The organism is Mesorhizobium zhangyense, from assembly GCF_011045115.1.
Lineage (GTDB): Bacteria > Pseudomonadota > Alphaproteobacteria > Rhizobiales > Rhizobiaceae > Mesorhizobium_M > Mesorhizobium_M zhangyense.
On sequence record NZ_JAAKZG010000005.1, the window covers coordinates 1 to 223,239 of the forward strand.

General features: G+C 62.7%; 219 protein-coding genes, 2 tRNA genes and 2 pseudogenes (1 of these 223 only partly in view). 141 read left to right on the top strand and 82 right to left on the bottom strand.

The features are described 5' to 3' along the window. From G6N74_RS12760 to G6N74_RS12790, 7 genes are all read right to left on the bottom strand, one after another. Window positions 1-618: calcium-binding protein (locus G6N74_RS12760; RefSeq protein ID WP_376767709.1), on the bottom strand; the 618-nt coding region annotated here is incomplete at its 3' end. Between the two features lie 231 nt (window positions 619-849). Continuing rightward, window positions 850-2,472, bottom strand: a complete 1,623-nt coding sequence (locus G6N74_RS12765; RefSeq protein WP_165117882.1) for an ABC-F family ATP-binding cassette domain-containing protein — start codon at window positions 2,470-2,472, stop codon at window positions 850-852. Between the two features lie 90 nt (window positions 2,473-2,562). Further along, window positions 2,563-2,958 (bottom strand): 30S ribosomal protein S16, encoded by a 396-nt coding sequence (gene rpsP / locus G6N74_RS12770; protein ID WP_165117884.1) that lies wholly within the window; start codon window positions 2,956-2,958, stop codon window positions 2,563-2,565. Between the two features lie 28 nt (window positions 2,959-2,986). Beyond that, entirely contained in the window at window positions 2,987-3,328 is a 342-nt protein-coding gene (locus tag G6N74_RS12775) for a chorismate mutase (RefSeq protein ID WP_165117887.1), read from the bottom strand. Between the two features lie 8 nt (window positions 3,329-3,336). Continuing rightward, window positions 3,337-4,929 carry a signal recognition particle protein gene (gene ffh, locus G6N74_RS12780; protein ID WP_165117889.1) on the bottom strand — a complete coding sequence of 531 codons (1,593 nt, stop codon included), beginning with the start codon at window positions 4,927-4,929 and terminating at the stop codon, window positions 3,337-3,339. A gap of 266 nt (window positions 4,930-5,195) precedes the next feature. Further along, window positions 5,196-5,654, bottom strand: coding sequence for a GNAT family N-acetyltransferase (locus tag G6N74_RS12785; RefSeq protein ID WP_165117892.1), 459 nt, complete (start codon window positions 5,652-5,654; stop codon window positions 5,196-5,198). Then, window positions 5,651-6,610, bottom strand: coding sequence for a CPBP family intramembrane glutamic endopeptidase (locus tag G6N74_RS12790; RefSeq protein ID WP_165117894.1), 960 nt, complete (start codon window positions 6,608-6,610; stop codon window positions 5,651-5,653). Before G6N74_RS12790 ends, G6N74_RS12785 begins: the two co-directional genes overlap by 4 nt. Window positions 6,611-6,757: 147 nt before the next feature. Here G6N74_RS12790 and G6N74_RS12795 point away from each other — a divergent pair, with 147 nt between their 5' ends. Next, window positions 6,758-8,515, top strand: coding sequence for a putative bifunctional diguanylate cyclase/phosphodiesterase (locus G6N74_RS12795; RefSeq protein WP_246245753.1), 1,758 nt, complete (start codon window positions 6,758-6,760; stop codon window positions 8,513-8,515). A 68-nt stretch (window positions 8,516-8,583) separates the two neighbouring features. On the opposite strand, the gene G6N74_RS12800 is transcribed toward G6N74_RS12795, so the two are convergent. Both G6N74_RS12800 and G6N74_RS12805 read right to left on the bottom strand, forming a co-directional pair. Continuing rightward, window positions 8,584-9,255, bottom strand: a complete 672-nt coding sequence (locus G6N74_RS12800) for a DUF1236 domain-containing protein (protein WP_165117896.1) — start codon at window positions 9,253-9,255, stop codon at window positions 8,584-8,586. Window positions 9,256-9,289: 34 nt separating this feature from the next. Further along, window positions 9,290-10,600 carry a flavin monoamine oxidase family protein gene (locus G6N74_RS12805; protein WP_165117898.1) on the bottom strand — a complete coding sequence of 437 codons (1,311 nt, stop codon included), beginning with the start codon at window positions 10,598-10,600 and terminating at the stop codon, window positions 9,290-9,292. Window positions 10,601-10,793: 193 nt separating this feature from the next. Here G6N74_RS12805 and G6N74_RS12810 point away from each other — a divergent pair, with 193 nt between their 5' ends. Next, the gene (locus G6N74_RS12810) at window positions 10,794-11,612 is read left to right on the top strand and encodes a lytic murein transglycosylase (RefSeq protein WP_165117900.1); all 819 of its coding nucleotides are present in this window, start codon (window positions 10,794-10,796) and stop codon (window positions 11,610-11,612) included. Between the two features lie 75 nt (window positions 11,613-11,687). Here G6N74_RS12810 and G6N74_RS12815 read toward each other — a convergent pair whose 3' ends face one another. Both G6N74_RS12815 and G6N74_RS12820 read right to left on the bottom strand, forming a co-directional pair. Continuing rightward, window positions 11,688-12,185: a hypothetical protein gene (locus tag G6N74_RS12815; RefSeq protein WP_246245754.1), complete on the bottom strand. Its 498-nt coding sequence runs from the start codon at window positions 12,183-12,185 to the stop codon at window positions 11,688-11,690. 41 nt (window positions 12,186-12,226) lie between these two features. Next, a complete protein-coding gene (locus G6N74_RS12820) occupies window positions 12,227-13,450 on the bottom strand; it encodes an argininosuccinate synthase (protein ID WP_165117904.1) in 1,224 nt (407 codons plus the stop codon). Window positions 13,451-13,619: 169 nt separating this feature from the next. Here G6N74_RS12820 and G6N74_RS12825 point away from each other — a divergent pair, with 169 nt between their 5' ends. Continuing rightward, a complete protein-coding gene (locus tag G6N74_RS12825) occupies window positions 13,620-14,261 on the top strand; it encodes a LysE family translocator (RefSeq protein WP_165117906.1) in 642 nt (213 codons plus the stop codon). On the opposite strand, the gene G6N74_RS12830 is transcribed toward G6N74_RS12825, so the two are convergent. The 5 genes from G6N74_RS12830 to G6N74_RS12850 all read right to left on the bottom strand — a co-directional run bounded on the left by G6N74_RS12830 (window position 14,242) and on the right by G6N74_RS12850 (window position 17,804). Next, window positions 14,242-14,742 (bottom strand): hypothetical protein, encoded by a 501-nt coding sequence (locus G6N74_RS12830; protein WP_165117908.1) that lies wholly within the window; start codon window positions 14,740-14,742, stop codon window positions 14,242-14,244. The genes G6N74_RS12825 and G6N74_RS12830 overlap by 20 nt on opposite strands. Beyond that, window positions 14,739-15,146, bottom strand: coding sequence for a hypothetical protein (locus G6N74_RS12835; RefSeq protein ID WP_165117910.1), 408 nt, complete (start codon window positions 15,144-15,146; stop codon window positions 14,739-14,741). The genes G6N74_RS12830 and G6N74_RS12835 overlap by 4 nt, the downstream gene beginning before the upstream one ends. Window positions 15,147-15,175: 29 nt before the next feature. Continuing rightward, entirely contained in the window at window positions 15,176-16,408 is a 1,233-nt protein-coding gene (gene rlmN, locus G6N74_RS12840) for a dual-specificity RNA methyltransferase RlmN (protein WP_165118843.1), read from the bottom strand. Between the two features lie 249 nt (window positions 16,409-16,657). After that, on the bottom strand, window positions 16,658-17,188 hold the full coding sequence (locus G6N74_RS12845) for an invasion associated locus B family protein (protein ID WP_376767710.1): 531 nt from the start codon (window positions 17,186-17,188) through the stop codon (window positions 16,658-16,660). A 262-nt stretch (window positions 17,189-17,450) separates the two neighbouring features. Beyond that, window positions 17,451-17,804, bottom strand: coding sequence for a YkvA family protein (locus tag G6N74_RS12850; RefSeq protein WP_091915914.1), 354 nt, complete (start codon window positions 17,802-17,804; stop codon window positions 17,451-17,453). A 191-nt stretch (window positions 17,805-17,995) separates the two neighbouring features. Between G6N74_RS12850 and G6N74_RS12855 the strand changes: the two genes are divergently transcribed. Further along, the gene (locus G6N74_RS12855; protein ID WP_165117914.1) at window positions 17,996-18,511 is read left to right on the top strand and encodes a low molecular weight protein-tyrosine-phosphatase; all 516 of its coding nucleotides are present in this window, start codon (window positions 17,996-17,998) and stop codon (window positions 18,509-18,511) included. Here G6N74_RS12855 and thpR read toward each other — a convergent pair. Together thpR and G6N74_RS12865 are read right to left on the bottom strand one after the other, a co-directional pair. Then, complete coding sequence (thpR, locus tag G6N74_RS12860) at window positions 18,418-19,011, bottom strand: RNA 2',3'-cyclic phosphodiesterase (RefSeq protein ID WP_165117916.1); 594 nt, start codon at window positions 19,009-19,011, stop codon at window positions 18,418-18,420. The genes G6N74_RS12855 and thpR overlap by 94 nt on opposite strands. A gap of 111 nt (window positions 19,012-19,122) precedes the next feature. Further along, window positions 19,123-19,767, bottom strand: a complete 645-nt coding sequence (locus G6N74_RS12865) for an arylesterase (RefSeq protein ID WP_165117918.1) — start codon at window positions 19,765-19,767, stop codon at window positions 19,123-19,125. A 64-nt stretch (window positions 19,768-19,831) separates the two neighbouring features. Here G6N74_RS12865 and G6N74_RS12870 point away from each other — a divergent pair, with 64 nt between their 5' ends. From G6N74_RS12870 to G6N74_RS12885, 4 genes are all read left to right on the top strand, one after another. Then, window positions 19,832-20,533 carry an ABC transporter ATP-binding protein gene (locus G6N74_RS12870; RefSeq protein ID WP_165117920.1) on the top strand — a complete coding sequence of 234 codons (702 nt, stop codon included), beginning with the start codon at window positions 19,832-19,834 and terminating at the stop codon, window positions 20,531-20,533. A gap of 240 nt (window positions 20,534-20,773) precedes the next feature. Beyond that, window positions 20,774-23,323: an ABC transporter permease gene (locus tag G6N74_RS12875; RefSeq protein ID WP_165117922.1), complete on the top strand. Its 2,550-nt coding sequence runs from the start codon at window positions 20,774-20,776 to the stop codon at window positions 23,321-23,323. A 230-nt stretch (window positions 23,324-23,553) separates the two neighbouring features. Further along, window positions 23,554-24,333, top strand: coding sequence for a Bax inhibitor-1/YccA family protein (locus G6N74_RS12880; RefSeq protein ID WP_165117924.1), 780 nt, complete (start codon window positions 23,554-23,556; stop codon window positions 24,331-24,333). 111 nt (window positions 24,334-24,444) lie between these two features. After that, the gene (locus G6N74_RS12885; protein WP_165117926.1) at window positions 24,445-25,014 is read left to right on the top strand and encodes a GNAT family N-acetyltransferase; all 570 of its coding nucleotides are present in this window, start codon (window positions 24,445-24,447) and stop codon (window positions 25,012-25,014) included. Between the two features lie 5 nt (window positions 25,015-25,019). Here the strand turns inward: G6N74_RS12885 and G6N74_RS12890 are convergent, their stop codons facing one another. Together G6N74_RS12890 and G6N74_RS12895 are read right to left on the bottom strand one after the other, a co-directional pair. Then, window positions 25,020-25,406, bottom strand: coding sequence for a DUF2794 domain-containing protein (locus tag G6N74_RS12890; protein WP_119814261.1), 387 nt, complete (start codon window positions 25,404-25,406; stop codon window positions 25,020-25,022). A gap of 460 nt (window positions 25,407-25,866) precedes the next feature. Continuing rightward, window positions 25,867-26,631: a DUF1223 domain-containing protein gene (locus tag G6N74_RS12895; RefSeq protein ID WP_165117928.1), complete on the bottom strand. Its 765-nt coding sequence runs from the start codon at window positions 26,629-26,631 to the stop codon at window positions 25,867-25,869. A 192-nt stretch (window positions 26,632-26,823) separates the two neighbouring features. Here G6N74_RS12895 and G6N74_RS12900 point away from each other — a divergent pair, with 192 nt between their 5' ends. Beyond that, entirely contained in the window at window positions 26,824-27,501 is a 678-nt protein-coding gene (locus G6N74_RS12900) for a ceramidase domain-containing protein (RefSeq protein ID WP_165117930.1), read from the top strand. A gap of 28 nt (window positions 27,502-27,529) precedes the next feature. Then, window positions 27,530-28,447 (top strand): TolB family protein, encoded by a 918-nt coding sequence (locus G6N74_RS12905; protein WP_312857871.1) that lies wholly within the window; start codon window positions 27,530-27,532, stop codon window positions 28,445-28,447. Window positions 28,448-28,774: 327 nt separating this feature from the next. On the opposite strand, the gene acnA is transcribed toward G6N74_RS12905, so the two are convergent. Further along, window positions 28,775-31,465, bottom strand: a complete 2,691-nt coding sequence (acnA, locus tag G6N74_RS12910) for an aconitate hydratase AcnA (RefSeq protein ID WP_165117932.1) — start codon at window positions 31,463-31,465, stop codon at window positions 28,775-28,777. A gap of 286 nt (window positions 31,466-31,751) precedes the next feature. Here acnA and ccmA point away from each other — a divergent pair, with 286 nt between their 5' ends. The 6 genes from ccmA (at window position 31,752) to G6N74_RS12945 (ending at window position 36,433) form a co-directional block, all read left to right on the top strand. Then, window positions 31,752-32,366: a heme ABC exporter ATP-binding protein CcmA gene (gene ccmA, locus G6N74_RS12915; RefSeq protein ID WP_165117934.1), complete on the top strand. Its 615-nt coding sequence runs from the start codon at window positions 31,752-31,754 to the stop codon at window positions 32,364-32,366. Window positions 32,367-32,612: 246 nt separating this feature from the next. Then, on the top strand, window positions 32,613-33,278 hold the full coding sequence (gene ccmB / locus G6N74_RS12925; protein ID WP_165117938.1) for a heme exporter protein CcmB: 666 nt from the start codon (window positions 32,613-32,615) through the stop codon (window positions 33,276-33,278). Window positions 33,279-33,431: 153 nt separating this feature from the next. After that, window positions 33,432-33,602 carry a heme exporter protein CcmD gene (gene ccmD, locus G6N74_RS12930; protein ID WP_165117940.1) on the top strand — a complete coding sequence of 57 codons (171 nt, stop codon included), beginning with the start codon at window positions 33,432-33,434 and terminating at the stop codon, window positions 33,600-33,602. Further along, complete coding sequence (locus tag G6N74_RS12935) at window positions 33,599-34,180, top strand: DsbE family thiol:disulfide interchange protein (protein ID WP_205826674.1); 582 nt, start codon at window positions 33,599-33,601, stop codon at window positions 34,178-34,180. The genes ccmD and G6N74_RS12935 overlap by 4 nt, the downstream gene beginning before the upstream one ends. Window positions 34,181-34,498: 318 nt before the next feature. Further along, window positions 34,499-35,383, top strand: a complete 885-nt coding sequence (locus tag G6N74_RS12940) for a bile acid:sodium symporter family protein (protein WP_165117942.1) — start codon at window positions 34,499-34,501, stop codon at window positions 35,381-35,383. Window positions 35,384-35,392: 9 nt separating this feature from the next. Then, entirely contained in the window at window positions 35,393-36,433 is a 1,041-nt protein-coding gene (locus G6N74_RS12945; RefSeq protein WP_165117944.1) for a DUF2332 domain-containing protein, read from the top strand. A 67-nt stretch (window positions 36,434-36,500) separates the two neighbouring features. Here G6N74_RS12945 and G6N74_RS12950 read toward each other — a convergent pair whose 3' ends face one another. The 9 genes and pseudogenes from G6N74_RS12950 to G6N74_RS12990 all read right to left on the bottom strand — a co-directional run. After that, entirely contained in the window at window positions 36,501-36,665 is a 165-nt protein-coding gene (locus tag G6N74_RS12950) for a YjiS-like domain-containing protein (RefSeq protein WP_165117946.1), read from the bottom strand. A 177-nt stretch (window positions 36,666-36,842) separates the two neighbouring features. Next, entirely contained in the window at window positions 36,843-37,382 is a 540-nt protein-coding gene (locus G6N74_RS12955) for an NADPH-dependent FMN reductase (RefSeq protein WP_246245755.1), read from the bottom strand. Window positions 37,383-37,398: 16 nt separating this feature from the next. After that, window positions 37,399-38,013 (bottom strand): pyridoxamine 5'-phosphate oxidase family protein, encoded by a 615-nt coding sequence (locus G6N74_RS12960; RefSeq protein WP_165117950.1) that lies wholly within the window; start codon window positions 38,011-38,013, stop codon window positions 37,399-37,401. A gap of 26 nt (window positions 38,014-38,039) precedes the next feature. After that, window positions 38,040-38,687 (bottom strand): septation protein A, encoded by a 648-nt coding sequence (locus tag G6N74_RS12965; protein WP_165117953.1) that lies wholly within the window; start codon window positions 38,685-38,687, stop codon window positions 38,040-38,042. 60 nt (window positions 38,688-38,747) lie between these two features. Further along, window positions 38,748-40,724, bottom strand: coding sequence for a signal recognition particle-docking protein FtsY (gene ftsY, locus G6N74_RS12970; RefSeq protein ID WP_205826675.1), 1,977 nt, complete (start codon window positions 40,722-40,724; stop codon window positions 38,748-38,750). Between the two features lie 10 nt (window positions 40,725-40,734). Next, window positions 40,735-42,018, bottom strand: a complete 1,284-nt coding sequence (gene mtaB, locus G6N74_RS12975; protein WP_165117955.1) for a tRNA (N(6)-L-threonylcarbamoyladenosine(37)-C(2))-methylthiotransferase MtaB — start codon at window positions 42,016-42,018, stop codon at window positions 40,735-40,737. Beyond that, window positions 42,018-42,902, bottom strand: a complete 885-nt coding sequence (gene dapF, locus G6N74_RS12980; protein WP_165117957.1) for a diaminopimelate epimerase — start codon at window positions 42,900-42,902, stop codon at window positions 42,018-42,020. The genes mtaB and dapF overlap by 1 nt, the downstream gene beginning before the upstream one ends. A gap of 93 nt (window positions 42,903-42,995) precedes the next feature. After that, window positions 42,996-43,514, bottom strand: a complete 519-nt coding sequence (locus tag G6N74_RS12985; protein WP_091908676.1) for a Dps family protein — start codon at window positions 43,512-43,514, stop codon at window positions 42,996-42,998. A gap of 423 nt (window positions 43,515-43,937) precedes the next feature. Next, window positions 43,938-44,942 (bottom strand): annotated as a pseudogene (locus tag G6N74_RS12990) (MBL fold metallo-hydrolase); the annotation flags it as partial. A gap of 161 nt (window positions 44,943-45,103) precedes the next feature. On the opposite strand from G6N74_RS12990, the gene G6N74_RS12995 reads away from it, so the two are divergent. The 15 genes from G6N74_RS12995 (at window position 45,104) to G6N74_RS13065 (ending at window position 59,847) form a co-directional block, all read left to right on the top strand. After that, window positions 45,104-45,547: a VOC family protein gene (locus tag G6N74_RS12995; RefSeq protein WP_165117961.1), complete on the top strand. Its 444-nt coding sequence runs from the start codon at window positions 45,104-45,106 to the stop codon at window positions 45,545-45,547. Window positions 45,548-45,693: 146 nt separating this feature from the next. Beyond that, complete coding sequence (locus tag G6N74_RS13000) at window positions 45,694-46,239, top strand: protease inhibitor Inh/omp19 family protein (RefSeq protein WP_165117963.1); 546 nt, start codon at window positions 45,694-45,696, stop codon at window positions 46,237-46,239. 105 nt (window positions 46,240-46,344) lie between these two features. Beyond that, window positions 46,345-47,553 carry a cell division protein ZapE gene (gene zapE / locus G6N74_RS13005; protein WP_165117965.1) on the top strand — a complete coding sequence of 403 codons (1,209 nt, stop codon included), beginning with the start codon at window positions 46,345-46,347 and terminating at the stop codon, window positions 47,551-47,553. Window positions 47,554-47,767: 214 nt separating this feature from the next. Continuing rightward, entirely contained in the window at window positions 47,768-48,736 is a 969-nt protein-coding gene (gene mdh, locus G6N74_RS13010; protein WP_165117968.1) for a malate dehydrogenase, read from the top strand. Between the two features lie 10 nt (window positions 48,737-48,746). Further along, the gene (sucC, locus tag G6N74_RS13015) at window positions 48,747-49,940 is read left to right on the top strand and encodes an ADP-forming succinate--CoA ligase subunit beta (protein WP_165117970.1); all 1,194 of its coding nucleotides are present in this window, start codon (window positions 48,747-48,749) and stop codon (window positions 49,938-49,940) included. 4 nt (window positions 49,941-49,944) lie between these two features. Continuing rightward, a complete protein-coding gene (locus G6N74_RS13020) occupies window positions 49,945-50,316 on the top strand; it encodes a cupin domain-containing protein (protein WP_165117972.1) in 372 nt (123 codons plus the stop codon). 8 nt (window positions 50,317-50,324) lie between these two features. Next, window positions 50,325-51,227 (top strand): succinate--CoA ligase subunit alpha, encoded by a 903-nt coding sequence (sucD, locus tag G6N74_RS13025; RefSeq protein WP_091908696.1) that lies wholly within the window; start codon window positions 50,325-50,327, stop codon window positions 51,225-51,227. Between the two features lie 10 nt (window positions 51,228-51,237). Then, window positions 51,238-51,993, top strand: coding sequence for a hypothetical protein (locus tag G6N74_RS13030; RefSeq protein ID WP_165117974.1), 756 nt, complete (start codon window positions 51,238-51,240; stop codon window positions 51,991-51,993). A 38-nt stretch (window positions 51,994-52,031) separates the two neighbouring features. Then, on the top strand, window positions 52,032-55,022 hold the full coding sequence (locus G6N74_RS13035) for a 2-oxoglutarate dehydrogenase E1 component (protein ID WP_165117976.1): 2,991 nt from the start codon (window positions 52,032-52,034) through the stop codon (window positions 55,020-55,022). A 31-nt stretch (window positions 55,023-55,053) separates the two neighbouring features. Further along, window positions 55,054-56,343, top strand: coding sequence for a 2-oxoglutarate dehydrogenase complex dihydrolipoyllysine-residue succinyltransferase (odhB, locus tag G6N74_RS13040; RefSeq protein ID WP_165117978.1), 1,290 nt, complete (start codon window positions 55,054-55,056; stop codon window positions 56,341-56,343). Between the two features lie 94 nt (window positions 56,344-56,437). Beyond that, window positions 56,438-56,866: a VOC family protein gene (locus tag G6N74_RS13045; protein ID WP_165117980.1), complete on the top strand. Its 429-nt coding sequence runs from the start codon at window positions 56,438-56,440 to the stop codon at window positions 56,864-56,866. Window positions 56,867-56,901: 35 nt separating this feature from the next. Further along, complete coding sequence (locus tag G6N74_RS13050; RefSeq protein ID WP_165118847.1) at window positions 56,902-57,387, top strand: hypothetical protein; 486 nt, start codon at window positions 56,902-56,904, stop codon at window positions 57,385-57,387. Then, window positions 57,384-58,139 (top strand): SDR family oxidoreductase, encoded by a 756-nt coding sequence (locus G6N74_RS13055; protein WP_165117982.1) that lies wholly within the window; start codon window positions 57,384-57,386, stop codon window positions 58,137-58,139. Before G6N74_RS13050 ends, G6N74_RS13055 begins: the two co-directional genes overlap by 4 nt. Before the next feature lie 26 nt (window positions 58,140-58,165). Then, a complete protein-coding gene (gene lpdA, locus G6N74_RS13060; RefSeq protein WP_165117984.1) occupies window positions 58,166-59,569 on the top strand; it encodes a dihydrolipoyl dehydrogenase in 1,404 nt (467 codons plus the stop codon). Continuing rightward, window positions 59,569-59,847, top strand: a complete 279-nt coding sequence (locus G6N74_RS13065) for a hypothetical protein (RefSeq protein ID WP_165117986.1) — start codon at window positions 59,569-59,571, stop codon at window positions 59,845-59,847. Before lpdA ends, G6N74_RS13065 begins: the two co-directional genes overlap by 1 nt. Window positions 59,848-59,916: 69 nt before the next feature. Here G6N74_RS13065 and G6N74_RS30510 read toward each other — a convergent pair whose 3' ends face one another. Continuing rightward, window positions 59,917-60,366: a hypothetical protein gene (locus tag G6N74_RS30510; protein ID WP_205826676.1), complete on the bottom strand. Its 450-nt coding sequence runs from the start codon at window positions 60,364-60,366 to the stop codon at window positions 59,917-59,919. 170 nt (window positions 60,367-60,536) lie between these two features. On the opposite strand from G6N74_RS30510, the gene G6N74_RS13075 reads away from it, so the two are divergent. Continuing rightward, window positions 60,537-61,010, top strand: coding sequence for a DUF2867 domain-containing protein (locus G6N74_RS13075; RefSeq protein WP_165117988.1), 474 nt, complete (start codon window positions 60,537-60,539; stop codon window positions 61,008-61,010). Window positions 61,011-61,030: 20 nt separating this feature from the next. Here G6N74_RS13075 and G6N74_RS13080 read toward each other — a convergent pair whose 3' ends face one another. Together G6N74_RS13080 and G6N74_RS13085 are read right to left on the bottom strand one after the other, a co-directional pair. Beyond that, window positions 61,031-62,101 carry a TraB/GumN family protein gene (locus G6N74_RS13080; protein ID WP_165117990.1) on the bottom strand — a complete coding sequence of 357 codons (1,071 nt, stop codon included), beginning with the start codon at window positions 62,099-62,101 and terminating at the stop codon, window positions 61,031-61,033. A gap of 67 nt (window positions 62,102-62,168) precedes the next feature. Further along, window positions 62,169-63,110 carry a tyrosine recombinase XerC gene (locus tag G6N74_RS13085; RefSeq protein WP_165117992.1) on the bottom strand — a complete coding sequence of 314 codons (942 nt, stop codon included), beginning with the start codon at window positions 63,108-63,110 and terminating at the stop codon, window positions 62,169-62,171. Between the two features lie 119 nt (window positions 63,111-63,229). Here G6N74_RS13085 and rimM point away from each other — a divergent pair, with 119 nt between their 5' ends. The 12 genes from rimM to G6N74_RS13145 all read left to right on the top strand — a co-directional run bounded on the left by rimM (window position 63,230) and on the right by G6N74_RS13145 (window position 74,008). After that, window positions 63,230-63,844, top strand: coding sequence for a ribosome maturation factor RimM (rimM, locus tag G6N74_RS13090; protein WP_165117994.1), 615 nt, complete (start codon window positions 63,230-63,232; stop codon window positions 63,842-63,844). After that, window positions 63,841-64,569, top strand: coding sequence for a tRNA (guanosine(37)-N1)-methyltransferase TrmD (gene trmD, locus G6N74_RS13095; RefSeq protein ID WP_165117996.1), 729 nt, complete (start codon window positions 63,841-63,843; stop codon window positions 64,567-64,569). Before rimM ends, trmD begins: the two co-directional genes overlap by 4 nt. A gap of 192 nt (window positions 64,570-64,761) precedes the next feature. Beyond that, window positions 64,762-65,316, top strand: coding sequence for a 50S ribosomal protein L19 (rplS, locus tag G6N74_RS13100; protein WP_091908728.1), 555 nt, complete (start codon window positions 64,762-64,764; stop codon window positions 65,314-65,316). Between the two features lie 150 nt (window positions 65,317-65,466). Continuing rightward, on the top strand, window positions 65,467-65,883 hold the full coding sequence (locus G6N74_RS13105; protein WP_165117998.1) for an organic hydroperoxide resistance protein: 417 nt from the start codon (window positions 65,467-65,469) through the stop codon (window positions 65,881-65,883). After that, window positions 65,880-66,374, top strand: coding sequence for a MarR family winged helix-turn-helix transcriptional regulator (locus G6N74_RS13110; protein ID WP_165118000.1), 495 nt, complete (start codon window positions 65,880-65,882; stop codon window positions 66,372-66,374). Before G6N74_RS13105 ends, G6N74_RS13110 begins: the two co-directional genes overlap by 4 nt. Window positions 66,375-66,564: 190 nt before the next feature. After that, window positions 66,565-67,362 carry a transporter substrate-binding domain-containing protein gene (locus tag G6N74_RS13115; RefSeq protein ID WP_165118002.1) on the top strand — a complete coding sequence of 266 codons (798 nt, stop codon included), beginning with the start codon at window positions 66,565-66,567 and terminating at the stop codon, window positions 67,360-67,362. A gap of 226 nt (window positions 67,363-67,588) precedes the next feature. Then, a complete protein-coding gene (locus G6N74_RS13120; RefSeq protein WP_165118004.1) occupies window positions 67,589-68,398 on the top strand; it encodes an amino acid ABC transporter permease in 810 nt (269 codons plus the stop codon). Then, window positions 68,395-69,030, top strand: coding sequence for a class I SAM-dependent DNA methyltransferase (locus G6N74_RS13125; RefSeq protein ID WP_165118006.1), 636 nt, complete (start codon window positions 68,395-68,397; stop codon window positions 69,028-69,030). Before G6N74_RS13120 ends, G6N74_RS13125 begins: the two co-directional genes overlap by 4 nt. Window positions 69,031-69,096: 66 nt before the next feature. Further along, window positions 69,097-69,639 carry an MgtC/SapB family protein gene (locus G6N74_RS13130; RefSeq protein WP_165118008.1) on the top strand — a complete coding sequence of 181 codons (543 nt, stop codon included), beginning with the start codon at window positions 69,097-69,099 and terminating at the stop codon, window positions 69,637-69,639. Between the two features lie 311 nt (window positions 69,640-69,950). After that, complete coding sequence (gene leuC, locus G6N74_RS13135) at window positions 69,951-71,363, top strand: 3-isopropylmalate dehydratase large subunit (RefSeq protein ID WP_165118010.1); 1,413 nt, start codon at window positions 69,951-69,953, stop codon at window positions 71,361-71,363. A 241-nt stretch (window positions 71,364-71,604) separates the two neighbouring features. After that, window positions 71,605-72,702, top strand: coding sequence for a GGDEF domain-containing protein (locus G6N74_RS13140; RefSeq protein ID WP_246245764.1), 1,098 nt, complete (start codon window positions 71,605-71,607; stop codon window positions 72,700-72,702). 109 nt (window positions 72,703-72,811) lie between these two features. Further along, window positions 72,812-74,008, top strand: coding sequence for a GGDEF domain-containing protein (locus G6N74_RS13145; RefSeq protein ID WP_165118014.1), 1,197 nt, complete (start codon window positions 72,812-72,814; stop codon window positions 74,006-74,008). A gap of 24 nt (window positions 74,009-74,032) precedes the next feature. Here the strand turns inward: G6N74_RS13145 and G6N74_RS13150 are convergent, their stop codons facing one another. After that, on the bottom strand, window positions 74,033-74,398 hold the full coding sequence (locus G6N74_RS13150; RefSeq protein WP_165118016.1) for a hypothetical protein: 366 nt from the start codon (window positions 74,396-74,398) through the stop codon (window positions 74,033-74,035). 225 nt (window positions 74,399-74,623) lie between these two features. On the opposite strand from G6N74_RS13150, the gene G6N74_RS13155 reads away from it, so the two are divergent. The 9 genes from G6N74_RS13155 (at window position 74,624) to msrA (ending at window position 81,778) form a co-directional block, all read left to right on the top strand. After that, the gene (locus G6N74_RS13155; RefSeq protein WP_165118018.1) at window positions 74,624-74,992 is read left to right on the top strand and encodes a hypothetical protein; all 369 of its coding nucleotides are present in this window, start codon (window positions 74,624-74,626) and stop codon (window positions 74,990-74,992) included. A 296-nt stretch (window positions 74,993-75,288) separates the two neighbouring features. Continuing rightward, window positions 75,289-75,693, top strand: a complete 405-nt coding sequence (gene sdhC, locus G6N74_RS13160; protein WP_165118020.1) for a succinate dehydrogenase, cytochrome b556 subunit — start codon at window positions 75,289-75,291, stop codon at window positions 75,691-75,693. A 2-nt stretch (window positions 75,694-75,695) separates the two neighbouring features. After that, a complete protein-coding gene (sdhD, locus tag G6N74_RS13165; RefSeq protein ID WP_165118022.1) occupies window positions 75,696-76,079 on the top strand; it encodes a succinate dehydrogenase, hydrophobic membrane anchor protein in 384 nt (127 codons plus the stop codon). A 2-nt stretch (window positions 76,080-76,081) separates the two neighbouring features. Then, complete coding sequence (gene sdhA / locus G6N74_RS13170) at window positions 76,082-77,929, top strand: succinate dehydrogenase flavoprotein subunit (protein ID WP_165118024.1); 1,848 nt, start codon at window positions 76,082-76,084, stop codon at window positions 77,927-77,929. A gap of 4 nt (window positions 77,930-77,933) precedes the next feature. Continuing rightward, the gene (locus G6N74_RS13175) at window positions 77,934-78,758 is read left to right on the top strand and encodes a glycosyltransferase family 25 protein (protein WP_165118026.1); all 825 of its coding nucleotides are present in this window, start codon (window positions 77,934-77,936) and stop codon (window positions 78,756-78,758) included. Between the two features lie 3 nt (window positions 78,759-78,761). Next, window positions 78,762-79,541, top strand: coding sequence for a succinate dehydrogenase iron-sulfur subunit (locus G6N74_RS13180; protein ID WP_091908766.1), 780 nt, complete (start codon window positions 78,762-78,764; stop codon window positions 79,539-79,541). Window positions 79,542-79,549: 8 nt separating this feature from the next. Then, window positions 79,550-80,362, top strand: coding sequence for a nucleotidyltransferase domain-containing protein (locus G6N74_RS13185; protein ID WP_165118028.1), 813 nt, complete (start codon window positions 79,550-79,552; stop codon window positions 80,360-80,362). Window positions 80,363-80,406: 44 nt separating this feature from the next. Then, complete coding sequence (locus G6N74_RS13190) at window positions 80,407-81,042, top strand: YceH family protein (RefSeq protein WP_165118030.1); 636 nt, start codon at window positions 80,407-80,409, stop codon at window positions 81,040-81,042. A gap of 121 nt (window positions 81,043-81,163) precedes the next feature. Further along, window positions 81,164-81,778 (top strand): peptide-methionine (S)-S-oxide reductase MsrA, encoded by a 615-nt coding sequence (gene msrA, locus G6N74_RS13195; protein ID WP_165118032.1) that lies wholly within the window; start codon window positions 81,164-81,166, stop codon window positions 81,776-81,778. 65 nt (window positions 81,779-81,843) lie between these two features. Here the strand turns inward: msrA and G6N74_RS13200 are convergent, their stop codons facing one another. Further along, window positions 81,844-82,269 (bottom strand): OsmC family protein, encoded by a 426-nt coding sequence (locus tag G6N74_RS13200; RefSeq protein WP_165118034.1) that lies wholly within the window; start codon window positions 82,267-82,269, stop codon window positions 81,844-81,846. Between the two features lie 193 nt (window positions 82,270-82,462). On the opposite strand from G6N74_RS13200, the gene G6N74_RS13205 reads away from it, so the two are divergent. The 3 genes from G6N74_RS13205 (at window position 82,463) to G6N74_RS13215 (ending at window position 83,661) form a co-directional block, all read left to right on the top strand. Further along, window positions 82,463-82,684, top strand: coding sequence for a hypothetical protein (locus G6N74_RS13205; RefSeq protein ID WP_165118036.1), 222 nt, complete (start codon window positions 82,463-82,465; stop codon window positions 82,682-82,684). 3 nt (window positions 82,685-82,687) lie between these two features. Beyond that, complete coding sequence (locus G6N74_RS13210) at window positions 82,688-83,044, top strand: YciI family protein (protein WP_165118038.1); 357 nt, start codon at window positions 82,688-82,690, stop codon at window positions 83,042-83,044. An 89-nt stretch (window positions 83,045-83,133) separates the two neighbouring features. After that, the gene (locus G6N74_RS13215) at window positions 83,134-83,661 is read left to right on the top strand and encodes a hypothetical protein (protein ID WP_165118040.1); all 528 of its coding nucleotides are present in this window, start codon (window positions 83,134-83,136) and stop codon (window positions 83,659-83,661) included. A 59-nt stretch (window positions 83,662-83,720) separates the two neighbouring features. Here G6N74_RS13215 and G6N74_RS13220 read toward each other — a convergent pair whose 3' ends face one another. Then, complete coding sequence (locus G6N74_RS13220; RefSeq protein ID WP_165118042.1) at window positions 83,721-84,968, bottom strand: ubiquinone biosynthesis hydroxylase; 1,248 nt, start codon at window positions 84,966-84,968, stop codon at window positions 83,721-83,723. Between the two features lie 97 nt (window positions 84,969-85,065). Between G6N74_RS13220 and G6N74_RS13225 the strand changes: the two genes are divergently transcribed. The 7 genes from G6N74_RS13225 (at window position 85,066) to G6N74_RS13255 (ending at window position 93,791) form a co-directional block, all read left to right on the top strand. Continuing rightward, window positions 85,066-85,929 (top strand): acyl-CoA thioesterase, encoded by an 864-nt coding sequence (locus G6N74_RS13225; protein ID WP_165118044.1) that lies wholly within the window; start codon window positions 85,066-85,068, stop codon window positions 85,927-85,929. Window positions 85,930-86,162: 233 nt separating this feature from the next. Beyond that, window positions 86,163-86,501 carry a P-II family nitrogen regulator gene (locus G6N74_RS13230; protein WP_091908789.1) on the top strand — a complete coding sequence of 113 codons (339 nt, stop codon included), beginning with the start codon at window positions 86,163-86,165 and terminating at the stop codon, window positions 86,499-86,501. Between the two features lie 31 nt (window positions 86,502-86,532). Next, window positions 86,533-87,918, top strand: coding sequence for an ammonium transporter (locus G6N74_RS13235; RefSeq protein ID WP_165118046.1), 1,386 nt, complete (start codon window positions 86,533-86,535; stop codon window positions 87,916-87,918). A gap of 280 nt (window positions 87,919-88,198) precedes the next feature. Then, on the top strand, window positions 88,199-89,101 hold the full coding sequence (locus tag G6N74_RS13240; RefSeq protein WP_165118048.1) for a BUD32 family EKC/KEOPS complex subunit: 903 nt from the start codon (window positions 88,199-88,201) through the stop codon (window positions 89,099-89,101). A 136-nt stretch (window positions 89,102-89,237) separates the two neighbouring features. Beyond that, window positions 89,238-91,877 (top strand): DNA translocase FtsK, encoded by a 2,640-nt coding sequence (locus tag G6N74_RS13245; RefSeq protein WP_165118050.1) that lies wholly within the window; start codon window positions 89,238-89,240, stop codon window positions 91,875-91,877. Between the two features lie 284 nt (window positions 91,878-92,161). Beyond that, on the top strand, window positions 92,162-92,851 hold the full coding sequence (locus G6N74_RS13250) for an outer membrane lipoprotein carrier protein LolA (RefSeq protein WP_376767711.1): 690 nt from the start codon (window positions 92,162-92,164) through the stop codon (window positions 92,849-92,851). A 133-nt stretch (window positions 92,852-92,984) separates the two neighbouring features. After that, window positions 92,985-93,791, top strand: coding sequence for an exodeoxyribonuclease III (locus G6N74_RS13255; protein WP_165118052.1), 807 nt, complete (start codon window positions 92,985-92,987; stop codon window positions 93,789-93,791). Window positions 93,792-93,803: 12 nt separating this feature from the next. On the opposite strand, the gene G6N74_RS13260 is transcribed toward G6N74_RS13255, so the two are convergent. Then, window positions 93,804-94,259, bottom strand: coding sequence for a cyclic nucleotide-binding domain-containing protein (locus G6N74_RS13260; protein WP_165118054.1), 456 nt, complete (start codon window positions 94,257-94,259; stop codon window positions 93,804-93,806). A gap of 64 nt (window positions 94,260-94,323) precedes the next feature. Then, on the bottom strand, window positions 94,324-95,007 hold the full coding sequence (locus tag G6N74_RS13265) for a response regulator transcription factor (protein ID WP_091908808.1): 684 nt from the start codon (window positions 95,005-95,007) through the stop codon (window positions 94,324-94,326). An 86-nt stretch (window positions 95,008-95,093) separates the two neighbouring features. Between G6N74_RS13265 and G6N74_RS13270 the strand changes: the two genes are divergently transcribed. After that, a complete protein-coding gene (locus tag G6N74_RS13270; RefSeq protein ID WP_312857872.1) occupies window positions 95,094-95,687 on the top strand; it encodes a L,D-transpeptidase family protein in 594 nt (197 codons plus the stop codon). Between the two features lie 76 nt (window positions 95,688-95,763). Here the strand turns inward: G6N74_RS13270 and G6N74_RS13275 are convergent, their stop codons facing one another. After that, window positions 95,764-96,006 carry a YjiS-like domain-containing protein gene (locus tag G6N74_RS13275; RefSeq protein WP_165118058.1) on the bottom strand — a complete coding sequence of 81 codons (243 nt, stop codon included), beginning with the start codon at window positions 96,004-96,006 and terminating at the stop codon, window positions 95,764-95,766. Window positions 96,007-96,125: 119 nt separating this feature from the next. Between G6N74_RS13275 and gcvA the strand changes: the two genes are divergently transcribed. Next, window positions 96,126-97,073: a transcriptional regulator GcvA gene (gene gcvA, locus G6N74_RS13280; protein WP_165118060.1), complete on the top strand. Its 948-nt coding sequence runs from the start codon at window positions 96,126-96,128 to the stop codon at window positions 97,071-97,073. A gap of 33 nt (window positions 97,074-97,106) precedes the next feature. Here the strand turns inward: gcvA and G6N74_RS13285 are convergent, their stop codons facing one another. The 5 genes from G6N74_RS13285 to tsaD are packed head-to-tail and all read right to left on the bottom strand — an operon-like array spanning window position 97,107 to window position 100,605. Then, window positions 97,107-97,796, bottom strand: coding sequence for a class I SAM-dependent methyltransferase (locus tag G6N74_RS13285; RefSeq protein WP_165118062.1), 690 nt, complete (start codon window positions 97,794-97,796; stop codon window positions 97,107-97,109). Beyond that, window positions 97,751-98,176: an EVE domain-containing protein gene (locus G6N74_RS13290; RefSeq protein WP_165118064.1), complete on the bottom strand. Its 426-nt coding sequence runs from the start codon at window positions 98,174-98,176 to the stop codon at window positions 97,751-97,753. Before G6N74_RS13290 ends, G6N74_RS13285 begins: the two co-directional genes overlap by 46 nt. Before the next feature lie 49 nt (window positions 98,177-98,225). Further along, window positions 98,226-98,522, bottom strand: a complete 297-nt coding sequence (locus G6N74_RS13295; RefSeq protein ID WP_165118066.1) for a YciI-like protein — start codon at window positions 98,520-98,522, stop codon at window positions 98,226-98,228. Between the two features lie 17 nt (window positions 98,523-98,539). Further along, complete coding sequence (locus G6N74_RS13300) at window positions 98,540-99,523, bottom strand: NAD(P)H-dependent glycerol-3-phosphate dehydrogenase (RefSeq protein WP_165118068.1); 984 nt, start codon at window positions 99,521-99,523, stop codon at window positions 98,540-98,542. Continuing rightward, complete coding sequence (gene tsaD, locus G6N74_RS13305) at window positions 99,520-100,605, bottom strand: tRNA (adenosine(37)-N6)-threonylcarbamoyltransferase complex transferase subunit TsaD (RefSeq protein ID WP_312857879.1); 1,086 nt, start codon at window positions 100,603-100,605, stop codon at window positions 99,520-99,522. The genes G6N74_RS13300 and tsaD overlap by 4 nt, the downstream gene beginning before the upstream one ends. Window positions 100,606-100,704: 99 nt before the next feature. Here tsaD and hemC point away from each other — a divergent pair, with 99 nt between their 5' ends. The 6 genes from hemC (at window position 100,705) to G6N74_RS13335 (ending at window position 106,943) form a co-directional block, all read left to right on the top strand. After that, the gene (gene hemC / locus G6N74_RS13310) at window positions 100,705-101,634 is read left to right on the top strand and encodes a hydroxymethylbilane synthase (RefSeq protein WP_165118070.1); all 930 of its coding nucleotides are present in this window, start codon (window positions 100,705-100,707) and stop codon (window positions 101,632-101,634) included. Continuing rightward, on the top strand, window positions 101,635-102,357 hold the full coding sequence (locus tag G6N74_RS13315) for a uroporphyrinogen-III synthase (RefSeq protein WP_165118072.1): 723 nt from the start codon (window positions 101,635-101,637) through the stop codon (window positions 102,355-102,357). 110 nt (window positions 102,358-102,467) lie between these two features. After that, window positions 102,468-103,898 carry a COG4223 family protein gene (locus tag G6N74_RS13320; RefSeq protein ID WP_165118074.1) on the top strand — a complete coding sequence of 477 codons (1,431 nt, stop codon included), beginning with the start codon at window positions 102,468-102,470 and terminating at the stop codon, window positions 103,896-103,898. A gap of 16 nt (window positions 103,899-103,914) precedes the next feature. Beyond that, entirely contained in the window at window positions 103,915-105,567 is a 1,653-nt protein-coding gene (locus G6N74_RS13325; RefSeq protein ID WP_165118076.1) for a heme biosynthesis protein HemY, read from the top strand. Between the two features lie 161 nt (window positions 105,568-105,728). After that, window positions 105,729-106,214: a tellurite resistance TerB family protein gene (locus tag G6N74_RS13330; RefSeq protein ID WP_165118850.1), complete on the top strand. Its 486-nt coding sequence runs from the start codon at window positions 105,729-105,731 to the stop codon at window positions 106,212-106,214. Window positions 106,215-106,232: 18 nt separating this feature from the next. Then, a complete protein-coding gene (locus tag G6N74_RS13335; RefSeq protein ID WP_165118078.1) occupies window positions 106,233-106,943 on the top strand; it encodes a glutamine amidotransferase in 711 nt (236 codons plus the stop codon). A 9-nt stretch (window positions 106,944-106,952) separates the two neighbouring features. Here the strand turns inward: G6N74_RS13335 and G6N74_RS13340 are convergent, their stop codons facing one another. From G6N74_RS13340 to G6N74_RS31160, 3 genes are all read right to left on the bottom strand, one after another. After that, on the bottom strand, window positions 106,953-108,194 hold the full coding sequence (locus tag G6N74_RS13340; RefSeq protein ID WP_165118080.1) for an MFS transporter: 1,242 nt from the start codon (window positions 108,192-108,194) through the stop codon (window positions 106,953-106,955). A gap of 150 nt (window positions 108,195-108,344) precedes the next feature. Further along, window positions 108,345-108,506 (bottom strand): hypothetical protein, encoded by a 162-nt coding sequence (locus G6N74_RS13345; protein WP_165118082.1) that lies wholly within the window; start codon window positions 108,504-108,506, stop codon window positions 108,345-108,347. Window position 108,507: 1 nt separating this feature from the next. After that, window positions 108,508-108,642, bottom strand: a complete 135-nt coding sequence (locus G6N74_RS31160; protein ID WP_281353975.1) for a hypothetical protein — start codon at window positions 108,640-108,642, stop codon at window positions 108,508-108,510. 422 nt (window positions 108,643-109,064) lie between these two features. On the opposite strand from G6N74_RS31160, the gene G6N74_RS13350 reads away from it, so the two are divergent. Next, complete coding sequence (locus G6N74_RS13350) at window positions 109,065-110,357, top strand: NCS2 family permease (RefSeq protein WP_165118084.1); 1,293 nt, start codon at window positions 109,065-109,067, stop codon at window positions 110,355-110,357. Window positions 110,358-110,408: 51 nt separating this feature from the next. Here G6N74_RS13350 and G6N74_RS13355 read toward each other — a convergent pair whose 3' ends face one another. From G6N74_RS13355 to coxB, 5 genes are all read right to left on the bottom strand, one after another. After that, complete coding sequence (locus tag G6N74_RS13355; protein ID WP_165118086.1) at window positions 110,409-110,804, bottom strand: cytochrome C oxidase subunit IV family protein; 396 nt, start codon at window positions 110,802-110,804, stop codon at window positions 110,409-110,411. A gap of 9 nt (window positions 110,805-110,813) precedes the next feature. Then, complete coding sequence (locus tag G6N74_RS13360; RefSeq protein ID WP_165118088.1) at window positions 110,814-111,536, bottom strand: heme-copper oxidase subunit III family protein; 723 nt, start codon at window positions 111,534-111,536, stop codon at window positions 110,814-110,816. Between the two features lie 4 nt (window positions 111,537-111,540). Beyond that, the gene (locus tag G6N74_RS13365; protein ID WP_165118090.1) at window positions 111,541-112,251 is read right to left on the bottom strand and encodes a cytochrome c oxidase subunit 3; all 711 of its coding nucleotides are present in this window, start codon (window positions 112,249-112,251) and stop codon (window positions 111,541-111,543) included. After that, a complete protein-coding gene (gene ctaD, locus G6N74_RS13370) occupies window positions 112,248-114,023 on the bottom strand; it encodes a cytochrome c oxidase subunit I (protein WP_165118092.1) in 1,776 nt (591 codons plus the stop codon). Before ctaD ends, G6N74_RS13365 begins: the two co-directional genes overlap by 4 nt. A gap of 82 nt (window positions 114,024-114,105) precedes the next feature. Beyond that, window positions 114,106-114,933 (bottom strand): cytochrome c oxidase subunit II, encoded by an 828-nt coding sequence (gene coxB, locus G6N74_RS13375; protein ID WP_165118094.1) that lies wholly within the window; start codon window positions 114,931-114,933, stop codon window positions 114,106-114,108. Window positions 114,934-115,451: 518 nt separating this feature from the next. On the opposite strand from coxB, the gene G6N74_RS13380 reads away from it, so the two are divergent. The 3 genes and pseudogenes from G6N74_RS13380 (at window position 115,452) to G6N74_RS13390 (ending at window position 118,386) form a co-directional block, all read left to right on the top strand. Continuing rightward, entirely contained in the window at window positions 115,452-115,955 is a 504-nt protein-coding gene (locus G6N74_RS13380) for a hypothetical protein (RefSeq protein ID WP_165118096.1), read from the top strand. 24 nt (window positions 115,956-115,979) lie between these two features. Continuing rightward, window positions 115,980-117,044 (top strand): M15 family metallopeptidase domain-containing protein, encoded by a 1,065-nt coding sequence (locus tag G6N74_RS13385; protein WP_165118098.1) that lies wholly within the window; start codon window positions 115,980-115,982, stop codon window positions 117,042-117,044. A gap of 324 nt (window positions 117,045-117,368) precedes the next feature. Beyond that, a pseudogene (locus G6N74_RS13390) lies at window positions 117,369-118,386 on the top strand (purine-nucleoside phosphorylase). A 125-nt stretch (window positions 118,387-118,511) separates the two neighbouring features. Here G6N74_RS13390 and G6N74_RS13395 read toward each other — a convergent pair. Continuing rightward, window positions 118,512-118,587: transfer RNA gene (locus tag G6N74_RS13395), tRNA-Ala, on the bottom strand. 149 nt (window positions 118,588-118,736) lie between these two features. On the opposite strand from G6N74_RS13395, the gene G6N74_RS13400 reads away from it, so the two are divergent. The 3 genes from G6N74_RS13400 to G6N74_RS13410 are packed head-to-tail and all read left to right on the top strand — an operon-like array spanning window position 118,737 to window position 120,007. After that, window positions 118,737-119,030, top strand: a complete 294-nt coding sequence (locus tag G6N74_RS13400) for a YggT family protein (RefSeq protein WP_165118100.1) — start codon at window positions 118,737-118,739, stop codon at window positions 119,028-119,030. 6 nt (window positions 119,031-119,036) lie between these two features. After that, entirely contained in the window at window positions 119,037-119,363 is a 327-nt protein-coding gene (locus G6N74_RS13405; RefSeq protein ID WP_165118102.1) for a DUF167 family protein, read from the top strand. 32 nt (window positions 119,364-119,395) lie between these two features. After that, window positions 119,396-120,007 carry a hypothetical protein gene (locus tag G6N74_RS13410; RefSeq protein WP_165118104.1) on the top strand — a complete coding sequence of 204 codons (612 nt, stop codon included), beginning with the start codon at window positions 119,396-119,398 and terminating at the stop codon, window positions 120,005-120,007. A gap of 94 nt (window positions 120,008-120,101) precedes the next feature. Here the strand turns inward: G6N74_RS13410 and ppa are convergent, their stop codons facing one another. The 5 genes from ppa to G6N74_RS13435 all read right to left on the bottom strand — a co-directional run bounded on the left by ppa (window position 120,102) and on the right by G6N74_RS13435 (window position 123,540). Further along, window positions 120,102-120,638, bottom strand: coding sequence for an inorganic diphosphatase (gene ppa, locus G6N74_RS13415; RefSeq protein WP_091908882.1), 537 nt, complete (start codon window positions 120,636-120,638; stop codon window positions 120,102-120,104). 100 nt (window positions 120,639-120,738) lie between these two features. Further along, the gene (locus G6N74_RS13420) at window positions 120,739-121,245 is read right to left on the bottom strand and encodes a GNAT family N-acetyltransferase (protein WP_165118106.1); all 507 of its coding nucleotides are present in this window, start codon (window positions 121,243-121,245) and stop codon (window positions 120,739-120,741) included. Between the two features lie 89 nt (window positions 121,246-121,334). Next, window positions 121,335-121,979 carry a TPM domain-containing protein gene (locus G6N74_RS13425; protein WP_165118108.1) on the bottom strand — a complete coding sequence of 215 codons (645 nt, stop codon included), beginning with the start codon at window positions 121,977-121,979 and terminating at the stop codon, window positions 121,335-121,337. Beyond that, window positions 121,980-122,816, bottom strand: coding sequence for a TPM domain-containing protein (locus G6N74_RS13430; RefSeq protein ID WP_165118851.1), 837 nt, complete (start codon window positions 122,814-122,816; stop codon window positions 121,980-121,982). Window positions 122,817-122,916: 100 nt separating this feature from the next. Next, window positions 122,917-123,540 (bottom strand): LemA family protein, encoded by a 624-nt coding sequence (locus tag G6N74_RS13435; RefSeq protein ID WP_165118110.1) that lies wholly within the window; start codon window positions 123,538-123,540, stop codon window positions 122,917-122,919. 165 nt (window positions 123,541-123,705) lie between these two features. On the opposite strand from G6N74_RS13435, the gene G6N74_RS13440 reads away from it, so the two are divergent. From G6N74_RS13440 to G6N74_RS13460, 5 genes are read left to right on the top strand one after another with little or no spacing between them, the layout of a single operon-like run. Beyond that, window positions 123,706-123,960, top strand: coding sequence for a hypothetical protein (locus G6N74_RS13440; RefSeq protein WP_165118112.1), 255 nt, complete (start codon window positions 123,706-123,708; stop codon window positions 123,958-123,960). Between the two features lie 4 nt (window positions 123,961-123,964). After that, window positions 123,965-124,849 carry a pyridoxal kinase PdxY gene (gene pdxY / locus G6N74_RS13445; RefSeq protein ID WP_165118114.1) on the top strand — a complete coding sequence of 295 codons (885 nt, stop codon included), beginning with the start codon at window positions 123,965-123,967 and terminating at the stop codon, window positions 124,847-124,849. Further along, window positions 124,846-125,622 (top strand): DUF429 domain-containing protein, encoded by a 777-nt coding sequence (locus tag G6N74_RS13450; RefSeq protein WP_165118116.1) that lies wholly within the window; start codon window positions 124,846-124,848, stop codon window positions 125,620-125,622. Before pdxY ends, G6N74_RS13450 begins: the two co-directional genes overlap by 4 nt. A 50-nt stretch (window positions 125,623-125,672) precedes the next feature. After that, entirely contained in the window at window positions 125,673-126,317 is a 645-nt protein-coding gene (locus G6N74_RS13455) for a carbonic anhydrase (protein ID WP_165118118.1), read from the top strand. 42 nt (window positions 126,318-126,359) lie between these two features. Then, on the top strand, window positions 126,360-126,773 hold the full coding sequence (locus tag G6N74_RS13460) for a nuclear transport factor 2 family protein (protein WP_165118120.1): 414 nt from the start codon (window positions 126,360-126,362) through the stop codon (window positions 126,771-126,773). Between the two features lie 3 nt (window positions 126,774-126,776). Here G6N74_RS13460 and G6N74_RS13465 read toward each other — a convergent pair whose 3' ends face one another. Together G6N74_RS13465 and G6N74_RS13470 are read right to left on the bottom strand one after the other, a co-directional pair. After that, the gene (locus G6N74_RS13465; RefSeq protein WP_165118122.1) at window positions 126,777-128,009 is read right to left on the bottom strand and encodes a multidrug effflux MFS transporter; all 1,233 of its coding nucleotides are present in this window, start codon (window positions 128,007-128,009) and stop codon (window positions 126,777-126,779) included. Further along, a complete protein-coding gene (locus G6N74_RS13470; protein ID WP_165118124.1) occupies window positions 128,006-128,482 on the bottom strand; it encodes a MarR family winged helix-turn-helix transcriptional regulator in 477 nt (158 codons plus the stop codon). The genes G6N74_RS13465 and G6N74_RS13470 overlap by 4 nt, the downstream gene beginning before the upstream one ends. A 148-nt stretch (window positions 128,483-128,630) precedes the next feature. Between G6N74_RS13470 and G6N74_RS13475 the strand changes: the two genes are divergently transcribed. Both G6N74_RS13475 and G6N74_RS13480 read left to right on the top strand, forming a co-directional pair. Then, window positions 128,631-130,688: a M3 family metallopeptidase gene (locus G6N74_RS13475; RefSeq protein ID WP_165118126.1), complete on the top strand. Its 2,058-nt coding sequence runs from the start codon at window positions 128,631-128,633 to the stop codon at window positions 130,686-130,688. A 123-nt stretch (window positions 130,689-130,811) separates the two neighbouring features. Continuing rightward, window positions 130,812-132,395: an alkaline phosphatase D family protein gene (locus G6N74_RS13480; protein WP_165118128.1), complete on the top strand. Its 1,584-nt coding sequence runs from the start codon at window positions 130,812-130,814 to the stop codon at window positions 132,393-132,395. Between the two features lie 55 nt (window positions 132,396-132,450). On the opposite strand, the gene G6N74_RS13485 is transcribed toward G6N74_RS13480, so the two are convergent. Next, a complete protein-coding gene (locus tag G6N74_RS13485) occupies window positions 132,451-134,166 on the bottom strand; it encodes an adenylate/guanylate cyclase domain-containing protein (RefSeq protein WP_165118130.1) in 1,716 nt (571 codons plus the stop codon). 246 nt (window positions 134,167-134,412) lie between these two features. On the opposite strand from G6N74_RS13485, the gene typA reads away from it, so the two are divergent. Together typA and G6N74_RS13495 are read left to right on the top strand one after the other, a co-directional pair. Beyond that, window positions 134,413-136,242, top strand: a complete 1,830-nt coding sequence (gene typA, locus G6N74_RS13490) for a translational GTPase TypA (protein WP_165118132.1) — start codon at window positions 134,413-134,415, stop codon at window positions 136,240-136,242. Between the two features lie 277 nt (window positions 136,243-136,519). Continuing rightward, window positions 136,520-137,131, top strand: coding sequence for a LysE family translocator (locus G6N74_RS13495; RefSeq protein WP_165118134.1), 612 nt, complete (start codon window positions 136,520-136,522; stop codon window positions 137,129-137,131). A 9-nt stretch (window positions 137,132-137,140) separates the two neighbouring features. Here the strand turns inward: G6N74_RS13495 and G6N74_RS13500 are convergent, their stop codons facing one another. Continuing rightward, complete coding sequence (locus G6N74_RS13500; protein WP_091908933.1) at window positions 137,141-137,467, bottom strand: YciI family protein; 327 nt, start codon at window positions 137,465-137,467, stop codon at window positions 137,141-137,143. Between the two features lie 129 nt (window positions 137,468-137,596). After that, on the bottom strand, window positions 137,597-138,028 hold the full coding sequence (locus G6N74_RS13505) for a hypothetical protein (protein ID WP_165118136.1): 432 nt from the start codon (window positions 138,026-138,028) through the stop codon (window positions 137,597-137,599). A 205-nt stretch (window positions 138,029-138,233) separates the two neighbouring features. Here G6N74_RS13505 and G6N74_RS13510 point away from each other — a divergent pair, with 205 nt between their 5' ends. Beyond that, a complete protein-coding gene (locus G6N74_RS13510; protein WP_205826678.1) occupies window positions 138,234-143,039 on the top strand; it encodes an NAD-glutamate dehydrogenase in 4,806 nt (1,601 codons plus the stop codon). Between the two features lie 252 nt (window positions 143,040-143,291). Here G6N74_RS13510 and G6N74_RS13515 read toward each other — a convergent pair whose 3' ends face one another. The 3 genes from G6N74_RS13515 to G6N74_RS13525 form a co-directional block, all read right to left on the bottom strand. Beyond that, window positions 143,292-143,474 carry a hypothetical protein gene (locus G6N74_RS13515; RefSeq protein WP_165118140.1) on the bottom strand — a complete coding sequence of 61 codons (183 nt, stop codon included), beginning with the start codon at window positions 143,472-143,474 and terminating at the stop codon, window positions 143,292-143,294. Further along, window positions 143,471-143,779 (bottom strand): hypothetical protein, encoded by a 309-nt coding sequence (locus tag G6N74_RS13520; RefSeq protein ID WP_165118141.1) that lies wholly within the window; start codon window positions 143,777-143,779, stop codon window positions 143,471-143,473. The genes G6N74_RS13515 and G6N74_RS13520 overlap by 4 nt, the downstream gene beginning before the upstream one ends. A 210-nt stretch (window positions 143,780-143,989) precedes the next feature. Continuing rightward, on the bottom strand, window positions 143,990-144,424 hold the full coding sequence (locus tag G6N74_RS13525) for an SRPBCC family protein (protein WP_165118143.1): 435 nt from the start codon (window positions 144,422-144,424) through the stop codon (window positions 143,990-143,992). A gap of 116 nt (window positions 144,425-144,540) precedes the next feature. Between G6N74_RS13525 and G6N74_RS13530 the strand changes: the two genes are divergently transcribed. Next, the gene (locus G6N74_RS13530; RefSeq protein ID WP_165118145.1) at window positions 144,541-145,614 is read left to right on the top strand and encodes an adenylate/guanylate cyclase domain-containing protein; all 1,074 of its coding nucleotides are present in this window, start codon (window positions 144,541-144,543) and stop codon (window positions 145,612-145,614) included. Between the two features lie 120 nt (window positions 145,615-145,734). Next, window positions 145,735-147,111, top strand: coding sequence for an MFS transporter (locus G6N74_RS13535; RefSeq protein WP_165118147.1), 1,377 nt, complete (start codon window positions 145,735-145,737; stop codon window positions 147,109-147,111). A 156-nt stretch (window positions 147,112-147,267) separates the two neighbouring features. Here the strand turns inward: G6N74_RS13535 and purH are convergent, their stop codons facing one another. The 4 genes from purH to htpX all read right to left on the bottom strand — a co-directional run bounded on the left by purH (window position 147,268) and on the right by htpX (window position 153,222). Continuing rightward, window positions 147,268-148,884, bottom strand: coding sequence for a bifunctional phosphoribosylaminoimidazolecarboxamide formyltransferase/IMP cyclohydrolase (gene purH, locus G6N74_RS13540; protein WP_165118149.1), 1,617 nt, complete (start codon window positions 148,882-148,884; stop codon window positions 147,268-147,270). A 103-nt stretch (window positions 148,885-148,987) separates the two neighbouring features. Next, entirely contained in the window at window positions 148,988-150,712 is a 1,725-nt protein-coding gene (locus G6N74_RS13545; protein ID WP_165118151.1) for a heparinase II/III family protein, read from the bottom strand. Between the two features lie 105 nt (window positions 150,713-150,817). Then, entirely contained in the window at window positions 150,818-152,218 is a 1,401-nt protein-coding gene (locus G6N74_RS13550; RefSeq protein WP_165118153.1) for an RsmB/NOP family class I SAM-dependent RNA methyltransferase, read from the bottom strand. Next, window positions 152,209-153,222 (bottom strand): zinc metalloprotease HtpX, encoded by a 1,014-nt coding sequence (gene htpX / locus G6N74_RS13555; RefSeq protein WP_165118155.1) that lies wholly within the window; start codon window positions 153,220-153,222, stop codon window positions 152,209-152,211. Before htpX ends, G6N74_RS13550 begins: the two co-directional genes overlap by 10 nt. A 110-nt stretch (window positions 153,223-153,332) precedes the next feature. Between htpX and G6N74_RS13560 the strand changes: the two genes are divergently transcribed. The 3 genes from G6N74_RS13560 (at window position 153,333) to G6N74_RS13570 (ending at window position 156,365) form a co-directional block, all read left to right on the top strand. Next, window positions 153,333-153,551 (top strand): DUF1674 domain-containing protein, encoded by a 219-nt coding sequence (locus G6N74_RS13560; RefSeq protein ID WP_165118157.1) that lies wholly within the window; start codon window positions 153,333-153,335, stop codon window positions 153,549-153,551. 280 nt (window positions 153,552-153,831) lie between these two features. Beyond that, a complete protein-coding gene (locus G6N74_RS13565; RefSeq protein ID WP_165118159.1) occupies window positions 153,832-154,701 on the top strand; it encodes a transglutaminase-like domain-containing protein in 870 nt (289 codons plus the stop codon). 290 nt (window positions 154,702-154,991) lie between these two features. Beyond that, window positions 154,992-156,365 (top strand): TadE/TadG family type IV pilus assembly protein, encoded by a 1,374-nt coding sequence (locus G6N74_RS13570; protein WP_165118161.1) that lies wholly within the window; start codon window positions 154,992-154,994, stop codon window positions 156,363-156,365. Window positions 156,366-156,698: 333 nt separating this feature from the next. On the opposite strand, the gene acs is transcribed toward G6N74_RS13570, so the two are convergent. Continuing rightward, complete coding sequence (gene acs, locus G6N74_RS13575; RefSeq protein WP_165118163.1) at window positions 156,699-158,654, bottom strand: acetate--CoA ligase; 1,956 nt, start codon at window positions 158,652-158,654, stop codon at window positions 156,699-156,701. Window positions 158,655-158,954: 300 nt separating this feature from the next. On the opposite strand from acs, the gene G6N74_RS13580 reads away from it, so the two are divergent. Continuing rightward, the gene (locus G6N74_RS13580; RefSeq protein ID WP_165118165.1) at window positions 158,955-159,227 is read left to right on the top strand and encodes an usg protein; all 273 of its coding nucleotides are present in this window, start codon (window positions 158,955-158,957) and stop codon (window positions 159,225-159,227) included. 36 nt (window positions 159,228-159,263) lie between these two features. Here G6N74_RS13580 and G6N74_RS13585 read toward each other — a convergent pair whose 3' ends face one another. Continuing rightward, window positions 159,264-160,313: an aldo/keto reductase gene (locus tag G6N74_RS13585; RefSeq protein WP_165118167.1), complete on the bottom strand. Its 1,050-nt coding sequence runs from the start codon at window positions 160,311-160,313 to the stop codon at window positions 159,264-159,266. A gap of 91 nt (window positions 160,314-160,404) precedes the next feature. Next, window positions 160,405-161,067 carry a YggS family pyridoxal phosphate-dependent enzyme gene (locus G6N74_RS13590; RefSeq protein WP_165118169.1) on the bottom strand — a complete coding sequence of 221 codons (663 nt, stop codon included), beginning with the start codon at window positions 161,065-161,067 and terminating at the stop codon, window positions 160,405-160,407. Between the two features lie 144 nt (window positions 161,068-161,211). Between G6N74_RS13590 and leuS the strand changes: the two genes are divergently transcribed. From leuS to G6N74_RS13605, 3 genes are read left to right on the top strand one after another with little or no spacing between them, the layout of a single operon-like run. Continuing rightward, window positions 161,212-163,833 (top strand): leucine--tRNA ligase, encoded by a 2,622-nt coding sequence (leuS, locus tag G6N74_RS13595; RefSeq protein WP_165118171.1) that lies wholly within the window; start codon window positions 161,212-161,214, stop codon window positions 163,831-163,833. Beyond that, entirely contained in the window at window positions 163,820-164,386 is a 567-nt protein-coding gene (locus G6N74_RS13600; RefSeq protein WP_165118173.1) for a hypothetical protein, read from the top strand. The genes leuS and G6N74_RS13600 overlap by 14 nt, the downstream gene beginning before the upstream one ends. A 50-nt stretch (window positions 164,387-164,436) precedes the next feature. Beyond that, window positions 164,437-165,573: an AAA family ATPase gene (locus G6N74_RS13605; protein WP_165118175.1), complete on the top strand. Its 1,137-nt coding sequence runs from the start codon at window positions 164,437-164,439 to the stop codon at window positions 165,571-165,573. 58 nt (window positions 165,574-165,631) lie between these two features. Here the strand turns inward: G6N74_RS13605 and fsa are convergent, their stop codons facing one another. Then, window positions 165,632-166,288: a fructose-6-phosphate aldolase gene (gene fsa, locus G6N74_RS13610; RefSeq protein WP_165118177.1), complete on the bottom strand. Its 657-nt coding sequence runs from the start codon at window positions 166,286-166,288 to the stop codon at window positions 165,632-165,634. Between the two features lie 93 nt (window positions 166,289-166,381). Between fsa and G6N74_RS13615 the strand changes: the two genes are divergently transcribed. The 15 genes from G6N74_RS13615 (at window position 166,382) to G6N74_RS13685 (ending at window position 184,090) form a co-directional block, all read left to right on the top strand. Further along, window positions 166,382-168,565 carry a primosomal protein N' gene (locus tag G6N74_RS13615; protein ID WP_165118179.1) on the top strand — a complete coding sequence of 728 codons (2,184 nt, stop codon included), beginning with the start codon at window positions 166,382-166,384 and terminating at the stop codon, window positions 168,563-168,565. Between the two features lie 31 nt (window positions 168,566-168,596). Then, entirely contained in the window at window positions 168,597-169,292 is a 696-nt protein-coding gene (locus G6N74_RS13620) for an aspartate/glutamate racemase family protein (RefSeq protein ID WP_165118181.1), read from the top strand. A gap of 97 nt (window positions 169,293-169,389) precedes the next feature. Then, window positions 169,390-169,785 (top strand): AGROH133_08824 family phage infection protein, encoded by a 396-nt coding sequence (locus G6N74_RS13625; protein ID WP_165118182.1) that lies wholly within the window; start codon window positions 169,390-169,392, stop codon window positions 169,783-169,785. 237 nt (window positions 169,786-170,022) lie between these two features. After that, window positions 170,023-170,583, top strand: coding sequence for a F0F1 ATP synthase subunit delta (locus G6N74_RS13630; RefSeq protein WP_165118184.1), 561 nt, complete (start codon window positions 170,023-170,025; stop codon window positions 170,581-170,583). Further along, entirely contained in the window at window positions 170,583-172,112 is a 1,530-nt protein-coding gene (gene atpA / locus G6N74_RS13635) for a F0F1 ATP synthase subunit alpha (protein ID WP_165118186.1), read from the top strand. The genes G6N74_RS13630 and atpA overlap by 1 nt, the downstream gene beginning before the upstream one ends. 16 nt (window positions 172,113-172,128) lie before the next feature. Then, the gene (locus G6N74_RS13640) at window positions 172,129-173,010 is read left to right on the top strand and encodes a F0F1 ATP synthase subunit gamma (RefSeq protein WP_165118188.1); all 882 of its coding nucleotides are present in this window, start codon (window positions 172,129-172,131) and stop codon (window positions 173,008-173,010) included. A 78-nt stretch (window positions 173,011-173,088) separates the two neighbouring features. Further along, window positions 173,089-174,735, top strand: coding sequence for a F0F1 ATP synthase subunit beta (gene atpD / locus G6N74_RS13645; protein WP_165118190.1), 1,647 nt, complete (start codon window positions 173,089-173,091; stop codon window positions 174,733-174,735). Window positions 174,736-174,988: 253 nt separating this feature from the next. After that, complete coding sequence (locus G6N74_RS13650) at window positions 174,989-175,387, top strand: F0F1 ATP synthase subunit epsilon (RefSeq protein ID WP_165118192.1); 399 nt, start codon at window positions 174,989-174,991, stop codon at window positions 175,385-175,387. 217 nt (window positions 175,388-175,604) lie between these two features. Continuing rightward, window positions 175,605-175,787: a hypothetical protein gene (locus tag G6N74_RS13655; protein WP_165118194.1), complete on the top strand. Its 183-nt coding sequence runs from the start codon at window positions 175,605-175,607 to the stop codon at window positions 175,785-175,787. An 11-nt stretch (window positions 175,788-175,798) separates the two neighbouring features. Next, window positions 175,799-175,888: a K(+)-transporting ATPase subunit F gene (gene kdpF / locus G6N74_RS13660; protein ID WP_165118196.1), complete on the top strand. Its 90-nt coding sequence runs from the start codon at window positions 175,799-175,801 to the stop codon at window positions 175,886-175,888. 34 nt (window positions 175,889-175,922) lie between these two features. Continuing rightward, on the top strand, window positions 175,923-177,626 hold the full coding sequence (gene kdpA, locus G6N74_RS13665; RefSeq protein ID WP_165118198.1) for a potassium-transporting ATPase subunit KdpA: 1,704 nt from the start codon (window positions 175,923-175,925) through the stop codon (window positions 177,624-177,626). Window positions 177,627-177,641: 15 nt separating this feature from the next. Continuing rightward, window positions 177,642-179,738, top strand: coding sequence for a potassium-transporting ATPase subunit KdpB (kdpB, locus tag G6N74_RS13670; RefSeq protein WP_165118200.1), 2,097 nt, complete (start codon window positions 177,642-177,644; stop codon window positions 179,736-179,738). A gap of 11 nt (window positions 179,739-179,749) precedes the next feature. Continuing rightward, on the top strand, window positions 179,750-180,352 hold the full coding sequence (locus G6N74_RS13675) for a K(+)-transporting ATPase subunit C (RefSeq protein WP_165118202.1): 603 nt from the start codon (window positions 179,750-179,752) through the stop codon (window positions 180,350-180,352). 352 nt (window positions 180,353-180,704) lie between these two features. Continuing rightward, window positions 180,705-183,401 carry a DUF4118 domain-containing protein gene (locus G6N74_RS13680; RefSeq protein ID WP_165118204.1) on the top strand — a complete coding sequence of 899 codons (2,697 nt, stop codon included), beginning with the start codon at window positions 180,705-180,707 and terminating at the stop codon, window positions 183,399-183,401. After that, on the top strand, window positions 183,398-184,090 hold the full coding sequence (locus tag G6N74_RS13685) for a response regulator transcription factor (RefSeq protein WP_165118206.1): 693 nt from the start codon (window positions 183,398-183,400) through the stop codon (window positions 184,088-184,090). The genes G6N74_RS13680 and G6N74_RS13685 overlap by 4 nt, the downstream gene beginning before the upstream one ends. Window positions 184,091-184,115: 25 nt before the next feature. Here the strand turns inward: G6N74_RS13685 and G6N74_RS13690 are convergent, their stop codons facing one another. Continuing rightward, on the bottom strand, window positions 184,116-184,361 hold the full coding sequence (locus tag G6N74_RS13690; protein WP_165118208.1) for a hypothetical protein: 246 nt from the start codon (window positions 184,359-184,361) through the stop codon (window positions 184,116-184,118). A gap of 243 nt (window positions 184,362-184,604) precedes the next feature. On the opposite strand from G6N74_RS13690, the gene G6N74_RS13695 reads away from it, so the two are divergent. Both G6N74_RS13695 and G6N74_RS13700 read left to right on the top strand, forming a co-directional pair. Next, complete coding sequence (locus G6N74_RS13695) at window positions 184,605-185,696, top strand: helix-turn-helix transcriptional regulator (RefSeq protein WP_165118210.1); 1,092 nt, start codon at window positions 184,605-184,607, stop codon at window positions 185,694-185,696. Window positions 185,697-185,734: 38 nt separating this feature from the next. Continuing rightward, on the top strand, window positions 185,735-186,304 hold the full coding sequence (locus tag G6N74_RS13700) for an alpha-ketoglutarate-dependent dioxygenase AlkB (RefSeq protein ID WP_165118212.1): 570 nt from the start codon (window positions 185,735-185,737) through the stop codon (window positions 186,302-186,304). Window positions 186,305-186,352: 48 nt separating this feature from the next. Here G6N74_RS13700 and G6N74_RS13705 read toward each other — a convergent pair. Next, a tRNA-Ser gene (locus G6N74_RS13705) sits at window positions 186,353-186,442 on the bottom strand. A gap of 273 nt (window positions 186,443-186,715) precedes the next feature. Between G6N74_RS13705 and rplU the strand changes: the two genes are divergently transcribed. From rplU to G6N74_RS13720, 3 genes are all read left to right on the top strand, one after another. Then, the gene (gene rplU, locus G6N74_RS13710; protein ID WP_091909049.1) at window positions 186,716-187,150 is read left to right on the top strand and encodes a 50S ribosomal protein L21; all 435 of its coding nucleotides are present in this window, start codon (window positions 186,716-186,718) and stop codon (window positions 187,148-187,150) included. A gap of 24 nt (window positions 187,151-187,174) precedes the next feature. Beyond that, window positions 187,175-187,444 carry a 50S ribosomal protein L27 gene (rpmA, locus tag G6N74_RS13715; RefSeq protein ID WP_165118214.1) on the top strand — a complete coding sequence of 90 codons (270 nt, stop codon included), beginning with the start codon at window positions 187,175-187,177 and terminating at the stop codon, window positions 187,442-187,444. A 118-nt stretch (window positions 187,445-187,562) separates the two neighbouring features. After that, on the top strand, window positions 187,563-188,153 hold the full coding sequence (locus tag G6N74_RS13720) for a GNAT family N-acetyltransferase (protein WP_165118216.1): 591 nt from the start codon (window positions 187,563-187,565) through the stop codon (window positions 188,151-188,153). Window positions 188,154-188,182: 29 nt separating this feature from the next. Here G6N74_RS13720 and G6N74_RS13725 read toward each other — a convergent pair whose 3' ends face one another. Beyond that, window positions 188,183-189,043, bottom strand: a complete 861-nt coding sequence (locus tag G6N74_RS13725) for an endonuclease/exonuclease/phosphatase family protein (RefSeq protein WP_165118218.1) — start codon at window positions 189,041-189,043, stop codon at window positions 188,183-188,185. Between the two features lie 113 nt (window positions 189,044-189,156). Between G6N74_RS13725 and obgE the strand changes: the two genes are divergently transcribed. The 4 genes from obgE to G6N74_RS13750 all read left to right on the top strand — a co-directional run bounded on the left by obgE (window position 189,157) and on the right by G6N74_RS13750 (window position 193,714). After that, window positions 189,157-190,191, top strand: coding sequence for a GTPase ObgE (gene obgE / locus G6N74_RS13730; RefSeq protein ID WP_165118220.1), 1,035 nt, complete (start codon window positions 189,157-189,159; stop codon window positions 190,189-190,191). 246 nt (window positions 190,192-190,437) lie between these two features. After that, entirely contained in the window at window positions 190,438-191,589 is a 1,152-nt protein-coding gene (proB, locus tag G6N74_RS13740) for a glutamate 5-kinase (RefSeq protein WP_165118222.1), read from the top strand. Window positions 191,590-191,592: 3 nt separating this feature from the next. After that, window positions 191,593-192,879: a glutamate-5-semialdehyde dehydrogenase gene (locus G6N74_RS13745; RefSeq protein ID WP_165118224.1), complete on the top strand. Its 1,287-nt coding sequence runs from the start codon at window positions 191,593-191,595 to the stop codon at window positions 192,877-192,879. A gap of 244 nt (window positions 192,880-193,123) precedes the next feature. Beyond that, window positions 193,124-193,714, top strand: coding sequence for a nicotinate-nucleotide adenylyltransferase (locus G6N74_RS13750; protein WP_165118852.1), 591 nt, complete (start codon window positions 193,124-193,126; stop codon window positions 193,712-193,714). Between the two features lie 14 nt (window positions 193,715-193,728). Here the strand turns inward: G6N74_RS13750 and G6N74_RS13755 are convergent, their stop codons facing one another. Then, window positions 193,729-194,538: a mechanosensitive ion channel family protein gene (locus G6N74_RS13755; RefSeq protein ID WP_165118226.1), complete on the bottom strand. Its 810-nt coding sequence runs from the start codon at window positions 194,536-194,538 to the stop codon at window positions 193,729-193,731. A 279-nt stretch (window positions 194,539-194,817) separates the two neighbouring features. On the opposite strand from G6N74_RS13755, the gene rsfS reads away from it, so the two are divergent. The 8 genes from rsfS to G6N74_RS13795 all read left to right on the top strand — a co-directional run bounded on the left by rsfS (window position 194,818) and on the right by G6N74_RS13795 (window position 203,101). Beyond that, entirely contained in the window at window positions 194,818-195,195 is a 378-nt protein-coding gene (rsfS, locus tag G6N74_RS13760; RefSeq protein ID WP_165118228.1) for a ribosome silencing factor, read from the top strand. Between the two features lie 48 nt (window positions 195,196-195,243). After that, a complete protein-coding gene (gene rlmH, locus G6N74_RS13765; RefSeq protein ID WP_165118230.1) occupies window positions 195,244-195,726 on the top strand; it encodes a 23S rRNA (pseudouridine(1915)-N(3))-methyltransferase RlmH in 483 nt (160 codons plus the stop codon). 132 nt (window positions 195,727-195,858) lie between these two features. Continuing rightward, on the top strand, window positions 195,859-197,190 hold the full coding sequence (locus G6N74_RS13770) for a murein hydrolase activator EnvC family protein (RefSeq protein WP_165118232.1): 1,332 nt from the start codon (window positions 195,859-195,861) through the stop codon (window positions 197,188-197,190). Continuing rightward, complete coding sequence (locus G6N74_RS13775) at window positions 197,180-198,508, top strand: S41 family peptidase (protein WP_165118234.1); 1,329 nt, start codon at window positions 197,180-197,182, stop codon at window positions 198,506-198,508. The genes G6N74_RS13770 and G6N74_RS13775 overlap by 11 nt, the downstream gene beginning before the upstream one ends. Before the next feature lie 210 nt (window positions 198,509-198,718). After that, the gene (locus tag G6N74_RS13780) at window positions 198,719-199,882 is read left to right on the top strand and encodes a divergent polysaccharide deacetylase family protein (RefSeq protein WP_165118236.1); all 1,164 of its coding nucleotides are present in this window, start codon (window positions 198,719-198,721) and stop codon (window positions 199,880-199,882) included. An 8-nt stretch (window positions 199,883-199,890) separates the two neighbouring features. Continuing rightward, complete coding sequence (locus G6N74_RS13785) at window positions 199,891-200,409, top strand: RNA pyrophosphohydrolase (RefSeq protein WP_165118238.1); 519 nt, start codon at window positions 199,891-199,893, stop codon at window positions 200,407-200,409. 263 nt (window positions 200,410-200,672) lie between these two features. Further along, window positions 200,673-201,806, top strand: coding sequence for an alanine racemase (gene alr, locus G6N74_RS13790; protein ID WP_165118240.1), 1,134 nt, complete (start codon window positions 200,673-200,675; stop codon window positions 201,804-201,806). Window positions 201,807-201,847: 41 nt separating this feature from the next. Further along, window positions 201,848-203,101 (top strand): D-amino acid dehydrogenase, encoded by a 1,254-nt coding sequence (locus tag G6N74_RS13795; protein WP_165118242.1) that lies wholly within the window; start codon window positions 201,848-201,850, stop codon window positions 203,099-203,101. 15 nt (window positions 203,102-203,116) lie between these two features. On the opposite strand, the gene G6N74_RS13800 is transcribed toward G6N74_RS13795, so the two are convergent. Next, window positions 203,117-203,998, bottom strand: coding sequence for a LysR family transcriptional regulator (locus tag G6N74_RS13800; protein WP_165118244.1), 882 nt, complete (start codon window positions 203,996-203,998; stop codon window positions 203,117-203,119). Window positions 203,999-204,202: 204 nt separating this feature from the next. Between G6N74_RS13800 and G6N74_RS13805 the strand changes: the two genes are divergently transcribed. Beyond that, the gene (locus G6N74_RS13805; RefSeq protein ID WP_165118246.1) at window positions 204,203-205,699 is read left to right on the top strand and encodes a CoA-acylating methylmalonate-semialdehyde dehydrogenase; all 1,497 of its coding nucleotides are present in this window, start codon (window positions 204,203-204,205) and stop codon (window positions 205,697-205,699) included. 438 nt (window positions 205,700-206,137) lie between these two features. On the opposite strand, the gene G6N74_RS13810 is transcribed toward G6N74_RS13805, so the two are convergent. Next, complete coding sequence (locus tag G6N74_RS13810) at window positions 206,138-206,809, bottom strand: GntR family transcriptional regulator (RefSeq protein ID WP_165118248.1); 672 nt, start codon at window positions 206,807-206,809, stop codon at window positions 206,138-206,140. A 109-nt stretch (window positions 206,810-206,918) separates the two neighbouring features. Between G6N74_RS13810 and G6N74_RS13815 the strand changes: the two genes are divergently transcribed. The 11 genes from G6N74_RS13815 to G6N74_RS13865 all read left to right on the top strand — a co-directional run bounded on the left by G6N74_RS13815 (window position 206,919) and on the right by G6N74_RS13865 (window position 222,148). Further along, entirely contained in the window at window positions 206,919-207,812 is an 894-nt protein-coding gene (locus G6N74_RS13815) for a dihydrodipicolinate synthase family protein (protein WP_165118250.1), read from the top strand. A 30-nt stretch (window positions 207,813-207,842) separates the two neighbouring features. Then, a complete protein-coding gene (locus tag G6N74_RS13820) occupies window positions 207,843-209,099 on the top strand; it encodes an NAD(P)/FAD-dependent oxidoreductase (RefSeq protein ID WP_165118251.1) in 1,257 nt (418 codons plus the stop codon). 6 nt (window positions 209,100-209,105) lie between these two features. After that, window positions 209,106-210,107: a 4-hydroxyproline epimerase gene (locus G6N74_RS13825; protein ID WP_165118252.1), complete on the top strand. Its 1,002-nt coding sequence runs from the start codon at window positions 209,106-209,108 to the stop codon at window positions 210,105-210,107. A gap of 328 nt (window positions 210,108-210,435) precedes the next feature. Next, the gene (locus G6N74_RS13830; protein ID WP_165118253.1) at window positions 210,436-211,338 is read left to right on the top strand and encodes a branched-chain amino acid ABC transporter permease; all 903 of its coding nucleotides are present in this window, start codon (window positions 210,436-210,438) and stop codon (window positions 211,336-211,338) included. Between the two features lie 4 nt (window positions 211,339-211,342). After that, window positions 211,343-212,911 carry a high-affinity branched-chain amino acid ABC transporter permease LivM gene (gene livM / locus G6N74_RS13835; protein WP_165118254.1) on the top strand — a complete coding sequence of 523 codons (1,569 nt, stop codon included), beginning with the start codon at window positions 211,343-211,345 and terminating at the stop codon, window positions 212,909-212,911. A gap of 17 nt (window positions 212,912-212,928) precedes the next feature. Continuing rightward, window positions 212,929-214,725 (top strand): ATP-binding cassette domain-containing protein, encoded by a 1,797-nt coding sequence (locus tag G6N74_RS31640; protein ID WP_165118255.1) that lies wholly within the window; start codon window positions 212,929-212,931, stop codon window positions 214,723-214,725. Next, window positions 214,725-215,453 (top strand): ABC transporter ATP-binding protein, encoded by a 729-nt coding sequence (locus G6N74_RS13845; RefSeq protein ID WP_165118256.1) that lies wholly within the window; start codon window positions 214,725-214,727, stop codon window positions 215,451-215,453. The genes G6N74_RS31640 and G6N74_RS13845 overlap by 1 nt, the downstream gene beginning before the upstream one ends. Window positions 215,454-215,535: 82 nt before the next feature. Continuing rightward, a complete protein-coding gene (locus G6N74_RS13850) occupies window positions 215,536-215,883 on the top strand; it encodes a DUF6867 family protein (protein ID WP_165118257.1) in 348 nt (115 codons plus the stop codon). A 135-nt stretch (window positions 215,884-216,018) separates the two neighbouring features. Then, window positions 216,019-217,137, top strand: a complete 1,119-nt coding sequence (locus G6N74_RS13855; protein WP_165118258.1) for a branched-chain amino acid ABC transporter substrate-binding protein — start codon at window positions 216,019-216,021, stop codon at window positions 217,135-217,137. Between the two features lie 168 nt (window positions 217,138-217,305). After that, on the top strand, window positions 217,306-220,764 hold the full coding sequence (pyc, locus tag G6N74_RS13860) for a pyruvate carboxylase (protein WP_165118260.1): 3,459 nt from the start codon (window positions 217,306-217,308) through the stop codon (window positions 220,762-220,764). 202 nt (window positions 220,765-220,966) lie between these two features. Beyond that, a complete protein-coding gene (locus tag G6N74_RS13865; RefSeq protein WP_165118262.1) occupies window positions 220,967-222,148 on the top strand; it encodes an MFS transporter in 1,182 nt (393 codons plus the stop codon). 84 nt (window positions 222,149-222,232) lie between these two features. Here G6N74_RS13865 and G6N74_RS13870 read toward each other — a convergent pair whose 3' ends face one another. Beyond that, on the bottom strand, window positions 222,233-222,391 hold the full coding sequence (locus G6N74_RS13870) for a DUF3309 family protein (protein WP_091909152.1): 159 nt from the start codon (window positions 222,389-222,391) through the stop codon (window positions 222,233-222,235). A 121-nt stretch (window positions 222,392-222,512) separates the two neighbouring features. Beyond that, window positions 222,513-223,239, bottom strand: the final stretch of a protein-coding gene (locus G6N74_RS13875) for an efflux RND transporter permease subunit (protein ID WP_165118264.1). 2,441 nt of this gene lie beyond the right edge of the window; 727 of the gene's 3,168 nt are visible here — the last part of the coding sequence; its start codon lies off the right edge, out of view — the gene reads right to left on this strand; the stop codon is at window positions 222,513-222,515.

Genomic DNA, 223,239 nt, shown 5'->3' on the forward strand with positions numbered 1-223,239 from the left:
ACCGTCGAGGCCGGCGAGCACATTGTTTTCGGCATCGCCAGTCAGGCTGTCAGCGAATGCCGAACCGGTGACGTTCTCGATGCCGACCAGTGTGTCGCCGCCGGCATGGCCGCCGGAAACCTGCACGCCGAGGTTCAGGTCCACTGTTACCCCTGCGGTGGAGTTGGTGTAGCTGACGGTGTCATTGTCGGCGCCGCCGTCCAGGAGTTCGACATTCGAATTGGCGATCAGCGTGTCGTTGCCGCCGTTGCCGTGGAGGGTTACCGCGCTTCCCCCGGCCGTCGCGAGGACGTCGTTGAAGGTTGTGCCCTGGAATTCTTCGATCCCCGCGCTGGCGGCGATCGTACCGATCAGGGTGCCATCGAGAAAACGGATGCCACCGTCGATCTCGTTGATGACGACGCCTTGCGCGAAATCCGAATAGTCGAGGATGTCGTAGCCGTCATAGCCGCCGAAGCGATTGCCTGCGGCGGTGCCGATAAGAATGTCGTCGCCACTGAGCGCGGCGATAAGATCACCCGGATTGAAGGTGATATCAGTGTAGCCGATTGGTGCCGTGCGCCCGTCGCCTGCGAGATGGATAAAATCATTGCCGTCGGTGCCAAAAACAGTCGCCATTTTGGTCTCCACTCCTCCTGGATTGACCGGTATCGCTTCAGTCCGCCACTGGCGCCCGCGTCTCCTCAATCATGACGGGAAGGTTTGCCGCCGTCACCTATGCCGGTTGTATATCCTTAACCATTCCTTCATTGCCGCCGTACAAAGCCGCAAGCCACTCGCCTCGACTGGCCTTGCCGTTGATGTGACGCCAAAGCGGGAAGGGCTCGGGCGTACCGGACGACTGCCTGTTCAATGCCTCAGGCCGGGGGCCTCCTGGCCGGTGCGTTCGACATATTCGACGTAGCCGCCGCCATAGGTATGGATGCCCTCTGGCGTCAGTTCCAGCACGCGGTTGGACAGCGCCGCGAGGAAATGCCGGTCGTGCGAAACGAAAAGCATCGTGCCTTCATACTGCGCAAGTGCTGCGATCAGCATTTCCTTGGTGGCGATGTCGAGATGGTTGGTCGGCTCGTCAAGCACGAGCAGGTTGGGTGGATCGAACAGCATGATCGCCATCACCAGCCGCGCCTTCTCCCCGCCTGAAAGCACCCGGCACTTCTTCTCGATCTCGTCGCCCGAGAAGCCGAAGCAGCCGGCGAGCGCGCGCAGCGGTGCCTGACCCGCTTGCGGGAACGTATGCTCGAGCTGTTCGAAGACCGTCAGGTCGCCGTCGAGCAGGTCCATGGCATGCTGGGCGAAATAGCCCATCTTGACGCTCGGCCCGCGCGCCACCGTGCCCTGGTCCGGCTCCGAAGCACCGGCGACGAGCTTGAGCAGCGTCGACTTGCCGGCACCGTTGATGCCCATGATGCACCAGCGCTCACGGCGGCGGACCTGGAAGTCCAGTCCTTCATAGATGACCTTGCTGCCGTAGCGCTTGTGCACGTTCTTGATCGTGACCACGTCTTCGCCGGAGCGCGGCGCCGGCTGGAATTCGAAGGCCACCGTCTGGCGGCGCTTGGGCGGCTCGACGCGGTCGATCTTGTCCAGCTTCTTGACGCGGCTCTGTACCTGCGCGGCATGCGAGGCGCGCGCCTTGAAGCGCTCGATGAATTTTATCTCCTTGGCGAGCATGGCCTGCTGGCGTTCGAACTGCGCCTGCTGCTGCTTGTCGGCCAGCTGGCGCTGCTGCTCGTAGAATTCGTAGTCGCCGGAATAGGTGGTGAGCGAGCCGCTGTCGATCTCGATGATCTTGTTGACGATGCGGTTCATGAAGGCGCGGTCGTGCGAGGTCATCAACAGCGCGCCGTCATAGCCTTTCAGGAACGCCTCCAGCCAGATCAGGCTTTCGAGGTCGAGATGGTTCGACGGTTCGTCGAGCAGCATCACGTCCGGGCGCATCAGAAGGATGCGGGCGAGCGCCACGCGCATCTTCCAGCCGCCCGAGAGCGCGCCGACGTCGCCGTCCATCATCTCCTGGCTGAAACCCAGCCCGTCCAGCACCTCGCGGGCGCGGCCGTCGAGCGAATAGCCATCCAATTCCTCATAGCGGGCCTGCACTTCGCCATAGCGCTCGATGACGGCATCCATCTCGTCGGTGCGTTCTGGATCGACCATCGCCGCTTCAAGCGCACGAAGCTCCGCCGCGATCTCGCTCACGGGTCCGGCGCCGTCCATGACCTCGGCCACGGCACTGCGGCCCGACATCTCGCCGACGTCCTGGTTGAAATATCCGATGGTGATTCCGCGCTCGGTCGAAACCTGGCCCTCGTCGGGCAGTTCCTCGCCATTGACCATGCGGAACAGGGTCGTCTTGCCCGCGCCGTTGGGGCCGACCAGGCCGATCTTCTCCTGCTTCTGCAGGGTCGCGGAGGCCTCGATGAAAAGCAGCCGGTGGCTGTTTTGCTTGCTGACGTTTTCGATGCGGATCATGGTTTCGACGCCTGGGAATTTCCGGGAGGTTGGAAAACAAAACGGCGGGCCTAAAACCCGCCGTTTCGCAAATAACAGACCAACGATGGCTTACGCCGCCGGGGCTTCCTCGGCCGGAGCGGCAGCTGCTGCTGCGAGCGCTGCAGCAGCGGTTTCCTGGGCCTTCTTGATGGCGTCGGCGCGTTCCTGCGCCTTCTTGCCCGGAAGTGCCTTGGTCGGGTTCGAGCGGGCGTCGCGCTTGGTCAGGCCGGCAGCGTCGAGGAAGCGGGCAACGCGGTCGGTCGGCAGGGCGCCGTGGCCGAGCCAATGCTTGATGCGGTCCTCTTCGAGCTTCACGCGCTCGCCTTCCTTGGGCAGCATCGGGTTCCATGCGCCGACCGTCTCGATGAAACGGCCGTCGCGCGGCGAGCGCACGTCGGCGATGACGATGTGGTAGTAAGGGCGCTTCTTGGAGCCCGCACGGGCCAGACGAATCTTCAGTGACATGTTCTTCTCCTAGGGGGGTTCGTTCAATTCAGGTGGTCTGTTGTCCGCCGCGTGATGCGGTCGAATTCTCGGTGCCATTCGATGCGGCGATTGCCTCGTGATGGCGGATCACTTCGCGGATGATGAAGTTCAGGAACTTCTCCGCGAAATCGGGGTCGAGCTGGGCGTCGTCGGCAAGCCGGCGCAGCCGCTCTATCTGGGTCTGCTCGCGCGCCGGATCGGCCGGCGGCAGGCCATGCGTTGCCTTGAGAACGCCGACTGCCTTGGTGCAGCGAAAACGCTCGGCCAGCATGTGGATGAGGGCTGCGTCGATGTTGTCGATCGAAGCGCGGTATTCGGCAAGCATTGCCTTCGGGTTCACATCGTCCATCGCAACACTCACTTCTTCTTGCCGAGACCCGGGAGGCCGCCAGGTCCGCCGAGGCCGGGCAGCTTCATGCCGCCGGGAAGGCCGGGGAGACCACCGCCGCCAAGACCGGGAAGGCCGCCGGGCAAGCCTTTGCCGAGGCCCGATGCCTGAGCCTGCTTCTGCAGGGCTTCGAGTTGTTTCGGGTCCATCTTGGAGAGGTCGGGCATTCCGCCCATACCGCCCATGCCGCCGGCAAGGCCGCCGAGGCCCATCTTCTGCGCCATGCCGCCCATGAGGCCGCGCATCAGGCCACCGCCTTTGCCCTTGCCGCCCATGGCCTTCATCATGTCGGCCATGCCGCGATGCATCTTAAGCAGCTTGTTGATTTCGGCGGCATCGGTGCCGGAGCCGGCGGCGATGCGCTTCTTGCGCGAGTGCTTGAGCAGGTCGGGATTGGCGCGCTCGGCCTTGGTCATCGAGGAGATGATGGCGAGCTGGCGGCCGAACATCTTGTCGTCGAGGCCGGCAGCGGCAATCTGGTCCTTCATCTTGCCCATGCCGGGCATCATGCCCAAGATGCCGCCCATTCCGCCCATCTTCTGCATCTGGCCAAGCTGACCGGCCAGATCGTTCAGGTCGAACTTGCCCGACTGCATCTTCTTGGCCATCGCCGCGGCCTGTTCCGCGTCGATGTTTTCGGCGGCTTTCTCGACCAGCGAGACGATGTCGCCCATGCCGAGGATGCGGTCGGCGATGCGCTTGGGATGGAATTCCTCCAGCGCATCCATCTTTTCGCCGACACCGACCAGCTTGATCGGCTTGCCGGTGACGGCGCGCATCGAAAGGGCGGCACCGCCGCGGCCATCGCCGTCCATGCGGGTGAGCACGAGGCCGGTGATGCCGACGCGCTCGTCGAAATTCTTGGCGAGGTTGACGGCGTCCTGGCCGGTCAGCGAGTCGGCGACCAGCAGGATTTCGTGCGGCGAGGAGACGCGCTTGATGTCGGCCATCTCGGCCATCAGCGGCTCGTCGATATGGGTGCGGCCGGCGGTGTCGAGGATGACGACGTCATGGCCGCCGAGCCTGGCTGCCTGCACGGCGCGCTTGGCGATGTCGACCGGCGTCTGGCCGGCGACGATCGGCAGTGTCGCGACCTTCACCTGCTCGCCGATCTGGCGCAGCTGCTCCTGGGCTGCCGGGCGGCGCGTGTCGAGCGAGGCCATCAGGACCTTCTTGCCCTGGCGCTCGGTCAGCCGCTTGGCGATCTTGCCGGTGGTGGTGGTTTTGCCCGAACCCTGCAGGCCGACCATCATGACGACGACCGGTGCCGGCGCGTTGAGGTCGATGGGCTCGCCCTCGGCGCCCAGCATCTCGACCAGCTCGTCATGGACGATCTTGACGACCATTTGGCCGGGCTTGATCGACTTCAGAACTTCGGCGCCGACAGCCTTCGAGCGCACCTTGTCGACGAAGGAACGCACGACCTCGAGCGCGACGTCCGCCTCGATCAGCGCACGGCGAACCTCGCGCAGGGCGGCCGTGACATCGGCCTCCGACAGCGCGCCACGGCCGGTAAGGCCGTTCAGGATCGAGCCAAGGCGTTCCTGTAGCGATTCAAACATTCAGTTTCCCTTTATCTCTGGCACCCGGATGATGCCCGAGAGGTAGTGCTTTCGCGCCGAAGTTAAAACCCAAGCAAAGCCCAAAACCAAAAAGCACCCGGGGGCGCATTGCGCTGCCGGGTGTTGGCCTCCGGGATCGATTTATACCACTAGGGGTCCCGGTCGGCTGCTCGGAGTCTGTTACTCGTCGCGGAATTTCGAGGCTGTAGACAGGAAAAGGCGGCAGGAGTCAAGGGAATGGCACGAAAACGGGCCCCCGATGGGGTTCAAAGCGCCAGCTTCATACCTTCATGGCTCGCCTTGAAGCCGAGTGACTCGTAAAAGGCAAGCGCCTCGGGCCGCGCCTTGTCGGTGGTGAGTTGGACGAGGCCGCAGCCGCGCGACCGGCATTGCTCGATTGCCCATGCGAAAAAGGCCTTGCCCGCGCCGCGTCCCCGCAGCGAGGCGGCGATGCGCACGCTTTCGATCTGGCCGCGCCACATGCCCGTGCGCGACAGTCCGGGAATGAAGGTGACCTGCAGGCAGCCAACGACTTTTCCATCCAGTTCGGCGACGGCAAGAAGCTGGTTGGGATCGCGCGCGATTGCCTCGAAGGCAGCACTATAGCGCTGGTCGAGCGGCAGAGAGGCGTTTTCGCGTGTGCTGCCGAGGTTGTCGTCAGCCAGAAGGGCGACGATGGCGGCAAGGTCGGATTCACTGGCTGGACGGAACAGAAGATCGCTCATGGCTGCACGGGAGATGCCTCAGCCGCCTCCGGTACGGGCGAAAGCGGGGCGCTGTCGGTGGAGACCTTCAGGGGCGAGCGCGGATGCAGGAGAAGGAGGGCTGTCAGCAGGCTGGCGACAAGCCCGATCCCGCCAACGAGGACCATGTCGGTCGGTGTCCACCCGTCCCCTTCCAACGGCTTGCCGTTGAAAAGGGCAAGGGCACTGAAGGAGCTCTGATGTGAAACCAGCAGAAACGCCACCAGATTGTTGCCGAGATGCGCGCCCATCGCCGCGCCCAGATTGCCGGTCTTGTAGACGAGCAATGTCAGCACGACGGTAAACAGGCCGATCGAGGCCAGTCCAACGGCATTCACCATCATGCTGGTGCCGGGACTCCAGTGCAGGGAAACGAATGCCAGCCCCGGCAGAAGCGCCCAGACCAGCGGGCTTCGGAAGCGATGCGCCAGGCCTCTCAGCAAATAGCCGCGGAACAGGATTTCCTCCGAAGAGGTCTGCACGAAGATCAGAAGTCCCGCAGGGACCAGAAGCAGCAGCCATGACGACAGATCGAGCGAACTTCGCTTCATTTCCGGCTGCAGCGCATACAAAAGCACCTCGGACAGCAGTGAGGTCGCCAGCACGGCCGCCAGCCCCTTCCAGAAGCCCGGCCACGATATCCTGCGGCTGTAGCCGAACAATGCGCTGAGCGGCTCGCGGTGGGTGTGGCGCATCTCGATCCAGACACCGAGCCAGATGCCTGCGAAGGTGAGGAGTGCGGCCAGCATTCCTACGCTTGTCTCGAGGAAACTTCCTTCGGTCGGGGCGGCAAGATAGTGCTCGGCCACGAGTGTGACGCCGACTGTCACGGCGAACCAGAAGGCAGTGATGATCAGCGTGCCGACAAGCAGACGCGGCAGCGTCGTCTTGTTGGCGCTGCGCCTGTATTGCTCAAAAGCGGTCGGATCCAGTGTCATGCAAGCCCCTTCGCGCGAATATACCCAATCTCAGGATTCGGGGAACAGGTTGCGGCGGACAAAAGGCATTTTCAACTTAGCTAATGTTAAGGAATTCCAGCTAAGATATAGTGGGGTAAGCATGCGGCTCCGTTTAGAGTGTCATCCATGAATGATGCATCCGACCGTTCGCGTTCCGATCGGGTTGACGACCATCGCTCCTACCCCGACGGCACCGCCTCGGCTCTGGCCGGCTTTGCCGACACGACGGAACTCGCCCTGATGATGATCGATGCGCGCGGCATCATCACCTATGTCAACAAAGCGGGCCAGCGCCTGCTCGGCTATGAACGCCACGAAATGATCGGCCACACGCTCGACCTGATCATTCCCGAGCGGCTGCGGGGCGCTCACAGCGCCGGCGTGGCGCGTGTCGGCGGCGGCCAGCCGTCAAAGCTCAGCGGCAAGACGGTAGAGGTCGCGGCCTTGCGGCGCGACGGCACAGAATTCCCCATCGAGCTGTCGCTTTCGGTCTGGCAAGGGCCGGACGGCGTGGTGATGGGCGGCATCATCCGCGACATATCCGAGCGCCGCCAGCGCGATACCCGGCTTCACCGGCTTGCCCATCACGATCCGCTGACCGGCCTTCCCAACCGCGCGCAGGTCAACGAGCGGCTCGGCGCCATCCTTGCGGCAGGCGGGCAGGCGGCCATACTCCTGTTCGATCTCGACGGCTTCAAGAAGGTCAATGACAATCTCGGCCATGCGACCGGCGACACGCTTTTGCAGGCGCTTGCGGTCCGGCTGCCGGCCGTGCTCGATGCCGACGCCATCCCGGCGAGAATTGGCGGCGACGAGTTTGCCGTTATTCTGCCCGATGTCGGCGATCCCATGAAAGCGTCCGCTGCCGCGCGGTCCATCCTCGATGCCTTCCGGCAGTCCTTCACCATCGGCGATCATGTCCTCAAGCTCGGTGCCTGCGTCGGCGTTGCCCTCGGGCCTGCCCATGGCGCCGATCCAGAAGAGCTGATTGCAAGCGCCGATCTCGCGCTGTCCCACGCCAGGCGCGACGGCAGCCCGGGTTTCAGGCTTTATGAGCCGGCAATGCGCAGCGCGATGGCGGCGCGGCGGCTGATGAAGGACGAACTGCTTCAAGCCGTCGGCGCCGGGGAACTGGTTCTGCACTACCAGCCGCAGATCGACCTCGAAAGCGGTGCGGTCTTCGGGGCCGAGGCGCTTCTGCGCTGGAACCACCCGACGCGCGGCCTGCTTTTACCGGCAACGTTCCTGTCGGTGCTCGAATCCCATTCGCTGGCACTGCAGGTCGGCGGCTGGATCCTCGACGAAGCCTGCCGGCAGGCCGCCGAATGGCGCAGCACAGGTCTGCCCGACATGCGGATCGCGGCAAACTTGTTTTCCGCGCAGATAAACGCTGGAAACCTGGCGCAGGTGGTGACCGAGACGCTCGATCGTCACGGGCTGCCGCCGGAGGCGCTGGAGGTCGAGGTAACGGAGACGGTCGTTCTCGAAAACGACGACCGGGTGCTGGCGCCCTTCCGCGAACTTCGCGACCGTCAGGTCGGGGTGGCCTTCGACGATTTCGGTACCGGCCACGCCTCGCTGAGCACGCTCAAACGTTTTCCGCTGACCACGCTGAAGATCGACCGGAGCTTCGTTCGCGACCTGCTCACCGACCGCTCGGCTGGCGCCATAGTCCAGGCGCTGCTGGGCATGGGGCGCAGCATGGGTCTCGATGTCATAGCCGAGGGTATCGAAACCGAGAAACAGCAGGCCGCACTGCTCGCCATGGGCTGCAGGATCGGCCAGGGTTATCTCTACGCCAGGGCGCTGCCGTCCGAGGAATTCACGCGCCGCTTTGTCGAGACCAAGGGCAAGGCCAGGGGGAAGGCTGCCGGATCCCGCTGATTTGCGGAACCTGCAAAAAAGCCGGACGGCGAGGGCCGTCCGGCTTTTTAAAGCGTTAGCGGTGAGGATTACCGCACGACATAGACGATCCTGCGCGTGCCTGGATCGACCAGGGCTGGCTGGCCGTTCACATAGACATAGCGATAGTCGTAGTCGGGAATTTCCTGAAGTTCGACCGTGTCGGGCAGGCCTGCGCCGACGACGACTTCACCGTCGAGGTAGACCGGGTCGACCTGATGGCTGGTGACGTAGGTGCGCACTTCCGGCGGCGGTTCCGCCGCAGCCCCTGCCGAGCCTCCGACCGCCACGCCGGCTACGCCGCCGACTGCGGCACCGATCGGCCCGCCGATGAGCGCGCCGCCGATAGCACCGGTGGCACCGCCGACCAACGCGCCGGTTGCACCGCCTTCACCCTTGGGCGCTTCGACGATGGTCACCTGGGAATCTGCAGGGCGCTCGCTGAGCACGACGCCCGATCCGCCGAAATCGCCAGTCAGATAGTCGGCATAGACCCAACCCTCGCCATCGGCGGTGACGACCGAGCACCATTTGCTGTTTTCGATACAGCCATTGAGGGTGGTGCCCTCATTGGCGCCGATGAAGCTGACGACAGGGTATTGCGGGCCGGGCCCCGAGCGGACATTGAGGTCCGTCACGGCAGTTACTTCAGCGGCAAAGGCCGCTCCCGAAATGGCAAGCAAGGCGGCGGCTGCCACTGAGCCAAGAATCATGGATTTCATCATCTCTCTCCGTTTTTGACCCCTCTAGAGAGGATCAATCCGGGGAGGCTCCATGAGTTCCCGCTAAAATAAGGTCATTCGGTGACGATTTCGGGGCAAGGGACAGGCGGTTGGCGATCTCGCCGGCAACGGCTTCGCCCGACAATCTTGCGCCGCCGCAGGTCTGGATCAACGGTCCGGCAAGCGCCTCGCCGGCAAAATATATGCGCTCGGCGACCGGCTGCATGAGGGTCGCGCGGGCGGACGCCTTGCCGGGCCGCGCGGCAGCGTAAGCACCGCGCACGAAGCGCTCCGCTCCCCAATTGGTCATCATGGCGCGGCCGACATGCTTCCTCACGTCGCTGCCGAAAATGCCGCAAAGCCGGTCGGTGACGAAATCGATGCCCGCCGCCTCGCCGGCGGCCGACATCTCCCAGGCGAAGTCGCCGCCGACGAAACCGACCATCAGGTCGAGATCGAAGGGGAAGCAGAGGAAATAGACGTCGTGGCGGGCCGGCCGCTCGATCAGCAGGTCGTCGAACGGGTTAAGGCCGAGGCGCGTGCCTTTGATCTCGATCGGCAGCTTCGTCAGCATGCCCATCTGCAGATCGAAGAACGCCTCGACATAGGCGTCCGGCAGAAAGGGCGAGAACTCGATCTCCTCGAAGGCCAGCACCGCCGGCGAGGCGGTGACGATGACGGCCTTGGCGCGGATGGTGCCGCGATCGGTGACGACGGCAACCCCCGGCACGTCCCAGAGGATCTTGCGGACGGGTGTCGACAGTTCCACCGGCACGTCGGCACCGAAGCGGGCGACCAGCGCGCCCAAACCCTCCTTGGTGAAATAATTCGGGTCGAGGTCGGCTGCGGCGCGGAAATCCTGGACCGAGACCTCGTCGTAATCCTGGCCGAAGTCCATCGGACCGGAAAAGGTTGCGGCAGCGCGCGGAGCAGAACCTTTGGCCAGCCGGCCCGAGGCGAGCAGCGCGGAGACGCGGTCGTCGGCGCCGTCCCATTTTTCGAGAAGAGCCGCAAGCTGGGCGTCGGCGCGCTTCATCTCCGCCTCTTCGGCCTCGCTGGCCTTGCGCTTGCCATAATAGAGGTGATCGACATTCATGTCGTGGTGGTGGAGCGTCCAGCCTGCTGACTGGGCGTCCGGAAAATACGGGTTGCGGTCGGCGGCATGCAGCCAGGCGCAGCCGATATCGAAGGGAACGCCGAAATGCTGGCTGGAGGTCCAGGCCCTGCCGCCGATACGGTCCATGGCCTCGAGAACCCTGAAGGAAAGACCGGCAGCCCGCAGGACTTTTGCCGCGGCAAGACCTGCCGAACCCGCGCCGACGATCACGACATCGACATCTTCCATGAAAGTCCCCCTCAGGACTTTGATCAGGACCGGGCGATCAGATACCGTTCCCAGTACTTGACCTTACGGAAATTTCATCTTGTTCGCCAGTATCGCTTGCTTTGCTCGTAAACCTGATCTTAACGGTGACAAATCAAGCAATTGCTGGCAGATAGCGTTTCAGGGACGTGATTCAGGCAATCAGGAGAACAGCATGGCATTTTCTGCCAAGGGAAAGTTTTTTGCCGCCGCCGCCTTCGCCATGCTCGGTCTTGCGACCGGCAGTGCAAATGCGGCCCAATGCGGCAACACCGCCGCCGGCTTCGAGGCATGGAAGAAGCAGTTCGGCCAGGAAGCTGCGGCCAACGGCATCAGCGGCCGTGCGCTGAGCGCGCTGGCCGGCACCAAATATGCCACCAAGACCATTTCCGCCGACCGCAACCAGCACAGCTTCAAGCTGTCGCTGAGCCAGTTCATGGCCAAGCGCGGCGGCAAGACCATCGCCTCGCGCGGCAAGGCGATGAAGGCGCAGAATGCGGCCTTGTTCAAAAGCATCGAGCAGCGTTACGGCGTGCCCGCCGGCCCGCTGATCGCGATCTGGGGCATGGAAACGGGTTTCGGCAGCTTCACCGGCAACCAGAACACGCTGTCGGCCGTCGCGACACTCGCCTATGACTGCCGCCGCACCGAATATTTCACCGACCAGCTCTATGCCGCGCTGAAGCTCGTGCAGAACGGCACGCTGACGGCCGCGACCACGGGTGCGGCGCATGGCGAGATCGGCCAGACCCAGTTCCTGCCGGTGAACGTGCTGAAATACGGCGTCGACGGCGACGGCAATGGCCGCGTCGACCTCAAGGGCAAGGCCGATGCACTGGCCTCGACCGCCAACTTCCTGCGCGGCCATGGCTGGTCGCGCGGTGGCGGCTACCAGCCGGGACAGGCCAATTTCGGCGCCATCCAGGGCTGGAACGCAGCCAGCGTCTACCAGCAGGCCATCGCCATCATCGGCGCGGAAATCGACGGGCAGTAAAAGTCCCTGAAGCAAAAACAAAAACCCGGCGGTGACGCCGGGTTTTTTTGTGTGCTGCTGCTGCTATTGAGCCGTCTATTCGGCTTCCTGCATGCTGATGCTGTAGGAGCAGCCGGCAAGCGTCTTGCCGGGGTGAGAATCGACGGTCGAGACATTCACCGAAATGCGGGTCTGGAACCGCATCCCGCCATCCTCCTCGGTCTTGTCGACAACGACTTTCTCGCCGAGGAACTTTTCGGGCGTCGAAATTGCGGGCGTGATTTCCAGTTTCTGCGCCATCTCCGCCGGCGAAATGCCGTCGAGAACCGCCATGGGTCCGGAGGCAGTAAAGGCGATCGTATCGGTTTCCTGACCGAAGACGCTAACCGGGGCGGGCAGGCTGTACTGTTTTAGGAAGAGATTTCCGGATTCGGTTTCCTGCCAGCCGAGCGTGCTGGATGTGTCCGTCTCCGCCGCCAGCCAGAAAGCAAAAACATTGTAAGTTTGAACGTCGGCCCGGCACTCGATGAGCGCGGGCAGATCGAGCGTCGAAGGGTCGAAGCCGGCATCCTGGGCCGATGCTGGTCCTGCCATAAGCAGGCAAAACGTCAGACATCGGCCAGGGCGCATGGGTCTCACCCGCGCCGGTCGCGCGCGGCGAGCGTGCGCAGGCGCAGCGCGTTGAGCTTGATGAAGCCGGCGGCGTCTTTCTGGTCGTAGGCGCCCTGGTCGTCTTCGAAGGTGACCAGCTTGTCGGAATAGAGCGATTTTGCGCTCTCGCGGCCGATGACCATGACGTTGCCCTTGTAGAGCTTCAGCGTCACTTCGCCTTCCACGTTCTTCTGGCTGAGATCGATTGCCGCCTGCAGCATTTCGCGCTCGGGCGAGAACCAGAAGCCGTAATAGATCAGCTCGGCATAGCGCGGCATCAGATCGTCCTTGAGGTGCGCGGCGCCGCGGTCGAGCGTGATCGATTCGATGGCGCGGTGTGCGGCAAGCAGGATCGTGCCGCCCGGCGTTTCATAGACGCCGCGCGACTTCATGCCGACATAACGGTTCTCGACCAGGTCGAGGCGGCCGATGCCGTTGTCGCGGCCATAGTCGTTGAGCTTGGCCAGCAGCGTTGCCGGCGACAGGCGCTCGCCATTGATCGAAACCGCGTCGCCCTTCTCGAAGCCGATCTTGATGACCGTCGCCTTGTCGGGCGCGGCTTCCGGCGAAATGGTGCGCATATGGACATATTCGGGGGCTTCGACCGCCGGGTCTTCCAGCACCTTGCCCTCGGAAGACGAGTGCAGGAGGTTGGCGTCGACGGAGAAGGGGGCTTCGCCCTTCTTGTCCTTGGCGACCGGGATCTGGTGCTGTTCGGCGAATTCGAGCAGGTCGGTGCGGCTCTTGAACGACCAGTCGCGCCACGGCGCGATGATCTTGATGTCGGGGTTCAGCGCATAGGCCGAAAGCTCGAAGCGGACCTGGTCGTTGCCCTTGCCGGTGGCGCCGTGGGCGATGGCGTCGGCGCCGGTCTTTTTGGCGATGTCGACGAGGTGCTTGGAGATCAGCGGGCGGGCAATCGAGGTGCCGAGCAGGTAGACGCCTTCATAGACGGCATTGGCGCGGAACATCGGGAAGACGAAATCGCGCACGAACTCTTCGCGCACGTCCTCGACGAAGATTTCCTTGATGCCCATCATCTCGGCCTTCTTGCGGGCCGGCTCGAGCTCTTCGCCCTGGCCGAGATCGGCGGTGAAGGTCACGACCTCCGCGCCCAGTTCGGTCTGCAGCCATTTCAGGATGATGGAGGTGTCGAGACCGCCGGAATAGGCGAGCACGACCTTTTTCACGTCTTTCCATTTCGACATTTTACGATCCGGTCCTTCCAGGTGCGGAAAGGCCACGGCGGCACTCCGCTTTCGGCGGGCACTATTAGCAGGAAAGGCAACGCGGGCAAGCTTTGCGGGGTGGGAATCACGCTGGCGCGGCAAAGAGCTTTGAGCTAGCTTGCGCCGTTCTCAGCCGGGCCCGAAAAGAATGTCCTTCATTCCCGATACCGCCATCATCGTCCAGTTCGCCATCGCCACCTTCATCATCGCGATCACGCCGGGGCCGGACATGACGCTGTTCGTCGGGCGCGCGCTGTCTGAGGGAAGGGCGGCAGGCTTTGCCTGCATGTTCGGGGCGATGAGCGGCATCATCATCCACACCGCGCTGGTGGCGCTGGGCCTTTCGGCGCTGATCGTCGCCTCGCCGCAGGCATTTCTGGCGCTGAAGATCGGCGGGGCGGGTTATCTGGTGTGGCTCGCCTATCAGGCGATCCGCCACGGCTCGGCGTTCTCGCCCGACATGACGAAGCGCGCGCCGCGCTCGCTGTTCCAGAACTGGGCGACGGGGCTCGGCATCAACCTGCTCAACCCGAAGATCATCCTGTTCTTCATGACCTTCCTGCCGCAGTTCGTCTCCGCGCATGACCCGCATGCGCCGGGAAAGCTGTTCTTCCTCGGCGTGCTGTTCATCCCGCTGTCGCTGCCGCTGACGGTTCCGATGGTGATTGCCGCCGATAGGTTCGCCGGGCTCTTGAAGAAGAACCCGACGGTGACGCGCATCGTCGACTATCTGTTTGCCGGCGTGTTCTCGGCCTTTGCGCTGAAAATCCTTACGGCGCAGGCGAAGTAGGCGGGGTTTTCCTCTCGCTGCGCCAGCTTCCGGCGGAATTGCCGGCGATAAGCCAGTAGGCGATGCCGCCCAACAGCCCCGCGCCGAGAAGCAGCATGACCAGCCGCGGATCGTCGAGACGCAGCCAATAGGGCTCCAGCCCCTCATTCACATCGACCTGCCATGTGCCGGAGAGCAGGATGCCGACAAGTGTCAGCGCCACGCCGCCACCGCAAAGCGCATGGGTCAGCCAGTCGCGCTTGCCGAGAAGCTCGGTGAAGGTGATTGCGATCACTGCCGGGAAGAATGCGTAGTAGGCGACGAAGAGCGCCATGAACGGAATGGTAAAGACAAGCGATGCGCTGGCGACCGGATCGCCGGGAGGGGCACCCAGCGCGCCCAACGCCAGAATATTTATGAAAGCGCTCGCCGCCAGCGCTGCGCCGACAAAGCCCACGAGGATGACGAACAGCCGGCCGAGGATCAGGAGGATGCTGGTCATGATGTCACGCCCTTCGGCGAAGCATCGGAAGACCCGTGGGCAACCAACCAGAAGCTAAGCCCTCCCAGGAAACCACCCGGCAGGCAGAACAAGGGCAGGCTGCTTTGCAAAAATGACCCCGCCGTCTCCCCGTTGAACTGGAAAAAGAGTTCCAAAAACAAAAAGGCCGGCAGAACGTTCAATGCTCCGGCAATGGAAAAGAAAAGCCAGTGACGCCGCTCGAAAACTTTCGCCACATACAGAGCGAGGATAAAGCCCGGCAGCGCCGTGGGAAACGTGAAAATCAGCCCTGTTGCTATTCCGGTCATAAGATCCAACGCGGAGCCTATGGAACTGCCTTGGTACAGGAAGACAGAGACAAAAACAGCGGCGAATACGGCGCAGACATAGCCCAGCGAGACCAAACCAGCTCGCCTTAAAGTCGAAGTAGGCCTCACTCGCCGTGCCCGGCGATCATCATGGCTTCGAGTGCCAGCCGCTCGGTCTTCTTCATGCGCTCCGACTCCGACTTCAACTGGCCGCAGGCCGCAAGAATGTCGCGGCCGCGCGGGGTGCGGATGGGCGAGGCGTAGCCGGCATTGTTGATGTAGTCGGCGAACTTCTCGATCGTCTCCCAGTCCGAGCACTGGTAGTTGGTGCCAGGCCATGGGTTGAACGGGATCAGGTTGATCTTGGCCGGGACGCCCTTCAGCAGCTTGATCAGCGCCTTGGCGTCTTCGATGGAATCGTTGACGTCCTTCAGCATCACATATTCGAAGGTGATGCGGCGCGCATTGGACAGGCCGGGATAGGCGCGGCAGGCGGCGATCAGCTCCTTCAGCGGATACTTCTTGTTGATCGGCACCAGCATGTCGCGCAGATCGTCATTGGTGGCGTGCAGCGAGATCGCCAGCATGACGCCGATCTCCTCGCCGGTGCGGAAGATTTCCGGCACCACGCCGGAGGTCGACAGCGTGATGCGGCGCTTGGACAGCGACAGCCCGTCGCCATCGGAGGCGATCAGCAGGGCCTTCTTGACCTCTTCGAAATTGTAGAGCGGCTCGCCCATCCCCATCATGACGATGTTGGAGATTTTCCGCCCTTCCGCCGGCACGATGGCACCGTCGGGCGTGTCGCGGTCGGGAAAATCGCCGAGCCGGTCGCGCGCCGACATCAGCTGGGTCAGGATTTCTTCCGCCGTCAGGTTGCGCACCAGCTTCTGCGTGCCGGTGTGGCAGAAGGAGCAGGTCAGCGTGCATCCCACCTGCGAAGAAATGCACAGCGTGCCGCGCCCTTCCTCGGGAATGTAGACGGTTTCGATCTCGACCGGGCGGCCCGCACCGCGCGGCGGGAACCGAAAAAGCCATTTGCGCGTGCCGTCGCTGGAAATCTGTTCTTCGACGATTTCCGGGCGGGCGATGGTGAAATGCTGCTCGAGGGCCGCGCGCAGATCCTTCGAGATGTTGAACATATGGGCGAAGTCGGAGACGCCGCGCACATAGAGCCAGTGCCAGAGCTGCTGGGCGCGCATCTTGGCCTGCCGCTCGGGCACGATGCCGGCGGCAACAAGTGCTGCGGCCAACTCGGCGCGCGTCAGCCCGACCAGCGAGGCCTTTGCGGGCGTGGCGGCGCGGGCGCGCAATGCGTCGCGGGTTGTGTCTGCGGTGAGATCGAACGAAAGAGCCATGATACCGGTAATCGGGGTTGATGCGGTCGCGACGAGGCGATCCATTGAGCCGCACATATCACGAGATCGCGGCGGCGTCACGGCCCGCAGATGGGGAGGCTATGCGGCGATTCCAAGGCGTGCGGCCAGAGAGGCCGTCAAATAAGCCTGCCTGATCGACGATAGCGGCCACGAGTAGGCTGAGGCTTCCTAAAGAAAAGGCCGGGCGCTTCGGCCCGGCCAGTTGGAAGTGCTGAAAAGGTAAAGCGCTTACTTGCAGGTGGCGATCGAGGACAGTGCCGCCGAAATGCCCTTGAGCGAGAAGACGTAGCTGGTCGGATTGCCGCGGCCTGACTTGGCGGCGATCTTCATGTCGGCGCCGCCCTTCATGGCGGCGATCAGCAGCGGCTCCTCGGCGGCGTTTTCCACCCACGCCGATTTTCCGCGCGTGAACATCGAGAAGGATTTGTCGCCGACCGTGACGGTGACCTTGGAGTTCGCCTGAAAATCATAGGAGGCGATGAATTGCGGCTCATAGGAGATCGACTGGCCGGGGCGCTGGCTGACGAAGAAGAAGATGTCGCCATGGTCGAGCGTGGGCGGCTGCTTGTCGGTCGGCACGGTGAGCACGTAGCAGACCTTGCCGTTATTGGCCTGGTAGCTGTAGGTGCCCCAGGCATTGTGCTGGCCGATCTTGGTTGCCGACTGGGCAAAGGACGGCGCCGCGCCCGCGACCAGAATGAGGCTCGATAAAAGGACAGTCAGTCGGCGCATTGTTTTTGGTTTCCCTGTATTTCGCATTGTGGTGCGCAAGCAGGCCGGTCCGCCCTGCCCGTTTGGGTTCATTTTGATTTAATCTGGGTTACCAAAGGGTGAATGTTCCCTGAAAAAAGGATCATTGCCACCAAAGGTATAACCGCCTCGCGCATGCAAACCCCGTTGTCGAGACCTGCAGGCACCGTCCCTTGGTTGTGGTTGAAGACCACGAAAACGGCAAGAATTTGACTTTTCTTTTCAGCCTGCAATCTGGATGTCAACGCCGCTGCCCGCAACGTCCGGCCGGTCAGTCCAGTTCTTCAAGGGCTTCCTTGGCGGCAAGGCGATGCGCCGGGGTGATGTGGGCGCGCACGGCGGCAATCGCGGCCGACAGCACCGCGATGTCGTCGGTAAAGCCGAGGCCGAAGATGATGTCGGGAATGGCGTCGGTCGGCAGCACGAAATAGGCGAGAGCGCCGAGCAATATGCCCTTGGCGCGCAGCGGCGTCTTGCTGTCGAGCGCGCAGTAATAGGCGGCTATCACGTCCTCCATGAAGGGGACATGACGCGCCGCGCGCTTGGCGGTGTGCCAGAATCTGTCGCGAACGCGCTTCTCGTCGCCGCGCAAACCGTTGGTGTCGAAATTTCCGGCCTTGGCCATTCCGTTGCTCCTGTCGCCCGGAATGTGGGAAAGCGTGACGGGCTGCGCAAGAGATAGGGGTCAAAAACCGGTGGGGGCCAGCCTTTAAGCCCCGCCCAGCGCCGTCTGCGTGGCCTCGCTCTCAAGTTTTCGTCTGGCCATTTGGCGCTTCCGTGCTATCGCTTGTCGGTTCTTATCATAGTGTCGGCACGATGATCGCAAAGTCCCAGACGTCCATTCTTTTCGTATGCCTCGGCAATATCTGCCGTTCGCCGCTGGCCGAGGGCGTGTTTCGCGCCGTGATTTCCGAGCGCGGCGTCGCTGACGACTTCCTGCTCGACTCTGCCGGCACCGGCGGCTGGCACCAGGGTTCGGCGCCCGATCCGCGTTCGGTGGCGATCGCGGCCGACCACGGCCTCGACATTTCGACGCAGAAGGCGCGCAAGGTCGTGTCGGCCGATTTCCAGCGCTTTGACCTGATCCTAGGAATGGACCGCTCCAATGTCGACGATCTCAGGCGGGCCGCACCGCCGGAGGCGCGGGACAGGGTCCATCTGTTCCTCGACTTCGCCGGCGGCAAGGGGAAGGACGTGCCCGATCCCTACTATGGCGGCGCAGACGGTTTTGGCGATGTCTACCGCATGATCCGCGATGCTTCGGAATCACTGGCCGACAGGCTGGAGCGCGAATCGCTACCCGTGAGCGGCCAGGCCTCCTCGACGACATAGGGTCCGCCGCCGACCGAATCGCGCGACGACATCAGCACGAAGCGGCCGACCTTGAAGGGTATGGTGGAGAAATTGCCGCGCGCCGAAAGATATTGCGCGACGTCCAGCGGGCTGGTGTTGCGCAGCCGCGCCAGCGTGACATGGGGCGAGAATTTGCGCGGATCGGCCGGGACGCCGAGACGCTGGCAGATGCGCTCGATCTCGGACTGAAGCGCGTAGAGATCAGGCGAGGTCTGTACGCCGGCCCAGACCGCATGCGGCTTTTTCGAGCCGAAGGCGCCGACGCCGGAAAGCTTCATCTGGAAGGATGGTCGTCGGACCCGGTCGAGGGCATTGGCGATCTCGTCGGCGACGTGGCCTTCGATGTCGCCGAAGAAGCGCAGAGTGAGGTGGTAGTTTTCAACGTCGATCCAGCGGGCTCCCGGCAGACCTCCACGCAGCAGAGAAAGTGAAAGCGCTGCGTCACGCGGGATTTCGAGGGCGGTGAAAAGTCTTGGCATCGCTGCCTCCCCGAATCGAACTCTTGATGTCTAGCGAATCACCGATCCGCAATGTGAGCAAGCTGTTTGTTTGTCGTGTCGGTTGGATGACATTGTCATCAACATGGTTGATCAGGATTTGTTCGCATCAGCCGAAATCGTCTTCTCGACCACCGGCAGAGTGCGTTCGACCATGCGGTCGACACCGGCGGCATTGGGATGCATGCCGTCTTCCAGCAGCAGCGTCTTGTCGGCAGCGACGCCGTCGAGGAAGAACGGGTAGAGCGTGGCGCCGTATTTCTCGGCAAGCTTGGGGTAAATCGTGCCGAACTGCTCGCCATAGGCATGGCCGAGATTGGGTGCTGCGACCATGCCGGCCAGAAGCACCGGAATGTTGCGCTCCTTGAGCCGCGCAAGCATCTTGTCGAGGTTCTGCTCGACGATCTCAGGGTCGATGCCGCGCAGCATGTCGTTGGCGCCAAGCTCCAGTATGACAAGCTGCGTGCCGTCGGGTATCGACCAGTCGAGGCGTGAAAGGCCGCCGCTGGTGGTGTCGCCGGAGACGCCGGCATTGGTAATCACGACATCGTGACCATTGTTGCGTAGCGCCTTTTCAAGCTTTTCGGGAAAGCTCTCGCCGGGGTTCAGGCCATATCCGGCCATCAGGCTGTCGCCGAAGCCGACTATCTTGAATGGTTCGGCCCAAACGGGGCCTAACGCTGTGAAAAAGGCAAGAGATGCGGCAAAGAGCGCGAAAGTCAGATGTTTCAATGCCATGTATCAAAGCCCATATGACGAATAAATTCCTGCCCGTTTCATTTCCATATAGGACAGATTTGCCGTGACAGAAGCCGTCATCGACCTGAAAGATGTTTCGCTGACCTTGGGTACGGGGGCGTCGTCCGTCCATGTGCTAAAGGGGGTCAGCCTGAAAGTGACCGCGGGCGAGGCCACCGGGATCGTCGGGCCGTCCGGTTCCGGCAAGTCGACGCTGCTGATGGTTCTGGCCGGGCTGGAAGGGGTCGATTCGGGTACGGTACGAATTGCCGGCGAGCTACTGAACGGCAAGAGCGAGGACCAGATCGCGGCGTTTCGCGGCCGCAATGTCGGCATCGTCTTCCAGTCCTTCCATCTCATCCCCAACATGACGGCGCTGGAAAATGTCGCCGTGCCGCTGGAGCTTGCGGGCAAGCGCGACGCTTTCGCCATTGCCGAGCGCGAGCTTGCGTCGGTCGGCCTGGCTGACCGGGTGACGCATTATCCGGGCGAGCTTTCGGGCGGCGAGCAGCAGCGCGTGGCGATTGCCCGGGCGCTGGCGCCGGAGCCGCGCATTCTCATCGCCGACGAGCCGACCGGCAATCTCGACCAGGCGACGGGGCGGCAGATCGCCGATCTTCTCTTTGCCAAGGCAAAAGAGCGCGGCATGACGCTGGTGCTGGTCACGCATGATCCTTCGCTTGCCGCGCGCTGTACACGGCAGGTGGCGATGCGTTCGGGCCGGATCGAAGCCGAGCCGCCGCTTGCTGTTGTTTCGGCGGGTTGAGGGCGCGGGAAGTATGGAGCACCGTCGAGTTTCTTCGCGCCCCCCTCTGGCCTGCCGGCCATCTCCCCCACAGGTGGGGAGATCAGCCTTCATCAATGATTTCGCCAATCTCCGACGTTGGAGAGAAGGAGATAGCGGGGACGCTGTTAATCTCCCCACCTGTGGGGGAGATGGCCGGCAGGCCAGAGGGGGGCAACGTAGGGCGCCGTCCCGCCAGATTTCCTTCGAGGCAGCATAATCATGCGCACGAAAGAAACCCTCAAACTCGCAATCCGTTTCTCGCTGCGCGAAATGCGCGGTGGGTTTTCCGGCTTTTTGATCTTCCTCACCTGCATTGCGCTCGGCGTGGCGGCGATCGGCGGCGTCAATTCGGTGGCGCGGTCGATCACGGCGGGCGTTGCCAATGAGGGCCAGTCGCTGCTCGGCGGCGACCTGCGCTTCCAGCTCAACCAGCGCGAGGCGAGCACTGAGGAAGGTGCCTACCTGAAGGGATTGGGCACGCTTTCGGAAAGCGCCAACATGCGCTCGATGGCGAGGCTGGAGGACGGTTCCGACCAGTCGCTGGCCGAGGTGAAGGCCATCGACGGTATCTATCCGCTGTTCGGCGCGCTGGTGACCGAACCGGCGCTGTCGCGCGATGCGCTGTTCGGCGAGAAGGACGGCGTGTTCGGCGCTGCCGCTTCCGATCTGCTGTTCGAACGGCTCGGCATAAAGATCGGCAGCCGTATCATGCTCGGCACCGCGACCTTCGAACTGCGGGCAAAGATCATCACCGAACCGGACGCGGTTTCGGAAGGGTTCGGCTTCGCGCCGCGGCTGATGGTGTCGCTGGACGGCCTGCGCGCCTCCGGCCTGGTCCAGCCCGGCAGCCTGGTCGAATATGCCTACAAGGTGCGGCTGGCAGACGGCAGCAGCGAGGCGGCTGTAAACGCCGTGCGCGATGAAGCGACGGAAAAGTTTCCGCAGGCCGGCTGGAGCATCCGCACGCGGACCAATGCCGCACCCGCACTCTCCTCCAACATCGAACGCTTCTCGCAGTTCCTGACGCTGGTTGGGCTGACGGCGCTGGTTGTCGGCGGGGTCGGCGTTGCCAACGCCGTGCGCGCCTATCTCGACGGCAAGCGCGGGGTGATCGCGACCTTCAAGAGCCTCGGCGCCTCGGGCGGGTTCGTCTTCACCGTCTATCTCGTGCAGATCCTGATCATCGCCGGCATCGGCATCGTCATCGGGCTGGTCGTCGGCGCGCTGATGCCGTTTGCGGCAAGTGCCGCACTTTCGTCCGTCATTCCGGTGCCTGCGGAAGGCGGCATCTATCCCGGCGCGCTGGCGATGGCGGCGCTGTTCGGCCTGTTGGTGACGCTGGCCTTCGCGCTGCTGCCGCTGGGCCGGGCGCGCGACGTGCCGGCGACCGCGTTGTTCCGAGAAATGGGCTTCGGCGGCGGTGGCTTGCCACGCCGCATCTATGTCTTAGGTGCGCTGGGGATTGCAGCCCTTCTGGCGCTGCTCGCCATATGGTTTTCGGGCGACCGGCGCATCGCCGCGATCTTCGTCGGCGCGACGATCTTTGCCTTTATCGTGCTGCGTAGCGTCGGCGTCGGTGTGCAGTGGCTGGCCAGGAAAAGCCCGCGCCTGCGCTCTACGGCGCTCAGGCTGGCTGTCGGCAACATTCATCGCCCCGGCGCACTGACGCCGTCGGTGGTGCTGTCGCTCGGCCTTGGCCTGACCTTGCTGGTGACGTTGGCGCTGATCGACGGCAATCTGCGCCAGCAGATCGCCGGCAGCCTGCCCAAACAGGCGCCCAATTTCTTCTTCGTCGATATCCAGAGCACGGATGTCGATGCGTTCTCGGCACTGGTCGAGAAGGAAGCACCGGAAGGCAAGCTGGTGCGGGTGCCGATGCTGCGCGGCCGCGTCATGGCGCTGAACGGCGTCGACGTGCAGAAGCTGACGGTGCCGCCGGCCGGCGCCTGGGTGCTGCGTGGTGATCGCGGCCTGACCTATGCGAAGAACCAGCCTGAAAACTCGACGTTGAGTGCGGGCACGTGGTGGCCGGAGGATTATTCGGGCGAGCCGCTGGTGTCGTTCGCGGCGGAAGAAGCCGGCGAGCTTGGCCTGAAGCTCGGCGATACGGTGACGGTGAACGTACTTGGTCGCAACGTGACGGCAAAGATCGCCAATTTCCGCGAAGTTCAGTGGGAATCGATGGGCATCAATTTTGTCATGGTGTTTTCGCCCAACACATTTGCCGGTGCGCCGCACTCCTGGCTGGCGACGCTTTTGACGCCGAATGCCGACAGCGCCGAGGAGACGCGGCTGCTCAATGCCGTCACCCGCGCCTTTCCCGCCGTGACCACGGTGCGCGTCAAGGACGCGCTGGAGGTGGTGAACCGCATCGTCGGCCAGCTCGGCACGGCGATCCGCGCGGCGGCAAGCGTGGCGCTGATAGCCTCGGTGCTGGTGCTGGCCGGCGCACTCGCTGCCGGCAACCGGGCGCGGGTTCACGATGCCGTCGTGCTGAAGACGCTGGGCGCGACGCGGCGGACGCTGATCGCAGCCTTCTCGCTTGAGTATATGCTGATCGGTCTGGCGACGGCGGTTTTCGCGCTCGCTGCCGGCGGCGTTGCGGCGTGGTTTGTTGTCGCACGAATCATGACGCTGCCGTCGAGTTTTCTACCCGAGGTGGCGGTGGCAACGATCCTGATAGCGCTCACTGTGACGGTCGGCATCGGTCTTATCGGCACCTGGAGAGTGTTGGGCCACAAGGCAGCGCCGGTGCTGCGGAATCTGTAGCGGGTCGGCCTGTCAATCGATCGAAGGAGCTAGGCGCCGCTAGTCCTGATGGCAAAAAAGGGTATTTTTTGGCCATTTCCTGCAATCACGAGGCATTGCGGCGTGTAACGGGTCTTGTTCTCGTCAAAAAGAATCATCATATTTGCCGCAGGCATGCTGGAGTCCCGCCAGCGGCGCCTGGGTTCATTTGAACCTGACACCCGACGGGGCAGAAGCAATAGAGGAAATCAATGGCTGACCTTCGCAACTATCAGACGCATGTCGCGAACGCGGGCACCCGCGCCGACGGCGTCATCGACGAGGGCCTGCGCGCCTACATGCTCAAGGTTTACAACCTTATGGCGCTTGGGCTCGCAATCACCGGTGTGGCCGCTCTCGCCACCATGATGATGGCGACCACCAACGATCCGGCGACCGCTGTCGCCACACTTGCCAACGGCAAGATGCTGACCAGCCTCGGCGTGGCCCTTTATGGCTCACCGCTGAAGTGGGTCGTCATGCTCGCTCCGCTCGGCATGGTGTTCTTCCTGAGCGCCCGTATCCAGTCGATGAGTGTTTCCGGCGCGCAGACCGCGTTCTGGGTTTTCGCCGGCCTGATGGGCCTGTCGCTGTCGTCGATCTTCCTGGTCTTCACGGCGCAGAGCATCACGCAGACCTTCTTCGTGACCGCCGCCGCCTTCGGCGCGCTGTCGCTGTTCGGCTACACCACCAAGCGTGACCTGACCGGCATGGGCACCTTCCTGGTGATGGGCGTGTTCGGCCTGATCATCGCCATGGTCGTCAACATCTTCCTGGCGTCGCCTGCCCTGCAGTTCGCCATCTCGGCGATCGGTGTGCTGATATTCTCCGGCCTTACCGCCTATGACACGCAGAAGATCAAGGAGATGTATTTCGACGGCGACGACGTGCTCGTTTCCGGCCGCAAGGCCATCATGGGCGCGCTGACGCTCTATCTCGACTTCATCAATCTGTTCACCTTCCTGCTGCAGTTCCTCGGCAACCGCGAGTAATCGCGACCACCGCTGGACCATCAACAAGACCGGGGCGGCCCAAAAGGCCGCCCTTTTCTTTTGTCTCGACGCCTGCTTTTATTCGTGCATGTCAGTTCGAGTGCGTAAATTATGAGCAGCATCAATATCCGGGCGGCAGAGCCCTCCGACCTCGATTCGATAACGGTGATCTACGCGGACGCGGTCGATCATGGCACTGCGAGCTACGAACTCGAGCCGCCCTCGCGTGCTGAAATGGGGGAGCGATTCGCCAATCTGCGGGCCGACGGCTATCCCTATATCGTTGCCGAAGAGGGTGGCCGAATCATCGGCTATGCCTATGCAGGGGCCTTCCGCGCCCGTCCGGCCTACCGCTTCATCGTCGAGAATTCCATCTATGTCGCGCCCGAAGCCAAGGGCAAGGGCGTCGGCCGGGCGCTGCTTGAACGGCTGATCACTGAAGCGACCGCGCTCGGCTTCCGGCAGATGATCGCCGTGATCGGCGATGGCTCGCCGCAGAGCCCGTCCGTCAGGCTGCACGAAAAACTGGGCTTCATCCATTCAGGCAGGCTGGAAGGGTCAGGCTACAAGCACGGCCGCTGGCTCGACACGGTGTTCATGCAGTTTCCGATGAATGGTGGTGCCGAGCTGCAACCCGATCCGGACTCGCTGCCGGAGCGGAAATTCCGCGGAAAAGCGTAGCGAAATCAAGCTTCTACGAGTTTCAGCGTCTTGTCGAAGACGCCGAGGACGCGGGCAAGTTCATGCCCGCGCTTGAGGATCAGGCCGCCGGCTGCGACGACGCTGAAGGCGCCCTGCTTGCGGGCGAGCTTCGGGTTCTTGACGATCTGGAACAGCGGTGTCTCGCTGGCGCGCCGGAATACCGAGAATACGGCGCGGTCGGGAAGGCGGTCTATGGCATAGTCGCGCCATTCGTTTGCGGCGACCATCCGGCCATACAGACGAAGAATCTGCTCGAGCTCACGCCTCTCGAAGGAAACCGGTAGCTCCTGCCGCTCGCGCCTGGCCTCGTGAAGGGGAATCAATATTGCTGATTCCTGCCCATCCTCCGCTCCACCTCCGCGATCGGTCATGCAGCTTAACCTTCCGTGACAGTTTGGCGACAAGAGAGTCGCGCTTTCGCCCGTGAAAAGCAAGCCCTGCTGCTCGAATACGCCCTAGGGTAGAATCAAGCCGGGTTCCTGTAACAAATCCGTACACTCTGTTTTTATAGGTGATACGCTGCCACATTTCTGACACCTTTTGCACAAGCTGCCGCCTCAATGTCAGTCGACTTTGCGGGTGTTGCCTGAGACGGTTCGGTCCGGCACCGGCCTGTAAACCCCAAGCCCCCCGCCCACGGGTCAGAGTCGGATCGAACCAACCTCAGCTTCCCAAGGGGGCTGAGTGCGACGATCCCAAATAAATTGGAACCGGTGTCAGCTCAGTTTGGCCCCGGTTTTTTGTTGGCAGAATGCCGGTGGCAGCCGCATTCGGCTTGCGAAGAAGTATCCCGCCGGCCGCTTCAGATAGCGCCTGAGCAATACAAATCCGTCAGATGCGGTTGCCATCCGACTTGCGGTAGATGGCGGCACCCAGGACGGGCCCGGGCATGCCATCCTTGCCGACTGCCTGGAGCAGCACGGCAAAGCCGCCCTTGGTGGCGATCTTGGTTGCCGGCAATTCGTATCTGGCGGCCTTCCCGTGCCACATCCCGGCGCTCTGGATATCTGACACGGCGTTGACGTAGGTGACCGTGCGGCCCTTGTTCTCGCCCCGGGGCACGGCAATTGCCTGCGGCGCATCGAAATAGACCAGAACGACATGGGCCTTGGCGGAGCTCTGGCTCGCCGCCGATCCCGTTTCAATGACCAGGCTTTCGCCGGTAAGCTTGACGCTCACGTCGACGCTGAGGCCTTGCTCGGCTTTGTTCAGTTCGTCGAACGCATCCAGTATGTCGTCACGTTTGGCGCCGTTGACGTGAATGCGCCCGTTTATCACTGCCTGGGGTGTGTAGACGGAGCGTGTCCCGAAGGAGCGCATATAGGCGTATTGGCGGTCGGTGCTGTCGGGGCTGCTGAGCGTGTCGCGCCAGCCAAGATAGTCCCAGTAGTCGACATGATAGGCGAGCGCCACATAGTCACCCTTGGTGGCAAATTTTTCGAACAGGGCATCCGCCGGGGGGCAGGAACTGCAGCCCTGGCTGGTGAACAGCTCGATCACACCTAGAGGCCGCGTGCCATCGGCTGTTGCCGCCGCCGTGAGGGCCGGCATCGCCAGCGCTACCACCGCCAGCCGAGAGAAAAAACGCAATTCCATGGTCGTTCCACAATCCCCACCGGCCTTTGGCCGGGTTTTTCATTGCCGAAACAATAGGCAGTGCGACAATCAACGGGAAGTCACGTTGCGGTGACACATTGACCTGGATGCGCCCTTTTAGTGTTGTAACGAGTGGTAAAGGTGCCAGGGCTAACGTCAAGATATTGAAGCTCCAGCCAAGAACTTTCGAGAATGCCTAACACCCTTTTCGATCATGTCGATCTCTACTGCGAAAGATTGGGCCCGGAACTCTGGGCGGAGCCGGCCAATGCGCTGACCAATCTGGCCTTTGTGCTCGCCGGCCTGTGGGGTGTGCGGGAAGTGCGTAGGCGCGACACCGGCACATTCGCCGAAGTGCTGGCTTGGTGGGCCGTGGCGATCGGCATCGGCTCGGCACTGTTCCATACCTTCGCCAACCGGCTGACGATCTGGGCCGACGTTCTGCCGATTGCCGGCTTCACCCTTGCCTATACGCTTCTGAATCTGCGCCGCTTTCTCGGCTTCGGCTGGCCGAAGTCGATCGCGATCTTTGTGGGCTTCTATGCGGTGGTCGGATTTCTAACCTTCATGGTGCCCGACTGGCTGCGGCTGGCCTCGAACGGCTCTACGGGCTATCTGCCGCCGTTCCTGGCCCTGATCTTCTTTGGTTTGCTGGTGGTCTGGCATGGAAAGCCGGCAGGTTGGTACAATCTGGCAGCGGCGGCGATCTTCGTCGCGTCGGTCACCTTCCGCGCCATCGATCCCGTGGTGTGCGACACGTTTCCGCTTGGCACGCACTTCCTGTGGCACATCCTCAATGGGCTAATGCTGGGCGTGCTGTTGATGGCCGTCGCGAAGTATGGTGGTTTGCATCGGACATCACCACGATAGCTCCATCTCGACATCAGGATATTCAGCGGTGAAAGCATCCAGCAAAAGCATGCGCCCCGACGCGAGGGCGCGACGGCTCAAGGCCGGTCATTTCAGCGAGCTGACGGTGATCGACCGCGACGGCGGGCAGTCCCGCGTCGTCTACGACAGCGGCGAACTGATCGAGGCGCCGAACTGGACGCCCGACGGAAAATGGCTGGTCTATAATAGCGACGGACGCCTGTTCCGGATCTCGCTCGACGGCAGCGACGGACCGCACCGCATCAACAGCGCGCCGGTCGAAAACCTCAACAACGATCACGTGATCGCGCCCGACGGGCAGAGCATCTTCGTCACCGCTTATGACGGCCATCTCTACGTCCTGCCATTTGCTGGCGGGATACCCACAAGAGTTTCCCGGGAGACGGAGCGGGGCCTGCGTCACTATCTGCATGGCATCTCGCCCGATGGCGCGACGCTGGCCTATGTCGGCATGGACCGCACGCCCGAGGGCGTGGCGACGACCTGGATCTGCACGATGGCGGCTGCGGGCGGCGGCGATGTCTTTCTCACCGACGGCGCCTGTCCTGTGGACGGACCGGAATTTTCGGCGGACGGAGAATGGATCTATTTCAACTCCGAAGCGGCGGCGGAGAGGCCCGGCCATGCGCAGATCTTCCGCATGCGCCGCGATGGCAGCGGGCTGGAGCAGTTGACGCATGATGCGCGGGTGAACTGGTTTCCGCATCCGTCGCCGGACGGCTCACTGGTGGTATATCTCAGCTATCCCCAAGGCACGACGGGACATCCCGCCGACCGCGACGTGATCCTGCGCATGATGGACCCGGAGGGAAGGAACGCCCGTGACCTCGACGCTTTCCATGGCGGGCAGGGCACGATCAACGTCAATTCCTGGTCGCCCGATTCGCGGTTCTTCGCCTATGTGCGGTATCCGAGGTACGGTTAGATCGTTTCAGGTCTTGGTGGCGGCGTAGACTTCCCCTACCGCATAAGAATTCGACCCCTCTCCGTCTCGGGCTTTGCCCGAGCCACCTCTCCCCGCAAGCGGGGCGAGGAACCTGGGTTCTGCAAGGTCGCCACCCGTCAGGGCTTGGGTTCCTCGCCCCATGAAATGGGGAGAGGTGGCTCGGCGAAGCCGAGACGGAGAGGGGGTCGGCCGTGTCATATGTGATCATCCTGCCGTGAACGAAGAGAAGGTCGCAGCCCGCAAGCAAAAAGGCCCGCGACATCATCGCGGGCCTTTTCATTTCGACGGTTGCGTCGGGCTATGCCGTCAGGCGACCAGATCGCGCAGAACGTACTGCAAAATGCCGCCGTTTTTGAAGTAATCAAGCTCGTCCAGCGTATCGATGCGGCAGATGATCGGCACATTCTTGACCGTGCCGTCACCGTAAGTGACCTTGGCCACCATCTTCTGGCGGGGCTTGATGTTTTCCAGGCCGTCGATGGTCACCGTCTCGTCACCCTTGAGGCCGAGCGAGGCCCAGGAGGTGCCTTCCTCGAAGACGAAGGGGATGACGCCCATGCCGACCAGGTTCGAGCGGTGGATGCGTTCGAAGGACTGGGCAATCACCGCGCGCACGCCGAGCAGGTTGGTGCCCTTGGCCGCCCAGTCGCGCGACGAGCCGTTGCCGTATTCGATGCCGGCGAAGATCACCAGCGGCACGCCTTCCCTACGGTAGTCCATCGCCGCGTCGTAGATCGGCATTTCTTCCTTGGACGGGTAGTGGATGGTGTAGCCGCCCTCGCGCCCGTTTTCGCCGAGCATGTGGTTGCGGATGCGGATGTTGGCGAAGGTGCCGCGCATCATCACTTCATGGTTGCCGCGGCGCGTGCCGTACTGGTTGAAGTCGGCAACGCCGACGCCATGGTCGGTGAGGTACTTGCCGGCGGGCGAGGCTGCCTTGATCGAACCGGCCGGCGAGATGTGGTCGGTGGTGATCTTGTCGCCGAACAGGCCGAGCACGCGGGCGCCCTCGATCTTGCCGATCGCTTTCGGGCGAGCACCCATGCCGACGAAGTATGGCGGGTTCTGCACATAGGTCGAGCCGTCGTCCCAGGTGTAGGTCTGGCCGCTCGGTGCCTGAACCTTCTGCCAGTTCTCGTCGCCCTTGAAGACGTCGGCATATTTGCGGGCGAACAGCTCGCGGGTGACGTTCTTCTCGATGAACTCCTGGATCTCGGCCGAGCTCGGCCAGATATCCCTGAGGTAGATTGGGTTGCCGTCGCGGTCCTCGCCGAGAGGCTCGGTGGTGAGGTCCTTGGTGACGGTGCCGGCCAGCGCATGGGCAACGACCAGCGGCGGCGAGGCGAGGTAATTCGCCTGCACGTCGGGCGAGACGCGGCCTTCGAAGTTGCGGTTGCCGGACAGAACGGCAGCGCCGATCAGGCCCTTGTCGTTGATGGTCTTGGAGATCGGCGCCGGCAGCGGGCCGGAATTGCCGATGCAGGTGGTGCAGCCGAAGCCGACGAGGTTGAAGCCGATCTGGTCGAGCTCCTTCTGCAGGCCCGACTTTTCCAGATATTCGGCGACAACCTGCGAACCGGGCGCGAGCGAGGTCTTCACCCACGGCTTCTGCTTGAGGCCGAGGCGATTGGCGTTGCGGGCCAGAAGGCCGGCGCCGATCAGCACGCTCGGATTGGAGGTGTTGGTGCAGGACGTGATCGCGGCGATGACGACATCGCCATGGCCGAGATCGTAGTCGGTGCCTTCGACGGCGTAGCGCTTGTTCTGGTCGACGGTCTTCTTGTATTCGGTCTCCAGCGACTTGGCGAAGCCGGCAGCGATGCCTTCGAGCGGGATGCGGCCTTCGGGACGCTTCGGGCCGGCCATGGACGGCACGACCTCGCCGAGGTCGAGCTCGAGCAGGTCGGTGAAGACCGGATCGGCGGAGCCGCTGTCGCGCCACATGCCCTGAGCCTTGGAGTATTCCTCGACGAGTGCGATGCGGGCCTCGGTGCGGCCGGACGTGTTGAGGTAGCGGATCGTCTCGCCGTCGACCGGGAAGAAGCCGCAGGTGGCGCCATATTCCGGCGCCATGTTGCCGATGGTGGCGCGGTCGGCCAGCGTCATGTTGGACAGGCCGGGGCCGAAGAACTCGACGAACTTGCCGACGACGCCCTTCTTGCGCAGCATCTGGGTGACGGTGAGCACGAGGTCGGTGGCGGTGACGCCTTCCTTGAGTTTGCCGGTGAGGCGGAAGCCGATGACTTCCGGCAGGAGCATGGAAACCGGCTGGCCAAGCATGGCAGCCTCAGCCTCGATGCCGCCGACGCCCCAGCCGAGAACGCCGAGACCGTTGATCATGGTGGTGTGCGAATCAGTGCCGACGCAGGTGTCGGGGTAGGCGGTCGTTTCGCCGTCCTCGGCGTTGGTCCAGACCACCTGGCCGAGATATTCGAGGTTGACCTGATGGCAGATGCCGGTGCCGGGCGGAACGACGCGGAAGTTGCGGAACGCCTGCTGGCCCCATTTCAGGAACTTGTAGCGCTCCTGGTTGCGCTCATATTCGAGCTCGACATTGCGGGCGAAGGCGAGCGGCGTGCCGAATTCGTCGACAATGACGGAGTGGTCGATGACCAGATCGACCGGAACCAGCGGATTGATCTTCTGCGGGTCGCCGCCGAGATTGGCCATGGCATCGCGCATGGCGGCAAGGTCGACGACGGCGGGAACGCCGGTGAAATCCTGCATCAGCACGCGGGCCGGGCGGTAGGCGATCTCGACACCGGCGGTGCCCTTGTCGGTGAGCCAGCCGGCGACGGCCTGGATCGATTCCTTGGTGACGGAGCGGCCGTCTTCATTGCGCAGCAGGTTTTCCAGCAGCACTTTCATCGAATAGGGCAGCTGGGAAATGCCGGTCAGGCCGTTCTTCTCGGCCTCGGGCAGGCTGTAATATACATATTCGGCACCACCTGCGGTCAGGGTGCGGCGGCAATTGAAACTGTCTAGTGATTTGGACACGTGCGATCCATCCTTGTCTGTTCAGCCTGAAAGGGAACGGACTCCGATGGGCATGCAATCACGCGCAAAGGTGCGGGTACGGCCATTTCCGCTGTCCGGTCCCAAGCAACCCGAGCCGTTCAAGGCGGCGCGTGCGCTGGTTCGGCGCAAATTCATTTTACCGCACCGACCGCTGGTGTGGTTGGGTGGCATATAGAGAATTTTCTGGAATAGTTCTAGACCGGTTTTGGGCAAATTTGCTGCGACGCACATTGGCCGCTAGGAATATTCCGATGACGGGGGAGCAATGCGGCTGATTGCCGAAAATCTGGGCGGGCAACGCGGCGGCGAAACGGTGTTTTCGGGCATAGGTTTTACGCTCGGCGAGGGCGAAGGCCTGGTCGTGACCGGCCCGAACGGCGCCGGCAAGTCGACGCTGCTGCGCGTTGTCGCAGGCCTGTTGCCGGTGTCGGAGGGCGCGGTCGGGCTCGAGGGTGGTGGCGAGGAATTTCCGATGCTCGGCTCGGCCTGTTACTATCTCGGCCATGAGAACGCGATGAAGACGGCGCTGACGGTGACGGAAAATCTCGTCTTCTGGCAGGATTTCTTCGGGCGGGCGCTTCTGGAGCCGATGGAGGCGCTGGAGATGGTCGGGCTCGAAACCATCGGCCATCTGCCTTTCGGTTATCTGTCGACCGGCCAGCGCCGGCGCGTGGCGATCGCCAAGCTGCTGGTCAGCCATCGCCCGGTCTGGCTGCTGGATGAGCCGACGGCGGGATTGGACAAGGCCTCGGAAGTGCAGTTTTCCGAGCTGATGAAGGTTCATCTGGAAGATGGCGGGATGATTGTGGCGGCGACGCATCTGCCGCTGGGGCTGGAGGGGGTACAGGCCTTGAGGATGGGGGGAGAGCAGGATGCTTAACCTCCATTATGGACGTTTGCGCCCTACGTTGCCCCCCTCTGTCCTGCCGGACATCTCCCCCACAGGTGGGGAGATCAGCGGTGGTGATGTCGGCCCCTCTTCTGCAGAGCTGGAGATTGAGGAAACCGTCGATGACAGCCTAATCTCCCCACCTGTGGGGGAGATGTCCGGCAGGACAGAGGGGGGCAACGTAGGGCTACAACCTGAACGACATCACGCCATCGCACCCCGGCGGGAAGCCACCCAATGCTAGCCCTCTACCTCCGCGATGTCAGGCTGGGCATCCGCGCCGGTGGCGGGGCGCTGACGGGCGTGCTGTTCTTCCTGGCCGTCATTGCGACAATTCCCTTCGGCGTCGGCCCGGATCTCAACCTGCTGGCCCGCATCGGTCCGGCGATCCTGTGGATCGGGGCGCTGCTGGCCTCGCTGCTCGGCCTTGACCGGCTGTTCCAGGCCGATCGCGAGGATGGTTCGCTCGATCTTTTGATCCTGGCCAACGACCGCCACCTGCTGGCCTTCACCGTCTTCGTGAAATGCCTGGCGCACTGGACGGCGAGCGTGCTGCCGCTGGTAATCGCTGCCCCGCTGCTCGGCCTGTTCATGAACATGGAGCCGCTGGGCATTGGGGCCGCCGCACTGACGCTGCTGGTCGGCACGCCGGCCATCACCTTCATTGGGGCTGCCGGTGCGGCCGTTGCCGTGGCGCTGCCGCGCGGTGGCCTTCTGGTGTCGGTGCTGGTGCTGCCGTTGGTCATTCCGGTGCTGATCTTCGGCGTTTCGGCAAGCTATGGCGCAGTCGCCGAGCCGGACCCGTTCCTGCCGCCATTTTTGATCCTTTGCGCGCTGACGCTGTTTCTGGCGGTCGTCGGGCCGGTTGCGGCGGCGCTGGCGCTGCGCTGGGGCGCGGATTGAACCCCATCACGATCCGGTCATCGCGCATTCGTCGCACTTTAGGTCGATTGCGGCCAAGCGGCAGCGCGGCTATGTAACGGCGATGAGCCAGCAGCGCCCATATTCTTTCGCGATACTGTCCACGCGCCCGGCTTTCCGGCATCGGAGGCGGTCATGAGCGTGCATGACATGTATGTTTCGGCAGCCTACGGCATTTCGGTGTTGGTGATCGCCGGACTGGTGTTCTGGATCATCGCCGACCAGCGCGCGCGTCAGCGCGAGATGGCCGAGCTCGAGGCGAGCGGTGCAAGGCGGCGCTCCGACCGCACCGGTAAAGCGAAATGACGCTGCAAGCCGAACCGCAAAAGCCGCGGCGCAAACTGCTGGCGCTTCTGCCGCTGGTGATTTTCCTGCTGCTTGCCGGTATCTTCCTGATGCAGCTACTGTCAGGGCGCGACGTTGCGGTGGTGCCTTCGGCCCTGATCGGCGAGACGGCGCCCGAAACGAAACTGCCACCGCTGGAAGGCGTTTCGCTGCCGGGTCTCGAATCGAGCGCGTTTGCCGGCAAGGTCACGCTGGTGAATGTCTTTGCCTCCTGGTGCGCGCCGTGCCGTGAGGAGCATCCGGTGCTGATGGCGCTGTCGCAGGACAAGCGCTTTTCGATCGCCGGGCTGAACTACAAGGATAAATCCGAAAACGCCCGGCGCTTTCTCGGCGATCTCGGCAATCCCTACAGCGCCATCGGCACCGACGATGCCGGCCGCTCGGCTATCGACTGGGGCGTCTATGGCGTCCCTGAAACCTTCGTCATCGGCAAGGACGGCAAGATCGCCTTCAAGCACACCGGCCCGATCACGGTGCAATCGGCGCAGACGGTGCTTTTGCCGGAAATCGAGAAGGCGCTGGCAGCGCCGGCGCGGTAGAACCGAAGATTTCCCTTCTCCGTCTCGGCTTCGCCGAGCCACCTCTCCCCATTTCATGGGGCGAGGAACCCAAGTTCTGCAAAGTCGCGATCTCGGCGGGCTCCGGTTCCTCGCCCCGCTTGCGGGGGGGCCGAAGGACGGGCGAGACCCGCGGCTCGCCCCGGCAAGGTGGCTCGGCGAAGCCGAGACGGAGAGGGGTCTTGGCGAGGGCGAAGTTCACACACTCACCACAACCATAGCGTTTGACATACTCCCTTGATGTCTTAACTTCCCTTGCAACAGGGCCGGGCAACGGCTCGCAACAAGGGGGGAGTCAAAATGCAGGATAGTTCCGCGCTCGCAATCTTTCTGCCGCTGGCGCTCGGCGTCATCATGCTTGGCCTCGGGCTTTCGCTGACGGTCGCCGATTTCCGCAATGTGCTGAAGCATCCCAAGGCGGTGGTGGTGGCGCTGCTGTGCCAGGTCGTGATCCTGCCGATCGCCTGCCTTGGTTTGATCTATGCGTTCGGCCTGTCGCCTGCGCTGGCTGTCGGCATGATGCTGTTGGCGGCAAGCCCGGGCGGCACTTCGGCCAATCTCTACAGCCACCTCGCCGGCGGCGATGTAGCGCTCAACATCACGCTGACGGCGATCAATTCGGCGCTGGCGTTGTTCACCCTGCCGCTCATCGTCAATTTTTCGCTGATCCAGTTTTTTGGCGAGGGCAAGGTCATTCCGCTGCAATTCTCCAAGGTCATGCAGGTGTTCGTCATCGTGCTCGGGCCGGTGCTGATCGGCATGTGGCTGCGCAGCAAATTTCCGGGCCTCGCCGACCGGCTGGAGAAGCCGGTGAAAATCCTCTCGGCGGTGTTCCTGTTCGCGGTCGTGCTGGTCGCGCTGATCCAGGAGTGGGATACGCTGGTGACATGGGCGCCGATTGTCGGTCTTGCCACGCTCGTCTTCAACCTGATCAGCCTCGCCGTCGGCTATTTCGGGCCGCGCCTGGCGGGCATCGACAGGCGGCAGGCGACCGCGATCGGCATGGAGATCGGCATTCACAACGGCACGCTGGCGATTGCCATCGCGCTTAGTCCAGTGCTGCTCAACAATGCGACCATGGCCATTCCGGCGGCTATCTACGGCTTGATCGCCTTCATAACCGCTGCCATCTTCGGTGCGTGGCTGAAGCGCAAGCATGCTGTGCCGGTGACGACCGCCGGCTGAAAGGCGAGAATGAAGGAAGCGGCGATCCGGGAGCATTTTGTCCACCAGGCCGCCGCCTGCGACGCGCTCGGCTCGCCCTTTACGGGCAGGCTAAGCCGGGCGCTGTCTGTCGTGCTCGATCGCAGCACCAGGACCGGCGCGCGCGTGCTCGACTGGGAAGGTCATACGCGAGAAGACGCGCTGTCGCTGAGATTGTGCGGCGGGCTGCATGCGCTGGTACTTTCCGGGACGGATGGCCGACTCGCCGCCATCTATCCGCCGAACGAGGCCGACGAGGCGGCAATTGCGGCTGCGCTGCCGGAAGCGATTTCACGCAATGACGACCGGCTGCTGGCAGCGCTGGCAAGTGCACCGCAGACCAATGAGATCGCGCGCTCCGGCATGCTTCTGCCGGGGTTCCTGACGATCGCCAGCGAAACCGGCCTGCCGCTGGCGCTTCACGAGATCGGATCGAGTGCTGCGCTCAATCTCCTGTTCGACCGGTTTTTCTACCGCTATGGCGATGTAGAGTGGGGCGATCCGGCATCGCCGGTGCGGCTCGCGCCCGACATGCGCGGAAAGCCGGTGCCGCTCGAAAGCACGCTGAAAATCGTGTCACGCAATGGCAGCGACATCGCGCCCGTCGATATCGGCCTCGATGCCGACCGGCTGCGCTTGCGCTCCTATATCTGGGCCGACCAGACGGCGCGGCTGGAGCGGATCGACGCGGCGATTTCGGTTGCCGAAACAACGCCGTTTTCTCTGGAAAAGGCCGATGCGGCCGATTTCGTGAAAAGCCGGCTGGCATCAAGGCCGCCGGGGGAAACCTTCGTGCTGTTTCACTCGATCATGTGGCAATACATGCCGAGTGCGACGAAGGCGGTGATAGCGGCGGCGCTGGAAGAGGCGGGCCGCGCCGCCACACTGGGCGCGCCGATCGTGTGGCTGCGCATGGAGCCTGTGTCTACCACCGACAAATACGCGACGCTGAGCCTGACGCTATGGCCGGACGGCGAGACGCGGCATCTTGCCAGATGCGACTATCATGGCCGCTGGATCGAGTGGCTATGAAAAAACCCGCCGGCCACTCGGGTCGACGGGTTTTTTCAGATTGCCTGGACGGTCGGCGTGAGACGGTTCAGCCGTAGACTTCCTGGTAGGCGTGATGAAGCATTTCGCTGCGGTTGGCGCTGATGTCGGCGAGGTCGCGCGGCGTCAGACTCTGGATTTCGGCGACGAGGCTGTTGTAGCGGCGGCGCTTGGCGATTCTGGACTTCGCATTGGTGATGAATGAGTTGATCATGGAGTGGTCCCCTTTCGGACTGCCGCTTTCAGCGGCGTTAGATTGTTCCTCCCTGATGGACTATAGATTGGCACGATTATGTTGCATTGCAACATTCAGTGTTGCATCGCACCAATGCAATGGTTGCATGCCTGGTTAACAGGTGCTTGCCGGTTGAGAGCCTTGCGAAGCCTGCTTTTACCTTTCGCCATTACGGCGAATGAAAGCCTGGAATTCCGTGAACGTCGTGCGCATCGTATCGCGCGTTTCCGGCCGCTGCAGGATGGCGTCGAACTCCTCCGGCTTCCTGCCGAGCAGGCCGATTTCCAGCTCGGCGCCGTCGAAAAGATCGAAGGACATGGTTTTCAGGATTTCGCGCAAGGCCGCCCGCGCAAACAGCGAGCGCGGCGAGGCATGGGCGAGCATGGCCGGCTTGCCGACCGCGGCCTCACCGGAAACCAGCCAGTCGAGCGCGTTCTTCAGGCCGCCGGGAACGCCATGGGCGTATTCCGGGCAGGCAACGATGATGCCGTCAGCGCTGGCGACCGCCTCGATCAGGCGCCTTGCCTCGGCCGGCGTGCTTTTGCCTTCTTCGTCCGGATTGAATATCGGCAGTGCGCCGATGCCGTCATAAATCGATAGAAGGCAGCCCGGCGGTGTGTTGTCGTGCATTGCTCGCAGCAGCGCGCTGTTGCCGGAGCCGGAGCGCAGGCTGCCGGAGATGCCGAGGATGTGCATGAGGCCAGCCGGCCGCTCACCACATCGACTTCTTGTAGCTCTCGTCGAGCCATTTGTCGGTGGCATCGGCGCTGTCGGCGAGCGCGAGCTGGTCGCGCAGGATCTGGCCCAGCGTCGGCAGGGTGGCGCGGTCGTGCCAGCTTTCGGGCTTCCACAATTCGGAGCGCATGAAGGCCTTGGCGCAGTGCATGTAAACTGCCTTGATCGAGACGACCATGATGCTGATCGGCGGCCTGCCATCGACGGCCAGCCGCTCGCGCAGCGTGTTGTCGGCGGTGATCCTGGCCGTGCCGTTGATGCGCAGCGTCTCGTTCATGTTGGGAATGAGGAACAGCAGGCCGACGGCGGGGTTGCGGACGACGTTTTCCAGCGTGTCGAGCCGGTTGTTGCCGGGGCGGTCGGGGATGGCGATGGTGGTGTCGTCGAGGATTTCGACGAAGCCGGGCTTGTCGCCCTTCGGCGTCACGTCGGCATTGCCTTCGCCGTCCGACGAGCCGATCAGCACGAAGGGGCTCTTGCCCAAAAAGCCCTTGGAATGGCCGTCGAGCGCGCGCAACTCCTTGCGCACCGCGCCGTCGCCGGGCGCCTTGTAGAGTTTTCTCAAATCCTCGCTGGTTTCGATGAACTCCATGACGCCCTTGCCCCCTTTGAAAAGATCTATTTCCTGATTCGCTCGTCCAGCGAATGGCGCATGATCAGCGGCATTTGGCTGAAAGTGAAGATAAGCGTGATCGGCATGATGCCCCAGACCTTGAAGGCAACCCATGTGTCAGTGGAGAAATTTCGCCAGACCACCTCGTTGACCACGGCCAGGAACAGAAAGAACAGGCCCCAGCGCAAGGTGAGTTTCCGCCAGCCTTCGGCGTCGAGCTTGAAGGCCGAATCGAAGACATAGCCGAGCAGCGACTTGCCGAACAGAAGCCCGCCCAGAAGCGTCACGCCGAACAGCGTGTTGATGATGGTCGGCTTCATCTTGATGAAGACGTCGTCCTGGAGCCAGAGCGTCAACCCGCCGAAGATGAAAACGACGACGCCCGACACCAGCGGCATGATCGGCAATGTGCGCATCAGCAGCCATGAGGCGATCAGCGCAATCGCCGTGGCAATCATGAACAGGCCGGTGGCGACGAAGATCGGCCCGCCGAAATCGCCCAGCACCGGGAATCTTTCAACCAGCCACTCGCCGCGCGCATTGGCGAAGAAGAAGACCATCAGCGGCCCGAGCTCCAACACCAGCTTGAGCAGCGGGTTGACTTCTTTCTTCCGGGGGTCGGCGGGGTCGCGTTCGAATACGGGTTCGTTCATGGGTTCTTTCTTACGCATGATCTTGTCAAAAAAGTCTGCAACTTTTTGGGATCGTGCTTCCTAAGCTACTCCAGCGATCGCCTTGGCAAAATCGCTTGCGGAAAATGGTTCGAGGTCGTCGACCTGTTCGCCGACGCCGATGAAATAGACCGGCAGCTTGTGCTTGGCGGCAATCGCCACGAGGATGCCGCCGCGCGCCGTGCCGTCCAGCTTGGTCATGACCAGCCCGTTGACGCCGGCGATGTTGCGGAAGATCTCGACCTGGTTGAGGGCGTTCTGGCCGGTGGTGGCATCGACCGTCTGCAGCACGGTGTGCGGCGCTTCCGGGTCATGCTTGTTGAGCACGCGGACGATCTTTTCCAGCTCGGCCATCAGCTCGGCCTTGTTCTGCAAGCGCCCGGCGGTGTCGATGATCAGCACGTCGGAGCCCGCCTCCTTCGCCTTCACGAAGGCATCGAAGGCAAGGCCTGCGGCATCCGCGCCGAGTTTCGAGGCGACGACCGGCGAGTTGGTGCGCTCGCCCCAGATTTTCAGCTGCTCGATCGCCGCGGCACGGAAGGTGTCGCCGGCGGCCAGCATCACCGACAGACCGCCATCGGTCAGCTTTGCCGCGAGCTTGCCGATCGTGGTTGTCTTGCCGGTGCCATTGACGCCGACGACCAGAATGACATGCGGCTTGTGCGACAGGTCGAGTTCCAGCGGCATCGCCACCGGCTTCAGCACCTTTTCGATCTCGACGGCCATAATGGCGCGGACTTCGGCGTCCGATACATCCTTGCCGTAGCGGGTGGAAGCCAGCGCATCGGTGACGCGCAGCGCCGTTTCCATGCCGAGATCGGCGCGGATCAGCACGTCTTCCAGCTCCTCCAGCGTCTCCTCATCCAGCTTGCGCTTGGTGAAGACCCCGGCGATGCTGCCGGAAAGCTCCTTCGACGAGCGTGACAGGCCCTGCCGCAGACGCTGGAACCACGACAGTTTTGGTTCGGGCGCGGCGGGTGCGACCGGCTCGGCCTTCTGCTCGACCTTCTTGGTGACGGTAACCTTGCCCGGGGCAGGCGGTGGCGTCGGCAGCGGGGTCGGCTCGGGGGCGATTTCATCGCGCAGAGGGTCGGTCTCGACCGGCTCCGGCTGGCGCAGCGGCGGGAAAATCTCGGCTGCGGGTGCAGCGAGTTCTTCCTCATCACCGGGAGGTAGGGGTGCCTCGGCGTCGATAGCAGCAACTTCGTCTGTCGTGCTCGCCTGTTCGCGTTCCGGCTCATCCGAGCGAACCGGAATTTCCACGGGTGCCAGGGCAGGTTCGGGCTCCGCCGGTGATGGAGCGGGCGCAGGAATCTCTATGGGCGCAGGCGCGGGTACCGGCTCTGCTGGTTGCGGCGGCACTTCCTGCGGGGCAGGTTGTGGCTCGGGCGTCGGTTCTGTCGGCGGCGTTGGAACTTCGACCGGAGCCGGAATTGGCGCAGGCTCGTCCGGTTGTGCGGAAACCTCTTCCGGAACCGCTGGCTGCGGCTCGGGCGTTGGTTCGGCTGGTGCCGGAATCTCGACAGGCTGTAACTCAGGCTCTACCGGAGCTGGTTCTGGCTCGACAGGTGTTGGAGCTGGTGCCGGGACGGCGGGTTCAGGCTCTGCCGGAACAGGGGCGGGTGCTGGCTTTTCGGGTGCAGGTGCAGGCTCTTCAGGTGCCGGTGGCTCCGGCTGCGTCGTCGGCTCTGGTTCGGCAGGAGCAGGCGGTTCTTCCGCCTCTTCACGCCGCAGGAAATCGGGAAGCGCTGGGCGCTCTGTCAGGATTTCCTCGTCGATAGGAGCGGCAGTCGAAGTTTCCTCGACAGGCGCGGGTGGGGCTTCGGCCTCCAGCGCGACAGACGTAGTTTCGGTTGGCTCGGCAGGTGCTGCCTCAGCTGGCGCTACGGGCGCTTCTGCTGCAGCCACTTCCGCCTCAGTTGCAGGCAGCGCTGCCTGCTCTTCCACCGGCTCGGGCTCGACCTCCTCGACCTTCTTGCGGCCGAAGGAGAAGACTTTCTTGATGAAGTCGAATGCCATGCTTTGCTTCTCAGGCCGCGCGGCGGGCGGCGGCAGCGGCGGTCAGCCGTGCGCCGTCATGGCCGGTGATGGTGGCGGCAAGGATTTCGCCGGGCTGGCCGCCATCGATGGCCGCCAGTGTGAAACCTTCGGTGCGGCCGATCCCATTGCGCTCGACAAGAAGCGACTGGTTCGTGCCGACCAGCTTGTCCAGATGCCGCCTGTATGCAGCCTCGCCGGCGGCGCGCAGGCGCGCGGCGCGCTCCTTGACGGCGCGGCCGGAAACCTGCGGCATGCGTGCGGCGGGCGTGCCCTCGCGTGGCGAATAGGGGAAGACGTGGAGATGGGTCAGGCCGCATTCCTCGACGATCTTTTCCGAATTCGCGAACATGTCTTCCGTCTCGGTCGGGAAGCCGGCGATGATGTCGGCACCGAAGACGATGTCGGGGCGAAGCGCGCGCACATCCTCGCAGAAGCGGATCGAATCGTCACGCAGATGGCGGCGCTTCATGCGCTTCAGGATCATGTCGTCGCCCGATTGCAGCGACAGATGCAGATGCGGCATCAGCCGCTTTTCGGTGGCGATGGCGTCGAGAAGGTTGTCGTCCGCCTCGATCGAATCGATGGACGACAGCCGCAGCCGCTGCACGTCGGGAACCTGCGCAAGGATCGTCTTCACCAGCTTTCCGAGTTTTGGCGTGCCCGGCAGGTCGGCGCCAAAACTGGTCATGTCGACGCCCGTCAGTACGATCTCGGCATAGCCGTTGCCGGTCAGGCGCTTGATCTGCTCGACCACCGCACCCATCGGCACCGAGCGTGAATTGCCGCGGCCATAGGGGATGATGCAGAAGGTGCAGCGATGGTCGCAGCCATTCTGCACTTGCACGAAAGCGCGCGCCCGGCCCTCGATGGCATCGACCATGTGGGATGCCGTCTCGCGCACGCTCATGATGTCGTTGACGCGGGCCTTTTCGGTGTCGTTGACGCCGAAATCGGGCAGTGCGCGGTAGTTATGCGCCTTCAACTTTTCCTCGTTGCCGAGCACGAGATCGACCTCGCCCATCGCGGTGAAGGCGGCAGGGTCGGTCTGGGCAGCACAGCCGGTGACGATGATGCGGGCGTCGGGATTTTCGCGCCGCGCCTTGCGGATCGACTGCTTGGCCTGGCGCACGGCCTCGGCGGTGACGGCGCAGGTGTTGAAGATGACGGCGCCGTTCTTGAGTTCGCCAAGACCGGCGGCCTCGGCCTCGCGGCGCATCACCTCGGATTCATAGGTGTTCAGCCGGCAGCCGAATGTGACGACATCGACTGCCATCAGGCCGCGCCCTCGATTTCGCGCAGCCATGCGCCGGTGGCGGGATTGAAGTTGCCGGAAAATTCCCACTCCGCCGGGCCGGTCATGACGACGTGGTCGTCGGCGCGCCATTCGACCGTCAGCTGTCCGCCGCTCGGCACGGTGACCTCGACCTTGCGGCCGGTGCGGTTGGTGCGGGCGGCGCAAACGACTGCCGCGCAGGTGGCCGAACCGCAGGCCAGCGTCAAGCCGGCGCCGCGTTCCCAGGTGCGCAGGTTCATGCTTTCGCGCGAGGTGACCTGCGCGATGGAGATGTTGGCGCGCTCGGGAAAGATCGGATGGTTTTCGAGCAGCGGGCCGAAGCGGTCGAGCTCGTAGGACCAGACATCCTCGTCGACCCAGAAGATCGCGTGCGGATTGCCCATGGAGGCGACCGAGGGCGAATGCAGCACCGGCGCGTCGATCGGACCGATCTGCAGCTCGATCATGCGGGTATCGCGGAATTCCTCGGCCAGCGGGATATCCTGCCAGCCGAAGCGCGGAATGCCCATATCGACGGAGATCAGGCCGTCGGCATGTTCCTCGGCATTAAGGATGCCGGCGATGGTCTCGAAGGTGAAGATCTTCTGCCCGGTTTCGGCGGCGAGCGCCTGGACGACGCAGCGCATGCCGTTTCCGCAGGCCTGCGCCATGGTGCCGTCGGAATTGATGATCTCGATATAGTTGATCGTGCCCGGCGTGCGCGGGTCATAGATGGCCATGATCTGGTCGAACTTGGTCGCGGGATCGGCGTTCAGCGCGATGGCCGCAGCAGGCGTAATGCGGTCGGCACGGCTCCGCATATCGGCAACGATGATCTCGTTGCCGAGCCCGTTCATCTTGGCGAAAGGCGCGGTCATGCTCATTTCGGCCTATATGGCGGAAACGACGGCGAATTACCAGTGGAGAAGGGCGTGCCGCAATGGCAACGCCCCTCGTGGTGATCGGCCTGGCCGATGCTAGCTGTTGCGGGTCATCTCGAACAGGAACCAGACGCGGCGCTCGGCTTCGTCGATGAAGTTTTCGAGCAGGCTGGCTGTGGCGACGTCGTTTTCCTCGTCGCAGACATCATGGGTAGAGCGCATGGAGGCGATCAGCGCCTCATTGTCCTGGCGCAGTTCGGCCAGCATATCCTCCGGCGTCACGAAGTCGGCGTCGTTGTCGGGAATGCGCTGGAGGCGAGCGATATGGCCGATCGAGCGCAGCGTGGTGCCGCCCAGTTTGCGGGCGCGCTCGGCAATCACGTCGGTCATGGCGAAAATCTGGTCGCCGTGCTCGTCCAGCAGCAGATGGTAGTCGCGGAAATGCGGCCCGCTCATATGCCAATGGAAGTTCTTGGTCTTCAGATAAATTGCGAAAACGTCGGCCAGAAGGGCATTCAGCGCCCCGGTGATGTCGCGTCGCGCATTGTCGCCGAGGCCGGTTGGCGTGGTGAGTGGGGCCTTGCGGTTCTTCTTGGCCTTGTCCGTATCCGGCATGATGAGCTCCTGTAGGGGTTTGTGCGGTGCCTTCCAGAAATGCTGGCCGTTGAACTCTGTTCCTTGGCCATGTCGAAATTCATACCATAACAGCCTGCAAAGGTCGTTCCGGCTATCTCAAGCAAATGCCTGCGCCAGTTCCACATCGAATCGGCTTGCGAGACGCAGATACTCATCAGCCCATCCACTGCTTATGCTGACCTCCTGAAGAGGGCCGGTGGGCGCAAAAATAACTTTCATCTTCAACTTGTTCGGCATCGAGCCCGATCGAAGCTGCGCGAGCATGTCCTCCATTTCCGCGACAACATCATCTTCATTGTCGAACCGCCGCAGGGCATGAATGACGTCCTGGAACACGTCGATCAGCCCTGCCAGTTTGCTTGCTGTCATGCCGGCTCGGGCTCCTATATCCGCTTTCGTAAGTACCACCGGCACATCCCAGACCTCGCCGGCGAGCATGGCGCGGAATTTCTCGCGGGCGACGCCGTGAGTGTCCAGCGCTTCATGCAGCTTGGCGCGGGGTTCGTCGATCGGCTCGTTGGTGAGCTGGAACGTGCCCCAGTGGCAGCCGGCGGCGAAGGCGGCATCGGCAAGCACCATGCCTTGCACGGCCTCGTCCGGGTTCTGGTGCTGCGGCTTCATGAACCAGCGCGGCTCATAGGCGCCGATCGGCAATATGGCAAAGCGGAAGCCGCCGTGTTTCTCGGCAATCAGGCGGTAGTTGATGCCGTCGTGAAAGCCGGTGTCGCCGGCAAAGTAGATTTTCCCCGCAGGCGTGCCGATGACGAAACCGGCCCACAGCGCCATGCGGCGGTCCTTGGCGCCGCGCGCCGACCAGTGATGGGCCGGCTCGATATGGATGGTGATGCCTTCAAACTCGAAACTGTCGCCCCAGTCGCCGGTGACGACGCGCATTTCAGGTGCCCCGGCACGGATGATGATGTCGTTGCCGTGCGGCGTGATGACCAAGGGGTCGTGCGCGACTTGGAGAAGCTTCAGCGTCGCGACGTCGAGATGGTCGTAGTGATTGTGGCTGACGAGAACGATGTGGATCGGCGGCAGGTCTTCGAAGGCGATGCCGGGCGGGTTCACGCGCTTCGGGCCGGCGAAGGTGAATGGCGACACGCGCTCGGACCACACGGGGTCCGTCAATATATTGAGCCCCGCGACCTGGATCAGCAGCGAGGCATGGCCGACCATGGTGACGCGCAGGTCATCGCCGGCAATCTTTCGCGCCGGTTTTGCCTGGGCGAAGGGCGTCGGCCATGAGACAGGCCATTTTGAGCGGCCGCCGCCGAGCTGCCATTTCAGCAGCGCCGAAAAGCTGCCGGGCGGGGTGCCGTCAGGATTGAAGAAGATGCGGCCGTCGAAATGATCGCTCTTGGGACCCTGATAATAGGGATTCGGTGTCTTCGGTTTGCCGGCCATCGCGGAACTCCTGCGAGCGATGCGCCCGTTATGTTCCCGATCAAGATAAGGGCCAGGACGGCTGGCGCAAGCGTTTGACGACACGAAGGGCTAATGGAGGCGCGTGAAATCTTGATAGGTTCCGGCGGGCGTCATAATGAGCGCGGACGTGGAGGAACGCCATGGCAAAGAAGCGAACCAAGCAGCCCTGGATGGCGGCGGACGATTTCGGCCGCTCGCTGCCGCGCGGCATCGGCGTCAATCTTCTCGTTCGCGAGATCGCGCCCATGGAAGCTTTCTGCCGGGACGTTCTCGGCGCGCAGATCATCTATGCCGACGAGGATTTCGCCGCGATCCAGCTTCTCGGCTCTGTGTTCATGCTGCATGCCGACCATTCCTATCTCAACAATCCGATGACGGGTGTCATCACCGGCGTGGAAACACGGGGCGCGGGGCTGGAGATCAGGCTCTACGGCGCCGATCCCGATCGAATCGAAGTCATGGCGCGCAAGCTGGATCACATCGTCCTGGCCGGTTCGGTCGACAAGCCGCATGGCATTCGCGAATGCCATATCGTCGGGCCGGACGGCTATGTCTTCGTGCCGAGCCTGGCCATCGCTGGTTGAGCCGAGATTCTGCGATATTTTTGCAACAACCGCTGCCGCAAACCGTATTTTAACCATATGCGGTTGAAATCTGCCCATTATCGCCCTGTTTGTAGGGATGGTGAATTTAAGCGGGTGGCGGACCCGGGCTCCGACGGAGGTTTTAGATGATTTTTTCGAGAACGGGCCTGTTGGCCGTATCGCTTCTGGCGCTGGCGGCAAGCGGGTGCCAGAGCGATCGCATGTCTTCGATGGACACGCAGCCCGCGCCGCTTCCGGCTGCTCCGGCAGGCCGCGTCACAACCGGCACGCTGCCGCCTCCGGCTGCTCCCGGTACGACCGATCCGTCGCAGTTTCCGAGTGCACCGGGTGCCGGAACGCAGGTCGCCGGCCTGCCGCCTGCTGCCGCTCCGCAGCCCGACGCCAATGCGCCCGACCTTTCGGCCGGCAGCGTCGCCGGCGTCTGGAATGCTTCCGTTTCCGGCCAGAGCTGCCGCGTCGCCACTCCGCAGACCAAGTTCGGCCAGGGTTTCCGCGCCGGCCCGCTGCGCTGCCCGGCTCCGATCGACGGCGTGAAGTCGTGGAATGTCGCCGGCAAGCAGCTCACCCTCTATGACGAGAACGGCGGAACGCTGGCGCGCCTCTATTCTTCCGGCGCTTCGAAATTCGACGGCCAGACCGAGAGCGGCGTCCCGATCTCGCTCAGCAGATAAGACGCAAGCCGCGTCTTTATTTCGGCGCACGATCCTGTAAGAAAGCCCGCGGCTTTCGGGGGTCGTGCCCGACAGTTCGACCACGGATCTCCAGAGACATGATCAATGCATCTGCGTGACGGTATCCAGACGCGAGCTACCGTCAGGCAGCGTTACGACCATCTCGCCGAGACGGGCGCGCTGGAGCGCGACCCGGCGCAGGAAGTCATCGTCGGCGCACTCGACCGGCTGATCGACGAGCTTTGCTCAAAACGGCTGGCGCAGAAATCCAGCGCGCTCGGCTGGCTGTTCGGCAAGAAGCGCGAGAACCAGGCGCCCGTCAAAGGGCTCTACATCCATGGCGATGTCGGCCGCGGCAAGACCATGCTGATGGACATGTTCTTCGAGCTGGTGCCGGTGCGGCGCAAACGGCGCATCCATTTCAACGACTTCATGGCCGATGTGCAGGATCGTATCCAGAAGCACCGCCTCGCCCGCAAGAACGGCGAGACGAAGGAAGACGACCCGATCCCGCCGGTGGCGGCAGCACTTGCCGACGAGGCCTGGGTGTTGTGCTTCGACGAGTTTTCCGTGACCGACATCGCCGACGCGATGATCTTGTCGCGACTGTTTTCGGCCCTTTTTGCGCAAGGCGTCGTGCTGGTGGCAACCTCGAATGTCGCGCCCGACGATCTCTATCGCGATGGGCTGAACCGCGCGCTTTTCCTGCCCTTCATCAGCATTCTCAAGCGTCATGCCGACGTGCTCGACCTCGATGCCGACAAGGATTACCGGCTTGAGAAGCTGAACCGCATGCCGGTCTATATGACGCCGCCGGGCGCTGAGACCGACCGGCAGATGGACGAGGCCTGGAAGGCGATGACCCATGGCGCGCTGGCAGAGGCTGCGTCACTGACGGTCAAGGGCCGACAGGTGGCCGTGCCGGTCGCTGCCGGCGATGCGGCGCGCTTCACCTTCGCCGAGCTTTGCGAAAAGCCGCATGGCGCGCGCGACTACCTGGCGATCACCGGGCGCTTCTCGACGATCTTCGTCGACCATGTGCCGGTGCTGGCCGAAAACCGGCGCAACGAGGCCAAGCGTTTTATTCTCTTCATAGATACGGTCTACGACCATCACGTCCGGCTGGTGGTCAGCGCCGAAGCGCCGCCGCAGGAGCTTTACGTCGGCAAGCGCGGCACGGAAGCTTTCGAATTCGACCGCACCACGTCGCGGCTGATGGAAATGCAGAGCCGCGACTGGCTCGACGACTGGGCGGTGCGCCAGGCCAAAACGGCCGAAGAGACCGCAGAAGCCGGCAAATCTTTGACAGCGTGATGGTCATTTCGCGAAAACTTTGACGTTTACGTAATTCCAAATGGTTCTAACCGATTGAAATCCTTGAGGTCAAAATAATCGGTTGAATTTTGTACCCTATGGGTCTAATTCCAACGGCGAAATTCTGGCTGCATAACCCTGATCCATCTGGCCTAAACGCTCTATCCACCGGCGCCATCGCGCCCGGTTACAGACAAAGGGAAAACATCCTCACATGGCACGCAACAAGATAGCCCTCATCGGTTCCGGCATGATTGGCGGCACGCTCGCCCATATGATCGGCCTCAAGGAACTCGGCGACGTCGTCCTCTTCGACATCGCGGAGGGCATTCCGCAGGGCAAAGGCCTCGATATTGCTGAATCCTCGCCGGTCGACGGCTTCGACGCGCGCTATACCGGCGTCAACGACTATGCCGGCATCGAGGGTGCGGATGTCTGTATCGTCACCGCCGGCGTGCCGCGCAAGCCCGGCATGAGCCGCGACGACCTGATCGGCATCAATCTCAAGGTGATGGAGCAGGTCGGCGCCGGCATCAAGAAGTATGCGCCCAACGCTTTCGTCATCTGCATCACCAACCCGCTCGACGCCATGGTCTGGGCGCTGCAGAAGTTCTCCGGCCTGCCGAAGAGCCATGTCGTCGGCATGGCCGGCGTGCTCGACTCGGCCCGCTTCCGTTATTTCCTCGCCGACGAGTTCAAGGTTTCGGTCGAGGATGTCAGCGCCATGACGCTTGGCGGCCACGGCGACGACATGGTGCCGATGGTGCGCTATTCGACGGTTGCCGGCATTCCGCTGCCGGACCTCGTCAAGATGGGCTGGACCAGCCAGGAAAAGCTCGACGCCATCGTCGAGCGTACCCGCAAGGGCGGCGGCGAGATCGTCGGCCTGCTCAAGACCGGCTCGGCCTATTACGCGCCGGCCGCTTCCGCGATCGCCATGGCCGAGAGCTACCTCCGCGACAAGAAGCGCGTGCTGCCATGCGCTGCTTACCTCAGCGGTCAGTACGGCGTGAAGGACATGTATGTCGGCGTGCCGGTGGTGATCGGTGCCGGTGGTGTCGAGCGCATCATCGAGATCGACTTCAACAAGACGGAAGAAAAGATGTTCGAGACGTCGGTCGCGGCCGTGAAGGGCCTTTGCGAAGCCTGCGTCGGCATTTCGCCCAATCTCGGCGGCAAGTGAGGATCGGCTCATGAACATCCATGAATATCAGGGCAAGGCGCTGCTGAAGGGCTTTGGCGCGCCGGTTGCCGAAGGCGTTGCGATTTTCAACGCAGGCGAGGCCGAGGCTGCTGCCAAGAAACTGCCCGGACCGCTCTATGTGGTGAAGAGCCAGATCCATGCCGGCGGCCGCGGCAAGGGCAAGTTCAAGGAGCTTTCGGCGGACGCCAAGGGCGGCGTGCGGCTGGCGAAGTCGATCGAAGACGTCGTCGCCAACGCCAAGGAAATGCTCGGCAACACGCTGGTAACCAAGCAGACCGGCCCGGCCGGCAAGCAGGTCAACCGCCTCTATATCGAGGACGGCGCCGATATCGACCGCGAACTGTATCTCTCGATCCTCGTCGACCGCACCGTTGGCCGCGTTGCCTTCGTGGTTTCGACCGAAGGCGGCATGGATATCGAGGCTGTCGCTCACGACACGCCGGAAAAGATCATCACCGTTGCGATCGATCCCGAAAAGGGCGTGACCGCCGAAGACCTAAAGGCGCTGAACGGCGCGCTGAAGCTTTCGGGCGAGGCGGCTTCGGATGGCGAAAAACTGTTCCCGATCCTCTACAAGGCCTTTGTCGAGAAGGACATGAGCCTGCTCGAGGTAAACCCGCTGATCGTCATGACCAATGGCCGCCTGCGCGTGCTGGACGCCAAGGTGTCGTTCGACAACAACGCCCTGTTCCGCCATCCCGACGTGCTCGAACTGCGCGACACGACCGAAGAGGACGCGAAGGAGATCGAGGCGTCGAAATACGACCTCGCCTATGTCGCGCTCGACGGCAATATCGGCTGCATGGTCAATGGCGCCGGCCTTGCCATGGCGACCATGGATATCATCAAGCTCTATGGCGCTGAGCCGGCGAACTTCCTCGATGTCGGCGGCGGCGCTTCCAAGGAGAAGGTCACGGCGGCGTTCAAGATCATCACCGCCGACCCGGCGGTCGAAGGCATCCTGATCAACATCTTCGGCGGCATCATGAAGTGCGATGTCATTGCCGAGGGCGTGATCGCGGCGGTCAAGGAAGTCGGCCTCAAGGTTCCGCTGGTGGTGCGCCTCGAAGGCACCAACGCCGAGCTCGGCAAGAAGATCATCAATGAGAGCGGCCTGAACGTCGTTTCCGCCGACGATCTCGACGATGCGGCCAAGAAGATCGTTGCGGCGGTGAAGGGCTGAGCCGATGCCTCCGCGCAAGATAAATCTCGTCGAGGCGGCGGATGCCAGGATCGATAAGGTCTTCGATCCGCATATCGCCGGCGACGTGAACGATGCGCAGGCCAAGGTCGCCAAATTCGGTGCGATGTTTGACTGGCACGCGCATGACAATGAGGACGAGGCTTTCCTCGTCCTGCGCGGAAAAATCGCCATCGATTTTCGCGATGGCCCGGTCGAACTAAGCGAGGGCGACTTTATTGTCGTGCCTCGCGGCGTCGAGCATCGGCCGCGCTCCATCACCGAAGAACCCGTTGTGCTGATGTTCGAGCCGGCAACGACGCTCAACACCGGTAACGCGAAAAGTGAATTGACCGTCGCAAACCTCAAGCGGCTTTAGGGGAAACAATGTCCATCCTCATCGACAAGAACACCAAAATCCTCGTCCAGGGCCTGACCGGCAAGACCGGCACGTTCCACACCGAGCAGGCGCTGGCCTATCACGGCACCAAGATGGTCGGCGGCATCCATCCGAAGAAGGGCGGCGAGAGCTGGACCGGCGCCAAGGGCGAGACCCTGCCGATCTTCGCAAGCGTTGCCGAAGGCAAGGAAAAGACCGGCGCCAATGCGTCCGTCGTCTATGTCCCGCCGGCAGGTGCGGCCGAAGCGATCATCGAGGCGATCGAGGCGGAAATTCCGCTGATCGTCTGCATCACCGAGGGCATCCCGGTTGCCGACATGATCAAGGTCAAGGCGCGCCTCGACCGTTCGACGTCGCGCCTCATCGGTCCTAACTGCCCGGGCATCGTCACGCCCGACCAGTGCAAGATCGGCATCATGCCCGGCAACATCTTCCGCAAGGGCTCGGTCGGCGTTGTTTCGCGCTCCGGCACGCTTACATATGAGGCGGTGTTCCAGACGACGAATGCCGGGCTTGGCCAGTCGACCGCCGTCGGCATCGGCGGCGATCCGGTCAAGGGTACGGAATTCATCGACATGCTCGAAATGTTCCTGGCCGATGACGAGACCAAGTCGATCATCATGATCGGCGAGATCGGCGGTTCGGCCGAGGAAGACGCCGCGCAGTTCCTGATCGATGAGGCCAAGCGTGGCCGCAAGAAGCCGATGGCCGGCTTCATCGCCGGTCGCACTGCTCCCGCCGGCCGCACCATGGGCCATGCAGGCGCTGTGATCTCCGGCGGCAAGGGCGGTGCGGAAGACAAGATCGCGGCGATGGAAGCGGCAGGCATCCGCGTGTCGCCGTCGCCGGCACGTCTCGGCACGACGCTGGTTGAGGCGATCAAGGGGTAGGGTCGGGCTGATGTCCCTTGAGGACAAGATCATTCTCTGCATTCCGGGTCCGTGGGAGGACCAGAGGGCTTTTGTGCGGGCTGTTGCCGAGGCGTCGAGGCCTGACGGTGATTACCTCGTGACAGGAGTGATCATGACGCACGGGCCGAATAAGAAGGCGTTCGATTTCGAGTTTTGCGATCGAGATGAGCGTATGGCCGAAGCCTTTGCGTCTGCAGGCATAGCGACTCGGATTCGCGACGACTTCCTCGATGAAATCGAGGCACACAAAAGCGTCGTTTATTTGAAGTCGACAGAGCTGCAATCTCTTGAGACGGCAGAGGCGATCGCAAAGGCGGCGTCCCATTTGATAAAGGCCGGCGGTATCGGAGTGAAGGTCGAAACGGCTGGCAAAGCGTTCACGGCCAGTCAATGGTTTGAGGAGATGGAAACTGTATCTGTCAGTTTGTACTGGCTGATGGTGCTCGATTCGGTCACTGACGACACTACAATCTATAGCTGTGGCATGCGCAATTTTGGCCTGTCGGACTCGATCGTTTCAGACGAGGGGCTCCAGTTGTCAGTGCCGCTGCTGCGCGATTTCAATAAATACCAGCTTTATCAGCAACCAGTGCTTTCGGCTGGACAAACTTTCCGTCGGGAAGAAGGCGGACCGACATACCGGCTTAGCATAGAAGAAAATCAGCCCGATCGGCATATGGATATCTATTCAAATCCCTTCGGCATGTGGCGGCTCAGTCGCGTCGGGCCGGAAAATAGAACGTAGAATGTAAGGAGACGGAGCAAAGGGCTCCGAAAAACAAAATGGCACGTAACGATCAGGCCAACGACCAATTTTCCCTCACTTCGTTCCTCTACGGCGGCAACGCTGATTATATCGATGCGCTTTACGCCGCCTATGAGGACGATCCGTCATCGGTCGATCCGGAATGGCAGGATTTCTTCACTTCGTTGAAGGACGACGCCGGCGACATCAAGAAGAACGCCAAGGGCGCTTCCTGGTCGACGCCGAGCTGGCCGCTGCAGTCGAACGGCGAACTCGTCTCGGCGCTGGACGGCAACTGGGGCCTGGTCGAAAAGCAGATTGAGAAGAAGGTGAAGGACAAGGCCGTTGCCAATGGCGTGGCCCTTTCCGACATTGACGTCCTGCAGGCGACGCGCGATTCCGTGCGCGCGATCATGATGATCCGCGCCTATCGCATGCGCGGCCATCTCCATGCCAATCTCGATCCTCTCGGCATCGCCAATCCGATCGAGGACTATAACGAGCTTTCGCCGGTCTCCTACGGCTTCACCGAAGCCGATTATGACCGCAAGATCTTCATCGACCATGTGCTCGGGCTCGAATATGCAAGCATCCGCGAGATGCTCGACATCCTGACGCGCACCTATTGCTCGACGCTCGGCGTCGAATTCATGCACATCTCCAACCCGGAGGAGAAGGCATGGATCCAGGCCCGCATCGAGGGACCTGACAAGGGCATCGCGTTTACCGCCGAAGGTAAGAAGGCGATCATGCAGAAGCTGATCGAGGCGGAAGGCTTCGAGCAGTTCATCGATGTCAAGTACAAGGGCACCAAGCGCTTTGGCCTCGACGGCGGTGAATCGCTGATCCCGGCGCTGGAGCAGATCATGAAGCGCGGCGGCGCGCTCGGCATGAAGGACATCGTGCTCGGCATGGCCCATCGCGGCCGCCTCAACGTGCTGTCCCAGGTGATGGCCAAGCCGCACCGCGCCATCTTCCACGAATTCAAGGGCGGCTCCTATGCGCCCGACGACGTCGAAGGCTCGGGCGACGTGAAGTACCATCTTGGCGCATCGTCGGACCGCGAGTTCGACGGCAACAAGGTGCATCTGTCGCTGACGGCCAACCCGTCGCATCTGGAAATCGTCGACCCTGTCGTTATGGGCAAGGCCCGCGCCAAGCAGGACCAGCTCTACGGCCGCACGCCGCGCGACGAGATCGTGCCGCTGGAGGAACGCGCCAAGGTGCTGCCGCTGCTGCTGCACGGCGATGCGGCCTTTGCCGGCCAGGGCGTGATCGCCGAAATCCTCGGCCTGTCGGGCCTGCGCGGCCACCGCGTTGCCGGCACGCTGCATTTCATCATCAACAACCAGATCGGCTTTACGACGAACCCGCGCTTCTCGCGCTCGTCGCCCTATCCGTCTGACGTCGCCAAGATGATCGAGGCGCCGATCTTCCATGTGAACGGCGACGATCCGGAAGCGGTGGTTTATGCCGCCAAGGTGGCGATCGAATTCCGCATGAAGTTCCACAAGCCGGTGGTGGTGGACATGTTCTGCTATCGCCGCTTCGGCCACAATGAGGGCGATGAGCCGGCATTCACCCAGCCGATCATGTATCGCAACATCCGCACCCACAAGACGACGGTGCAGATCTATGGCGACAAGCTGATTGCCGAGGGCCATATCAGCCAGGAAGAGTTCGACAAGATGAAGGCCGACTGGCGCGCTCATCTCGAATCCGAATGGGAAGTCGGCCAGCACTACAAACCCAACAAGGCCGACTGGCTGGACGGCGCATGGTCGGGCCTGCGCACGGCCGACAATGAGGACGAGCAGCGGCGCGGCAAGACGGCAATGCCGGTCAAGACGCTGAAGGAAATCGGCAAGAAGCTGACCGAGGTGCCGCAGGGCTTCGAGGCGCACAAGACCATCCAGCGCTTCCTCGAAACGCGGCGCAAGATGATCGATTCGGGCGAAGGCATCGACTGGTCGACGGCGGAGGCGCTGGCCTTCGGCTCGATCCTGCTCGACGGCAATCCGATCCGGCTTTCCGGCCAGGATTCGGAGCGCGGCACGTTTTCGCAGCGCCATTCGGTGCTTTACGACCAGAAGGACGAAAACCGCTACATCCCGCTCAACAACCTCTCGGCTGCCCAGGCGAATTTCGAAGTCATCAACTCGATGCTTTCGGAAGAGGCCGTGCTTGGTTTCGAATATGGCTACTCGCTGGCCGAGCCCAAGGCGCTGACGCTGTGGGAAGCGCAGTTCGGCGACTTCGCCAACGGCGCGCAGGTGGTGTTCGACCAGTTCATCTCGTCGGGCGAGCGCAAGTGGCTGCGCATGTCGGGTCTCGTCTGCCTCTTGCCGCATGGCTATGAAGGCCAGGGGCCGGAGCACTCATCGGCAAGGCTGGAGCGTTTCCTGCAGCTTTGCGCCGAAGACAACATGCAGGTCGCCTACTGCACCACGCCGGCTAACTATTTCCACATCCTGCGCCGGCAGCTCAAGCGCGACTTCCGCAAGCCGCTGATCCTGATGACGCCGAAGTCGCTGCTGCGACACAAGCGGGCGGTGTCGACGATCGGCGAAATGTCGGGCGAAAGCGCCTTCCATCGCCTGCTGTGGGACGATGCGCAGATGCTGCCGGACCAGGCGATCAAGCTCACCAAGGATTCGAAAATCCGCCGCGTCGTGCTGTGCTCGGGCAAGGTCTATTACGATCTCTACGAGGAGCGCGAGAAGCGCGGCATCAACGACATCTACCTGCTGCGCGTCGAGCAACTCTACCCGTTCCCGGCCAAGGCGCTGATCAACGAGTTGTCGCGCTTCCGCGGCGCGGAGATGGTGTGGTGCCAGGAAGAGCCGAAGAATATGGGTGCGTGGTCGTTCATCGACCCGTATCTGGAGTGGGTGCTCGCCCATATCGACGCCAAGCATCAGCGCGTGCGCTATACGGGCCGCCCGGCGGCGGCATCGCCGGCAACGGGCCTGATGTCGAAGCATCTGGCGCAGCTCCAGGCGTTCCTCGACGACGCGCTCGGCGAATAATCCCTCAGTTCCAAAAACGGATAGGCAAAAAATGGCTACCGAAATCCGCGTCCCGACCCTCGGCGAATCCGTCAGCGAGGCGACCATCGGCAAATGGTTCAAGAAGGTCGGCGATGCGATTGCCGTCGACGAACCGCTGGTCGAGCTTGAAACCGACAAGGTGACGATCGAAGTGCCGTCGCCCTCCGCCGGCACGCTGACCGAAATCGCAGCAGCCGAAGGCGAGACTGTCGGCGTCGGCGCCATTCTCGGCACAATTTCGGCAGGTGCGGGTACTGCTGCCAAGCCCACTGCTAAGGCGGAAGCCGCCAAGCCCGATGCCGTGGCGCAGGCTGCCGGTGCCTCCAGCGCTTCGACCACCAAGGAAGCCGCCGAAAAGACCGCAAAAATCGCGGGCGAAGCTGAGATTGAAGAGCGCAAGATGCCGCCGGCTCCGGCCGCCGCCAAGCTGCTTGCCGAGAGCAACGCATCCGTCGATCAGGTGACCGGAACCGGCAAGCGCGGCCAGGTGCTGAAAGGCGACGTGCTCGACGCCATCTCCAAAGGCTTCTCTGCGCCGGCCGCTTCGGCGCCGGCTGCCGCTCCGGCGGCTGCGCGCGTGCCATCGTCTGCGAGCGAGGAGGCACGCGAGGAACGCGTGCGCATGACCAAGCTGCGCCAGACGATTGCGCGCCGCCTCAAGGAAGCGCAGTCGAACGCCGCCATGCTGACGACCTTCAATGAGGTCGACATGAAGGCGGTTATGGACCTGCGCACGAAATACAAGGACGTGTTCGAGAAGAAGCACGGCGTGAAACTCGGCTTCATGGGCTTCTTCACCAAGGCGGTGACGCATGCGCTGAAGGAAATCCCGGCAGTGAATGCCGAGATCGACGGCACCGACATCATCTACAAGAACTACGCCCATATCGGCGTCGCCGTCGGCACCGAAAAGGGCCTCGTCGTGCCGGTGGTGCGCGATGCCGACCAGATGTCGATCGCCGAGATCGAGAAGGAAATCGGCCGGCTCGGTCTGGCGGCGCGTGACGGCAAGCTGTCGGTGGCAGACATGCAGGGTGGCACCTTCACCATCTCCAATGGCGGCGTCTACGGCTCGCTGATGTCGACGCCGATCCTGAATGCGCCGCAGTCGGGCATTCTCGGCATGCACAAGATCCAGGACCGTCCGGTGGTCGTCGGCGGGCAGATCGTCATCCGCCCGATGATGTATCTGGCGCTGTCCTATGACCACCGCATCGTCGACGGCAAGGAAGCCGTGACCTTCCTGGTGCGCGTCAAGGAAAGCCTGGAAGACCCGGAACGTCTGGTGCTGGACCTCTGAGGTCCGGCCGTTTGAATTGGCGCATGATCTTTCCCGGAAATCTTCCGGTTCGAAGGGTCATGCGCTAGGCTTGCTGCCCCAAAGGAGCAGGACCATGGCCTTCGAACCGAACATTCCCCCCATCCAGGTGCATCTCTGCGTCAAGGGCGGCCGGGAGGCGATCGCTTTCTACGAGAAGGCTTTCGACGCCGTCGAGACCTTCGAGCAGATGGCCGAGGACGGCGTGCGCGTGCTGCATGCCAATCTGTCGATGTTCGGCTCCGAGGTCATGCTGCATGACGAATTCCCGGAATTCGGCGGTGAGGTTCTGTCGCCGCTGAGCCGCGGCGGCGCGGGACTGACCATCAACATCAACCTGCCCGCACCGGCGGATGTGGATAGCGCCGTCGAACAGGCGGCTGAGGCGGGCGCTGTAATAACCATGGCGCCGGAAGACGCCTTCTGGGGCTCGCGCTATGCCAGGATCACCGATCCCTTCGGCCATGTCTGGGCCTTCAACGCGCCGCTGGAGAAGCAGTCGTGACGGGGGGCGGACTGCGCCTCTCACCGCGCGGATTTATGCGCGCCGCACTGTCGGGCGCGGTCGCCTTGATGTCATGCGGTTCCGCCTATGCAGCCTGCCCGATCGAGCTTTCGGTTTATGGCGACCGCGAAAAGGTGGCGTCGGTCGAGTTCACGCCGCGCGGCGAGGCCGCCGCCGTCACCAACCAGTTCCGCATGCTGCTCGACAATGACGTGGTGCTGGACGGCATCGTCATGTGGAGCGAGGGTGTGGCGCGGCCAAACGGCATGCTGATGTATAAATGCCCGGAGGGCGACGTCACCGGCGAGGAACTGGAAACCTGCACGGTCTGGCAGGGCGTCATCTATACCGCCGATGCGACGGGCACTATCGATCTGCTGCCGGCTCAAGGAGTGGCTGCGCCGGAGAAGCTCGTTTTCCCCGATCTCGCTCATTCGTTGCGCTATTCCTCTGCCTATGGCGAGAAGGGCTTTTCGAAGCTGCCCTGGGACGTCTTTTCCATACAGGGGTGCCAGGAATGAGCGGCGCTGCAAAATCCATCCTCGTCACCGGCGGCAGCCGGGGCATCGGCGCTGCCATATGTCGGCTGGCGGCAGAACGCGGATACCGGGTCGCAGTTAATTACGCGTCCAATGCGGGTGCTGCCGAAGAGCTGGTCGCCGAGATCACGGCGAAGGGCGGCGACGCCTTTGCGGTGAAGGGCGATGTCGGCAGCGAGACGGATGTGCTGGCAATGTTTTCGGCGGTGGACAGTCGCTTCGGCTCGCTGGATGCGCTGGTCAACAATGCCGGGATCGTCGATGTCAAAGCCCGCGTCGACGAAATGGCGCTGTCACGGCTGGAGCGCATGATGCGCGTCAACGTCATCGGCTCGATGCTGTGCGCCCGCGAGGCGGTGAAGCGCATGTCGACGCGCCATGGCGGCAAGGGCGGCGCGATCGTCAATATATCGTCGGTTGCGGCCGTGCTTGGTTCGCCGGGGGAGTATGTAGACTATGCCGCTTCCAAGGGCGCGATCGACAGTTTTACGGTGGGCCTGTCGAAGGAAGTGGCCCTGGAAGGCATACGCGTCAACGCCGTGCGGCCGGGCATCGTCGACACCGAAATCCATGCGTCCGGCGGTCAGCCGGATCGCGTCGAGCGGATGAAGGGCGTGGTTCCCATGGGACGCGGCGGAACGGCCGAAGAAATCGCAAATACCGTGCTCTGGCTTCTATCGAATGAGGCGTCCTATGCGACGGGCGCATTGGTGAACATTAGTGGTGGGCGCTGAGTTGCCCGAGATTGAAGGATTTTATCATGGCTTATGATGTGGTGGTGATCGGAACCGGCCCCGGCGGCTATGTGTGCGCCATCAAGGCGGCGCAGCTTGGCCTGAAGACCGCCGTGGTCGAGAAGCGGCCCACCCATGGCGGCACCTGCGTCAATGTCGGCTGCATCCCCTCCAAGGCGCTGCTGCATGCTTCCGAGATGTTTGCCGAGGTCTCGCATTTCGACGCGCTCGGCGTCGAGGTCGGTAAGCCGAAGCTGAACCTCAAGCAGATGCTTGCGCACAAGGACCAGACGGTCGACCAGAACGTCAAGGGCCTCGACTTCCTGATGAAGAAGAACAAGATCGACGTGCTGCGCGGAACCGGCAAGATCGTTGCCGCTGGCAAGGTGTCGGTGACCGGAGATGATGGCAAGGTCCAGGACGTCGAGACGAAGAACATCGTGATCGCCACCGGCTCGGATGTCGCCGGCATTCCCGGTGTCAAGGTCGATATCGACGAGAAGGTGATTGTCTCGTCCACCGGCGCGCTCGATTTCGCCAAAGTGCCTGCCACGATGATCGTGGTCGGCGGCGGCGTCATCGGGCTGGAGCTCGGCTCGGTCTGGTCGCGTCTGGGAACCAAGGTGACGGTGGTCGAGTATCTCGACACCATCCTCGGCGGCATGGACGGCGAAGTAGCAAAACAGTTCCAGCGCATGCTGGCCAAGCAGGGTTTTGAGTTCAAGCTCTCTTCGAAGGTCACCGGCGTGGTGAAATCGAAGAAGGGGGCAACCGTCACCTTCGAGCCGGTCAAGGGCGGCGGCGCCGAGACGGTCGAGGCAGACGTCGTGCTGATCGCGACGGGCCGCAAGCCATACACGGAGGGGCTTGGCCTTGCCGAGGCAGGCGTCGAGCTCGACGAGCGTGGCCGGGTGAAGACCGACGGACATCTGAAGACCAATGTGGCGGGCATCTATGCGATCGGCGACGTGATCGCCGGCCCGATGCTGGCGCATAAGGCCGAGGACGAGGGCGTTGCCGTTGCCGAGATCATCGCCGGTCAGGCCGGTCATGTGAATTACGATGTCATTCCCGGTGTTGTCTATACGAGCCCGGAAGTGGCCTCCGTCGGCAAGACCGAGGAAGAGCTGAAGAAGGCCGGCATCGACTACAAGGTCGGCAAGTTCCCCTTCACGGCCAATGGCCGCGCGCGCGCCATGCTCAAGACTGACGGCTTCGTGAAAATCCTCGCCGACAAGGCGACCGACCGGGTACTGGGCGCGCATATCGTCGGCTTCGGCGCCGGCGAAATGATTCACGAGGCGGCGGTGCTGATGGAGTTCGGCGGCTCCTCGGAAGACCTCGCCCGCACCTGCCACGCGCACCCGACGATGTCGGAGGCCGTGAAGGAAGCAGCACTCGCGACCTTCTTCAAGCCGATCCATATCTGATGGCTGCCGACATGTGGGCGTGGCTGCGCGCCAATTTCCTGAAACTTGGTGTCGTCGCTTTGGTCGTCGATGTGATTTCGCGTTTTTACGCGCAAATCGGGATGCAGTGGATATCAGACGCCGCGTCGGGCTTGAACCTGACATTCGATCAAACGATACGCTTCGCCTATCTGGTCACGGTGTTCGACATTGCCGCGAGTTTGTTGTGGGGGCTGTTCTCGCTCGGATTTGCGAGCAAGGTCTTGACGGTGCTCAATCGCGATAATGAAAAGCCGTAGTATTCCAAGGATCAAAAGAAACGGCCCGCTGAAAGCGGGCCGCTTGCGTTTTCAGGATGCTCTATCAGCTTACTGCGCGGGGGCGGCAGGAGCCGGAGCAGGGGTTGCCGGGGCAGGAGCCGGCTCAGCCGGAGCCGGGGCAGCAGGCGCTGACGACTCAGGCGCCGGCGTTGCAGGCGTTGCCGGTGCGGCGGGAGCCGTCGCGTCAGGCGCAGGCGCCATAGGGGCAGGCGTCGCGGGGGCTGTTTCTGTCGCTGCCGGAGGCGTTGCCTGTTCCACAGGCGAGTTCGGCGTGGTCGGCACAAAAATGAAATAGGCGATCACGGCAAGAACGAGAACGATCGCTGCTATCAGGATGCCGCTGCCGCCGGATCTCGACTGCACGACGGTGTTCTCGATCGGGCGGCTGTTGTTGGCCGCATTGAGGCGCGGGTCGGCTTCCGCGCTGGAAGCAAGCGGTGGTACGGGGTTCATCGGATCCGTTTCACGCGGATCCGGAATGCGCTGAGGATTGGCCATGGTGGTGGTCTCCGTCGGTTGCACTGTTATCAAAACGCGCAGTATTCGATTTGGTTTCATCCGCCAGAGATTCAGCTATGTGCGGATGAGAAGGCGGCGTTACGCCACGCCGCAGGCGCGGTCGAAACATGCTAGTTTCAACGGGATTTGTAGAAACCGAGGTTCCTGACATGCCTGCGGTACAAAGCTTTCCAAAATCCGGCGAATTGCTGCCCGGCGCGAGCTTCGCCGATCGCTATGCCGTCGTGATCGACGGGCAGGCGTTCGATGCGATTACGGCCGCCGAGCGGGCCATTCTCAACGGCCCGGCCTGGGTCAGCCGGTTGCTGGCGCTGCGCAATCTTCTGGTCAAACCGTTCGGACTGAAAACCGGCGGCGTCGACCTTCAGCCGCACCAAAGGCAAGTGGGGATGTTTCCCGTCATAAGCCAGACCGCATCCAGGGTCGTTCTGGGGCTGGATGACCGGCATCTCGATTTCAGGCTGCTGGTCGATGTGAAGGAACTCGGCGAAGGCAGGCAGGAGGTCAGCGCATCGACGCTGGTCGCCCCGCACAACTGGCTTGGCCGGGTCTATTTGGCGATCATCATGCCCTTTCACCGGATCATCGTGCCGGCTATGCTGGCGCGGGTTGGGCGAGGTTAGAGCGGTTTTCTGGAATTGCTCTAGCGGTCCGCGACGGTGACGGTAAAACCGTCCTTGCGGAAGAGTTCGACCAGGCCATTGTCACCCGGCAGATGCAGCGCACCGACCGCGATGAAGGCATTGCCGCGCGCCAGAATGGGCTCGGCATGTTCGACCATCACGCGGTTGCGGGCGGTGACCATGGTTTCCTCGAAATCGGCGTAGCCGGCATCGTCGCTTTCGCCGCTGGGCAGAACGGCGCGGAACAGCGGCCAGAACATGCCGATCTCGCCCTTCTGGTAGAGCACGATCATGGTTTCGGTGACATCGTCCATGCGGTCGCCGAGTTTCAGCGTCTCGACCAGACCCTTCATGTGGAAGTCGAGCGGCAGCGAGGCCATGGCGCGAAGCTGGTCGGTGATCGTTTCCAGCCCCTCGAGCGTCTTGCCCTGCGCCTCGGCGTCCTTGGCGAGCTTGATGTCGAGCACTGGCGCCCCTTGCGCCTTGCGGGCAAGTTCGCAGGCCGGCAGCGCAACCACCGCCGACAGCATCCATGGCTTCATCTTGGCGACGCTTGCCGGCGGAATGCCGCGCGCTTCCAGCGCCTTGTCGACGGTCGCGGCGTCTTCTGGCGACAGCAGCGAGGTCAGCGTCGTGCCGTCGGTGAACATAGTCAGGTCGGGTTCCTTCATGATCGCGGCCATCATCTTGGCCTGATCGAGAACCTCCGTCGTTTCGATAACGACCGTGTCGGCGGCATCGAAGGCCTTTTGCGCCGCCGGCGTCAGCGAGGTGACGCGCGGGTCGGTCATGTGCATGGTGCCGAACAGGAAGGACGGCTTTTCGCCGGGCTTTTCGAGCTTCCACAAAAGGCCCTGGCCGTTGACGGTTTGGGCAGCTTCCAGCTTGATCTTTTCCAGCAGCGCCGGGTCGCTTTTCTGGAGGGCCACCAGCATATCGGTGCCCTTGCAGGCCGGGGCCTCGGCATGGGCCTTGCCCATGGCCAGCAACGTCACGACGACGAAGGAAATCAAAAACAGCACGTTGAGCGCCACGACAAGGGCGAGTGCGGTGAGTGCGGTGCGGTCGGCAATGGCAGGCAAGCGTTTCATGCCCAAGATGTAGGCGCAAAAAACGGCGAAACGGTTAATCGCGATGCGAAAATTATCGCCTTAACGCTCAGGCGCGGGGATGTGCTGCTTCGTAGATTTCAAGCAGCCGAGCGGTGTCGACGCCGGTATAGACCTGCGTGGTCGACAGGCTGGCATGGCCGAGCAGTTCCTGGATGGTGCGCAGGTCGCCGCCACGTCCGAGCAGGTGGGTGGCGAAGGAATGGCGCAGCGCATGCGGGGTGGCCGTGTCGGGCAGGTTGAGGGCTGAGCGCAGCTTCTGCATCTCGCGCTGAATGATCGCCGGGTTGAGCGGCCCGCCGCGCGTGCCGCGAAACAGCGGCGTCTCCGGCCCGAGATGATAGGGGCAGAGCTTTCGGTATTCTGCCACCGCCTGAAGCGCCACCGGCAGGACGGGAACAAGGCGAGTCTTGCCGCCCTTGCCGGTGATACGCAGGACCGTGTCCGAAGGACTGGAAAGATCCAGCCCGGTAAGGCCGAGCGCTTCGGAAATGCGCAGGCCCGAGCCATAGAGCAGCGTCAGCACGGCGGCATTGCGGGCTGCGACCCACGGCTCTTCGGCAAGCTGCTCGTCGCCTGAGACGACGCGCCTGGCGTCAATAGCGGTCAGTGGCTTGGGCAGGGACTTCGGCTGTTTCGGAGCGCGCAAGGCTGCGGCACCCGCGGCGTTGACGAGGCCCTTTCGTTCCATGAACCGCAACAGCGAGCGGATGCCGGCAAGGCCACGGCCAAGCGTGCGCGCGCCGGCGCCGCCGCTGCGGCGCGAGGCCAGGAAGGCGCGCAGGTCGGCCGGGCGAAGGTCTTTTATGTCGGAGATGCCGGGCGCGCCGCCGCAATGGCCGGTGAGGAACTGGAAGAACTGGCGCGTGTCGCGCTCATAGGCGTCGACCGTCAGGGCCGACAGCCGGCGTTCCCCAGCCAGCGCTTTCAGCCATTGCTCCCGCGCCGACTGGAGGTCGGGCCGGGCGGCGATGAGGAATTCCTGCTGCATGGTTCTTTTCGCTGTGAGTCGGCAGATGCTGAAGCAAGCGGGTTAGCAAGGCGTGAAGGCCGCCGAGATTGAAAAGGCGGCTTGGCAGAGATAGAGACGGGCAAAGGATCGAAAAACCCATGCCCAAACCCAAGAATCCCATCCAGATGGCCATTGTCGGCGCCGCCCATGGCATCAAGGGCGAACTGCGTGTGAAAACCTTTACGGGCGATCCGCTGGCGCTGGCCGACTACGGGCCGCTCTATACCCGGGATGGCAGGGCTTTCGAGATTGTCGATATCAGGCCGGCAAACACGGTGGTCGTCGTCCGCTTCAAAGGTGTCGGCGACCGCAATGCGGCGGAAGCGCTGACGGGCACGGAGCTTTTCGTCGATCGCTCGGTCCTGCCGGATGACGGCGACGATGACGAATTCTATCACGCCGACCTGGTCGGGCTCGCGGTGAAGGACGAGACCGGAGCCGCCGTCGGCAAGGTGAGTGCCGTGCAGAATTTCGGTGGCGGCGATATTCTGGAGGTCACCTATCAGGGCCGGAGGGGCGTGCTGGTTCCCTTCACCGAGGCAGCAGTTCCGGAAATCGACATCGCCGCCGGCTTCGTGCGTATCGATACGGTGGCTGCGGGGCTGGTCGAGGACGGCGACGATGGCTCGGAAGAGCGTGCCGCCGAGAAGGCCGACAATTCGAAGACAAAGAGCCGGCCACGCGGGCCGAAGGATGCCGGGGGCAACCGGTGAGCGGTTTTCGCGCCGGTGTGCTGACGCTTTACCCCGAAATGTTTCCGGGTGCGCTCGGCGTCTCCCTGGCGGGCCGGGCGCTGGAGCGCGGCGACTGGTCGCTGGAGGCGGTGCAGATCCGCGATTTCGCCACTGACAAGCATCGGACGGTGGATGACACGCCGGCCGGCGGCGGTGCGGGTATGGTGATGCGCGCCGACATTCTGGCGAAGGCCATCGATGCCATGGCACCTGCGGATGATCCGCGGCCAAAGCTGCTGATGAGCCCGCGTGGAAAACCGCTGACGCAGGCCCGCGTGCGCGAACTGGCCGCGGGGCCAGGGGTGATGATCCTGTGCGGGCGCTTCGAAGGCGTCGACCAGCGGGTCATCGAGGCGCGGGCGCTGGAAGAGGTCTCGGTCGGCGATTTCATCCTCTCCGGTGGCGAGCCGGCCGCACTCGTGCTGCTCGACGCCGTCGTGCGGCTGCTGCCCGGCGTGATGGGCAACGAGGTTTCGGGCGACGAGGAAAGCTTTGAAAACGGGCTGCTCGAACATCCGCATTACACGCGGCCGCAGGAGTTCGAAGGCAGAGCTATTCCCGAAGTCCTGACCTCCGGCAATCACGGCAAGATCGCCGCATGGCGGCGCGCCGAGGCCGAGAAACTGACCGAGGAACGGCGGCCCGACCTGTTTTCGGCCTATGAACGGCCCAAAACCGGCAAAAAAGCTGCGACAAAGGCGTGACAATCGCGCGGGAAGCGTGTATGTGCCCGCTCGCAACCGGGAAAAATCTCCCGGACCCGTCAACGAAAGACGGTGAAATCGCCCCTGCCTCGGCTTCTCGCAGAGAAGATAAGGCATAGCCAAGCGGTCTTTGAACTGGGTGGCAAGTGCAGGGCGCTCTGACTGTTGAGAACCAAGAAAGAGGTCATTGCGATGGACATCATCCGTCAGATCGAGGCTGAACAGGCCGCCAAAATCGAAGCGAAGCGCAAGCTTCCCGAATTCCAGTCGGGCGACACCGTCCGCGTGCTGGTCCGCGTCACCGAAGGTACGCGCACCCGCGTCCAGGCTTACGAAGGCGTCGTCATCGGGCGCTCGGGCTCGGGCTTCCAGGAAAATTTCACCGTTCGCAAGATCTCCTATGGCGAAGGTGTCGAGCGCGTTTTCCCGGTCTACTCGCCGATGGTCGAGGGCGTCGAGATCGTCCGCCGCGGTAAGGTCCGTCGCGCCAAGCTTTATTACCTGCGCGATCGTCGCGGCAAGTCGGCCCGTATTACGGAAAACACCGGCGTGCGCGCCCGCAAGCTGAACGATGCCGAGCGCGATGCGCTGAACGCCGAGAAGGCCCGCATCGAAGCCGAGAAGATCGCAGCCGCCGAGGCTCTGGCCGCCGAAAAGGCAGCGCAGGAAGCCGCCGAGAAGAAGGCCGCTGCCGAGGCTGCAGCAGCCGCTGAGGCCGCCGCCGCTGCTGAGCCGGCCGCAGAATAATCCCTGCATCAGAACGTTTTCGAAAAGGCGGCTTCGGCCGCCTTTTTGTTTTTCGGACGTTGGACGGGCTGTAGAGCCGAATGAAGCGCCTGCGTCTTGACAAATTAAATCGTGCACGATTTAATCGTGAAAGATTTTAAGGAGACTGTTATGACTGCACTTTACACCACCAAGGCTCATGTCACCGGCGGCCGCGAAGGCCGCGCAACAACCGATGACGGCCTTCTCGATGTCGCGCTTGCCATGCCGAAGTCGCTTGGCGGGGCCGGCGGCGCCACCAATCCCGAGCAGCTTTTTGCGGCCGGCTATGCTGCCTGCTTCGAAAGCGCGTTGCGCTTCATCGCGCGCAAGCAGAAGCTGCCTTTGGAGGATGCTGCCGTAACGGCCACTGTCTCGCTGCTGCCGAATGGCGAAGGGTTTCGGCTGGGCGTGGCGCTCGAGGCGGAAACGAAGGGCCTTGAGACGGCAGCCGCAGAGTCGCTGGTTGCTGCTGCGCACAAGGTCTGCCCCTATTCCAATGCCATCGCCGGCAATGTCGACGTGGCGCTGTCGGTGAAGGCCGGATGACGGAGAAATCTCTCACGGAATCTCAGGCGCGGGAAGCTTCCCGCGCCAATACCGCGCTGAAGCTGGAGCGCCAGCTTTGCTTTGCGCTCTATTCGGCAAGCAGCCTGTTCACGCGGCTTTATCGTCCCCTGCTTGAACCGCTCGGCCTGACTTATCCGCAATATCTCGTCATGCTGGTGCTGTGGGAACGCTCGCCGCTGACGGTGAGCGAGATCGGTGCAGCGCTCGGCCTTGATTCGGCGACGCTGACACCGCTTCTCAAGCGGCTGGAAGCGGCGGGTTATGTCACGCGCCGGCGCGATGCGACGGATGAGCGCCGTGTGCTGGTGCAGCCGACCGAGCGCGGAGTGGAATTGAAGGAACAGGCAAAGGACGTGCAGAAGGAATTGCTGTGCAGGCTGCCGCTGCCGGCCTCCGAACTCACTGCATTGCATGAGACGCTCGGCCGGTTGAATCGCGGTATGCGCAATGCCGGCGAAACGGAAAGCTGAGCAGCCGGCTTTGCCTGCTTCCACCTCTCGCGAAATGAAATCGCTGCGTGGACGGCATCTTGCGGAAATCTCGTGCCGTTGCATTGGGTGAAGCGATGGTCCTGCGCTTGCAAGGTATAACTGGTCGAGTACAGTCTGCGGCGAACGCAACGCCTCTGACCGCAATGGCATCGTGACAGGAGCCAGACCCATGAACCGCTTCCAGCTTTCGCTCGCCGGCCTCCTGGCTGCGCTTTTTCTCCCGCTCGCTGCCCAAGCGCAGTCGCTGCCTGATCTCGGCGGCAAGACGGTGACGGTGGTGACGGAAAACGCCTACCCGCCGCTGCAATTCGTCGACCCCAAAACCGGCCAGCAGATCGGCTGGGAGTATGACGCCATGAACGAGATGGCCAAGCGCCTGAACTTCAAGGTCGAGTACCAGAACACCTCCTGGGACGCGATGATCCAGGCCGTGTCGGACGGGCAATACAACATCGGCATGACCGGCATTACCATCAAGGAAGACCGCAAGGAGAAGGTCGATTTCTCAGCACCCTATATGCATTCCGAGATGCGGATGCTGGTGCGCTCCGACGAAAGCCGCTTCACCGACGCCAAGAGTTTTGCAGCACTCAAGGACGGGCTGATCGCCGCCCAGCCGGGTACCACGCCGTTTTTCGTTTCCGTCTATGACGTGCTCGACGGCAATGAGCAGAACCCGCGCATAAAGCTGTTCGAGACCTTTGGCGCGACTGTCCAGGCACTGAAGACGGGCGATGTCGATCTGGTGCTGACCGATGGTGTCGCGGCGCAAGGCTATGTCGATGCTTCCGACGGCAAGTTGAAGGTCATCGGCGGCCCGCTCGGCAGCGAGGATTTTGGCTTCATCTTCAAGAAGGGCTCGGATCTTGTTGTGCCGATCAATGCGGCGATTGCAGCACTCAAGGCCGACGGCACGCTCGATGCGCTGAACAAGAAGTGGTTTCTTGATTACAAGATGGGGCAGTGAGCGTTCGCTTGAAACGTTCACGCTGCCCCTCATCCCCCTGCCGGGACCGACCGGGGCCGAGCCACTGGTCTCGACCCGTCCTTCGGACCCCCGTAAACGGGGAGAAGGGGATTGCCGCAACGCCGACGCCCCCCTCTCCCCGTTTACGGGGAGAGGGTAAGGGTGAGGGGCAGCGCTGGTTTGGCAAGTCTCTCTCCTTGTCCCTCACCGCCGCAACCTTCTCCTGATGCCACCGTCCGCCTCAAAACCAGACTTCCCATTCTGGCTGGTCGCCGCCGCTGCGATCGCCATTGCCGCTGCCGTTTCCATCGCGGCCAACGACCTCTATGCCCAGGTGTTTTCCGTTGTCGTCAAAGGCGTCGGCATCACGGTCTTCGTCACCATCGTCGCCTACTCGCTGGCCTCCGCGCTGGGTCTTGGCATTGCGCTGATGGGGCTTTCCGGTTCGGTGTGGCTGCGCCAGATAGCCCGCTTCTATGTCGAGATCATCCGCAGCGTGCCGATCCTCGTGCTGCTGTTCTGGGTTGCCTTCGTCGGCGCGCCGGCCATGGTGTGGCTGTGGAACTGGGTGACGGCGCCGTTGCAGGCGGCGGGCATCATCGGGCCGATGCAGGTGCGCGATTTTTCGCTGCTGTGGCGGGCGATAATCGCGCTGACGGTTGCCTATTCGTCTTTCATCGCCGAGATTTTCCGGGCGGGCATACAGGCCGTCGATACGGGCCAGATCGAGGCTGCCAAGGCGCTCGGCCTTTCACGCTACCGGCGCTTTCGCCACATCGTCTGGCCGCAAGCGTTCAAGACGATATTGCCACCCTATGGCAACGACTTCATCGCCATGGTCAAGGATTCCTCGCTGGTTTCAGTGCTTGGCGTCGCCGACATCACGCAGATGGGCAAGGTCTATGCCTCGGGCTCGTTTCGTTTCTTCGAGACCTATTCGATCGTTGCCTATGTCTATCTGCTGCTGACGGTCAGCCTGTCGCTGGCCTTGCGCGCGCTTGAACAACGGTTGCGCAAAGGGCAGGAATTTCGATGAGCGAAAAGCGGCACAGCGAGGGGCTGGAGCAGGTCTATTCGGCCAGGACCGATACGGAGCTCACGCAGGCTTATGCCTCGTGGTCAGGCGATTATGATCGCGAGACGGCAGCCTCCGGCTATTGCCTGCCCTTCATGATCGCCGCCTGGGTGGCGCGATATGTACCGCGCGGAGTTGGCCCATTTCTGGACGCCGGCTGCGGCACAGGGCTTTCCGGCCCTTATCTCCGGGCGCTCGGCTATGACAGCATCGAAGGGCTCGATTTCTCGGCCGACATGCTGGCAATCGCTCGCAGGCGCAATGCCTATGATGCGCTGACGCAGGCAGCCCTTGGCGCTCCGCTGCCGTGGGCGGACGGGCATTTCGCGGCGTTTTTCTCGACTGGCGTCTTTACCGAGGGGCACGCGCCCGCCTCCAGCTTGGACGAACTCGTGCGGATCACGCGTGCGGGTGGACATGGCGTCTTCACCGTCCGCGATGTCGTTCTGGAGAGCGGCTGGTTTCGGCAAAAGTTTGCAGAACTGGAACAGGTGGGGCGCTGGCGTCTCATCGAAGAAAGCCCGCCGTTCCGCGCCTTCGCCGTCGATGAGGCCGATGTGCTGGTGAAGGCGTTCGTCTTCAAAATTCTTTAGCTGGCAGCCGTTCTGGAACCGGAATGACGGAGGCACGTTAGCGGCCAACGTCAGCGAGGTGATTGCGTGGAACAGCTCATCGAAGAATTCGGCCATCCGACATACACGTCCTTTCCGGTCGTGGCGGCTCGACTGCTGCTGGCGACCGCCTTTGGCGCCGTCATCGGCTTCGAACGCGAATGGCGCAACAGCCCGGCCGGCTTGCGAACGCATATCCTCGTCTGCGTGGCGGCGGCCATGTTCGGCATCCTGACGATCGAAATCATTCACGCACCGATGTTTGCGCAGGACTCGGTCAAGGTCGATCCCATCCGCGTGGTCGAAGCGGTGACGGCGGGCGTGGCGTTTCTTGCAGCCGGTTCGATCCTGTTCTCGCGCGGCGAAGTGCATGGGTTGACCACCGGCGCCGGCATGTGGCTCGCCGGCGCCATCGGCCTGGCCTGCGGATTGGGCTTCTGGCAGATTGCCGGCTTCGGCACGCTGCTTGTGCTGATCGTGCTCGGCCTGCTGCAGACGGTGCATGACCGGATGAACCTGAAAACGGACAATCAGGACAAGCCGCCAGCCGATCCCAAGGGCAGCAAGTCGCCGCCGCGACGCAAGGCGTGAACCTCACTGATTGCGGCGTCGCCGATTAGCCGTCGTGAAGACGAAGGCGCTCCCCGCCGGTGGCGCAACCGGCACCCCGAAGCCAGCGATTGCCGAAATGCCAAAACATTGGTAAGAGCGCGGCTATGGAAGAACTGTTTGGAGATCCGGCCTACAAGGGTTTCGTGCTGCAGGACCACAAGCGCCTGCCAAGCCGATTCTTTGCCCGGGTTTCAGGCGCGCGCACCAGCCGCCTATCGTGAGCGGACGCGACCGCCGGCTCGCTTTGCCGGTTCATTCCAGAATTACCGCTCTATCCAAGGACATAGACAATGAGCGCTCCGCGTACCCTCTACGACAAGATTTTTGACGACCACGTCGTCGACCGCCAGGATGACGGCACCTGCCTGCTCTATATCGACCGCCATCTCGTCCACGAAGTGACCAGCCCGCAGGCCTTCGAGGGCCTTCGCATGACGGGCCGCAAGGTGCGTCATCCCGAGCGGACGCTGGCCGTCGTCGACCACAATGTGCCGACCTCGCCGGACCGCAAGCTCGGCATCAACCGCAACGAGGAAAGCCGCGTCCAGATCGCGGCGCTCGCCCAGAACGCCAAGGATTTCGGCGTCGAATATTATTCGGAGAACGACGTTCGCCAGGGCATCGTCCACATCATCGGCCCCGAGCAGGGCTTTACCCTGCCCGGCATGACCATCGTCTGCGGCGACAGCCACACTTCGACGCATGGCGCCTTCGGCGCGCTGGCGCACGGCATCGGCACGTCCGAGGTCGAGCATGTGCTGGCAACGCAGACGCTGATCCAGCGCAAGGCCAAGAACATGCTGGTGCAGGTCGACGGCAAGCTGCCTGAAGGCGTCACCGCCAAGGACATCGTGCTTGCCATCATCGGCGAGATCGGCACTGCCGGCGGCACCGGCTATGTCATCGAATATGCCGGCGAGGCGATCCGCGCACTGTCGATGGAAGGCCGCATGACGATCTGCAACATGTCGATCGAAGGCGGCGCCCGCGCCGGCCTGATCGCGCCGGACGAGAAGACCTACGCTTATGTCAAAGACAAGCCGCGCGCGCCAAAGGGCGAGGCCTTCGACATGGCGCTCGAATACTGGAAGACGCTGCACACTGACGAAGGCGCGCATTTCGACAAGGTCGTGGTGCTCGACGCCGCCAAGCTGCCGCCCATCGTCACCTGGGGCTCGTCGCCCGAGGACGTCGTCGCCGTCACCGGCGTCGTGCCGGATGCGGAAGTGATCGAGGACGAGAACAAGCGCAACTCCAAGAAGCGCGCGCTCGAATATATGGGCCTGACCGCGGGCACGAAGATCACCGACATCGGCATCGACCGCGTCTTCATCGGCTCCTGCACCAATGGCCGCATCGAGGATCTGCGCGCCGTCGCCAAGGTCGTCGAAGGCAAGACGGTCGCCGCGACCGTCAACGCCATGATCGTGCCGGGTTCCGGACTGGTGAAGGAAATGGCCGAGGCCGAAGGCCTCGACAAGATCTTCATCGCCGCCGGTTTCGACTGGCGTGAGCCGGGCTGCTCGATGTGCCTTGCCATGAACGACGATCGCCTCAAGCCGCATGAGCGCTGTGCCTCGACCTCGAACCGCAATTTCGAGGGTCGCCAGGGCTTCAAGGGCCGTACGCATCTGGTCTCGCCGGCCATGGCTGCCGCTGCCGCGATCGCCGGGCATTTCGTCGATATCCGCGACTGGCACTAGCCGGCAGCTAAACCCTCATTTCACCGGGCGGGGCAACTGTCCGGTGAAATTCCGAGAGTTGTCACAACCGATTTAACCGGTTGTTTGTGGGTTCGCCATAGTGTTTGCCGCAACGGAAGCGGATCAGAGACACGGGCACTTGGGGGCTAACCTTTTCATAGCGCTGCTTACGCCAGCGTTGTCGCTGGTCTTTGCATCGGCGTTCTTTCTGCTTTGGACGTACCGAAGGCATGGCCACGTGATGGTGCTCTGCCTCTCCTACGTCGCTTATGCGGTCGGTTTTTTGCTGCAAAGCTTTGACCTGCCGATCGGTGTCGCGCCGACGAAGTTTCTCTCGAATTTGCTCCTGCTGATAGCCGCAGTCAGCTTGGCCACAGCCGCCGTGGCCCGCCACGACAGGCCCTCGCCAGCCAAACTTCTGTCGTTGCTTGGCTTTGCCGGCATTGCTGCGCTGAGCTGGTTTCTTTTCGTCCAGCCGAGCCTTGTCGGCCGCATCTTCGCCATCAACCTCGCCTGTTCCGGCATATGCATGGTGGTCGTCGCTGCCCTGAAGCCAGTACCCAGCAAGAGCATAGTCGACCGCGTCCTGATCGCGGTGTGCACACTGGCCGCGATAGACTTCCTTATTCGGCCGCTGACGGCGATCTGGATCGGCGGCGAGGGCTACGGCGCCTACCACGCCTCGCTCTACTGGCTGCTGACAAATTTCTCCATGGTGCTCATTTCGGTGATGCTTGCGCTTTCGCTGACGACGGCCATCGCGCTCGACGTCATGAAGGAGTTGCAGGCCGAATCCCATACCGATCCGCTGTCGGGCCTGCTCAACCGGCGCGGCTTTGAAGAGCGGTCGGCAGCTTATGCAAGACGCCCCTCGGGAGCCTCCGTTCCCCTGGCAATCGTGCTGGCCGATCTCGATCATTTCAAGTCGGTGAACGACACCTATGGGCATGCCGTCGGCGATGCCGTCATCGCCGCCTTTGCCACGCATCTGCGTATTTCATCGGGCAAGGATGCGATTGTCGGGCGCATCGGGGGCGAGGAGTTCGCAATCGTGCTTCCAGCCAGCGACCTGATGACGGCGCGGCTTTTTGCGGAAGGTCTGCGCGCCTCGTTCACACAGCATCGCATCAAGGGACTGCCCGCCCATGCCGAGAAGGTCACGGCAAGCTTTGGCGTCGCCAGCCGCGCGACAAACGAGGATTTCGAATCCCTCATGCGCCGTGCCGACCAGGCACTGTACCGTGCCAAGAACAATGGCCGTGACAGCGTGAAACTGGCCGATCAGCTTCCAGCCGATGCCGACTGCGTTGTCGCAGGGTATTACGGCGGTCATATCTGAACATCGACCGACGCATAATTGCCGGGAATGTGATCCACCCCTGCTCCCACGTTAACGGGTTTTTCGGCTAAGTGTGGTTGTGTGCTCATACAAAAGGGGGCGCAACGGAATGACTGGAGCAGGCGTTGTCCTGACAATAAACTTGGTTGTCGCCGGCCTGCTCGGCGGCTCATTCGCCATGGTTGCCGTCTATGACCGCAAGCAGGTGGCGGCGCGGTGGCTGGGTTTCACCTATGGTCTGGCGTTCGTCTATCTCCTGATCGAGTTCGCGATTTCGGTTTTCGGCGTGAACCCGGTGGTCGCAACCGTCTCCTTCGCCACATTCCTGGGCGCAATGGTGCTGTTCAATGTCGGCATGGCCCGCAAATACGAGGTGCCGGTGCCCTGGTGGTTGATGGGCTCGCTTTTCGTGGCGTCGGTCGTGTCGTGCTATCTCATACAGGACATGCCGCGGCAGTCGTTTACCCGCATGATGTATTATCAGGCGCCTTATTTCATGATGCAGGCGATCGGTGCGTGGATCGTGCTTTCGGCCCGCCGTCGTGGCAAGCTCGAACTCATCCTGATGGGCCTTCTTGCGGCAAGTTCGCTGCAGTTCCTGACCAAGCCCTTCCTGTCGCAGGCACTCGGCGGTACGGGCGTCACTGCGCAGCAATATCTGCAGACCAACTATGCAATGGTCTCGCAATCGATGGGAACGGTGTTCGCGCTGGCGATCGCGCTGCTCTTCCTGGTCATACTGGCCCGCGACATCCTTGCCGGTGTTACCGTGGCGTCTGAAACCGACTCCCTGTCGGGGCTGCTCAATCGTGGCGGTTTCGAGCGCCATGCCCGCGCAGCCCTGCGGGAGGCGAACCGCGGCAATACGCCGTTGGCGCTGGTTATCAGCGACCTCGATCATTTCAAGTCGATCAACGACAATTACGGCCACGCCTCCGGCGATCGGGTGATCAAGGCGTTCGCGGGTTTCCTCCGTGACGCATCCTCCAACCATCATGTCGCCGGCCGCATCGGTGGCGAGGAATTCGCCATCATCATGCCCGGCGCCAATCTGGTGTCGGCGCGGCTTTTCGCCGAAGGCGCACGGAGTGCCTTTTCAGGCCTGCCGGTGGAGGGGTTGCCCGAAGGATTGCGTTTCACCGCCAGCTTCGGCGTTGCGGAACTTGCAGCCGGAGAGGATGTGTCGGAGTTGCTGCTGCGCGCCGACAGGGCGCTCTACGAAGCCAAGAAAGGCGGACGCGACTGCGTCAGGATTTCGCTGGCATCGGAAAACGGTAAGCGCAGCCCGTCGACCCGCAGGCGCTAAGTCCAAGCAGACTTTGATCATGATCTAGCGGCAGGGGCCGCCCTGAAGCGGAATCTCGCCCTGGTCAAAGCCGTACATATAGCTGCGGCCCTTGACCAGAACGGGCGGGCGGAAGCAGCCGCGCTCATAGGCAAATATGCCGCCGGGGCCTTCGATATGCACCACCTTTGGCCGGCCGGCCTGAGTGTAGCTCGAGAGTTCGCGGGCCATGTGGCCCTGGCCGACGACGATCCGCTTGTAGCCGGCAGCACTTTCAACGACGAGATTGCCGAAACTGTCTGCATAGACGCGGTCATGACTGTCGCCGGCTATCGCCGGCGCGGAAGTGCCGATGGCCGCGACGGCCAGAATCATCGGCAGGAAAAGCATCTTGCGGCCGTTCGAAGGCATGGCTTTCTCCATCGAGCGAGGTCGATCCTCGATGGCATGACGTTAACGCTTTATTAACCTTTGTTAAGAGCCTCGTACGTTTGCGGCGAAATGAATTAACAAACGTGGTTAATTTTCAGTGTTTGTGCCTCCTTGGCTGCTAGCCGGGCTGATCACGGGATCCACGGGTGCGGTCGGCTGTCCCATGGTTGATCTTTCGGTGGCAAAACGGGTAGCTTGCGCGGCATGTCAGACAGAAAATCGAGCGGCGGCGCGTTCCTGATTGCCGCATTTGCCATGATCCCGCTGCTGCCGGTCGCCTCCTGTGTTTCGGAAGGGCATGCCGGCGGGGCGGCCGCCAAGGCGACGGGCACGGAAACGACCAGCCAGCCCACTCACGCGACATACAGCTGCGGCCCGAGAGGCACGCTGACGGTCGACAATTTCCGTACCTCGGTGAAACTGGTCGATCCCGAAGGCGAGAGCGTCGATCTGCCGGCCTCGCCCGCCACGCAGCAGTCGCGCTATGGCGAGACGCCCTATGCGCTGGTGCTGGACGGCAAAGAGGCACTCTACATGAAAAGCGGCAAGGAGCCGGTGACCTGCAATCGCTGATTCGCCGTTCTGGTTGCGCTGCAGCAGAGCGGGACCCGAAAGCGACGCCCCTGCACTTGTCGGCAATGGTTCAATTCGCCGTGAATTGTCATGCAGGCTTCAATCGATTGAAGCGGAAACAGTGACTTGACCCTCTCGCGCTTTTGACGAAATAGCTCTTCCGAAACGCTTTTCCGGCTTTGACGCGGTGCAAAAAGCGCATTAGAACGCGGCTGTCCGAAGTCGCATTCCGAGAAGGCTACGCCGTATTTCCGCATCGGCACCTTCGGAATATATCGGGCGACGAAAGGGGAGCCATGAGCAAATCACCAGCCACCCAAGCAAGGCCTCTGTCGCCGCATCTGACGATCTATAAACCGCTGATCACGATGACGATGTCGATCATCCATCGCATCACCGGTGGGGCGCTTTATTTCGGCACGCTGCTGGTCGCCTTTTGGCTGATCGCGGCGGCGACCTCGGAGCAATATTTCGACTTCGTCAGCTGGGTTTTCGGAAGCTGGATCGGCCGGCTGATTCTGTTCGGCTACACCTGGGCGCTGATGCAGCACCTGATGGGCGGCATCCGCCACCTGATCTGGGATACGGGCGTCGGGCTTGAAAAGCGCACCGCCTCGAAGATCGCCTGGGCGACGGTGATCGCGTCGGTCGCGTTGACCGTGCTGATCTGGGTCGCCGGCTACATGGCGCGGGGGATGTGATCATGGCCGATATGCGCACACCTCTCAAAAAAGTTCGCGGCCTCGGTTCGGCCCGCGAAGGCACCGAGCATTTCTGGCGCCAGCGGCTGACCGCGATCGCCAACATCCCGCTCACGCTGTTCTTCATCGGCCTGCTGGTCTCGCTCAATGGCGCCAGCTATGCCGAAGTGCGGTCCGCGCTTGCCAATCCCTTCGTGGCGCTGATCCTGGCGATGTTCCTGATCTCCGGCCTCTACCACATGCGGCTCGGCATGCAGGTCATCATCGAGGACTATGTGCATGGCGAGGGCGGCAAGCTGGCGCTCATCGTGCTCAACACGTTTTTCACCATCGCGGTCGGCGTTGCTTCGCTCTTCGCCCTGCTCAAAATCGCATTCGGGGGCTGACCATGGCCAAGGATCAAAAAGGCAATGGCGCGGCACCGGCCGGCAGCGGTTACACCTATGTCGACCACAAGTTCGACGTGGTGGTGGTTGGTGCCGGCGGTTCGGGCCTGCGCGCCACGCTCGGCATGGCCGAGCAGGGGCTGAAGACCGCCTGCATCACCAAGGTTTTCCCGACGCGCTCGCACACGGTTGCGGCACAGGGCGGCATTGCCGCCTCGCTGTCCAACATGGGTCCCGATTCCTGGCAGTGGCATATGTATGACACCGTCAAGGGTTCCGACTGGCTCGGCGACATGGACGCCATGGAATACATGGTCAAGCAGGCGCCGGCTGCCGTCTACGAGCTCGAGCATTACGGCGTGCCGTTCTCGCGCACCGAAGAAGGCAAGATCTACCAGCGGCCGTTCGGCGGCCACATGATGAACTATGGCGACGGCCCGCCCGTGCAGCGTACCTGCGCTGCTGCCGACCGCACCGGCCACGCCATATTGCACACGCTTTACGGCCAGTCGCTGAAGCACAATGCGCAGTTCTTCATCGAGTATTTCGCGCTCGACCTGATCATGTCCGACGATGGTGTCTGCACCGGCGTCGTCGCCTGGAACCTCGACGATGGCACCATCCACCGCTTCTCGGCCAAGATGGTCGTGCTGGCCACCGGCGGCTATGGCCGCGCCTATTTCTCGGCAACGTCTGCCCATACCTGCACCGGCGACGGTGGCGGCATGGTTGCCCGCGCCGGCCTGCCGCTTCAGGACATGGAGTTCGTGCAGTTCCACCCGACCGGCATCTACGGTTCGGGCTGCCTCATCACCGAGGGTGCGCGCGGCGAAGGCGGCTATCTCGTCAACTCCGAGGGCGAGCGCTTCATGGAGCGCTATGCGCCATCGGCCAAGGACCTTGCAAGCCGAGACGTGGTTTCGCGCTGCATGACGCTGGAAATCCGCGAAGGCCGCGGCGTCGGCAAAAACAAGGATCACATCTTCCTGCATCTCGACCATCTCGATCCGGCCGTGCTGCATGAACGCCTGCCGGGTATTTCGGAATCGGCCAAGATTTTTGCCGGCGTCGATGTGACCCGCGAGCCGATCCCGGTTTTGCCGACCGTGCATTACAATATGGGCGGCATTCCCACGAACTATTGGGGCGAGGTGCTGAACCCGACCAAGGACAATCCCGACCGCGTGTCGCCCGGCCTGATGGCTGTCGGCGAGGCCGGCTGCGCCTCGGTGCACGGTGCTAACCGTCTCGGCTCCAATTCGCTGATCGATCTGGTGGTGTTCGGCCGCGCTGCGGCGATCCGCGCCGGCGAGGTGATCGACCGCGCAGCACCCATTCCGCCGATCAATGAAAAGTCGGTCGAGAAGATCATGGCCCGCTTCGACCGCCTGCGTAACGCCAATGGCGGCACGCCGACGGCTGTTCTTCGCGAGAAGATGCAGAAGATCATGCAGGAAGACGCCGCCGTGTTCCGCACCCAGGAATCGCTGGCGCAGGGCTGCAAGCGCATGTCGGCGCTGTGGAGCGAGCTCAAGGACGTCAAGGTGTTCGACCGCTCGATGATCTGGAATTCCGATCTCGTCGAGACGCTGGAACTGGAAAACCTGATGGCCAACGCCATTCCCACCGTCTACGGCGCCGAAGCGCGCAAGGAGAGCCGCGGCGCGCATGCGCGCGAGGATTTCTCGTCGCGCGACGATGCCGGCTGGCGCAAGCACACGCTGGCCCATGTCGCCGAAGACGGCAAAGTGACGCTCTCCTACCGCCCGGTTCACACCGAGCCGCTGGCCAGGGAAGAAGACGGCGGCATCAGCCTGGCAAAGATCGCGCCCAAGGCGCGGGTATATTGAGACAATGTCGACCACGCCGGGCATCCTGCTGATAAACCTGGACCGGAGTCCCGACCGCCTGGCGTTCATTGCCAGGCAGCTCGGCGATCTCGGCCTCGATTTCACGCGCCTGCCCGCGACGGACGCCAGCACGATCAGCGATGCTGAGTTCGCCCGGCTCGGCAACACCTATATGCGCCCGATTTCGCGCTCGGAACTTGCCTGCCTGATCAGCCATACACGCGTCTGGCAGTTTTGCGTCGAGGAAAACCGACCGATTCTCGTGCTTGAGGACGATGTGATCCTGTCGGACAGGTTGCCCGCCTTCCTCAAGGAATTTTCCAGCCTGAAGACGGCGGATATCGTCAATATCGAGACGCGTGGCGCTGAAAAATGGGTATCCAGAAAAGCGGTCGTCTCGGCGCCTGAAAGCGGCGTCCAGCTCTATCGGCTCTATGTCGATCGTGGCGGTTCGGCAGGCTATATCGTCTTGCCGGAGGCGGCGCGAGCGCTGCTGAAACGCGCCCGCCACCATGCCGCGCCCTCCGATGCGTTCCTCAATCTTGCCGGCATAGCGCGGCTTCAGGCCGAGCCCGGTCTGGCCGCCCCGCTTTATGATGGCGGCGAGGACGGCGGCAGCCTCAAGGTTCCTTTCAAATCCACCATCACGCAGCCGAGCAAGATGTCGCGACTGACGGTGCTGGTGCGTTATCCCCATTTCAAGCTGCGCAGGCTGGCCGGCCACATGGCCATGACGGCGCGCAAGCTCGGAACAACCGGTGTCGGCGTCAAGCGAAAGATCGCCGTTTGCCCAACCATCCTAGCTCATGCAAACAACTGGAGCGTCTGAGCCATGGTCGAACTTACCCTTCCCAAGAACTCCCAGATCAGACAGGGCAAGACCTGGCCGAAGCCAGAGGGCGCCACCAATCTGCGCGAATACCGCATCTATCGCTGGTCGCCGGACGATGGCGAGAACCCGAGCATCGACACCTATTTCGTCGACATGGACGATTGCGGGCCGATGGTTCTCGATGCGCTGTTGTGGATCAAGAACAACATCGACCCGACGCTGACCTTGCGCCGTTCCTGCCGCGAGGGCATTTGCGGCTCCTGCGCCATGAATATCGACGGCTCGAACACGCTGGCCTGCACCAAGGGCTGCGACGACATTTCGGGCGCGATCAAGATCTATCCGCTGCCGCATATGCAGGTGGTGAAGGATCTGGTGCCTGACCTCACCAATTTCTACGCCCAGCACCGCTCGATCGAGCCATGGCTGAAGACCGTCTCGCCCGAGCCGGCCAAGGAATGGCTGCAGAGCCATGACGACCGCGCCAAGCTCGACGGGCTCTATGAGTGCATCCTGTGCGCCTGCTGCTCGACTTCCTGCCCGAGCTACTGGTGGAACGGCGACCGCTATCTCGGCCCGGCAACGCTCCTGCAGGCCTATCGCTGGCTGATCGATAGTCGCGATGAGGCAACCGGCGAGCGTCTCGACAATCTCGAAGACCCGTTCCGGCTCTATCGCTGCCACACCATCATGAACTGCGCGCAAACCTGCCCCAAGGGTCTTAATCCCGCCAAGGCGATTGCGGAGATCAAGAAGATGATGGTGGAGAGAAGGGTCTGATTCAACGCATGGCTTCGCTGCCGGCGGATTTTGCGCCGGAAGCCGTTACCGCAATCCGCGATCGACTTGATCTGGCTCGTGCGGGCGGGCTGAAAATTCTGTTCGCCATTGAAAGCGGCAGCCGGGCCTGGGGCTTTCCATCTCCCGACAGCGACTATGATTGCCGCTTCGTCTATGTGCGGCCGGTTCGCGATCATCTGGTCCTGCAGCCACCGCGCGACGTCGTCGAGTTCCCGATCGAGGGCGATATCGATGCCGGTGGGTGGGATTTGCGGAAGGCCCTGCTGCTTGCGCTCGGCGGAAATGCCGTTGTCGTGGAGTGGGCGAATTCGCCGATAGCCTATGAGGAGGCTGAAGGCTTTCGGGCGCGGCTCCTTGGTCTCCTTGCCGAAATCGTCGATCCGGCAAAAGTCGCGCGCCACTACCTCGGCCTGGCGCGTTCCCACATTTCCAGGATCGAGAATTCCGGCACCGACGTGAAACTGAAGAAGCTTTTCTATCTTATCAGGCCGCTAGTGGCGCTGGATTGGATGGAGCAGCATGCTTTCACCACATTGCCGCCAATGAGTTTGCCGGTCTGTCTTTCGCAAACCGAGGTGCTGCCGTCCGTTGCCGAAGAAATAGGCCGCATGATCGCAACCAAGGCCCAAACACGGGAAATGGGTACGGGACCGATACCACCCGAGATCGCAGGGTATCTGGAAGCCAGATATGGCCACCACGAAATGAACATGCCTCCCTCGCTCAAGGACGAGAATCGGCGGAAGCGGGATCGTGCCCTGGCGGAAGACTTCTACCGGCAGGAAGCGGAAGGCGTCTGAAAAGTGTCCTTGCCGTCGCGGCAAGGCTTTGCCAAAAGACAGGGATGAACACAGCGACAGACCTCCCCATCCTCAATCCCTCAGAAGCGCGCGTACTCGGCTGCCTGATCGAGAAGAAGGAGCTGACGCCGGACGTCTATCCGCTGACGCTCAATTCAGCGCACGCCGCCGCCAACCAGAAGACGGCGCGCGAGCCGGTGATGGCGCTGGAGCAGGGGGAGGTGCACCGGGCGCTGAAGCTGCTTGAGCAGAAGGGGCTGGTTCGCCAGGTCTTCGGGTCGCGCGTCGAGCGCTACGAGCATCTTGCCGCGCAGCGCTTTTCGATGACATCGCCGCAGATCGCCATTGTCGGCCTGCTCCTGCTGCGCGGGCCGCAGACGGTGAACGAGCTTCTGGCGCGCAGCGAGCGCATGGCGCGGTTCCCGTCGGTAGACGAACTGCGCGAAGAACTCGACATGCTGATCGGCAAGCGCCCGGCGCTGGTGCAGGAAATCGGGCGCGGCCCCGGCCAGCGCGAGGACCGCTACGCCCATCTTCTGAGCGGGCCTGTCGATGTTGCCGCATTTGCAGCGCAGCGCAGCGTGTCATCTGTGCCGGCGTCTGATCTCGAAGTGCGGATACAGGCGCTGGAGGAAGAGGTCGCTGCCTTGCGCGCCCGCCTCGATGCGCTGGGCGCCTGAGCCGGCGACCGAAGATCGCCGGGAAGCAGTTCGTCACCTGAATAATCACGCCAGCGTGTTTCAGCTTGATTTTGAAACCTCTTGCGGTTCGGCTACGTCTTTACCGCAGGAGGATGTTTTCATGGTGCGCAGAGCTTTCGCAGTAACCTGTCTTGCACTTGCTGCCGCGCTGTCAGCGCCTGCAGGTGCCGCATTCGCCAAGACGCAGACGGCGATCTTTGCCGGCGGCTGCTTCTGGTGCGTGGAATCGGATTTCGACCACGTGCCCGGCGTGACTTCAACCACCTCCGGCTATATCGGCGGCACGAACGACAATCCCACCTATGAGGATCACACCGCCGCTGGCCACCGCGAGGCGGTGAAGATAGAATTCGACGATACCAAGACCAGCTACGACAAGCTGCTTGACGCCTTCTGGCATTCGGTCGATCCGACGGATGGCGGCGGTCAGTTCTGCGACCGTGGCCACAGCTATACGACCGCGATCTATGCGGTCGGCGCGGAGCAACTGGCCGAGGCGGAAAAATCGAAGGAAGCGATCGCGGCGGTGCTGAAGCAGCCGATAGCCACGGAAATCGTGGCGGCACCGACCTTCTGGCCGGCCGAGGATTACCATCAGGATTACTACAAGAAGAATCCGGTCCGCTACAAATACTACCGCTATTCCTGCGGGCGCGACGACCGCATCGACGCAGTATGGGGCAAGGCCGCGCATCAGGGCATCGCCGCGCACTGAGCGCGACTTGCCGCAACGAAAAACGGGCGCTATACGGCGCCCGTTTTCTTTGATGCACAGGGATATCAGGCGAGGCTGGCGTTAAGCGTAACCTTGATCGCTCCGAGCGCCTTGGAAACCGGGCATTCGGCCTTGGCCTTCTCGGTCAGTTCCTTGAATTTAGCGGCGTCAATGCCAGGCACCTTGCCGGTGAGCGTGATGGCGCTTTCGGTGATGCCGGTGCCGGGAATGAGGGTGACCACCGCCTTGGCGTTCAATTCGTCGGCGGGCGTGCCGTTCTCGGCCAGGAAATGCGAGAGCTGCATGGCAAAGCAGCCGGCATGGGCAGCGGCGATCAGTTCTTCCGGATTGGTGCCGGATTTGCCGCTCTCGTCCTCGAAACGCATCTTGAAGGAATAGGGCGCGGCCTTGAGGGCGCCGCTCTGGGTGTCGAGCGTGCCGGAACCCTCGGTGAGCGTTCCCTTCCAGATGGCGGTGGCGTGACGGTTCATGAGGTTCTCCCGTTTGATTTTGCAGGCCGATGATGCGGCGACGGCTTGAATATAGCGCGCCTTTCTGCTTCTGCCATGTTTGACCGCTTTCGGGGCATGCGAAAAAGTCGATGTCAAAAATGTCGGGAAGCATGAACGCCTGTCGTCCTAGGGGCGGCCACGGAATGTTTCGTGGCGTGTGCAGGAGGTTCGAATGTATTCGCTGCTTCACTCGAATATTGGAAAGATCGTTCCCAAACCCGGCGCGGTGACTGCCAATAGCTTTTGCATCCCGCCATCGGGCGTTGCGCGCCTGCTGGTCATGCTGACCGTCATCGTCTCTGCCGTGCATGTTCTCGACGTTGCGTCGTCCTATGCTCCGGACAGGCAGCCGGGCCTTCTTGCGCAGGCAGATGTCACCTATGAGAGGAGATAGACCATGAAATATGTTTGCCTCGTCCATGGAGAAGAAGCCAAGCTCCATGCCATGTCGCCCGCCGAAATGAAGGCGCTCGACCACGATTCCGGCGCCTATGACGATTCGCTGATGGCCAGCGGCCATCTGATCGTCGCGCAGGCGCTGCAGCCGGTGAAGGTCACCAAAACCGTCAGGAACCGGAAGGGCAAGGTGCTGGTCACCGACGGTCCCTTTGCCGAGACCAAGGAGCAGCTTCTCGGTTTCCTGATGATCGAGGCCAAGGATTTCGACGAGGCTGTGGAGATTGCCGGCAAGGTGCCGCTGGCGAAGCTGGGCGCGATCGAGGTGCGGCCAGTCTATAATTTTCGCGGAGACTAGCTTCGCGCAAATCGTCGGACGTGCAACTTTTACGTGTTGAAAGGAGGGCATTGTTTCCTTATCCTGCCGCCGTTTTCGGGGGATTTGGAATGCATATCCTGATTGCTGCGATCGGCCTCATGGGAGCTGCCGCCTTCTGGTGGTACCGGGTCAAATATATGAGCGAGGCGGCAAGCGAAGTTGCCGACGCGGTTGGCCGCGTGCGCGGCTCGGTGCGGCGCAAGAAGCTGCGCAAGCAGGCTGCACTTTCCCCGCTGACGGCCATCGACGATCCCATCGTGGCGGCAGCCACGCTGATCACGGCGGTCGTGTCGGAAGATACGCCGTTGACGCCGGAGCATGAAACCGCAATCCGAGAGGCCGTTTCCGGCATTGCCGACGCGAAGAAAACCGATGAGGCCGTCATCTACGGCAAATGGGCCGCTTCGCAGATCGATGACGCAAATGTCGTCATCGACAAGCTCGCGCCGTTCTTGCGCGAACGTCTCGACGTGGATGAGCGCGAACAACTGGTCGCGATGGTCGACGGTGTCGCGCGGGCGTCAGGCGAGCGCTCGTTGGCCCATGATCAGCGCGTGCGACGCCTGCGCCAGAAGCTCGGCTTCGAGATCCACTGATCGGTCCCTGGACGCAATTCCGGACGGAAAACCGCTGCACACTTTTCCTGGAATTGCTTTCAGATCGACTCGCCTCTCAGCAGCCGGGGCGTATCCCCGGTCAGTCCCGATGCCTGCCTTATGAAAAACGACTTCATGCGCGGCATGCGGTCGACGAGGCCGAGGCCGATGTCGCGGGCTGCGCGCAGCGGGCCGAAATCATTGGAGAATAGTCGGTTCAGCACGTCGGTGGTGACGCCCATCTGCACCGTGTCGAAACGGCGCCAACGCTCGTAGCGCTGGAGCACGTCAAGCGCGCCGATATCCTGGCCGAGCCGATCGGCCTCGACAATGGTTTCGGCAAGGGCTGCCGAATCCTTGAAGCCGAGATTGAGGCCCTGGCCGGCGATGGGGTGGATGCCGTGGGCAGCATCGCCTGCGAGCGCGAAGCGTGGTGCGACGAAGGCGCGGGCAAGGGTGAGGCCGAGCGGCCAGGCGCGCGGCTTGCCCTCGACGCGCAACTCGCCGAGCTTCAGGCCGAAGCGCTGTTCCAGTTCGCTTTCGAAGACGAGTTCGTCGCTGGCGACCAGCCGTTCGGCATCGGCGGTGCGCTCGGTCCAGACGATCGAAGAGCGGTTGCCGGTCAGCGGCAGGATGGCGAAGGGGCCGGCAGGCAGGAAATGCTCTTCGGCGCGGCCGTTGTGCGGGCGCTCATGGGCGATGGTGCAGACGATGCCGGACTGGCCGTATTCCCACTTCACCGTCTTGATGCCGGCCATGTCGCGCAGCCGCGAATTGACGCCGTCGGCGGCAACCAGCAGGCGCGCGCCCAGCGAGGTGCCGTCTGCGAGGTGGATTGCTATACCGGCAACACCGGCCTCGAAGGAGCTGACGGCGACGCCTTCGATGATGTCGATGCCCAGCTCGCCGGCGCGGCGGCGCAGCGCGCCGTTCAGCACCTTGTTGGCGACCATGTGGGCGAAAGGCTCACCGGGCGCGACTTCGCCGTCGAAGGTCAGGTAGACCGGGCGAACGGGATCAGCAGTGCGCGAATCGGTGACGATCATGTCGGTGATCGGCTGTGCCTGCGGCAGGATCTCGTCCCAGCAGCCGAGGCGGCCGAGCATGCGGCAGGCCGCGGCGGCGATTGCCGAGGCGCGGGTGTCGCGCTGCCAAACGCCTTCGGGTGCGGCGTCGACCACGGCGATGGCGAGATTGGGGCGTGCCTGCTTCATCGAGACGGCAGCGGCAAGGCCGACATAGCCCGCACCCGCAATCAGCACGTCGAGCGTTGGTTCCTTGCGGTGTGTGCCTGCGTTTCCAGCCATCGCTCTATCCTCCGTCACTTTCGCTTCGCCTTGACTTCGGCGAATGTTCCTGTTGGAAACCGTGCCAATTCCTTCGCTTCGAAAAGGGTTCGAAACAATGTCGGCTGCCATGCAGGAACTTCTTGCCATTCTCGACCTCGAGAAGCTCGAACACAACCTGTATCGTGGTCGCAGCCCCAAACTCGACTGGCAGCGCGTGTTCGGCGGGCAGACCATCGCGCAGGCGCTGGTCGCTGCGCAGCGCACGGTCGCGCCCGACCGGCATGTGCATTCGCTGCACGGTTATTTCATGCGTCCAGGCGATACGCAGGTTCCGATCATTTATGAAGTCGACCGCATCCGCGACGGCAAGAGTTTCACCACGCGGCGGGTCGTCGCCATCCAGCACGGCCATGCCATCTTTTCGCTGGAAGCCTCGTTCCAGCTTGACGAGCCGGGGTTGGAGCATCAGGTGCCGATGCCGCTCGGCGTGCCGGCTCCCGACACGCTCGGCACCCAGAACGACCTGATCAAGGAGTTCGGCGATACGGTGCCGGAGGGCATTCGCCGCTATTGGGAGCGCGACAGGCCGGTGGAAATGAAGCCGGTGATGCTGAAGCACTATACCAGCCGCGAAAAGCTGGACCCGGAGCAGAATATCTGGATCCGCACCACTGGACCCGTGCCTGCTGATCGCGCCACGCAGGCCGCGGTGCTTGCCTATCTGTCGGATATGACGTTGCTCGACACCTCCACCTTCGCCCATGGACGCGCAGTCTTTGATCGCGACATCCAGGCGGCGAGCCTCGACCACGCCATGTGGTTCCACAGGCAGCATCCGCTCGACGGCTGGCTGCTCTATACGCAGGACAGCCCCTCGACGATCGGTGCGCGGGGTTTCACCCGCGGTACACTTTATGGGCAGGATGGCACGCTGATCGCCTCGGTGGCGCAGGAAGGGCTTATCCGCGTGAAGCGATAGCCTGCGGAATGTGCAAAATCTATAAATTGCCTAATTTATAGGCAGTCATATGGCCGCTCAAGCGGCCGCTTATACTGCGCTGCAACATAAACCCATTGATTTACAACGCTTTAATGCCGGTTCTGCGAACTGGCACGGAGCTTGATTTACCCTGAACACTCTCCGGCTGCTCTCGGCAACCCGGCGAAGTCATGCAATCGCGGGTTCCCGCATAAGCAAGGGGTAAAAACCTTATGAAAATCGTGATGGCAATCATCAAGCCGTTCAAGCTCGACGAGGTGCGCGAAGCGCTCACCGCCGTCGGCATCCAGGGCCTGACCGTCACCGAAGTCAAAGGCTACGGGCGTCAGAAGGGGCATACGGAAATCTATCGCGGAGCCGAATACGCGGTCAGCTTCCTGCCGAAAGTGAAGATCGAAGTGGCCGTGGCCGCCGACATGGTCGAGAAGGCCGTCGAGGCGATTTCGAGCGCGGCAAAGACCGGGCAGATCGGCGACGGAAAGATTTTCGTCTTCGGCATCGACCAGGCGGTACGCATCCGCACCGGCGAAACCGACACCGACGCGCTTTGAGCGGGCCAATCGTATTCTCATGGAGATTTCAATGAATATTCCCACCACCTTGAAGAAGGCGGCCAAAACCGCGCTTCTGGGCACGCTTGCCCTCGGCGCACTTGGCACGCTCGCAGCCTTCGCCCAGGAAACCGCGCCGGCTGCCGTAGATGCTGCTGCGGCTGCTGCGCCCGCCGTTCCCGTGCCCGACAAGGGCGACACGACCTGGATGATGATCTCGACCATCCTCGTCCTGTTCATGGCCCTGCCGGGCCTGGCCCTGTTCTATGGCGGCCTCGTGCGCACCAAGAACATGCTTTCCGTCCTCATGCAGTGCACGATGATCGTCGCTGTCGTCATCATCATCTGGGTCGTCTACGGCTACTCCTTCGCCTTCGGTGGCGGCACCAGCCCGTATTGGGGCGGTCTCGGCAAGCTGTTCCTGTCGGGCGTCACGCCTGAGAGCACGGCGGCGACCTTCTCGGATGGCGTCGTCATCCCCGAACTGGTCTTCATCTGCTTCCAGATGACCTTCGCCTGCATCACGCCGGCCCTGATCGTCGGCGCGTTTGCCGAACGCATCAAGTTCTCGGCCGTGATCCTGTTCGTGGCGCTGTGGGTCACCTTCGTCTACTTCCCGATCGCCCATATGGTCTGGGATTCGAGCGGCATGATCTTCAACTGGGGCGCTCTCGACTTCGCCGGCGGCACGGTCGTCCACATCAATGCCGGTATCGCCGCATTGGTCGGTGCGATCCTGGTCGGCAAGCGCAACGGCTACGGCCGCGACAACATGGCTCCGCATTCGATGACGCTGACCATGGTCGGTGCCTCGATCCTGTGGGTGGGCTGGTTCGGCTTCAACGCCGGCTCCAACCTTGAAGCCACCGGTGGTGCAGCCCTTGCGATGATCAACACCTTCACTGCAACCGCCGGCGCAATCATCGCCTGGGTGGCGGTGGAATCGCTGTCGCGCAAGAAAGCCTCGATGCTTGGTGCCGCCTCCGGCATGATCGCCGGCCTGGTTGCGGTCACGCCCGCCGCCGGCATCGTCGGCCCGATCGGCGCGATCGTTCTCGGCGCCATCGCCAGCATCATCTGCTACTATTTCGTCACTGTCGTGAAGATCAAGGCCGGTTATGACGACTCGCTCGACGTGTTCGGCGTGCACGGCATTGGCGGCATCGTCGGCGCCATCGGCACCGGCATCTTCGCCTCGTCGGCGCTGGGTGGCATCGGCTATGCCGACGGCGTGACCATGGGCGCGCAGGTCTGGGTGCAGATCAAGGCTGTCCTCGTCACCATCGTCTGGTGTGGTGTCGGCTCTGCCATCCTCTACAAGATCGTCGATGTGATCGTCGGGCTGCGTCCGACCGTCGAAGCCGAATCGCAGGGCCTCGACCTCACCTCGCACGGCGAAGTGGCCTACCACTCGTAAGCTTCCAACCCGGCGGCGCATGCCGTCGCCGGGACTGGCCTTTACGCAATTCCGAACGGAAAACCGTTCACATTTTTCCTGGAGTTGCTCGAAAATCCCGTCGTGACCGGTTTGAAGGAGCTGGTCACGCCTTTGAGGCCCGGTTCGTCCGGGCCTCTTTTTTTGGCCGCCAGCAAACATATTCCGGGGACGTGATCGCCGAGTGCGCCCGAACTGCAACAGGGGGTGGTTTTCAGACGTTCACTTCACGAAAAAAATCACTCCGTTATATAGACAGCTAATGAAAGCTGCCTATCTTGAGCGGCTGACGACACAAATCAGTTGCGGCAAGGCAGGCCCCATATTGTCGAAGCGTTCACCGGATACGATGATGCAGGCCGATCCGGCGATGCTCAGCGCCGTCGCGCGCATCGCCGAGGCACCGAAGCCTCCGAGGCTTCACGTCACGGCGATCAGGGGCCAGCGGATATGGTTCAAGCATTTCGGCGCCGAGCGGACGGCGTGGGGCAAGCGCCTGCACGCCTTGGTCTCGCCGCTGATGTATCCGCGGTTCACAAGGGCATCGTTGTCTGCCACGCCGGAAGGCAAGGCCGCACGCGAACTACGCAAGATCAAGGCCTTTCGCGGCGCCGGTTTTCGTGCGCCGGAAGTCTTCTATCAGCGCGGCGATGTCCTGGCCCTGTCCGACATGGGCGAGACGATGCAGACGCAGATGCGCCATCTGCGAAAGATCGGAGACGTTACCGCCCATGACGAGCTTCTGGTCCACGCCGCCGAAGCGCTCGGCCAGGTGCATGAGGCCGGCCTCTGTCATGGCCGCCCGCATCCGCGCGATTTCGTCGTCGACGATGACGGGCGATTCGGCTTTCTCGACTTCGAGGAGGAGCCGGAAGCAACGATGCCACTGGCTGATGCGCAGGCGCGTGACGTCTGGCTGCTCTTTTTCCAGATCACTTATCGTGCCCGGCAGCCGGAGACAGCGACGCGGGCGCTGAAGGCTTACAAGGCCTCTGCCCCGAAGCCTACGCTGGAGGCGCTTGCGAGGCTGCTTCATTTCTTCCGGGTGTTCATTCCACTGGGCCGGGTCGCGGCGAAGTTCCATCTCGGTGGCGACCTTGAGCGCTTCATGAGGGCGATGGACTTTTTTCGCGACGCCGAAGGGGACGCTGCCGAAAAACGGTAGGCGAGGCATGTTTCATTTGCTGCGAGGCGGTGCATGGTTAATGCGGCCTTAACCTTCCCGCCGATAATCTGATCCTCGACTCTGCCCAAGGCGCGTTCGTGCCAAGGCAACACCATTTTTGGACGGGGAAAGAGGCATGCGTTCAGCCACACAACTCGCGCTGACCGATTCGGGACACGGTCTGCAGGCGTTTGCGCGCAGGCAGGTGGGGCGGATCACCGGCCTTGCGTGTTTCGCGGAGGTCGCCTTTGCGCTGGCCAGCCTTGGCACGTGGAATGTGGCCGACCCGAGCTTCAGCCATGCCACCGACAACCCGATCACCAACGCGATGGGCTATCCGGGCGCGGTGTTTTCCGATCTCGCCATGCAGTTCTACGGGTTGTCGTCCGTGGCTGCTCTTGTTCCGGCCGTGATCTGGGGCTTTTTCCTGGCGACTGCGCGCGGTGTCGATCGCATGCCGCGCCGTGCGCTGGCCTGGTTCGGCGCTTCGCTGTTGTTCGCAGCCATTGCCGGCTGCACCACGCCGCCCGCAACCTGGCCGCTGCCGACCGGGCTTGGCGGTGTCTTTGGCGATATGGTTCTGAAGGTACCGGGCATGGCCACCGGCGGCTATCCGACCGGCTGGGTGGCAAGCCTGATCGCGGTGGTTCTGGCAGGACCGGCGCTGTGGCTGTTTGCTTTCGGCGCCGGGCTGATTTCGCGCCCCAACGGTTTTGCGGTCGTCGATCCCGATGAAAAGGACATGCGCGAGCAGGATCTGGCGTCGTCCTTCGATGATGACGACGAGGATGAAGGCATTCTGGCGCTGGGCGCGATCACCCATTGGTGGCTGTCGTTCCGCGCCTTCCTGCGCCGCAGGGCTGCGCGCCGCAAGGAACATGACGAGTATCGCGACGTCGAGGTGCGCCCCGAAAGCGCCTGGCGCCGTGCTGCCGAGCGCGTCGAATTCGCCGAACAGGCCGAGGCGAAGGTCAGTGCCAAGGGCAGGGCGCGGGTCGAACCGGAATTCTTCGCCGCCATGGTGTCCGACGGACGCGTTCCGCACAACGAACTCGACGACGATGTCGAAGCGGAAGACGATCTCGACTTCATGCCGGGCGAGACGGCAGAGCCACGTTCGCCTGCAGCCCAGGTTCAGAATTTCCGGACGCCGGCAGCAGCGTCCGCCCGCGTCGAGGCTCCTGCGCCGCGCCCCGTGCCCGGCGCACGGGTCCAGCGCGAGGCGCAGACCTCGCTGATCGGCTCGAACAGCTTCGAAATGCCGTCGCTGCATTTCCTGTCCGAGCCGAAGAATGTCGTGCGCGACGCCAGCCTGTCGAAGGACGCGCTGGAGCAAAATGCACGCCTGCTCGAAGGCGTGCTGGAAGACTTCGGCGTCAAGGGCGAGATCATCCATGTCAGGCCCGGCCCGGTCGTCACGCTCTATGAACTGGAGCCGGCTCCCGGCATCAAGTCGTCGCGCGTCATCGGCCTTGCCGATGACATTGCGCGCTCGATGAGCGCGATCGCTGCCCGCGTTGCCGTCGTTCCCGGCCGCAACGCCATCGGCATCGAACTGCCCAATGCCAAGCGCGAGACCGTCTATCTGCGCGAAATCATGGCGAGCCGCGATTTCGAGACGACCAAGGCCAAGCTGGCGCTGGCGCTTGGCAAGACCATCAATGGCGAAGCGGTTATCGTCGACATCGCCAAGATGCCGCACGTTCTCGTCGCCGGCACCACCGGCTCAGGCAAGTCGGTGGCCATCAACACGATGATCCTGTCGCTGCTCTACCGCATGACGCCGCAGGAATGCCGCCTGATCATGATCGATCCGAAAATGCTCGAACTGTCCGTCTATGACGGCATCCCGCATCTTCTGACGCCTGTCGTGACCGACCCGAAGAAGGCGGTCGTGGCGCTCAAATGGACGGTGCGGGAGATGGAAGACCGCTACCGCAAGATGTCCAAGGTCGGCGTGCGCAATATCGACGGCTTCAACGCCCGCGTTGCGCAGGCGGAGAAGAAGGGCGAGCGCATTTCGCGCACGGTGCAGACCGGCTTCGACCGTCAGACCGGCGAGGCCATCTACGAGACGGAGAACCTCGACCTCGAGCCACTGCCCTATATCGTCGTCATCATCGACGAGATGGCCGACCTGATGATGGTCGCCGGCAAGGATATCGAAGGCGCGGTACAGCGTCTGGCGCAGATGGCGCGTGCCGCCGGCATCCATGTCATCATGGCAACGCAGCGTCCTTCCGTCGACGTCATCACCGGCACGATCAAGGCCAACTTCCCGACCCGCATCTCCTTCCAGGTGACGTCGAAGATCGACAGCCGCACCATTCTTGGCGAGCAGGGCGCCGAACAGCTGCTCGGCATGGGCGACATGCTCTACATGGCCGGCGGCGGGCGCATCCAGCGCGTGCACGGACCGTTCGTCTCCGACGACGAGGTCGAGAAGATCGTCGGCCATCTCAAGCTGCAGGGCGTGCCGGAATATCTCGACGCCATCACCGAGGATGACGGCGAGGATGACGACGATGCGCCGTCCGGCAAGGGTGGCGGAGGCGGTGGCAATTTCGAGGATTCCGACGATCCTTACGATCAGGCTGTCGCGGTCGTGCTGCGCGACGGCAAGGCCTCGACCAGCTACATCCAGCGCCGCCTCGGCATCGGCTACAATCGCGCCGCCTCGATCATCGAGAAGATGGAGCAGGAAGGCATCGTCGGCCCGGCCAACCACGCCGGTAAGCGCGAGATTCTGGTGCCGACGGAGGACGACAAGTTTTAGGGAGTGCCGATATTCAAACCATGACGGCCTGCAAATGGCGATTTTCTGCGCTTCCGGTGCTCATGGACCCAAATGTCCACTCCGCTCGTCGCCTGTGGCGACCCCGAAAACCACCATTTTCGACTCGTCCTGATTTGAATCTCAACACTCCCTGGGTGTGAGCGTAAAAAGGGGTCTAAAATGACGCAGGCGTGATGGTTTGCCTCTTGCCGGCGACAAACTTCAGCCCAAGTAAAGGCCTATAGATCTAAGCTCATTTGACGCATTCGAGAGTGATGACCCGCATGAACAAAAACGCTTCGACCCCGACCCCGCGACTGCAAATGGCTCGCCGTGGCTTCCTTGGCCTGGCGGTTGCGGCTTTTGGCGTGGTCGGGCTCCAGGCGATGCCGGGCTTCGACATGATCGCGGCGGCGCAGGCAGCCCCGTCCGACGCCGCGCAGAAGATCGCCGATCATTTTGCCAGTGTTCGCACCATGACCGGCGAGTTCGTGCAGTTCGGTCCGCGCGGCGAGCAGACCGGCGGCAAGTTCTTCATCGAGCGTCCGGGCAAGATCCGCTTCGATTATGACGGGGCGTCGCGCTTCCAGGTGGTCTCTGATGGCCAGTCCGTCGTGCTCGACAACAGGAAGATGAACACGGTCGATCTCTACCCGCTGTCGAAGACGCCGTTGAAGCTGCTGCTCGACGAGCGCATCGATCTCTCCGGCAACAAGGTCCGGAGCGTCAAGGAAGAGGACGATCTCACCACGATCCAGCTCGCCGACAAGTCGGTGTTCGGCAACTCGACCATAACCATGATGTTCGATCCGAAATCCTACGAACTGCGCCAGTGGACGATCAAGGACGCCCAGGGCAAGGACACGACGGTGATGATCTTCAATGTCAGGCAGGGCGTGAAGTTCGACCAGAGCCTGTTCAAGATCGACTATCAGCGCAATCTCGACGTCAACAAGAAGAAGAGCAATCGATAGGGCAACCATCGATCTCGGCCATTAGCTGTGGACAGGGTGCGAGCGGCGCGTTGAAGCTGTGCTCGACCTTGTAATTGATGACTTGCGCTGCCACTTTCCGGGCTTCGTTTTCGCAAGCGCCGGATTCCCCAGAATGCCTTTCTCGATTGCCACCTGGAACATCAATTCCGTGCGGCTGCGCATGCCGCTGGTGGAGCGCCTCCTCCTCGAAAACGCACCCGACGTGCTGTGCCTGCAGGAAACGAAGTGCCCGGACGACCAGTTTCCGTCGGCAGCTTTCCGCAAGCTCGGCTATGAGCATATCGCGATCAGTGGCCAGAAGGGCTATCACGGCGTGGCGACGGTGGCGCGGCGGCCGCTCGAAATCGTCGAGAAGCGCGAGTTCTGCCAGAAGGGCGATTGCCGGCATCTTTCGGTGCGGGTGAATGCCGGCGGCAAGCAGCTTACGGTGCATAATTTCTACGTTCCGGCCGGCGGCGACGAGCCCGATCCTGAGATCAATCCGAAATTCCGCCACAAGCTCGACTTCGTCGCCGAGATGAATGCCATCCGCGCCGACCATGACGACAATTCGGCGTCTGTGCTGGTTGGCGATCTCAACATCGCGCCGCTGGAGCACGATGTCTGGTCGCACAAGCAACTGCTGAAAGTAGTCAGCCACACGCCGGTCGAGACGGAAAATTTCGAGGCGATGCGCAAGGCCGGCGACTGGGTCGACCTGATGCGGCTCAACGTGCCTGACGAGCAGAAGATCTACACCTGGTGGAGCTACCGCGCCCAGGACTGGGAAACCTCCGACCGCGGCCGCCGTCTCGACCATGTCTGGTCTTCGTCCAATCTGGTTCCGAGCTTCGGCGGCTACGAGATCCTGCGCGACGCGCGCGGCTGGGACCGTCCTTCGGACCATGTTCCGGTGATTGCGCGATTCGATTTGAGCTGACGCGTTTTCGCCCTAAGGCAGGAGCCGGGGCGCGACTTCCTCGATGCTGCGGATGAGCGCCTGAAGCTCCTCGACGATGCGCTGGTGAAGCGCGATGGCGAGGTCGGGGTATTCCCCGAGAATGCGGTGGAACATCTTGCGGTTCAGCCGCAGCACTTCCGAATCGGTGGCAGCCGCCGCGCTGGTCAGGCGCCTGGTGTCGGCGATCAGCGCCAGCTCGCCAAGTATGGAGCCCGGCTTGACCACCGCGATCGGCGTGCGCTTGGGATCGTCTTCGCGAAACAGGACGATGCTGCCCTTGACGACGATATAGGCCGAATCGGCCTCGTCCTCCTCCAGAAACAGCTTGCGCTCCGCCGGCAGCCGCATCGGTTCTGCCCCGAAGGCGAGCAGGCGCAGCTGTTCCTGGCTGAAGCCCTCGAAAAGCCCCACGCCGGACAGAATGCGGATGTCATCATCCAGCGCCATTGCGTCCCCGAATTCCTGGCCTGGTCAGTCCTCCCGTTCGTGCGGCCCCCCGACCGCAAACCGGTCAGGGAACCAGCTTGTATCCGCCGCTTTCTGTCACAAGAATTTCAGCATTGGAAGGATCGCGCTCTATCTTCTGGCGCAGGCGATAGACATGGGTTTCCAGCGTGTGCGTGGTGACACCCGAATTATAGCCCCAGACCTCCTCCAGGAGGACGTCGCGGGTAACGACTTTCTGGTCGGCACGATAGAGATATTTGATGATGGACGCCTCCTTTTCGGTCAGGCGCACCTTGGCGCCGCGCTGGTCGAGAAGCAGTTTCTGGCTGGGTTTGAATGTATAGGGACCAACCGAAAAGGTTGCGTCCTCACTTTGCTCATGCTGGCGCAGCTGCGCGCGGATGCGGGCAAGCAGGACGGCGAAGCGGAACGGCTTGGTCACATAGTCGTTGGCGCCGGCTTCGAGCCCGAGGATGGTATCGGAATCGGTGTCGTGCCCGGTCAGCATGATGATCGGCGCCTTGTAGCCGCCCTTGCGCAGGAGCTTGACGGCCTCGCGGCCGTCCATGTCCGGCAGGCCGACATCCATGATCAGGAGATCGATCAGGCCGCCGCGTGCAACCGATACGCCCTTGGCGGCAGTGGCTTCCTGCAGCACGTCGAATTCCTCGTAGAGCGAAAGTTGCTCGACAAGGGTCGTGCGCAGGTCTTCGTCATCGTCGACAATCAGGATGGTGCGGGAGGTCATGGATCAATCCGTTGTTTTGAAATGTATAATTCTGTTGACCAGTGATCGTTTATGCGGAACCTGATCGTCAGAACAGGCCAGTCACGGTGATTTGCTTCCGTATGCGATCATACTCCAAAAAACGTGAGCGCAATGGGGCAGGCGCAAAAAACCGACATGGGATCAAAACCTTGGTGGTTCGCGCACGCCCCGGGCACCCTTCGCAAGGGTTGCTGAATGCCGGCGGCACGGTGTTTTCCTGTGCGCTGGGGCGCGGCGGCATAACCGCCGGCAAGCGCGAGGGCGATGGCGGCACGCCGCTGGCGGCGATGCGCATCCTGTCAGGTTATTTCCGGAAGGATCATTTTAAGGGGCGGCTTACGCGGCTGAAGATGACACCGATCGATTCGGCCCTTGGCTGGTGTGAAGTGCCGGAGGACCGCAACTACAACCGGCCGGTCAGGCTGCCCTATGCCGCCAGCCACGAGCATATGCTGCGCGACGACAGGCTCTACGATGCCTGCCTGGTGCTCGACTGGAATATATCGCCACGCCTGCGCGGGCGCGGCAGTGCCATTTTCTTCCACCTGGCGCGACCGGGCCTCACGCCGACGCAAGGCTGCGTGGCGGTGACGGCAAAGGTGATGGCACGGCTGCTGCCGTATCTGTCGGATCGGACCGTGCTGAAAGTGGTGCGCTAGCCGCATCGAGATTCACGTCAGGACGAGCCGCCATTCGCAGGTCGCCATGGTGAGAATCCCAGTGCGCTGTACAAATCTACCACCCGCGTGAGCGGAACTCGTCGCGCGGCAGCCGGCTCAGTTCGCGGTCGATGGTCGCGGCAATGTCATGCCGGTCGACGCCGATATCCTGAAGGTGACGAGGCGTAAGCAGCTTCAGATCGTTGAAAGCCTGGCGGCGGGTCAGCCATTTGCGAAGCACGGCACCGATATCGGTGCGGAGCAACGCGGTCGGCCGGGCCGAGCGCGTGAAACCCGTATCGTCAACACAGTAGGCCATGGTACTATCCCTTCAAGAAGGATTTGAACTCTTTTCGATTTTGCTATGATAGCGAATTGAAAAAATTGCGAAAACGAGTAGTTTTCACCGTATCTGATAATTTCATTTGAAGATCGATCATGGCTGGTCATCTCCCGGGAATACGTGCGCTGAAAACGCTGGAGGCGGCCGGCCGGCATCTCAATTTCAGCAGGGCCGCGGCCGAGCTGGGGCTGACGCCGGCTGCGGTCAGCCATCAGATCAAGGAATTCGAGGAACAGCTGGGCATTGCCCTGTTCCTGCGCACAAGCCGGATGATGGAGCTGACGCAGGCTGGCGAGATCCTCCACACAGCCGTCACCGAAGCGCTTACCGGCCTGACGCGCGCGGCGGTGCGCGTGCAGAAGATACGGTCGAATATGCGGCTGCGGGTCAGCGCATCGACATCGATCGCCGCCAAATGGCTGGTGCCGCGCCTGGAAAAGTTCATGCAGCAATGGCCCGATGTCGACATAAGGCTCGACGTTTCGACGAGCCTGCGCGACTTCACCCGTGACGACATCGACGTCGCCTTTCGCTGGGGGCGCGGCCAGTATCCCGGCGCACGGGCCGATCGGATGTTCGAGCATTCGATCATCCCGGTGTGCAGCCCGGCCCTGCTTGAAGCCAAGGGGCCTTTGACGGAGCCGCGCGACCTGTTGAAATGCCGGCTGATCCACGTTTCATGGAGCGGTCTCGGCGTCACCTGGCCCGACTGGCGCATGTGGATGCTGGCTGCAGGCATCGGGGATTTCGATGACAGCCCGGGCCTGCATTTCGCCGAGACCGGGCCGGCGATCCAGGCGGCAATCGACGGTCACGGCATCGCGCTCGGCGATGCCTGGATGGTAGCGGACGATCTCGCAGCCGGCCGGCTGGTAAAACCCTTCGCGCTGTCGATCGACGGGCCGCCGCAGTTTGCCTACTATATCGTCACGCCTCTGGAAGCGGCGGACGACCCGCTGATCAGGACTTTTCGCGAATGGGTGCTTGAGGAGGCCGCCAACACGCCGCTCACGCCGGAAGCTGTACGCCCCACCAGCCGATGATTGCGCGGATTGAACGCCCGAGTGCAAACGCCGTCAAGCGTAGCGCCAGACCGTCGTGCGCTTGACCTCGGCGTCTTCAAGGGCGCGCGTGACCGGCACCTGATAGATAGCAAGCGCCTGCATGCGTTCCTTCGGCAGATAGGCTCGGCCGGGGTCGCCGATGAGGATTTCAGCCCCGCGCCGGCTGAGTTGCGAGAACCATGGGATCAGCCGGTCGGCGAAGGGTTTTTCGTAGAAGACGTCGCCGGCGAGGATGACGTCCCAGCCGTCGTCTGCATTGACGAGTTCCTTGCCTGAAAAGGCAACGGACACACCGTTGGCCTGTGTGTTGAGCGCGATCGCCGCTTCGCAGAACGGGTCGATATCGGCGGCAATCACTTCAGCCGCGCCAGCTTTGGCGGCGGCGATGGCGACGAGACCGGAGCCGGAGGCGAAATCGAGCACGCGCTTGCCTTGCACAGTCTCGGGATGGTCGAGAATGTAGCGCGCCAACCCCTGCCCGCCGGCCCAGGCGAATGCCCAGAAGGGCGGCGGCAGGCCGATCTCGGCGAGTTCCTCTTCCGTCTTCAGCCAGAGGTCATGCGCCTCGTCGGCAAGATGAAGCAGAACCTCCGGCACATGTGGCGGGGTCATCAGTGCCGTGTTGGTACGGATGAAGCTTTCGGCCTCCGCTGGCGTCACGGTGCGAGATCGAGGCCGCCCATGCGGCAGACTTCGCGCCATTCGTCTGCGGTCACCGGCTGCACGGACAGGCGCATGGAGGTGACGAGCGCCATTTTGGCGAGCTTCGGATTGGCCTTCACGTCGACCAGCGTCACCGGCTTGGGCACATCGCGCACGGCGCGGATGTCGACGCATTCCCAGCGCGGGTCTTCGGTCGTGGTGTCGTGATGGGCCAGCGCGCAGACCTCGGCAATGCCGACAACCTCCAGCCCCTCATTGGAATGGTAGAAGAAGCCGAGATCGCCGATCTGCATGGCGCGCATGTTGTTGCGGGCCAGATAATTGCGCACGCCATCCCATTGCGTGCCCTCCTTGCCCTTCGCCTTCAGCATGTCGAAGGAGAATTTGAACGGCTCGGATTTGAACAGCCAGTAATTCATCTTTTTGACTCCCCTGTCGTGCCTCAGGCGCTCACCACCTCTTGTGAAATTAGGCGCTTGCCGGATTGTTGAAGACCCAGTTCCAGGGTTGCACCTCGACGCTTTCGAACAGGCCGGCTTTGGCGAAAGGATCGTTGCCCGAAATCTCCGTTGCCGCCGCCTTGTCGGTAGCTTCGACAACGACGAGGCTGCCGCAGGGTTTGCCGTCATCGTCGAGGAACGGGCCGGCGAATTTCAGCGTGCCGGCGTCGTTGAGGCCATTGAGGAAAGCGACGTGCTCGGGGCGCGTGTCGAGGCGCAGTTGCAGATGGCCCGGCTTGTCCTTGCAGATGAACGCAAACAGCATGTTTTCAGCTCCCGTTTCTATTCGGCTTCATGGCGCAGCGGCCGCGACATCAGCGCCGAGACCGCTTCCTGGATGGTGATGGCGCCGGCAAGGATGCCGGCGACGGCGGTGATGATCGGCGCTTCGACGCCGCGCTCCCTGGCGATCCGGGCAGCGATGCCGGCGGTGGCGACGCCTTCGGCAAGCGGGCGGCCACCGAGCGGTTCGCCGCGTCCCAGCGCCAGTCCGTAGCCAAAGTTGCGCGACTGCGCCGATGCGGAGGACAAAAGCAGGTCGCCGAGGCCTGAAAGCCCCATCAGTGTCTCCGGCTCGGCGCCGAAGGCCGCACCGATGCGGCGAAGCTCGACGAAGCCGCGCGTGACCATGGCAGCCTGCGCGCTGGCGCCGAGACCAGCGCCGGTGACGGCGCCGGCAGCGATGGCAAAGACGTTCTTCAGCGCGCCACCGATCTCGACGCCGACAAGGTCACCGGTCGAGTAACAGCGGAAGCTGTCGGTGGAGAAGCGCAGCGCAAGAGCCGCCGCGCGGGCCTCATCCTGCGCCGCCACCACCACCGCGGTCGGCAGGCCGCGCGCGACGTCGGCGGCGAAGCTCGGGCCGGACAGAGCCGCGACCGGGTTCTGCGGCAGGATTTCTCCTGCGATCTGCGACAGAAGCGTGCCGGTGGTGCTTTCGATGCCCTTGGCGCAGAGAACCAGCGGCACATGCGCTGGGATTTTTGTCCTCACCTCGCCGAGCACCGCGCGCAGCACCTGCGCCGGGGTGACGACGAGCACGCAGTCCACGCCCTCCAGCGCGGCATCGAGGTCAGTGGTCGCCTCCAGCGCCGGATCGAGGCGGATGCCGGGCAGATAGCGCGGGTTCTCACCCTTTCCGATCGCCGCCACCATCGCCTCGTCACGCGCCCAGAGGCGCACCGAATTGCCGGCACGGGCCATGGTCAGCGCAAGGGCCGTACCCCAGGCGCCGCCGCCCAGCACTGTGATGCGATAATTGCTCATGCCTTGGCTCCCCGCCGGCCCGAGCCGATCATGGGCGCGGAAATGCTGTCGAGCGGCCAGCGCGAACGCGGCACGAAATCCATCGCGCCCGGCTCGACCAGCCCGGCGCGGATGCGCTCGATGCCGGCCCAGGCGATCATCGCGGCATTGTCGGTACACAGCACATGTGGCGGCGCGATGAAGCTGAAGCCGTGCCCGGCGCACAATGTCTCAAGCGTCGAGCGAATCTCGCGATTGGCTGCGACACCGCCGGCGACGACCAGCGCTGGCGTCTTTACGTCAGGATATTCTTCGCGGAAGCGCACGAGGCTGCGGCGGACGCGGTCGCCAAGCGCATCCGAAACGGCTGCCTGGAACGATGCGCAGATATCGGCGACATCCTGCTCGCTGAGCGGGGCGATTGCCGTTGCAGCCTGCCGCACTGCGGTCTTGAGACCGGAGAAGGAGAAATCCGGGCGGGCCTCGCCCTTCATCGGTCGGGGGAAAGCAAAGCGCTTTGCATCACCATTAGCCGCCGTTTTCTCGACATTCGGCCCGCCGGGATAGGGCAGGCCGAGCATCTTGGCGGTCTTGTCGAAGGCCTCGCCGAGTGCGTCGTCTATAGTGGTTGCCCAGCGCTGGTAGTCACCGACGCCGCGCACCAGCACGATCTGGGTGTGGCCGCCGGAAACGAGCAGCAGCAGATAGGGAAAGTCGAGCCCGTCGGTGAGGCGCGCAGTCAGCGCATGGCCTTCGAGATGATTGACCGCGATCAGCGGCTTGCCGGTGGCGGCAGCGATTGCCTTGGCCGTCATCAGGCCGACGATCAGCCCGCCGACGAGGCCGGGACCGGCGGTGGCGGCGATGGCGTCGATTTCGGCCAGAGAAATATCCGAATCGGCAAGGGCTGCCTCGATGATGCCGTCCAACGCCTCGACATGGGCGCGCGCGGCGATCTCCGGCACGACGCCGCCGAAGGCTGCGTGCTCCTCGATCTGGCTGAGTACGACATTCGACAGGATCTCGGGTGCAGCGCCCTCGCGCAGCCCGACCACGCTGGCCGCGGTCTCGTCGCAGCTCGTTTCGATGCCGAGCACGCGGATCATGGCGTCATTTCGTTGCATTGCCCGTCCGTGATTTCCCCGTTAGGAGATGCGGGGCGAAAACCCCATTCGCCGGGTGGGTATCACGGACCGAGCGTCATGCAAACAAGAGCGTTGAAAATCGGAACACGCGGCAGTCCGCTGGCGCTGGCGCAGGCCGTGGAAACGCGCACGCGGCTGGTTGCGGCACATGGCCTTCCCGAAGAGGCCTTCGAGATCGTGCCGCTTTCGACCAGCGGCGACCGCATCCAGGACCGACCACTTTCGGAAGTGGGCGGCAAGGGCCTGTTCACCAAGGAACTGGAAGACGCGCTCTATGACGGGCGCATCGACATTGCCGTGCATTCCTCGAAAGACATGGCGACCGTGCTGCCGGAAGGGCTCGAAGTCTCGACCTTCCTGCCGCGTGAGGATGCGCGCGACGCTTTCATCGGCAAGCTGGCGCCGTCGATCCTGGAACTGCCGCATGGCGCGACCGTCGGTTCGTCATCGCTGCGGCGGCAGGCGCTGATAAAGCGAATGCGACCCGACCTGAACGTGGTGATGTTTCGCGGCAATGTGCAGACTCGGTTGCGCAAGCTGGAAGAAGGCATTGCTGCCGGCACCATTTTGGCCAATGCCGGGCTGCGGCGTCTCGGGCTGGAAAGCGTTATCACCGACCTGATGCCGCTGGATAAATTTCCGCCCGCACCCGGCCAGGGCGCAATCGGCATCGAGCACCGATCCAGCGATAGCGAGGTGAAAAATCTTCTCGCCGCCGTTCATGATGCGCCGACGGGTCATGCGCTCGCCTGCGAGCGGGCCTATCTCGCCGCGCTCGACGGCTCGTGCCGCACGCCGATTGCCGGCCATGCGGTGATCGAAGGCGATCATCTGTCGTTCAGCGGCGTCATCCTTTCGCCCGACGGCACCGAGTCGCATGAGGTGCGCCGCGAAGGCAAAGTGGTGGACGCGGCGCAAATCGGCCGTGCGGCAGGAGATGATGTTCGGGCACGCGCGGGCACTCGCTTTTTCGAGGGTTGGAGCTGAATGAGGCCCCGGGTGCTGGTGACACGGCCGGAACCCGGCGCGTCGGCCACCGCACGCCGGCTTGAAGAAATGGGATTTTCGCCGGTTGTGTTGCCGCTTTCGGAAACGGTGGCTCTGCCCGTCGATCTTTTGGCGGTCCCGCACGACATCGATGCGGTTGCCGTCACCAGTGCCAACGCGATACGCCATGCGTCACGCGATGTAATTGCGTTGCTGGCAAGTCGACGCCTGTTCGCTGTCGGCAGGAAAACCGCGAAGGCCGCGCGGGAAGCCGGTTTTGCCAGCGTCATTGAAGGTTCTGGTGACGCGGCTGGCCTTGCGGACAAGATCGCGGCCGAGCTGCCGGCGGGCTCCAAAATCCTCTATCTGACGGGCAGTGTTCGGCTCGATCATTTCGAAGGCCGCATCACCGAATCGGGATTGCAGGTTTTCGTGATGGAGACCTACGACACACGCAGGATCGATTATCCGGCGGAAGCCGTCGCCTCGGCGCTGGCAGGCGGTCAAATCGACGCGGTTCTTCTCTATTCGGCCAAGGCGGCAGAAGCGTTGTCCAGCCTCGCCGCGCAACCCGGGATGCGTTCCCTTTTCGCGACGGCGCGCTATTTTTGTCTGTCCGAGCGTGTCGCAGCTTCCCTGAACGCGGCGGAAAAGGACCGGATTTCGATAGCGGCGGAGCCGACGGAGGATGCATTGTTGTCGCTGCTGAAGGCCACCCGTTGAATGCGCCATCACCCGGCCCCTTTTCACGTCATGCTGGTGTGGTACTGATCTTTTTGCTGCCTCCCGCGTTGCGGGATTATTGATAACGACAATCATTGCGGAGTTCTCTCATGGTCAAGACGCCGAAGACCCGGCATTCGAAGACGCATCGGGAACCGGTGACGATCGAGCTGGAGCCGGGCGCCGTTTCGCGCATCAAGGAGGCGGAAGCGCAGGCAGCCGAATCCGCGGTTGAGGCACAAGCCGACACGCCGGAAGCCACTCAGCCCGACGGGCAGAATTTCACCATGGTCGACACGCCTGCCGAGGCCCCCGCCAGCTCTGTATTGGGACCTGAGCCGGATCAGGCCGAGGCCAAGCCGGTGCGCGAGGGGTTCGACTATGATTTTTCGGCACAGGAGCCGAAGCCGGACGATGCTGGCAAGAGCAAGCTGAAGGAAGAGCCTTCGCAGCCCGCACAGCCGGAAAAGCCGGTATACACCCAGCCGGAGCAGCGCCGCAGCGGGTTTCCGCCGCTGGCCGCCGGCATCGTCGGCGGTTTGATTGCGCTGGCGGGCGCGGGGGCGCTGCAATATGCCGGCCTTTTACCATCGCCCGCCTCCGATAGTGCTGCGGTGGGCTCGCTCCAATCCGAGATAACGCAGGTTCGCCAGGAAATCGCCTCGCTGAAGGACAATGCCGGCGGGCCGGATGTCGAACTGACCGGCCGCGTCGATGCGCTGACCCAGTCGGTCAATCAGGCCAAGACCGATCTTGCCAATCTGCAGCAGGCCGCACCCGCGGCTGGCGGGGACGATAGTGCCGTTCAGGCGCTGGACGGCCGGATCAAGGAACTCGAGGCGTCGATCGCATCGCTGCGCGAGCAGGGCAGCAGTCAGGCGGCGGCAAGCGACCTGACGGCCATCGGCGAGCGCGTCGCCGGCGTTGAGACGCTGGCCAAGACCGCTAGCGATGCGGTGACGGCAAGCGATGGTCGGCTCTCCGCTGTCGAACAGAAGGTGACGGACCTTTCGGGCAAGGTCGAAGCGCAGGCCGGGCAGCCGAAGGTGGCGTTGGCGATTGCGGCGACGGCGCTTAAGGCGGCGCTGGATCGTGGTGCGCCGTTCCAGGCCGAACTCGAGACGTTCGCCGCGATCTCGCCCGATGCTCCGGAAGTCGCGGGCCTGCGTCCGTTTGCTGAAAAGGGCGTGCCGTCGACTGCCGAAATCACCGGTGAGACCGAGGCCGCCGTGAAGGCGATGCTTGCGGTGGCCAAGCCCATCGATGAGCAGGCAAGCTTTGCCTCGCGCCTCATGGCAAGTGCCGAATCGCTGGTCTCGGTGCGGCCGGTCGGCCCGGTCGAGGGCACGGGCGTGCCGGAAACGGTGGCGCGCATGGAATTCGCGCTGAAGTCAGGCGAACTGGACAAGGCGCTTGCCGAATATGACACTTTGCCGGAAGCCGCCAAGACGGCTGGCAGCGCCTTTGCCGAAAAGCTGCGTGCGCGGGTGGAAGCACAAAAACTGGTCGATCAGGCGGTTGCCGGCGCGATGAAAGCGTGAGGACAGGAACAGACCGATGATCCGTATCCTCTTTTTCCTCGTCGTCGTTTTCGCGCTGGGGTTGGGCTTTGCCTGGCTAGCCGATCGCCCCGGCGACATGATCGTCACCTTCAACGGCTACCAGTACGGCGTGAGCCTGATGGTGGCGGCTGTCGCGGTGACGGCGATCGTCGCGGCGGTGATGATCCTGTGGTGGCTGACCAAATCGATCTGGAACAGCCCCTATACGATCGCGCGCTATTTCCGGGTGCGCCAGCGGGATCGCGGTTATCAGGCGCTGTCGACGGGCATGATTGCCGCGGGCGCCGGCGACGGCGCGCTGGCGCGCAAGATGAACAAGCAGGCAGCCAAGCTGATCCGCTCCGACCAGGAGCCGCTGATCCATCTGCTGGATGCGCAGACCTCGCTGCTGGAAGGCGATCACGAGGCAGCGCGCGGTAAGTTCGAGGCAATGCTCGACGATCCCGAGATGCGGCTGCTTGGCCTGCGCGGCCTCTATCTCGAGGCCGAGCGCCTCGGCGACAAGGCGGTGGCGCGGCACTATGCCGGGCGGGCTGCCGACATTGCGCCGCAGCTTACCTGGGCGGCGGATTCGACCATCGAGGAGAAGGTCGAGCGCGGCGACTGGGACGATGCCCTGAAGCTTGTCGATGCGCAGAAGTCGACACGGCGGGTCGAGCCGGCTGATGCCAATCGCCGTCGCTCCGTTCTGCTGACGGCCAAGGCGATGTCGATCCTCGACACGGACCTGGCCGGTGCAAAGGTTGTGGCAATCGAGGCCAACCGCCTGCGGCCCGATTTCGCGCCGGCGGCACTCATCGCCGCCAAGGTGCTGTTCCGGCAGGACGATATCCGCAAGGGTTCGAAGCTGCTCGAAACTGCCTGGAAGGCCGAGCCGCATCCGGAGATCGCCGAGCTTTACGTTCATGCCCGTCCGGGCGACGCCGTGCTCGACCGGCTGGCACGCGCGAAGAAACTGCAATCGTTGAAGCAGAACCATCCCGAATCGTCGCTTGCGGTGGCGCGTGCTGCACTCGATGCCGGCGAATACAGGCTGGCGCGCGAGGAAGCGGAAGCCGCGATCCGCATGCAGCCGCGCGAAGGCGCCTATCTGGTTCTTGCCGATATCGAGGAAGCGGAAACAGGCGATCAGGGCAAGGTGCGCCAGCTTCTGTCAAAGGCGGTGCGCGCGCCGCGCGATCCCGCCTGGGTGGCGGACGGTTTTGTCTCGGAGCATTGGGCGCCGGCCTCGCCGGTCACCGGCAGGCTCGATGCCTTCGAATGGCGAGTGCCGATGGAACGGCTCGGCCAGATGATCGAGCAGGACGAGCCGGTCAGAGAGAGACCGTCGATCGCGGCACCCGAAATGCCGGTTTCCGACGCGGAAGATGTCGTCGATCTCGTGCCGGAACCGGTTGCGGACACTTCCGCCGGTAGTGCTCCGGTGGAAACCAAGCCGAAGCCGGACAAGAAGCCCAAGCTGGCCGCGGTGCCTGCCGAGAAAGACGCTGCCGATTTGGACAAGGTGCCTTCCGCGGCCGCAATTGCGCCTGATATCGACGTTGCGCAGGAGCCTGACGAAGAGCAACTGCCGCGTCTGCCGGACGATCCCGGTGTCGAGCCGGACGAGACCGCGGAACAAACCCAGCGTCGTTTCCGTTTGTTCTGAGTGTGACGCGGTTCACGCCGTGACGGCTTGAATCGCGATACACTTGATCAGCGCAGTCAAAACCGGCTGTGCCAACAAGTTTTACGGAAAGTTGTCCCTGCCGTGAGTGGACATTCGCGGCGTAGCAAGGATAGCTTTCTCCCATGGCCAAGGACAGCAGCATGTTCGAGCGCGTATTGTCGTTTCTGAAGGATCTGCCGGGCGGTATGCCCGGTGCCGATGCTGCACGCGAGGACGATCCGCGCGTGGCTGCGGCAGCCCTTCTCTATCACGCCATGGATGCCGATGGCGTTCGACAGGATGTGGAATGGGAGCGGCTGAAGCAGCTTCTTTCCGAAGCCTATGGCGTGACCGGCAGCGAGCTTGCCGCCCTTGTTGCCGCCGGCGAAAAGGCCGATAACGAGGCGGTCGACCTCTATGCCTTCACCAGCGTGTTGAAGCGGCATCTCGATGAGCCGGCACGGATCGATTTCATCCGGCTGATGTGGGAGATCGTCTATGCCGACGGTGAGCTTCATGAACTGGAAGACAACACGCTCTGGCGTGTCGCCGAACTGATCGGAGTCGATCGGCGCGACCGCATCGCCATGCGGCAGGCGGTTGCACGCAGCATGCCGGATGCGAAAGGCGGTTCTTCGGATGAATAGAGGGTTTTGATCGGATTCATGCCGCCACGCCAACGGCCTCAGATACTCGTCGTCCTGCATCAGGAAAGTTCCAGCGCTGGACGTGTCGGTCATGTTCTTCTGGAAAACGGTTTCGACCTCGACATAAGGCGGCCGCCGCTGGGTGATGCCTTGCCTGAGACGCTGGATGGTCACGCAGGCACTGTGGTTTTCGGCGGGCCGATGAGCGCCAATGATGAGGACGATTTCGTCAGGCGCGAGACCGACTGGCTGTCCGTTCCGCTAAAGGAAAATCGTCCCTTCCTCGGCATCTGCCTTGGCGCGCAGATGCTGGTCAATCACCTCGGCGGCAAGGTCGAGGGTCACGGCGAGGGGCTGGTCGAGATCGGCTGGTATCCGCTGAAGGCAACGGAAGCCGGCAAGAGCCTGATGCACTGGCCGGAAATGGTCTATCAGTTCCATCGCGAGGGCTTTTCGCTGCCGTCAGGCGCCACTCTGCTTGCCACCTCTGAGACCTATCCAAACCAGGCCTTCCGCTATGGCGAGAACGCCTGGGGCATCCAGTTTCATGCCGAACTGACCCGGGTGATGATGCATCGCTGGGTGGTGCGCGGCGCGCATCGTTTCGAGCTTCCCGGCGCCCAGCCCGGCCGCGACCATCTCGGTGGCCGGATGATCTGGGACATGCACCTCAAGCGATGGCTGATGGAATTTTTGCAGACGATCTTCGGCAAGCCTGTGCAGGGCTAATCGATCGCGTCAATGCCTCCCACCGAGATGGCGGATCTTGCGCAGTTCTGGAAACAGAAACGCCCATATGCCGGCAACCGCGACTGCGCCGACGCCGCCGAACACCACTGCCGGCACCGTGCCGATGAGCGCGGCCATCGTGCCGGCGCGGAACTCGCCGAGTTCGTTGGAGGCGCCGACGAAGACCATGTTGACGGCGTTGACGCGTCCGCGGACATGGTCGGGCGTCCATAGCTGGATCAGCGTTTCGCGGACATAGACGCTGATCATGTCGGTGGCGCCGAGTATGGCCAAGGCCACGATAGACAGCCATGTGATGGTCGACAGGCCGAACACGACGGTGAAGACGCCGAAGAGCGCAACAAAGATGAACATCAGGAGGCCGGCGTGGTCGCGGATGGGATGGCCGGCGAGCCATACGGCGACGCTGAGCGCGCCGATGCCGGGTGCTGCGCGCAGCAGGCCGAGGCCCCAGGGGCCGAGATCGAGAATGTCGCGGGCATAGACCGGCAGCAGTGCCGCAGCGCCCGAAAGCAGCACGGCGAACAGATCGAGCGAGATCGCGCCGAGCACGACCTTTTCGCTCCAGATGTAGCGGAAGCCGGCGAAGAGCGTTTCGAGCGACGGCCTGTCTGTTTCGGTTCTTTGCGCCGGCTTGGGGATGCTGAGCACCAGGAAGCCGCTGGCCAGCATGAAGACGGCAGCTATGCCATAGGCGGCCTCGGCCGACAGGCCGTAGAGCAGGCCGCCGGCGACCGGACCGACGATTGTGGCCGTCTGCCATGCCGAGGAGTTCCAGGCTACAGCGTTGGCGAAATCCTCCTGCGGCACGAGATTGGCGACCAGCGAGGCGGAGGCGGGGCCGAAGAAGGCGCGGGCCACGCCAAACACGGCAAGCACCATGAATACAGGCGCCGGGCTGACAAGGCCGTGCCAGCTGAGCAGCAGCAGGGCCAGTGCGCATATCGCTTCCAGAAAGGCCGAAAGCCCCATGATCAGGCGGCGGCCGAACCGGTCGGCGACGACGCCGGTGACGAGCACCAGAAGCAGGGATGGCGCAAACTGGATGACGCCGACAAGGCCGAGATCGAAGGGATCGCGGGTCAGGTCATAGATCTGCCAGCCGACCGCCACGGAGATGATCTGGGTGGCGAATGTGGCGAGGAAACGGGCCGCCCAGAAGCGCAGGAAGGCGCTGTGGCGAAAGGCGGCGTAACGTTGGTAGGGGACGGGATCTGCTTGCGAGGTCATCAGGAATTTCGGCCAGTGGCGCACGCGTAGATGGTGTTTGCGCCGTTTTATGCGGAGCGCACCATAGACCAGTTTCCAGCGGCATGCGCGATATTCACGGCTGGCCCAGTATTTTTTATCTTGAGCTAAAAGCGCATTCCTGTTGGCAGGTCAGGTCGTCTTGTCATCGAGCATGATGAAGACGCTGGCGATCGCCGCCCCTGCGGCCAACCCAGTGGCAAAACCGGATTCCGGCTTGCCGATCATCATGCCGATGACCGTTCCGACGAGCGCGCAGATCGCCAGACACAGAGCGAACTGAAGCGGTTTCAAACTAGGAACCCCAGCTTGAATCCGGCATCAGCGGAGGGCCTGGTGGCCGAAGCCGCTGGAAGGGTGCGGTTGGCCGATTTTCCTCGATGATGCGATGAACGGCGTAGCCGGCGAGCAGCAGGAAAAGAATTCTCATCGCTTGGCGCCTCTTTTCAGTGGCGAGAAATCGGCGGGCTCGGCAGGCCAATCTCGCATCCAGTTCGGTACGGCAAAGGTAAGCAGCACGTTGAAAAACTTGTACATGGCGGGCTTCCGGCTTTATTCATGTCAATAAGACTCAAGCCCGCAATGAGTTCCCTTTGCCTGCGCTTTCACGCGAATTGTCCCTCGGGTTTCCAGGTCTTCATTCAACAAATTTCATAAACAGCTTCGCTTCAGACGGGGATATTCGGGCCTTGTGCCGGCAAACCAACAGGCAGAAGGTGCCGTCGTTTTGCGCAGGCACGGCATGTGCCTTGCGCCTGATCGACAGGGACCAGCGAAAGTCGAGGAGCGAGAAGGCGCCTGTTGCGCCTTTGAAACTCTCGCTGGCCCGATCAAAATTCCTGGGAGGGAAGCGTGCTGGAAAGACTGTTCAACCTGAAGGAAAACGGGACTTCGGTCCGGACCGAAGTGATCGCAGGCATCACGACGTTCCTGACGATGTCCTACATCATCTTCGTCAATCCCGAGATCCTGTCGTCGACGGGCATGGATCGCAACGCCGTTTTCGTGGCGACCTGTCTTGCGGCAGCACTTGGCACGCTGGTCATGGCGTTTGTCGCCAAATGGCCGATCGGCATGGCGCCGGGCATGGGGCTCAACGCCTTCTTCGCCTTCACCGTCGTCGGCGCCATGGGCTTTTCCTGGCAGCAGGCGCTGGGCGCGGTGTTCATCTCCGGCGTCATCTTCCTGCTCCTGACCGTTAGCGGGATACGAAGCTGGCTGATTGCCGGCATTCCGCAATCGATGCGTAGCGCCATCGCTGCCGGTATCGGCCTGTTCCTGGCGATCATCGCGCTGAAGAACTCCGGCATCGTGGCGGCCAGCGACGCGACTTTCGTGACGCTTGGCGACATCACCAAGACCGGGCCGCTGCTTGCCATTCTCGGCTTCTTCATCATCGCGGCGCTGGACGCCCTGAAAGTGCGCGGCGCGATCCTGATCGGCATTCTGGTCGTCACCGTGCTGTCGATGCTGCTTGGCGTCAGCCAGTTCAACGGCGTGGTTTCCGCGCCGCCCAGCCTGCTGCCGACCTTCCTGCAACTAGACATCATGGGCGCGCTGCATACCGGCCTGGTACATGTCATCCTGGTCTTCGTGCTGGTCGAAGTCTTCGACGCTACTGGCACGCTGATCGGCGTTGCCAAGCGCGCCGGCCTGATCGAGCCGGGAAAGCCGAACCGGCTTGGCCGGGCGCTTCTGGCCGACAGCACGGCCATCGTCGCCGGCTCGCTGCTCGGTACGTCGAGCACCACGGCCTATGTCGAAAGCGCCTCCGGCGTGCAGGCAGGCGGGCGCACCGGCTTGACGGCGCTGGTTATTGCACTGCTGTTCCTGGCAGCGCTGTTCTTCTCGCCGCTGGCCGGCTCGGTGCCTGCCTATGCGACGGCGCCCGCACTTCTCTACGTCGCCTGTCTGATGATGCGCGAGCTGGTCGAGATCAAGTGGGAAGACGTGACGGAAGCAGCACCGGCGGCCCTTACCGCGCTGATGATGCCCTTTACCTATTCGATCGCCAACGGTCTGGCCTTCGGCTTCATCAGCTACGCCGTGCTGAAGACGCTGTCCGGCCGCCCGGGCGAGGTGCACCCGGCAACCTGGATCGTCGCGGCACTGTTCGTGATCCGTTTTGCTTTCTTCGCCGGGTGATCTGATAAGCGCTTGCGGCCTCGCCTATGGCGGGGCCGCCGTCTCGACGATCTACGGGCTGTTTCCGAAATAGACCAAGCGGGTGAAAAGCGTGTAGTCGGCTTCGAACACCATCATCAGCGTGAACACCAGCACCAGCACCGGCGGCAATATGATCGCGTAGGCGAGAGCCAGGCGCTCCCAGGCCATGTGCATGAAGACGGCGACGATGAGGCCGGCCTTCAGCATCATGAAGATCAGGATCAGCGTCCATCTGAGATAGCCGTGGACGCCGAAATAATCGACCATGTAGGAGCAGGCGCTGAGGATGAACAGCCAGGCCCAGACCACTAGATAGAGCTTGATCGGGTGTTCCTGATGCGCGTCGGCCTGCACTGCCGTTGCGTCATGCGTGTGTACGGCGTGCAGCCCGTGCTGTCCTTGGCCGTGTGCGGTTGCTTCAGCCATGTCTCGTCCTCACCAGAGATAGAAAAATGCGAAGATGAACACCCAGACCAGATCGACGAAGTGCCAGTAGAGCCCCATGATCTCGACGCTCTCGTAGTTGCCCTTGCGGCTGGTGAAAAAGCCCTTTCGGGCGGTGTCGTAGTCGCCGCGCCAGACCTTTCGCGCCGTTATGATCAGGAAGATCACGCCTATGGTGACGTGGGTGCCGTGGAAGCCGGTGATCATGAAGAAGGTCGAGCCGAATTGTGCCGCCCCCCATGGGTTGCCCCATGGGCGCACGCCTTCGGTGATCAGCTTGGTCCACTCGAAGGCCTGCATGCCGACGAAGGTAGCGCCGAGGGCTGCGGTCAGGAGCATGAGGATCGCCGTTTTGCGGCGGTCGTGGCGGTAGCCGAAATTCACCGCCATCGCCATCGTGCCGCTGGATGAGATCAACACGAAGGTCATGATCGCGATCAGGATCAGCGGAATTTCCGCCCCCCCGATGTTCAGCGCGAACACCTCGCTCGGGTTCGGCCACGGCACCCGCGTGGACATGCGCGCGGTCATGTAGGAGAGCAGGAAGCAGCCGAAGATGAAGGTGTCGGAGAGCAGGAAGATCCACATCATGGCCTTCCCCCAGGAGACGTTCTTGAACGCCCGCTGATCGGAGGCCCAGTCGGCCGCGATGCCCTGCCAGCCCTCCGGCCGCTGCGCTGTGGGATTGATGTGCGTCACTGTTGTTTCTGCCATGGCCCTAGCTCAGCAATTGGCGGCAAATGTCGATGAAATTGGCAGCCCATCCGGCCAGAAGCACGAAGATGGCGAGCCAGACGAACAGCAGGAAGTGCCAGTACATGGCGCACAGCTCGACGCTCAGGCTCAGGCGCTGCCGGTCGTTCGGCGCGTCGCTCCATGCCTTGGCGGTCGTGCGACCCAATCCGAACAGGCCACCCAGGATATGCAAACCATGCATGCCGGTGATCAGGTAGAAAAAACTGTTGGCCGGGTTGCTCGACAAATAGTAGCCGTCGGCGACGAGATCGCGCCACGCCTGAAACTGGCCGATCAGGAAGGCAAATGCCGTCAGGCCGCCCGTGATGAGGCCTAGCCGAACCATCCTTATGTCCTTGCGGCGGGCGGCTATCAACGCGCATTGCAGCGCCACGCTGCTCAGCACCAGCATGCCGGTGTTCAGCCACAGCAGCTTCGGCACCGGCATGGGCCGCCAGTCGGACAGTCCCATGCGCATGAAATAGGCGCTGGTGAACAGCGAAAACAATGCGCCGACGACAGCGAGGAAGACGCCGAGGCCGAGCTTTGCCGCCGGCATCGAGCCGGATTCCGTGCCGGGAAATGCGCTGACCGAACCCTCTTCAAGCCATGGCTTGGACATCAGCCGCTGATGCGACAGCCACCAGCCGGAGATGCCGACGATAACGGCCAGGAAGACCAGGATGACGCTCATGCCGGCTCCCTCGAGGGGCCGAATGAACCCGGCTCGTTCTGCGGAATGAAGTCTTCCTTGGCGCCCGGCACGCTGTAGTCATAGGCCCAGCGATAGACGATCGGCAGTTCCTTGCCGAAATTGCCATGGGTCGGCGGGGTATGAGCCGTCTGCCATTCGAGCGTGGTGGCCCGCCACGGGTTGCCGCCGGCCTCCTTGCCGTGACGGATGCTCCAGATCAGGTTGAACAGGAACACCAACTGCGCGAAGCCGACGATGAAGGCCATGATGCTGATGAAGGCATTGAGGTGGTGCGCCGATTCGCCAATCAGCCCCATGTCGCTCAATTCGTTGTAGCGGCGCGGCACGCCCATCAGGCCGAGATAGTGCATCGGGAAGAAGATCAGATAGGCGCCGACGAAGGTGACCCAGAAATGAAACATGCCCATGGCGTGATTGAGCATGCGGCCGGTGACCTTCGGATACCAGTGATAGATCGCGCCGAAGATCACCATGATTGGCGCCACGCCCATGACCATGTGGAAATGGGCGACCACAAACATCGTGTCCGAAAGCGGCACGTCGACCACGACATTGCCCAGGAACAGGCCGGTGAGACCGCCATTGACGAAGGTGACGATGAAGCCCAGCGCAAACAGCATCGGGATTGTCAGGTGGATATCGCCGCGCCACAGCGTCAGCACCCAGTTGTAGACCTTGATTGCCGTCGGGATGGCGATGATGAGCGTGGTGGTGGCGAAGAAGAAGCCGAAATAGGGGTGCATGCCCGAGACATACATATGGTGCGCCCAGACCACGAAGGAGAGTGCGCCGATGCCGACGATCGCCCAGACCATCATGCGGTAGCCAAAGATGTTCTTGCGCGCATGGGTGCTGATGAGGTCGGAGACGATGCCGAAAGCGGGCAGCGCGACGATGTAGACTTCGGGGTGGCCGAAGAACCAGAACAGGTGTTGGAACAGGATCGGGCTGCCGCCTGAGTGCTGCAGCTGCTCGCCCATCTCGACGATTGCCGGCATGAAGAAGCTGGTGCCGAGAACACGGTCGAGCAGCATCATGACGCAAGCGACGAACAGCGCCGGGAAGGCCAGCAGCGCCATCACGGTGGCGGTGAAGATGCCCCAGACGGTCAGCGGCATGCGCATCAGCGTCATGCCGCGCGTGCGGCCCTGCAGGACGGTCACGACATAGTTGAGGCCGCCCATGGTGAAGCCGATGATGAACAGGATGAGCGAGGAAAGCATCACGATGATGCCCCAGTCCTCGCCGCCGGGCGTGCCGGCCATGATGGCCTGCGGCGGATAGAGCGTCCAGCCGGCGCCGGTCGGGCCGCCGGGGGCGAAAAAGCCCGCGACCAGCAGCAGCACGGCGAGTAGGTAGATCCAGTAGCTCAGCATGTTGACATAGGGGAAGACCATGTCGCGCGCGCCGACCATCAGCGGGATCAGGTAGTTACCGAAACCGCCGAGAAAGAGTGCGGTGAGCAAATAGATCACCATGATCATGCCGTGCATGGTGATGAACTGGTAATAGGCTTCGGGGGTGATGAAGTCGAAGGTGCCGGGAAAGCCAAGCTGGAGCCGCATCAGCCAGGACAGCACGAGCGCGACGAGGCCGATCGCTAGCGCTGTGCACGAATACTGAATGGCAATGACCTTGGCGTCCTGCGAGAAGACGTATTTCGTCCACCAGCTGTGCGGATGATAGAGTTCCATCTCCGCGACTTCGGCTGGTGGAATAGGTCCGACCGAGCCAGGCGTGACATCGACCATAGGAACACCTCCTTGTTCCTGTTCGGCGGCATTCGGTTGTTCGAATGCCGTCGTCACCCAATCCGCCTAGAAGCCTCCCCGATCAGTGGCTGGCGGGTTCCACTGAACTCGTCTGTTGCGGCGGCGTCAGCTGCGCGAACGTCTGCTGCTGGCCGAGCCATGCCGTGTAATCTTCCTCGGTATCGACCATGACCACGCCGCGCATGAAGGGATGCCCTTGGCCGCAAAGCTCGGCGCAGAGCACTTCGAACGTCCCGGTACGGGTTGGCGTGAACCAGAAATAGGTGACGGAGCCAGGGATCATGTCCATCTTGGCGCGGAATTCGGGCACGTAGAAATCGTGCAACACGTCGATCGAGCGCAAGAGCATCTTCACCGGCTTGCCGATGGGCAGATGCAGGTCGGCCGCCTGCACGATCACGTCGTCCTGGCCGTTGGGATCGTCGGTCTTCAGCCCAAGCGGATTATCGGACGTAACAAGGCTCGTCTCGGCGAGGCCGAGCTTGCCGTCCTTGCCGGGGAGCCTAAAACTCCATTGCCATTGCTGGCCGAGCACTTCCACCTCGGTAGCGTCCGTCGGAACGGTGACGAAGCGGTGCCAGACGAACAGGCCGGGGACCAGCATGGCGGCGACGCCGAAGCCGGTGATGACGGTGAGCCACCATTCGAGCCGCTTGTTCTCGGGCTCGTAATGCGCCTTCTGTCCTTCCTTGTGGCGGAAGCGGTAGACGCAATAGGCCATGAACAGGACGACTGCGGCAAAGACCACGCCAGTGATCCAGAAGGTGATGATGATGGTGTTGTCGATGTAGTTCCAGTTTGAAGCGATGGGCGTCCACCACCATGGGCTCACGAGGTGAAACACCACCGAACCTACGACAACAAGAACGAGTACAAGCACTACGGCCATGTCTCAGTCCTCCCGGTGCCTCGATGAGCGCAATAGGACTCAGAAGCACCGGGGTCATCATAACTTGATTTCTGGTTGTAATTCTAGGGTGTGCCGAAATTCACGCCATGACGGCCTGCAAATGGCGTTTTTCTGCGCTTCCCATAGCGCGGACTATGCGTCGCCGACTGTCATGGGGATGTGATCAGGGGCGGTTAACGTCTCTTTCCGATACAACCGCCGGCTACGGATATCTTGTGTTGCAATTTGTGCGATTGTCGGGCCGGACGGTTTTTGGTAAGCGCTTTTTTGTAGGACTCCAGGACTGCCCCCGCCTGGTGAGACAGCCATTGGCAGAACAAGACCCGTCTTGTTCCGGAGGAGGCAGAACATGTCGATCAATCTTCAGAAGCACGCGAGATCGCTGGCAGCTTGGCTGAGCCAGGCCGACATCGGCTGATGTCGGGACGGGCATGCCTGCCGGCCTTTCCGGCCCAGGACAATTATCGTTTCGTGGCGAGGATGCGGAGACAATTTTCATGCTGAAATTTTCGTTGGGCTGTTTCGCCGGCCTTGCGGCATCTCTTCTCGTCGGAACCGCGGCATGGGCCGACGATTCAGCCCCGCGCCTGACGATCGAGGCCCGGCTCTTCGGCAGCACGACGGGGCAATTGTCCGAAAATGTCCTGGGGGCGGACGGTCCCGAACTCGGCAATGTCGTGATGGGGGAGAACGCTTCCACGTCGACATTCGTCACGGTTCACATCACCGCCGAGCCGCCCCTGCCGGCTGGCGCCAAGGTAAGGCTTCTCGCCGTCGAGCTCGCGAGCGAAGGGCAGACGGAAACGTCGCCATCAGGCGGTGCCTTGCTGGACAGCGCCGTCGATGTTCCACCCACGGCGGCGGGCAACAAGGACACCTATGTGGGCTTCTGGCTGGCCGATACCGGCTGCATGCCCATCGCACTCAAAGCGGAATTGGTGGCACCGGAAGCTCCCACGGCTTCCGCCGACGCCACGCTGGATTTCACCTGTCACGAATAATTCGACCGATCGAGGAGGTTCAAAATGCAGGCAATTGCTGGGTCCGTCGGCGACGGCGGCACGAATACCGGTTCCGATGTAGCACTCATTCAGGTCATGCTGATGAAGGTCCAGCAGCCGGCGGGGAGAGGGCCTTACCTGGCTTCCTATGACGGCGCCTGCGGGGCCGGCACCATTGCTGCGATCCGGCAGTTCAAGATCGACCAGAATGTCGAGCCGCAGACGCCGGCAGCGGCAGTCAGAGGCGTGATCCAGCCCAATGATGCGGCGTGGCGGCGTCTGGCGGACGCGGTGCCTCAGGCATTCCAGGGCTTGAGGGTGCTGCCGTCGGGCAGGACCGTCTATCTGGAAGCGAGTGCCCAGCAGCGGGACGCCAAGATAACGAATGCCGCGACCTACACTTTCGCACCGGCGTTTCGTGTGAAGGTCAACAGGTTGATCAACCGCATGCACGCCGTCCACGGCATCGCGATCGGCGTCTGCCCGCAAGGCGGTCGTCGCAGCTTCCAGGAGCAGTATGAACTGTTCACCAGCGGCCGAGGTGTGACAAATGCGGGTCCGGGCGAAAGCAATCATAATTTCGGCATGGCCGCCGATATCGGTTTTGCCGGCCTGCGCTGGCTGCGCAGCGATGGCACCGTGGTGGAAAACGAAGGCCACTGGCTCGGCCAGATGCACCGCGTGTCGGCCGAACAGGAGCTGAAATTCTGGGATGCTTTGCGTACGGTCGGGACCAGCAATGAGGTCGGCGCCTATCGCGGCCCGGCCGGCGATCGGCCACATCTCCAGAACTGGAGCGATGCCGGTGTGTCGATGGCCCGCAGCCTTGCCGCCCACCTGACCCGCTCCGGCACCATGCATTGGGAGCGCGCCGGCCGCGTCTATCAGAGCGATCTCGGTTTAGGTGGTGCTCTCTATGCAGTCGGCACGGCAGCGCAGATATGGGCGGGCAATGCGACCATCGACGCAACAACACTGACGCGTGCGCGCGCCGCTGCCCGGCCTCGCGCTGCGGCACTGCCGGTGGCCGCGAGGCAGATGGCAGGGGCTCCGGTTCGCCCTGGCGCGGCACCTGCCGTCGCCGGATAGCCCGCTCAGGCGACCGCCGCGGATGTTGCCGCGATGCGCAGGGCTTTGCGGGCAGAATTCGAGCGGGCCGACCGCAACTGGAGCGCCTGGTTGCCCTCATAAAGAGGAGCCTGCGGGAGCGGGGCGGCAGATAGGCAAGCCATGCTGTCGGCGCAACTGAGTTCAGGAGGAGCAGAAATGGTGTCGATGCCGGTTGCTGCCAGCCGGCAATCCACAGCCAATCGGAAGGCGGCTTAGAGTTTTCTTGCCAGGAAAAATGATTTCTCCCATGGTTGGCATGCTCAAGGTAGCGCTTCTCAATCTCCATCTCAGGAACCTCGCATAATGTTGAAAATGTTATCCGCCTCATCGCTCGCTGCCGTTGCAGTGCTGCTAAGCGCGACGCCGCGGGCCAATGCGGAGACGATGACGCCAAAGGTTCTGGTCATCACCATGTTCGGTGGCGAAACGAAGCCGTGGCTGGAGGGAGAGAAGCTCGACCGGAAAATAGCGGTCCCGGGGTTGTCCAAGGAGTATCCCGAGGTGGCCTGCGACGAGAAAGGCCTTTGCGTGATGACCACTGCCATGGGCTACGCCAACGCCGCCAGCTCGGTGTCGGCGCTGGTCTATAGCAACCTTTTCGATCTCAAGCAGACCTATATCCTGATTGCCGGCATCGCTGGCGTCGACCCGGAAGAAGGCACGCTGGGCTCGGCCCACTGGGCACGCTACGCCGTCGACGGCGGGCTTCGCCACGACATCGACCCGCGGCAGATCGCGGCGGATTGGCCGAGCGGCATCGTCGCGCTGGGCGCGAGCAAGCCGGGCGAAAAGCCGAAATGGGCCGCCGGCACCGAAGTCTATCAGCTCAACGAACCGCTGCTGCAGAAAGCTTTCGCACTGAGCAAGGACGTTGAACTGGCCGACAACGACGATGCGAAAGCCTACAGGGCGTCCTATCCATCGGCGCCGGGCAACGCGGCTCCGGCTGTCAGCATTTGCGACACTGTGTCGATCGACACCTATTGGCACGGTTCGAAGATAGCCGAAGGAATGGGCGCCTGGTCGACCATGATGACGGATGGCAAGGCAAACTATTGCACGACGCAGATGGAGGACAACGCCTCGCTCACCGCCTTGCGCCGTGCCGCCGATGCCGGGCTTTTGAACTTCGATCGCATAGCCCTGCTACGAACCGCTTCCAATTTCGACCGCGAAGCGCCAGACCGCCGCACAATCATTGTCAGCCAAGTCCGGCGGCTTTGGTCCTGCCACCGCCAATGCCTATCGTGTGGGCGCCAAGGTCGCCCATTCGATCATCGAAGATTGGGATGGCTGGGAAAAGGGCGTGCCGAACCAGTAGGCGAACGTCGCAGGCTTATCGTCGGCGCTCCTCGTCAAGGGGAGCGCCTCTTGCCCTCGATCCTTCGAGCGACTGCAACGTACGGCAATCTCACGCGATCCGGCTTTTTTCGGAAACGAGGCCGTTGGTGGAGCTGAGGAGGATCGAACTCCTGACCTCGTCATTGCGAACGACGCGCTCTCCCAGCTGAGCTACAGCCCCGTCCAACGGCTGGCGATATTTATGGTTTCGCAGCCCGCCATGTCAAGCAAGCACATCGGCGGGCGGATGGCGGGGCTGCGACGTAGAGCGCCGGGCCTTGCCGCACCGGCGTGCAGTCGTTACATGTCGGAACTTCAATGGAGAACGGCATGCTCGCCCTCATTCAGACCCTGGTCCTGGCGCTGGACATCTACTGGTGGATACTCATCGGCTCGGCCATCTTCTCATGGCTCTATGCGTTCAACGTGGTCAATTCCCGCAACCAGTTCGTCGGGGCGATCGGAAGCTTTCTGTTCAAGGCTACCGAGCCGGTGCTGGCGCCCATACGCCGCATCCTGCCGGACCTCGGCGGCATCGATATCTCGCCGATCATCGTCCTTCTGCTCATCTTTTTCCTGCGGCAGTTCATTCTGACCACCATCGCGCCGATCCTGCTCTCGTAGGATTTCATGGCCGGCTTCTTCCGGGCGCATGAGCATGGCGTGGATGTCTTTGTCCGTCTGACGCCGCGCTCTTCCCGGGATGCCATCGAGGGCGTTGCGGCGGGCGCGGATGAACGGTCGCATCTCAATGCCCGCGTGCGCGCCGTGCCGGAAAAGGGTGCCGCCAATGCAGCGCTTGAAAAGCTTCTCGGCCCGGTCCTCGGCGTAGCGCGCGGCGACGTCTCGGTCGTTGCCGGCGGCACCTCGCGGCTGAAAATGGTTCGTGTGATGGGCGATCCGGCACTGCTTGTGCGCAGGCTTGAGGAACTGGCGGGCCAGGGCGGTTCGGGTTAGCATCGCGCGTGCTGCAACCGGAGGATTTCGCCTTGAGACCATTGCTTCTCGGCCTGATGCTTGCCGGCTTCTGCCATTCGGCCTTTGCCGACGAGATTTCGAGTGCCTATACCGATCTCGATATTGGCAAGGACTGCGCGACGGTGGCCGCGGCGGCCGAAGGCGATGGCCAATGGGCCAATTTCGTCTGTCCCGGTTACCGCGGCTTCCCGGTGCTCCTCTATGACGACGATGCACGCCAATCCGCTTTCTACGGTTTCCCGCCGCCCGGCGACATGGCGCCGGTGTGGGAAAGTTTCGCCGCCTTCAATTCGGTCGGCGCGAAAATCGAATGGCGTGTCGAGACCAAGGGCGACACGGCTATCCCCTTTGCCGCGATCCATCGCCGCCTCGTCAGCGATCCGGAAGACCCGGAAAAGAAAATCGAAGTGCTTGTGGTGTCGCGGGTCGCGCAGTTGACCGACGGCAAGAGCTGCGTCGTCGGACTGGTGGTCGCGAGCGGCAATCCGACCGCCAACGACATGGCGCGAAAGCTAGCGGACGAGCAGGCGCGCGACTTCGCCTGCGGTGCCGACGAGCGGGTTCAGGTCAGCGGTGAGGTGCCGCTGCCCGAATTCACCCGCCAGGAGGAGCTGGAACAGTGACTGCGTCTACGGCCCGTCGATAAGGCGCGCCATGAAAAAGCCCGCCCCGATAGAATCGGCGCGGGCTCTGGTTTCCTGCGGTTTCGACGGAGGCTTACGCCTTCGAAGCCTTACCGCGCTCTACCGCTTCGGCGATCATCTGCTTGGCGCGGGCGGAATCGTGCCAGCCGCCGATCTTGACCCACTTGCCGGGCTCCAGATCCTTGTAGTGCTCGAAGAAGTGCTGGACCTGCTGCAGCGTGATCTCGGGCAGCTGGTTGTATTCGAAGACGTTTTCGTAGCGCCGCGTCAGTTTCGGCATCGGCACCGCGATGATCTTCTCGTCTTCGCCGGCATTGTCTTCCATCACCAACACGCCGATAGGGCGCACATTGATGACGCAGCCCGGAAACAGAGCGCGCGTGTTGCAGACCAGAACGTCGATCGGATCGCCGTCGCCCGACAGAGTGTGCGGGACGAAGCCGTAATTGCCGGGATAGCGCATCGGCGTGTGCAGGAAGCGGTCGACGAACAGCGTGCCGGATTCCTTGTCCATCTCGTATTTGATCGGCTCGCCGCCGACCGGAACCTCGATGATGACGTTGACGTCTTCAGGTGGGTTGTTGCCCGTGGAAATCGCTTCGATGCGCATGGTGGGAAAATCTCCGTTTCGGCGCACCGAATAGCGGGCCGACGCGCTGCGCGCAACTGCGCCAAACATCTCTTTGTGTGACAGAATCTTTCGGACCCGGTCAGTCCCAGACGAAGGCGACCTTGCGCAATGCCTTCTGGTCGAAAACTTCCACGCCCTCGGCGACATCGCGGCCGCCGGCGCCGGCATAGAAGGCCACCGCGTTGGCGTTGTCTTCCAGCGCCCAGACGACCATGCCTTTCAGGCCATGGTCGGCGAGTTTTTCGCGGGCGGCGGCGAACAGCCGGCTACCCAGGCCGACGCCCTGATATTCGGGACGCAGATAGAGTTCGTATATCTCGCCCTGCTGCGGCAGGTCGCGGGCGCGGTTGCGTCCGACCGTCGCATAGCCGGCAACCTTGCCGCCGATCTCGACCACCAGAACGGTCGCAGCGCGACGAATCGCATTGGCCCACCATGCGCTGCCGCGCCGGTTGATCATCGCGTTCAAAGCACGGTGCGGGATGATGCCGGCATAAGCGCCGTTCCATGCGGCGTGATGGACATCGGCGATGTCATCTGCGTCGTGCGGTTCCGCTTTTCGAATGTCTATGCTCAGCGTCTTCATGGTTCGTTAACCATAGCCGCTGATCTGTGGTCATGGCAAGCAAGCGATGATCGCCGATGGCCCGCTTTTAACAAGCTCCTGACAGATTTTCAGATCTCGACCAGATGGTCGTCGAGTTCGTTGACGTCGTCGGTGCTGATCGGGAAATGGGTAACCAGCATGCTGCCGACCGTTGCGATTGCCCGCACGAAACCGTCGGGCAACCTGTCCTGCCTGGCATGTTCCGTGAGTTCGCGGATGACGTCGTCCCATGCTTCCTGCGGCACATGCTGGTTGATGCCAGCGTCGGCGACGACTGCGGCATAGCGCTCGGCCAGTGAAACGAAGATCAGAACGCCGGTCCGTTCTGTGGTCAGATGGACATTGCGGGCAAGGAATTGCTTCGAGGCATTGCCATGCGCGCGACGGTAGCGGAGGCCGCGCGGCACCAGCAGAATCCGCAGGGATGGCACCAGCCACAGCAGGATGAGCGCGCTGGCGGCTGCCAGCAATTGCGCCGCGACGAAAACCGGCGCGCGAACGCTGACCCACCAATATTCGAGCCCGAAGGCGACCAGCAGGCTGAGGACCAGGATCGTCGCAAGGATCATGAAGCCGGCCGGAAAGAAATAGCTGTCGCTGGAGCGTGCGACGACGCAGTAGATTTCGCCGGCCGTATCCTTTTCGGCGGCGCGAATCGCTTCGGCAATGCGGGCGTGGTCTTCGGCGCTCATGGTTTGTACCGGTGTCTGCATCTACCAGCTCCCCGATGATCCGCCGCCGCCCGACGAGCCACCACCGCCGGAAAAGCCGCCACCACCCGACGACCAGCCGCCGCCACCGCCACCGGATGACCAGCCTCCTCCGCCCGAAGTCCAGCCGCCGCGCGACGACCGGCCCGAACCGGTGCCATAGTTGAAATCCATGCCGAGCCATCTGTAGCGGCCGGGTCCGATCTTGGTGCCAAGCATCGGCGGCAGGATGTTTATGGCAAAGCCGCCGAAGAACAACGTTCCCCAGATCAGCAGGAAAATCACCAGCGCGATGTCGACCGGCTCGGAATCGTCGCTCTGGTTGCGCTTGGCGCGGGCTTCGAGTTCGGCAGCGTTGCCTTCGAGAACCATGGTGATGTCGTCGACAGCGCCCGAAATACCGCCGGAAAAATCTCCGGCGCGGAAGGCCGGAACCATGGTGTTTTCGATGATGAGTTTCGAGTGCAGGTCGGTCAGCGTGCCTTCAAGTCCATAGCCGACTTCGATGCGCATCTTGCGGTCGGCTTGCGCGACGAGCAGCAGGACGCCGTTGTTCTCGCCAGCCTGACCCAGCCCCCAAGCGCGGAACAGCCGGTTGGCGTAGGGCTCGATCTCCTCGCCGTCGAGGCTCGGAATGGTGGCGACGACGATCTGGTCGGAGGATTTCTGCTCGAATGCCGCAAGCTTCTGTTCAAGGGCGGCGCGCTCAGCCGGGCTCATCATGCCGGCGCTGTCGACAACGCGGCCCGTCAGGGCCGGCAGCTCGGCGGCCTGGGTAACGGCACAGAAAGCCAGAAGCGCAAAGAGCAGGCCGACAAGGAAATGCGCCTGCCGGCCCATGCGAGCCGGAAGAGCGCGTTGCCATCTGGCGCCGGCGTCAATCATCGCTGCCTCGGATCAATCGAATACACAGCCCTGGCTGCCTCGGCCGCTCTTGGCCTCAGTTGAACTTGACCGCCGGCACTTCCATCTTGTCGTCCGGCACGGTGAAGTTCTGGAAGGGCTGGTTGTTGGTGAACCACAGCTTGGCCCAGATGAGGGACGGGAAGGTTTTTAGCGTCGTGTTGTAGACCCTCACGGCCTCGATGTAGTCGCGGCGGGCAACCGCGATGCGGTTCTCGGTGCCTTCGAGCTGCGCCTGCAAAGCGAGGAAGTTCTGGTTGGCCTTCAGGTCGGGATAGTTTTCGACCACCGCCAGCAGTCGCGACAGGGCGCTGGTCAGGCCGGACTGGCTGTCCTGGAAGGCCTTGAATTTTGCCGGATCGTTGAGCGCCTCGGGCGGCAGCGTCATTTGCGTTGCCTTGGCGCGCGCCTCGACTACGCCTTCGAGCACGTCCTTTTCATGGGAGGCATAGCCCTTCACAGTCTCGACGAGATTCGGGATCAGGTCGGCACGGCGCTGGTACTGGTTCAGCACCTCGCTCCAGGCCGCCTTGGCCTTTTCCTCATTCGTGGGGATGGTGTTGTAGCCGCAGCCGGCCAGAAACGGCAATGCGATCGCCATCAACAGGAATGCGGGAAGCATGCGGATGGTTGGAAATGGCATAAGGCGCTGGGCGAACATGGAATATCCCCTGGATCATGATCGGACGCGCAAGAAGTATCACAATCACCGCATAAGGAAACGGGTTGTGAACCCAGGTGCTTAACAACCATGATGTCAGGCGGGTTCCGGACTGTGAATGGATATGCGAACGCGGTAGACTCCGCGGGAACAAGGATTTTAAACGTGGCAGACCGGGACAAGGACAGTAGCGCCGAATCACGGCGCATTCTCGATCGTATTGCGCGCGAGGCCGACAGCAGCGGCTCGTCGCTGGTTTCGCGTACGGTCAAACGCGCCCGCGATCACGTCTCGGCTGCAGACGTCGATGAAAAGGATTGGGTCGACCATCTCGGCACGCGCATCGGCCGTGTGCTCGGGTTGGTGATCTGCGTCGGGCTTCTGGCCTGGCTGGTAATGTTTCTGGTGCGGGGCGCTTGATTTCATGAATTCCGAAACTGCCGACGCGCCGCGCGCCGTCATCGTCATTTCCAGCCATGTCGTGCGCGGTTCGGTGGGAAACCGCGCCGCCGTCTTCGCGCTGGAAACGCTTGGCTATCCCGTATGGGCGGTGCCGACCGTGACACTGCCCTGGCATCCCGGCCACGGCCGCGCCACAAGGATCGTGCCGGAGCCGGAACAGTTTTCCGCGCTGATGAAGGATCTGGAGCGGGCACCCTGGCTAGGCGAGGTTGCCGGCGTGCTGTCAGGTTATCTCGGCAATGCCGAGCAGGCAAAAGCGGTGGCCTCGCTGGTGGAGGCGGTGCGCGCCAAAAACCCGCAGGCGACCTATATCTGCGACCCGGTGATGGGCGATCTCGGTGGGCTCTATGTGCCCGAGGCACTGGCGATCGCCTTGCGCGACGTGCTGCTGCCGATTGCCGATATCGCCACGCCCAACCGCTACGAGCTGGAATGGCTGACCGGGACCAAGCTCGAAGACATCAAATCGGTGATGGCGGCAGCCCAGCAGGTCGGTCCCGACATGATGCTGGTGACTTCGGCGCCGGCGATGATGGCCGGTAGCACCGGCAACCTGCTCTTGACGCCCAGTGCCGCGCTGCTGGCCGAGCATCGCATCATCGACCGGCCTCCCAACGGCCTCGGCGATCTCACCGCCGCCGTGTTCCTGGCGCGGTTGCTCGGCGGCCAGCCGGTGGAAAAGGCGCTGCAATCGACCACGGCTGCAGTGTTCGAAATCCTGGCGCGGACGGCCAAGCGCGGCGGCGACGAGCTGCAGCTCGAAACCGACGCGCAGAGCCTGTCGCACCCCATGGCGATGGTGCAGCTTCGCCATCTGATGCATCCCGGCAAGGGCCGCCGGGCTTGAGCAACTCGCCTGCAGCCCGGACGGTTGTCGGCGTCGATGGCTGCAAGGCCGGCTGGGTAGCCGTTTCGCTTCGCGCCAGTGGTGAGCCCGAGGCTGCTGTCTTCAAGGCATTCACGGACTTGCTTGAGGCGTTTCCTGCTGACGCTGCAATTGCGGTCGATATGCCGATCGGCCTGCCGGCCTTTTCCGCCAGAGGTGGACGTGGGCCGGAGACGCTGGTGCGGCCGCTGCTCGGCCAACGGCAGTCGAGCGTATTTTCCATCCCGTCGCGGGCTGCCCTCTATGCCGATACCGCCGATTTCACCACGCTTGAAGCCTGGTACGGGGCGCACGCCCGGGCAAGCGCTGTGGCGCGGGAAACATCCGATCCGCCGCGCGGCGTTTCCATCCAGGCATTCGGCATCTTTTCCAAGATCCGAGAACTGGACGGGCTGCTGATCGCGCGTCCGGAACTGCGAAGCAGAATCGTCGAGTCCCATCCCGAGGTGTCTTTCTGGCAATTGAACGGGCGGCAGGCGATGGCGTTGCCCAAGAAGATCAAGGGTCGCGTCAATCCCGCAGGCATGGAAGAGCGCAAGACGCTTCTGGCTCGCCACGACCTGCCACGCGCCTTTCTCGATCAAGCACCGCCGCGCGGCGCTGCCGAGGACGATTTTCTCGATGCGGCCGCAGTGATGCTGGTTGCCGAACGCTTTGCGCGCGGCGAAGCCATCTCCTTTCCTGATCCGCCCGGCCACGACGACCACGGCATCCTTGTGGCCATTTGGGCATGACGCGATGATTCACGTTGATCGCATCCCGCGTTGCCGCTAATGCGTCTGGCATGACGCATCTTCCCGAAAAGCTGCTCGCCGGTTACCGCAACTTCATGAGTGGTCGCTTCCAGACCGAGACCACCCGTTATCGCGATCTTGCCCGCGACGGCCAGACGCCCGAAACGCTCGTCATCGCGTGCTGCGACTCGCGTTCGGCGCCTGAAATCATCTTCGATGCCGGTCCGGGCGAATTGTTCGTGCTGCGCAACGTCGCCAATCTGGTGCCACCTTATGCGCCTGACGGCGAATATCATTCTACCTCTGCAGCGCTGGAATTCGCGGTGCAGGCGCTGAAGGTCAAGAACATCGTGGTCATGGGCCACGGACGCTGCGGCGGCATCAAGGCAGCCCTCGATTCGGACGCGCTGCCGCTTTCGCCCGGCGATTTCATCGGCCGCTGGATGAGCCTGCTGGCGCCTGCCGCGGAGTCCGTTTCGAGCAATACGATGATGACGGCGGCCGAGCGGCAAACTTCGCTGGAACGGATATCGATCCGCTATTCGATTGCCAATCTCCGGACCTTCCCATGTGTGAAAATCCTCGAGGGCAAGGGAAGGCTCACGCTGCATGGCGCCTGGTTCGACATTTCCACGGGCGAACTCTGGGTGATGAACAGCGAAACCGGCGATTTCGAGCGGCCGGAAGCCGAGTGAGATCCTTCCACCTCTCATCAGGGCGATAGAGCGGAGGACAGGATGACAGGCAAGCATCTGACGGCAACGTTTCTGGCCACGGTCCTGCTTTTTCCCGGCCTTCCCGCATTCGCCGATGAGGCGGTGGTGGAGCGTTGGTACGCCGCACTTGTCACTGTTGACGAGGATACGCTTTCCAGCCTGCTGGCCGAAGATGCCGAGATGAAACTGCTCGACCTTGGCGTGGTGCAGTCCAAGCCCGAATTCCTCGCTTCGCTGGACGAATGGCGGGAGGCCGCCCACGGCCTCGTGGTCCGCTATAGGATCGAAGGCGTAACGGAAGGCGCGACGATGGTTCTCGCCTGCTACGATTTCCCGGCCAATCACGTGCTCATGCGTGAGACATTCGCGATTTCAGGTGAGCGCATTGCGAAAAATGTCCAGATGCGTCTTGCCGAGAACTGCGAAGCCTACTGAGACTTAGTGCCGGTGCTTGGCGAGAAGTGCGGGCTCCGGCAAACGCTGCCAGAAAGTCCATGACAGGATTGCTGTAAGGCCCATCACGGGAACGATCGTGGCCATGGCAATTGCCGGGTCGCCGATCAACGCGGCGCAGGTGCCGCCGAGCAGGCCGAAACCCATCTGCAGGAAGCCCATCATGGCGGAGGCGGCACCCGCATTCTGCGGGAAGGGCGCCATGGCCGCAGTGCTCATCGCCGGCGTGACGAAGGCGATACCGAAGGCATAGAGGCCAACCGGCCCCATGACGTCCATGAAGGACGGTTCCATAAGGCGCAGGATCAACGCGGTCGCCAGGCTGGCAACGCCGACGAAGACAAGGCCGATCGGCACCATGCGGAACGCGCCGAAGCGGCCAAGAAAAGCACGCAGCACGAGCGATCCGAAGAGATAGCTCAGTGACTGGATCAACATGCCGACACCGAACTCCGTCGGCGTGAGGCCGACACGTTCCATCATGATGAAGGGCAGCATTGTCGCCTGAGCATAGAGCGCGCCTGAGGTTCCCGCGATGGTGAGGCTCGACAGCATGAAATATGGGTTCTTGAAAAGCGAGCCGTAAGAGCGAACGATCTGGACAGGGCGAAGCAGCGATGTGTCTCGCATCACCGTTTCGCGCATGGCGAATATGGTGACGAGCACGATGGCGATGCCCATCGTGACCATCAGCAGGAAGATCGCGTGCCAGCCGAAGAGTTCCATCGTGAAGCCACCGAGCGTCGGTGCGAAGGCGGGTCCGATAGCGAGGATGATCCCGATCAGGTTCATGATGCGCGCCGAGCGCTCATGGGTGAAAAGATCGCGCACCAATGCGCGCGACACCGCGACGCCGACCGCTGCTCCGATGCCTTGCAGGAACCGCGCGGTGATCAGCAGTTCGATGGTCGGGGACAGAAGCGCGAAAATGCTGCCGGCGAGATAGATTGCCATGAAGGCAATGGTAACCGGGCGGCGACCGAAAGCGTCAGACAGTGGACCGCAGACCAGTTGAGCGAATGCGAAGCCGCCGAAATAGAGCGACATCGTCATCTTTACCGCTGCTTCCGTGGTGCCGAAAGCATGGACTATCCCGGGCATGGCAGGGGTGAACAGAGCCATCGAAACCGGGCCGATGGCGACCATCAGCGCGCCGATCAGCGCGGTGCGACGCTCGCTCATCACCGGAGCGGACGCGAGGGGAGGCTGCATGTTCATGCCGCGTCGCTCTCTTCGCCGGACGCTTCGGATTTGATGGCCTGAAGATTGGCGCGCGTGGTCTTCAGCATATCGATCAGGCGCTTCCAGTCGTCCGGGTCGATGCCGAGCGAAACGTCGGCGCGGATACCGGCACTTATCGGCGCAATCCGGGAAAGTATCTCGTCGGTCTTTTCCGTGAGGTGGACGAGCTTGGCGCGGCGATCGGTCGGATCGGGGCGCCTTTCGACCAGGCCGCGCGCCTCCAGGCGATCGAGTGCACCGCTCAAGGTCATGGCCTCGACGCCCATGCGCTCGGCCAGCACGTTCTGGCGAACGGCGCCGGCACGGGCCGCATGCGTCAGCGTGCGCGCCTCGCTGGCGGTGAGGCCGAGACCTGCCAGACCGATGCGCCGGTCCATTTCGGAGCGGATCAGTCTCGCCACGTCGGTGACGAGGAAGCCGAAGCTGTCCGGATCGGGTCTGTAGGGCATGAATATACTAAGCTCACCTTATTATAAGTTTGTCTTATTAAGTGACCGACGGCACGTCAAGAGTTGCGCGAAAAGAAGGTCCGCCCTACATCGGTCGGGTTCGCCATATTCATCGACGCGATCTCTTTGAACTTATGAAAGGGCAGCCATGTCTTCCGAAGCCGCCGCCATCGATCTTGAGAACAGTGCCCTCACGCTTTGGAACGGGCCGCTCGGCCTGCCGGACTTCTCTCGTATCGGCGATGGCGATTTCGGACCCGTTTTCGATGCGGCGCTGAAAGTTCATGCGGCAGAAATCGATGTGATCGCAAACAGCGAGGACCGGCCGACGGTCGACAATACGTTGAAGGCGCTGGAACTTGCCGGCGATGCGCTCGACCGCGTCTCCTCGATCTTCTGGTGCCGGGCCGGCGCGCACACCAATGAGGACATCCAGGCGCTGGAACGCGATATCTCGCCGAAAATGGCGCGGCATTTCTCGGCGATCTCGATGAACGAGAAGCTGTTTGCGCGCATCGACGATCTTTACGAGCGCCGGGCATCGCTCAACCTGGACCCCGAGACGCTGCGGGTGCTGGAGCGAAGCTGGAAAGGTTTTGTCCGCGCCGGCGCCAAGCTCTATGCGGAAGGCAAGAAGCGGCTTGCTGCGATCAATGAAGAGCTTGCCTCGCTCGGCGCGAAATTCGGCCAGAATGTGCTGGCCGACGAGCGCGACTGGGTTCTGTTCCTTGGCGAGAGCGATCTCGCCGGGTTGCCGGAGTTCCTGAAAAGCTCGATGGCTCAGGCAGCCGAGTCGCACGGCCAGAAGGGCCGCTATGCGGTTACTTTGTCCCGTTCGATCTATGAACCCTTCACGACATTCTCACAGCGCCGCGACCTGCGCGAAAAGGCGTTCCGCGCCTTCACGATGCGCGGCCAGAATGGCGGCGCGACCGACAATGGCGCGGTGGTGAAGAGGACGCTGGAACTGCGCGCCGAAAAGGCGAAGCTCGTCGGTTATGAAAGCTTTGCGGCGCTGAAGCTCGACGACACGATGGCCAAGACGCCGGCTGCGGTCATGTCGCTGCTGGAGCCGGTGTGGGACAAGGCGCGCGAAAAGGCAGCCGCCGACGAGATCGACTTGCAGCGTATCGCCGCTGCCGAAGGCAGCAATGAGAAGCTGGCCGCCTGGGACTGGCGCCACTATCAGGAAAAGCTGCGCGCCGAGAAATATGCCTTCGACGAAGCCGAGCTGAAGCCGTATCTGCAGCTTGAGCGCGTCATCAAGGCCTGTTTCGATGTGGCGACGCGCCTGTTCTGCGTCACCTTCGTCGAACGGCAGGGCATTCCGGCCTGGCATCCGGATGCGCGCGTCTTCGAGGTGCGCAATGCCAATGGCAGTTTCCGCGGCCTGTTCCTGGCCGACTATTTCGCCCGGCCTTCGAAGCGCTCGGGCGCGTGGATGAGCGCGCTACAATCGGGCTACAAGCTTGGCAAGGGCTCGACCCCGATCATCTACAACATCATGAACTTCGCCAAGCCGGCGGAGGGCGAACCAGCACTTCTGTCGCTTGATGAGGCCAAGACGCTGTTCCACGAATTCGGCCACGCTTTGCACGGCATGCTGACCGACGTGACATGGCCCTCGGTTGCAGGAACGTCGGTTTCGCGCGATTTCGTCGAACTGCCGTCGCAGCTTTATGAGCACTGGCTGACCGTGCCGGAGGTTCTGGAAAAACACGCGCTGCACTACAAGACCGGCAAGCCGATGCCGAAGGCGCTGCTCGATAAGATGCTGGCGGCGCGGACCTTCGGGGCCGGCTTCAATACCGTCGAGTTCACATCCTCGGCGCTGGTCGACATGGCCTATCACGCGCGGCCCGATGCGCCGGAAAACCCGCTCGCCTTCGAGGCCGAGACCTTGGAAAAGCTGCATATGCCGGATGCGATCGTCATGCGTCACCGCACACCGCATTTCCAGCACGTGTTTTCCGGCGAAGGCTATTCGGCCGGCTATTATTCCTACATGTGGTCGGAAGTGCTCGACGCGGACGCCTTCGCCGCCTTCGAGGAAACCGGCAATGCCTTCGATCCGGCAATGGCCGAGCGGCTGCGCAAATACATCTATTCGGCGGGCGGTTCGGCCGATCCCGAAGAGCTCTACACGGCTTTCCGCGGCAAGATGCCGACGCCCGACGCGATGATGGAGAAGCGTGGGCTGATCTGACCGGCGCTTTCGACGGCGGACAATCGCTGAACCGTCATCGAAAATTCATCAAACCGCAATCGCCCTGCAACATGCAGGGGCGATGGCTGTCTTCCGAATGTTCACGCCATCCAGGAGACAGCCATGAACAAGTTCGCTCGCCTTTCCCGGCGCGCCTTCGTCGCGTCGGCAGGTGCTGCCGGCATCGTCAGCGCCTCGGGCCTCGCCATGCCCTTCTATTCCCGCGCCAATGCACGGCCGAGCTTCACGCATGGCGTCCAGTCGGGCGATGTCGATGCGACTTCCGGCATGGTGTGGACGCGCACCGACCGTCCGGCGCGCGTGATGTTCGAAGTGTCCTCGACTGAGAATTTTGCCAATGCCACAAGGCTTGCGCCGCTCAACACCCTGCCGGATGGCGATCTGACCGTAAAACGGCTGCTTACCGATCTCGCTTCCGATCAGGACATATTCTATCGCATGACGGCGGCTGACCTTTCCGACATCAATACCGTGTCCGAGCCGATCGTCGGGCGCTTCCGCACCGCACCGGCCTCCAGGCGCAACATCCGCTTTGCCTGGTCGGGCGATACCGCCGGCCAGGGCTGGGGCATCGACGAGACCGGCATGAAGACCTACGCCACCATGGCAAAGCACACGCCCGATTTCTTCCTGCATTCCGGCGACACCATCTATGCCGACGGCGCGATGACCGACGAGGTCGATCTCAAGGACGGCACCAAGTGGAAGAACACGGTGCTGATCGACGAGAAGCGCAAGGTCGCCGAGACGCTGGACGAATATCGCGGCCAGTGGAAATACAACCTTCTCGATAAAAACGTTCTGGCGCTGAACGCCATCTGCCCGACCTTCTTCCAGTGGGACGACCACGAGGTCACCAACAATTGGTCAAGCTCGAAGAACCTGATGGCGGACGACCGCTATACGGAAAAGTCGATCGCGCTGCTGTCGGCCCGCGCCGGCCGCGCCTTCCACGAGATGACGCCGATCCGCTTCACGCCGGCAGAACCCGGCCGTGTCTATCGCAAGATAGCCTATGGGCCGCTGCTCGACGTGTTCTTCCTCGACATGCGCTCCTATCGAGGTCCGAACGGCGAGGCCGAGTCGATGCTGGATACGCTGACGCCGGAGGCCCGCATCCTTGGCGAAGAGCAGATCCGCTGGCTGAAGCGTGAACTGGCCAATTCGAAGGCGACCTGGAAGGTGATCGCCGCCGATATGCCGCTGGGCGTGGTCGTCTGGGACAATGGCAAGGACAAGAAGGGCGCCGAAGCCGTTTCCAATGGTGACAACGGTCCGGCTAAGGGCCGCGAACTGGAAATCGCCGATCTCCTGCGCTTCATCAAGAATGCCGGCATCGACAACACGGTGTGGCTGACGGCGGATGTGCACTATACGGCCGCCCACTACTACAACCCGGACAAGGCGCAGTTCCAGGACTTCAGCCCGTTCTGGGAGTTCGTTTCCGGCCCGCTCCATTCCGGCACTTTCGGGCCGAACGACCTCGACATGACTTTCGGCCCCGAACTGAAATTCATCAAGGCGCCAAGCGCCGAGCAGGGCCAGAACCTGCCGCCATCGGCCGGCCTGCAGTTCTTCGGCCTTGTCGATATCGACGGCGCCAGCGAGCAACTGACCGTGCGGCTGATGGATCGCGAGGACAACGAACTCTACAAGATGACGCTCGATCCGGTTCGCGCGGCCTGAGTCTTCAGCGGATTATCGATGGCCGGTCACGATCGATCGGCCGTCGGCTTCGCGATTATGCTGCGTCGGCTGCAGGCTTCTGCGCGGCGATGGGAAGCGTCGTACCCTGAGGCACGACGCGCACCTTGAGTGGCAGTGCCCGTCCGCGAATGTCGATGTCACAAATTTCGAGGGTGGACAGGTCGAGCCCGGACAGCTGAACGACCGTTTCGGAGACGACGACCGTGGCGTTGAACTCCTTGGCTGCCAGTTCGAGGCGGCTGGCGATATTGACCGTGTCGCCGACCGCCGTCACGCCCATGACATCGCGGTAGCCCATCGCGCCGACGATCGCGGGGCCGGCGTGGATGCCGATCGCGACCCGAAGCGGTGAGCTTATCTCGCCGGCCAGATCGTCATTGAGCTGCTCGAGATCCCTGATGATGGCGGCTGCGGCGGCAAGCGCCTGCCGGCACGCCTCGACATTGGTCGTGTCCACGCCGAACAGGGCCATGGCGCCATCGCCGATGAACTTGTCCATCCTGCCGCCGGCCTGTTCGACAGCCTTTCCGACCATGGCGAAATAGCGGTTGAGAAGGAAGACGATGTCGAAGGGCAGGCGATGGTCGGCGAGGCCGGTAAAATTTCGGATATCGCAGAACAGCACCGCGACCTCCCTTTCGCGGCCCGGTATCACCGGCTGTCCGGGCAGGAGCAGGCGATTGCGGTCAGGCACCAGCAGCGGCGTCACGCTGACATTGCCGGTCGGGCGCAGCTGGCAGGCCAGCCGCACGTCCGGATCGGCCCCCAGCCGCTTGAGAGTTGCCTGCTCGACTGAATTGGGCGACGGCAGATTTTCCAGACCCTCGGAAACCTTGATCCGGCAGGTCGAGCAGCGTCCCTTGCCACCGCAGACCGCATAATGCGGGATGCCGCCGACACGGCTTGCTTCCAGAACGCTGTATCCCCGGGCAACGCGAACGACATGACCGTCGGAATAACGGACCTCGATGAGGTTGCGCCTTTCCCGGTACGCTCGCAGTGCGCGCAGCGCGAACACGCCGGCGAGCAGGCCGCCGAAGCCGAGATAAACGCTTCGGATCAGCATTTCCTTGATCTGCTTGTCGGCGGCGATGACCGGCGCGTTGATGGGCGGCGGCGTTGCCCCGATCGAAGCGATGGTCCTGCCGCCTTCGACGAAGCCGAGCAGCGCCAGTACCGGAACAAGCACGGCGACAATCAGCAGCCAGGGCGCGACCCGCGGGTACCAATGGCGGTAACGCAGCCAGAAATAAAGGCCGAGACAGCCATGCACCCATATTACGATCGTGGCGACGGACTGCCTCACCCCACCTATGGGAGAGGCAACCCAGAGCGTTCGCAGGACATATCGGTAACTGTCCTCGACGCCGGTCAATGTGTGAAAAACCCGCGTTCCGATGACATGTTCGGCAATCAGCAGCGGAATGGCGAAGCCGAGAACGATCTGGAATATCTCGCGCATCGGCATGATGAGCCCGCGCTTGCGGTAGAGTGAGAGCAGCGCCAGCGCGAAATGGACGGACACCGAGCCATAGAGCGCGACAGTACCCAGAGGATTGCGCCAGATCAGCAGGAACCAAGGACGCATGGTCTCCGCCGCCGGCAGCGAGATCAGCAGGAGTGCATGATTCATCAGATGCATGGTGACGAATGACATCAGCACCATGCCGGAGACGAGCCGCGCTGTCCGCAAATTCCTGTCGGAAAGTAGTCTTCTTACCGGGGCCTGCGATAATTGCGGTGCGGCCATATGCTGTTGTTTCGCTCCTCGCCTGGAACACAGGGTTTAAGGCTGCGTGCTTTACAGTCAATAAGCGCCTGCCGTCACTTCCGGTCAATTCGCGGTTATCCGGGCTGGAAAACGCCACGAAACCGCGCCTTGCATGGCTGCCCTGCGCCGTCCCCCTTTCGCAATTGCGAAAAACCATGTAAGAGCGCGCGCAAATGAAACGCGGCGCGTCGCCAGGCTGTGCCCGCAACCCTCCCGAGTGAAAACATGAAACTTCGCAACATCGCGATCATCGCGCACGTCGACCATGGGAAGACAACCCTTGTCGACCAGCTTCTCAAGCAGGCTGGCTCGTTCCGAGAAAACCAGCGCGTGGCCGAACGCGCGATGGATTCGAACGATCTCGAAAAGGAACGCGGCATCACCATCCTTGCCAAGGCGACCTCGGTCGACTGGAAGGACACGCGCGTCAATATCGTCGATACGCCCGGCCACGCCGATTTCGGCGGCGAGGTGGAACGCATCCTGTCGATGGTGGATTCGGCCATCGTGCTGGTCGACGCTGCCGAAGGCCCGATGCCGCAGACCAAGTTCGTCGTCGGCAAGGCGCTGAAGGTTGGGCTCAGGCCGATCGTCGTCATCAACAAGATCGACCGCCCCGACGCGCGCCATGTCGAGGTCGTCAACGAGGTGTTCGATCTCTTCGCCGCACTCGACGCCACCGACGAGCAGCTCGACTTCCCGATCCTCTACGGTTCGGGCCGCGATGGCTGGGTGTCGGAAAACCCGGAGGGGCCGAAAGACCAGGGCCTGGCGCCGCTGTTCGACCTGATCCTCAAGCATGTGCCCGCACCGACGGTCCACCCCGGCCCGTTCCGCATGATCGGCACGCTGCTCGAAGCCAATCCGTTTCTCGGCCGCATCATCACCGGGCGCATCGAGTCTGGTACATTGAAGTCGAACCAGCCGGTCAAGGTGCTGCACAATGACGGGACGGTCGTGGAGACCGGGCGCGTATCGAAGATCCTTGCTTTTCGCGGGCTTGAGCGCCAGCCGATCGACGAGGCGCAGGCAGGGGACATCGTAGCCATTGCCGGTCTTTCCAAGGGCACCGTCGCCGACACCTTCTGCGATCCGGCCGTGACCGAGCCGCTGCATGCCCAGCCGATCGATCCGCCGACCGTCACCATGTCGTTCATCGTCAATGACAGCCCGCTTGCCGGCACCGAAGGCGACAAGGTGACCAGCCGCGTCATCCGCGACCGCCTCCTGCGCGAAGCGGAAGGCAATGTTGCGCTGAAGATCGAGGAATCGGCGGACAAGGACTCCTACTTCGTATCCGGCCGCGGCGAATTGCAGCTGGCCGTTCTGATCGAGACGATGCGCCGCGAAGGTTTTGAGCTTGCCGTGTCGCGTCCGCGCGTCGTCATGCAGACGGGCGAAAACGGCGAATTGCTGGAGCCGGTCGAAGAAGTCGTCATCGACGTCGATGAAGAACATGCCGGCGTCGTCGTGCAGAAGATGTCGGAGCGCAAGGCCGAAATGGTCGAACTGCGCCCCTCCGGCGGCAACCGCCAGCGCATCGTCTTCCACGCGCCGACGCGCGGCCTGATCGGCTACCAGTCGGAACTGCTCACCGACACGCGCGGCACGGCAGTGATGAACCGCCTATTCCATGCCTACGAGCCCTACAAGGGCGAGCTGCCCGGCCGCACCAACGGCGTGCTGATCTCCAACGATCAGGGCGAGTCGGTGGCGTTTGCCATGTGGAACCTAGAAGATCGTGGCCCGATGGTCATCGAAGCCGGCGTCAAGGTCTATCAAGGCATGATCATCGGCATCCACAGCCGTGACAACGACCTCGAGGTCAACGTGCTGAAGGGCAAAAAGCTGACCAACATCCGCGCCGCCGGCAAGGACGAGGCCGTCAAGCTGACCCCGCCGATCCGCATGACGCTGGAGCGTGCTCTGGCCTGGATCCAGGACGACGAACTGGTCGAAGTGACGCCGAAGACCATCCGCCTGCGCAAGCTCTATCTCGACCCGAACGAGCGCAAGCGCTTCGAGAAGTCATCGAAGACGGCAGGGGCTGCTTAAGCACTGAATTCACCCTCCCCCTTGAGGGGGTGAGGAGCGGTTCGCGAAGCGAACGAAAAGCCAACGATTTGGCTTTTCGAGTGACGAACGCCCGGAGCCCTAGCGTAGGGCCGGGTGGGGTCGCTGCGGCAGTGCTCGACGCTCCTTTGTGTCCAGCGCTGCCTTGACCGACCCCCTCTGGCGCTTTGCGCCATCTCCCCCTCAAGGGGGGAGAAAACGCTGGTGCGCTTCATCCGCAATCGGCATATTCTCCGACGCCTTGCCCGGAGGATCATCCATGGAACCCACATCCCTTCTCATCTTCGCAGGCGCGCTGCTGGTCGCCGCTGGCTCGCCCGGTCCCAGCGTTGCGGCACTTGTCGCGCGGGTGATCTCGAAGGGTTTTCGCGATGTGCTGCCCTTCCTGGCCGCAATGTGGATCGGCGAGGCGATCTGGCTGTCGCTGGCGGTGTTCGGGCTCGCCGTCGTGGCGCAGAGCTTTCATCTCGCCTTCGTTATCGTGAAATGGGCGGGCGTGGCCTATCTCGCTTACCTTGCCTGGAAGATGTGGACGGCCCCTGTCGCGGTGCGCGACGGCGAGATGCCGCGCGAGGATTCGCCCGTAAAACTGTTCTTCGCCGGCATGGCCGTGACGCTCGGCAACCCAAAGATCATGATGTTCTATCTGGCGCTGCTGCCGACCATCATCGACCTCGCCTCGGTCAGCGTCGTCGGCTGGGTCGAACTGACGCTGACCATGGGAATAGTGCTGGTCGCCATAGACATCGCCTGGGTCATCGCAGCCGCGCAAGCGCGCCGGCTGCTGAAAAGCCAGCGCGCCATGAAGATCGCCAACCGCGTCAGCGCCACGACCATGGCGGGTGCTGCCGCCGCAATCGCGGCGCGATAACTGCCGAAACTACATGCTCATCTCGATGATCGGCGCGATCTCGATGCTGCAGTTGGGCGCCGACAGGATCGGGCAGCCCTTGGCCTTGCTGGCGGCATCGTCGATGTCTTTCGCCTCGATGATTGAATAGCCGCCGGTCGGGTTCGAGCCGCCATTGTTCTCGACCTTGCCGCCGGGCAGCACCGTTTTCGACATGCCGACAGGATTGCCACCATCGACCACCGCCGCGCCCAGGCTACCGAACCAGCCGGTCCAGGCGTCCATCACTTCCTTCTTCTCGGCTTCGGTTTCCGGCATCTTTCCGGAGCCATGATAGACGTAGAGAAATTTCGCCATGCCAGTCCTCCCATCTTGTCCGTTGGGAACCCCGCCACGCCGGCGCCGGCCGACAAGCGCCGGCACCACGATCATTATTTTAGAGATCACCGAAATAAGCCAATCAACAATGATGGCCGAATGATTGGCTTAAACGCTTTCGATCAAATGCAGCGATGGTGAGTAGCCTATCTTCCATCCGGCAATACAACCCAGCACTCCGCATGAGGCACACCGCACGCCGAGGTAGAGCCAACGTATTGCCTCGCGGTCCGGATAAAGTGAGAAGCCAACCCCAATATTTGCTTGTTCCGAGTTGCACTCAGTACAAACGTAACCGTCAGCGCTTGCCTCATCCCAATATTCTTCGCTGTCGCAAATGAAGCTCTCCTGACCGCAGTCGGCGCATGTTTTTTGGGCGGCATCCTCGTTTGTTTTCAGAAGAAATTTTTCCGAGCCGCATTTGCATCCGCATAGCCCAAATTCGTCGACTTCATATGCGTCCGCATAGGCTTCCAAATAGGGCCGGATATCGCCGGACTGGCTTCCGACCCACCAGCGCCCTGAGTCATCTATCGTCATTTACCCTCGCCCAGAGGCCGTTGTCGTTCAATTCGACACTGTGAAGCTAGGATGCTGTAATTTTCAAATCCAGTGCCGTAATTCTGTCGCCGATCCCGCGTCATCTGCCCTTCATAAGAAGTTCGCATTTTGCGTTGATGGCATGTCGCCAAACGCGGTTCATCTGCTACGATAGTCGCAAAAGAATATGACGGGGGAGATTTCCATGGCATCCGGTCTCAAATCCAGAACCGCAGCGAAAAAAGCTCCTCCAGCCAAGAAGGTTGCCACGACAAAGACCGCCGACAGATCCGTTCAGCTGGCGGATTATCTTCTGGCCCGTGCGCCTGCCGAAGACGTCGCCGCCTATGAGGCGACGGCACTCGCCAAGGCCGCCGAACTGGCCGGCCGCGCGGTGGCAAAGCACAAGAAGGGCGAATGCGTCGTCGCCATCGACCGCGATGCCGGCGTGTCTGTCGGCGACAGGCCGCTGACCGTCGTCACCGTCGTCAACGACAACATGCCGTTCCTGTTCGATTCGGTGCTGGGTGAAATCACCGACACGGCGGGCGAACCTGCCTTCGTGACCCATCCGGTCATCGCCGTGAAGCACGGCAAGGGCGGCGTCGAGGCGATACTGGGTGAGGGCGGTGCGGGCAAGGGCGACCAGGGCGCCGACCGGCTGAGCGTCATCCACGTTCACATCCGCGCGCTGAGCGAGGATCAGGCCAAGGGGTTGGAAGAGCGGCTGAAGCGCGTGCTTTCGCAGGTGCGCGATGCCGTCAACGACTGGAAGCCGATGCTGGCGCGGCTGGACCAGGCTATCTCCGAATTCCGCTATGCGCCGATCCCGCTCGACAAGGATGCGGTGACGGAAGCGATCGCTTTTCTCGAATGGCTGCGCGACGACAATTTTACCTTCCTCGGCATGCGCGAGTTCCGCTACACCGGCGGCGAGAAGAGCGGCACGCTCGACCGCGCCGGCAAGCCGGGGCTTGGCATCTTGCGCGATCCCGACGTGATGGTGCTGCGCCGCGAGATCGACGGCGACAACACGACGACGCCGGAAATCCGCGCCTTCCTGCACGGGCCGGATCCGCTGATCGTCACCAAGGCCAATGCCAAGTCGGTGGTGCACCGGCGCATCTATCTCGACTATGTCGGGGTGAAAACCTATGACGCCAAAGGCCGGCTTGCCGGCGAGTTGCGCATGGTCGGCCTGTTCACATCGTCTGCCTATACGCGCTCGGTGATGAAGATTCCCTATCTGCGCTCCAAGGCGCAGACGGTCGTCACCAAGTCCGGCTTCGACCCGGCCGATCATTCCGGCAAGGCACTGATCAACGTGCTGGAGAGCTATCCGCGCGACGAACTGTTCCAGGTGGCCGTGCCGACGCTGCGCAAGCATTCGGAGGCGATCCTCGGCCTGGTCGAGCGGCCGCGCGTGCGGGCGCTGGTGCGCGTCGACCAGTTCGACCGCTTCGTGTCGGTGCTGGTCTTCGTGCCGCGCGACCGCTACGATTCGGTGGCGCGCGAGAAGATCGGCGCTTATCTAAAGACCGTGTTCGAAGGACGCGTCTCGGCCTATTATCCGGCCTTCCCGGAAGGCGGGCTGGCGCGTGTCCACTTCATCATCGGCCGCTCCGGCGGCAAGACGCCCAAGGTCGAGCAGAAGACGATCGAAGCGGCGATCCGCGACATCGTGCGGACGTGGGAAGACGCGATGGCGGAGACTGCTGCGACTTCCGGCGCGGATTCCGGCCTGACCGCGATCGCCAACCGTTTCCCCGAGAGCTACCGCAACAGTTTCACCCCGGCTGAGGCGCTGGTCGATGCGCAGCAGATCGCATCGCTCAGCGCCGAAAGCCCGATCGCCATCGATTATTACCGCCACGCTGGGCAGAGCCCGGAGCAGGCGGCGCTGAAAATCTATCATTACGGCGCGCCGGTGGCGCTGTCGCGGCGTGTGCCGGTACTGGAAAACACCGGCTTCCGGGTGATCAGCGAGCGCACCTTCGAGGTCGGCGACGAGGCGGCCGGCATGGTCTTCGTCCACGACATGGATCTGGAAAATTCCTTCGGCAAGCCGATCGACCTTTCCGATGGCGGCGCGCTGTTCGAGGAGGTGTTCCTGTCGGTGTGGCGCGGCGACGCCGACAATGACGGCTACAACGCGCTCGCCCAGACGGCGGCGCTGCCGTCGACGTCCATCGGCATATTGCGCGCCTATGGCCGTTATTTGCAGCAGGCCGGTATTCCGCAGAGCCAGGATTTCATTGCCGCCGCCCTCAACCGCTACCCGCAGATCGCGCGCGCACTGTTTGACCTCTTCGTCGCCCGCTTCGACCCCAAGGCCAAGGATGGCGACGTTACTGCCAAGCACCTGAAGGCTGCGATCAAGGACGCGCTGGAGCAGGTGCCGAACATCGATGACGACACGATCATCAGGCGCTACGCCAATCTGATCGAAGCCTCGCTGCGCACCAATCATTTCGTTGCCGGCATTAGGGAAAAGGGCCAGTCGCTGGCGATCAAGCTCGATTCGCGCAATGTCGACGGCCTGCCGGAGCCACGGCCGTGGCGCGAAATCTTCGTCTATGGCTCGGAGGTCGAGGGCGTGCATCTGCGCTTCGGCCCGGTTGCGCGCGGCGGTCTGCGCTGGTCGGACCGGGCGCAGGACTACCGCACCGAGGTGCTGGGGCTGGTAAAGGCGCAGCAGGTGAAGAACGCCGTGATCGTGCCGGTCGGCGCCAAGGGCGGCTTCTTTCCCAAGCGCTCGCCTGTCGGCGGAACGCGCGAGGCTGTGTTCGAGGCGGGCAAGAGCGCCTATATCAATTTCGTCTCCAGCCTGCTGTCGATCACCGACAATCTCGATGGCGACATGGTGGTGCCGCCGAAAAGCACGATAAGGCGCGACACCGATGATCCCTATTTCGTCGTCGCCGCCGACAAAGGCACCGCGACCTTCTCCGACACGGCGAATTCGATCAGCGAGGCGCACGGCTTCTGGCTTGATGATGCCTTCGCTTCCGGCGGTTCGGCCGGATACGACCACAAGAAGATGGGCATCACCGCCAAGGGTGCGTGGGAGGCGGTGAAGCGGCATTTCCGCGAGATGAACCGCGATATCCAGACCTCGCCGTTCAGCGTCGTCGGCGTCGGCGACATGTCGGGCGACGTCTTCGGCAATGGCATGCTGCTTTCGGAGCAGACGCGGCTGATCGCGGCTTTTGACCACCGCGATATCTTCATCGATCCCGATCCGGACATGGCGGCCTCCTTTGCCGAGCGCAAGCGCGTGTTCGACCTGCCGCGCTCGAGCTGGCAGGACTATGACAAGACGAAGCTGTCGCCTGGCGGCATCATCGTTTCGCGCGGCCAGAAGTCGATTACGTTGCCGGCAGCGGCGGCTAAGGCGATCGGCCTCGACAAGACGACCGCTTCGCCCAACGAGATCATGAACGCCATCCTCAAGGCCGAGGCCGACCTGTTGTGGTTCGGCGGCATCGGCACCTATGTGAAGGCGGCCGGCGAGAGCAACCAGGAAGTCGGCGACCGCGCCAATGATACGATCCGCGTCACCGCCGCGCAATTGCGGGTGAAGGTTATTGGCGAGGGCGCCAATCTGGGTGCGACGCAGCGCGCGCGCATCGAGTTCGGGTTGCTTGGCGGCATGTGCAATTCGGACGCCATCGACAATTCCGGCGGCGTCAATTCGTCCGACGTCGAGGTCAATATCAAGATCGCGCTGGCTTCTGCCATGCGCAAGGGATCGCTGAGGCGGCCGGCACGCAACAAGCTGCTCGCCGAGATGACCAGCGAGGTCGGCGCGCTGGTGCTTTCCAACAACTATCAGCAGACGTTGTCGCTTTCGCTGCAGAGAAAGCGCGGGCTGGCCGACATTGCCTATCAGGGCCGCTTCATGAGCGCTCTGGAAGCGCGGGGCCTGCTCGACCGGACCGTCGAGACGCTGCCTTCACCGGCAGCCCTCACTGAGCGCGAAAAGCGTGGCGAGCCGCTGACCCGGGCCGAGCTTGGCGTGCTTCTGGCCTATGCCAAGATCGTGCTGTTTTCCGACATCGTCTCCAGCAACCTGCTCGACGATCCGCATTTCGAGCGCGACCTGATGGGGTATTTCCCCGACAGGATGGCGAAGAAATACGCCGCCGAAATCGGCACTCACCGGCTGCGGCGCGAAATCATCGCCCGCGTTCTGGCCAATGACCTGATCAATCGCGGCGGGCCGACCTTCGTCAACCGTCTACAGGAAGCGACGGGAAGCACGGCGGCTGATGTCGTGCGGGCCTTCACAGTTGTGCGGGCGGGCTTCGGCCTGCCGGCGCTTTATCGCGATATCGACGCGCTCGACAACCGCATCGACGGACAGGTGCAGCTCGACCTCTACCAGGCCGTTGGCCGGCTTATCTTCGTGGCATGCGGCTGGTACCTCAGGCACGGCGTGGGCGACGGCGCGGTGGACCAGCAGATCGCCGAGCTGACCGAGGCGCGCAAGGCGCTGGAGCCGAAACTTTCCTCGCTGCTGCCGGCCTTCAACAAGGCAAGGCTGGAAGAAAAGCGGCTCGGCTTCATTGCTGCAGGCGCACCGGAGGGGCTGGCCGAGCGGCTGGCGCAGACGGATGTCGCCGAACTCATTCCCGATATCGCGCTGGTTGCCCGCACGGCGAAGGCCGATATCGTGGCCGCTGCAAAGGCCTTCTTCGGCGTCAGCGACGCCTTCCGCATCGCCCGCATCGAGGACGCGGCGCGCGCGATCACGCCATCCGACTATTATGACGGGCTGGCGCTGTCACGGGCGACCGACACGATCGATACGGCAAGGCGCGGCATCGCGGTTGCAGCACTCACCGGCTTCGGCAAGGCGGCCGATCCCGTCACAGCCTGGCTCGATGCCGGCGGCGCACGCATAGCGATCATCCGCGAGCGCCTGCAGGGGCTGACGGAAGGCGGCGACATCACCGTGTCGCGGCTGTCCGTAGCATCCGGGCTGATGAGCGATTTGACGGGGATGTGAAGGCCGCACGCAGTCTATTTTGTGTGGCCGTTCACTGGCCTGGGCTCGTGTTGCACGCCCGGTTGCCTCGTCTCGACGGGCTTTCGCCAGCATCTCCAGCTGCTCATGCCGAGTGCGCAGCATCTCCGTCAGCGAATCTGGTCAAGCTTCACGGGAAGCGCCATGATCTTGAGTTTGGCCTTCAAATTCACTTCGTAATCGGGGCCGGCCGCAATCCGGTCTCTCAGGTGTCGCCAGAACGGCTTCTATTTTCTAGGAGCGCTGCACGTGCTGGGCTATGTGCAACAGCCCTTCCAGCCGGGAAATCGTATTTCTGATGACGTCTGCGGCCTTGCTGGCTTCACCTTTGTGAAGCTCCGCCTCGCATTCCCTCAGATCAGCCAATGCGGCCTGGACTTCGCGCTTCAGGTCATCTGGGGACACCATAATCGTCACGAAGAGGCCTCGCCATTCGTTCTGATGCCTCGCTGACGCCATTCGCGCTGATCCAATCTTACCAGATCGGAAAATGCCCGATGGGAGCGCCTGGGCAGCGGTTCGCGTCTCAATTTCTTGAAAAGTGCTTCTTCATGAACAACGCCGGTGTCAAACAGCAGCAAGGCGCGGCCGCCAATATAGGCGGCATCCGGGCCCTTTTCGCTAAGACCGTGCCATTGGAGAACCTTTCCCACGACACGATTCACCAGCGCCAGATTTGCGGGATGAAAACTTCCGGAATGAGAATCATGAGGATTGGTCATGGCTTTCTCCTTCGATGAGGGCGAAAGCGCGGTAATCTCTCTCAAGAACCAGCGCCCGTTTCGATTGCTGGTCACGAATGGACGGTACGCCGATCATGGCCAATAGCAAGCGGGGATTTCCTGCCGGGAATAGCACCAACTGCAGGGAATTGGCCGGCAGGCAATGATGGCCAAACACCGGCTGGAGGCCGCTATGCCGATGCGAAGGGCTTACGCTTCGGGTGACGTGTCCGAGCCAGGATCGCCGCCGGCGGCGGCTATCGACAGCCTGCGCAGATAGTGCTTCCAGCCCTTTTCATGGCTGGCGCGCTCGTTCTCGTCTGGCAGCCCGCTATGGGTGAAACGCACCAGGGTGCCGCCATCCTTCTCGACGAGATCGATCTCGACCAGGCTAGATCCAGGCGGCATCTCCTCACGCGCTTCCCAGCCGAAGCTGTAGGCGAGGCGGTGGATCGGGATCACTTCGGTGAACTGGCCGCGGGCGATGTGCTTGTCGCCGACGCTGACGAGATAGATGCCACCGGGACGGGCTTCGGTGGTTGCCGGGCCGATCCAGCGCGAGATCTTGTCGGGATCGGTGAGGAAGGCAAAGACCGTCGCCTGCGGGGCTGCGATCTGGATCTCGATGCGAAGCGTCTCGGCCATCGTAAGCCTCCTCCGGCTCGGGCGCAATGGCTGCACTGTAGCCCAATCGGCATGCGGCGCAAGAAAGCGCCCGCCGCCTCATGACATGCGCCTGACACCATTGCATGATGGCGGCCATGCAACTTCGCTCCGCTCTGTCGTTTCTCGTCGACGAGGCGATCGGCCTGCCCGGGGCCGATGCCTTCCTCACCGAGCTTGCCGCACGGCTTGTGGCCGACGGGCTGCCGCTAGCGGGTGGCGCGCTCACCCAGGCAGCGCCGCACCCGATCATCGCGCGGCGCACATGGTTGTGGCGCGCCGATAGCGGACAGGTCATCGAGGCGCTTGGCTTCGGCCTCGCCGGGGCTGCCGATCATGCAAATGTCGGACGCGACTGGCTGGTGCAACTCGGCACCGAAGCCGTGCAGGAGGATTTCGCCGGCAGTGCCCCCGATGGTGCCGTGCTTGGCTGGGCAGCGACGCGGCCATTCCGCGAGCCTGACCTGGAACTGCTGCGCGAGGTCGCCCGCTTTGCCGCAGCACCGCTTGCCGTGCTTGCTGCCCGCTCGACGCTTGCCGTGCTGCTCGAAACGTATCTCGGCCGGCGCAGCGCCGCACAGGTGCTGGCCGGCCGGCTGCGGCGCGAGCCCGGCGAGACGATCCGCGCAGCTCTGCTCTATGCCGATTTGCGCGGCTTCACCGAGCTGTCGGAAACGACCGCGCCGAGGGAGGTGATCGTAGCGCTCGACGCCTGGTTCGACCGCATCGCCGGCGCGGTTCATGCCTTCGGCGGCGAGGTGCTGAAGTTCATTGGCGACGGCATTCTGGCGATCTTCCCGATCGGCGAGCGCGACGCTGCTACCGCTTGCGATGCGGCGCTACGCGCGGTTGCCGCAGCGCGCGCCGGCATGGATCACCTCGATCGCACCCGCGCCGCGCAAGGTCTGGCGCCTCTGCCCTTCGGCACCGCGCTTCACATAGGCGAGATGCTGTGGGGCAATATTGGCACCGCTGACCGGCTGGATTTCACCGCAATCGGCCCTGCCGTGAACCTCGTCAGCAGGCTGGAGGGCCTGTGCCGGCCGCTCGGTCGCTCGGTGCTGCTCTCGGGCGCGTTTGCGGCGGAAGCAACGCAAGCCCTGATCCCGCTTGGCGAGCACAGGCTGCGCGGCATCGCTGCTCTATGCGTAGTTTACGCGCCGCAGGCGTGAGGCAAACGCTCATTGCCCGACAAGGAATTTCCGGCGCAGGCAGTCTCCCCTTTGCACGACTCCCAAAAACATGCAGACATGGCGCCAGCCTAAAACGCGACGCAGGCGGGTGGAGGAAATATGGCCGACGTGACAGTTCAGCGCGCCTCCGGTCGCGGCATCTGGGGCTGGATGTTCTTCGACTGGGCGGCGCAGCCGTTCTTCACCGTGGTCACCACCTTCATCTTCGGCCCCTATGTCGTCTCGCGCATGGCCAGCGACCCGGCCATGGGGCAGGCGGCCTGGGGCTACGGCATCGCCGCCGCCGGCTTCGTCATTGCGATCCTGTCGCCGGTGCTCGGCTCGATTGCCGACCAGACCGGCCCGCGCAAACCATGGATCGCCTTCTTCGCCGCGATCAAGATCGCAAGCCTCTGCGGGCTGTGGTTTGCCGCACCCGGTTCGCCGCTGGTGCCGGTGATCCTGCTCTTTTCACTGGCTTCGGTTGCCGCCGAATTTTCCACTGTGTTCAACGATTCGATGATGCCGCGCCTCGTTTCCAAGGCTGAGATCGGCAAGATTTCCAACATTGCATGGGGGCTCGGCTATCTCGGCGGCATGATTGCGCTGATCTTCGTGGTGACGATGCTTGCCGGTTCTCAGGAGACGGGCAAGACGATCATCGGCGTCGATCCGCTGTTCGGTCTCGATCCGAAGCTCGGCGAGGATGCGCGCGCGACCGGGCCGCTTTCGGCGCTGTGGTACTTCATCTTCATCCTGCCGATGTTCTTCTTTACGCCCGACGGTGCCAAGGGCAAGCCGATCGGCCCTGCCGTGCGCGAGGGCCTCGCCGAGCTGAAATCGACGCTGGGCGAGGTGCGCCAGCGCAGCGGCGTGTTGCGCTTTCTGGTGGCGCGGATGATCTACCAGGACGGCGTCAACGCCGTGCTCGGCCTGGGCGGCGTCTTCGCTGCGGCTATGTTCGGCTGGTCCATCACCGAGATTGGCGTTTTCGGCATCATCCTCAATGTCGTCGCGATCTTCGGCTGCTGGATCGCGGCGCGGCTCGATACGGCGTTTGGCTCCAAGACGGTTGTGATGATTTCGCTGGTGTTCCTGACCATCGCGACGCTGGGCATCGTTTCGACCGGTCCGGGGTTCACGCTGTTCGGCGCGCTGATGCTGCCGGGCGCCGATACGGGCGGGCTGTTCGGCACGCCGGCGGAAAAGGCCTATATCCTGTTCGGTCTGCTGATCGGGCTGGCCTTCGGCCCGGTTCAGGCCTCGTCACGCTCCTATCTGGCGCGCAGCGTCACTGCCGAGGAAGCGGGGCGCTATTTCGGCATCTATGCGCTGGCCGGTCGCGCGACGAGCTTCGCTGCGCCCTTTCTGGTGGCGACGGTGACGGCGCTCAGCGGCTCGCCGCGGCTGGGCATGGCGATGATCCTGCTGTTTCTGGTGGTCGGCATGGCTGTGCTGTGGCCGACGCCCTATCCGGCGGACAAGGTGGAGGGGTAGCCGCGCCTTCCTTCTCCCCTTGTGGGAGAAGGTGCCTGAGCGTAGCGAAGGCGGATGAGGGGTGTTCCAGCCTGGCGCTCCGTCCAACACCCCTCATCCGTCTTGGCGCTGCGCGCCAATCCACCTTCTCCCACAAGTGGAGAAGGTGAGGGCGGCTCAATGCCGGAAATGCCGCACGCCGGTAAACACCATGGCGATGCCATGCGCGTCCGCAGCCGCAATCACGTCATCGTCGCGCATCGAGCCGCCGGGCTGGATGACGGCGGTGGCGCCGGCTTCGATGGCCGACAAAAGCCCGTCGGCGAAGGGAAAGAAGGCATCCGAGGCAACGACGGAGCCTTTGGTCAGCGGCTCGGCAAGGCCTGCCGCCTCAGCTGCGTCCAGCGCCTTGCGGGCGGCGATGCGCGCCGAATCGACCCGGCTCATCTGGCCCGCGCCGACGCCTACCGTCGCACCATCCCTGACATAGACGATGGCGTTCGACTTCACATGCTTGGCGACGCGGAAGGCGAATTTCAGGTCGGTCAGCTCCTGCGCGGTCGGCGCGCGCTTCGTCACCACCTTGAGCTCGAGCCCATCGACCACGGCGTTATCGCGTGACTGCACCAGCAACCCGCCGGCGACCGACTTGACCATGACGCCCGCCATGCGCGGGTCGGGCAGGCCGCCGGTGACGAGCAGGCGCAGGTTCTTCTTGGCCGCGATGATCGCCTGCGCTTCCTCGCTGGCATCGGGTGCGATGATGACCTCGGTGAAGGTTTTCACGATCTCTTCCGCCGCTTCCGCGTCGAGCAGGCGGTTGACGGCGACAATGCCGCCAAAGGCCGAGACCGGGTCGCAGGCCAGCGCCCTGGCATAGGCGGCCTTCAGCGATGCGCCCTCGGCGACGCCGCAGGGGTTGGCGTGCTTGATGATAGCCACTGCCGCAGAACCGGCTGGGTCGAACTCGCCGACCAGCTCGAAGGCCGCGTCGGTGTCGTTGATGTTGTTGTAGGAGAGCTGCTTGCCCTGAAGCTGACGCGCTGTGGCGACGCCCGGGCGCTTTTCGCCGGTGACGTAGAAGCCGGCCTGCTGGTGCGGGTTCTCGCCATAACGCATGACGTTTTCGAGCTTGCCGCCGAAAGCGCGCCAGGTCGGGTGCTCGATCGCTAGCGCCTCGGCGAACCAGCCGGAGATTGCCGCATCGTAGGCGGCAGTGCGGGCGAAGGCTTTGGCGGCCAGCTTCTGGCGGAACTCGAAGGACAGGCTGCCGATGTTCATCTCCAGCGCGTTGATCACCGGAGCGTAGTCTTCCGGGTCGGTGACGATGGCGACATAGGCGTGGTTCTTGGCGGACGCGCGCACCATCGCCGGCCCGCCGATATCGACGTTCTCGACGATCGAGGCGTAGTCGGCGCCGGACTGGCGGACTTCCTCGAACGGGTAGAGGTTGACGACGACAAGGTCGATCGGTTCGATGCCGTGGACGCGCATGGCATGAGCATGGTCGGGATCGTCGCGAATGCCGAGCAGCGCGCCATGGACCGACGGATGCAGCGTCTTCACGCGGCCGTCCATGATCTCGGGGAAGCCGGTGAGTTCCGATACGTCGCGCACGGCGATGCCGGCCTCGGCGATCGCCTTGGCGGTGCCGCCGGTGGAGACCAGTTCGACGCCGGCTTTGACCAGCGCGGCCGCGAAGTCGACCAGGCCGGTCTTGTCGGAGACGGAAAGCAGCGCGCGGCGGACGGGAACGAGATCGGGTGCAGGGATTTTCTTGGAGGCGACGGCCATGTCGGAGCGGGCCTTTCGAGCTTGGGAGGCGGATGCGCGCGGCCTAGCACAGACGCAAGGTAAATCAAGCTTCGAGGGACAGAAAATCAGCCGAAAGGCCCGTTCAGTTATTCTGCGGGTAACCGGCCGAGTGCGTGCGCGTGAACTGCCAGTGCATTTCGGGAAACTGCGACGCCTTGTAGGAGAGCACGATCTGGCGGCTGTGGCGCGGCCCGCCAAGGCCGGCGAAGAAGATCGATTCCTCGACTGTCGGCGTCATTTCGCCGGCGGTGAAAAGCCAGTTGTCGGCGTGGGGTGCGGCCAGCACCAGCCGGTCTTTGTCGTCGTGGAAAAGTTCGATATCCGGGTGGATGTGGAAGCGGATGGTGACGAGATCGCGGCCATTGTCCAGCGGCGGCGCGCCGCGGGAGCGAAGGAAACGGTCGATGCCGGTCAGAATGTCGCCATCGGCGGCCAGCGCCATTTCGCGCTCATGATAAAGGCCGAAGCGCGCGACATAGCCGTCATGGCTGGCGACGAAGCCTTGCGTGCCCTTGCTGTCGGTGCGTTCCGAAGGCACATGGCGCGGCCCGCCGATCAGTGGCGAGCCGAGCAGGCCGTTGACGCGCGGCGAATGGCTGAAGCGCGCCGACGAGGTGTCGTTGAGCGATGCAGTGGAGTGGGCAGCGGTAGCGCGCGCCAGCGGCCGGAATTCCTCCGCGCCATAGGCGTCGATGCCGGCATTGACGATGAAATGCTGCCGGCCCGACGACATCTCGAAGGACAGGCAGCCGGCATGTGCCGCTTCCGAGACTTCGCTGGGCGGCGCAGTGCCTGTGTCGGCAATCACCGTGGTGCCGCCCATCGACAGGCGCTCATAGCCTGAATGCGGAGCGTGAAGCAGCGATGCGCCGGCTGTGTCGTCATGGCGCATGATGGCGGCGATGCGGTCGGGAATGGTGACGCCCATGCCGTTGAAGCGGGCGATGGTGCCGTCCTGATGGCGGAAGAAGCGCAGCGCCGGCAGCATGCGGTCGATCGCGCCGATCAGCGCTTCAGGCGGCGTTTCGGCCTGGTTGGCATAGGTCTGGCGCAGCGGCAGCAGGTCTGCAAGCAGTTCCAGCACCGCCATCGGATTGCGCGAAATGTGGCCGCCATCGGCAAGGACCTGCCGGTTCAATTCGTCGGCGAGATGTCGCGTGGCGGTGCGCAACGCCGCCTGCGGCGCGGGCAGCGACAATGCAGCAAAGGCGAGCGCGATGCGGGTGCGCAGGCGCTCTTCGCCATCGGGCATTTCGCGGGCCATGGAGCGTAGATAGCGGATCTGCAGCGCCAGCGATTTCAGGAAGGCGCGGTAGAAAGGGAATTCGGCACCCTGCAGCACGACCGAAGAATGCTGCAGCCAGGCGATGATGCGCTTGCCGCTGGTCGCCGGCTCCCAGGCGACGCCGGAGATGCGGCCGCCATGGGTGGCGATCCAGTCGGAGACAAGCGCACGCGCATTGGCGGCGGCAAGCTCCGTGTTGGCGGCGCGCATGTGGCGCAGCCAGCGGAAGCCGTGCAGCGATTTCTGCCAGCCGCGATTGGGCACCTCGATCTGGAACGGCGACTTGCCGCCGGTCTCGACGAGATGGCCTGAAAGCGGGTAGCGGCCATAGTAGATTTCCAGCGCGACCTGCTGATCGGCGAGCCTCAGATCAGGCGGTGCAATCAGCACGCGCTCCGGCGTGCGGCCGGTATAGCGCCAGCGATAGACCGGACCGGCGCGCAAGCGGCGGCGGGTCTTGCGCCAAAGCTCTTTGGCGACGAGCGCCCAAAGGCCTGTCGTGTTGCCTGCCGCAATCGACAAGAAGTTCCTCCAAAAAGACGTCCGCCCGGCGAGAACGTTATATGATTCAAGATTCTATGCGAAGTTGAATTTCGCTACCGGTGCGGCCTGGGGATAAGTTGCGGCCTACCCAATTCGGGTAAGGCGCGCCGCGAAGAATCCGTCGAGCCCTGAAACTTCCGGCCGACCCATATCCATGTCCGCCGGCGTGGTGCGCAATGTGCCTTGTGGTGTCAGGAAAGCGTCGGCGCCTGCGACCTCACCGGGCTTGACCGGATCGGCAGCAACGCCGGGCGTGGCCGCGAGGAATGCTTCATAAAGCGCTTCGCCTTCGAGCGGATCGAGCGAGCAGTTGGAGAAGACGATCCGCCCGCCGGGCCTCACCAAAGTGACGGCGCGGGCAAGCAGGCGCTGCTGCAAATCGGCCAGTTTCTCGATATCGGCAGGCGATTTCGTCCATGGCACGTCCGGATGGCGGCGCACGGTGCCGGTGGAGGAACAGGGCGCGTCGAGCAGCACGGCATCGAAGAGTTCTTCCGGCTCATAGCGGAGAATATCGGCCTGGACGGTCGCGGCTGTCAGGCCGAGGCGCTGAAGGTTTTTCTCCAGCCGGGCGAGCCGGTTCTTCGAACTGTCGATGGCAGTGACGCGCGCGCCGGCAAGCGCCAGCTGTGCCGTCTTGCCGCCGGGCGCTGCGCAAAGGTCGGCGACATGCAGGCCGGAAACATCGCCGAAAAGGCGCGCGGGAAGCGCTGCGGCGGCGTCCTGCACCCACCATTCGCCCTCGTCGAAACCGGGTAGCTCCGGCACGTTGGCGGCGAGCCGCTCGACGCGCACCGAGCCGGTGGGGAGCACGATGCCACCGAGCTTTTCGGCCCAGGCTTCAGGATCGGATTTCACCGTGAAATCGACCGGCGCTTCGAGGCGATGCGCGGTGAGGATCTTCTTTGCGGTATCCGCGCCGTAGCCGGAAACGAGCCGGGCGCGGAACCATTCCGGTGCATCACCGGTCTCTGCCAGCATGGCCGGCAGTTCCTCGGCCTTGCCGCGCGCCAGTGAGCGCAGCACGCCGTTGACGAGGCCGGAAAAGCGGCCGGTGCGCGGATCGGACTTGGCGTGGGTGACGGCGATATCGACGGCGGCACTGTCGGGAATGTCGAGGAACAGGATCTGCGCTGCCGCGACATGCAGGATGTGGGAGAGCGCCGTGGCGTTGGCAGGCAGCGCTTTTTCCAGCCGCGCCGAGATCAGGTTGTCGATGGTGCGGCGGTAGCGCAATGCGGTGGCGAGAATCGCCCGCACCAGCGAGCGGTCGCGCATGTCGAGCGCCTTGAACTGCGGATGGCCATTGTCATGGTCGGTCAGGCCGTCGAGCGAGGTTTTTGCGTCGATGACGGCTGCCAGCAGCTTTGCCGCTGCCTTGCGCGCGGCGAGGCCGGGCGCATTCGCATCCTCTTGTCTCTGGTATTCCGATTGCCTGAATGGTTTCGGTCCCGAGCGCTTACGGTCGTTCACGGTCAAGACCATCTGCCTTTCGGCCCGGTCGGATTGCGGCCCCATGGTCCGGCATTCGGCTGCGTCGGCTTTTCCTCCACGGCGGGTTTTGCGGGTGCTCCCCACGGACCGGCTTCGCGCGGCTCGGGATTGCGTGGCGCGGGAGCCGGGCGCGCGCCGCCGCTGCCGCCCATGCCCTGGCGTGCCATCTCCTCCAGCGCGGCAATTCTGTTCGCCGTATCGGGGTGGGTCGAGAAAAGATTGTCCATGCGCTCGCCGGAAAGAGGATTGATGATGAAAAGCGGAGCCATCGCGGGATTGCGCTCTGCATCGGGGTTGTGGATGCGTTCGACGTTGCGGGCGATCTTGTCAAGGGCTGATGCCAGCCAGAGCGGATTGCCGCAGATCTCCGCGCCGCGTCGATCAGCCGAATATTCGCGCGTCCGGCTGATCGCCATCTGCACCATGCCGGCGGCGAGCGGGGCGACGATCATGGCAACAAGCACGCCGACAAAGCCGAGCGGATTGTTGTTTTCGCGGTTTCCCCCGAAGAAGAAAGCAAAATTGCCGAGCATGGAAATCGCGCCGGCAAGGGTCGCGGTAATCGTCATGGTCAGCGTGTCGCGATACTGGACATGGGCAAGCTCATGCGCCATCACGCCGGCCACTTCCTCATGCGACAGGCGCTCGAGCAGGCCCGTGGAGGCGGCAACGGCAGCATTTTGCGGGTTGCGCCCGGTGGCGAATGCGTTGGGCTGCGGATTGTCGATGAGATAGACCTTTGGCATCGGCAGGCCGGCGCGTTCGGCCAGCGCGCGCACGATGCCGTAATATTCGGGCGCGTTCTTTTCGTCGACCTCGACGGCATGGTTCATGCGCAGAACCATCTTGTCGGCGTTCCAGTAGCTGTAGAGGTTCATGGCGGCCGCCATCAGGAAGGCGATCATCATGCCGCCCGAGCCGCCGATGGCGTAGCCGACAGCCATGAACAGCGCGGTCATGAAGGCCAGCAGCATTGCGGTTCGCATGATGTTCATTCGTCGGCTCCGTAAACGCGCGCAAGGAAAGGGTCGATACGCGATAAAACTTCGCTATATGATGGGTAAGAATTGGTCTGGTTTCAATCATCCGCTGCGGGAGTCCGAGAATGTCCGATAGCAAGGCCGAGCATGACGCCGCCGCAGAGCTTGTTGAACGCAAGGCGCTGTCGCCGGCTGCCGAGCGCGCGCTGAAGGAAGCGGAAGCACGACGCCAGGCCTACAGGAAGCAGGAGTCCGCCCTGCCGCGCGAGATCGGCGGCCGCGGCGGCAACGAACCGGTGCGCTACGGCGACTGGGAGATAAAGGGTTTGGCGAGCGATTTTTGAGAGTGGCGTCATAGGGATCATAGGGAAAAGACCCCTCTCCGTCGCGCTTCGCGCGCCACCTCTCCCCGCAAGCGGGGCGAGGAACCCAAGTTCTGCAATGCCGCGACCTCCGCAAGTGCCGGTTCCTCGCCCCATGAAATGGGGAGAGGTGGCTCGGCGAAGCCGAGACGGAGAGGGGATTTTTGCCAATCCTCTCCCATTCGCCCGTCTCCTCCCCGGAACGATAGCCGGCATTGTGCGTTGAGGGAAAAATCTTTTCTCAAGATCGCGGGGTAGCGCCATGCTGATAAGGCTAGGCTATGAGATAGCCATTGAATGCGCTCAACCAATGCCGGTGATATCGGTGCTGGAAATCTGCAAGGAACGGCAGGCCGACATCCAGCGGCAGACCAAGGTGCTGACCTCGCCAAGCGTTCCAAATCACACTTACGAGGACGTCCACGGCAATCTCTGCCGCCGTTTCATGGCGCCAGCGGGAGGTTTTCGTATCCTCTATGACGCGCTGGTCGAAGACAGCGGCGAGCCGGACGAGTTGAACGCCTTGGCCAAGGAAATGCCGGTGCAGGACCTGCCCGACGAGGTGATCGGCTATCTCTTAGGCAGCCGGTATTGCGAGACCGATCATCTCGGCGACATCGCCTGGCAGCAGTTCGGCCATGTGCCAAGCGGCTGGGCGCGGGTGCAGGCGATCACCGAATATGTCCACAACCGGCTGTCCTTCGGCTACGGTTATGCCCGTGCAACACGCACCGCCGCGCAGGCGCATGACGAGCGCGTCGGCGTGTGCCGTGACTTTGCGCATCTTGCGATCGCGCTTTGCCGCTGCATGAACATTCCGGCCCGCTACGTGAACGGCTATCTCGGCGACATCGGCATTCCACCGGACCCGTCGCCGATGGATTTCAACGCCTGGTTCGAGGTTTTCCTGGACGGCAAATGGTACACGTTCGACGCCCGCCACAATAAGCGCCGCATTGGCCGCGTGGCGATCGCGCGCGGGCGCGACGCAACCGACGTGCCGCTGCTGCACAGCTTCGGCGCACACACGCTGACCGGCTTCAAGGTCTGGACCTACGAGCAGGACAGCTATCCGGCGACGCCACCGGCTCATGGCATCGACCGCACCTTCGATGCGCAGATGCTTTCCTGAGCGGCGTTGCATTGATTTCCGAATATGGGCGCGCGCTGGCCGGAGTGAATACTTCCGGTGGTGAAAATCCTGCTGACGCTACGCCTTGTGCGACCCTATTGGGGCGGACGGCGCGAAAGCTGGTGCAATTGAAGTGCCCGGTTTACCGGCGATTAAGCACAGGATTGATCAATTCGGTTCGAAATCAAAAGCTTATATCCGTCGGGCAGATTGAACTTCAGGTTGTAAACCTGATTCGATGAAATTCCTGCTACGACCCTCTCGGGTTTCTTGGCTGAGGGGTGAAAACCATGCGTATGGCGCGGGCACTATCCGATTTTGCGAATAACAGAAGCGGCAATTTCACCCTGCTGGCGGCGGTAACCATGTCGGTGGTGCTTCTGACGATAGGGTTCGGCATCAATGTGGCGCAGTCGCTGAACGTGAAATCGAGCCTTCAGTCCGCGCTCGATTCGGCTGTGACCTCGACGGCGCGCGACCTGACCACGGGTACGATCGAGGAGAAGGACGCGCGAAAGATGGTGGAGGCATTTCTAAGCGCCAACAGCACGTCGCGATTCTCAACGAAAGACCGTTTCGTGCTCGATAACCTCGTCATCGACAAGACGGCGAGGACGCTCACGGCGACGGCCCATGCCAATGTCGTGCTGGCATTCCCGATGTTCAACATTGGCGATCCGCGGGTCGGCGGCGAGTCGGCGGCAGTCTACTCCGACGTAAAGGTCGAGGTGGCGATGATGCTGGATCTGACCGGCTCGATGAAAAAGGCCGGTACCGATGACAAGCTTGGTGATCTGCAGAAGGCGGCAAAGCGAGCGGTGGAAGCGCTGCTAGGCGGACAAAACCTCAACGACCGGGTTCGTGTCGCACTTGTTCCCTATGCGAATTCTGTGAATGTCGGCGCCGCAATCGCCGAGAAGGCGGTTTATATCGAAAAGAATGAGGCAGACCGCGGCAAGGTCGTTTCGAACGCCGATCCGAGAAACGTGACTTCCTCCGGACGCGACTACTGCGCGACGGAGCGCAGGGGAACTACATACGTTTATACGGACGATGGCCCCGACGTTGCCATGGTCAATCGGGATTATCTCCTGACAGCGTTTGCCAGGGGTTATACCGACGGAAATATCAATTATTTGCCAAGCGAGAAGTGTCCCACAGTTGCGGTGGTGCCGTTGACGGCAAACCTGAAAACCCTCACCGATACCATCGAAAAATTTGTCGCCGACGGCGGCACGGGAGGGCATATCGGGGTTCAGTGGACCTGGTATATGCTGTCCGACAAATGGAAGAATGTCCTCGCCACATCGGCAGCGCCTGGCCCGTATAAAAAGGTTGCCAAATACGCGATCCTGATGACAGACGGCGAGTTCAATCTCGGCTTTGCCGGTGCTGCGACCGTTCAGGAAGCTTATGGTGCGGGCGCGGCCGCTCGCTCAATTCCGCATGCAACAAAGCTGTGCGCCGAGATGCGCAAGGCTGGAATTGAAATATTCACGATTGGGTTCAAATTGCCGGATTCAGCGCGCAACCTCATGCGTGACTGCGCGACGCCCGACAGTGGCAGCCTCAAGCATTTCTACGACACGTCGAGCGGCCCGGAACTGGATCAGGCCTTCCAGCAGATCGTCGGAAATATCGAGGCGCTAGCCTTGACCAAATAGACCTGGCGAGGATTGCCGCAGAAACGGAAAAGGCCGCCGCTTCTTTCGAAGCAGGCGGCCTTCCCGTGACTTTCGTCCAGTGCGTGGCGTCAGCCGCGATCCCTCAGGGCCGCATGCTGCACGTCAAAACCTTCAAAGGAGAGACTGCTCTCCAGAAAGGTAATCCGCTGAGCCCTCGCTCTGAAAACCGAAACCACTCGACATCGGATCACCTCCTTTCGTTTGTTGAACACAATCCGAAGGTGGGGCGTTTTGCCCGGCTTCGCAAGTGCAAATCTGCAACGGTGCCTGCATTCTTGCGTGGTAGCCTCCCATCGAGGGGAGGCCTGGCGCCTACGCCTTCTTGTTCTGCCGGTTCTCGATGAGATCATCGACCACCGCCGGATCGGCAAGCGTGGACGTGTCGCCGAGCGCGCCAAAGTCGTCTTCGGCGATCTTGCGCAGGATGCGCCGCATGATCTTGCCCGAGCGCGTCTTGGGCAGGCCCGGCGCGAACTGAATCTTGTCGGGCGAGGCGATGGCGCCGATCTCCTTGCGGACATGGGCGATGAGTTCCTTGCGCAGGTCTTCAGACCATTCCACGCCGCTCATCAGGGTGACATAGCTGTAGATGCCCTGGCCCTTGATGTCGTGCGGGTAGCCGACGACGGCGGCTTCGGACACCTTGTCGTGGGAGACCAGGGCGGACTCGACCTCGGCCGTGCCCATGCGGTGGCCCGAGACGTTGATGACGTCGTCGACGCGGCCGGTGATCCAGTAATAGCCATCGGCGTCGCGGCGGCAGCCGTCGCCGGTGAAGTATTTGCCCTTGTAGGTCGAGAAATAGGTCTGGATGAAGCGCTCATGGTCGCCATAGACGGTGCGCATCTGGCCCGGCCATGAGTCTACGATGCACAGATTGCCGTCGGCTGCTCCTTCCAGCACCTTGCCGTCATTGTCGACAAGCTGTGGCTGGACGCCGAAGAAGGGCCGCGTCGCCGAGCCAGCCTTAAGGTCTGTAGCGCCGGGCAGCGGCGTGATCAGGATGCCGCCGGTCTCGGTCTGCCACCACGTGTCGACGATCGGCACCTTCTTGTTGCCGACGACATTGAAATACCATTCCCAGGCTTCCGGGTTGATCGGCTCGCCGACCGAACCCAGCACGCGCAGCGACTTGCGCGAGGTCTTCTTCACATGGTCGTCGCCGGCACCCATCAGCGCGCGGATGGCGGTGGGGGCGGTGTAGAAGATGTTGACCTTGTGCTTGTCGACGACATCCCAGAAGCGCGAGGCGGAAGGATAGTTCGGCACGCCCTCGAACATCAGCGTGGTCGCACCGTTGGCGAGCGGCCCGTAGACGATGTAGCTGTGGCCGGTGACCCAGCCGACATCGGCGGTGCACCAGTAGATGTCGCCGTCATGGTAGTCGAAGACATATTGGTGGGTCATCGAGGCAAAGACGAGATAGCCGCCGGTGGTGTGCAGTACGCCCTTCGGCTTGCCGGTGGAGCCGGAGGTGTAGAGGATGAACAGCGGGTCTTCGGCCTTCATCTTTTCCGGCTTGCAGTCGGGCTTAACCGAGGCGACCTCGTCGTGATACCAGACGTCGCGGCCTGGTGCCCAGCCGACCTTGCCGCCGGTGCGGCGCACGACGACGACGGTCTTGACCCTGACATGGCTGCGGGCGGCGATGTCGATCGCCTTGTCGGTGTTTTCCTTGAGCGGGATGGTCTTGCCGCCGCGCAGGCCCTCGTCGGCGGTAATCACGAAGGTCGATTCGCAGTCGACAATGCGGCCGGCCAGCGCGTCAGGCGAGAAGCCGCCGAAGACGATCGAGTGGATGGCGCCGATGCGCGTGCAGGCAAGCATCGCATAGGCCGCTTCCGGGATCATCGGCATGTAGATGGTGACGCGGTCACCCTTCTTGACGCCATGCTTCTTAAGCACATTGGCGAGCCGGCAGACATGCTCGTAAAGCTCGTTATAGGTGATCTTCTTGTCGTCGTAGGGATTGTCGCCTTCCCAGATGATCGCGGTCTGGTCGCCTCGCTTCTTCAGGTGGCGGTCGATGCAGTTGTAGGAGACATTGGTCAGCCCGTCCTCGAACCATTTGATCGAGACCTTGCCGGTGAACGAGGTGTTCTTGACCTTGGTATAGGGCTTGAACCAGTCGATGCGCTTGCCGTGCTTGCCCCAGAACTTGTCGGGATTCTTGACGCTGTCGCCATACCATTTCAGGTAGGTGTCGTTGTCGATCAACGCGTTCTTCTTCCACGCCGGCTGGACGCGGTGGACTTTTACCTCGGACATTTTCTCTCCCCATAGTGACCGGCGGTCGATCGCTGCCGGCTGCGCTTCGTAGCGCGGAATTCGCCGGACTTAATATCATTCCCCCGACGCAGACAATATTAGACATAGGGTTTGGGCGCCGTCACGGCCAGGAAATGGGCTTTCGATGCGGTAGGCTTGTCAGCACTCGCTGTGTGTGGCTGCCAAGCATTTGATTTCATAGATGAAATTACGCGAATCGTGATAGCCTGTTAGTAGCCGGTTAATCATCGGGTCGCATCATCGTGACTGTGGAGGATCGGCTGAGGCGGGAGAATTGCCATGCGTGAGACTTCTGAACTGGAACTGATGCTGAAGGGTTACGGGCTGACCACGGCACAGCTTCTCTATCACATGCCCGACCACCCTCATGTGCTGCAGACTTTTATCTGGCAGGACTATGACCTGGCCCCGAAATTTCCGGGCCTGTTCAGGTTCATCGAATTCTGGAAGGCCAAGCTCGATGGTCCGCTGCACTCGGTCTGCTACACGCACCGCAAGCTGATCGCGCCGAACGAATGGCGCAATGTGAACGGCGAGTTCGTGCTGCATTAGGTCCGCGCCGAAGCGCGGACCCTGCGTCGAAATCGGTCAGTCCTTCGTGACGAACGGCGCGGGGCGCCGGCCGGCGGTCTGACGTTCGAGCATCCAGCCGGGATATTCGGCGGGAAGCGCGCTGACCTCGTCGAGCTTGGCGAGATCGTCGGCGTCAAGCTTGAGCTGGGTGGAGGCAAGATTCTGCTCGAGCTGATCCATCCGGCTTGCGCCGATGATAACGCTCATGACGAATGGCTTCGCCAGGACATAACCAAGTGCCACCGTCGCGACGCTGACATCATGTTTCTCCGCGATCTCGCGCATGACGGCGACTGCCGCCCAGGCGCGGTCCTCGTTGACCGGCGGGAAGTTGAAGCTGGCGCGGCGGCCTTCGCCATTGCCGGGCGCGCCGGGCCCGTATTTGCCGGAGAGCAGGCCGCCGGCCATCGGCGACCACACCATCAGGCCTAGCTTTTCTTCGTTGAGGAGAGGCACGATCTCGCGTTCCAGATCGCGGCCAGCGATGGAGTAATAGGACTGAACAGTCTCGAACCGGGCAAAGCCCTTGCGTTCGGAAATACCGAGCGCCTTGGCGATGCGCCAAGCCTGCCAATTAGACACGCCGACATAGCGGACCTTGCCATTGGCGACGAGATCGTCGAGTGCGCGTAGCGTCTCGTCGATGGGCGTCACGGTGTCGGTGCCGTGAAGCTGATAAAGGTCGATATGGTCGGTTTGCAGCCGTTCGAGGCTGGCATCGACCGAATCCATGATGTGGCCGCGCGAGGAGCCACGCTGGTTCGGCTCTTCGCCCATCTGGCCGTGGACCTTGGTGGCGATGACGACATTCTCTCGGCTGACGCCGAGGTTTTTCAGCGACTGGCCAAGAAGGCGCTCGGACTGGCCGAAGGAATAGACGTCGGCAGTGTCGAAGAAATTGATGCCGGCGGCCAGCGAACGGCCGACGATTTCATCGACGCCTTTTTGGTCGAGGCTGGCGATGGCGCCCCACTGGGCATTTTCGCCAGCGGCCCCGAATGTCATGGTGCCGAGGCAAAGTTCGGAGACGAACATCCCCGTATTTCCAAGTTGATTGTAGCGCATACGACGCCCCTGATGATGTGGATTACATCAACCATATAGGAACGGCGCGTTTCGTTACAATGACGATGAGGCGATCTTTTTGGCTTGTGATCTACCGGCTACCAAAGATCGCCGAGCCGACGCGGACCGAGGTCGCGCCGAAGGCGACGGCGAGTTCGTAGTCGCCTGACATGCCCATCGACAGTTTTTCTGCGCCGGCCTCGCGGGCCAGTTTTTCGAGAAGCGCGAAATGGGGGCCGGGGTTCTCTTCGGCGGGGGGAATGCACATCAGGCCCTCGATCGCGAGATTGTGAACCTCGCGGCAGCGCTTGACGAAGGCGACGGCCTCTTTCGGTTCGATGCCGGCTTTTTGCGGCTCGGAGCCGGTGTTGACCTGTACGTAGAGCTTTGGCGCTTTTCCTTGCCTGGCGATTTCCTTGGCGAGTTCGGCGGCGATCTTTTCGCGGTCGACGGTTTCGATGACGTCGAACAGGGCTACGGCTTCCTTGGCCTTGTTGGATTGCAGCGGGCCGATCAAATGCAGTTCGAGATTGGGAAATTCCTCCTTCAGCGCCGGCCACTTGCCTTGCGCTTCCTGCACGCGGTTCTCGCCGAAGACGCGCTGGCCGGCCTCGATCACCGGGCGGATTTCGGTCGCCTCGAAAGTTTTTGACACTGCAACCAGCGTCACGGAACCCGCGGGGCGCCTGATTTCGCGCTCGGAGGCGGCGATCTTTTCCTTCACCGAAGCGAGCTGTTCGACCGATTTTTCCATGTCACGTCCTGCTGCATTTTGTCGGGGTTCGGGCTGCCGGAGTTGACGGGTTCGGCAATCCATGGTGAACACCCGGACCACATTTTGCGAACTGCCAGGCTGCGGCCTGCGGTTTCGCGCATGCTTTTAAGTGAAAAACACCCGATGGCAACCGAACGATACAATCCGCGCGCATCCGAACCCAAGTGGCAAAAAGCCTGGGACGAAAAAAAGCTCTTCGAGACGAAGAACGACGATCCGCGCCCGAAATATTATGTGCTCGAGATGTTCCCCTATCCGTCGGGACGCATCCATATCGGCCACACGCGCAACTATACGATGGGCGATGTGGTGGCCCGCTACAAGCGCGCCAAGGGTTTCAACGTACTGCACCCGATGGGCTGGGACGCCTTCGGCATGCCGGCGGAAAATGCCGCGATGCAGAACAAGGTCCATCCCAAGGACTGGACCTATGAGAACATCGCGACGATGCGCGCGCAGCTCAAGGTCATGGGCCTGTCGATCGACTGGACGCGCGAATTCGCCACCTGCGACGTCGATTATTATCACCGCCAGCAGATGCTGTTCCTCGATTTCGTCGCCAAGGGGCTGGTGACGCGCAAATCCTCCAAGGTCAACTGGGACCCGGAGGACATGACCGTGCTCGCCAACGAGCAGGTCATCGACGGGCGCGGCTGGCGCTCCGGCGCGCTGGTCGAACAGCGCGAGCTGACGCAGTGGTTCTTCAAGATCACCGACTATGCGCAGGACCTGCTCGATTCGCTCGACGGGCTGACCGAATGGCCGGAAAAGGTCCGCACCATGCAGTCGAACTGGATCGGCCGGTCGGAAGGCCTGCTGATCCGCTGGCCGATCGCCGAGGGCACTTCACCCAACGGCGAGGGCGAGCTCGAAGTCTATACGACGCGGCCCGATACGATCTTCGGCGCCTCCTTCATGGCGATCGCCGCCGACCATCCGCTGGCCAAGAAAGCCGCCGAGACCAATCCCGAGCTCGCAGCCTTCGCCGACGAATGCCGGCGCATGGGCACGTCGGTGGCCGCTCTCGAGACCGCCGAGAAGAAGGGCTTCGATACGGGCATCCGCGTCGTGCATCCCTTTGACGACAACTGGACGCTGCCGGTCTACGTCGCCAATTTCGTGCTGATGGAATATGGCACGGGCGCGATCTTCGGCTGTCCGTCGGGCGACCAGCGCGACCTTGATTTCGCCAACAAATACGGCCTGCCGGTCATTCCGGTGGTGATGCCGAAGGACGGCGATGCCGCGACCTTCCAGATCACCGAGGAGGCCTATACCGATGACGGCGTGATGATCAATTCGCGCTTCCTCGACGGCATGACGCCCGACCAAGCATTCGGCGAGGTTGCCAAGCTGTTGGAAGCCAAGACCATCGGCAATCGCCCTATGGGCGAGCGCAAGGTGCAGTTCCGCCTGCGCGACTGGGGCATTTCGCGCCAGCGCTACTGGGGCTGCCCGATCCCGATGATCCATTGCGACGATTGCGGCGTGGTGCCGGTGCCGAAGGCCGACCTGCCGGTGAAACTGCCCGACGACATCGATTTCGACAAGCCGGGCAATCCGCTCGACCGTCACCCGACCTGGCGGCATGTGAAATGCCCGCAGTGCGGCAAGGATGCGCGGCGCGAAACCGACACGATGGACACGTTTGTCGATTCGTCGTGGTATTTCGCGCGCTTCACCGCCCCCTGGGAGAACGAGCCGACCGACCCGAAGGCTGCCAACGAATGGCTGCCCGTGGACCAGTATATCGGCGGCATCGAGCATGCGATCCTGCATCTGCTCTATTCGCGCTTCTTCACCCGCGCCATGCGCGAGACCGGCCATGTCGATCTGGCTGAGCCGTTCAAGGGCCTGTTCACGCAGGGCATGGTCGTGCACGAGACCTACAAGACCGCCGACGGACGCTGGCTGACGCCGACCGAGGTCCGCATCGAGGGTAGCGATGCCGATCGTCGCGCGATCGTGATCGAGACCGGCGAAGTTGCCGAGATCGGTCCGCTCGAAAAGATGTCGAAGTCGAAGAAGAACACGGTGAGCCCGGAAGAGATCACCGACGGCTACGGCGCCGATACGGCGCGCTGGTTCATGCTGTCGGATTCGCCGCCCGAGCGCGACGTGGAATGGACCGACGACGGGGCAGCCGGTGCGCACCGCTTCATCCAGCGCGTCTGGCGTCTGGTCTCGACGGCTGCCGAGCAGCTTGCCGGCGTGAAGCCTGCACCGTCGCAGGACGGCGAGGCGGGTACCGTGTCGAAGGCCGCCCATAAGGCGCTCAAGGCTGTTGGCGAGGACATCGAAAAGCTCGCCTTCAACCGCGCGATTGCCCGCATCTACGAACTCGCCAATGCCATGACCGGGCCGGTCGGCGAGATCGGCGAAGGCAAGGGGGACAAGGCGCTGAAAGCGGCGACGCGCGAGGCGGCCGAGATCCTCGTGCAACTGATCGCGCCGATCATGCCGCATCTGGCCGAGGAATGCTGGGCAACGCTTGGCGGCGAGGGACTCGTTTCCGAGCGGCCATGGCCGGTGTTCGATCCGGCGCTCGTTGTCGACAACGAGATCGTCTATCCGGTGCAGGTCAACGGCAAGAAGCGCGGCGATTTGACAATTGCCCGCGACGCAGATCAAGGTGCCGTCGAAAAGGCGGCGCTGGCGCTCGATTCCGTCCAGAAGGCGCTTGAAGGAAAGACCCCCCGCAAGGTAATCGTGGTGCCTCAGAGGATCGTCAATGTCGTTGCCTGATCAGTCGCGGAAATTCCCGGTTTCCTTCTCGCGCGGCATGGCCGTGGCGGCACTCGTCGCGTCGGCGGTCATGGTCTCGGCCTGCACCGTGCGGCCGCTGTATTCCACTGCGCCTACTGCGTCCGGCGCGCCGGCAGGAGCGGCGACGGGGCTGAATTCAATCAAGATATTGCCGGTGGAAACGCGTTACGGGCAGGAAATCCGCAACCAGCTGATATTCGGTTTGAATGGCGGGGCCGGCCAGCCGGCAAACCCGATATACACGCTTCAGCTGAACGCAGTCGCGCAGAAGACTTCAGCGGTGCTCGTACAGCGCACCACCGAGGACGAGCCGACGGCGGGTACGATGATGCTGACGTCGGTCTATGTGCTGAGAGAGATTAAGACCGGGAATATCGTCGGGAAAGGGAAGCGTACCATATCGTCTTCCTATGACATTCCGAGACAGGGATTTGCGCAGTACCGGGCCGAGCTCGATGCACAGAACCGGGCGGCTCGCGAACTGGCCGAACTTCTGCGGCTCGCGATCGCACAGGATCTGTCGAAGCTCTGATTCCGGCTCGCGCTTTCTTGCAGGCGGGAATCGCCGTGGTGTCGTGAAATATGCGCCTGACGTCGCTTTCAGCTGCTGGTTACCGATCGCTGATGTCGATCCGGCTCGATGTCGGACAGGTCGGGCTGTTCGTCGGCGAAAACGGCGTCGGCAAGTCGAACCTCTACCGCGCGCTTCAACTCATCAAGGCTTCGGCCGAAGGCACGCTCGCCACTGAAATCGCGCGCGAAGGCGGCATGCAGTCGGCACTGTGGTCAGGCAGGCGCCGGGCCGGGCAGCCGGTGCGTGTCATCCTTCGCGCCGATTTCGAAGACGATGATACGGCGGTGAAATCGTCCTATCAGGTCGAGATCGGACTGCCGCCGCCTGCTTCGGCGGGTTTTGGTTTCGAGCCGCATATCAAGGAAGAGACGCTGTCCGTCGAACCCGGCCGCCGGCCGGTGGAGATGATGACGCGCAAGGGTCCGGCAGTCTTTGCCCGCGACGGCGACGGGCGGCGCCTCGAACATCCGGTGAAGATGCTCAACTCGGAAACGGCGCTTTCGTCGCTCGGCAATTCCGGGCGCTATCCCGAAATCGGCGACCTGCGCGCGGCGGTGCTGGGCTGGCGGTTCTATCACGGCTTTCGGACTGACCGCGATTCGCCGGTTCGCAAGCCGGCCCTGGCGGTTACCTCGCCATTGCTTGACGAGGATGGCGCCAATCTCGCCGCCGTGTTCGCCACGCTGAAGCATATCCGGCAGGACACAGTCGATCTCGACCGGTGCATCGCCGAGGCGTTGGGCGGGGCGGAGTTGGATATTCCGGTGCCGAAGGAGACCGCTTCATTCGGCCTCGTCACGCCGGAATTCCCGAAGCGCGTGTTCAGGCCGGAAGAGCTTTCCGACGGGCAGCTGCGATTCGTCGCCTTGGCTGGAGCACTTCTATCGTATCGCCTGCCGCGGCTGATCGCGCTCAATGAACCGGAAACAAGCTTGCATCCGCAGATGCTGCCGGCGCTTGCCGACATGATCGCGCGGGCGGCCGAGCGGACGCAGGTCTGGGTGGTGACCCATTCGCGCGCGCTGGCGGAGATGATAGGGGAGCGCACCGGCGCCAGGGCCTTGACGGTCGTACGTCTGAACGGCGCGACGATGATCGAAGGCATGCGGCCGACGGGCCTGATGCCCGCCGGCGATTTCGACTAGATTCCAAATGTTACAGCGTCCTTTGCGCGTCCAATTGGACGCGCGGCGCTGTAAGCGATTAGCCGATCTTCTGGCCGGTCTTGGCCCAGTCGGCCAGGAATTGCTCGAGGCCCTTGTCGGTCAGCGGATGCTTGACCAGCGCCTTCAGCGTTGCCGGCGGAACGGTGGCGACATCGGAGCCGATGAGGGCGGCGCGCTTGACATGATCGACGGTGCGGATCGAGGCGGCGAGGATTTCGGTGTCGAAATCGTAGTTGTCGTAGATCTGCCGGATCTCGGCGATCAGCTCCATGCCGTCGAAGCCCATGTCGTCGAGGCGGCCGATGAAGGGTGAGATGAAGCTGGCGCCGGCCTTGGCGGCAAGCAGTGCCTGGGTGGCCGAGAAGCACAGCGTGACATTGACCTGGCGGCCGAGGTCGGTGCGGATCGACTTGCAGGCCTTGAGGCCGTCAAGCGTCAGCGGCACCTTGATGCAGACATTGTCGGCGATCTTGGCGAGGACCTTGGCTTCCTTCATCATCTCGGAGTATTCGGTAGCCGTCACTTCCGCCGAGACCGGGCCGTCGACGATGTCGCAGATTTCCTTGGTGACTTCAGCGATGTTGCGGCCGGACTTGAGGATCAGCGACGGGTTTGTGGTGACGCCATCGAGAAGGCCGAGATCATTGAGTTCGCGGATTTCCTTCACGTCGGCTGTATCGACGAAGAATTTCATGGGGTGTCTCCTTGGCAAAAATGTCAGCGTCTCGGGAGGCGCGTCGTTGATCGGCCTTTGCTCTAACGCAAAGTCCGGGCAAGGTCACGCGCCATGAAGCACGATTCGTTCGAAACCAAGGCGGTGCCGGTTCTAGTGCCGATGCCGGCCGAGCGGCCCTACACCTATGCCGTGCCGGCTGGCATGAGCGTGGTGCCGGGCTCGATCGTGCGCGTGCCGCTGGGGCCGCGCGAAGTGGCCGGCATCGTTTGGGACGGTCCGGGCGAAGCGGTCGACGCCAGGAAGCTGCGCGCGATCTCGCATGTGTTCGATTGTCCGCCGGTGGATCAGGCAATGCGCCGCTTCGTCGACTGGATCGCGTCCTATACGTTGTCGCCGCCCGGCATGGTGGCGCGCATGATCCTGCGTGCGCCGGAAGCCTTCGATCCGGAACCCTGGGTGGAGGGCCTGCAACGCGCGGCCAACGATCCCGACCGGATGACAGCTGCACGCGCCCGGGTGCTGGAGATGGCGTCCGACGGCATGGCCTGGACGCGCTCGGGACTGGCGCATGCGGCTGGCGTGTCGTCCACCGTCATAGATGGGCTGAAGGCGCAAGGCGTATTCGAAACAGTGATGATCCCGCCGCGCCCGGTGGTGGCCGCGCCCGACCCGACCTACGGGAAAGCCGAATTGATCGGCGACCAGGACATTGCCGCCAAGGAATTGCGCGGCAAGGGCGAGGCCGGCGGGTTCAGCGTGACGCTGCTCGACGGCGTGACCGGCTCGGGCAAGACGGAAGTCTATTTCGAGGCAGTCGCAGCCGCACTCGAAAAGGGCAAGCAGGTGTTGATTCTGCTGCCGGAAATCGCGCTGACGCAGGCATTTCTCGAGCGCTTTCAGGACAGGTTCGGCGCCAAGCCGGCCGAATGGCATTCCGATCTTGCGCCGAAGAAACGCGAACGCGTCTGGCGGCAGCTGGCCGAAGGCGGCGTCCGGGTGGTTGCCGGCGCCCGCTCGGCGCTGTTCCTGCCGTTCAAGGAACTCGGTCTGATCGTCGTCGATGAAGAACACGACCCGGCCTACAAGCAGGAGGACCGCGTTTTCTATAATGCCCGCGACATGGCTGTGGTGCGTGGCCATATCGGCGGCTTCCCGGTGGTGCTGGCTTCCGCCACGCCGTCGGTCGAGAGCCGGGTCAATGCGAGCCAGGGCCGCTATGGCCGTGCCGTGCTGTCGGCGCGTTTTGCCGAGGCGGCACTACCGGACATCAAGTCCATCGACTTGCGCCGCGCCCCGCCGGCGCGTGGCGGTTTCCTGTCGCCGGTGCTTGTCGACCACATGCGTCGCACGCTGGAGAGAGAGGAGCAATCGCTGCTATTCCTCAACCGGCGCGGCTATGCGCCGCTGACGTTGTGCCGGGTCTGCGGCCATCGCTTCCAGTGTCCGTCCTGCTCGGCTTGGCTGGTGGAGCACCGCTTTCGCGGTCAACTCGTCTGCCATCATTGCGGCCACAATGAAAAGCGCCCTGAGGCTTGCCCGGAATGCGGAACGCTCGACCATCTCGTCGCCTGCGGGCCGGGCGTGGAGCGCATCGCCGAGGAGGTCGTCGGGCATTTCCCGGACGCGAGAACGATCGTGCTGTCCTCGGACATGATGGGCGGGGTCAAGCGGCTGAGGCTGGAGCTTGAGGCCATCGCCAAGGGCGAGGCCGATATCGTCATCGGCACGCAATTGGTGGCCAAGGGGCACAATTTTCCAAACATGACGCTGGTCGGCGTCATCGATGCCGATCTCGGCCTCGCCAATGGCGATCCGCGTGCAGCCGAGCGAACGTTCCAGTTGCTATCCCAGGTGACGGGGCGAGCGGGGCGCACCGGCAAGAAGAGCCTCGGCCTGCTCCAGACCTACCAGCCGGAGCATCCGGTGATGCGGGCGATCGTCTCGGGCGATGCCGAGGCGTTTTACGAGCGCGAGATTCTGGAGCGCGAAAAATCTGCGCTGCCGCCTTTCGGGCGTCTGGCCGGCATCATCGTCAGTGCCGACAATCGACCGGACGCCGAAAGCCACGCGCGGCTTCTGCGCCGCGCCGCACCGCCGGCGCGCGATATCCATGTGCTGGGGCCGGCCGAGGCGCCGCTGGCAATGGTCGCCGGCCGGCACCGCTTCCGGCTGCTGGTGCAGGGCGACCGTCCTGCCGACATGCAAGGCTATCTGCGCGCCATGCTCGCCAACGGACCGAAGATACGCGGCTCAGTGCGGGTGCAGGTCGACATCGATCCGCAGAGCTTTTTGTGAGGTTTCGCAAAATGGGCAAGGATGACCAATCATGAAAACCCTCGGCCTTATCGGCGGCATGAGTTGGGAGAGCACGGCGATCTATTACCGTCATCTCAACGAGATCGTGCGCGAGCGGCTGGGAGGATTGCATTCGGCAAAGCTGCTGCTGTGGTCGTTCGATTTCGCCGAGATCGCCGAGCGCCAGCATGCCGGCGACTGGCGCGCGGCAGCGGCACTGATGATCGATGCGGCTCGCAAGCTGGAGGCGGCGGGTGCCGAGGGACTGGTGATCTGCACGAACACCATGCACAAGCTGGCCGAGGACGTTCAGGCAGCCGTTTCGATCCCGTTGATCCACATCGCCGACGCGACCGCTGCGGCCGTCAAGCGGGCAGGGTGCGTGCGGCCGGCGCTTCTGGCGACGCGCTTCACCATGGAAGAGGATTTCTACAAGGGCAGGCTGACCGAGAGATTCGGGCTCTCGCCGGCGGTGCCAAATGCGGCGGGGCGCGATATGGTCCACCATGTCATCTATGACGAACTCTGCCGCGGCATCGTCACCGAAGCTTCGAAAGCCGCTTACATCGCCGAGGTCGAGCGGATGCGGGGTGATGACGGTATCGATAGCGTGATCATGGGCTGCACGGAAATAACGATGCTCATTGGCGCGGAAGATTTCGATATACCGGTGTTCGATACGACACGCATCCATGCCGAGACGGCTGTCGAGTTCGCTCTCAGTTGAGGTTTAACCGGGAAATTTGACGCCGCCATCTGGCGCCGCTGCCATCGCACGCTAGAATGCGCGCGGTTTTAAACCAGATATTTTTCGAGGGGACATCATGGAATTCGCGTTTCCCTGGCCGGTCACGCAGGGTGAATGGCTGGCGTGGTCTTCAGCCGTTGTAACGGTGCTGTTTGGCCTGCTGCTGCTTTTCGGGCCAAGGCTGTCGCTACGCATCCTGCGCCTGCAGACCGTCGAGCACCATCCCGAGGCGGTTTCGGAGGCGCGGGCGACGATGTCCGGCTTCTATCTCGGCGTTGGCCTGTGCTGCATTCTGCTTGCCCAGCCGCTGCTTTACATGGCGCTCGGGTTCTCCTGGCTGTTCACTGTTTTCGGGCGTATCGTCTCGATGCTGTCGGATCAGGGAAACAGGCTTTACAACTGGGTCTGGCTGATCGTGGCACTCGTTCTGGCTGCATTGCCGCTGGCCTTCGCCTTCGGCTTCGTGCCCTGATTGGGGCCTGTTGGCGCCTATCTGCGCGCAGCATGCGACAAATCTGCCTAAAAGCCGCTTCGCCAACGTGTTGCGACTCTGAAAAGCGTGTGCTAGACGGCAATCGACTTTCGATCGGGGGATGCGACAGCCGCTTCCGCCAGATCGATAAAACGCAGCAAGGTCAAAGATTTAGCCAGAGTTCCAGACTCCAGCCTAAGAATCTTCCGGCCTGTCAGACAAGAGAAAAGACGGACCGTGGCAAAGTCTAGCTCGCCAATCTCCGCAGTTGCCGAACGCTATGCGGGTTCGCTGTACGAACTGGCAGCGCAGTCGAAGCAGATTTCCAAGGTCGAAGGCGACCTCGGTCGCTTCGAAGCATTGCTCGCCGGCAGCGACGATCTCAACCGTATGATCAAGAGCCCGGTGTTCTCGGCCGATGAGCAGTTCAAGGCCATCACCGCCATCGCCGACAAGGCGAAGATCACCGGACTGGTCGGTAACTTCCTGCGCGTCGTCGCGCAGAACCGCCGTCTCTTCGCGGTGCCCGGCATGATCAAGGCGTTCCGCGAGATCGCTGCCGAGGCGCGTGGCGAGGTTGCTGCCGAAGTCACTTCGGCACATGACCTGTCTGCCGCCCAGAAAACCGAACTGAAGGCTGCGCTGAAAAGTGTTGCCGGCAAGGACGTGTCCATCACGGTCACCGTCGATCCGTCGCTTCTCGGCGGACTGGTGGTCAAGATGGGCTCGCGCCAGATCGACACGTCGCTCAAAACCAAACTCAATTCGCTCAAGCTTGCACTGAAAGAGGTCGGCTGATGGACATCCGCGCCGCGGAAATTTCCGCAATTCTCAAAGACCAGATCAAGAATTTCGGCAAGGAGGCTGAAGTCTCCGAAGTCGGTCAGGTGCTTTCCGTCGGTGACGGTATCGCCCGCGTCTACGGTCTCGACAACGTCCAGGCGGGCGAAATGGTCGAGTTCCCCGGCGGCATCCGCGGCATGGCGCTGAACCTCGAAAGCGACAATGTCGGCGTCGTTATTTTCGGCAACGACCGTGACATCAAGGAAGGCGACACCGTCAAGCGCACCGGCGCCATCGTCGACGTGCCCGTTGGTCCCGGCCTGCTTGGCCGCGTCGTCGACGCGCTCGGCAACCCGATCGACGGCAAGGGCCCGATCAAGGCAGCAGAGCGTCGCCGCGTCGACGTCAAGGCGCCCGGCATCATCCCCCGCAAGTCGGTGCATGAGCCGATGTCTACCGGCCTCAAGGCCATCGACGCACTCATCCCGGTCGGTCGCGGCCAGCGCGAGCTGGTCATCGGCGATCGCCAGACCGGCAAGACCGCCATCATTCTCGACACCATCCTCAACCAGAAGGCCATCCACGACAGCGGTCCGGAAGCGGAAAAGCTGTTCTGCGTCTATGTCGCCGTCGGCCAGAAGCGCTCGACCGTCGCGCAGTTCGTGAAGGTTCTGGAAGAGCGCGGCGCGCTCGACTACTCGATCATCATCGCCGCCACCGCTTCCGATCCGGCGCCGATGCAGTTCCTGGCACCGTTTGCCGGTTGCGCCATGGGCGAATATTTCCGCGACAACGGCATGCACGCGCTGATCTCTTATGACGATCTGTCCAAGCAGGCCGTGGCTTACCGCCAGATGTCGCTGCTGTTGCGCCGCCCGCCGGGCCGCGAAGCTTATCCGGGCGACGTCTTCTACCTGCACTCGCGCCTGCTCGAGCGCGCTGCAAAGCTCAACGACGAAAACGGCAATGGCTCGCTGACGGCTCTGCCGGTCATCGAAACGCAGGCCAACGACGTTTCGGCCTACATCCCGACCAACGTGATCTCGATCACCGACGGCCAGATCTTCCTTGAAACCAACCTGTTCTTCCAGGGCATCCGTCCTGCCGTGAACGTCGGTCTCTCGGTGTCGCGCGTCGGTTCGTCGGCCCAGATCAAGGCGATGAAGCAGGTCGCCGGCTCGATCAAGGGCGAGCTCGCGCAGTACCGCGAAATGGCTGCCTTCGCGCAGTTCGGCTCCGACCTCGACGCCGCCACGCAGCGCCTGCTCAACCGCGGTGCACGCCTGACCGAACTCCTGAAGCAGCCGCAGTTCTCGCCGCTGAAGACGGAAGAGCAGGTCGCGGTGATCTATGCTGGCGTCAACGGCTATCTCGACAAGCTCGCCCTCAACCAGGTCGGCAAGTTCGAGCAGGGGCTGCTTGCGCATATGCGTGCCGACGGCAAGGACGTTCTCGACGCGATCCGCAAGGAGAAGGCGCTGAGCGACGACGTTCGTGGCAAGCTCAAGGCCCATATCGACGCTTTCGCGAAAAACTTCGCCTGACACTGACGGGTAAGGCATGGCCTCGTTAAAAGACCTCCGTAACCGTATCGCCTCGGTCAAGGCGACGCAGAAGATCACCAAGGCGATGCAGATGGTCGCCGCGGCGAAGCTGCGCCGCGCCCAGGAAGCGGCAGAAGCCGCCCGGCCCTATTCGCAGCGGATGGGTGCTGTTCTGGCCAATATCGCCCAGGCGGTCGGCGGCGGTGGCGAAGCCCCGGCGCTGATGACCGGCACCGGCAAGGATGACGTGCACCTGCTCGTCGTCTGCACGGCCGAGCGCGGTCTTTGCGGCGGTTTCAACTCGCAGATCGCGCGCTTTGCCCGCGATCATGCCCGCAAGCTGATCGCCTCCGGCAAGACGGTAAAGATAATCTGCGTTGGCAAGAAGGGTTTTGACATCCTTCGCCGCGACTATGCATCGCTGATCATCGAGCGCGTCGATCTGCGCGAAGCAAAGCAGGTCGGCTTCGTTCATGCCGATGCGATCGCCAAGAAGGTGATCGGCCTGTTCAACGAAGGCGGCTTCGACGTCTGCACGCTGTTCTATTCGGAATTCAAGTCGGTGATCAGCCAGGTTCCGACCGCGCAGCAGATCATTCCGGCCGCGGCGGTTGCCGAGGGTGAGCCGGAATCGGCAGGCAGCGCCGTGTACGAATACGAGCCGGAGCCGGGCGAGATCCTGAGCGACCTCATTCCGCGCAACATCTCGGTGCAGGTTTTCCGGGCTCTGCTCGAAAACGCTGCCGGCGAGATGGGCGCCAAGATGAGCGCGATGGACAATGCGACGCGCAACGCCGGCGACATGATCAACAAGCTGACGATGTCGTACAACCGCCAGCGTCAGGCGCAGATCACCAAAGAACTGATCGAAATTATTTCGGGCGCAGAAGCGCTCTAGTCACGTGACCTGAGATAAAGCCTCCGGCTTTTCGATCGATCATGTGGAAACAGAAAACGGACCAAAGAGGTTACCACAATGGCTAAAGCAGCTACTCCGAAAGCGGCTCCGGCGGCGAAGGCCCCGGCAGCAAAGAAGGCAGCGCCCGCCAAGGCAGCGGCCGCAAAGGCTCCTGCCGTGACGGCAGCGGCGGCCCCGGCCAAGGCAGCTCCTGCCAAGGCAGCCCCGGCGAAAGCCGTTGCCACCAAGGCAGTGGCGGCCAAGTCGTCGTCGACGGCCATGTCGGCCAAGGGCGCGGCCGGCAAGGTCAGCCAGGTCATCGGCGCTGTCGTCGACGTTTCCTTCGAAGGCGGCAACCTGCCGAAGATCCTGAACGCACTTGAGACCATGAACGGTTCCAACCGTCTCGTTCTCGAAGTGGCGCAGCATCTCGGCGAAAACACCGTGCGCTGCATCGCCATGGACATTTCGGAAGGTCTGGTTCGCGGCCAGGCCGTCTACGACACGGGCGAGCCGATCACGGTTCCGGTCGGTGACGAAACGCTCGGCCGCATCATGAACGTCATCGGCGAACCGGTCGACGAAGCCGGCCCGGTCAAGACCAAGGTACGCCGCGCCATCCACCAGGACGCTCCGGCCTATGTCGACCAGTCGACGGAAGCGCAGATTCTTGTCACCGGCATCAAGGTCGTCGACCTTCTGGCGCCTTACGCCCGCGGCGGCAAGATCGGCCTGTTCGGCGGCGCCGGCGTCGGCAAGACCGTTCTGATCCAGGAACTGATCAACAACGTCGCCAAGGCGCATGGTGGTTACTCGGTGTTCGCCGGCGTCGGCGAGCGCACCCGCGAGGGCAACGATCTTTACCACGAAATGATCGAATCGGGCGTCAACAAGGACCCGCATGAGAACAACGGCTCGACCGAAGGTTCGAAATGCGCCCTGGTGTTCGGCCAGATGAACGAGCCGCCCGGTGCGCGCGCCCGCGTCGCTCTCTCCGGCCTGACCATCGCCGAGCATTTCCGCGACCAGGGCCAGGACGTTCTGTTCTTCGTCGACAACATCTTCCGCTTCACGCAGGCGGGTTCGGAAGTGTCGGCACTTCTCGGCCGTATTCCTTCGGCCGTGGGCTATCAGCCGACGCTGTCGACCGACATGGGCCAGATGCAGGAACGCATCACTACGACCCACAAGGGCTCGATCACGTCCGTGCAGGCCATCTACGTGCCCGCCGACGACTTGACCGATCCGGCGCCTGCGACCTCGTTCGCGCACCTTGATGCGACGACCGTGCTTAACCGCGCGATCTCGGAAAAGGGTATCTACCCGGCCGTCGATCCGCTCGACTCGACCTCGCGCATGCTCGACCCGCTGATCGTCGGCGAAGAGCACTATCAGGTTGCCCGCCGCGTCCAGGAAATCCTCCAGCGCTACAAGTCGCTGCAGGACATCATCGCCATCCTGGGCATGGACGAGCTGTCGGAAGAGGACAAGATCACGGTTGCCCGCGCCCGCAAGGTCGAGCGCTTCCTGTCGCAGCCCTTCTTCGTGGCCGAAGTGTTTACCGGCTCGCCGGGCCAGCTCGTGCCGCTCGAAGACACGATCAAGAGCTTCAAGGGTCTGGTCGAAGGCGAATACGATCACCTGCCGGAAGCAGCCTTCTACATGGTCGGCTCGATCGACATGGCCATCGAAAAGGCACAGCGTCTGGCAGCGGAAGCTGCGTAATGAAATTGGACGGGCCCGACTTCGCCTCTGGCGATCGGGTCCGTCTAATTACACTTAGTGACGAATTCCTGGCTGACTTGCCTAAGGAAGACGTTGCAGAATTAACGTTACTCATCGGGCAGGTATGGACCGTCGATGAGTGGCATGCCCCGATCGAGCAGGTAGAAATTACTTGCTGGATCAAGACCAAGACTGGAGAGGCGCGAAGCCATTCGGTCTGGGTGCCACCTAAATGGGTTGAGCGGATAAGGTAATGGCTGAAGCTTTCAAATTCGAACTGGTCTCGCCCGAGCGTCTGCTCGTTTCGGAAGAGGTGCAGTCCGTCGTCATTCCCGGTGCGGAAGGCGAGATGACGGTTCTGGCCAACCACGCGCCGGTGATGACCACGATCAAACCGGGCGTCGTTACGGTCAAGACCGTGACTGGTGCCGACGAGCGCTACGTCGTGTTCGGCGGTTTCGCCGACATCCTGCCCTCCGGCTGCACGCTGCTTGCCGAATCGGCCGTGCCGGTGGCGAGCATCGACCGCGAGGATCTCGCCCGTCGCATCCAGGATGCGCGCGAAGATGCAGCCGACGCCAAGGACGACGAGACCAAGACCCGCGCCGAGGCATTTTTAAACCAGCTCACGACGCTGGAAGCCGCGCTCTAAGAGCCGGCCTCAAAGTCTCAATCTTTTGAGAAGCCTTCGTCCCGAAAAGGACGGAGGCTTTTTCATTTTGGCGATACCACTCGCGTATGGACTTTGTCGGGTGTGAACTTCCCGTCCATGCGCCCGCGCGATCTTTATGAAATTCCTATTTCTTTGGCCTGCGGCTCGTCTCGAACCTTTATGGCGTCGGTGACATCTTCCCCCTGCAAATGATGCTTTGCGACCGACGGTTTTCGGTGGGCGCGGCATCATCCGTCATCTCTCTTTGACCGCGCGGCTTTCGTCGCGCGGCGAGAGCTTTTGGAGACTGCGTCACATGTGGGACTTCATCCTCGTAGCCTTGGGCATCGTCTCCTTCGGGCTCTTCTATGCCTACGCGCTCGGCTGCAACCGGCTTTAGGAGCGAGACTGATGTTGATCGACTACGTCCTCTCAGGCGGCGTTACGCTGCTGCTCACCGCCTATCTCATCTTCGCCCTGATCCGCCCCGAGCGCTTCTGACGGCCATCATCATGACTGCGAAAGTAGAAAAGCCATGACCATCAACGGCTGGATCCAGATCCTGATTTTCTGCGGGATCGTCGTTCTTCTCGTCAAGCCGCTCGGCGGCTACATGACGCGCGTCTATCAGGGCGAGCGCACCTTCCTGTCCTTCATCTTCGCGCCGTTCGAGCGGCTGCTCTATCGCCTTGCCGGCACCAGCGAAAACGAGGACCAGCACTGGACGACCTATGCCGCTGGCATGCTCGCCTTCAACCTGCTCGGCTTCCTCGTGCTCTATGCCTTGCAGCGCTTTCAGGCCGGCCTCCCCTTCAATCCCGCCGGCATGGGCGCGGTCGGGCCCGAGCTCGCCTTCAATACGGCCACCAGCTTCGTCACCAACACCAACTGGCAGAATTACGGTGGCGAAAGCACGATGTCTTACCTCGTGCAGATGGCCGGCCTGACGGTGCAGAACTTCGTTTCCGCCGCCACCGGCATGGCGCTTGCCATCGCCCTGGTGCGCGGCTTCTCCCGCGCCTCGGCCAAGTCGATCGGCAATTTCTGGGTCGATCTGACACGCTCGACGCTCTACATCCTTCTGCCGCTCTGCATTGTGCTGACGCTGTTCTATGTCTATAGCGGCGTGCCGCAGACGCTTGGCGCCTATATCGATGCGACGACGCTCGAAGGCGCGAAACAGACCATCGCGGTCGGCCCGGTCGCCTCGCAGCTTGCGATCAAGATGCTCGGCACCAATGGCGGCGGCTTCTTCAACGCCAACTCGGCGCATCCATTCGAAAATCCCGACGCGCTGGTCAATCTCGTCCAGATGGTCACCATCTTCGCCATCGGTGCAGCACTCACCAACGTCTTCGGCCGCATGGTCGGCAACCAGCGCCAGGGCTGGGCGATCCTGGCCTCCATGGGCGTGCTGTTCATCGTCGGCGTCATCGTCACTTACTGGGCCGAAGCTGCCGGCAACCCGCTGATCCATGCGCTCGGCATCGAGGGCGGCAATATGGAAGGCAAGGAGGTGCGCTTCGGCATTCCGCTGTCGGCACTGTTCGCCGTCGTCACCACGGCGGCGTCCTGCGGTGCCGTCAACGCCATGCATGATAGCTTCACTGCGCTTGGTGGCATGATCCCGATCATCAACATGGAGCTCGGCGAGGTCATCATCGGCGGCGTCGGCGCCGGCCTCTACGGCATCCTGATCTTCGTCATCATCGCCATCTTCGTCGCCGGCCTGATGGTCGGGCGCACGCCCGAATATCTCGGCAAGAAGATCGAGGGCAAGGAAGTGAAGATGGCGATGCTGGCCATGCTGTGCCTGCCGCTGGCCATGCTGGTCTTCACCGCGATCAGCGTCGTCATGCCCTCGGCGGTGGCGTCGATCGCCAATCAGGGTCCGCACGGTTTCTCAGAAATTCTCTACGCTTACACTTCGGCTGCGGCCAATAACGGCTCGGCCTTCGGCGGCCTCACCGGTAACACGCCCTGGTACAACATTACGCTCGGCATCGTCATGATGATGGGCCGCTTCATGGTCATCATTCCCGCACTGGCAATCGCCGGCTCGCTGGCGGCCAAGAAGACGGTTCCGGCCTCGGCCGGCACATTCCCGACCGACAGCGGCCTGTTCGTCGGCCTGCTGGTCGGCGTCATCCTGATAGTCGGCGGCCTCACCTTCCTGCCAGCGCTGGCGCTGGGCCCGATCGCCGAACATCTGGCGATTGCCGCCGGCCAGACCTTCTAATTCGGGATCAAAGCTATGAGCAAAATGAAATCGGTGAGCATCATGGATGCAGCCATAATCGTCCCGGCCATCGGCGCGGCTTTCAAGAAGCTCGATCCGCGTTCGCTCGCCAGAAACCCGGTGATGTTCGTCGTCGCCGTGGTCTCGGCACTGACCACGGTGCTGTTCCTCAAGGATATTGCGGTCGGCAATTCCAACCTCGGCTTCTCCTTCCAGATCATCATCTGGCTGTGGTTCACCGTGCTTTTCGCCAACTTCGCCGAAGCCGTCGCCGAAGGGCGCGGCAAGGCGCAGGCGGACTCGCTGCGGCGAACCCGCACCGAGACCCAGGCCAAGCTGCTGACCGGCGAAGATCGCGCCAAGTTCGTCATGGTTCCCGGCGCGGGCTTGAAGGTCGGCGATCTGGTGCTGGTCGAGGCGGGCGATATCATCCCCTCGGACGGTGAGGTGGTCGAAGGCGTGGCCTCCGTCAACGAGGCGGCAATCACCGGCGAATCTGCGCCCGTCATCCGCGAATCGGGCGGCGACCGCTCGGCCGTCACCGGCGGCACGCAGGTGCTGTCAGACTGGATCAAGGTGCGCATCACGGCTGCCGCCGGCTCGACCTTCCTCGACCGCATGATCGCGCTGGTCGAAGGTGCGGAGCGTCAGAAGACGCCCAACGAGATCGCGCTCAACATTCTGCTCGCTGGCATGACGCTGATCTTCGTGCTGGCGACAGCGACCATCCCGAGCTTCGCCACCTATGCCGGGGGCTCGGTTCCGGTCGTGGTGCTGGTGGCGCTGTTCGTGACGCTGATCCCGACGACCATCGGCGCGCTGCTGTCGGCCATAGGCATCGCCGGCATGGACCGGTTGGTGCGCTTCAATGTGCTGGCCATGTCCGGCCGTGCGGTGGAAGCTGCGGGCGACGTCGATACGCTGCTGCTCGACAAGACCGGCACGATCACGCTCGGCAACCGCCAGGCCAGCGAATTCCGCCCTATCAAGGGCGTGACCGAGAAGGAACTGGCCGATGCCGCCCAACTCGCCTCGCTTGCCGACGAGACGCCGGAAGGCCGCTCGATCGTCGTGCTGGCCAAGGAGAAATATGCCATCCGCGAACGCGACATGCGCACCTTGCATGCGAGCTTCGTGCCCTTCACCGCGCAGACCCGCATGAGCGGCGTCGATGTCGAGGGCAGCTCGATCCGCAAGGGCGCCGTCGACGCCATCCTCGACCATGTCGCCAAGGGTCCGGCCGCCGCCCTTGCCAGCTCGGCTTCGGGCGTGGCGACCATGCAGGCATCGAGCGCCAGTATCGTGGAAATCCGCGCAATCGCCGAAGAGATCGCCAAATCCGGCGGAACGCCGCTGGCGGTGGTGCGCGACGGCCGTCCGCTCGGCGTCATCCACCTCAAGGATATCGTCAAGGGGGGCATCAAGGAGCGTTTCACCGAGCTGCGCCGCATGGGTATCCGCACGGTGATGATCACCGGCGATAACCCGATGACGGCAGCGGCCATCGCGGCCGAAGCCGGCGTCGATGATTTCCTCGCCCAGGCAACACCCGAAAACAAGCTGCAGCTCATCCGCGAGGAACAGGCCAAGGGCAAGCTGGTAGCCATGTGCGGCGACGGCACCAACGATGCGCCCGCACTTGCGCAGGCCGATGTCGGCGTTGCCATGAACACCGGCACGGTGGCGGCACGCGAGGCCGGCAACATGGTCGATCTGGACAGCGATCCGACCAAGCTCATCGAGATCGTGGAGATCGGCAAGCAGCTGCTGATGACGCGTGGCGCGCTGACGACGTTTTCGATCGCCAACGACATCGCCAAATATTTCGCCATCATCCCGGCTATGTTCCTGGCTTTCTATCCGCAGCTTAAGGTGCTGAACGTCATGAACCTGTCGACGCCGCAATCGGCGATCCTGTCGGCGATCATCTTCAACGCGCTGATCATCATCGCGCTGATCCCGCTGGCGCTGCGCGGCGTCAAATACCACGCGGTTGGTGCCGCCTCGCTGCTGCGCCGCAATCTCATTATCTACGGCCTGGGCGGCATCATCGTGCCCTTCATCGGCATCAAGGCGATCGATATGGTCGTCTCCGCCCTCGGCCTGGCATAAGGAAGACCATCATGTTGAAGCAACTTCGCCCCGCACTGGTCATGATCGTCATCTTCACGGCGATCACCGGCCTGGCCTACCCGCTCGCCATGACCGGCATTTCGGGCATGCTGTTTCCGAAGCAGGCCGAGGGCAGCCTGATCGTGGAAAACGGCACCGTCATCGGTTCCGAACTGATCGGCCAGAACTTTGCCAGCGAAAAGTATTTCCATGGCCGCCCGTCGGTGACGCTCGGACCCGACCCGGCCGACCCTTCGAAATCGGTGGTCGTGCCCTACAATGCTGCCAACTCGATGGGCTCCAACCTCGGCCCGGCCAATCCGGCGCTGATCGAGCGCGTCAAGACCGACCTCGAGAAGCTGAAGGCTGAGAATCCCGGCCAGCCGGTGCCGATCGATCTGGTGACCACCACCGGCAGTGGCCTCGATCCCGACATCTCGCCGGAGGGAGCATTGTTCCAGCTGCCGCGCGTCGCCAAGGCGCGAGGCGTTCCGGAAGACAAGCTTCGCGATCTGGTGAGCGATCTCACACAGGCGCCGATCCTCGGCATTCTGGGCGAGCCGCGCGTCAACGTGCTGGCGCTCAACCGCGCGCTGGATGCGATGGCGAAGTAGCTGCAGCCGTTGACGCGGGCGTGCCTTTGCAAGAGGAATGACAAAGCGCAGGTATCGCATATGAATGCTCTGATGGGCCTGATCTACGTCATACCCCCACCCCCTTCTCTTCGTGGCAGGGCAATCGCCTATTGTACGGCCGACCCCCACTCCGTCACGCTTCGCGTGACACCTCTCCCCCTCAAAAGGGGAGAGGAAGGGCACCAGCCTTGCGGACGGCTTTTCCTCTCCCCCGTCGAGCGGGGGAGAGGTGGCTCGGCGAAGCCGAGACGGAGTGGGGGTCGAATTACATATGCGATTGCCCTTCCCTCAAGGGAAGAGATCGGCCGGGCGGAATTCCTTGCGGGGTCGCATGCCTGACGACAGCGACCGACGTCCTTCGCCGGATGCCCTTCTGGAAGCCGCGGAGCGAGAGCTTCGCGGCAAGTTGCGTATTTTTCTTGGGGCTGCCCCCGGCGTCGGCAAAACGTTCGAGATGCTGCTTTCGGGCCGCGCGCGGCAGGCCGAGGGCGTAGATGTCGTCGTCGGTGTCGTCGAAACCCATGGTCGCAAGGAGACCGAGGCGCTTCTGCAGGGCTTCGAGATCATTCCGCGTGTGCCTGTGCCCTACAAGGAGCGGGCGCTCGACGAGATGGATATCGACGCCATCCTCGCGCGCCGGCCGCAATTGGTGCTGGTCGACGAGCTTGCCCACACCAATGCACCCGGCAGCCGCCATCCCAAGCGCTATCTGGATATCGAGGAACTGCTTGCCGCCGGCATCGATGTCTACACCACCGTCAATATCCAGCATGTCGAAAGCCTGAACGACATCGTTGCGCAGATCACCCGCGTTCGGGTGCGCGAGACGGTGCCGGATTCCTTCATCGACCGCGCCGACGACATCGAGGTCATCGACCTCACGCCGGGCGACCTGATCGAACGGCTGAAGCAGGGCAAGGTCTACATGCCCCGCACGGCCAAGGCTGCCATCGAAAACTATTTCTCGCCCGGAAACCTGACGGCGCTGCGCGAACTGGCCCTGCGGCGCACCGCCCAGCGTGTCGACGAGCAGCTTGTCAGCCATATGCGCGAGAATGCCATCTCTGGGCCATGGGCGGCCGGCGAGCGGGTGCTGGTGTGCATTGATGAAGCGCCACGTGCTGCCGCGATGGTGCGCTATGGCAGGCGGCTGGCGGAACGATTGCGCGCGCCGTGGTCTGTCGTGACGGTCGAGACGACGCACGCGGCGCGCCTCTCCGAGGCCGAGCGGGACCGGATCGCCAGCGCGCTGCGGCTTGCCGAGAGCCTGGGCGCGGAGGCTGCGACCTTGCCGGGGCGCACGGTCGCCGAGGAGATCATGCGTTATGCGCGCGAGCGCAATGTCACCCACATCATCGTCGGCAGCTCCGACAAGGCGCGCTGGCGCGAGTGGATCGAAGGCTCGGTGACGCATGACCTGATCCGCATTTCCGGCGATATCAGCGTGCATGTGATCTCGGGCCGGGAGGTCGCGCCCAAGCCGCCGAGAGGCTCGGTGCAGGATGCCGGCACGACGGTTTTTTCCTTCCGTCCCTATCTGGTGAGCCTGGGGATCATCGGCATCGCGCTGATATGTGCGTTCGCGCTGCGGCAATTGCTCGACGTTGCCAATATCGGCGTCGTCTTCCTGATGGGCGTGCTGACGAGCGCATTGTGGTTCGGCCTGCGCCCCGCGATCTTCGCCAGCGTCATCGGCGCCATAACCTTCAATTTCTTCTTCCTGCCGCCGCTCTACACATTCGACATCGGCGATTCGGAAAGCATCGTCACCTTCGTCTTTTTCCTCGTCGTGTCGGTGATTGCCAGCAACCTTTCGGCGCGGGTGCGTGGGCAGGCGATCGCGGCGCGCCAGCGGGCGCGAATGAATGAAGACCTCTATATGTTCTCCAAGAAGCTGGCCGGAACCGCGACGCTGGACGATGTCCTGTGGGCGACGGCCTTCCAGATCGCCTCTATGCTGAAGGTGCGCGTCGTGCTGCTGTTGCCGGAAGAGGGGCGCATCACTGTCAAGGCCGGCTATCCGCCGGAGGACACGCTGGACGAAGCCGACCTGGCGGCGGCCAAATGGACCTGGGAGAACGATCGCCCGGCCGGCCGCAGCGCCGATACGCTGCCGGGCGCCAAGCGGTTGTTTCTGCCCGTGCGCACGGCGCGCGGCGCAATCGCCGTGGTCGGCATCGACGACGACCGGCAAGGACCAATGCTGACGCCCGAGCGGCGGCGGCTGATGGATGCGCTGACCGACCAGGCAGCACTTGCCATCGAGCGCGTCCATCTGGTCGAAGACCTAGACAACGCCAAGCTGGCGGTGGAGGCCGACCGGCTGCGTTCGGCGCTTTTGACCTCCATCTCGCACGACCTGAAAACGCCGCTCGCTGCAATCATGGGGGCGGCGGGAACGCTGAAGGAATTTTCAGGCGCCCTGGACGCGCCGACCAAGGACGAGCTTCTCGGCTCTGTGCTCGACGAGTCGGAACGGCTCAACCGCTTCATCGCAAATCTGCTCGACATGACGAAGCTGGAATCCGGCGCGATCAGCCCGAATTTCGGCATGCACGATCTGAACGAGATCGTCGGCAGCGCGCTGTCGCGGGCAAAGAAAATCCTTGGCTCCCATCAGATCGAGGTCGACCTGCCGCCCAACCTGCCGATGCTGCGCGTCGACCCGGTGCTGTTCGAGCAGGTTCTGTTCAACCTGTTCGACAATGCGGCCAAATATTCGCCGGCGGGCTCGCGCATACGCATCCAGTCGTTCCAGGGCGAAAAGGCGTTGACGATCCAGATACTCGATGAAGGGCCAGGCATTCCGGCGGACGAGCTGGAAGAAATTTTCGGCAAGTTCACCCGTGCCCGCAAGGGCGACAGTGTGCCGGCCGGCACCGGCCTCGGCCTTGCCATCTGCCGCGGTTTCGTCGAAGCCATGGGCGGCACCATCGTGGCCGGGAACCGGACCGACCGCCCCGGTGCCGTCTTCACCATCCGCATGAAGCTGCCGGCGGGGCAAATTGAAGGCACGGAGTTGTCATGAGTGCGTCCGCGATAAAAATCCTCGTCGTCGATGACGAACAGCCGATCCGCAAGCTGCTGCGCGCCGGCCTGTCGACGCAGGGCTATGACATCATCGACGCGCCGAACGGGCGCACCGCACTGGAGGAGATGGCGAATGCCTCGCCCGATCTGGTGGTGCTCGATCTCGGCCTGCCCGATATTTCCGGGCAGGAGCTGCTGCGGCGCTGGCGCGAGGGAGGCAGCACGGTGCCGGTGGTGATCCTGTCCAGCCGCACCGACGAGCCCGGCATCGTCGAGGCGCTCGATCTCGGTGCCGACGACTATGTGACAAAGCCTTTCGGCGTGAACGAGCTGATCGCCCGCATCCGCGTGGCGCTGCGCCACCGGCTGCAGGAACAGGGCGAGAAGCCGGTCTTCAAGACGGGCGATCTGTCGGTCGATCTCGTGCGGCGCATCGTCAGGCTGGGTGGCGAGGAGATAAAACTGTCGCCCAAGGAATACGACATATTGCGCGCGCTGGTGCAGCATGCCGGCAAGGTTCTGACCCACAATTTCCTGATGAAGCAGGTGTGGGGCGAGGTGCAGGACGTGCAGTATCTCAGGGTCTATGTGCGCCAGCTTCGGCAGAAGATAGAGCCGGATCCGGAGCAGCCACGCTATATCCGCACCGAAACCGGGGTCGGCTACAGGTTGAGCGAGGCGGATTGAAGTGGCGGCGGCCGCTCGCCCCTTGTCAGGTGACGATGGAGGTTATCGACGCAGCGATCAGGAGGCCGGCGAGGAACAGCAGCGCACCATAGATCGGCGGCTTGCCGAACAGCACGGCGAAGGCCGAACCCCAGATGACGATCGCTGCGGACAGCGCATATAGGAAGGCAGGCTTGTCGTTCCAGGCTATGCCGACAGCCATCAGGCCGCCGACGATCAGCGCGCCGAACAGAAGCATTATAGACAGCGCGAATTTCTCGACCGAATCCATTACTCATCCTCTTGTCGTCCGGCCCGAATGTGCCGGATGGCGTCGGGTTCGGCAATGGCTGTTCGCAGGATAGGACCGGAAAGCGGTTCTGGCGGGGCAGGAGTGAAGCCGGCGCGCAACAGTGAGATGCAATTCACGACGCACCGGGCAGTTTGGGGCGCAAGGGCCGGTCCTGCCGCGAAGCAACATGGACAGGGTTTTAAGCAACCGCTAGTTTCAGTCGTCTGGCGCGATTGGAACGGCATGAACCACGAGGGGCTTATCGACCGCATCTACGAGGCGGCTGTCGTTCCGGAACTGTGGCCCGGGGTGCTGCAGGACGTATCGACGCTGGCCGGATGTTTCGGCGGCATCCTTTTTACGGCGACGCCCGACAAGATCGGACGCTGGACCAGTTCGAGCAATGTCCACGAACTCATGACGGATTTCACCGGCGACCCGGAAATACAGGCCAATAATATTCGCCTGCAACGCGGCATAGCAGCAAACCGCCACGGGTTCTTCGGCAACGATGAGCTGTATGGCCGCGAGGAGATGGAAGGCAGCTTCGTCTACAGGAAGTTCTTCCTGCCGCGAGGCTTTGGATACTGTGCCGGCACGGTCTTTCCGATGCCGAATGGCGATATGGCCGCATTCGACCTCGAGCGCCGCTATGCCGACGGGCCGGTTTCGCAGCAGGAGATCGCGGTTCTGGATGTGCTGCGTCCTCATCTCGGGCGCGCCGCCGTCCTGGCCACGCGCCTCAATCTCGAACGCGCGCGTGTCGTCGTCGATGCGCTTGAAAGTGCCGGACTGGCCGCGTCGATCTTGGGGATAACCGGACGGGTGCTTGCGGCCAATGCGCTTCTCGAAGGCATGTCGGCACAATTCGTGTTCCGGGCGCATGATCGCATCGCCCTTGCGGATGCCGGCGCCAATGCCTTGTTTGCCGAGTCGATCGAACAGCTCGCTTCTGCATCGTCCACCCGTTCCATTCCGGTTCCGGCATTGCCGGGACACGCGGCTGCGGTCGCTCATGTTCTTCCGCTGCCGGGCGAAGCAGCCGACGTTTTCTTTCGCGCCCATGCCCTCATGGTGGTGACGCGGCTCGATCGGCCGGCAGCACCTTCTGCCGAGCTGCTGGGCGGCCTGTTCGACCTGACGCCGGCGGAAGCGCGGGTTGCGCGCAGCATTTCCGAAGGCAAGACCACCGAGGAGGCGGCCACCGCACTCAACCTTTCACGGGAAACGGTGCGCTGGTACCTGAAGGCCATCTTCAGCAAGACCGGCGTGAGCCGCCAGGCTGAGCTGGGCGTGCTGCTATCGGGTGCGGTGCTGCGGGGGCCGGAGGGGTGAGGGAAGCAACCTGCAAGTAGGGAACTGAAGCACGATGGATGTTCGAACGCTTCCCCCCGGAGCGGTGTTATCTCCCGTTCTTCATCTCGCAGGAGGAGGAGCAGACACTTATCGATTGTCTGGATCGGGGCGAATGGAGTTCCGAACTCAAGCGGCGCGTCCAGCATTTCGGCTATCGTTATGACTATCGCGCCCGAATGGTCACTGACGACGCTTATCTGGGTAAACCGCCGGAGTGGCTTCGATCACTTAGCGAGCGCTTGACGGAATTGAATGCTTATAACGATGTTCCGGATCAAATTATCGCCAACGAATACGTGCCTGGCCAAGGCATCAGCGCGCATGTCGATTGCGTGCCTTGCTTTTCCGAACGGATAGCTTCTCTGAGTTTGCTTTCCAGCTGCGAAATGATCTTCCGGAACGTGAAGAGCCGCGAAACTATTTCCTTAATGCTCGAGCCGCGTTCATTGCTCATTATGTCGGGCGCGGCACGTTATGAATGGACGCATGAGATTCCATCCCGCAAGACCGATACGGTCGCGGGCGAAAAACGACAGCGCGAAAGGCGGGTTTCGCTGACTTTCAGGAAGGTGGTGAGAGCAGTGTGATCCGCGCCGATGGCGTAAGACCCCGAGTATATACTTGCAAAGGCAAACTGGCGGAGAGGGAGGGATTCGAACCCCCGATGGGCTTGCACCCATGCCGCATTTCGAGTGCGGTGCATTCGACCACTCTGCCACCTCTCCGCGGTGTTACTGGTCGGGCCGTTGCCGGCGCGGCGCTCTAGATAACGGCTGATGGGGCCTTGCACAAGGCCCTGTTGCACGCTTTATGCAGTTTCGGTTGCGGGTTTTGTCGGTTCGGCTTGACACGTTGAAGGCCATTGGCTAAACGCGCACCATTCCGGCGTGGGGTCTTTCTCCGCGCCGGTCGTACTTTGAACCCCGCAGACTGACAAAAAGACGGCCCGACCGCTTCCAAGTGGTCAAAAAGCCGGACCGAACAGCGAAAGGCAAAAAATGTTCGCAGTCATTAAAACGGGTGGCAAGCAGTATCGCGTTGCCGCCAATGACGTACTAAAAATCGGAAAGCTCGTCGCCGAAGCCGGCGATGTTGTCGAATTCGGTGAAGTTCTCGCTGTCGGCGAGGGCGAGAATGCAACGATCGGCGCTCCCTTCGTGGAAGGCGCTGTCGTGACGGCAGAAGTGGTCGTACAGGGCCGCGCACGCACCGTCATCGCGTTCAAGAAGCGCCGCCGCCAGAACTCGCGCCGCACCCGCGGCCACCGCCAGCATGAAACCACCATCCGGATCTCCGAGATCCTGACCGGTGGCGCCAAGCCGGCGAAGAAGGCCGCAGCAAAGCCGGAAGCTACCGCCACGGCGGAAGTTGCCGAAAAGCCCGCCAAGAAGGCCGCGCCGAAAAAGGCTGCAGCCGCGGCGGAAACCGAATAAGACTGAGCACGAAGGAGAACAGCAATGGCACATAAGAAAGCTGGCGGTTCGTCGCGCAACGGTCGCGATTCAGAATCCAAGCGCCTCGGCGTGAAGAAGTTCGGTGGCGAAGCCGTCATTCCGGGCAACATCATCATCCGTCAACGCGGCACCCAGTGGCATCCCGGCGTCAATGTCGGCATGGGCACTGATCATACGCTTTTTGCGATGGCAACCGGCGCGGTCGCGTTCCGCAAAAAAGCCAATGGCCGTACCTACGTATCGGTCAACCCAATTACCAAAGCAGCGGAATAGCCGGATCCGCGAGACAACACCGGCGCCCCATCTCGGGACCGGTGTCTGGCAAAATCCAGAAAAAGGAACAGGGGAGATGGGTCGCCATCTCCCCTTTTTCTTTGCCTGGAGGACTGAAATGGTTGCCGAATCGGAAGATTTTGAAGACGAGAGTCTGGCGATAGAGTGCCCGGTGCTGGTTACCGAGCGCCTGGTGATGCGTCCGCCGCATGCCGACGACATTCCCGAGCTGGCGATGCTCGCCAACAACCGCCGGGTGGCCGAGATGCTGTCGCGCATGCCGCACCCTTATGGCGAGGCCGAGGCGCGTTCGTTCCTCGCCATGTCGGGGCAGAAGCGTGTGGCCGGCTGCGTCTATGCGCTGACGCTGGCCGATACCGGCACCTTCATCGGTTGCGCCGGTCTCAACGGCACGGATCGCGGCCTCGAGCTCGGCTACTGGATCGGCGAACCCTACTGGAAGCGTGGGTTTGCCACTGAGGCAGCACACGCTCTGGTGGATCTTGCTTTCCGGGCGACCCAGATCAACGTGCTGCACGTCTCGTGCCGGGTCATCAACCCGTCGTCGCGGCGGGTGATCCACAAGTGCGGCTTCCAGTATGCGGGGCAGGGCATGCTGAACTCGATCGTCGCCGGGCAGGTGCCGGTGGAACGCTACCGGCTGGACCGCAAGACCTGGGTCAGCCTGCGGACGTGGCCGAAGTACTGACGATTGAGCGGCCGGTTGAGGCCGGCCGCTCAATCGAGTTCGAGCCACACCGGCAGATGGTCGGAGCCTTTTGCCTCGTCATCGATCCAAGTGCGTTTGACGCGGGTGGCGAGCGCGGCATGGACGAAGGCGAAGTCGATGAGGCGGTTCTTTTCCGGCTTGTCGTCATCCATCCAGCTTACGGCGCCGTCAGGCACGCCGCCGGCCAGCGAAAAGGCGTCGACCGGATGATGCGCGACGATCTGGCGGCCTTCGGCGTAGTCGGCCTCGCCGGCCATGACGATATATTCCGGCGAGGTGCGGTCCATGTTGAAGTCGCCCAAAAGCACGAACTCCTCCGGGCTTGGCAGTTCGGGGAAGCCGAATTCGGAAACGCCGCTCGCAGCACCGCCTTCCATGGCATAGGCGTAGACGCGTTCCTTGAGATAACGGATTTGGGTGGCGCGCTCCTCGAGATTGAGGTGGTCGAGATGGACGGAATAGACACGGATCGGTCCGGAAGGCGCGGTGATAAGGGCCTCAAGGGCCGAGCGTTGCAGGTTGAGGCGGTTGAAGCGGCGCGTGCGCGGCAGCAGCAGGTTGCGCGAAGCCACGATCGGCCAGCGCGACAGCACCATGTTGCCGAATTGCAGGCGCTGGTTTGCCGGCTTGCCATTTGCGTCCCGGGTGCCGAAATCGACGTCCATGGCGGGTCCGAAGATATAGAAGTAGTCAGGCAGCAGCGACGCCAGCCCGGCAACCAGATCGACGCCGCCATTGTGCGGGAGGTTACGCGTGACTTCCTGCAACGTGATGATGTCGGCTCCATCGAGGCTGGCGGCGATGCGTTCGAGATCGAACTTGCCGTCGCGGCCGATGCCGTACTGGATATTGTAGGTGACCAGCTTCATGTCTTCTCCTCGCCGCCGTCGATGCGAACCGCCAATCCCACCCTCGCGCTCGCGTGCTCTTTGCGCTACAGCACAGTCGAAGAAAAACCAATAACAGTGAAACCCTTGTTGCGATGAAATTTCTAGATCAGGCCAAAGTCTACATCCGCTCCGGCAATGGGGGTGCCGGCAGCGTCTCGTTCCGGCGGGAAAAATTCATCGAGTTCGGCGGGCCGGACGGCGGCGACGGCGGCCGTGGCGGCGATGTCTGGCTGGAGGTCGTCGACGGGCTGAACACGCTGATCGACTATCGCTACCAGCAGCATTTCAAGGCCCAGACCGGCGTGCATGGCATGGGCCGCAACATGACCGGCGCCAAGGGCGCCGACATCATGCTGAAGGTGCCGGTCGGCACGCAGGTCTATGAAGAAGACAACGAAACGCTGATCTGCGACCTGACCCAGGTCGGGCAGCGCTTCCGGCTGGCAGCCGGCGGCAATGGCGGCTTCGGCAACCAGCATTTCAAGACCTCGACCAACCAGGCGCCGCGCCGCGCCAATCCCGGCCTGGACGGCCAGGAAATGTGGGTCTGGCTCAGGCTCAAGCTGATTGCCGACGCCGGCCTCGTCGGCCTGCCCAATGCCGGCAAGTCGACTTTCCTTGCGGCGGTGACGGCGGCCAAACCGAAGATCGCAGACTATCCCTTCACCACGCTGCATCCCGGCCTCGGCGTGGCGCGCATCGATGCCCGCGAATTCGTCATTGCCGACATTCCCGGCCTGATCGAAGGCGCGCATGAAGGCGTCGGCATCGGCGACCGCTTCCTCGGCCATGTCGAGCGCACCCGCGTGCTTTTGCATCTGGTCTCGGCCCAGGAAGAGAACCCGGGCAAGGCCTACAAGACCGTGCGTGCCGAGCTCGAGGCCTATGGCCACGGCCTGGCCGACAAGGTCGAGATCGTGGCGCTGAGCCAGGTCGATACGCTCGACCCGGATGCGCGCAAGAAAAAGGTCGCTTTGCTGAAGCGGGCTGCAGGCCGCGCGCCGATCCTGCTTTCGGCGGCGACGCGGGAGGGCGTCGAAGAGACGCTGCGCGCGCTGATGGGCGAGGTGCAGGCGTCGCGGGCCGAGGCGGAACCGGCCGAGACCGATGACCGGTGGGCGAAGTAGCAAAGAACCGGACAGCAGTTTGATGTTTATGCCTTACGTTGCCCCCCTCTGTCCTGCCGGACATCTCCCCCACAGGTGGGGAGATCAGGCCGTCATTAAGGCTTCCGCCAATCTCCTGCATTGCAGAAGGGGGACCGGCATCGCCACTGCTAATCTCCCCACCTGTGGGGGAGATGTCCGGCAGGACAGAGGGGGGCAACGTAGAGCACAAACCTGGGCATCTAAGTACGCCTCTGGGATTTCGACATGACCTCGCATTCCCTGAAAAAATACCGGCGCATCACGGTGAAAATCGGCTCGGCCTTGCTGGTCGACCGCTCGGCCGGGTTGAAGCGCGACTGGCTGGCTTCGATCGCTGATGACATCGCTGTGCTTGCGGCAGGTGGGGCTGAGGTGCTGGTGGTGTCTTCCGGCGCCATTGCCCTCGGCCGCACCGTGCTCGGCCTCGGCAAGCGGGTGCTGAAGCTGGAGGAAAGCCAGGCATGTGCCGCCGTCGGCCAGATCGCGCTTGCCGGCGCGTGGTCGGACGAGCTTGGGCGCAACGGGCTCAAATCCGGGCAGGTGTTGGTGACGCTCGGCGACACCGAGGAGCGCCGGCGCTATCTCAACGCGCGCGCGACCATTTCGACGCTGCTCAAGATGAAGGCGGTGCCGGTCATCAACGAGAACGACACGGTGGCGACCTCCGAAATCCGCTATGGCGACAACGACCGTCTGGCCGCCCGCGTGGCGACGATGATGGGCGCGGACCTGCTGATCCTGCTGTCCGATATCGATGGTCTCTACACCGCGCCGCCGGCGCTCGATCCCGCAGCAAAATTCATTCCGCTGGTCGAACGCATCACACCCGACATCGAGGCAATGGCAGGGGCTGCGGCCTCGGAGCTGTCGCGCGGCGGCATGCGTACGAAGCTTGATGCCGGCAAGATCGCGACCGCGGCGGGCACGGCGATGATCATCACCTCCGGCACGCGGCTGAACCCGCTCAGCGCCATCGAGCGCGGCGAGCGTGCCACCTTCTTCAAGCCCAGCGCCAACCCGGTGAAGGGCTACAAGACCTGGATTGCGGGCCAGCTCGAGCCGGCTGGCCGGCTGACGGTCGATGCCGGCGCGGTCGGCGCGCTGCTTTCGGGCAAGTCGCTGCTGCCGGCAGGCGTCAGGAACGTCAGCGGCAACTTTTCGCGGGGCGACACGGTTGCGATCGTCAGCCCGGAGGGCCGGGAGATTGCGCGTGGCCTAATTGCCTATGACGCCGCCGATGCCGTAAGGATCGCTGGGCTGAAGACGAATGAAATTGCCGCCGTGCTTGGCTATGAAGGACGGTCGGCTATGATCCATCGCGACGATCTGGTGGTGAGCCATTCGGGCATGATGGAAACGGTGCAGGCGGAAGGATGAACCATGCTGACGACGCATGAAAAATCCGGTGAAGACACGATCTCCCTGATGGCCGATATCGGCCGCAAGGCGCGCGCGGCTGCGCGACCGTTGGCCATTGCAAGCACCGAGCGCAAGAATGCCGCCCTGATCGGCATGGCTGAGGCCATCATCCGCGGCGAGCAGGCGATTCTGGATGCCAACGCCATCGACGTGCAGAACGGCGAAGAATCGGGGATCAGCGGCTCCTTCATGGACCGGTTGAAGCTCGATCCGAAGCGAATTCGTGACATGGCTGACGGCATCCGGGCGATTGCCGAACTGCGCGATCCGGTCGGCGAGGTCATTGCCGAATGGGACCGTCCCAATGGCCTTCATATCGAGCGCGTGCGCACGCCGCTCGGCGTTGTCGGCGTCATCTATGAGAGCCGCCCGAATGTGACGGCGGATGCCGGCGCGCTGTGCCTGAAGGCCGGCAATCCCGTCATCCTGCGCGGCGGCTCGGATTCGCTCAATTCGTCGGCTGCGATCCATGCCTGCCTCGTCGAGGGGCTGAAGGCGGCGAACCTGCCGGCAGAGGCGATCCAGCTCGTGCCGACGACGGATCGCGCGGCGGTCGGTGAAATGCTGAAAGGGCTTTCCGGCAATCTCGACGTTATCATTCCGCGCGGCGGGCGCAGCCTGGTCGAGCGCGTGCAGACCGAGGCGCGTGTACCGGTCTTTGCCCATCTCGAAGGCATCTGCCATCTCTACATCGACAAGTCGGCCAAGCTCGACATGGCGGTGGGAATCGCCGTCAATGCCAAGATGCGCCGCACTGGCATTTGCGGGGCGGCCGAGACGCTGCTGGTCGACCGTGCGGTGGCGTCCACGCATCTGGTGCCGATCCTCGAGGCGCTGCGGGCGGCAGGCTGCGAAATCCATGCCGACGAGGAGGTTTTGAAGGCCTTCTCCGATGCAAAGCCGGCAACCGATGCCGACTGGGTGACGGAGTATCTCGACGCGATCATCGCGGTGAAGCTGGTCGAGGGCGTCTCGGGCGCGATCGAGCATATCGAGACCTTTTCCTCGCATCATACCGAGGCGATTGTCGCCGAGGATGCGGTGGCGGTTGAGCGCTTTTTCAACGAGATCGACTCGGCGATCCTGCTGCACAACGCCTCGACGCAATTCGCCGATGGCGGCGAGTTCGGCATGGGCGCCGAGATCGGCATCGCCACCGGCAAGATGCATGCGCGAGGCCCGGTCGGCGTCGAGCAGCTGACCTCCTTCAAGTACCGCGTGCGCGGGGCCGGGCAGGTGCGGCCGTGAGCAAGCTTGCGTCTTACCCTCCCCCTTGCGGGGAGGGTCGGCGAACCAATGCCGCGAAGCGGCATTTGCGAGCCGGGGTGGGGGTGGAGACGATGTGCTCCATTCCGACCTGACAGTGCCGGTTTCACCACCCCCACCCCGCTCCGCTACGCGGATCGACTCGCCAGGGCGAGCCGCGGGTCTCGCCCGTCCTTCGGACCCCCGCAAGGGGGAGGGTGAGAGCGTCGCGTCCCATTATCTCCGTATGCCGCATGTCGAGAAGGGCATGCAGGTCGGCCTGTTCGGCGGCTCGTTCAATCCGCCCCATGGCGGTCATGCGTTGGTTGCCGAAATCGCGCTGCGGCGGCTGCGGCTCGACCAGCTTTGGTGGATGGTGACGCCGGGCAACCCGCTGAAAAGTTCGCGCATGCAGGCCCCGCTGGCCGAGCGCATCGGCCTTTCGGAGAAGATCGCCAAGGACCCGCGCATAAAAGTCACCGCCTTCGAGGCGGCGCATCATGTGCGCTACACCGCCGATACGCTGGCACTGATCAAGGCGCGCAATCCGGGCGTCGATTTCGTCTGGATCATGGGCGCCGACAATCTGCGCGATTTTCACCGCTGGCAGCGCTGGCGACAGATCGTCATGACTTTTCCAATCGCGGTGATCGACCGGCCTGGCGCGACCCTGTCGTTCCTGTCGTCGGCGGTGGCCAAGACCTTCGACTATGCCCGCGTCGACGAGGCGGATGCGCCGCGTCTGGCGCGCATGAAGGCGCCGGCCTGGACCTTCATCCATGGCCCGCGCTCGTCGCTGTCGTCCACAGCCATCCGCAAGGCGAATGGCGGCGGCTGACCGCCGTTTTGGTTCTACTTGTTCGATATCCCCTTGGCCTCGAACGCCAGTATTGCCTTCTTGGTCAGGTCGAGCTTGGTGGCGAAGAAATCGGCGGCGGACGTCCAGTATCTCAAGGTGATTGCGACGGTGCTGTCGCCCAGCTCGTTGACGAAAGCGGCCGGTGCGGTGTCCTTTTTCACACGGCTGTCGGCCTTCGCCAGATCCATGAATGTCGATTGCGCCAGGTCGATATCGGCGTCGTAGCCGATGTCGATGGTGATGTCGTTGCGCCGGACGCCGTTGCGCGTGAGGTTGCGCACCGGCTGGTTCCACAGCGTGGAATTGGGCGCCAGAACGAAAATGCCGTCGGCGGCGCGCAGGCGGGTGGCGAACAGGCCGATCTCCTCGATCGTGCCGGTAACCGCACCGATCTCGACATATTCGCCGATGCGGAAGGGCCGGAGAACGAGCAGCATGATGCCGGCTGCGATATTCTGCAGCGTGCCCTGAAGCGCAAGGCCGACGGCGAGGCCGATCGCGCCGATGGCGGCAATGATGGAAGCCGTCTGGACGCCGAACTGGCCCAGCACCATGACGGTGACCAGCACGAGGATCGCGTAGCGCGCGATCTTCGAGAAGAACTGGCAAAGGGTCGGGTCGAAGCCGCGAATGCGGCTAAGGCCGGCGAATATGGCGCGCTCGATCATACCGGCGACAAGATAGCCGACGATCAGCAGGATGATCGCGCCAAGCACCGAGAAGGAATAGGTTACGGCGAGTGCGCTTGCCTGGCTCACCCCGGCCTGAACGGCGGCCATAGCTTCCTGGGTGTCGAGTTCCATAAGGGGCTCCTTTCACGTCTGCGAAACGAATAAGCCGCCCCGCCCACCGGTTCCTGCTCGAAAGATTTCATGATGGCAGCTTCGGACGGGTGATCGCAACCCGTGCCTGTTCAGCCACTGTCGGCGGCCGATTGAGGCTCATGCATTTGTGCGTCTTGAAAGTGTTGCACGACTCTGCCTATCTATGAGGTGTCCTGCGATTAAAAAGCAGGGCGTTTCGTTGTTCTTGTTTCGGAAGGAAAGACACTGAGAACAGCACTGCGGAAGAAGGCAACCATCATGCCTTCGCCGGCCGGGATGAGCGGAAACGACTCCGTGTCCCGCGCCTTAGAAACTGTCCTTGCCAGTCTGGAAGACTCCAAGGCTGAAAACATCGTCCCTATCGATCTTTACGGGAAGTCTAGCCTCGCCGATCACATGGTGATCGCATCGGGCCGGTCGCACCGTCATGTCGCGGCGGTGGCCGATCAACTCCTGAAGGCGCTGAAGGAAGCCGGTCTCGGCACCGCGCGCGTCGAGGGGCTTGAGGGCGCCGACTGGGTCCTGATCGATTCAGGCGATATCATCGTCCACGTCTTCCGCCCCGAAGTCCGCGACTTCTACAATCTTGAAAAGATGTGGCAGGCGCCGGATCTCGACGGAGAAACGGTTCACTAAGGTCCAGCGTCCCGAAGGATCGGGACAGGGCTTTAGGGTCAGGACAGGATGAAGATTGCTGTACATGCCGTGGGCCGGATGAAGGCCGGCCCCGACAAGGAGCTGGCCGACCGTTATTTGGACCGCTTCGCCAAGAGCGGTCCGGCCATAGGGCTGGAGTTCACCGGCGTCGTCGAGACGCCGGAAAGCCGCGCGCAGACCGCTGCCGAACGCAAGCGCGAGGAAGCGGAGAAGCTTCGCGCGCAACTGGCCTCCGGTGCTGCACTTATCCTGCTCGACGAGCGCGGCAGGAACATTTCATCGGAAGATTTCGCCGGCAAGATCGGCACCTTGCGCGACGGCGGCCAGCGCAATCTTGTCGTCGCCATCGGCGGGCCGGACGGTCATGATGCCGAGTTGCGGGAAAGTGCAGCTCTCGTGCTGTCCTTCGGGGCGCTGACATGGCCGCATCAGCTTGTGCGCATCATGCTGGCCGAGCAGCTTTATCGTGTCGCGACCATTCTCTCCGGCCACCCCTATCACCGCTCCTGATTTTGGCACGCCGCGCGAAAATTCGACAAAATCCACCGTGGGTTTGCGCATCCATCCAACCTTCACGACATGGTTGATGGTTCGTTAACGAAGAGATCGCTAAGGTCAGGCCGGAACACACGGCGCATTGGAATGTCTGGGACAGTGGTTGGGAGAGCAGGGTTTTGGCGGTTGCGCCGCGGCGTCTTCGCCGTGGCAGCGCTTGTGCTCGCCGTTGCCGTCGCCCAGGCCCAGGACGCCGACGCGATCGTCGCCGATCAGGCAGCACGCCAGGCCGAATACGAGAGCGTGTCGCAGGACATGACGCTTTCGGCCGCCAGACTGGAGCAGCTTTCCGCCGATATCGCCAAGGTCCGCAAGGATCATGCGACGATCACCGCAGCCCTTATCCAATCAGCCAAGACCGAAAAGAAGCTCAGCGAGGATATCGACGAGATCACCGGCCGGCTCGAGGGGCTGAAGGATCAGGAAGACGGCATCCGGCAGTCTCTGGCGGCGCGGCGCGGCGTTCTCGCGGAGGTTCTGGGCGCATTGGAGCGCATGGGGCTGAACCCGCCGCCGGCGATCCTTGTTAAGCCGGAGGATGCGCTGTCTTCGGTGCGCAGCGCCATTCTGCTCGGCGCCGTCGTGCCCGAACTGCGCTCGGAGACGGAAATTCTTCTTGCCGACATGAAGGAAATGTCGCGCGTCACCGCCTCGATCGACGCCGAGCGCCAGCGGCTGGTGGCGTCGGTCGCCGATCAATTGACGGAAAAGAAGCGGCTCAGCTTGCTGCTCGAGCAGAAGCAGCGCCTGCAGGGCGAGACCGAGACGGCGCTGAAGGAAGAGCAGAGCAATTCGGAAAAGCTTGCCGCGAAGGCAGGCAGCCTGCAGGGGCTTATCGCTTCGCTGGAAAAGCAGGCTGACGACAGCCGCAAGCAGGCGGAAGCGGAAAAAAAGGCGGAAGAACAACGCCTTGCCAGCGAGGCCGAGCGCACCGCGCCGCCCGAGGCCAATCGCCTGACCGCGACCGCGCCCTTTTCGGCCCTGCGCGGGCAGGTTTCACTGCCGGTCACCGGCCGGATCAAGAAGCGATTCGGCGCCAAGGACGATAACGGCGGCGTGATGCATGGCGACATGGTTGCGACACAATCGGGCGCCATCGTCACCGCGCCGGCCGATGGAAGCGTATTGTATGCGGGGCCTTTCCGTTCTTATGGACAACTCTTGATCCTGAACGCGGGCGACGGTTATCATGTCGTTCTGGCGGGCATGAGCAGAATCAGCGTCTCGCTGGGTCAGTCCGTGCTCGCGGGCGAACCGATCGGCGCGATGGGAGAGGCCAGGGTGGCTAGCACCGCGGCTTCGCCAAGTGGAAATATTGGTCCGGAGCTCTATGTTGAGTTCCGCAAGGATGGAAAACCGGTCGATCCGACCCCATGGTGGGCGGAGCGTCTTTCTGGAAGGACAGGAAATGATACGTAAATTGTCGCTTCTGTTTGCAGGTGCGCTCATGGGCGCTTCTGCAATGACGCTCGTCTATGGGGCGCCGGGCTCGACAGCCAATGCGGCAGGGTCCGAGACCTATCGCCAACTGGCGATCTTCGGCGACATTTTCGAGCGCGTGCGGGCGCAGTATGTGACGCCGCCGGATGAGAAGTCGCTGGTCGAAAGCGCCGTCAACGGCATGCTGACCTCCCTCGATCCGCATTCGTCCTACATGAACGCGGAAGCCGCCAAGGACATGCGCGTCCAGACCAAGGGCGAGTTCGGCGGCCTCGGCATCGAAGTGACGATGGAAAACGATCTGGTCAAGGTCATCACCCCGATCGACGACACGCCCGCAGCCAAGGCCGGTGTGCTTGCCGGCGATTTCATTGCCAAGATCGATGGCGAGGAAGTGCGCGGCCTGACGCTCAACGACGCGGTCGAGAAGATGCGCGGGCCGGTCGGCACGCCGATCAAGCTGACGATCCTGCGCGAAGGCGCCGACAAGCCGATCGAGCTGTCGGTCACGCGCGACATCATCAAGGTCAAGGCGGTGAAGTACCGCGTCGAGAACGACGTCGGCTACATGAAGATCACCTCCTTCACCGAAAAGACCTTCGACGACCTGCAGAACGCCATCGACACGATCAAGAAGCAGGTGCCGAACGACAAGCTCAAGGGTTACGTGCTCGACCTGCGCCTGAACCCGGGCGGCCTGCTCGACCAGGCGGTGAGCGTGTCCGACACGTTCCTGGACAAGGGCGAGATCGTCTCGACCCGTGGCCGCGATCCGAAGGACATCACCCGCTTTGATGCCCGTCCAGGCGACCTGATCGACGGCAAGCCGCTGATCGTGCTCGTCAATGGCGGTTCGGCCAGCGCCTCGGAAATCGTTGCCGGTGCGCTGCAGGATCATCGCCGCGCCACCGTGGTCGGCACGCAGTCCTTCGGCAAGGGTTCGGTGCAGACCATCATCCCGCTCGCCGAGAACGGCGCGCTGCGGCTGACGACGGCGCTCTATTACACGCCGTCGGGCAAATCGATCCAGGGCAAGGGCATCACGCCTGACATCAAGGTCGACCAGCCGCTGCCGGACGACCTGAAGGGCCGCGATCTGACGCGCGGCGAGTCAGACCTGAAGGGCCATATCAAGGGCGTGGAAGAGAGCGACCAGGGTTCCGGCTCGTCGGCCTATGTGCCGCCGGAAGCCAAGGACGACATCCAGCTCAACTATGCGCTGGACCTGCTCCGTGGCAACAAGACCGACCCGGCTTTCCCGCCGAGCCCTGAAAAGGCAGTCATGAACAACCAGTAAGCGCTGCCGGGCAGACGCCATCTGCTGCAGTGTTTGAAATGCAAATCCGCCGGAAATTTCCGGCGGATTTTTTTATGGCGCGGCTTCTCGCCGATATCCCTCTGAGCAAACGAAAAACGGGGTTTCTCAAGCAGCACGCTCTTTAGTTGGGCGGCGGATTCTGCGACAACGGATATCCGTTGTCCGGTCCGATTCTCTAAGGAATACGGCTTGTCCGATAAGGAAATCGATCGCCCGCTAGGTCAGGCTGCCGCTGTGTCGCGCCGGTCATCGCGCGGCTTTTCGCTGCGCGCCGGTCCAGCCGTGCTGGTGCTGGCGGCAATCGCGATCGTTGCCGGCTCCAGTTTGATCGCCTTTCGGGAACGGCCGTTCCGCAATCCGTCGCTGGTTGCCGTTTCGACGCCGCAGGTGACAGAGCCGGCAAAGGTGGAGGCTGCTGCTCCGGCAGCACCCGAGAACACGGCTAGCCAGCCCACCGATGGCCCATCCATCATTCATGTCGAACCGCCGCAGGGGGCTTCGAACGGCGTCGTCGTCATCCGCGACCCCTCCGCACTGGGCCAGAACCTGCGCGTTGCGCATCTGCCCGACAAGGCGCTGATCGAGCAGAGCGAAACGGGGCCCCTGCCGATCCGCGCTGCTGACGGCCGGCGGCCGTTCGATGTCTATGCGCGGCCATGGTCCGGCGCGCGCGGCGCGCGTGTGGCGATCGTCATCGGCGGTCTTGGCCTGTCGCAGACCGGCACGCAGCAGGCAATCGCCAAGCTGCCGCCGGAAGTCACGCTGGCCTTTGCGCCGGGGGGCAACAGCATCAGCCGCTGGATGCAGGAAGGCCGCCGCAAGGGCCACGAGATCGTCATGCAGGTGGCGCTGGAGCCTTTCGATTATCCCAACGTCAATCCGGGCCGCAACACGCTGACTGTGGCGGCACCCGCCGCCGAGAATTTGAAGAACCTGCGCTGGACCCTGTCGCGCACGACCAACTACACCGGCGTGATGAACTATATGGGCGCGCGGTTTGCCGCCGACGCGGCAGCGATGGGGCCGGTCATGGCCGAACTCGGCAAGCGCGGCCTGCTCTATCTCGACGATGGCTCGACGGCGCGCAGCGTGGCGCCGGAACTGGCGCTGAAGAACCGCGTGCCGGTCGCCGTCGCCGATGCCACGATCGATGCGGTGCGCGACCGTGGCGAAATCCTGAAGAAACTCGACCAACTCGAAAGCACGGCGCGCGCCAAGGGCTTTGCCATCGGCACGGGATCGGCCTTCGACATGACAGTCGATGCCGTCTCCTCCTGGGTCGAGGAAGCAAAGCGGCGCGGCATCGAAATCGTGCCGATCTCGGCACTCGCCACCGACCCGGAACGCGGCTGAAGGACATCATGGCAAAGAAGAAAATCGATCCGGAATCACTGCCCTATCGCCCTTGCGTCGGCATCATGGTGCTGAATGGCGACGGGCTGGTCTGGTCCGGCCATCGCATCGCCGAACCGGACAGCGAGATGGCGGGCGCCGACAAGCTCTGGCAGATGCCGCAGGGCGGCATCGACAAGGGTGAGGACCCGCTGCCGGCGGCCCTGCGCGAGCTCTACGAGGAAACCGGCATGCGCAGCGTCTCGCTGCTGGCCGAAGCGCCGCGTTGGATCAATTACGACCTGCCCGCCGACAAGCTCGGCATCGCATTCAAGGGCAAATATCGCGGCCAGACGCAAAGATGGTTCGCCTTCCGCTTCGAAGGCAACGAAAGCGAAATCGCCATCAACCCGCCGCCTGGCGGGCATGAGCCGGAATTCGACGACTGGGCGTGGAAGCCGATGACCGACCTGCCCGAGCTGATCGTGCCGTTCAAGCGCAAGCTCTATGAGGAGGTCGTCGCGGCCTTCCGCCATCTGGCGCCGTGATAGGCGCGGGCTGAGGCCTCCGCCGACACCTCTGATAAATTCCCCGCGCGCGCGGCGTTTCGCCGTCGCCTGATCCAACGTAAGCTGCGCTTTCGCTGCAAGCTGATGTTGCAGTGCAACCTTGTTTGCATTATGGGAGGTTTACGCACGATCCTCGAAGAATACACAGTTTATTGAAAGGATTTGGCGTAATTTTGGTATATTGCGCAAACAATCATCTAAAGTTGATGATTGCGCGCTGAAATCTGAGGATTTCGAGCGGAATGGACCGGGACGACGCAAGAAAATGCGAAACATCGCAGCCGAGCCTCGCGGAGGCGGGTGCGTTGCTGACGATCGACCTCTCGGCGTTGCGCGAAAACTACCGGCTGCTGAAGAGCCATCTCGGAGCAACGCGCTGCGCCGGCGTGGTCAAGGCCGATGGCTATGGGCTGGGTGCGGCCGAAGTGGCGAAGGCACTGCTTGCCGAGGGATGCGACACGTTCTTCGTTGCGCATCTCGGCGAAGGGCTGACCCTGCGCGCCGTGCTCAGTGATGGTCCCGAAATCTACATCCTGAACGGCACGCCGCCCGGCGCGGAAGCTGAAGCTGCCGCCGCTGATCTGATCACGATAGCCAACAGCCTCGAGCAACTTGCCGCCTGGGCTGCCGCGGCGAGGGCACTCGGCAGGAAGCTGCCGGTGGCGCTTCAGGTCGACAGCGGCATGTCGCGGCTCGGCATGATGCCGGGAGAGGTCGAGACGCTGGCGCGGAATCCGGGCCTGCTGGAAGGCGTCGAGGTCAGACTGGTGATGAGCCATCTCGCCTGCGCCGACGAGCCGGAGCATCCGGCCAATGCCGCGCAGAAAAAGGCGTTCGATCTCCTGCGTTCGCTGCTGCCGGCGGCACCTGCTTCGCTCACCAATTCGTCGGGCATATTTCTCGGGCCGGACTATCATTACGATCTCGCTCGGCCGGGTGCGGCGCTCTACGGCATCAATCCGACGCCGGGCAAGCCGAACCCGATGCGCGAGGTCATCCGGCTTTCGGCAAAGGTGATCCAGACGCGCACGCTGGAGGCCGATATCGGCGTCGGCTACGGCCACACCTTCCGTACCACCGGGCCGCTGCGGGCCGCGACGATCTCGCTCGGCTATGCCGATGGCTGGCACCGCCGCGCGGCGGCGGGTGCTTTCTTCAACGGCGTCAGGCTGCCCTTCGTCGGCCGCGTCTCGATGGACAGCATCATCATCGACATCTCGGCGCTGCCCGAAGGCGCGCTGAAGGCCGGCGATCTGGTCGAGATGATCGGCAGCCACCAGACGGTGGACGACGTTGCCGGTCATGCCGGCACCATCGGCTACGAGGTGCTGACCGGGCTCGGCCATCGTTTTCATCGGATTTACGAAGGCGGCTGAGGGGGCTCTCCCGCCGCAGGCAATTTTCAAGGGGTTCTGCAATGAAGGTTCTTGTTCTGGGAAGCGGCGTGGTGGGTATCACCAGCGCGCATTATCTGGCGGAAGCCGGCCATGAGGTCGAGGTGGTGGACCGCCAGAGCGGCCCGGCGCTGGAAACCAGCTTCGCCAATGCCGGCGAAGTGTCGCCCGGCTACTCCTCGCCCTGGGCCGGGCCCGGCATTCCGATGAAGGCGATCAAATGGCTGCTGATGCGCCATGGCCCGCTGGTCGTTCGCCCGAAATTCGATCCGGCGATGTGGTTGTGGCTGTTGAAGATGCTCGGCAACTGCACCTCGGCGCGCTACGCCGTCAACAAGGCGCGCATGGTGCCGATTGCCGAATACAGCCGCGACATGCTGATGGCGTTGCGCGCCTCGACCGGCATCGCCTATGACGAGCGCAGCCAGGGCACGCTGCAGCTTTTCCGCACGCAGAAGCAGCTCGACGGCATTGGCGGCGACGTCGAGGTGCTGAAGCAGTTCGGCGTGCCGTTCGAGGTGCTGGACCCTGCCGGCTGCATCGGCGCTGAGCCGGCGCTGGCCGCCGTGAAAGGAAAATTCGTCGGCGGCCTGCGGCTGCCGGGCGACGAGACGGGTGACTGCCAGATGTTCACCGAGCGTCTGGCCGCGCATTGCGCCGGGCGCGGCGTGAGCTTCCGTTTCAACACGAAGATCGAGAAGATCATCACCGAAGGCGGGCGGATCACCGGCGTCGCCACCAGCGCCGGGGTGCTGACCGCCGACGCCTATGTCGTGGCGCTTGGCAGCTATTCGCCGATCATTTTGAAGCCGCTAGGGCTTTCCGTGCCGGTTTATCCCGTAAAGGGCTATTCCATCACCGTGCCGATCACCAATGCTGACGGCGCTCCGGTCTCGACGGTCATGGACGAAACCTACAAGGTCGCGATCACGCGTCTCGGCGACCGCATCCGCGTCGGCGGCACCGCGGAAATCTCGGGCTACGACCTCAGCCTGCACCAGGCGCGGCGCGACACGCTGGAACATTCGGTCTCCGACCTGTTCCCGAATGGCGGCGCGGTGAAGGAAGCGAGCTTCTGGTGCGGCCTGCGCCCGATGACGCCGGACGGCCCGCCGATCATCGGCAAGACGCGCTATGACAATCTCTTCCTCAACACCGGCCACGGCACACTCGGCTGGACCATGTCCTGCGGCTCGGGCCGTGTGCTTGCCGATATCGTCTCCGGCAAGACGCCGGAGATCGATACGGGCGCACTCAACCTCAGCCGCTACGGCTAAACTGTCCCCGGTGCATTACACGAACAGCGCGCGCTCCGCTTCCACCGCCTTGGTGATGTAGCCGGCGACAGTCTGGATGCGGCGCAACGGGCGAACGGATTCGTGGTAGACGAGCCAATAGGCGCGGCGGATTGGTTTTGCCGCTGGCACCGGCACGAGTTCGGGCAGCGAGCGAGCAATGAAGGTGTGTAGCATGCCGATGCCCGCACCCGCCCGCACTGCCTCGGTCTGGCCGAGGCTCGACGAGATGGAAAAGCCGGCGTTCCATTCGGGGCTGAATTCTGCGGCGTAGTCGAGCGAGGGGCTGACGACGAGGTCCGGCACATAGCCGACGAGGCGATGGTTTGCGAGTTCAGCCACTGTTTGCGGCAGGCCGTTTTCCTCGGCATAGGCGCGCGAGGCGAAGAGGCCGAGCGTGTAGTCGACCAGCTTGCCGGCAACGAGGCGGCCTTCGCTCGGCCGCTCGACGGTGATGGCGATGTCGGCCTCGCGCCGCGACAGCGAGAAGGAGCGCGGCACCGGCACCAGCTGGATCTTCAGGTCGCGGTGCATTGCGGTGAGTTTTCCGAGGCGCGATGCAAGGAACGCAACGCCGATGCCGTCCGGCGCGCCGATGCGCACGGTGCCCGAAACCGCGTCGCCTTCGCCGGCGATCTCGGCACGTGCGGAGATCATGTCGGCTTCCATGCGCTCGGCGACTTCCAGAAAACGCTCGCCGGCGGGCGTCAACTCGCTGCCGGTGGTCAGCCGCCGAAACAGCTTTGTATTGAGCGCTTCCTCAAGAGCGACGACTCGGCGCGACACGGTGGCGTGGTTGAGTTCCAGCCGGCGTGCAGCACCGAGGATCTGGCCGGCGCGGGCGACCGCGAGGAATATTCTGACATCGTCCCAGTTCATGGTTCCTCCGTTGCGGCAAGCCATCTTCTCCCCGTGAACAGGGAGAAGGAAGTGCCGGCGCGTCCTCTTATTTGCATTAAATCATATTCAGCACCGCTCTGTACTCTACTTTCTGCACAACGGTTGGTTTTTCGCTCGCGTTGCAATGCGCGCGACAAAGCGGGAAGATGGCCCCACTGAACAAAATCCCCAGGGAGAGAAATCATGGTCGACTACGGTCATTTCATCGGCGGCAAGCATGTCGCGGGAGCCAGCGGGCGCAAGCAGGACGTGATGCAGCCGATGGATGGCACGGTGCGCGGCACGGTGGCGCTGGCATCGGCTGCCGAACTGCGCGCAGCCGTCGAGAACGCCAAGGCCGCTCAGGTCGGCTGGGCCGCGACCAACCCGCAGCGCCGCGCGCGCGTGCTGATGAAATTCCTCGAACTGGCCAACCGCGAATATGATTCACTGGCCGAACTTCTGGCCCGCGAGCATGGCAAGACCATTGCCGACGCCAAGGGCGACATCCAGCGCGGCCTCGAAGTGATCGAGGTCTGCATCGGCGCGCCGCATATGATGAAGGGCGAATTCACCGACAATGCCGGCACCGGCATCGATGTTTACTCGATGCGCCAGCCGCTCGGCGTCGTTGCCGGCATCACCCCGTTCAACTTCCCGGCCATGATCCCGCTGTGGAAGATCGGCCCGGCGCTCGCCTGCGGCAACGCCTTCATCCTCAAGCCTTCCGAGCGTGATCCGGGCGTGCCGCTGCGCATTGCCGAACTGTTCCTCGAGGCCGGCCTGCCGGCTGGCGTGCTCAACGTCGTCAATGGCGACAAGACGGTGGTCGACGCCATTCTCGACGATCCTGACATCAAGGCCATCGGGTTCGTCGGCTCGACGCCGATCGCGCAGTACATCTATTCGCGCGGCTGCGCCAACGGCAAGCGCGTGCAGTGCTTCGGCGGTGCCAAGAACCACATGATCATCATGCCCGACGCCGACATGGACCAGACCGTCGACGCCCTCATCGGCGCCGGCTACGGCTCGGCCGGCGAGCGTTGCATGGCCATCTCGGTTGCCGTTCCCGTCGGTGAGGATACCGCCAACCGCCTGATGGAAAAGCTGGTTCCCCGCGTCGAAAGCCTGAAGGTCGGCCCCTCGACAGATTCCTCGGCCGATTTCGGTCCTGTCGTGACAGCGCAGGCGCTGGAGCGTATCAAGGGTTACGTCGACATCGGCGTGAAAGAAGGCGCCAAGCTCGTCGTCGACGGACGCGGCTTCAAGATGCAGGGCTATGAGAACGGCTACTACATGGGCGGCTGCCTGTTCGACAATGTTACCGCCGACATGCGCATCTACAAGGAAGAAATCTTTGGGCCTGTGCTCTCGGTCGTCCGCGCGCCGACCTACGAAAACGCCATCAAGCTCGCCAACGATCATGAAATGGGCAATGGCGTCGCCATCTTCACCCGCGACGGCGATGCGGCACGCGATTTTGCATCCCGCGTTCAGGTCGGCATGGTCGGCGTGAACGTGCCGATCCCGGTGCCGATCGCCTACTACACCTTCGGCGGCTGGAAGGCTTCGTCCTTCGGTGACCTCAACCAGCACGGCGCGGACGCCTTCCGCTTCTACACCAAGACCAAGACGGTCACCTCGCGTTGGCCTTCGGGTGTGAAGGATGGGGCTGAGTTCGTCATTCCGACGATGAACTAGAGACCGCCCGCTAACTCTACCCTGCTGGCCATCTGACGCGGTTTTCTGCGCTTCCGGTGCTCACGTACTTAAATGTACGCTTCGCTCCGGTTCTCGAAAACCACCCCATATGACTCAGCAGGGCGAGTTATCAAGCAGCCTCCGGGCCTGCGATGAATTGATTTCAAAGAGCGCGGCATCGTCCGCGCTCTTTTTGTTTGTTTGTGGGCGCGCGCGGGGTTGGCGATTGGCGTTTCCTCGCCCCTACGAAGTGGGGGAGAGGTGGCTCGGGCGAAGCCCGAGACGGAGAGGGGGATCTCGTTGATCTCGGCAACCCCGATATGATCGACGCCCCTCCGCCAGCCTACCGCGCTTCATCCTCCCCCTATCCGGTTTGCTTCGCAAACCACCTCTCCCCCGCAAGAGCGGGGGCGAGGAACCGCAGCTTCGGCGTAGGAATCACCGCATCGCAGCGGCCTGCGCGTGCAAGCGCAGGAGCGCCATCAGCCGGTCGGCTTCGATGCCGGCGGCTTCCTCGTCGCGTTCGAGGATGGCGCGGATGAGTGAGACGTGGTTGCCGGCGGCCTCGGCGAGGCCCGTTCCGCTCTGGAAGCGGAACCAGAAACGGCGGCTATGCGTCTGCAGGGGCGCGACGAGCTGGGCGGCGAAACGGTTGTCGGCGGCGAGCGCCATGGCCTCGTCGAGCGACTTGTCGGCCTCGAGATAGCCGGCGACGTCGTTGGTCAGCACGGCATCGTGCATGGCCATCGCCGTCTCCTGGAAACGGCTGGACATTTCAGCGGTGGCGAAGCGCGCGGCCGAACGGGCCAGAATCACCTCCACGCCACGGCGTGCATCGAGCACGCGCAGCCAGTCGCCGGCATGCAGCGGTGCGATCTCGAGGCCGGCGCGCGGACGCACCGAGACCAGCCCTTCCCATGCCAGGCGCTGGATCGCCTCGCGAACGGGGGTGCGCCCGAGCGACAGTTTTTCGATCAGCGCCTTCTCGGTGGTGACGCTGCCGGGTGCCAGTTCGAGCGTGACGATCATTTTTTCGAGCACGCGATAGGCTTTCGCGCTGGCGGATTCGGCGATGTCCACGCGTTCCGGCTTGCTGTCGACGGTATTCAAGGCTGCTCATTCCGGTTAATATATTTTTTGATATATCAGGCTGCAAAGCCAATTGACAGAAGGAATTCTTTACAGATATATCTGTGGTATATCAGATGGAGCGACCGATATGTGGACCGGAGTCTTTCCCGCCGTAACGACCAAATTCACCGAGGACGACCGCCTCGACCATGCCGAGATGGAGCGCTGCTTTACGCTGCAGATGGAAGCGGGTTGCGACGGCATCATCGTCGCCGGTTCGCTGGGCGAGGGGCCGATGCTGTCGGTCGAGGAAAAGCTTTCGGTGCTGAAGACGGCGCAGGGCGTTGCCAACGGCAAGCCGGTGCTTCTGACCATCAACGAGGCGGGAACGCGTGAGGGCGCCGCGATTGCCAAGCAGGCGGCTAAAGCAGGGGCCGACGGCCTGATGATCGTGCCGAGCCCGATCTACCACACCAACCCGCAGGAGACGGTCGCCACGCTGAAGGCGATGGCCGCTGGCGGCGGCTTGCCGGTGATGATCTATTCCAACCGCGTCGCCTACCGCGTCGATGTCACCATCGAGGTAATGGAGGAGCTGGCTTCCGATCCGCTGTTCGTCGCGGTCAAGGAATCGTCAGATGACATCCGCCGCTCGACCGAGATCATCAACCGCTTCGGCGACCGTTTTGATCTTTTCACCGGCGTCGACAATCTGGCCTTCGAGGCGCTCAGCGTTGGCGCCATTGGTTGGGTTGCCGGTCTTGTCACGGCCTTTCCGCGCGAGACGGTGGCGATCTACCAGCTCATGAAGCAGGGTCGCCGGGAAGAGGCGCTCGCCATCTATCGCTGGTTCCGCCCGCTGCTAGACCTCGACGTCTCGAGCTATCTGGTCCAGAACATCAAGCTTGCCGAGGTTCACGCCATCGGCACAAATGACCGCGTACGCATGCCGCGCCAGCCGCTTTCGGGCGAGCGCCGCAACGCGGTCGAGAAGATCGTCAAGGATGCACTTGCAGTCAGGCCTGTATTGCCGTCTTTCTGATCGCTGAAATCAGAGACGGCGGGAGGCGTCATGAGTGGAAGCAGTTCAGGCGAGGTGGAAGTGGCCATCATAGGTGCCGGCATCGTCGGCATCTGTGCTGCGGCTCATCTCGCTGAGGCCGGGCTCAAGGTGACGGTGTTCGACCGCACCGGCATCTGCGAAGAAACCAGTTCCGGCAATGCTGCAGCACTCGCCTTTTCCGATGTGCTGCCGCTGGCGCATAAGGGCATGCTGGCGCAGGTGCCGAAATGGCTTCTCGATCCGCTCGGGCCGCTCGCCATCCCGCCGGCATACTTCCCCAAGCTTATGCCCTGGCTCTATCGTTTCTGGCGCGCGGGTGCGGCTGGAAATTACGAGGGCGGGCTGGTCGCGCAGGCCAGCCTGATGAGTCTCGCCGAGACTGCCTGGGCCGGACTGATGCAGCGTTCCGGCACGAAATCCATGCTGCGCGAGGACGGTTCGCTGGAACTCTATGAGAGCGAGCAGGAATTTCGCGATTCACTGCCCGGCTGGGCGGCGCGCGACCGCTTCGGCATCGGCTATCGCCATCTCGAGAGGGATGAAATTTCAGCCTACCAGCCCGGCCTCTCGCCGCATCTGGTACGCGGCACTTTCGTGCCGGGCTGGAAGACCGTTTCGGATCCGAAACTGCTCGGTAAGGCGATCTGGAAATATGCTGAGAGCAGAGGCGCGAAGTTCGTCCAGGGCGATGTCGCGCTCGCCTTGCCGTCGAACGAAAAGATCGCGATACAGCTGAAGCAGGGCCGCACGATCCTGGCGGACAAACTCGTCGTCGCGGCGGGTGCGTGGTCGCATCTTCTGGCGCGGCAGTTTGGCGACCGCATCCCGCTGGAGACCGAGCGCGGCTACAACACGACGCTGCCGACAACCGCCTTCGACGTGAAGCGCCAGCTCATCTTCTCCCATCAGGGTTTTGTCGTCACGCCGCTGGAAACCGGCATTCGTGTCGGTGGCGCGGTGGAACTCGGCGGGCTCAATCGGGCGCCGAATTTCGCCCGCGCAAAAGCGATGATGAAAAAGGCGCAGAAATTCATGCCGGGGCTCGATCCATCGGGCGGGCGCGAATGGATGGGCTATCGCCCGTCGCTGCCGGATTCGCTGCCGGTCATCGGCCGTGCCAGCGGCCGCGACAATGTCTTCTACGCTTTCGGCCACGGCCATCTTGGCCTGACGCAATCGGCGGCCACTGGCGCCTTGATCCGCGACCTTGTTCTGCGGCAGGCTCCGGAAATCGACCTGTCACCTTTTTCCGCGCAACGCTTCTGAGGCATCATGGCTCGGCATTCCTTCTTCTGCATCGACGGTCACACCTGCGGCAACCCGGTCCGGCTCGTCGCCGGCGGCGGGCCGCAGCTTCAGGGCTCGACCATGATGGAGCGGCGCGCGCATTTTCTGGCCGAGTACGACTGGATCCGCACCGGGTTGATGTTCGAGCCGCGCGGCCACGACGTCATGTCCGGCTCGATCCTTTATCCGCCGACGCGCGAGGATTGCGACATCGCCATCCTGTTCATCGAGACCTCAGGCTGCCTGCCGATGTGCGGCCACGGCACCATCGGTACGGTGACGATGGCGATCGAGCATGGGCTGGTGAAGCCGAAGACGCCGGGCACGCTGCGCCTCGACACACCGGCCGGGCTGGTTATTGCCGAATACAAACAGGTTGGCGAATATGTCGAGGAGGTTCGCATCACCAACGTGCCGTCCTTCCTCTATGCCGAGGGGCTGACGGTGGAGTGCCCGGTGCTCGGCGAGCTCAAGGTCGATGTCGCCTATGGCGGCAATTTCTACGCCATCGTCGAGCCGCAGGACAACTACCGCGACATGGCCGATCATTCGGCCGGCGACCTCATCGCCTGGAGCCCGGTGGTGCGCCAGCGGCTGAACGAGAAATACACCTTCGTGCATCCCGAAAATCCCGGCATCAACCGGCTGTCGCACATGCTGTGGACCGGCGCGCCGAAACACGAGGAAGCGGATGCGCGCAATGCCGTCTTCTACGGCGACAAGGCGATCGACCGCTCGCCTTGCGGCACCGGCACCTCGGCGCGCATGGCGCAACTCCATGCCAAGGGCAGGCTGAAGACCGGGGACGATTTCATCCACGAATCGATCATCGGCTCGCTGTTCAAGGGCCGGGTCGAAAGCGAAACGCGCGTTGCCGAAAAGCCGGCGATCATTCCCTCGATCGGCGGATGGGCGCGGATGACGGGATTGAATACAATCTTCATAGATGATCGCGATCCCTTCGCGCATGGCTTCGTCGTTAGTTGAAAAGGGCTGCGGCACGCAATGGTTGCCGAAACAATGCTACCGCGCTTGATGCAACAATTCGTCGTGATTTGCCTATTGGGCGCATGATTGTACGATAGAATGGAAAAGGTATCACAAATTCAGCAAGGACATTGCGTTGGGCCAATGCTAGCTTTCGCTATAGTCCAGTAAGCCAGGATCAAAAACAAGCAGCTTGGACGCATGCCTGAAGCCTTTCCGCCCGGTCGCGAAAATTGACGTTGCAATCCGGGTGCGAGGCTTTAGGACTAGGGGAAATACGAAAAGGAATGCGACCCAAAAGGCGACATTCCAGGGGAGCCGCAGCTAGATGCAATATTTTATCCAGCAGCTTATCAACGGGCTGACGCTGGGATCGATCTATGGGCTGATCGCAATCGGCTATACGATGGTCTACGGCATCATCGGCATGATCAACTTTGCCCATGGCGATATCTTCATGGTCGGCGCGTTTACCGCGCTCATCGTCTTCCTCATTTTGGTCGGACTGTTCTATTCGGTGCCCGTGGTCGTGGCGCTGCTGATCATGATGATCGTGGCGATGCTGCTCACCAGCCTCTATAATTGGACGATCGAAAAGGTCGCCTACAGGCCCCTGCGCGGCTCCTTCCGGCTCGCACCGCTGATCACTGCCATCGGCATGTCGATCGCGTTGTCCAACTTCGTGCAGGTCACGCAAGGCCCGCGCAACAAGCCGATCCCGCCGATGGTCAGCCAAGTCTACACGATCGAGGGCATCAGCGTATCGCTGAAGCAGATCATCATCGTGGTGGTGACCGCAGCCCTGCTGGCGATCTTCTGGTACCTCGTCAACAAGACCTCGCTGGGCCGCGCGCAGCGTGCCTGCGAGCAGGACCGCAAGATGGCGGCACTCCTCGGCATCGATGTCGACCGGACGATCTCGATCACCTTCATCATGGGCGCATGCCTGGCCGCCGTCGCCGGCACGCTGTTCCTGATGTATTACGGCGTCGTGGTCTTCTCCGACGGCTTCGTGCCCGGGGTGAAAGCCTTTACCGCGGCCGTTCTCGGCGGCATCGGCTCCATACCCGGTGCTGTGCTCGGCGGATTGCTGATCGGCTTCATCGAATCGATGTGGTCGGCCTATTTCTCCATCGACTACAAGGACGTGGCCGCCTTCTCCATCCTGGCGATCGTGCTGATCTTCCTGCCATCCGGCATTCTTGGCCGGCCAGAAGTGGAAAAGGTCTGACATCATGGTTCAAACCGTCTCCACCAGCCGGGAAGAGGTCGCAAACCCCTTCCCGCAGGCTATCCGTGAAGCGCTCTATGCCGGCGCGATCTCCTTTGGCCTGTTCGTGCTGTTCATCGGCCTCAAGAGCGACCAGAACATCCGCAACGAACTGATCCTCGTCCAGCGCTGGGGCCTGCTCGCCATCGTCGTGGCGCTCGTCATGATCGGGCGTTTCGTCGCCGTCGCCTATATCCGCCCGTTCGTGGCGAACCAAAAAATCGCCAACATCGCGACCGGCCTGTTTCCCGACAGTGCTGCGACGCGCTTCTTCCGGCTTCCCTATTTCATCGCCGCCGTCGTCATTGCCGCCGTTCTGCTGTTCTTCAGCGGCACGCTGGCGGGTGCTCTCAGCCCGCAGTCGGCCGCCTATGTCGGCCTGCTGCGCGGCGTCGCCATCATCTACGCGCTGGCGTCGGTTCTGTTCTATTTCCGCAGCTTCATCCTGGCGCATTTTTCGCTGCTGTCGGTCATTCTCCTGGTGCTCTACCCGGTCGCCATGGTGCTTATGTTCGGCTTCCAGGGTTCGCTCAAATGGGTGGACAATTTCGGCATCCAGATCCTGATCTATGTGATGCTGGCATGGGGCCTCAACATCGTCGTCGGCCTCGCCGGCCTGCTCGATCTGGGCTATGTCGCCTTCTATGCGGTGGGCGCCTATTCCTATGCGCTGCTCGGTACGCATTTCGGCTGGTCGTTCTGGATATTGCTGCCGGCTGCCGGCCTGATGGCCGCCTTCTGGGGCGTCATCCTCGGCTTTCCGGTTCTGCGCCTGCGCGGCGACTATCTGGCGATCGTCACATTGGCCTTCGGCGAGATCATCCGCCTCGTGCTGATCAACTGGCGCGAAGTCACCAACGGATCGGCCGGCATCTCCGGTATTCCCAAGGTCAGCTTCTTCGGCCTGTTCTCGTTCAACGTCAGCGATCCGAACTATATCGCCAAGGTCTTCAACATCGCCCAGTCCGGCGCCTATTATAAGATCTTCCTCTATTACCTGATCCTTGCACTGGCGCTGCTCACCGCCTTCGTCACCATCAGGCTGCGCCGCATGCCGGTCGGCCGTGCATGGGAAGCATTGCGCGAAGACGAGATCGCCTGCCGCTCGCTCGGCATCAACACCACCACCACCAAGCTTACCGCCTTTGCCACCGGCGCGATGTTCGGCGGCTTTGCCGGCTCGTTCTTCGCGGCGCGGCAAGGCTTCGTCAGCCCGGAATCCTTCGTGTTCCTGGAATCGGCGATCATCCTCGCCATCGTCGTCCTTGGCGGCATGGGCTCGCTCACCGGCATCGCCATCGCGGCGCTGGTGATGATCGGCGGCACCGAGATCCTGCGTGAAATGCAGTTCCTGAAGGCGATCTTCGGCGACAGCTTCACGCCGGAACTCTACCGCATGCTGCTGTTCGGCTGCGCCATGGTGATCGTCATGCTGTGGAAGCCGCGCGGCTTCGTCGGCAGCCGCGAACCCACCGCATTCCTGCATGAACGAAAATCCGTTTCAGCTTCCTTCACCAAGGAAGGGCACGGCTGATGGCTACGGGAACAGACATGAGCAAACCGATACTTTCGGTCGAGCATCTTTCGATGAAGTTCGGCGGACTGGTCGCCATCGGCGACCTGTCCTTCGAAGCCAAGCGCGGCGAGATCACCGCGCTGATCGGGCCGAACGGCGCTGGCAAGACGACCGTGTTCAACTGCATCACCGGCTTCTACAAGCCGTCGGAAGGCATGATCCGGCTGAGCGGGCATGACGGCAAGGAGTTCTTGCTGGAGCGCATGCCGGATTTCCGCATCACGGCGCAGGCCAAGGTGGCGCGAACCTTCCAGAATATCCGCCTGTTTTCGGGCATGACGCTTCTGGAAAACCTGCTCGTTGCCCAGCACAACAAGCTCATGAAGGCCTCGGGCTACACGGTGCTCGGCCTGCTCGGCATTGGCGGTTATCGCAAGGCTTCGGCCGAATCCGTCGATCTGGCGAAGTTCTGGCTCGAAAAAGCCGAACTGATCGACCGTGCCGACGATCCGGCCGGCGACCTGCCCTATGGCGCGCAGCGGCGCCTGGAGATCGCACGCGCCATGTGCACGGGGCCGGAGCTTCTGTGCCTGGATGAGCCGGCAGCCGGCCTCAATCCCAAGGAATCGCTGGCGCTGAATACGCTGCTAATCGACATCAAGGACAATACCGGCACGTCGATCCTTCTGATCGAGCACGACATGTCGGTGGTCATGCAAATTTCCGACCATGTCGTCGTTCTCGAATATGGCCGCAAGATTTCCGACGGCAATCCGGAATCGGTCCGCAACGACCCGCGCGTCATCGCCGCCTATCTCGGCGTCGACGACGAGGAGGTAGAGGACGTCCTGATAGCGGTCGGCGACGATCACGTCATCGAGCAGCTGGATGTTGGTCCGGACTCAGCGCATGGCCCCGGCTCGTCCTCTTCCATGCTCGCCGGGCCGGTAAGCGACACGATCGGCCATAGCGAAGGCGAGCGGATCACGGTGGCTGACGGCGCGTCGAAGGCCTCGCAGGTCGATGCCCGGGCGGCGAGAGCCGCTTCCGCGTCTGCGGCGCTGGCGGCCGTCCCGGCAGCAGCGCCCAAAGCGGCTCCGGCCAAGCCTGTCGCCAGGAAGCCTGCTGCAAAGCCGGTCGAGGCGAAACCTGCTTCCACTGCGGCAAAGGCAAAGCCCGAAGCAAAGGCGGCCAAGCCGAAAGCTGCCGTGGTATCTGGTGCGGCGGTGAAGCCGGCGGCTTCGACCAAGCCGGTGGCGACAGCGAAACCTGCTGCTACGACGGCGAAAGCTCCAACCAAGCCAACTGCCGCTTCTGCCGGCAAGGCCTCGGCCAAAAGCACCGCTCCCGCCAAGGCATCAGCCAAGCCTGTGGCCAAGGCCGTTGCTCCGGCCAAGGCCGCCACCAGCAAGCCAGTGAAGGCAGCACCCAAGCCAGCCAGTGCCAAGCCAGCCGCCAAGGCCGCGCCTGCGCCCAAGGCAGCCGGTGTTTCCAATCGGCTCGCAGCACCCCGCGGCAACAGGCCCGACAACCTGACCCGCATCAAGGGCATCGGCCTCGTCAACGAGAAGAAGCTCAACGAGCATGGCATCTTCCATTTCGACCAGATCGCGGCGTGGAAGAAAGCCGATGTGGTTGCGGCGGAAGCCTATCTCGCCTTCGACGGGCGCATAGCGCGTGAGGAATGGGTGAAACAGGCAGCGTTGCTGGACAAGGGCAAGGAGACGGAGTTCTCGAAGCGCGTCGACGCCGGCAAGGTCGCGACGAGCCATCCTTCGCAGAAGCCCAAGAGCGCCGCGCCGAAAGCGGCCAAGAGCGGGGAGCGTAAATAATGACCGGCAAAACCCTGCTTCAGGTCGAGGGCGTTGAGACCTATTACGGTAACATTCGCGCGCTCAACGGCGTCAACGTGTCGGTCAAGGAGGGCGAGATTGTTGCCCTGATCGGCGCCAATGGCGCCGGCAAGTCTACGCTGATGATGACCATCTTCGGTTCGCCGCGTGCGCGCGCCGGCAAGATCACGTTTGCCGGAACCGACATCACCGAAATGCCGACGCATGAGATCGCGCGGCTGAGGATTGCGCAGTCGCCGGAGGGACGCCGCATCTTTCCGCGCATGACGGTGCTGGAAAATCTTCAGATGGGCGCGAGCCTCGACAATCTGAAGCATTACGACGAGGACGCCGAAAAGGTGTTCACGCTGTTTCCGCGCCTGAAGGAACGCATCAGCCAGCGCGGCGGCACGCTGTCGGGCGGCGAGCAGCAGATGCTGTCGATCGCGCGCGCTCTGATGGCGCGGCCGAAGCTCCTACTTCTGGACGAGCCGTCGCTAGGCCTGGCGCCGCTGATTGTCAAGCAGATCTTCGACGCCATCCGCGTGCTTAACAAGACGCAGGGGCTGACGGTGTTCCTGGTCGAGCAGAATGCGTTCGGCGCGCTGAAGCTGGCCACCCGCGGCTATGTGATGGTCAACGGCAATGTGACGATGAGCGGCACCGGCAAGGAACTGCTCGCCAATCCTGAAGTGCGCGCCGCCTATCTGGAAGGCGGGCGTCATTGATCGATACTGTCACTGCGGTCGGTGTTTGAGGCAGTGAAGAAAAGGAGACGGACCCTTCAAGGTCTGTCCGGAGGGAAGCAAAATGCAGGGCATTCTTTATGAAGAACCCTCGATCTGGCAGTTCTTCTTCGTCACCTGCCTGCTTGGCGGGTGGGCGGCGTGGATGACGGGACGCGCCTGCGCGCAGACCTGGCGCAACTATGTCGCGCTGGTGTTTTATCTGCTGCTGCTCGGCATCGCGATCCGCTTCATCCATCATGCGCTGTTCAACGGTACGATGTTTTCGCTGCATTTCTACATCGTCGACACGATCATCCTTCTGGTCCTGGGATCGATCGGCTTTCGATACACGCGCACCAACCAAATGGTGACGCAATATAATTGGCTCTACGAGAGAGCTTCACTGTTGAGCTGGAAGCCGAAAGGTTGACGTTCATGATTAACGCCGCGTCCTCGTGAAACGGCGTGACAACGGCCGGAAAATCGGCAAACTCATCTTTCTGCGATAGGGTGGGCATCGCATGAAAGCATCATCCACGCCCACTCAGTTAATGGGAGTGTTTCAATGAGAAAATCACTTTTGTCCGCAGTTGCACTGACCGCTCTCGTGGCGTTCAGCGGCAGCGCATGGGCGGACGTCCTGATCGGCGTTGCCGGTCCGATGACGGGACCTAACGCCGCCTTCGGCGCGCAGCTCCAGAAGGGCGCCGAACAGGCGGCCGCCGACATCAATGCGGCTGGCGGCATCAACGGCGAGCAGATCAAGATCGCGATCGGCGACGACGTCTCCGATCCGAAGCAGGGCATCTCGGTCGCCAACAAGTTCGTCGCCGATGGCGTCAAATTCGTTGTCGGTCACTTCAACTCGGGCGTTTCGATCCCGGCGTCGGAAGTCTATGCCGAAAACGGCATCCTGGAGATCACGCCTGCAGCGACCAACCCGGTCTTCACCGAGCGTGGCCTGTGGAATGTGTTCCGTACCTGCGGCCGTGACGACCAGCAGGGCGGCATCGCCGGCGCTTATTTGGCGGCAAAGTTCAAGGACGGCAAGATTGCCGTAATCCATGACAAGACGCCTTATGGCCAGGGCCTTGCCGACGAAACCAAGAAGGCGATGAATGCCGCCGGCGTCACCGAAGTGATGTATGAAGGCATCAATGTCGGCGACAAGGATTTCGGCGCGCTGATCGCCAAGATGAAGGAAGCCGGCGTTACCATCATCTATTGGGGCGGCCTGCACACCGAAGCCGGCCTGATCATCCGCCAGGCGGCTGACCAGGGCCTGAAGGCGACGCTGGTTTCGGGCGACGGCATCGTCTCCAACGAACTGGCCTCGATCGCCGGCGACGCAGTCGCGGGTACGCTGAACACGTTCGGCCCCGATCCGCGCCTGAACCCGGCCAACAAGGAACTGGTGGACAAGTTCCGCGCCGCGGGCTTCGAACCGGAAGCCTATACGCTGTACTCCTACGCTGCCATGCAGTCGCTGGCTGCCGGCGCCGCCGCCGCCAAGTCGGTCGATCCGCAGGAAGTTGCGAAAGCCATGAAGGGCCTCGCTCCGTTCCCGACGGTGCTCGGCGACATGTCGTTCGACGAGAAGGGCGACCCGAAGCTGCCGGGCTACATCATGTATGAGTGGGTCAAGGGCGACGACGGCAAGTACACCTACAAGCCACAGATGTAAGCCGACTAGCTTCAGACTGTCTTGAACAGATGCCCGGCGCTTGCGTCGGGCATTTTTCCTGCTGCAAATTAAATCGATTGAAATTAGTTCTTCGATTTGGGTTGCACTGCAGCAATTTCCCGCTAATCATGCGCCGGCCAATTTCCCTCGGTGTATGGAGCCTTGCTAGTGCCCATTTCGAAGATCCTCGTCGCCAACCGTTCCGAGATTGCCATTCGCGTGTTTCGCGCCGCCAATGAACTCGGGCTGAAAACGGTCGCGATCTGGGCCGAGGAAGACAAATATTCGCTGCACCGCTTCAAGGCAGACGAGAGTTATCAGGTCGGGCGCGGGCCGCATCTCGCCAAGGACATGGGCCCGATCGAGAGCTATCTGTCGATCGAGGAGGTGATCCGGGTCGCCAGGCAGTCCGGCGCGGATGCCATCCATCCCGGCTACGGCCTGCTTTCGGAAAGCCCGGAATTCGCCGACGCCTGTGCCGAGGCAGGCATTACCTTCATCGGCCCGAAGCCGGAGACGATGCGCCGCCTCGGCAACAAGGTGGCGGCGCGCAATCTTGCCATCGAGGTCGGCGTGCCGGTGGTACCTGCAACCGAGCCGCTGCCCGACGACATGGAGGCGGTGAAGAAGCTTGCCGCCGGGATCGGCTACCCGGTGATGCTCAAGGCATCCTGGGGCGGCGGCGGGCGCGGCATGCGCGCGATCCGCTCGGAGGCCGATCTCGCCCGCGAAGTCGTGGAAGGCAAGCGCGAGGCCAAGGCCGCCTTCGGCAAGGACGAGGTCTATCTCGAAAAGCTGATCGAGCGCGCGCGCCATGTCGAGGTGCAGGTGCTGGGCGACACGCATGGCAATGCGGTCCATCTGTTCGAGCGCGACTGCTCGATCCAGCGCCGCAATCAGAAGGTCGTCGAGCGTGCGCCGGCGCCTTATCTCGACGCCATCCAGCGCGGCGAGCTTTGCGACTACGCGCTGAAGATCGCGCGTGCCACGAATTATCTCGGCGCGGGCACCGTCGAGTTCCTGATGGATGCCGACAGCGGCAAATTCTATTTCATCGAGGTCAATCCGCGCATCCAGGTCGAGCACACGGTTACCGAGCAGGTAACCGGCATCGACATCGTCAAGGCGCAGATCCACATCCTGGACGGCTTCGAGATCGGCAAGCCGGAATCGGGAGTGCCGTCGCAGTCGGAAATCCGGCTGAATGGCCATGCCATGCAATGCCGCATCACGACGGAAGACCCGGAGCACAATTTCATCCCCGACTATGGCCGCATCACCGCCTATCGGGGTGCTACCGGCTTCGGTATTCGCCTCGATGGTGGCACGGCCTATTCGGGCGCGGTCATCACCCGCTTCTATGACCCGCTGCTCGAGAAGATCACTGCCTGGGCGCCGACGCCGACCGAGGTTATCGCCCGCATGCACCGGGCGTTGCGCGAGTTCCGCATTCGTGGCGTGGCAACCAACCTGACCTTCCTCGAAGCGATCATCACGCATCCGAGTTTCCACGACAATTCCTACACCACCCGCTTCATCGACACGACGCCGGAACTGTTCGCGCAGGTGAAGCGGCAGGACCGCGCCACCAAGCTGCTCAACTATCTGGCCGATGTGTCGGTCAACGGTCATCCCGAAACGCGGGGCCGTCCCGCACCGAAGGATGATGCGGCAGCCCCGATCGTGCCCTATCTCAACGGCAAGGTTCCGGACGGCAGCAAGCAGCGACTCGATGCGCTCGGGCCTGAAAAGTTCGCGGCCTGGATGCGCGATCAGAAGCAGGTTCTCGTTACCGACACAACGATGCGGGACGGCCACCAGTCGCTGCTCGCGACGCGCATGCGCACCCACGACATTGCCCGCATTGCCGGCACCTATGCCCGCGCCCTGCCGCAGCTTCTGTCGCTGGAGTGCTGGGGCGGTGCGACCTTCGACGTCTCCATGCGCTTCCTGACCGAAGATCCGTGGGAACGGCTGTCGCTGGTGCGCGAGGCGGCCCCGAACCTGCTTCTGCAGATGCTGCTGCGCGGTGCAAACGGCGTCGGCTACACCAACTATCCCGACAATGTCGTCCAGCACTTCGTCAAACAGGCAGCTGATGGCGGCATCGACCTGTTCCGCGTCTTCGACTGCCTGAACTGGGTCGAGAACATGCGCGTCGCCATGGACGCCGTGCGCACCGAGGGCAAGCTCTGCGAGGCGGCGATCTGCTATACCGGCGATATCCTCGACCCGGCGCGCACGAAGTACGATCTCAAATATTATGTCGGCCTGGCCGGCGAACTGGAAAAGGCCGGCGCGCATATCATCGCCGTCAAGGACATGGCCGGCCTGCTCAAGCCGGCAGCGGCGCGGGTGCTGTTCAAGGCGCTGCGCGAGGCGACCGACCTGCCGATCCATTTCCACACGCATGACACTTCCGGCCTGTCGGCAGCGACAGTGCTTGCTGCCGTGGAAAGCGGCGTTGATGCGATCGATGCGGCGATGGATTCGGTGTCCGGCAACACCTCGCAGCCTTGTCTCGGCTCGATCGTCGAGGCGCTGAAGGGCGATCCTCGCGATCCCGGCCTCGACCCGGAATGGATCCGCCGCATCTCCTTCTACTGGGAAGCGGTGCGCAACCAGTATGCCGCCTTCGAAAGCGACCTCAAGGGTCCCGCCTCGGAAGTCTATCTGCATGAAATGCCGGGTGGCCAGTTCACCAACCTCAAGGAGCAGGCGCGTTCGCTCGGCCTTGAGACGCGCTGGCACGAGGTGGCGCAGGCCTATCACGACGTCAATCTGATGTTCGGCGATATCGTCAAGGTGACGCCGTCGTCCAAGGTGGTCGGCGACATGGCGCTGATGATGGTCAGCCAGGACCTGACGGTGGCCGATGTCGAGAATCCCGACAAGGACATTGCCTTCCCGGACTCGGTCGTGTCGATGCTGCGCGGCGATCTCGGACAGTCGCCGGGCGGCTGGCCGGCGGCGTTGCAGAAGAAGGCGCTGAAGGGCGAGAAGCCGATCACCGTTCGGCCGGGTTCGCTGCTCAAGCCCGCCGATCTCAAAGCCGACCGCAAGGAGATCGAGGAAAGGCTTGGCCGCGAACTCAGCGAATTCGAGTTCTCGTCCTGGCTGATGTACCCCAAGGTCTTCACCGATTTCGCCGGTGCGCAGGACACTTATGGTCCGGTCAGCGTGCTGCCGACGCCGGTCTATTTCTACGGCATGGCGTCCGAGGACGAGATCTTCGTCGACATTGAAAAGGGCAAGACGCTGGTCATTCGTTGCCTCGCCATCGGCGATGTCGATGAAAAGGGCATGGTCACGGTCTTCTTCGAGCTCAACGGCCAGCCGCGCCGCGTCAAGGTACCGGATCGCGCCCATGGCGCTTCTGCAGCCAAGGCCCGCCGCAAGGCCGAGCCGGGCAACGAGGCCCATGTCGGCGCGCCGATGCCGGGTGTCGTCTCGACGCTGGCCGTCGCGGCAGGGCAGGCGGTGAAGGCCGGCGACGTGCTTCTGTCGATCGAGGCGATGAAGATGGAAACCGCGCTCCATGCCGAGCGCGACGGCACGATAGTCGAAGTGCTGGTCAAGGCGGGCGACCAGATCGACGCCAAGGATCTGCTGGTGGTCTTCGGCTGAGAGACCGCTCGCTAATTCTACCCTGCCGCCAAATGTATCGGCAGGGAGAAGTTTCAACGACTTCCTACTCTTGCCGCATTGGCGCGAAATAAGCGGGCTGGACAACGCGGCTGGCCCAATATTTCGCCGGGCTTTATGCGTTGACAAGCAATTAAACCGATTTAATTGTCGGTAAATCGTAAATCCGGACGCAGAATCGCCTATGAACGCATCGAACACGATCGCTGCCGCGAAGAAAGGCCGCTGGGCAGTTGCCGCCGCCTTCTTCGCCAATGGCTTCGTCACCGGAAGCTGGGCGCCGCAGATTCCCGTTTTCCTGACGCGGCTCGAGATCAGCGAATTCACGCTTGGCCTGCTGATCCTCGTGTTCGGCATCGGCGCCATCGCCTTCATGTCGTGGTGCGGTCATCTTATCGCGCGTCACGGCTCGCGCAGCGTCATGCGCTGGTTCGGCATTGCGGCCGCCTTCGGCCTGCTGATCGTGGCACTCGCGCCCAATGTGCCTCTGGCCGCACTCTCGATGCTGCTGTTCGGCGGGGTCATCGGCGGCATGGATGTGGCGATGAATTCCAATGCGGTTGCCGTCGAGAAGAAGCTTTCGCGGGCGATCATGTCGTCCTCGCACGGCTTCTGGAGCCTTGGCGGTTTCGTCGGCGGCGGCATCGGCGGCATCGCGATCCAGACCTATGGCTATCTCGCCCATGCGGCGGGTGTCACCGTGGTGGCGCTTGTCATCCTTGGATTTGCGCTGCGCCACCTCATCGTAGAGGACAGGCATGTCGCGGCCGAGCACCGCAAGTTCTCGCTGCCGAGAAATCCGGCGATCTACCTGGTCGGCGTGATGGCCCTGTTCTCGATGATCCCGGAGGGTACCGTGCTCGACTGGGCAGCGCTTTACCTGCAGCAGGAATTTGGTGCGGATATCGCTACGGCCGGTTTCGCCTTCGGTTGCTTCGCCGGCACCATGGCGCTGGTACGGTTTTTGGGTGATGCCATCAGGAACCGCTATGGTGCCGTGACCACGCTCAGGGTCTCGAGCCTGATCGCGGCTGCCGGCATGCTTGTCGCGGGCTTTGCGCCGACGCCGTGGGTTGCCATCGCCGCCTTGGCCTTCTGCGGCCTTGGCATTGCCAACATGGTGCCGATCGCCTTTTCGGCTGCCGGCAATCAGCCCGGCATGTCGGCGGGTGCCGGCATGAGCGTCGTCACCACCATGGGCTATTCTGGTATATTGGTGGCGCCGTCCGCCATAGGCTTCATCGGCGGGCACACCGGTTTTGCGCCGGTTTTCGTGGCGGTTTCGGCGCTGCTGGTCGTGGTGTTCCTGCTTGCCGGGTTGGCGCGCTCTGCCGATTTCGTGCCTGTGGCGCAGCCTGCCGAATAGCAGCTGGCCGGGGTTTCAACCCTCATAAACAAAAAAGCGCGCCGCGTGATGCGGCGCGCTTTTTTGTTGCAGGCAGGCTGCCTGTCAAATCCGTCCCATCAGAAGCAGGACGAGCAGCACGACGAGGATGATGCCGACGATGCCGGATGGGCCATAACCCCAGGCGCGCGAATGCGGCCAGGCGGGAACCGCGCCAATCAGGATCAGAATGAGAATGATGATCAGAAGTGTTGTCAGCGTCATGGCAATTCCCTCGTGTGGAGTGTTGCAATGAACTGACAATGCGCAATCGCGCCACATTGTTCCGCCGGCTACGAAACAGCGGCCGTCCCGATTGCCCGGGACGGCCGCTTTTGTGTCGAATTTACTCGGCGGCCTTGGGGTAGGTGACCGGTTCGGCAGTGGTCACCGCGGGAGCCGCCTCGGCTGCGTCGGCCTTCTTGCCGCGCCGGAACAGCCGGCTGAACCAGTTGCGCTGCGCGCCGGGCTGGCGCTTTGCGCGGGTGAACACCATCAGCATGGCCGGCGTCACCACCAGTGTCAGCACGGTGGCAAACGACAGGCCGAAGACGATGGCGCTGGACAGCGAAATCCACCACTGGGTCGACGGCGCATTGATCGTCGTCTCGTGGTGGAAGATTTCGAGGCCGAGGCCGAAGGCGATCGGCAGAACGCCGAGGATGGCCGACACGGCCGTCAGCACCACCGGCCGCGCACGTTCGCGGCAGGTTTGAAGGACGGCTTCGGTCTTGTCCCAGCCTTCCTCGCGCAGTCGGTCATAGGTGTCGATCAGCACGATGTTGTTGTTCACCACCACGCCGGCCAGCGCGATGACGCCGATGCCGGACATGACGATACCGAAAGCCCCGCCGGTCAGGAGCAGGCCGAGGAACACGCCGATCGTCGCCATGACCACGCAGGACAGCACCAGCCAGACGCTGGTGAACTTGTTGAACTGCGCCAGAAGCACGAGGAAGATCAGGAAGATCGCGGCACCGAAGGCCTTGCTGAGGAAAGCGCTGGCCTCCTCGCTGTCCTCGTTGGAGCCCGCAAGCTTCCAGCGCACGCCTTCCAGTTTCATGTCGGTGACC

What these genes read in the sequence shown, in the direction of transcription:
- G6N74_RS12765 (WP_165117882.1), bottom strand. Translation starts at nt 2,472, where the DNA reads ATGATCCGCATCGAAAACGTCAGCAAGCAAAACAGCCACCGGCTGCTT.
- rpsP (WP_165117884.1), bottom strand. Translation starts at nt 2,958, where the DNA reads ATGTCACTGAAGATTCGTCTGGCCCGTGCGGGCTCCAAGAAGCGCCCT.
- G6N74_RS12775 (WP_165117887.1), bottom strand. Translation starts at nt 3,328, where the DNA reads ATGGACGATGTGAACCCGAAGGCAATGCTTGCCGAATACCGCGCTTCG.
- ffh (WP_165117889.1), bottom strand. Translation starts at nt 4,929, where the DNA reads ATGTTTGAATCGCTACAGGAACGCCTTGGCTCGATCCTGAACGGCCTT.
- G6N74_RS12785 (WP_165117892.1), bottom strand. Translation starts at nt 5,654, where the DNA reads ATGAGCGATCTTCTGTTCCGTCCAGCCAGTGAATCCGACCTTGCCGCC.
- G6N74_RS12790 (WP_165117894.1), bottom strand. Translation starts at nt 6,610, where the DNA reads ATGACACTGGATCCGACCGCTTTTGAGCAATACAGGCGCAGCGCCAAC.
- G6N74_RS12795 (WP_246245753.1), top strand. Translation starts at nt 6,758, where the DNA reads ATGAATGATGCATCCGACCGTTCGCGTTCCGATCGGGTTGACGACCAT.
- G6N74_RS12800 (WP_165117896.1), bottom strand. Translation starts at nt 9,255, where the DNA reads ATGAAATCCATGATTCTTGGCTCAGTGGCAGCCGCCGCCTTGCTTGCC.
- G6N74_RS12805 (WP_165117898.1), bottom strand. Translation starts at nt 10,600, where the DNA reads ATGGAAGATGTCGATGTCGTGATCGTCGGCGCGGGTTCGGCAGGTCTT.
- G6N74_RS12810 (WP_165117900.1), top strand. Translation starts at nt 10,794, where the DNA reads ATGGCATTTTCTGCCAAGGGAAAGTTTTTTGCCGCCGCCGCCTTCGCC.
- G6N74_RS12815 (WP_246245754.1), bottom strand. Translation starts at nt 12,185, where the DNA reads ATGGCAGGACCAGCATCGGCCCAGGATGCCGGCTTCGACCCTTCGACG.
- G6N74_RS12820 (WP_165117904.1), bottom strand. Translation starts at nt 13,450, where the DNA reads ATGTCGAAATGGAAAGACGTGAAAAAGGTCGTGCTCGCCTATTCCGGC.
- G6N74_RS12825 (WP_165117906.1), top strand. Translation starts at nt 13,620, where the DNA reads ATGTCCTTCATTCCCGATACCGCCATCATCGTCCAGTTCGCCATCGCC.
- G6N74_RS12830 (WP_165117908.1), bottom strand. Translation starts at nt 14,742, where the DNA reads ATGACCAGCATCCTCCTGATCCTCGGCCGGCTGTTCGTCATCCTCGTG.
- rlmN (WP_165118843.1), bottom strand. Translation starts at nt 16,408, where the DNA reads ATGGCTCTTTCGTTCGATCTCACCGCAGACACAACCCGCGACGCATTG.
- G6N74_RS12845 (WP_376767710.1), bottom strand. Translation starts at nt 17,188, where the DNA reads ATGCGAAATACAGGGAAACCAAAAACAATGCGCCGACTGACTGTCCTT.
- G6N74_RS12850 (WP_091915914.1), bottom strand. Translation starts at nt 17,804, where the DNA reads ATGGCCAAGGCCGGAAATTTCGACACCAACGGTTTGCGCGGCGACGAG.
- G6N74_RS12855 (WP_165117914.1), top strand. Translation starts at nt 17,996, where the DNA reads ATGATCGCAAAGTCCCAGACGTCCATTCTTTTCGTATGCCTCGGCAAT.
- thpR (WP_165117916.1), bottom strand. Translation starts at nt 19,011, where the DNA reads ATGCCAAGACTTTTCACCGCCCTCGAAATCCCGCGTGACGCAGCGCTT.
- G6N74_RS12865 (WP_165117918.1), bottom strand. Translation starts at nt 19,767, where the DNA reads ATGGCATTGAAACATCTGACTTTCGCGCTCTTTGCCGCATCTCTTGCC.
- G6N74_RS12875 (WP_165117922.1), top strand. Translation starts at nt 20,774, where the DNA reads ATGCGCACGAAAGAAACCCTCAAACTCGCAATCCGTTTCTCGCTGCGC.
- G6N74_RS12880 (WP_165117924.1), top strand. Translation starts at nt 23,554, where the DNA reads ATGGCTGACCTTCGCAACTATCAGACGCATGTCGCGAACGCGGGCACC.
- G6N74_RS12885 (WP_165117926.1), top strand. Translation starts at nt 24,445, where the DNA reads ATGAGCAGCATCAATATCCGGGCGGCAGAGCCCTCCGACCTCGATTCG.
- G6N74_RS12890 (WP_119814261.1), bottom strand. Translation starts at nt 25,406, where the DNA reads ATGACCGATCGCGGAGGTGGAGCGGAGGATGGGCAGGAATCAGCAATA.
- G6N74_RS12895 (WP_165117928.1), bottom strand. Translation starts at nt 26,631, where the DNA reads ATGGAATTGCGTTTTTTCTCTCGGCTGGCGGTGGTAGCGCTGGCGATG.
- G6N74_RS12900 (WP_165117930.1), top strand. Translation starts at nt 26,824, where the DNA reads ATGCCTAACACCCTTTTCGATCATGTCGATCTCTACTGCGAAAGATTG.
- ccmA (WP_165117934.1), top strand. Translation starts at nt 31,752, where the DNA reads ATGCGGCTGATTGCCGAAAATCTGGGCGGGCAACGCGGCGGCGAAACG.
- ccmB (WP_165117938.1), top strand. Translation starts at nt 32,613, where the DNA reads ATGCTAGCCCTCTACCTCCGCGATGTCAGGCTGGGCATCCGCGCCGGT.
- ccmD (WP_165117940.1), top strand. Translation starts at nt 33,432, where the DNA reads ATGAGCGTGCATGACATGTATGTTTCGGCAGCCTACGGCATTTCGGTG.
- G6N74_RS12935 (WP_205826674.1), top strand. Translation starts at nt 33,599, where the DNA reads ATGACGCTGCAAGCCGAACCGCAAAAGCCGCGGCGCAAACTGCTGGCG.
- G6N74_RS12940 (WP_165117942.1), top strand. Translation starts at nt 34,499, where the DNA reads ATGCAGGATAGTTCCGCGCTCGCAATCTTTCTGCCGCTGGCGCTCGGC.
- G6N74_RS12945 (WP_165117944.1), top strand. Translation starts at nt 35,393, where the DNA reads ATGAAGGAAGCGGCGATCCGGGAGCATTTTGTCCACCAGGCCGCCGCC.
- G6N74_RS12950 (WP_165117946.1), bottom strand. Translation starts at nt 36,665, where the DNA reads ATGATCAACTCATTCATCACCAATGCGAAGTCCAGAATCGCCAAGCGC.
- G6N74_RS12955 (WP_246245755.1), bottom strand. Translation starts at nt 37,382, where the DNA reads ATGCACATCCTCGGCATCTCCGGCAGCCTGCGCTCCGGCTCCGGCAAC.
- G6N74_RS12960 (WP_165117950.1), bottom strand. Translation starts at nt 38,013, where the DNA reads ATGGAGTTCATCGAAACCAGCGAGGATTTGAGAAAACTCTACAAGGCG.
- G6N74_RS12965 (WP_165117953.1), bottom strand. Translation starts at nt 38,687, where the DNA reads ATGAACGAACCCGTATTCGAACGCGACCCCGCCGACCCCCGGAAGAAA.
- ftsY (WP_205826675.1), bottom strand. Translation starts at nt 40,724, where the DNA reads ATGGCATTCGACTTCATCAAGAAAGTCTTCTCCTTCGGCCGCAAGAAG.
- mtaB (WP_165117955.1), bottom strand. Translation starts at nt 42,018, where the DNA reads ATGGCAGTCGATGTCGTCACATTCGGCTGCCGGCTGAACACCTATGAA.
- dapF (WP_165117957.1), bottom strand. Translation starts at nt 42,902, where the DNA reads ATGAGCATGACCGCGCCTTTCGCCAAGATGAACGGGCTCGGCAACGAG.
- G6N74_RS12985 (WP_091908676.1), bottom strand. Translation starts at nt 43,514, where the DNA reads ATGCCGGATACGGACAAGGCCAAGAAGAACCGCAAGGCCCCACTCACC.
- G6N74_RS12995 (WP_165117961.1), top strand. Translation starts at nt 45,104, where the DNA reads ATGGCAAAGAAGCGAACCAAGCAGCCCTGGATGGCGGCGGACGATTTC.
- G6N74_RS13000 (WP_165117963.1), top strand. Translation starts at nt 45,694, where the DNA reads ATGATTTTTTCGAGAACGGGCCTGTTGGCCGTATCGCTTCTGGCGCTG.
- zapE (WP_165117965.1), top strand. Translation starts at nt 46,345, where the DNA reads ATGCATCTGCGTGACGGTATCCAGACGCGAGCTACCGTCAGGCAGCGT.
- mdh (WP_165117968.1), top strand. Translation starts at nt 47,768, where the DNA reads ATGGCACGCAACAAGATAGCCCTCATCGGTTCCGGCATGATTGGCGGC.
- sucC (WP_165117970.1), top strand. Translation starts at nt 48,747, where the DNA reads ATGAACATCCATGAATATCAGGGCAAGGCGCTGCTGAAGGGCTTTGGC.
- G6N74_RS13020 (WP_165117972.1), top strand. Translation starts at nt 49,945, where the DNA reads ATGCCTCCGCGCAAGATAAATCTCGTCGAGGCGGCGGATGCCAGGATC.
- sucD (WP_091908696.1), top strand. Translation starts at nt 50,325, where the DNA reads ATGTCCATCCTCATCGACAAGAACACCAAAATCCTCGTCCAGGGCCTG.
- G6N74_RS13030 (WP_165117974.1), top strand. Translation starts at nt 51,238, where the DNA reads ATGTCCCTTGAGGACAAGATCATTCTCTGCATTCCGGGTCCGTGGGAG.
- G6N74_RS13035 (WP_165117976.1), top strand. Translation starts at nt 52,032, where the DNA reads ATGGCACGTAACGATCAGGCCAACGACCAATTTTCCCTCACTTCGTTC.
- odhB (WP_165117978.1), top strand. Translation starts at nt 55,054, where the DNA reads ATGGCTACCGAAATCCGCGTCCCGACCCTCGGCGAATCCGTCAGCGAG.
- G6N74_RS13045 (WP_165117980.1), top strand. Translation starts at nt 56,438, where the DNA reads ATGGCCTTCGAACCGAACATTCCCCCCATCCAGGTGCATCTCTGCGTC.
- G6N74_RS13050 (WP_165118847.1), top strand. Translation starts at nt 56,902, where the DNA reads ATGCGCGCCGCACTGTCGGGCGCGGTCGCCTTGATGTCATGCGGTTCC.
- G6N74_RS13055 (WP_165117982.1), top strand. Translation starts at nt 57,384, where the DNA reads ATGAGCGGCGCTGCAAAATCCATCCTCGTCACCGGCGGCAGCCGGGGC.
- lpdA (WP_165117984.1), top strand. Translation starts at nt 58,166, where the DNA reads ATGGCTTATGATGTGGTGGTGATCGGAACCGGCCCCGGCGGCTATGTG.
- G6N74_RS13065 (WP_165117986.1), top strand. Translation starts at nt 59,569, where the DNA reads ATGGCTGCCGACATGTGGGCGTGGCTGCGCGCCAATTTCCTGAAACTT.
- G6N74_RS30510 (WP_205826676.1), bottom strand. Translation starts at nt 60,366, where the DNA reads ATGGCCAATCCTCAGCGCATTCCGGATCCGCGTGAAACGGATCCGATG.
- G6N74_RS13075 (WP_165117988.1), top strand. Translation starts at nt 60,537, where the DNA reads ATGCCTGCGGTACAAAGCTTTCCAAAATCCGGCGAATTGCTGCCCGGC.
- G6N74_RS13080 (WP_165117990.1), bottom strand. Translation starts at nt 62,101, where the DNA reads ATGAAACGCTTGCCTGCCATTGCCGACCGCACCGCACTCACCGCACTC.
- G6N74_RS13085 (WP_165117992.1), bottom strand. Translation starts at nt 63,110, where the DNA reads ATGCAGCAGGAATTCCTCATCGCCGCCCGGCCCGACCTCCAGTCGGCG.
- rimM (WP_165117994.1), top strand. Translation starts at nt 63,230, where the DNA reads ATGCCCAAACCCAAGAATCCCATCCAGATGGCCATTGTCGGCGCCGCC.
- rplS (WP_091908728.1), top strand. Translation starts at nt 64,762, where the DNA reads ATGGACATCATCCGTCAGATCGAGGCTGAACAGGCCGCCAAAATCGAA.
- G6N74_RS13105 (WP_165117998.1), top strand. Translation starts at nt 65,467, where the DNA reads ATGACTGCACTTTACACCACCAAGGCTCATGTCACCGGCGGCCGCGAA.
- G6N74_RS13110 (WP_165118000.1), top strand. Translation starts at nt 65,880, where the DNA reads ATGACGGAGAAATCTCTCACGGAATCTCAGGCGCGGGAAGCTTCCCGC.
- G6N74_RS13115 (WP_165118002.1), top strand. Translation starts at nt 66,565, where the DNA reads ATGAACCGCTTCCAGCTTTCGCTCGCCGGCCTCCTGGCTGCGCTTTTT.
- G6N74_RS13120 (WP_165118004.1), top strand. Translation starts at nt 67,589, where the DNA reads ATGCCACCGTCCGCCTCAAAACCAGACTTCCCATTCTGGCTGGTCGCC.
- G6N74_RS13125 (WP_165118006.1), top strand. Translation starts at nt 68,395, where the DNA reads ATGAGCGAAAAGCGGCACAGCGAGGGGCTGGAGCAGGTCTATTCGGCC.
- leuC (WP_165118010.1), top strand. Translation starts at nt 69,951, where the DNA reads ATGAGCGCTCCGCGTACCCTCTACGACAAGATTTTTGACGACCACGTC.
- G6N74_RS13140 (WP_246245764.1), top strand. Translation starts at nt 71,605, where the DNA reads ATGGTGCTCTGCCTCTCCTACGTCGCTTATGCGGTCGGTTTTTTGCTG.
- G6N74_RS13145 (WP_165118014.1), top strand. Translation starts at nt 72,812, where the DNA reads ATGACTGGAGCAGGCGTTGTCCTGACAATAAACTTGGTTGTCGCCGGC.
- G6N74_RS13150 (WP_165118016.1), bottom strand. Translation starts at nt 74,398, where the DNA reads ATGCCTTCGAACGGCCGCAAGATGCTTTTCCTGCCGATGATTCTGGCC.
- G6N74_RS13155 (WP_165118018.1), top strand. Translation starts at nt 74,624, where the DNA reads ATGTCAGACAGAAAATCGAGCGGCGGCGCGTTCCTGATTGCCGCATTT.
- sdhC (WP_165118020.1), top strand. Translation starts at nt 75,289, where the DNA reads ATGAGCAAATCACCAGCCACCCAAGCAAGGCCTCTGTCGCCGCATCTG.
- sdhD (WP_165118022.1), top strand. Translation starts at nt 75,696, where the DNA reads ATGGCCGATATGCGCACACCTCTCAAAAAAGTTCGCGGCCTCGGTTCG.
- sdhA (WP_165118024.1), top strand. Translation starts at nt 76,082, where the DNA reads ATGGCCAAGGATCAAAAAGGCAATGGCGCGGCACCGGCCGGCAGCGGT.
- G6N74_RS13175 (WP_165118026.1), top strand. Translation starts at nt 77,934, where the DNA reads ATGTCGACCACGCCGGGCATCCTGCTGATAAACCTGGACCGGAGTCCC.
- G6N74_RS13180 (WP_091908766.1), top strand. Translation starts at nt 78,762, where the DNA reads ATGGTCGAACTTACCCTTCCCAAGAACTCCCAGATCAGACAGGGCAAG.
- G6N74_RS13185 (WP_165118028.1), top strand. Translation starts at nt 79,550, where the DNA reads ATGGCTTCGCTGCCGGCGGATTTTGCGCCGGAAGCCGTTACCGCAATC.
- G6N74_RS13190 (WP_165118030.1), top strand. Translation starts at nt 80,407, where the DNA reads ATGAACACAGCGACAGACCTCCCCATCCTCAATCCCTCAGAAGCGCGC.
- msrA (WP_165118032.1), top strand. Translation starts at nt 81,164, where the DNA reads ATGGTGCGCAGAGCTTTCGCAGTAACCTGTCTTGCACTTGCTGCCGCG.
- G6N74_RS13200 (WP_165118034.1), bottom strand. Translation starts at nt 82,269, where the DNA reads ATGAACCGTCACGCCACCGCCATCTGGAAGGGAACGCTCACCGAGGGT.
- G6N74_RS13205 (WP_165118036.1), top strand. Translation starts at nt 82,463, where the DNA reads ATGTATTCGCTGCTTCACTCGAATATTGGAAAGATCGTTCCCAAACCC.
- G6N74_RS13210 (WP_165118038.1), top strand. Translation starts at nt 82,688, where the DNA reads ATGAAATATGTTTGCCTCGTCCATGGAGAAGAAGCCAAGCTCCATGCC.
- G6N74_RS13215 (WP_165118040.1), top strand. Translation starts at nt 83,134, where the DNA reads ATGCATATCCTGATTGCTGCGATCGGCCTCATGGGAGCTGCCGCCTTC.
- G6N74_RS13220 (WP_165118042.1), bottom strand. Translation starts at nt 84,968, where the DNA reads ATGGCTGGAAACGCAGGCACACACCGCAAGGAACCAACGCTCGACGTG.
- G6N74_RS13225 (WP_165118044.1), top strand. Translation starts at nt 85,066, where the DNA reads ATGTCGGCTGCCATGCAGGAACTTCTTGCCATTCTCGACCTCGAGAAG.
- G6N74_RS13230 (WP_091908789.1), top strand. Translation starts at nt 86,163, where the DNA reads ATGAAAATCGTGATGGCAATCATCAAGCCGTTCAAGCTCGACGAGGTG.
- G6N74_RS13235 (WP_165118046.1), top strand. Translation starts at nt 86,533, where the DNA reads ATGAATATTCCCACCACCTTGAAGAAGGCGGCCAAAACCGCGCTTCTG.
- G6N74_RS13240 (WP_165118048.1), top strand. Translation starts at nt 88,199, where the DNA reads ATGAAAGCTGCCTATCTTGAGCGGCTGACGACACAAATCAGTTGCGGC.
- G6N74_RS13245 (WP_165118050.1), top strand. Translation starts at nt 89,238, where the DNA reads ATGCGTTCAGCCACACAACTCGCGCTGACCGATTCGGGACACGGTCTG.
- G6N74_RS13250 (WP_376767711.1), top strand. Translation starts at nt 92,162, where the DNA reads ATGAACAAAAACGCTTCGACCCCGACCCCGCGACTGCAAATGGCTCGC.
- G6N74_RS13255 (WP_165118052.1), top strand. Translation starts at nt 92,985, where the DNA reads ATGCCTTTCTCGATTGCCACCTGGAACATCAATTCCGTGCGGCTGCGC.
- G6N74_RS13260 (WP_165118054.1), bottom strand. Translation starts at nt 94,259, where the DNA reads ATGGCGCTGGATGATGACATCCGCATTCTGTCCGGCGTGGGGCTTTTC.
- G6N74_RS13265 (WP_091908808.1), bottom strand. Translation starts at nt 95,007, where the DNA reads ATGACCTCCCGCACCATCCTGATTGTCGACGATGACGAAGACCTGCGC.
- G6N74_RS13275 (WP_165118058.1), bottom strand. Translation starts at nt 96,006, where the DNA reads ATGGCCTACTGTGTTGACGATACGGGTTTCACGCGCTCGGCCCGGCCG.
- gcvA (WP_165118060.1), top strand. Translation starts at nt 96,126, where the DNA reads ATGGCTGGTCATCTCCCGGGAATACGTGCGCTGAAAACGCTGGAGGCG.
- G6N74_RS13285 (WP_165118062.1), bottom strand. Translation starts at nt 97,796, where the DNA reads ATGGCGCGAAGTCTGCCGCATGGGCGGCCTCGATCTCGCACCGTGACG.
- G6N74_RS13290 (WP_165118064.1), bottom strand. Translation starts at nt 98,176, where the DNA reads ATGAATTACTGGCTGTTCAAATCCGAGCCGTTCAAATTCTCCTTCGAC.
- G6N74_RS13295 (WP_165118066.1), bottom strand. Translation starts at nt 98,522, where the DNA reads ATGCTGTTTGCGTTCATCTGCAAGGACAAGCCGGGCCATCTGCAACTG.
- G6N74_RS13300 (WP_165118068.1), bottom strand. Translation starts at nt 99,523, where the DNA reads ATGAGCAATTATCGCATCACAGTGCTGGGCGGCGGCGCCTGGGGTACG.
- hemC (WP_165118070.1), top strand. Translation starts at nt 100,705, where the DNA reads ATGCAAACAAGAGCGTTGAAAATCGGAACACGCGGCAGTCCGCTGGCG.
- G6N74_RS13315 (WP_165118072.1), top strand. Translation starts at nt 101,635, where the DNA reads ATGAGGCCCCGGGTGCTGGTGACACGGCCGGAACCCGGCGCGTCGGCC.
- G6N74_RS13320 (WP_165118074.1), top strand. Translation starts at nt 102,468, where the DNA reads ATGGTCAAGACGCCGAAGACCCGGCATTCGAAGACGCATCGGGAACCG.
- G6N74_RS13325 (WP_165118076.1), top strand. Translation starts at nt 103,915, where the DNA reads ATGATCCGTATCCTCTTTTTCCTCGTCGTCGTTTTCGCGCTGGGGTTG.
- G6N74_RS13330 (WP_165118850.1), top strand. Translation starts at nt 105,729, where the DNA reads ATGTTCGAGCGCGTATTGTCGTTTCTGAAGGATCTGCCGGGCGGTATG.
- G6N74_RS13335 (WP_165118078.1), top strand. Translation starts at nt 106,233, where the DNA reads ATGCCGCCACGCCAACGGCCTCAGATACTCGTCGTCCTGCATCAGGAA.
- G6N74_RS13340 (WP_165118080.1), bottom strand. Translation starts at nt 108,194, where the DNA reads ATGACCTCGCAAGCAGATCCCGTCCCCTACCAACGTTACGCCGCCTTT.
- G6N74_RS31160 (WP_281353975.1), bottom strand. Translation starts at nt 108,642, where the DNA reads ATGAGAATTCTTTTCCTGCTGCTCGCCGGCTACGCCGTTCATCGCATC.
- G6N74_RS13355 (WP_165118086.1), bottom strand. Translation starts at nt 110,804, where the DNA reads ATGGCTGAAGCAACCGCACACGGCCAAGGACAGCACGGGCTGCACGCC.
- G6N74_RS13360 (WP_165118088.1), bottom strand. Translation starts at nt 111,536, where the DNA reads ATGGCAGAAACAACAGTGACGCACATCAATCCCACAGCGCAGCGGCCG.
- G6N74_RS13365 (WP_165118090.1), bottom strand. Translation starts at nt 112,251, where the DNA reads ATGAGCGTCATCCTGGTCTTCCTGGCCGTTATCGTCGGCATCTCCGGC.
- ctaD (WP_165118092.1), bottom strand. Translation starts at nt 114,023, where the DNA reads ATGGTCGATGTCACGCCTGGCTCGGTCGGACCTATTCCACCAGCCGAA.
- coxB (WP_165118094.1), bottom strand. Translation starts at nt 114,933, where the DNA reads ATGGCCGTAGTGCTTGTACTCGTTCTTGTTGTCGTAGGTTCGGTGGTG.
- G6N74_RS13380 (WP_165118096.1), top strand. Translation starts at nt 115,452, where the DNA reads ATGCTGAAATTTTCGTTGGGCTGTTTCGCCGGCCTTGCGGCATCTCTT.
- G6N74_RS13385 (WP_165118098.1), top strand. Translation starts at nt 115,980, where the DNA reads ATGCAGGCAATTGCTGGGTCCGTCGGCGACGGCGGCACGAATACCGGT.
- G6N74_RS13400 (WP_165118100.1), top strand. Translation starts at nt 118,737, where the DNA reads ATGCTCGCCCTCATTCAGACCCTGGTCCTGGCGCTGGACATCTACTGG.
- G6N74_RS13405 (WP_165118102.1), top strand. Translation starts at nt 119,037, where the DNA reads ATGGCCGGCTTCTTCCGGGCGCATGAGCATGGCGTGGATGTCTTTGTC.
- ppa (WP_091908882.1), bottom strand. Translation starts at nt 120,638, where the DNA reads ATGCGCATCGAAGCGATTTCCACGGGCAACAACCCACCTGAAGACGTC.
- G6N74_RS13420 (WP_165118106.1), bottom strand. Translation starts at nt 121,245, where the DNA reads ATGAAGACGCTGAGCATAGACATTCGAAAAGCGGAACCGCACGACGCA.
- G6N74_RS13425 (WP_165118108.1), bottom strand. Translation starts at nt 121,979, where the DNA reads ATGCAGACACCGGTACAAACCATGAGCGCCGAAGACCACGCCCGCATT.
- G6N74_RS13430 (WP_165118851.1), bottom strand. Translation starts at nt 122,816, where the DNA reads ATGGGCCGGCAGGCGCATTTCCTTGTCGGCCTGCTCTTTGCGCTTCTG.
- G6N74_RS13435 (WP_165118110.1), bottom strand. Translation starts at nt 123,540, where the DNA reads ATGTTCGCCCAGCGCCTTATGCCATTTCCAACCATCCGCATGCTTCCC.
- pdxY (WP_165118114.1), top strand. Translation starts at nt 123,965, where the DNA reads ATGAATTCCGAAACTGCCGACGCGCCGCGCGCCGTCATCGTCATTTCC.
- G6N74_RS13455 (WP_165118118.1), top strand. Translation starts at nt 125,673, where the DNA reads ATGACGCATCTTCCCGAAAAGCTGCTCGCCGGTTACCGCAACTTCATG.
- G6N74_RS13460 (WP_165118120.1), top strand. Translation starts at nt 126,360, where the DNA reads ATGACAGGCAAGCATCTGACGGCAACGTTTCTGGCCACGGTCCTGCTT.
- G6N74_RS13465 (WP_165118122.1), bottom strand. Translation starts at nt 128,009, where the DNA reads ATGAACATGCAGCCTCCCCTCGCGTCCGCTCCGGTGATGAGCGAGCGT.
- G6N74_RS13470 (WP_165118124.1), bottom strand. Translation starts at nt 128,482, where the DNA reads ATGCCCTACAGACCCGATCCGGACAGCTTCGGCTTCCTCGTCACCGAC.
- G6N74_RS13475 (WP_165118126.1), top strand. Translation starts at nt 128,631, where the DNA reads ATGTCTTCCGAAGCCGCCGCCATCGATCTTGAGAACAGTGCCCTCACG.
- G6N74_RS13480 (WP_165118128.1), top strand. Translation starts at nt 130,812, where the DNA reads ATGAACAAGTTCGCTCGCCTTTCCCGGCGCGCCTTCGTCGCGTCGGCA.
- G6N74_RS13485 (WP_165118130.1), bottom strand. Translation starts at nt 134,166, where the DNA reads ATGGCCGCACCGCAATTATCGCAGGCCCCGGTAAGAAGACTACTTTCC.
- typA (WP_165118132.1), top strand. Translation starts at nt 134,413, where the DNA reads ATGAAACTTCGCAACATCGCGATCATCGCGCACGTCGACCATGGGAAG.
- G6N74_RS13495 (WP_165118134.1), top strand. Translation starts at nt 136,520, where the DNA reads ATGGAACCCACATCCCTTCTCATCTTCGCAGGCGCGCTGCTGGTCGCC.
- G6N74_RS13500 (WP_091908933.1), bottom strand. Translation starts at nt 137,467, where the DNA reads ATGGCGAAATTTCTCTACGTCTATCATGGCTCCGGAAAGATGCCGGAA.
- G6N74_RS13505 (WP_165118136.1), bottom strand. Translation starts at nt 138,028, where the DNA reads ATGACGATAGATGACTCAGGGCGCTGGTGGGTCGGAAGCCAGTCCGGC.
- G6N74_RS13510 (WP_205826678.1), top strand. Translation starts at nt 138,234, where the DNA reads ATGGCATCCGGTCTCAAATCCAGAACCGCAGCGAAAAAAGCTCCTCCA.
- G6N74_RS13520 (WP_165118141.1), bottom strand. Translation starts at nt 143,779, where the DNA reads ATGACCAATCCTCATGATTCTCATTCCGGAAGTTTTCATCCCGCAAAT.
- G6N74_RS13525 (WP_165118143.1), bottom strand. Translation starts at nt 144,424, where the DNA reads ATGGCCGAGACGCTTCGCATCGAGATCCAGATCGCAGCCCCGCAGGCG.
- G6N74_RS13530 (WP_165118145.1), top strand. Translation starts at nt 144,541, where the DNA reads ATGCAACTTCGCTCCGCTCTGTCGTTTCTCGTCGACGAGGCGATCGGC.
- G6N74_RS13535 (WP_165118147.1), top strand. Translation starts at nt 145,735, where the DNA reads ATGGCCGACGTGACAGTTCAGCGCGCCTCCGGTCGCGGCATCTGGGGC.
- purH (WP_165118149.1), bottom strand. Translation starts at nt 148,884, where the DNA reads ATGGCCGTCGCCTCCAAGAAAATCCCTGCACCCGATCTCGTTCCCGTC.
- G6N74_RS13550 (WP_165118153.1), bottom strand. Translation starts at nt 152,218, where the DNA reads ATGGTCTTGACCGTGAACGACCGTAAGCGCTCGGGACCGAAACCATTC.
- htpX (WP_165118155.1), bottom strand. Translation starts at nt 153,222, where the DNA reads ATGAACATCATGCGAACCGCAATGCTGCTGGCCTTCATGACCGCGCTG.
- G6N74_RS13560 (WP_165118157.1), top strand. Translation starts at nt 153,333, where the DNA reads ATGTCCGATAGCAAGGCCGAGCATGACGCCGCCGCAGAGCTTGTTGAA.
- G6N74_RS13565 (WP_165118159.1), top strand. Translation starts at nt 153,832, where the DNA reads ATGCTGATAAGGCTAGGCTATGAGATAGCCATTGAATGCGCTCAACCA.
- G6N74_RS13570 (WP_165118161.1), top strand. Translation starts at nt 154,992, where the DNA reads ATGCGTATGGCGCGGGCACTATCCGATTTTGCGAATAACAGAAGCGGC.
- acs (WP_165118163.1), bottom strand. Translation starts at nt 158,654, where the DNA reads ATGTCCGAGGTAAAAGTCCACCGCGTCCAGCCGGCGTGGAAGAAGAAC.
- G6N74_RS13580 (WP_165118165.1), top strand. Translation starts at nt 158,955, where the DNA reads ATGCGTGAGACTTCTGAACTGGAACTGATGCTGAAGGGTTACGGGCTG.
- G6N74_RS13585 (WP_165118167.1), bottom strand. Translation starts at nt 160,313, where the DNA reads ATGCGCTACAATCAACTTGGAAATACGGGGATGTTCGTCTCCGAACTT.
- G6N74_RS13590 (WP_165118169.1), bottom strand. Translation starts at nt 161,067, where the DNA reads ATGGAAAAATCGGTCGAACAGCTCGCTTCGGTGAAGGAAAAGATCGCC.
- leuS (WP_165118171.1), top strand. Translation starts at nt 161,212, where the DNA reads ATGGCAACCGAACGATACAATCCGCGCGCATCCGAACCCAAGTGGCAA.
- G6N74_RS13600 (WP_165118173.1), top strand. Translation starts at nt 163,820, where the DNA reads ATGTCGTTGCCTGATCAGTCGCGGAAATTCCCGGTTTCCTTCTCGCGC.
- G6N74_RS13605 (WP_165118175.1), top strand. Translation starts at nt 164,437, where the DNA reads ATGCGCCTGACGTCGCTTTCAGCTGCTGGTTACCGATCGCTGATGTCG.
- fsa (WP_165118177.1), bottom strand. Translation starts at nt 166,288, where the DNA reads ATGAAATTCTTCGTCGATACAGCCGACGTGAAGGAAATCCGCGAACTC.
- G6N74_RS13615 (WP_165118179.1), top strand. Translation starts at nt 166,382, where the DNA reads ATGAAGCACGATTCGTTCGAAACCAAGGCGGTGCCGGTTCTAGTGCCG.
- G6N74_RS13620 (WP_165118181.1), top strand. Translation starts at nt 168,597, where the DNA reads ATGAAAACCCTCGGCCTTATCGGCGGCATGAGTTGGGAGAGCACGGCG.
- G6N74_RS13625 (WP_165118182.1), top strand. Translation starts at nt 169,390, where the DNA reads ATGGAATTCGCGTTTCCCTGGCCGGTCACGCAGGGTGAATGGCTGGCG.
- atpA (WP_165118186.1), top strand. Translation starts at nt 170,583, where the DNA reads ATGGACATCCGCGCCGCGGAAATTTCCGCAATTCTCAAAGACCAGATC.
- G6N74_RS13640 (WP_165118188.1), top strand. Translation starts at nt 172,129, where the DNA reads ATGGCCTCGTTAAAAGACCTCCGTAACCGTATCGCCTCGGTCAAGGCG.
- atpD (WP_165118190.1), top strand. Translation starts at nt 173,089, where the DNA reads ATGGCTAAAGCAGCTACTCCGAAAGCGGCTCCGGCGGCGAAGGCCCCG.
- G6N74_RS13650 (WP_165118192.1), top strand. Translation starts at nt 174,989, where the DNA reads ATGGCTGAAGCTTTCAAATTCGAACTGGTCTCGCCCGAGCGTCTGCTC.
- kdpF (WP_165118196.1), top strand. Translation starts at nt 175,799, where the DNA reads ATGTTGATCGACTACGTCCTCTCAGGCGGCGTTACGCTGCTGCTCACC.
- kdpA (WP_165118198.1), top strand. Translation starts at nt 175,923, where the DNA reads ATGACCATCAACGGCTGGATCCAGATCCTGATTTTCTGCGGGATCGTC.
- kdpB (WP_165118200.1), top strand. Translation starts at nt 177,642, where the DNA reads ATGAGCAAAATGAAATCGGTGAGCATCATGGATGCAGCCATAATCGTC.
- G6N74_RS13675 (WP_165118202.1), top strand. Translation starts at nt 179,750, where the DNA reads ATGTTGAAGCAACTTCGCCCCGCACTGGTCATGATCGTCATCTTCACG.
- G6N74_RS13680 (WP_165118204.1), top strand. Translation starts at nt 180,705, where the DNA reads ATGCCTGACGACAGCGACCGACGTCCTTCGCCGGATGCCCTTCTGGAA.
- G6N74_RS13685 (WP_165118206.1), top strand. Translation starts at nt 183,398, where the DNA reads ATGAGTGCGTCCGCGATAAAAATCCTCGTCGTCGATGACGAACAGCCG.
- G6N74_RS13690 (WP_165118208.1), bottom strand. Translation starts at nt 184,361, where the DNA reads ATGGATTCGGTCGAGAAATTCGCGCTGTCTATAATGCTTCTGTTCGGC.
- G6N74_RS13695 (WP_165118210.1), top strand. Translation starts at nt 184,605, where the DNA reads ATGAACCACGAGGGGCTTATCGACCGCATCTACGAGGCGGCTGTCGTT.
- G6N74_RS13700 (WP_165118212.1), top strand. Translation starts at nt 185,735, where the DNA reads ATGTTCGAACGCTTCCCCCCGGAGCGGTGTTATCTCCCGTTCTTCATC.
- rplU (WP_091909049.1), top strand. Translation starts at nt 186,716, where the DNA reads ATGTTCGCAGTCATTAAAACGGGTGGCAAGCAGTATCGCGTTGCCGCC.
- rpmA (WP_165118214.1), top strand. Translation starts at nt 187,175, where the DNA reads ATGGCACATAAGAAAGCTGGCGGTTCGTCGCGCAACGGTCGCGATTCA.
- G6N74_RS13720 (WP_165118216.1), top strand. Translation starts at nt 187,563, where the DNA reads ATGGTTGCCGAATCGGAAGATTTTGAAGACGAGAGTCTGGCGATAGAG.
- G6N74_RS13725 (WP_165118218.1), bottom strand. Translation starts at nt 189,043, where the DNA reads ATGAAGCTGGTCACCTACAATATCCAGTACGGCATCGGCCGCGACGGC.
- obgE (WP_165118220.1), top strand. Translation starts at nt 189,157, where the DNA reads ATGAAATTTCTAGATCAGGCCAAAGTCTACATCCGCTCCGGCAATGGG.
- proB (WP_165118222.1), top strand. Translation starts at nt 190,438, where the DNA reads ATGACCTCGCATTCCCTGAAAAAATACCGGCGCATCACGGTGAAAATC.
- G6N74_RS13745 (WP_165118224.1), top strand. Translation starts at nt 191,593, where the DNA reads ATGCTGACGACGCATGAAAAATCCGGTGAAGACACGATCTCCCTGATG.
- G6N74_RS13750 (WP_165118852.1), top strand. Translation starts at nt 193,124, where the DNA reads ATGCCGCATGTCGAGAAGGGCATGCAGGTCGGCCTGTTCGGCGGCTCG.
- G6N74_RS13755 (WP_165118226.1), bottom strand. Translation starts at nt 194,538, where the DNA reads ATGGAACTCGACACCCAGGAAGCTATGGCCGCCGTTCAGGCCGGGGTG.
- rsfS (WP_165118228.1), top strand. Translation starts at nt 194,818, where the DNA reads ATGCCTTCGCCGGCCGGGATGAGCGGAAACGACTCCGTGTCCCGCGCC.
- rlmH (WP_165118230.1), top strand. Translation starts at nt 195,244, where the DNA reads ATGAAGATTGCTGTACATGCCGTGGGCCGGATGAAGGCCGGCCCCGAC.
- G6N74_RS13770 (WP_165118232.1), top strand. Translation starts at nt 195,859, where the DNA reads ATGTCTGGGACAGTGGTTGGGAGAGCAGGGTTTTGGCGGTTGCGCCGC.
- G6N74_RS13775 (WP_165118234.1), top strand. Translation starts at nt 197,180, where the DNA reads ATGATACGTAAATTGTCGCTTCTGTTTGCAGGTGCGCTCATGGGCGCT.
- G6N74_RS13785 (WP_165118238.1), top strand. Translation starts at nt 199,891, where the DNA reads ATGGCAAAGAAGAAAATCGATCCGGAATCACTGCCCTATCGCCCTTGC.
- alr (WP_165118240.1), top strand. Translation starts at nt 200,673, where the DNA reads ATGGACCGGGACGACGCAAGAAAATGCGAAACATCGCAGCCGAGCCTC.
- G6N74_RS13795 (WP_165118242.1), top strand. Translation starts at nt 201,848, where the DNA reads ATGAAGGTTCTTGTTCTGGGAAGCGGCGTGGTGGGTATCACCAGCGCG.
- G6N74_RS13800 (WP_165118244.1), bottom strand. Translation starts at nt 203,998, where the DNA reads ATGAACTGGGACGATGTCAGAATATTCCTCGCGGTCGCCCGCGCCGGC.
- G6N74_RS13805 (WP_165118246.1), top strand. Translation starts at nt 204,203, where the DNA reads ATGGTCGACTACGGTCATTTCATCGGCGGCAAGCATGTCGCGGGAGCC.
- G6N74_RS13815 (WP_165118250.1), top strand. Translation starts at nt 206,919, where the DNA reads ATGTGGACCGGAGTCTTTCCCGCCGTAACGACCAAATTCACCGAGGAC.
- G6N74_RS13820 (WP_165118251.1), top strand. Translation starts at nt 207,843, where the DNA reads ATGAGTGGAAGCAGTTCAGGCGAGGTGGAAGTGGCCATCATAGGTGCC.
- G6N74_RS13825 (WP_165118252.1), top strand. Translation starts at nt 209,106, where the DNA reads ATGGCTCGGCATTCCTTCTTCTGCATCGACGGTCACACCTGCGGCAAC.
- G6N74_RS13830 (WP_165118253.1), top strand. Translation starts at nt 210,436, where the DNA reads ATGCAATATTTTATCCAGCAGCTTATCAACGGGCTGACGCTGGGATCG.
- livM (WP_165118254.1), top strand. Translation starts at nt 211,343, where the DNA reads ATGGTTCAAACCGTCTCCACCAGCCGGGAAGAGGTCGCAAACCCCTTC.
- G6N74_RS31640 (WP_165118255.1), top strand. Translation starts at nt 212,929, where the DNA reads ATGAGCAAACCGATACTTTCGGTCGAGCATCTTTCGATGAAGTTCGGC.
- G6N74_RS13845 (WP_165118256.1), top strand. Translation starts at nt 214,725, where the DNA reads ATGACCGGCAAAACCCTGCTTCAGGTCGAGGGCGTTGAGACCTATTAC.
- G6N74_RS13850 (WP_165118257.1), top strand. Translation starts at nt 215,536, where the DNA reads ATGCAGGGCATTCTTTATGAAGAACCCTCGATCTGGCAGTTCTTCTTC.
- G6N74_RS13855 (WP_165118258.1), top strand. Translation starts at nt 216,019, where the DNA reads ATGAGAAAATCACTTTTGTCCGCAGTTGCACTGACCGCTCTCGTGGCG.
- G6N74_RS13865 (WP_165118262.1), top strand. Translation starts at nt 220,967, where the DNA reads ATGAACGCATCGAACACGATCGCTGCCGCGAAGAAAGGCCGCTGGGCA.
- G6N74_RS13870 (WP_091909152.1), bottom strand. Translation starts at nt 222,391, where the DNA reads ATGACGCTGACAACACTTCTGATCATCATTCTCATTCTGATCCTGATT.